General features: G+C 55.7%; 186 protein-coding genes, 2 tRNA genes and 1 riboswitch (1 of these 189 running past the window's edge). Of the genes, 116 read left to right on the top strand and 72 right to left on the bottom strand.

Features of this window, described 5'->3' with window-relative positions:
- Positions 1-128 precede the first annotated feature (128 nt).
- Together KVT28_RS06110 and KVT28_RS06105 are read left to right on the top strand one after the other, a co-directional pair.
- A tRNA-Lys gene (locus tag KVT28_RS06110) sits at positions 129-204 on the top strand.
- 27 nt (positions 205-231) lie between these two features.
- Positions 232-307: transfer RNA gene (locus KVT28_RS06105), tRNA-Lys, on the top strand.
- A 452-nt stretch (positions 308-759) separates the two neighbouring features.
- On the opposite strand, the gene KVT28_RS06100 is transcribed toward KVT28_RS06105, so the two are convergent.
- On the bottom strand, positions 760-2,226 hold the full coding sequence (locus KVT28_RS06100; protein ID WP_217547562.1) for an AlkA N-terminal domain-containing protein: 1,467 nt from the start codon (positions 2,224-2,226) through the stop codon (positions 760-762).
- A gap of 158 nt (positions 2,227-2,384) precedes the next feature.
- On the opposite strand from KVT28_RS06100, the gene KVT28_RS06095 reads away from it, so the two are divergent.
- The 3 genes from KVT28_RS06095 to pnuC all read left to right on the top strand — a co-directional run bounded on the left by KVT28_RS06095 (position 2,385) and on the right by pnuC (position 4,838).
- Positions 2,385-2,891, top strand: a complete 507-nt coding sequence (locus tag KVT28_RS06095; RefSeq protein ID WP_101763204.1) for a methylated-DNA--[protein]-cysteine S-methyltransferase — start codon at positions 2,385-2,387, stop codon at positions 2,889-2,891.
- 135 nt (positions 2,892-3,026) lie between these two features.
- Positions 3,027-4,088 carry a quinolinate synthase NadA gene (gene nadA / locus KVT28_RS06090; protein WP_101763203.1) on the top strand — a complete coding sequence of 354 codons (1,062 nt, stop codon included), beginning with the start codon at positions 3,027-3,029 and terminating at the stop codon, positions 4,086-4,088.
- 27 nt (positions 4,089-4,115) lie between these two features.
- A complete protein-coding gene (gene pnuC, locus KVT28_RS06085; RefSeq protein WP_217547236.1) occupies positions 4,116-4,838 on the top strand; it encodes a nicotinamide riboside transporter PnuC in 723 nt (240 codons plus the stop codon).
- On the opposite strand, the gene zitB is transcribed toward pnuC, so the two are convergent.
- The 4 genes from zitB to KVT28_RS06065 form a co-directional block, all read right to left on the bottom strand.
- Positions 4,832-5,797: a CDF family zinc transporter ZitB gene (zitB, locus tag KVT28_RS06080; protein WP_210081558.1), complete on the bottom strand. Its 966-nt coding sequence runs from the start codon at positions 5,795-5,797 to the stop codon at positions 4,832-4,834. The genes pnuC and zitB overlap by 7 nt on opposite strands.
- Positions 5,766-8,795 (bottom strand): ATP-binding protein, encoded by a 3,030-nt coding sequence (locus KVT28_RS06075; RefSeq protein WP_254633473.1) that lies wholly within the window; start codon positions 8,793-8,795, stop codon positions 5,766-5,768. The genes zitB and KVT28_RS06075 overlap by 32 nt, the downstream gene beginning before the upstream one ends.
- Positions 8,796-8,833: 38 nt before the next feature.
- Positions 8,834-9,418 (bottom strand): response regulator transcription factor, encoded by a 585-nt coding sequence (locus KVT28_RS06070; protein ID WP_101763200.1) that lies wholly within the window; start codon positions 9,416-9,418, stop codon positions 8,834-8,836.
- Between the two features lie 103 nt (positions 9,419-9,521).
- Entirely contained in the window at positions 9,522-9,878 is a 357-nt protein-coding gene (locus KVT28_RS06065; RefSeq protein ID WP_192236776.1) for a YbgS-like family protein, read from the bottom strand.
- A gap of 299 nt (positions 9,879-10,177) precedes the next feature.
- Between KVT28_RS06065 and aroG the strand changes: the two genes are divergently transcribed.
- Positions 10,178-11,230: a 3-deoxy-7-phosphoheptulonate synthase AroG gene (gene aroG, locus KVT28_RS06060; RefSeq protein WP_110865751.1), complete on the top strand. Its 1,053-nt coding sequence runs from the start codon at positions 10,178-10,180 to the stop codon at positions 11,228-11,230.
- A gap of 61 nt (positions 11,231-11,291) precedes the next feature.
- Here the strand turns inward: aroG and gpmA are convergent, their stop codons facing one another.
- The 6 genes from gpmA to modE all read right to left on the bottom strand — a co-directional run bounded on the left by gpmA (position 11,292) and on the right by modE (position 18,038).
- Positions 11,292-12,044, bottom strand: a complete 753-nt coding sequence (gene gpmA / locus KVT28_RS06055; protein ID WP_008109047.1) for a 2,3-diphosphoglycerate-dependent phosphoglycerate mutase — start codon at positions 12,042-12,044, stop codon at positions 11,292-11,294.
- A gap of 150 nt (positions 12,045-12,194) precedes the next feature.
- A complete protein-coding gene (gene galM / locus KVT28_RS06050; RefSeq protein WP_217547232.1) occupies positions 12,195-13,229 on the bottom strand; it encodes a galactose-1-epimerase in 1,035 nt (344 codons plus the stop codon).
- Positions 13,223-14,371: a galactokinase gene (gene galK / locus KVT28_RS06045; RefSeq protein WP_110865752.1), complete on the bottom strand. Its 1,149-nt coding sequence runs from the start codon at positions 14,369-14,371 to the stop codon at positions 13,223-13,225. Before galK ends, galM begins: the two co-directional genes overlap by 7 nt.
- On the bottom strand, positions 14,372-15,415 hold the full coding sequence (gene galT, locus KVT28_RS06040) for a galactose-1-phosphate uridylyltransferase (RefSeq protein ID WP_217547229.1): 1,044 nt from the start codon (positions 15,413-15,415) through the stop codon (positions 14,372-14,374).
- Positions 15,416-15,706: 291 nt separating this feature from the next.
- A complete protein-coding gene (gene modF, locus KVT28_RS06035) occupies positions 15,707-17,179 on the bottom strand; it encodes a molybdate ABC transporter ATP-binding protein ModF (RefSeq protein ID WP_217547227.1) in 1,473 nt (490 codons plus the stop codon).
- A gap of 76 nt (positions 17,180-17,255) precedes the next feature.
- On the bottom strand, positions 17,256-18,038 hold the full coding sequence (modE, locus tag KVT28_RS06030; RefSeq protein ID WP_210081565.1) for a molybdenum-dependent transcriptional regulator: 783 nt from the start codon (positions 18,036-18,038) through the stop codon (positions 17,256-17,258).
- A 118-nt stretch (positions 18,039-18,156) separates the two neighbouring features.
- Here modE and KVT28_RS06025 point away from each other — a divergent pair, with 118 nt between their 5' ends.
- From KVT28_RS06025 to modC, 4 genes are all read left to right on the top strand, one after another.
- Positions 18,157-18,315, top strand: coding sequence for an AcrZ family multidrug efflux pump-associated protein (locus KVT28_RS06025; RefSeq protein ID WP_007890616.1), 159 nt, complete (start codon positions 18,157-18,159; stop codon positions 18,313-18,315).
- Positions 18,316-18,443: 128 nt separating this feature from the next.
- Positions 18,444-19,217 carry a molybdate ABC transporter substrate-binding protein gene (gene modA, locus KVT28_RS06020; RefSeq protein ID WP_217547225.1) on the top strand — a complete coding sequence of 258 codons (774 nt, stop codon included), beginning with the start codon at positions 18,444-18,446 and terminating at the stop codon, positions 19,215-19,217.
- The gene (modB, locus tag KVT28_RS06015; protein WP_176971419.1) at positions 19,214-19,906 is read left to right on the top strand and encodes a molybdate ABC transporter permease subunit; all 693 of its coding nucleotides are present in this window, start codon (positions 19,214-19,216) and stop codon (positions 19,904-19,906) included. The genes modA and modB overlap by 4 nt, the downstream gene beginning before the upstream one ends.
- Entirely contained in the window at positions 19,906-20,964 is a 1,059-nt protein-coding gene (gene modC / locus KVT28_RS06010) for a molybdenum ABC transporter ATP-binding protein ModC (protein WP_217547223.1), read from the top strand. The genes modB and modC overlap by 1 nt, the downstream gene beginning before the upstream one ends.
- A gap of 62 nt (positions 20,965-21,026) precedes the next feature.
- Here modC and KVT28_RS06005 read toward each other — a convergent pair whose 3' ends face one another.
- Positions 21,027-21,845, bottom strand: coding sequence for a pyridoxal phosphatase (locus KVT28_RS06005; RefSeq protein ID WP_176971421.1), 819 nt, complete (start codon positions 21,843-21,845; stop codon positions 21,027-21,029).
- Positions 21,846-21,993: 148 nt separating this feature from the next.
- On the opposite strand from KVT28_RS06005, the gene pgl reads away from it, so the two are divergent.
- The gene (pgl, locus tag KVT28_RS06000) at positions 21,994-22,989 is read left to right on the top strand and encodes a 6-phosphogluconolactonase (RefSeq protein ID WP_217547220.1); all 996 of its coding nucleotides are present in this window, start codon (positions 21,994-21,996) and stop codon (positions 22,987-22,989) included.
- Between the two features lie 60 nt (positions 22,990-23,049).
- Here the strand turns inward: pgl and KVT28_RS05995 are convergent, their stop codons facing one another.
- Both KVT28_RS05995 and bioA read right to left on the bottom strand, forming a co-directional pair.
- On the bottom strand, positions 23,050-23,526 hold the full coding sequence (locus KVT28_RS05995) for a kinase inhibitor (RefSeq protein ID WP_101763187.1): 477 nt from the start codon (positions 23,524-23,526) through the stop codon (positions 23,050-23,052).
- A gap of 30 nt (positions 23,527-23,556) precedes the next feature.
- Entirely contained in the window at positions 23,557-24,852 is a 1,296-nt protein-coding gene (gene bioA / locus KVT28_RS05990; RefSeq protein WP_101763186.1) for an adenosylmethionine--8-amino-7-oxononanoate transaminase, read from the bottom strand.
- An 88-nt stretch (positions 24,853-24,940) separates the two neighbouring features.
- Here bioA and bioB point away from each other — a divergent pair, with 88 nt between their 5' ends.
- From bioB to bioD, 4 genes are read left to right on the top strand one after another with little or no spacing between them, the layout of a single operon-like run.
- Positions 24,941-25,972 carry a biotin synthase BioB gene (gene bioB / locus KVT28_RS05985; RefSeq protein WP_217547218.1) on the top strand — a complete coding sequence of 344 codons (1,032 nt, stop codon included), beginning with the start codon at positions 24,941-24,943 and terminating at the stop codon, positions 25,970-25,972.
- Positions 25,973-27,124, top strand: coding sequence for an 8-amino-7-oxononanoate synthase (gene bioF / locus KVT28_RS05980; protein WP_217547215.1), 1,152 nt, complete (start codon positions 25,973-25,975; stop codon positions 27,122-27,124).
- Positions 27,108-27,863, top strand: a complete 756-nt coding sequence (gene bioC, locus KVT28_RS05975; protein ID WP_210081573.1) for a malonyl-ACP O-methyltransferase BioC — start codon at positions 27,108-27,110, stop codon at positions 27,861-27,863. Before bioF ends, bioC begins: the two co-directional genes overlap by 17 nt.
- Positions 27,860-28,531 carry a dethiobiotin synthase gene (gene bioD, locus KVT28_RS05970; protein ID WP_217547212.1) on the top strand — a complete coding sequence of 224 codons (672 nt, stop codon included), beginning with the start codon at positions 27,860-27,862 and terminating at the stop codon, positions 28,529-28,531. Before bioC ends, bioD begins: the two co-directional genes overlap by 4 nt.
- 39 nt (positions 28,532-28,570) lie before the next feature.
- Here bioD and KVT28_RS05965 read toward each other — a convergent pair whose 3' ends face one another.
- Positions 28,571-29,287 carry an ABC transporter ATP-binding protein gene (locus KVT28_RS05965; RefSeq protein WP_110865765.1) on the bottom strand — a complete coding sequence of 239 codons (717 nt, stop codon included), beginning with the start codon at positions 29,285-29,287 and terminating at the stop codon, positions 28,571-28,573.
- A 901-nt stretch (positions 29,288-30,188) separates the two neighbouring features.
- Between KVT28_RS05965 and uvrB the strand changes: the two genes are divergently transcribed.
- Positions 30,189-32,210 (top strand): excinuclease ABC subunit UvrB, encoded by a 2,022-nt coding sequence (uvrB, locus tag KVT28_RS05960; protein WP_101763180.1) that lies wholly within the window; start codon positions 30,189-30,191, stop codon positions 32,208-32,210.
- Positions 32,211-32,296: 86 nt separating this feature from the next.
- Here uvrB and yvcK read toward each other — a convergent pair whose 3' ends face one another.
- Positions 32,297-33,199, bottom strand: coding sequence for a uridine diphosphate-N-acetylglucosamine-binding protein YvcK (gene yvcK / locus KVT28_RS05955; protein WP_217547210.1), 903 nt, complete (start codon positions 33,197-33,199; stop codon positions 32,297-32,299).
- Between the two features lie 195 nt (positions 33,200-33,394).
- A riboswitch (molybdenum cofactor riboswitch) is annotated at positions 33,395-33,530 on the top strand.
- On the opposite strand from yvcK, the gene moaA reads away from it, so the two are divergent.
- The 7 genes from moaA (at position 33,520) to KVT28_RS05920 (ending at position 38,166) form a co-directional block, all read left to right on the top strand.
- Positions 33,520-34,506, top strand: a complete 987-nt coding sequence (gene moaA / locus KVT28_RS05950) for a GTP 3',8-cyclase MoaA (protein WP_217547207.1) — start codon at positions 33,520-33,522, stop codon at positions 34,504-34,506. Its footprint overlaps the riboswitch before it by 11 nt.
- A gap of 17 nt (positions 34,507-34,523) precedes the next feature.
- The gene (gene moaB / locus KVT28_RS05945) at positions 34,524-35,039 is read left to right on the top strand and encodes a molybdenum cofactor biosynthesis protein B (RefSeq protein WP_101763177.1); all 516 of its coding nucleotides are present in this window, start codon (positions 34,524-34,526) and stop codon (positions 35,037-35,039) included.
- Between the two features lie 2 nt (positions 35,040-35,041).
- Entirely contained in the window at positions 35,042-35,527 is a 486-nt protein-coding gene (gene moaC, locus KVT28_RS05940; RefSeq protein WP_110865768.1) for a cyclic pyranopterin monophosphate synthase MoaC, read from the top strand.
- A complete protein-coding gene (gene moaD / locus KVT28_RS05935) occupies positions 35,520-35,765 on the top strand; it encodes a molybdopterin synthase sulfur carrier subunit (protein WP_101763175.1) in 246 nt (81 codons plus the stop codon). The genes moaC and moaD overlap by 8 nt, the downstream gene beginning before the upstream one ends.
- 2 nt (positions 35,766-35,767) lie before the next feature.
- A complete protein-coding gene (gene moaE / locus KVT28_RS05930; RefSeq protein WP_217547559.1) occupies positions 35,768-36,220 on the top strand; it encodes a molybdopterin synthase catalytic subunit MoaE in 453 nt (150 codons plus the stop codon).
- Positions 36,221-36,300: 80 nt separating this feature from the next.
- On the top strand, positions 36,301-37,395 hold the full coding sequence (locus KVT28_RS05925; RefSeq protein ID WP_217547205.1) for a DUF1615 domain-containing protein: 1,095 nt from the start codon (positions 36,301-36,303) through the stop codon (positions 37,393-37,395).
- A gap of 63 nt (positions 37,396-37,458) precedes the next feature.
- The gene (locus KVT28_RS05920; RefSeq protein ID WP_101763172.1) at positions 37,459-38,166 is read left to right on the top strand and encodes a Bax inhibitor-1/YccA family protein; all 708 of its coding nucleotides are present in this window, start codon (positions 37,459-37,461) and stop codon (positions 38,164-38,166) included.
- Positions 38,167-38,223: 57 nt separating this feature from the next.
- Here the strand turns inward: KVT28_RS05920 and KVT28_RS05915 are convergent, their stop codons facing one another.
- From KVT28_RS05915 to KVT28_RS05905, 3 genes are read right to left on the bottom strand one after another with little or no spacing between them, the layout of a single operon-like run.
- Positions 38,224-39,198, bottom strand: coding sequence for a lysylphosphatidylglycerol synthase domain-containing protein (locus tag KVT28_RS05915; protein ID WP_101763171.1), 975 nt, complete (start codon positions 39,196-39,198; stop codon positions 38,224-38,226).
- Positions 39,198-40,442, bottom strand: coding sequence for a cardiolipin synthase ClsB (gene clsB, locus KVT28_RS05910; RefSeq protein WP_101763170.1), 1,245 nt, complete (start codon positions 40,440-40,442; stop codon positions 39,198-39,200). Before clsB ends, KVT28_RS05915 begins: the two co-directional genes overlap by 1 nt.
- The gene (locus KVT28_RS05905; RefSeq protein ID WP_217547203.1) at positions 40,439-41,200 is read right to left on the bottom strand and encodes an endonuclease/exonuclease/phosphatase family protein; all 762 of its coding nucleotides are present in this window, start codon (positions 41,198-41,200) and stop codon (positions 40,439-40,441) included. Before KVT28_RS05905 ends, clsB begins: the two co-directional genes overlap by 4 nt.
- 177 nt (positions 41,201-41,377) lie before the next feature.
- Between KVT28_RS05905 and KVT28_RS05900 the strand changes: the two genes are divergently transcribed.
- The 4 genes from KVT28_RS05900 to KVT28_RS05885 all read left to right on the top strand — a co-directional run bounded on the left by KVT28_RS05900 (position 41,378) and on the right by KVT28_RS05885 (position 45,670).
- Complete coding sequence (locus KVT28_RS05900; RefSeq protein WP_101763168.1) at positions 41,378-41,770, top strand: YbhQ family protein; 393 nt, start codon at positions 41,378-41,380, stop codon at positions 41,768-41,770.
- Between the two features lie 215 nt (positions 41,771-41,985).
- Positions 41,986-43,374, top strand: coding sequence for an ATP-dependent RNA helicase RhlE (gene rhlE / locus KVT28_RS05895; RefSeq protein ID WP_192236598.1), 1,389 nt, complete (start codon positions 41,986-41,988; stop codon positions 43,372-43,374).
- A 4-nt stretch (positions 43,375-43,378) separates the two neighbouring features.
- Positions 43,379-44,335: a tRNA dihydrouridine(16) synthase DusC gene (gene dusC / locus KVT28_RS05890; protein ID WP_217547200.1), complete on the top strand. Its 957-nt coding sequence runs from the start codon at positions 43,379-43,381 to the stop codon at positions 44,333-44,335.
- Positions 44,336-44,461: 126 nt separating this feature from the next.
- Positions 44,462-45,670 carry an MFS transporter gene (locus KVT28_RS05885; protein ID WP_101763166.1) on the top strand — a complete coding sequence of 403 codons (1,209 nt, stop codon included), beginning with the start codon at positions 44,462-44,464 and terminating at the stop codon, positions 45,668-45,670.
- 44 nt (positions 45,671-45,714) lie between these two features.
- On the opposite strand, the gene KVT28_RS05880 is transcribed toward KVT28_RS05885, so the two are convergent.
- Complete coding sequence (locus tag KVT28_RS05880; RefSeq protein WP_217547197.1) at positions 45,715-47,325, bottom strand: inorganic phosphate transporter; 1,611 nt, start codon at positions 47,323-47,325, stop codon at positions 45,715-45,717.
- Between the two features lie 162 nt (positions 47,326-47,487).
- On the opposite strand from KVT28_RS05880, the gene KVT28_RS05875 reads away from it, so the two are divergent.
- On the top strand, positions 47,488-48,513 hold the full coding sequence (locus KVT28_RS05875) for a transporter (RefSeq protein ID WP_217547195.1): 1,026 nt from the start codon (positions 47,488-47,490) through the stop codon (positions 48,511-48,513).
- Positions 48,514-48,596: 83 nt separating this feature from the next.
- On the opposite strand, the gene KVT28_RS05870 is transcribed toward KVT28_RS05875, so the two are convergent.
- Positions 48,597-49,649 carry a L,D-transpeptidase family protein gene (locus KVT28_RS05870; protein ID WP_101763163.1) on the bottom strand — a complete coding sequence of 351 codons (1,053 nt, stop codon included), beginning with the start codon at positions 49,647-49,649 and terminating at the stop codon, positions 48,597-48,599.
- Between the two features lie 196 nt (positions 49,650-49,845).
- Entirely contained in the window at positions 49,846-51,660 is a 1,815-nt protein-coding gene (locus KVT28_RS05865) for a glycoside hydrolase family 15 protein (protein WP_101763162.1), read from the bottom strand.
- 117 nt (positions 51,661-51,777) lie between these two features.
- On the opposite strand from KVT28_RS05865, the gene KVT28_RS05860 reads away from it, so the two are divergent.
- Complete coding sequence (locus tag KVT28_RS05860) at positions 51,778-52,554, top strand: SDR family oxidoreductase (RefSeq protein WP_101763161.1); 777 nt, start codon at positions 51,778-51,780, stop codon at positions 52,552-52,554.
- On the opposite strand, the gene KVT28_RS05855 is transcribed toward KVT28_RS05860, so the two are convergent.
- Positions 52,555-53,130, bottom strand: a complete 576-nt coding sequence (locus KVT28_RS05855; protein ID WP_101763160.1) for a DedA family protein — start codon at positions 53,128-53,130, stop codon at positions 52,555-52,557.
- A 166-nt stretch (positions 53,131-53,296) separates the two neighbouring features.
- On the opposite strand from KVT28_RS05855, the gene KVT28_RS05850 reads away from it, so the two are divergent.
- The 3 genes from KVT28_RS05850 to KVT28_RS05840 all read left to right on the top strand — a co-directional run bounded on the left by KVT28_RS05850 (position 53,297) and on the right by KVT28_RS05840 (position 57,732).
- Positions 53,297-53,884 (top strand): Yip1 family protein, encoded by a 588-nt coding sequence (locus tag KVT28_RS05850; protein WP_217547193.1) that lies wholly within the window; start codon positions 53,297-53,299, stop codon positions 53,882-53,884.
- 222 nt (positions 53,885-54,106) lie between these two features.
- Positions 54,107-55,036, top strand: coding sequence for a D-alanyl-D-alanine endopeptidase (pbpG, locus tag KVT28_RS05845; RefSeq protein WP_137385419.1), 930 nt, complete (start codon positions 54,107-54,109; stop codon positions 55,034-55,036).
- 254 nt (positions 55,037-55,290) lie between these two features.
- Positions 55,291-57,732: a DUF3772 domain-containing protein gene (locus tag KVT28_RS05840; protein WP_217547190.1), complete on the top strand. Its 2,442-nt coding sequence runs from the start codon at positions 55,291-55,293 to the stop codon at positions 57,730-57,732.
- Between the two features lie 134 nt (positions 57,733-57,866).
- Here the strand turns inward: KVT28_RS05840 and dld are convergent, their stop codons facing one another.
- Positions 57,867-59,576: a D-lactate dehydrogenase gene (gene dld, locus KVT28_RS05835; protein ID WP_217547188.1), complete on the bottom strand. Its 1,710-nt coding sequence runs from the start codon at positions 59,574-59,576 to the stop codon at positions 57,867-57,869.
- 154 nt (positions 59,577-59,730) lie between these two features.
- Here dld and bglX point away from each other — a divergent pair, with 154 nt between their 5' ends.
- Positions 59,731-62,028: a beta-glucosidase BglX gene (gene bglX, locus KVT28_RS05830; RefSeq protein WP_217547186.1), complete on the top strand. Its 2,298-nt coding sequence runs from the start codon at positions 59,731-59,733 to the stop codon at positions 62,026-62,028.
- Between the two features lie 115 nt (positions 62,029-62,143).
- Positions 62,144-63,007 (top strand): oxygenase MpaB family protein, encoded by an 864-nt coding sequence (locus KVT28_RS05825; RefSeq protein WP_192414235.1) that lies wholly within the window; start codon positions 62,144-62,146, stop codon positions 63,005-63,007.
- Between the two features lie 3 nt (positions 63,008-63,010).
- On the opposite strand, the gene KVT28_RS05820 is transcribed toward KVT28_RS05825, so the two are convergent.
- Positions 63,011-63,304 (bottom strand): hypothetical protein, encoded by a 294-nt coding sequence (locus KVT28_RS05820; protein ID WP_110865780.1) that lies wholly within the window; start codon positions 63,302-63,304, stop codon positions 63,011-63,013.
- A 225-nt stretch (positions 63,305-63,529) separates the two neighbouring features.
- Between KVT28_RS05820 and KVT28_RS05815 the strand changes: the two genes are divergently transcribed.
- Entirely contained in the window at positions 63,530-64,642 is a 1,113-nt protein-coding gene (locus tag KVT28_RS05815) for a suppressor of fused domain protein (RefSeq protein ID WP_008102641.1), read from the top strand.
- A 152-nt stretch (positions 64,643-64,794) separates the two neighbouring features.
- Positions 64,795-66,690, top strand: a complete 1,896-nt coding sequence (locus KVT28_RS05810; RefSeq protein WP_101763152.1) for a methyl-accepting chemotaxis protein — start codon at positions 64,795-64,797, stop codon at positions 66,688-66,690.
- A 614-nt stretch (positions 66,691-67,304) separates the two neighbouring features.
- Here KVT28_RS05810 and KVT28_RS05805 read toward each other — a convergent pair.
- The gene (locus tag KVT28_RS05805) at positions 67,305-69,533 is read right to left on the bottom strand and encodes an AAA family ATPase (RefSeq protein ID WP_101763151.1); all 2,229 of its coding nucleotides are present in this window, start codon (positions 69,531-69,533) and stop codon (positions 67,305-67,307) included.
- Positions 69,534-70,386: 853 nt separating this feature from the next.
- Here KVT28_RS05805 and idi point away from each other — a divergent pair.
- On the top strand, positions 70,387-70,920 hold the full coding sequence (gene idi / locus KVT28_RS05800; protein WP_101763150.1) for an isopentenyl-diphosphate Delta-isomerase: 534 nt from the start codon (positions 70,387-70,389) through the stop codon (positions 70,918-70,920).
- A gap of 39 nt (positions 70,921-70,959) precedes the next feature.
- Here the strand turns inward: idi and KVT28_RS05795 are convergent, their stop codons facing one another.
- A complete protein-coding gene (locus tag KVT28_RS05795; protein ID WP_101763149.1) occupies positions 70,960-72,426 on the bottom strand; it encodes an MFS transporter in 1,467 nt (488 codons plus the stop codon).
- A 215-nt stretch (positions 72,427-72,641) separates the two neighbouring features.
- On the opposite strand from KVT28_RS05795, the gene KVT28_RS05790 reads away from it, so the two are divergent.
- Genes KVT28_RS05790 through KVT28_RS05775 form a run of 4 tightly spaced genes read left to right on the top strand, consistent with a single transcriptional unit; the run spans position 72,642 to position 76,379 of the window.
- Entirely contained in the window at positions 72,642-73,550 is a 909-nt protein-coding gene (locus tag KVT28_RS05790) for an ABC transporter substrate-binding protein (RefSeq protein ID WP_101763148.1), read from the top strand.
- 3 nt (positions 73,551-73,553) lie between these two features.
- Positions 73,554-74,720 carry an ABC transporter permease gene (locus tag KVT28_RS05785; RefSeq protein WP_101763147.1) on the top strand — a complete coding sequence of 389 codons (1,167 nt, stop codon included), beginning with the start codon at positions 73,554-73,556 and terminating at the stop codon, positions 74,718-74,720.
- On the top strand, positions 74,713-75,648 hold the full coding sequence (locus KVT28_RS05780) for an ABC transporter ATP-binding protein (protein ID WP_217547183.1): 936 nt from the start codon (positions 74,713-74,715) through the stop codon (positions 75,646-75,648). Before KVT28_RS05785 ends, KVT28_RS05780 begins: the two co-directional genes overlap by 8 nt.
- A complete protein-coding gene (locus KVT28_RS05775) occupies positions 75,648-76,379 on the top strand; it encodes an ABC transporter permease (RefSeq protein WP_217547180.1) in 732 nt (243 codons plus the stop codon). The genes KVT28_RS05780 and KVT28_RS05775 overlap by 1 nt, the downstream gene beginning before the upstream one ends.
- A 169-nt stretch (positions 76,380-76,548) precedes the next feature.
- Here KVT28_RS05775 and KVT28_RS05770 read toward each other — a convergent pair whose 3' ends face one another.
- On the bottom strand, positions 76,549-77,283 hold the full coding sequence (locus KVT28_RS05770) for a MerR family transcriptional regulator (protein WP_101763312.1): 735 nt from the start codon (positions 77,281-77,283) through the stop codon (positions 76,549-76,551).
- A 151-nt stretch (positions 77,284-77,434) separates the two neighbouring features.
- Between KVT28_RS05770 and KVT28_RS05765 the strand changes: the two genes are divergently transcribed.
- Together KVT28_RS05765 and KVT28_RS05760 are read left to right on the top strand one after the other, a co-directional pair.
- Entirely contained in the window at positions 77,435-77,998 is a 564-nt protein-coding gene (locus KVT28_RS05765; RefSeq protein WP_101763144.1) for a helix-turn-helix domain-containing protein, read from the top strand.
- Positions 77,995-78,513: a GNAT family N-acetyltransferase gene (locus tag KVT28_RS05760; RefSeq protein ID WP_217547178.1), complete on the top strand. Its 519-nt coding sequence runs from the start codon at positions 77,995-77,997 to the stop codon at positions 78,511-78,513. The genes KVT28_RS05765 and KVT28_RS05760 overlap by 4 nt, the downstream gene beginning before the upstream one ends.
- Positions 78,514-78,754: 241 nt before the next feature.
- On the opposite strand, the gene KVT28_RS05755 is transcribed toward KVT28_RS05760, so the two are convergent.
- Positions 78,755-79,726, bottom strand: coding sequence for a LysR family transcriptional regulator (locus KVT28_RS05755; protein WP_192236582.1), 972 nt, complete (start codon positions 79,724-79,726; stop codon positions 78,755-78,757).
- A gap of 157 nt (positions 79,727-79,883) precedes the next feature.
- Between KVT28_RS05755 and argH the strand changes: the two genes are divergently transcribed.
- The 7 genes from argH to KVT28_RS05720 are packed head-to-tail and all read left to right on the top strand — an operon-like array spanning position 79,884 to position 86,899.
- Entirely contained in the window at positions 79,884-81,311 is a 1,428-nt protein-coding gene (gene argH, locus KVT28_RS05750) for an argininosuccinate lyase (RefSeq protein WP_217547175.1), read from the top strand.
- A 9-nt stretch (positions 81,312-81,320) separates the two neighbouring features.
- Positions 81,321-82,199 carry an amino acid ABC transporter permease gene (locus KVT28_RS05745; protein ID WP_101763141.1) on the top strand — a complete coding sequence of 293 codons (879 nt, stop codon included), beginning with the start codon at positions 81,321-81,323 and terminating at the stop codon, positions 82,197-82,199.
- Between the two features lie 13 nt (positions 82,200-82,212).
- Positions 82,213-82,977 carry an amino acid ABC transporter ATP-binding protein gene (locus KVT28_RS05740; RefSeq protein ID WP_217547173.1) on the top strand — a complete coding sequence of 255 codons (765 nt, stop codon included), beginning with the start codon at positions 82,213-82,215 and terminating at the stop codon, positions 82,975-82,977.
- Between the two features lie 17 nt (positions 82,978-82,994).
- On the top strand, positions 82,995-83,816 hold the full coding sequence (locus KVT28_RS05735) for an ABC transporter substrate-binding protein (RefSeq protein ID WP_101763140.1): 822 nt from the start codon (positions 82,995-82,997) through the stop codon (positions 83,814-83,816).
- A gap of 12 nt (positions 83,817-83,828) precedes the next feature.
- Entirely contained in the window at positions 83,829-84,674 is an 846-nt protein-coding gene (locus KVT28_RS05730; protein WP_101763139.1) for a polysaccharide deacetylase, read from the top strand.
- A complete protein-coding gene (locus KVT28_RS05725) occupies positions 84,667-85,554 on the top strand; it encodes a polysaccharide deacetylase (RefSeq protein ID WP_217547170.1) in 888 nt (295 codons plus the stop codon). Before KVT28_RS05730 ends, KVT28_RS05725 begins: the two co-directional genes overlap by 8 nt.
- Positions 85,538-86,899, top strand: a complete 1,362-nt coding sequence (locus KVT28_RS05720; RefSeq protein WP_217547168.1) for an MmgE/PrpD family protein — start codon at positions 85,538-85,540, stop codon at positions 86,897-86,899. Before KVT28_RS05725 ends, KVT28_RS05720 begins: the two co-directional genes overlap by 17 nt.
- Positions 86,900-87,178: 279 nt before the next feature.
- On the opposite strand, the gene KVT28_RS05715 is transcribed toward KVT28_RS05720, so the two are convergent.
- Both KVT28_RS05715 and speB read right to left on the bottom strand, forming a co-directional pair.
- Positions 87,179-88,264, bottom strand: a complete 1,086-nt coding sequence (locus KVT28_RS05715) for an iron-containing alcohol dehydrogenase family protein (protein WP_217547165.1) — start codon at positions 88,262-88,264, stop codon at positions 87,179-87,181.
- Positions 88,264-89,220: an agmatinase gene (gene speB / locus KVT28_RS05710; protein ID WP_217547163.1), complete on the bottom strand. Its 957-nt coding sequence runs from the start codon at positions 89,218-89,220 to the stop codon at positions 88,264-88,266. The genes KVT28_RS05715 and speB overlap by 1 nt, the downstream gene beginning before the upstream one ends.
- A 124-nt stretch (positions 89,221-89,344) precedes the next feature.
- Between speB and KVT28_RS05705 the strand changes: the two genes are divergently transcribed.
- Genes KVT28_RS05705 through ybiB form a run of 3 tightly spaced genes read left to right on the top strand, consistent with a single transcriptional unit; the run spans position 89,345 to position 93,462 of the window.
- Complete coding sequence (locus KVT28_RS05705; protein WP_101763134.1) at positions 89,345-90,241, top strand: LysR family transcriptional regulator; 897 nt, start codon at positions 89,345-89,347, stop codon at positions 90,239-90,241.
- Between the two features lie 54 nt (positions 90,242-90,295).
- Positions 90,296-92,440, top strand: a complete 2,145-nt coding sequence (gene dinG / locus KVT28_RS05700) for an ATP-dependent DNA helicase DinG (RefSeq protein WP_217547160.1) — start codon at positions 90,296-90,298, stop codon at positions 92,438-92,440.
- A 53-nt stretch (positions 92,441-92,493) separates the two neighbouring features.
- Positions 92,494-93,462 (top strand): DNA-binding protein YbiB, encoded by a 969-nt coding sequence (gene ybiB, locus KVT28_RS05695; protein WP_101763132.1) that lies wholly within the window; start codon positions 92,494-92,496, stop codon positions 93,460-93,462.
- 163 nt (positions 93,463-93,625) lie between these two features.
- Here the strand turns inward: ybiB and KVT28_RS05690 are convergent, their stop codons facing one another.
- From KVT28_RS05690 to hutH (KVT28_RS05680), 3 genes are all read right to left on the bottom strand, one after another.
- Positions 93,626-94,783, bottom strand: a complete 1,158-nt coding sequence (locus KVT28_RS05690) for a M20 aminoacylase family protein (protein WP_101763131.1) — start codon at positions 94,781-94,783, stop codon at positions 93,626-93,628.
- 275 nt (positions 94,784-95,058) lie between these two features.
- Positions 95,059-96,744: a urocanate hydratase gene (hutU, locus tag KVT28_RS05685; protein ID WP_110865798.1), complete on the bottom strand. Its 1,686-nt coding sequence runs from the start codon at positions 96,742-96,744 to the stop codon at positions 95,059-95,061.
- 10 nt (positions 96,745-96,754) lie between these two features.
- Entirely contained in the window at positions 96,755-98,308 is a 1,554-nt protein-coding gene (gene hutH, locus KVT28_RS05680) for a histidine ammonia-lyase (protein ID WP_217547157.1), read from the bottom strand.
- 319 nt (positions 98,309-98,627) lie between these two features.
- On the opposite strand from hutH (KVT28_RS05680), the gene hutC reads away from it, so the two are divergent.
- Positions 98,628-99,383, top strand: a complete 756-nt coding sequence (gene hutC, locus KVT28_RS05675; RefSeq protein WP_008102577.1) for a histidine utilization repressor — start codon at positions 98,628-98,630, stop codon at positions 99,381-99,383.
- 104 nt (positions 99,384-99,487) lie between these two features.
- On the opposite strand, the gene KVT28_RS05670 is transcribed toward hutC, so the two are convergent.
- Together KVT28_RS05670 and KVT28_RS05665 are read right to left on the bottom strand one after the other, a co-directional pair.
- Complete coding sequence (locus tag KVT28_RS05670) at positions 99,488-100,027, bottom strand: HutD family protein (protein ID WP_217547155.1); 540 nt, start codon at positions 100,025-100,027, stop codon at positions 99,488-99,490.
- Positions 100,024-101,379: a formimidoylglutamate deiminase gene (locus tag KVT28_RS05665; RefSeq protein ID WP_217547152.1), complete on the bottom strand. Its 1,356-nt coding sequence runs from the start codon at positions 101,377-101,379 to the stop codon at positions 100,024-100,026. Before KVT28_RS05665 ends, KVT28_RS05670 begins: the two co-directional genes overlap by 4 nt.
- Positions 101,380-101,464: 85 nt before the next feature.
- Between KVT28_RS05665 and hutI the strand changes: the two genes are divergently transcribed.
- The 7 genes from hutI (at position 101,465) to hutH (KVT28_RS05630) (ending at position 108,460) form a co-directional block, all read left to right on the top strand.
- On the top strand, positions 101,465-102,682 hold the full coding sequence (hutI, locus tag KVT28_RS05660) for an imidazolonepropionase (RefSeq protein ID WP_217547150.1): 1,218 nt from the start codon (positions 101,465-101,467) through the stop codon (positions 102,680-102,682).
- Entirely contained in the window at positions 102,679-103,470 is a 792-nt protein-coding gene (hutG, locus tag KVT28_RS05655; RefSeq protein WP_217547147.1) for an N-formylglutamate deformylase, read from the top strand. Before hutI ends, hutG begins: the two co-directional genes overlap by 4 nt.
- Positions 103,471-103,862: 392 nt before the next feature.
- Positions 103,863-104,714 carry a transporter substrate-binding domain-containing protein gene (locus KVT28_RS05650; RefSeq protein WP_192236565.1) on the top strand — a complete coding sequence of 284 codons (852 nt, stop codon included), beginning with the start codon at positions 103,863-103,865 and terminating at the stop codon, positions 104,712-104,714.
- Positions 104,715-104,726: 12 nt separating this feature from the next.
- Positions 104,727-105,446 carry an ABC transporter permease gene (locus tag KVT28_RS05645; RefSeq protein ID WP_101761023.1) on the top strand — a complete coding sequence of 240 codons (720 nt, stop codon included), beginning with the start codon at positions 104,727-104,729 and terminating at the stop codon, positions 105,444-105,446.
- Positions 105,447-105,457: 11 nt separating this feature from the next.
- Positions 105,458-106,186 (top strand): ABC transporter permease, encoded by a 729-nt coding sequence (locus tag KVT28_RS05640; protein ID WP_217547145.1) that lies wholly within the window; start codon positions 105,458-105,460, stop codon positions 106,184-106,186.
- 1 nt (position 106,187) lies between these two features.
- A complete protein-coding gene (locus KVT28_RS05635) occupies positions 106,188-106,982 on the top strand; it encodes an ABC transporter ATP-binding protein (protein WP_192236563.1) in 795 nt (264 codons plus the stop codon).
- Positions 106,979-108,460 carry a histidine ammonia-lyase gene (gene hutH, locus KVT28_RS05630; RefSeq protein WP_217547143.1) on the top strand — a complete coding sequence of 494 codons (1,482 nt, stop codon included), beginning with the start codon at positions 106,979-106,981 and terminating at the stop codon, positions 108,458-108,460. The genes KVT28_RS05635 and hutH (KVT28_RS05630) overlap by 4 nt, the downstream gene beginning before the upstream one ends.
- Before the next feature lie 33 nt (positions 108,461-108,493).
- Here the strand turns inward: hutH (KVT28_RS05630) and KVT28_RS05625 are convergent, their stop codons facing one another.
- Complete coding sequence (locus KVT28_RS05625) at positions 108,494-109,123, bottom strand: flavin reductase family protein (protein ID WP_101761019.1); 630 nt, start codon at positions 109,121-109,123, stop codon at positions 108,494-108,496.
- A 127-nt stretch (positions 109,124-109,250) separates the two neighbouring features.
- Here KVT28_RS05625 and rlmF point away from each other — a divergent pair, with 127 nt between their 5' ends.
- Positions 109,251-110,177 carry a 23S rRNA (adenine(1618)-N(6))-methyltransferase RlmF gene (gene rlmF, locus KVT28_RS05620; protein WP_217547140.1) on the top strand — a complete coding sequence of 309 codons (927 nt, stop codon included), beginning with the start codon at positions 109,251-109,253 and terminating at the stop codon, positions 110,175-110,177.
- Positions 110,178-110,179: 2 nt separating this feature from the next.
- On the opposite strand, the gene ybiO is transcribed toward rlmF, so the two are convergent.
- The 6 genes from ybiO to rhtA form a co-directional block, all read right to left on the bottom strand.
- On the bottom strand, positions 110,180-112,456 hold the full coding sequence (gene ybiO / locus KVT28_RS05615) for a mechanosensitive channel protein (RefSeq protein ID WP_217547138.1): 2,277 nt from the start codon (positions 112,454-112,456) through the stop codon (positions 110,180-110,182).
- Between the two features lie 185 nt (positions 112,457-112,641).
- Positions 112,642-113,364, bottom strand: coding sequence for a glutamine ABC transporter ATP-binding protein GlnQ (glnQ, locus tag KVT28_RS05610; RefSeq protein ID WP_110865810.1), 723 nt, complete (start codon positions 113,362-113,364; stop codon positions 112,642-112,644).
- Complete coding sequence (gene glnP / locus KVT28_RS05605) at positions 113,361-114,020, bottom strand: glutamine ABC transporter permease GlnP (RefSeq protein WP_007887744.1); 660 nt, start codon at positions 114,018-114,020, stop codon at positions 113,361-113,363. Before glnP ends, glnQ begins: the two co-directional genes overlap by 4 nt.
- Positions 114,021-114,105: 85 nt before the next feature.
- Positions 114,106-114,852, bottom strand: a complete 747-nt coding sequence (gene glnH, locus KVT28_RS05600; protein ID WP_036647919.1) for a glutamine ABC transporter substrate-binding protein GlnH — start codon at positions 114,850-114,852, stop codon at positions 114,106-114,108.
- Between the two features lie 322 nt (positions 114,853-115,174).
- Positions 115,175-115,678 carry a DNA starvation/stationary phase protection protein Dps gene (gene dps, locus KVT28_RS05595; RefSeq protein WP_036620516.1) on the bottom strand — a complete coding sequence of 168 codons (504 nt, stop codon included), beginning with the start codon at positions 115,676-115,678 and terminating at the stop codon, positions 115,175-115,177.
- A 297-nt stretch (positions 115,679-115,975) separates the two neighbouring features.
- Positions 115,976-116,884, bottom strand: a complete 909-nt coding sequence (rhtA, locus tag KVT28_RS05590) for a threonine/homoserine exporter RhtA (RefSeq protein ID WP_101761015.1) — start codon at positions 116,882-116,884, stop codon at positions 115,976-115,978.
- A gap of 379 nt (positions 116,885-117,263) precedes the next feature.
- On the opposite strand from rhtA, the gene ompX reads away from it, so the two are divergent.
- Complete coding sequence (gene ompX, locus KVT28_RS05585) at positions 117,264-117,776, top strand: outer membrane protein OmpX (RefSeq protein ID WP_101761014.1); 513 nt, start codon at positions 117,264-117,266, stop codon at positions 117,774-117,776.
- Positions 117,777-117,917: 141 nt separating this feature from the next.
- Here ompX and KVT28_RS05580 read toward each other — a convergent pair whose 3' ends face one another.
- Positions 117,918-118,112 carry a hypothetical protein gene (locus tag KVT28_RS05580; RefSeq protein ID WP_101761013.1) on the bottom strand — a complete coding sequence of 65 codons (195 nt, stop codon included), beginning with the start codon at positions 118,110-118,112 and terminating at the stop codon, positions 117,918-117,920.
- 201 nt (positions 118,113-118,313) lie between these two features.
- Here KVT28_RS05580 and mntR point away from each other — a divergent pair, with 201 nt between their 5' ends.
- From mntR to KVT28_RS05545, 7 genes are all read left to right on the top strand, one after another.
- The gene (gene mntR, locus KVT28_RS05575; protein ID WP_101761012.1) at positions 118,314-118,772 is read left to right on the top strand and encodes a manganese-binding transcriptional regulator MntR; all 459 of its coding nucleotides are present in this window, start codon (positions 118,314-118,316) and stop codon (positions 118,770-118,772) included.
- 20 nt (positions 118,773-118,792) lie between these two features.
- Complete coding sequence (locus KVT28_RS05570; protein ID WP_137385455.1) at positions 118,793-119,902, top strand: SLC13 family permease; 1,110 nt, start codon at positions 118,793-118,795, stop codon at positions 119,900-119,902.
- A gap of 115 nt (positions 119,903-120,017) precedes the next feature.
- On the top strand, positions 120,018-121,145 hold the full coding sequence (locus tag KVT28_RS05565) for an HlyD family secretion protein (RefSeq protein ID WP_217547135.1): 1,128 nt from the start codon (positions 120,018-120,020) through the stop codon (positions 121,143-121,145).
- The gene (locus KVT28_RS05560; protein WP_110865813.1) at positions 121,142-122,710 is read left to right on the top strand and encodes a DHA2 family efflux MFS transporter permease subunit; all 1,569 of its coding nucleotides are present in this window, start codon (positions 121,142-121,144) and stop codon (positions 122,708-122,710) included. Before KVT28_RS05565 ends, KVT28_RS05560 begins: the two co-directional genes overlap by 4 nt.
- A 1-nt stretch (position 122,711) precedes the next feature.
- The gene (locus tag KVT28_RS05555) at positions 122,712-124,241 is read left to right on the top strand and encodes an efflux transporter outer membrane subunit (RefSeq protein WP_192236556.1); all 1,530 of its coding nucleotides are present in this window, start codon (positions 122,712-122,714) and stop codon (positions 124,239-124,241) included.
- Positions 124,242-124,658: 417 nt separating this feature from the next.
- Positions 124,659-125,060 (top strand): H-NS family nucleoid-associated regulatory protein, encoded by a 402-nt coding sequence (locus KVT28_RS05550; protein WP_101761007.1) that lies wholly within the window; start codon positions 124,659-124,661, stop codon positions 125,058-125,060.
- Between the two features lie 192 nt (positions 125,061-125,252).
- On the top strand, positions 125,253-126,845 hold the full coding sequence (locus tag KVT28_RS05545) for an ABC-F family ATPase (protein WP_064741202.1): 1,593 nt from the start codon (positions 125,253-125,255) through the stop codon (positions 126,843-126,845).
- A gap of 67 nt (positions 126,846-126,912) precedes the next feature.
- Here KVT28_RS05545 and moeB read toward each other — a convergent pair whose 3' ends face one another.
- Entirely contained in the window at positions 126,913-127,680 is a 768-nt protein-coding gene (gene moeB, locus KVT28_RS05540; RefSeq protein WP_217547133.1) for a molybdopterin-synthase adenylyltransferase MoeB, read from the bottom strand.
- Complete coding sequence (gene moeA / locus KVT28_RS05535) at positions 127,680-128,915, bottom strand: molybdopterin molybdotransferase MoeA (RefSeq protein ID WP_304622232.1); 1,236 nt, start codon at positions 128,913-128,915, stop codon at positions 127,680-127,682. The genes moeB and moeA overlap by 1 nt, the downstream gene beginning before the upstream one ends.
- A gap of 359 nt (positions 128,916-129,274) precedes the next feature.
- On the opposite strand from moeA, the gene KVT28_RS05530 reads away from it, so the two are divergent.
- The 5 genes from KVT28_RS05530 to gsiD all read left to right on the top strand — a co-directional run bounded on the left by KVT28_RS05530 (position 129,275) and on the right by gsiD (position 135,591).
- Positions 129,275-130,240 (top strand): isoaspartyl peptidase/L-asparaginase family protein, encoded by a 966-nt coding sequence (locus KVT28_RS05530; RefSeq protein WP_101761004.1) that lies wholly within the window; start codon positions 129,275-129,277, stop codon positions 130,238-130,240.
- A 9-nt stretch (positions 130,241-130,249) separates the two neighbouring features.
- The gene (gsiA, locus tag KVT28_RS05525) at positions 130,250-132,106 is read left to right on the top strand and encodes a glutathione ABC transporter ATP-binding protein GsiA (protein ID WP_217547131.1); all 1,857 of its coding nucleotides are present in this window, start codon (positions 130,250-130,252) and stop codon (positions 132,104-132,106) included.
- A gap of 63 nt (positions 132,107-132,169) precedes the next feature.
- Positions 132,170-133,705, top strand: coding sequence for a glutathione ABC transporter substrate-binding protein GsiB (gene gsiB, locus KVT28_RS05520; protein WP_217547129.1), 1,536 nt, complete (start codon positions 132,170-132,172; stop codon positions 133,703-133,705).
- A 49-nt stretch (positions 133,706-133,754) separates the two neighbouring features.
- Positions 133,755-134,675, top strand: a complete 921-nt coding sequence (gsiC, locus tag KVT28_RS05515) for a glutathione ABC transporter permease GsiC (RefSeq protein WP_217547126.1) — start codon at positions 133,755-133,757, stop codon at positions 134,673-134,675.
- Positions 134,676-134,685: 10 nt separating this feature from the next.
- Positions 134,686-135,591, top strand: a complete 906-nt coding sequence (gsiD, locus tag KVT28_RS05510; protein WP_217547124.1) for a glutathione ABC transporter permease GsiD — start codon at positions 134,686-134,688, stop codon at positions 135,589-135,591.
- 56 nt (positions 135,592-135,647) lie between these two features.
- Here the strand turns inward: gsiD and KVT28_RS05505 are convergent, their stop codons facing one another.
- Entirely contained in the window at positions 135,648-137,309 is a 1,662-nt protein-coding gene (locus KVT28_RS05505; RefSeq protein ID WP_101761000.1) for a methyl-accepting chemotaxis protein, read from the bottom strand.
- Between the two features lie 114 nt (positions 137,310-137,423).
- On the opposite strand from KVT28_RS05505, the gene KVT28_RS05500 reads away from it, so the two are divergent.
- A complete protein-coding gene (locus KVT28_RS05500; RefSeq protein WP_101760999.1) occupies positions 137,424-137,873 on the top strand; it encodes a DUF4385 domain-containing protein in 450 nt (149 codons plus the stop codon).
- Here the strand turns inward: KVT28_RS05500 and rimO are convergent.
- On the bottom strand, positions 137,870-139,195 hold the full coding sequence (gene rimO, locus KVT28_RS05495; protein WP_110865820.1) for a 30S ribosomal protein S12 methylthiotransferase RimO: 1,326 nt from the start codon (positions 139,193-139,195) through the stop codon (positions 137,870-137,872). The genes KVT28_RS05500 and rimO overlap by 4 nt on opposite strands.
- A 315-nt stretch (positions 139,196-139,510) precedes the next feature.
- On the opposite strand from rimO, the gene KVT28_RS05490 reads away from it, so the two are divergent.
- From KVT28_RS05490 to KVT28_RS05480, 3 genes are all read left to right on the top strand, one after another.
- A complete protein-coding gene (locus tag KVT28_RS05490) occupies positions 139,511-140,146 on the top strand; it encodes a carbonic anhydrase (RefSeq protein WP_217547121.1) in 636 nt (211 codons plus the stop codon).
- A gap of 117 nt (positions 140,147-140,263) precedes the next feature.
- Positions 140,264-140,920 carry a DUF3313 domain-containing protein gene (locus KVT28_RS05485; protein WP_217547118.1) on the top strand — a complete coding sequence of 219 codons (657 nt, stop codon included), beginning with the start codon at positions 140,264-140,266 and terminating at the stop codon, positions 140,918-140,920.
- A gap of 104 nt (positions 140,921-141,024) precedes the next feature.
- Complete coding sequence (locus KVT28_RS05480) at positions 141,025-142,158, top strand: PQQ-dependent sugar dehydrogenase (protein ID WP_217547116.1); 1,134 nt, start codon at positions 141,025-141,027, stop codon at positions 142,156-142,158.
- A 1-nt stretch (position 142,159) separates the two neighbouring features.
- Here KVT28_RS05480 and KVT28_RS05475 read toward each other — a convergent pair whose 3' ends face one another.
- Entirely contained in the window at positions 142,160-142,816 is a 657-nt protein-coding gene (locus KVT28_RS05475) for an HAD family phosphatase (RefSeq protein ID WP_101760994.1), read from the bottom strand.
- 275 nt (positions 142,817-143,091) lie between these two features.
- Here KVT28_RS05475 and KVT28_RS05470 point away from each other — a divergent pair, with 275 nt between their 5' ends.
- Positions 143,092-144,297, top strand: a complete 1,206-nt coding sequence (locus KVT28_RS05470) for a serine hydrolase (protein WP_101760993.1) — start codon at positions 143,092-143,094, stop codon at positions 144,295-144,297.
- A 66-nt stretch (positions 144,298-144,363) separates the two neighbouring features.
- On the opposite strand, the gene ybjG is transcribed toward KVT28_RS05470, so the two are convergent.
- Both ybjG and KVT28_RS05460 read right to left on the bottom strand, forming a co-directional pair.
- A complete protein-coding gene (gene ybjG, locus KVT28_RS05465) occupies positions 144,364-144,969 on the bottom strand; it encodes an undecaprenyl-diphosphate phosphatase (protein WP_101760992.1) in 606 nt (201 codons plus the stop codon).
- 361 nt (positions 144,970-145,330) lie between these two features.
- On the bottom strand, positions 145,331-147,019 hold the full coding sequence (locus tag KVT28_RS05460; RefSeq protein WP_217547114.1) for an aspartate:alanine antiporter: 1,689 nt from the start codon (positions 147,017-147,019) through the stop codon (positions 145,331-145,333).
- A gap of 254 nt (positions 147,020-147,273) precedes the next feature.
- Here KVT28_RS05460 and ybjM point away from each other — a divergent pair, with 254 nt between their 5' ends.
- Complete coding sequence (gene ybjM / locus KVT28_RS05455) at positions 147,274-147,645, top strand: inner membrane protein YbjM (RefSeq protein WP_217547111.1); 372 nt, start codon at positions 147,274-147,276, stop codon at positions 147,643-147,645.
- A gap of 33 nt (positions 147,646-147,678) precedes the next feature.
- Here the strand turns inward: ybjM and KVT28_RS05450 are convergent, their stop codons facing one another.
- Positions 147,679-147,942, bottom strand: a complete 264-nt coding sequence (locus KVT28_RS05450) for a GrxA family glutaredoxin (RefSeq protein WP_007887673.1) — start codon at positions 147,940-147,942, stop codon at positions 147,679-147,681.
- 181 nt (positions 147,943-148,123) lie between these two features.
- Between KVT28_RS05450 and KVT28_RS05445 the strand changes: the two genes are divergently transcribed.
- The 10 genes from KVT28_RS05445 (at position 148,124) to rlmC (ending at position 156,865) form a co-directional block, all read left to right on the top strand.
- Positions 148,124-148,375 carry a DUF1418 family protein gene (locus KVT28_RS05445; protein ID WP_101760989.1) on the top strand — a complete coding sequence of 84 codons (252 nt, stop codon included), beginning with the start codon at positions 148,124-148,126 and terminating at the stop codon, positions 148,373-148,375.
- Positions 148,376-148,391: 16 nt separating this feature from the next.
- On the top strand, positions 148,392-149,114 hold the full coding sequence (gene nfsA / locus KVT28_RS05440) for an oxygen-insensitive NADPH nitroreductase (protein WP_101760988.1): 723 nt from the start codon (positions 148,392-148,394) through the stop codon (positions 149,112-149,114).
- A 17-nt stretch (positions 149,115-149,131) separates the two neighbouring features.
- Positions 149,132-150,034 (top strand): 30S ribosomal protein S6--L-glutamate ligase, encoded by a 903-nt coding sequence (gene rimK / locus KVT28_RS05435; RefSeq protein ID WP_137385472.1) that lies wholly within the window; start codon positions 149,132-149,134, stop codon positions 150,032-150,034.
- Positions 150,035-150,121: 87 nt separating this feature from the next.
- On the top strand, positions 150,122-150,601 hold the full coding sequence (locus tag KVT28_RS05430) for a YbjN domain-containing protein (protein WP_008102469.1): 480 nt from the start codon (positions 150,122-150,124) through the stop codon (positions 150,599-150,601).
- Positions 150,602-150,972: 371 nt separating this feature from the next.
- Positions 150,973-152,082 (top strand): spermidine/putrescine ABC transporter substrate-binding protein PotF, encoded by a 1,110-nt coding sequence (gene potF, locus KVT28_RS05425; RefSeq protein WP_101760986.1) that lies wholly within the window; start codon positions 150,973-150,975, stop codon positions 152,080-152,082.
- 114 nt (positions 152,083-152,196) lie between these two features.
- Positions 152,197-153,330, top strand: coding sequence for a putrescine ABC transporter ATP-binding subunit PotG (gene potG, locus KVT28_RS05420; protein ID WP_158238594.1), 1,134 nt, complete (start codon positions 152,197-152,199; stop codon positions 153,328-153,330).
- 9 nt (positions 153,331-153,339) lie between these two features.
- Entirely contained in the window at positions 153,340-154,296 is a 957-nt protein-coding gene (potH, locus tag KVT28_RS05415; protein WP_110865826.1) for a putrescine ABC transporter permease PotH, read from the top strand.
- Positions 154,293-155,138: a putrescine ABC transporter permease PotI gene (gene potI, locus KVT28_RS05410; RefSeq protein ID WP_101760983.1), complete on the top strand. Its 846-nt coding sequence runs from the start codon at positions 154,293-154,295 to the stop codon at positions 155,136-155,138. Before potH ends, potI begins: the two co-directional genes overlap by 4 nt.
- A gap of 74 nt (positions 155,139-155,212) precedes the next feature.
- Positions 155,213-155,680, top strand: coding sequence for a YbjO family protein (locus tag KVT28_RS05405; RefSeq protein WP_217547109.1), 468 nt, complete (start codon positions 155,213-155,215; stop codon positions 155,678-155,680).
- Positions 155,681-155,728: 48 nt separating this feature from the next.
- Positions 155,729-156,865 (top strand): 23S rRNA (uracil(747)-C(5))-methyltransferase RlmC, encoded by a 1,137-nt coding sequence (gene rlmC / locus KVT28_RS05400; protein WP_217547107.1) that lies wholly within the window; start codon positions 155,729-155,731, stop codon positions 156,863-156,865.
- Positions 156,866-156,928: 63 nt separating this feature from the next.
- Here rlmC and artJ (KVT28_RS05395) read toward each other — a convergent pair whose 3' ends face one another.
- From artJ (KVT28_RS05395) to KVT28_RS05370, 6 genes are all read right to left on the bottom strand, one after another.
- Positions 156,929-157,660: an arginine ABC transporter substrate-binding protein gene (gene artJ / locus KVT28_RS05395; RefSeq protein WP_101760980.1), complete on the bottom strand. Its 732-nt coding sequence runs from the start codon at positions 157,658-157,660 to the stop codon at positions 156,929-156,931.
- Between the two features lie 134 nt (positions 157,661-157,794).
- On the bottom strand, positions 157,795-158,463 hold the full coding sequence (artM, locus tag KVT28_RS05390; protein ID WP_008102451.1) for an arginine ABC transporter permease ArtM: 669 nt from the start codon (positions 158,461-158,463) through the stop codon (positions 157,795-157,797).
- Between the two features lie 2 nt (positions 158,464-158,465).
- Positions 158,466-159,179 (bottom strand): arginine ABC transporter permease ArtQ, encoded by a 714-nt coding sequence (artQ, locus tag KVT28_RS05385; protein ID WP_217547104.1) that lies wholly within the window; start codon positions 159,177-159,179, stop codon positions 158,466-158,468.
- Between the two features lie 6 nt (positions 159,180-159,185).
- The gene (gene artJ / locus KVT28_RS05380; RefSeq protein ID WP_008102446.1) at positions 159,186-159,917 is read right to left on the bottom strand and encodes an arginine ABC transporter substrate-binding protein; all 732 of its coding nucleotides are present in this window, start codon (positions 159,915-159,917) and stop codon (positions 159,186-159,188) included.
- 15 nt (positions 159,918-159,932) lie between these two features.
- Positions 159,933-160,661 carry an arginine ABC transporter ATP-binding protein ArtP gene (gene artP, locus KVT28_RS05375; protein WP_101760978.1) on the bottom strand — a complete coding sequence of 243 codons (729 nt, stop codon included), beginning with the start codon at positions 160,659-160,661 and terminating at the stop codon, positions 159,933-159,935.
- Between the two features lie 239 nt (positions 160,662-160,900).
- The gene (locus KVT28_RS05370) at positions 160,901-161,440 is read right to left on the bottom strand and encodes a lipoprotein (RefSeq protein WP_217547102.1); all 540 of its coding nucleotides are present in this window, start codon (positions 161,438-161,440) and stop codon (positions 160,901-160,903) included.
- 98 nt (positions 161,441-161,538) lie between these two features.
- Between KVT28_RS05370 and KVT28_RS05365 the strand changes: the two genes are divergently transcribed.
- Positions 161,539-161,859, top strand: coding sequence for a heavy metal-binding domain-containing protein (locus tag KVT28_RS05365; protein ID WP_007887640.1), 321 nt, complete (start codon positions 161,539-161,541; stop codon positions 161,857-161,859).
- Positions 161,859-162,683 carry an N-acetylmuramoyl-L-alanine amidase gene (locus KVT28_RS05360; protein WP_217547100.1) on the top strand — a complete coding sequence of 275 codons (825 nt, stop codon included), beginning with the start codon at positions 161,859-161,861 and terminating at the stop codon, positions 162,681-162,683. The genes KVT28_RS05365 and KVT28_RS05360 overlap by 1 nt, the downstream gene beginning before the upstream one ends.
- Positions 162,684-162,720: 37 nt before the next feature.
- Here the strand turns inward: KVT28_RS05360 and ltaE are convergent, their stop codons facing one another.
- From ltaE to KVT28_RS05345, 3 genes are all read right to left on the bottom strand, one after another.
- Entirely contained in the window at positions 162,721-163,722 is a 1,002-nt protein-coding gene (gene ltaE / locus KVT28_RS05355) for a low-specificity L-threonine aldolase (RefSeq protein WP_217547097.1), read from the bottom strand.
- 67 nt (positions 163,723-163,789) lie between these two features.
- Positions 163,790-165,511: a ubiquinone-dependent pyruvate dehydrogenase gene (poxB, locus tag KVT28_RS05350; RefSeq protein WP_192234431.1), complete on the bottom strand. Its 1,722-nt coding sequence runs from the start codon at positions 165,509-165,511 to the stop codon at positions 163,790-163,792.
- 103 nt (positions 165,512-165,614) lie between these two features.
- Positions 165,615-166,511 (bottom strand): lysine exporter LysO family protein, encoded by an 897-nt coding sequence (locus KVT28_RS05345; protein ID WP_217547094.1) that lies wholly within the window; start codon positions 166,509-166,511, stop codon positions 165,615-165,617.
- Between the two features lie 137 nt (positions 166,512-166,648).
- On the opposite strand from KVT28_RS05345, the gene KVT28_RS05340 reads away from it, so the two are divergent.
- On the top strand, positions 166,649-168,289 hold the full coding sequence (locus KVT28_RS05340; RefSeq protein ID WP_217547557.1) for an ATP-dependent endonuclease: 1,641 nt from the start codon (positions 166,649-166,651) through the stop codon (positions 168,287-168,289).
- Positions 168,290-168,381: 92 nt separating this feature from the next.
- Here the strand turns inward: KVT28_RS05340 and cspD are convergent, their stop codons facing one another.
- Positions 168,382-168,609, bottom strand: a complete 228-nt coding sequence (gene cspD, locus KVT28_RS05335; protein ID WP_007887624.1) for a cold shock-like protein CspD — start codon at positions 168,607-168,609, stop codon at positions 168,382-168,384.
- A gap of 323 nt (positions 168,610-168,932) precedes the next feature.
- Between cspD and clpS the strand changes: the two genes are divergently transcribed.
- Together clpS and clpA are read left to right on the top strand one after the other, a co-directional pair.
- A complete protein-coding gene (gene clpS / locus KVT28_RS05330; RefSeq protein ID WP_007887621.1) occupies positions 168,933-169,253 on the top strand; it encodes an ATP-dependent Clp protease adapter ClpS in 321 nt (106 codons plus the stop codon).
- A 55-nt stretch (positions 169,254-169,308) separates the two neighbouring features.
- Complete coding sequence (clpA, locus tag KVT28_RS05325) at positions 169,309-171,588, top strand: ATP-dependent Clp protease ATP-binding subunit ClpA (RefSeq protein WP_064740732.1); 2,280 nt, start codon at positions 169,309-169,311, stop codon at positions 171,586-171,588.
- A 90-nt stretch (positions 171,589-171,678) separates the two neighbouring features.
- Here clpA and infA read toward each other — a convergent pair whose 3' ends face one another.
- The 5 genes from infA to trxB form a co-directional block, all read right to left on the bottom strand.
- On the bottom strand, positions 171,679-171,897 hold the full coding sequence (gene infA, locus KVT28_RS05320) for a translation initiation factor IF-1 (protein WP_002211347.1): 219 nt from the start codon (positions 171,895-171,897) through the stop codon (positions 171,679-171,681).
- Between the two features lie 346 nt (positions 171,898-172,243).
- Entirely contained in the window at positions 172,244-172,936 is a 693-nt protein-coding gene (gene aat, locus KVT28_RS05315) for a leucyl/phenylalanyl-tRNA--protein transferase (RefSeq protein WP_101760971.1), read from the bottom strand.
- Between the two features lie 33 nt (positions 172,937-172,969).
- A complete protein-coding gene (cydC, locus tag KVT28_RS05310) occupies positions 172,970-174,700 on the bottom strand; it encodes a cysteine/glutathione ABC transporter ATP-binding protein/permease CydC (RefSeq protein WP_217547092.1) in 1,731 nt (576 codons plus the stop codon).
- Positions 174,700-176,469 (bottom strand): cysteine/glutathione ABC transporter permease/ATP-binding protein CydD, encoded by a 1,770-nt coding sequence (gene cydD, locus KVT28_RS05305; RefSeq protein ID WP_217547090.1) that lies wholly within the window; start codon positions 176,467-176,469, stop codon positions 174,700-174,702. The genes cydC and cydD overlap by 1 nt, the downstream gene beginning before the upstream one ends.
- Before the next feature lie 145 nt (positions 176,470-176,614).
- A complete protein-coding gene (trxB, locus tag KVT28_RS05300) occupies positions 176,615-177,580 on the bottom strand; it encodes a thioredoxin-disulfide reductase (RefSeq protein ID WP_061717155.1) in 966 nt (321 codons plus the stop codon).
- A gap of 521 nt (positions 177,581-178,101) precedes the next feature.
- Here trxB and lrp point away from each other — a divergent pair.
- The 6 genes from lrp (at position 178,102) to KVT28_RS05270 (ending at position 187,100) form a co-directional block, all read left to right on the top strand.
- Complete coding sequence (gene lrp, locus KVT28_RS05295; RefSeq protein ID WP_006118610.1) at positions 178,102-178,596, top strand: leucine-responsive transcriptional regulator Lrp; 495 nt, start codon at positions 178,102-178,104, stop codon at positions 178,594-178,596.
- Between the two features lie 119 nt (positions 178,597-178,715).
- On the top strand, positions 178,716-182,102 hold the full coding sequence (locus KVT28_RS05290; RefSeq protein WP_217547087.1) for a DNA translocase FtsK 4TM domain-containing protein: 3,387 nt from the start codon (positions 178,716-178,718) through the stop codon (positions 182,100-182,102).
- Between the two features lie 175 nt (positions 182,103-182,277).
- Positions 182,278-182,889, top strand: a complete 612-nt coding sequence (lolA, locus tag KVT28_RS05285; protein WP_008102417.1) for an outer membrane lipoprotein chaperone LolA — start codon at positions 182,278-182,280, stop codon at positions 182,887-182,889.
- Positions 182,890-182,896: 7 nt separating this feature from the next.
- Positions 182,897-184,243, top strand: coding sequence for a replication-associated recombination protein A (locus tag KVT28_RS05280; RefSeq protein ID WP_101760966.1), 1,347 nt, complete (start codon positions 182,897-182,899; stop codon positions 184,241-184,243).
- A 99-nt stretch (positions 184,244-184,342) separates the two neighbouring features.
- Positions 184,343-185,635, top strand: a complete 1,293-nt coding sequence (gene serS / locus KVT28_RS05275; protein ID WP_101760965.1) for a serine--tRNA ligase — start codon at positions 184,343-184,345, stop codon at positions 185,633-185,635.
- Between the two features lie 313 nt (positions 185,636-185,948).
- Positions 185,949-187,100, top strand: coding sequence for an MFS transporter (locus KVT28_RS05270; protein WP_101760964.1), 1,152 nt, complete (start codon positions 185,949-185,951; stop codon positions 187,098-187,100).
- 55 nt (positions 187,101-187,155) lie between these two features.
- On the opposite strand, the gene pflA is transcribed toward KVT28_RS05270, so the two are convergent.
- The 4 genes from pflA to ycaO form a co-directional block, all read right to left on the bottom strand.
- Positions 187,156-187,896, bottom strand: a complete 741-nt coding sequence (gene pflA / locus KVT28_RS05265; protein ID WP_101760963.1) for a pyruvate formate lyase 1-activating protein — start codon at positions 187,894-187,896, stop codon at positions 187,156-187,158.
- Between the two features lie 164 nt (positions 187,897-188,060).
- Entirely contained in the window at positions 188,061-190,343 is a 2,283-nt protein-coding gene (gene pflB / locus KVT28_RS05260) for a formate C-acetyltransferase (protein ID WP_217547085.1), read from the bottom strand.
- Positions 190,344-190,412: 69 nt separating this feature from the next.
- Entirely contained in the window at positions 190,413-191,273 is an 861-nt protein-coding gene (gene focA, locus KVT28_RS05255; RefSeq protein ID WP_101760961.1) for a formate transporter FocA, read from the bottom strand.
- Between the two features lie 356 nt (positions 191,274-191,629).
- On the bottom strand, positions 191,630-193,393 hold the full coding sequence (gene ycaO, locus KVT28_RS05250; protein ID WP_217547082.1) for a 30S ribosomal protein S12 methylthiotransferase accessory factor YcaO: 1,764 nt from the start codon (positions 193,391-193,393) through the stop codon (positions 191,630-191,632).
- 310 nt (positions 193,394-193,703) lie between these two features.
- Between ycaO and serC the strand changes: the two genes are divergently transcribed.
- The 12 genes from serC (at position 193,704) to KVT28_RS05190 (ending at position 207,712) form a co-directional block, all read left to right on the top strand.
- On the top strand, positions 193,704-194,789 hold the full coding sequence (serC, locus tag KVT28_RS05245) for a 3-phosphoserine/phosphohydroxythreonine transaminase (RefSeq protein ID WP_101760959.1): 1,086 nt from the start codon (positions 193,704-193,706) through the stop codon (positions 194,787-194,789).
- An 80-nt stretch (positions 194,790-194,869) separates the two neighbouring features.
- Positions 194,870-196,156 carry a 3-phosphoshikimate 1-carboxyvinyltransferase gene (aroA, locus tag KVT28_RS05240; protein WP_217547080.1) on the top strand — a complete coding sequence of 429 codons (1,287 nt, stop codon included), beginning with the start codon at positions 194,870-194,872 and terminating at the stop codon, positions 196,154-196,156.
- Between the two features lie 197 nt (positions 196,157-196,353).
- Positions 196,354-197,034, top strand: coding sequence for a (d)CMP kinase (cmk, locus tag KVT28_RS05235; protein WP_101760957.1), 681 nt, complete (start codon positions 196,354-196,356; stop codon positions 197,032-197,034).
- Positions 197,035-197,155: 121 nt separating this feature from the next.
- On the top strand, positions 197,156-198,832 hold the full coding sequence (gene rpsA / locus KVT28_RS05230) for a 30S ribosomal protein S1 (protein WP_052025984.1): 1,677 nt from the start codon (positions 197,156-197,158) through the stop codon (positions 198,830-198,832).
- An 86-nt stretch (positions 198,833-198,918) separates the two neighbouring features.
- On the top strand, positions 198,919-199,203 hold the full coding sequence (ihfB, locus tag KVT28_RS05225) for an integration host factor subunit beta (protein WP_003849360.1): 285 nt from the start codon (positions 198,919-198,921) through the stop codon (positions 199,201-199,203).
- A 206-nt stretch (positions 199,204-199,409) separates the two neighbouring features.
- Entirely contained in the window at positions 199,410-201,668 is a 2,259-nt protein-coding gene (locus KVT28_RS05220) for a DNA internalization-related competence protein ComEC/Rec2 (RefSeq protein WP_217547078.1), read from the top strand.
- 34 nt (positions 201,669-201,702) lie between these two features.
- Entirely contained in the window at positions 201,703-203,451 is a 1,749-nt protein-coding gene (gene msbA / locus KVT28_RS05215; RefSeq protein ID WP_217547075.1) for a lipid A ABC transporter ATP-binding protein/permease MsbA, read from the top strand.
- Positions 203,448-204,449, top strand: coding sequence for a tetraacyldisaccharide 4'-kinase (lpxK, locus tag KVT28_RS05210; protein ID WP_101760955.1), 1,002 nt, complete (start codon positions 203,448-203,450; stop codon positions 204,447-204,449). Before msbA ends, lpxK begins: the two co-directional genes overlap by 4 nt.
- 22 nt (positions 204,450-204,471) lie before the next feature.
- Entirely contained in the window at positions 204,472-205,689 is a 1,218-nt protein-coding gene (locus KVT28_RS05205) for a winged helix-turn-helix domain-containing protein (protein ID WP_192234409.1), read from the top strand.
- A 90-nt stretch (positions 205,690-205,779) separates the two neighbouring features.
- On the top strand, positions 205,780-205,962 hold the full coding sequence (locus tag KVT28_RS05200; RefSeq protein WP_007887424.1) for a Trm112 family protein: 183 nt from the start codon (positions 205,780-205,782) through the stop codon (positions 205,960-205,962).
- Positions 205,959-206,708 (top strand): 3-deoxy-manno-octulosonate cytidylyltransferase, encoded by a 750-nt coding sequence (gene kdsB, locus KVT28_RS05195; protein ID WP_217547072.1) that lies wholly within the window; start codon positions 205,959-205,961, stop codon positions 206,706-206,708. The genes KVT28_RS05200 and kdsB overlap by 4 nt, the downstream gene beginning before the upstream one ends.
- A 110-nt stretch (positions 206,709-206,818) precedes the next feature.
- On the top strand, positions 206,819-207,712 hold the full coding sequence (locus tag KVT28_RS05190) for a YcbJ family phosphotransferase (RefSeq protein WP_217547070.1): 894 nt from the start codon (positions 206,819-206,821) through the stop codon (positions 207,710-207,712).
- On the opposite strand, the gene elyC is transcribed toward KVT28_RS05190, so the two are convergent.
- Positions 207,692-208,477, bottom strand: a complete 786-nt coding sequence (gene elyC, locus KVT28_RS05185; protein ID WP_137385496.1) for an envelope biogenesis factor ElyC — start codon at positions 208,475-208,477, stop codon at positions 207,692-207,694. The two genes, KVT28_RS05190 and elyC, sit on opposite strands and share 21 nt — an antisense overlap.
- 124 nt (positions 208,478-208,601) lie before the next feature.
- Between elyC and cmoM the strand changes: the two genes are divergently transcribed.
- The gene (gene cmoM / locus KVT28_RS05180; protein WP_101760950.1) at positions 208,602-209,387 is read left to right on the top strand and encodes a tRNA uridine 5-oxyacetic acid(34) methyltransferase CmoM; all 786 of its coding nucleotides are present in this window, start codon (positions 208,602-208,604) and stop codon (positions 209,385-209,387) included.
- A protein-coding gene (gene mukF, locus KVT28_RS05175) for a chromosome partition protein MukF (protein WP_192413854.1) crosses the window boundary here: on the top strand, positions 209,384-210,111 show its 5' portion. The gene runs 595 nt beyond the window's last position; only the first 728 of its 1,323 coding nucleotides appear in the window; its start codon is at positions 209,384-209,386; the stop codon falls past the right edge of the window. Before cmoM ends, mukF begins: the two co-directional genes overlap by 4 nt.

Here is a 210,111-nt window from a genome sequence, read left to right as displayed (position 1 = left end):
GGTCGTTAGCTCAGTTGGTAGAGCAGTTGACTTTTAATCAATTGGTCGCAGGTTCGAATCCTGCACGACCCACCATCTCAACCCGTTGTAAGTGAGATGATTTCTTCAGTAAGCTTCACAACCTTGATGGGTCGTTAGCTCAGTTGGTAGAGCAGTTGACTTTTAATCAATTGGTCGCAGGTTCGAATCCTGCACGACCCACCATCAAGTAAAGGTTGTAAGCCCCACAGCGGGTCGTTAGCTCAGTTGGTAGAGCAGTTGACTTTTAATCAATTGGTCGCAGGTTCGAATCCTGCACGACCCACCAGTTATGTAGAAAGGCGCCCTAAAGGCGCCTTTTTGCTTTTTTACGTTTTAATAAAATTTTTGCAGTGTTGCTTTGGGATGGGGGCCGGGCTCTAAAAGGCGGGACGGATCGCGAAGACACATCACATCCCTGTGGATCGGCCTCGCAAGTACTCGCCTCATCCATGAGGCTCGCCCGCAAGCGGGCAACGCTTCGCGTTGTGCAAAAACGCTCCCGGCGTTTTTGTCCATGGCTCGGACGCTTCGCTCCTTCCGCTCCCGCCTTTTCTGGCCCTTATGCTTTGTCGTTGCTTGAAATAATCGCACGCATGCTGGACGAAGACGGAAGGGCCGGGCGGTGGAGTAAAGCTTCCGGCGCATGGATGCGCCGGCAGAGCCTACAGGGATGTATCCACGGCGACTTTACGGAACCGCCCGGTCCTTCCGGCTGGTTGGCAAGCTTTTAAGCCCAATCTATTTTTTAACCTTAACCGGCGTCAGACTTTTCCAGATATGCAGCACCGCATAGCTGCGCCACGGCCGCCAAACCTGCGATAACTGCTCCGCCACTTTGGCACTCACGCCGCCGAGATTATTACGAATCGCAATATCCTCTTTGGGAAACGCATCAGGCCAACGCAGCGCGCGCATGGCGATATAACTTGCCGTCCACGGCCCTATGCCTTTCAGCGCCAGTAACTGCTGCTGAACCACGTCCGGATTCACCGCACCGTTAAAGCGTAATGCGCCGGAAGCACAGGTCTGCGCCAACGCCTGAATGGCATGTGAACGCGCACTGACGATTCCCAGGCTGGCAATATCATCAATGCTCGCCGCCGCCAGCGACTCCGCATTTGGCGGCAAACGCGAAAGTTCTGACCACGGCGTCACCAGCGGCTCACCAAAACGCTGTGCCATTCGGCTGCTTAGCGTGGTTGCGGCTTTGACGGTAACCTGCTGGCCGAGTATCGCGCGCACACCCAACTCAAAGCCGTCAAACGCACCAGGAACGCGTAAGCCGGGAAAGCGCGATAAGCTCTCGGCTAATAACGGCTCGTGGCTTAAATGCTCTGCTATGCGCTGTGGCTGCGCATCCAGGTCAAACAAATCGCGTAGCCGACGCAGCAGAGCGGGCAGCGCTGGCGTCAGCGACGTTGTGAATTGCACCTTCAGCGACTGTTTCTCCGCAACATGGCTCACACGCACCCAGCCGCGACAGTTGCCCAGCGCCACGGTGCGGTGATACATGCCCTCGTTCACCCATTCCACTTCCTTCATCACGCGCTGTTGCAGGAAATCGAGCATCGCATCCCAATCGTAAGGCGGCCGATAACTCAGGCGCAGTTCGGCGCTCTCCTGCGTGGTTTTCACGGCGTCGGGTTGATTCTGCTTGCGCAGGCGGGAGGGCGTCATGCGATAGCGCGCCTGGAACACATCGTTAAAGCGCCTCAAACTGCGGAAGCCGCTGGCGTAAGCAATTTCCGTGACCGGCAAAAAGGTTTCTGTCAGAAGTTGCTTGGCTAGCAGCATACGACGTGTCTGACGCAGCTCTAAAGGCGATACGCCGAGCTCCTGCTGCACCACGCGACGCAATTGACGTTCACTGAGGTCAAACTCGCCAGCGATGTCTGCCAGCGTCTCCTGCTCTTCCAGCAAGCCCTCTTCGATGCGGCGAATTAAACGATCGGCAATGCGGTGATGGCTATCCACCGGCGCAGAGCCGGGCGCCAGTTCCGGACGGCAGCGTAAACACGGACGGAAGTGCGCTTTCTCGGCGGCCTCTGCGCTGCTAAAAAACAGGCAGTTCTTCTGCATCGGCGCTTTCACTGGACAAATGGGGCGGCAATAAATGCCGGTGGATGTCACGCCAACAAAAAACAGCCCGTCGAAGCGGCTATCGCGCGACGTCAGCGCCTGGTACGCAATTTCAGCATCAAACATCATCGTCTCCGGCAAATAAACGGCATAGTCGCGCAAGCTGAACAGGAAAACTCGCTGCTTTCGGACAGCTAACCAGTTTATGCTGATGACCGAAAACAGCCAGTTTCCTGCGACGGAAATGCGATAATCGCCAGCAGAGAATATGCCGGAGGTGCACCATGTATCATGCCAAAATCATCGCGACGCCCGTTGGTGAGCTCACGCTTGTTGCCACCGATAAAGGATTGTCGGCGATTCTGTGGGAAAACGAAGGGGCGCAGCGCGTGCCGCTGAAACCGATCAGCCGTAACGATCAGCATCCGATTCTGTGTGAGGCCGAACGCCAGCTGCGCGAATATTTCGCCGGTGAGCGTCAGCAGTTTGATATGCCGTACGACACCGTCGGCACCGAGTTCCAGAAAAAAGTGTGGCAGGCGCTGCTCACCATCCCGTTTGGAGAAACGCGCAGCTACCTGCAAATCGCCGAGCAGATCGGCAATCCGAAAGCGGTGCGCGCCGTGGGCGCAGCGAACGGTAAAAACCCGCTGTCGATTATGGCGCCGTGCCATCGCGTGATTGGCAGCAACGGCAAACTCACCGGTTTTGCAGGCGGACTCACCGTTAAAGCCTTCCTGCTGGAGCTGGAAAGTCCGCAGAAAACGTTGAGCAGCGCATTGTTGCTGTAGAGCGCGCAAAAAAGAGACGACACTCTCGCGCAATTCCGCTATCGTGTTTAGCATATAAAACACGATAGCGGTTTTGATGCCGCATCATTGCCGTAACAGGCAATTTTGTTAAATTGAGAAAACGAGAGCCGTGTCATGAGCCTGATGTTCGATCCTGAAAGCGCGATCTATCCTTTCCCGCCGAAACCGGCACGTCTCAGCGACGATGAAAAAGCCCACTACAAAAACAAAATCAAACGCTTGCTGAAAGAACGCGATGCGGTGATGGTGGCGCATTACTACACCGATCCCGAAATTCAGGCGCTGGCGGAAGAGACCGGCGGCTGCGTATCGGACTCACTGGAAATGGCGCGTTTCGGCAGCACCCATCCCGCTAAAACCTTGCTGGTGGCGGGCGTGCGTTTTATGGGTGAAACCGCAAAAATCCTTAGCCCGGAAAAAACCGTGCTGATGCCCACCTTGCAGGCGGAATGCTCGCTCGATCTCGGTTGCCCAATTGAAGAATTTAACCGCTTCTGCGATCAGCATCCCGATCGCACTGTGGTGGTGTATGCCAACACCTCGGCGGCGGTTAAAGCGCGTGCGGATTGGGTCGTCACCTCGAGCATCGCGGTTGAGCTGATTGAGCATCTTGACAGCCTCGGCGAGAAAATCATCTGGGCACCGGATCGCCATCTCGGCCGCTACGTCACGCAAAAATCCGGCGCGGATGTGCTGTGCTGGCAGGGCGCCTGTATTGTGCATGACGAATTCAAAACACAGGCTTTGCAACGCATGAAGGCGCTCTATCCGCATGCGGCGGTGCTGGTGCATCCTGAATCACCGCAGGCGATTGTCGATCTGGCTGATGCGGTGGGATCCACCAGTCAGCTGATTCAGGCGGCGCAAAGTTTGCCGCATCCGCAGATGATCGTCGCCACCGATCGCGGCATCTTCTACAAAATGCAGCAGGCGGTGCCGAACAAAGAGTTGCTGGAAGCGCCCACCGCAGGCGAGGGCGCCACCTGCCGCAGCTGTGCGCACTGTCCTTGGATGGCGATGAACGGCCTGAAAGCGATTGCCGAAGGACTGGAGCGTGGCGGCAGCGCGCATGAGATCCATGTGGATAGCGCATTGCGTGAGGCCGCGTTGCTACCGCTCAACCGCATGCTATCCTTTGCTGCAGATCTCAAACTTAAAATCAAAGGGAATGCATGACGGGCTCCCGTTACACAGGCACCTTATATGGACTTCTTTAGCACGCAAAATATTCTGGTTCACATTCCGCTCGGCGTTGGCGGCTACGATCTCTCATGGATCGAAGGCGTTGGCACCCTTGCGGGCCTGCTCTGCATCTGGCTCGCCAGCCTTGAGAAAATCATCAACTACTTTTTCGGGCTGATAAACGTCACGCTGTTCGCGGTGATTTTCTTCCAGATTCAGCTCTACGCCAGCTTGTTGCTGCAACTGTTCTTCTTCGTCGCCAACGTTTACGGCTGGTACGCGTGGAGTCGGCAAACCTCTAACAACGAAACGGAGCTGAGAATTCGCTGGCTGCCGCTGCCGAAAGCATTGGGCTGGGGCGCGGCGTGCGTGGTGGCGATTGCGCTGATGACGGTGTACATCGATCCGGTCTTTGCCTTCCTGACCAAAACAGCGGTCGGCATTATGCAGAGTCTGGGGCTTAACGTGGCGATGCCGCAACTGCAGCCTGACGCGTTCCCGTTCTGGGATTCGTGCATGATGGTGCTGTCGATTGTGGCGATGATTTTGATGACGCGAAAATATGTTGAGAACTGGCTGCTTTGGGTCGTGATCAACGTTATCAGCGTGATGATCTTTGCGCGTCAGGGCGTATATGCCATGTCACTGGAGTACGCGATTCTGACGCTGATTGCGCTTAACGGTTCGCGCCTGTGGATGCAAAGCGCACGCGAACATGGCTCGCGCGCGCTGTCCCATCAGTGATGATGAGCGTGACCTTCCAGCGCAGCATGATCGTGGTGATCGTGCTGCGCGGCGCTATTATCTAAACACAACTCGCAGTCCGGCCCGCTGCACGGCTGATATTCCATCTGCACCGTGGCGTGGGCAATCTGATAGTGCTCATGCAAATAGTGGTGAATGCGCTTAAGCAGGCCGTCATGATCGTATGGCGGAATCACCTGCACATGCAGCGTCAGCACCGGTTTTTCACCCACTTGCCACAAATGAACGTGATGCACGTTACGTACTTCATCGATATTGCGCGTCAGCTCACGTGTCAGTTTATCCGCGTTGATATGGCCCGGCGCACCTTCCAGCAACTCATGCAGGCTCTCGCGCAGCAGCGACCAGGCGCTACGTACCACCAGCAATGACACCAGCAGCGACAAAATCGGGTCGATTGGCGTCCAGCCGGTCAGCATGATGATCACCGCCGCGACAATCGCACCGACCGAACCCAGCAAATCGCCCAGCACATGCAATGCCGCCGCACGTACGTTGAGATTCTTCTCTTCGCTGCCGCGATGCAGCAGCCAGAACGACAGCAGATTGGCCAGCAAACCGGCAATGGCGATGCCGAGCATCAATCCGCCGGCAATCGGCTGGGGTTCATAGAAGCGACGCAGCGCTTCCCAGACAATCAGCACCGTAATCACCAATAGCGCAATGGCGTTGACGAACGCCGCTAAGGTGGTGAGACGCAGCAAGCCGAAGGTATGGCGCGCGTTAGGCTTGCGCTGAGCAAACTGCACCGCGAGTAACGCCATCAGCAGCGCGGCGGCATCGGTCAACATATGTCCGGCATCGGCCAGCAGCGCCAGCGAGCCAGAAACCAGCCCGCCGATCACTTCGGCCACCATAAACAGCGCCGTTACGCCAAACGCCGCGGCCAGTCGTTTGCGGTTGCCGTTAGCGGTCCCGTGAGAATGCGTGTGTGCCATAATTATCCAGTTGTTTAAGTAACCTGTTTGTTAATGATATCAGTAAATTGAGATCATCAAGCGGCAACTGCTGCTGTTTAACCTGCTCAATCAACTGCTGACAGCGCTCGGCTACCTCATCAATGCCCAGCATCAACCAGCTGCCCTTCATGCGGTGTGCAGCCTGTTCCAGCGCCGTCCAATTTTGTGTATCGCGCGCGTTCAACAGCAAATCCCGATCCTGTTGCAGCGTGCGCTGCAAGGTTTGACAGATGCGCGGAATAAATGCCTGATTATCCTGCGCCAGAATCAGTAAGCTGTTTGGCAAGACATCCAATGGATCTTTTACTGCGCGCGCCAGCAGCGGTGCCAGATGATCGAGCTCAATGGGTTTGAGCAGCAGAGCTTCGTCATCCAGCAAGGCGATTTTCAGCAACTGAACATCTGCAGAGCAGAGCACGCGCAGCGAGGTGCTGCCGCGCTGGCGCTGACGACGGCGCAGAATACGCAGCAGCGTTAAACCATCCGGGCGCGGCATCATCTGGTCGATAAACAGAATATCGAAGGCGCGCTGAGCATCGGCGCGCAGCAGCGCTCGGCCCTCTTCAAATACCTGCGCCTCAACGCCAAACATCGCCAGCTGCTGCTGCATCACCAAAAGATTGGTCGGGTGATCGTCCACAATCGCCACGCGCAGCTGCGGGTAAACAGGCCAGCTGGCTGTGCGCTCGGTTAACGGCTCTTGGCTCACGACTAATGGCAACTGCACGCTGACTGTGGTGCCGCTGCCCGGTGCTGAAGTGAGCGTTAGCGTACCGCCCATTCGTTGCACAATCTCGCGACAGATAAACAAACCTAAGCCGCTGCCTTGCACCGCATGGCTTTTGCCGGACGGCGCCTGATACCACGGCTCAAACAGTTTTGCCTGCTCGTTAAGCGGGATGCCGCTGCCGGTGTCGGTGACCGTAAGCTGGATGTGCTCACTGACCGCCAGCGACAGGCGCACTTCGCCTTCGCGGGTAAACTTCAGGGCGTTGGCCACCAGATTATTCACCACCTGCTGCAGGCGATCGCCATCCAGCAACACGCTGGCAGGCAGCGGCGTCAGGGCTTCGGCAATCAGGTTCGGCCCGGCATCGCGCATTAAGGGATGATAAAACTGCTGCTGTTGCTGCAGCCAGAGCGTCAGATTGAGCGGACGCGGCGCCAGACGGAAGCTCTGGCTCTCAATACGCGCGTGATCCTGCAAGTCGTTCAATAGCGCCATCAGCGACCGCGCGCTGCTGTGCATCAGCGCCAGCCGTTCACTCGGATGCTGCTGCTGTTCCAGCTCCAGCAAACCGAGTATCGCCTGCATCGGCGTGCGCAGTTCGTGGCTGGCAGTGGCAAGAAACTGGCTTTTGGCGGCATTGGCGCGTTCGGCCTGCTCACGCTGCAATCGGTCACGGCGCTGCTGCCAGTAACGACGCGCCAGCAAGCCCAACAGCAACAGAATAATTACGCCTGCCGCAAGCAAAATCATCAGCGGAATATTGCGCATCGCCATCGTCGTGCCGGGCTGCGGCGGCTGTGACCAGCTGACGCGCATCTGGTTGAGCGTATCAGGCGGGATTTGCTGCAATGCATGGTCGAGCAGGGCGCGCAGCTCAGGCTGTTCAGCACTGACCTGCGGCGCCAGCGGCCAGGCGATATCGCTGGCAGCAAACGCCAGATGCACACGATTATCTTCGTGACTCGCCATACGCCAGCGGGCAGAGAGCACGTTATCTACCAGCGCATCGATCTGACCGTTATTCAGCGCTTGCCACAGCTGCGTCCGATCGTCGAACGGCTGCGGCGTAATACCTGACGGCAGCAAACGTATGGCGAGATCGTCGCGTAATACGCCCACGCGCTGGCCTTGTAACGATTGCCAGTTCATTGGCTGATGCGTGGCAAGCGTGTAAATGCCCCAAATGGCGCGCCATACCGGCAAAGTATTGCTGCCGGGATCGTCGCCATACAGCGGCTGCAACAGGTTGAGCATCACCTGCTGTTGCTGCAGTAGCGTGGCGGCCTGCTGCGGATTGTTGACCCAGCGCGGGGTAAAACGCAGGCCGGTACTTTGGCTCAGCGCGTTCAGCATGTCGATGCCGAAGCCGCGCGCGTTGCCGCTGCTGTCGCGATAACTCCAGGGCGCGTTATCCGCCTCAACCGCATACGGAATCTCAGTATGTTGCGCCAGCCACTGCTTTTCGCTGGCCGACAGCATCAGAGTTTGTGTGTCCTGATAACGCAGCAGCGGCGGGCTCCAGCGCTGCTGGACCCGACTGCTGAACTCGGCGGGCAGCAGGCGCAGCTGGCTGTTAAGCCAGTGGATCAGCGCGGCATTGCGCGTCATTGCGCGTAGCGTTAATTCGCCCGCGCCAGGATCGGCAGTGATTTGGTAAATTTGTCCTTGCTGCAGCTGGCCCAGCAAGAAACCGGCGCTGGCTTCATCGGCGACCAGATAATCGCTTTGCTGATTGAGCAGCGCATACAGCGCCTGCAGATCGCCCGGCAAGGTGTGCCAGCGATGCTGCTGCACAAATTCAGTGGGCAACTGCGCCAGCGTCGCTTCGGCAATGGTGAGCTGCGCGGTTTCGCTATTGAACATCACCGCGCGCTGATTATCCCGGTTGCGATAGATGCGAATCGGGCTGCTGTACCAGCTGTCGCTGAGCAGCACATCGGATGGGAGCTGGGCATGTTGATTACTTAACACCAAATCCACCTCGCCGCGCTGCAAGGCTGCCAGTTGCTGCGCGCGATCGGCATAGCTTTGCAGCGTGAAATGCGTACCGGTCAACTGGCTTAGGGCGCTGAGATAGTCGGCGTCGATGCCCCAGATGTGATCGCCAATACGCATCGCCCAGGGTGCGCTGTTTTGTGCCGGCACCGCGACGCGCAACGTTGCGCCAGGCCACGGCTCGGCGTGCGGGGCCGGCATCATCGCGGGTAGCATCACGCTGCTGGCGGGTTGCAGATCGGCTTTCGCCATCACACTCAGCAGCAGCGTACACAGCAGCAAACAGATCCTCACTGCTGCGCTTTCCACAGCTCAGCCAGCTCAACCACCGACTGTACGCCGGTTTTCTCCAGGATGTTCTTCTTGTGAGTGCTAACGGTTTTATTGCTGATATGCAGCTGTTCGCCAATCTGCAAATTCGAAAGGCCGCGCACCAGCAGCGCTACAATCTGCTGCTCTTTCTCGGTTAACGGCAGTTCGATACGTTCCGGCAGCGGCGGAAAAGCCTGCTGGCCGCCGAGCACCGCCAGAATCGCGCTCAGCAGTTGCGCCATGCTTTGGCTTTTCACCACGTAACCGGCAGCGCCAAGCGACACGGCGCTGAGCAGCGTGTGGCGGCTCTGCTGCGCGGAATAGATCAACACCGGGCAGTGCTGATTACGCACGCGCAACCGGCGCAGCAGTTCGAGTCCGTCGCAATCGGGTAAACCGATATCCAGCACAATTAAATCGATGGGATGTTGTTGAAGCAGTTGGCGCGCCTGCGCTTCGTCGCCAGCGGCGTGAATATTCAACATGATAGGAGCATTAACGCAAGCCGCTTCCAGTGCGACGGCAACTAACGGGTGATCATCAATAAGCAGCAATGAAGCCATGAAACAGTTCCTGTGAATTTCATTGCTTCAGCATAGCGGAAAAGGGCGGGGGGCAAAATAAAAGGGAGAGCCGAAGCTCTCCCTTGATCAAACAGAAGGAAACTTATTGCGAAGTACCGTCTGTTTTATGTTTCACGTGGCCGCCACCCTCTTTGGTGTCGACTTTTTTATTCATGTCCGGGCATTTGCCGTCTTTGCACATGCTGTTTTTGTGCACCTGGTTGGCTGACATATTGCTTGAGTCAGTGCCTGACGTTGCTGCGCTGTTGGTATTGGTGCTACCGCTGTTAATTTTGCTGTTATCAACATTATTAGGTGGCAGATTTTGTTTTGCACCGCCAGCTGCTGCACCGGCTTCAGCTGAAGCGTTGGCCGCACCATTGTTGTTATCCGCAGCCATTACAGCACCGCTACCCATGGTCATCGCTGCTGTCAGAAAGATCATTGCAAACTTATTCATCATTATGCTCCAGTAATTAATGGATAGTTGCCGTCTAACACCCGCTGGTGTTGAGTGACGAAAATAGCGTGCCGCGATGGAATAAAATCCACCTTATACGCTTCACTTAAAAATTTAATTTTGCAAACACATCATTCCTTAGTGCTTACATTTAAAAAGCTTAGTGCATGGATATATAAATGCAAATTTGAGATGTACATTTTAAGCGCGGTGCGTAATTTACACCCACCGCGTGAAGGGCTAAAGTGGGCGGGTTGCGCCCGACGGACGTTGGGCCAGAAATTTGAATGGAATTGTGTATGGATTACCAGAACGATGATTTACGCATCAGAGAGATCAAAGAGTTACTGCCTCCTGTTGCTTTGCTTGAAAAATTCCCCGCCACCGATAAAGCGGCTGCAACCGTAGCGCAGTCACGTCAGGCGATTCACCGCATTCTTCATGGCGAAGACGATCGTCTGCTGGTGGTGATCGGTCCGTGCTCAATTCACGATACCCAAGCTGCGCAAGAGTATGCGACGCGCCTGCTGGCACTGCGTGATGAGCTGAAAGACGATCTCGAAGTGGTGATGCGCGTTTACTTTGAAAAACCGCGCACCACGGTGGGCTGGAAAGGGCTGATCAACGACCCGTTTATGGATGGCAGCTTCCAGATCAATGACGGCCTGCGCCTGGCGCGCAAGCTGCTGGTGGATATCAACGATATCGGGTTGCCAGCCGCCGGTGAGTTCCTCGATATGATCACGCCACAATATATGGCCGACCTGATGAGCTGGGGCGCGATTGGTGCACGTACCACCGAATCGCAGGTGCATCGCGAACTCTCTTCCGGCCTCTCTTGCCCGGTGGGCTTCAAAAACGGTACCGACGGCACCATCAAAGTGGCGATTGACGCCATCGGTGCGGCCAGCGCGCCACACTGCTTCCTGTCAGTCACCAAATATGGTCACTCGGCGATAGTCGAAACCAGCGGTAACGAAGACTGCCACATCATCCTGCGCGGCGGCAAAGAGCCGAACTACAGCGCCGAACACGTGGCGGCCGTGAAAACCGGTCTGGAGAAAGCAGGCTTGCGTCCGCAAGTGATGATCGACTTCAGCCATGCTAATAGCAGCAAGCAGTTCCAACGTCAGATGGTGGTTGCCGACGACGTGGCACAGCAAATTGCCGGTGGTGAGCAGGCGATTACTGGCGTGATGATCGAGAGTCATCTGGTGGAAGGTAATCAGAGCCTCGAAAGCGGCAAACCGCTGGTGTACGGCCAGAGCGTGACAGATGCCTGTATCGGCTGGGAAGACACTGAGAAGGCGTTGCGTCAGCTGGCTCAGGCGGTCAAACAGCGCCGCAGCTAAGCCAATGCGGCAATAAAAAAGGCCAGACTTGCGTCTGGCCTTTTTGCGTTTCAGCGTTCGCTTACTTCGCTTTACCCTGGTTTGCTACGGCTGCGGCTTTCGCAGCAATCTCATCAGCATCACCCAGATAGTAACGTTTGAGTGGCTTGAAGTTCTCATCGAACTCATACACCAACGGCACGCCAGTTGGGATGTTCAGTTCGAGGATCTCGTCTTCGCTCAGGTTGTCGAGGTATTTAACCAGGGCACGCAGTGAGTTGCCGTGTGCAGCAACGATCACTTTCTCACCGCTCTTAATGCGCGGCAGAATGCTTTCGTTCCAGTAAGGAATCACGCGTTCGATGGTCAGCGCCAGGCTTTCGGTGGTTGGCAACTGCGCGTCAGTCAGTGAAGCGTAACGCGGATCGTGGCCTGGGAAACGCTCATCAGCGCGATCCAGTTCTGGTGGCGTGATAGCAAAGCCACGACGCCACTGTTTCACTTGCTCGTCACCGTATTTAGCGGCGGTTTCTGCTTTATCCAGACCTTGCAGCGCACCGTAGTGACGCTCGTTCAGACGCCAGGTTTTTTCAACCGGCAGCCAAGCCTGATCCAGCTCATCCAGCACGTTCCACAGGGTATGGATAGCGCGCTTCAGCACTGAGGTGTAAGCGAAATCAAACACGAAACCTTCTTTCTTCAGCAGCTGACCGGCTGCTTTGGCTTCAGTGCGACCTTTGTCAGACAGGTCAACGTCGTACCATCCGGTGAAGCGGTTTTCCTGGTTCCACTGGCTTTCGCCGTGTCGCACCAGTACCAGCTTAGTTACGGCCATAGCTTTACTCCTTAATGCTCGATTTACGATTAGTATTGAAACCGGCTGCGGCCACTGAGAAGCGGCTCACTAATAGCGCCATACCATAGCGGAAAACAACGCACGGCGTAAGCCTGTCGGCAGCGCAGTGCGCGTTTTTCATCCGGTGGCTCAGTGCGGCGTGAAGCGATAACGCGTCACGGACTGCCAGCTGTCGCCGGGTTGCAGCCAGCAATCGGGCTGCGGCCACTCTGCATGGTTAGGCGAATCCGGTAAAAATTCGCTCTCCAGAGCGATGCCCTGGAAAGCAGTATAGCTGTCCTGCTCACGGGCGCGTGTTCCCGCCAGATAGTTGCCGGTGTAGAACTGCAGCGCCGGAGCGGCAGTAAACACGCTCAGCTCCAGCTTGCCATCGGCAGACCATAAATGGGCGGCGGGCTGGCTGCTGTCGCCAGCGGTGTTAAGCAAAAAGGCGTGGTCATAGCCTTTCACCGCTTTTTGATCGTCATCGGCAAGGAACTCATCGGCGACGCGCTTCGGCTGGCGGAAATCAAAACTGTTTCCCGCCACCTCTTTCAGCGGCGCGTTAGGAATGCCTTCGCTGTCCACCGGCAGGTAACGATCGGCGTGCAGTTGTAAGCGATGCTGGCGCGCATCACCATGATGCGCATCAAGATTAAAGTAAGCATGGTTGGTGAGATTGACCGGGCAAGGCTTGTCGGTTTGCGCTTCATAGCGAATCGACAAGCAATTATCGTCATCAAGTTGATAGATGACATTGGCGATCACATTGCCGGGATAACCCTGATCGCCATCCGGCGAATCGAGGCGATAGTGCACCTCGCTTTCGCTCTGACTGAGAATCTGCCAGCGACGTTTATCGAAACCTTCCGGCCCGCCGTGCAGCTGATGTGCGCCCTGATTCGCTGCCAGCAGCAGGTTAAGCGGCTTCAGTTCGGCCGAGGCGATGCGGTTCGCGTAGCGGCCAATCGTCGCGCCAAGATAAGCATCCTGATGCAGATAATCGGACGGCGTGGCACAGCCGAGCAGCGCTTCACGCACGCTGTGGTCCAACATTGGCACGCGCGCTGACAGCCAGGTCGCGCCCCAATCCATAAAAGTAGCCACCATGCCGTTGCGATTGCGCAGCACAGTGATGCGCCACGGTTGCCCGTCTGGCGCGTGTGAATTCACATCACTTACCATTGGCCTGCTCCTGCGGACGCTTTGCACACGTAGAAGGTCTCTTTGATGCCGGTTTGCGCTTCATACTTCTCAGCGACCACCGCTTTCACCGCATCGACCAGATCGGTTGGCATCAGCGCCACGATGCAGCCACCGAAACCGCCGCCGGTCATACGCACGCCGCCGCGCGGGCCGATTTCTGCTTTCACAATCTCAACCAGCTGATCGATTTGCGGCACGGTGATTTCGAAATCGTCACGCATTGAGGCGTGCGATTCGGCCATCAGTTCGCCCATGCGTTTCAGATCGCCCGCGCTTAACGCATCGGCGGCTTCCAGCGTGCGCGCATTTTCGCTAATCACGTGACGCACGCGTTTTGCCACCAACGCATCCAGCTCACCAGCAGAGGCTTCAAACTCTTCCAGCGTCACATCGCGCAGCGCCGGTTTATTGAAGAAGCGTGCGCCAGTTTCACACTGTTCACGACGCGTATTGTATTCGCTGCCCACCAGGCTACGACGGAAGTTGGAGTTGATGATCACCACCGCGACATCTTCCGGCATTGATACCGCGCGCGTGCCGAGCGTACGACAATCCAGCAGCATGGCGTGATCCGGCTGACCGAGCGCCGAGATCAGCTGATCCATGATGCCGCAGTTGCAGCCGACAAACTGGTTTTCCGCTTCCTGACCGTTCACCGCAATCGCTGCGCCATCGAGGTTTAATGCATACAGCTGCTGGAATACGGTACCTACCGCCACTTCCAGCGACGCCGAAGAACTCAGGCCCGCGCCTTGTGGCACGTTGCCGCTGATCACCATATCCACGCCGCCAAAGCTGGCATCGCGTTTTTGCAGATGTTTCACCACGCCGCGCACGTAGTTGGCCCACATTGGCTCTTTCAGCGGCTCAATCGGCGCATCCAGCGAGAAGCTGTCCTGCTGATTGTCGTAATCGACGGCAATCACGCGCACCTGGCGATCGTCGCGTTTGGCGCAGGCAATCACGGTTTGATAATCGATGGCGCACGGCAGCACAAAGCCATCGTTGTAGTCGGTGTGTTCGCCAATCAGATTGACGCGGCCCGGTGCCTGAATGCTGTGTGTCGCCTGATAGCCGAAAGTGTCAGCGAAAACCTGTTGAGTAATGGATTTTAATGACATTTATTGCGCCTCGCGGAAATGGACATCGCTGACAGAACGCAGACGTTCAGCTGCCTGTTCCGCCGTTAAATCACGTTGGGTTTCGGCCAGCATTTCATAGCCAACCATAAATTTGCGTACCGTGGCTGAACGCAGCAGCGGCGGATAGAAGTGTGCGTGCAGCTGCCAGTGATCGTTGGCTTCGCCGTTGAACGGCGCGCCGTGCCAGCCCATCGAATAGGGGAAAGAGCACTGGAACATGTTGTCGTAGCGGCTGGTGAGCTGCTTAAGCGCCAGCGCCAGATCGGTGCGCTGCGGCTCGGAGAGATCGGTGATGCGTTTCACATGGGCTTTCGGCAGCAGCAAGGTTTCAAACGGCCACGCCGCCCACCACGGCACCACGGCCAGCCAGTGTTCGGTTTCCACCACCGTACGGCTGCCATCGCTCAACTCGCGCGCAGCGTAATCGACCAGCAGCGGCGTGCCTTTCTCGGCAAAATAGTGACGTTGGTTGTCATCTTCTTTCTGCGCTTCGTTTGGCAGGAAGCTGTTGGCCCAAATCTGGCCATGCGGATGCGGGTTGGAGCAGCCCATCGCCGCACCTTTGTTTTCAAACACCTGCACCCACGGATAGTGCTGACCGAGATCGGCAGTCTGTTCCTGCCAGGTCCGCACGATATCTTCCAGCCCGCTCAGCGGCAGTTCCGGCAGCGTTTTGCTGTGATCCGGCGAGAAGCAGATCACCCGGCTGGTACCGCGCGCGCTTTCGCAGCGCATCAACAGATCGTCGCTTTGCGGTGCGTCTGGCGTGTTAGTCATCAGCGCGGCAAAGTCATTGGTGAACACGTAAGTGCTTTTATAGTTGGGGTTTTTGTCACCGGTAATGCGGGTGTTTCCAGCACAAAGGAAGCAGTCAGGATCGTGCGCTGGCAGTTGCTCCAGTGCCGGGGTTTCCTGCGCACCTTGCCACGGGCGCTTAGCGCGATGGGGTGAGACCAGCACCCATTGATCGATCAATGGGTTATAACGGCGATGCGGGTGATCGACCGGGTTAAATTTTTCCATGATGAGTCCTGGTAAACGGCAAACAGATAAAAATGATTTTGATCAAAGTAGCACAAAGACCAGCGTGAAAGCGTGATCCAGTCTGGATAAATGGTATCGTTTACACAAGGTGACGATTCTCATTTTGTGGGGTTGTTGCGTATGTTTGTTGAATTACCAGGCGATGAAATGGTAACGCTTACATTGCCTTCATACTCCGAACTGCTGCTGCTTGCCGCAGCTCGAATTATTTTGGCAATGGCGCTATGCACGTTAGATGTTTGTAGGATTGCCACTTATGGCAACCGCTATTTAACGCAGCGACTCTTGCAGGAAACCGTAACCCTGTTCCTGCGCGACAAAACTCAGGCGATGGGTGATGCACTGCGGCGCATCTTCGGCGTGGTGGGAGACAAACAGTAGTTGCGTACGGCCTTCGCCAATCAGCACATCAACAAAGCGGCGCACTAGCTGGCGGTTAATCGGATCCAGCCCCTGCAACGGTTCATCGAGGATCAGCAGCGTGGGATGTTTCACCAGCGCGCGCGCAATCAGCACCAGCCGCTGCTGGCCCCACGACAAACTGTGGAACGGCGCATCCGCCAGCTGATTATCCATACCGAGCAGCGCCAGCCACTGACGCGCCAGCGCTTTTTGCCGATCGGACACCGCCTGATACAAACCAATCGAATCGAAGAAGCCGGAGAGCACCACGGTGCGCACATTACAGCTGACGCGATAATCGAGGTGCAGGCTGCTGCTGACGTAACCGATGTGCTGCTTGATGTCCCAGATGGTTTCACCGCTGCCGCGTCGGATGCCAAACAGCGTCAAATCGTTGCTGTAACCCTGTGGATGATCGCCGGTTACCAAACTGAGCAGGGTGGATTTACCCGCGCCGTTCGGCCCCACAATCTGCCAGTGTTCAGCGGGATTAACCTGCCAGTTCAGGCCATCAATCACCGCTTTGTCGTTGTACGACACCACGCCGTTGCGCAGCATCACGCGCGGCGCATCTTCGGCCAGCTGCGGCAGTTGATCGGGTTGATCCGCCTGCGGCAGCGCCATGCCAGCAAGCTTCTCGCTGTGCGCCAGCTGCGCCACCAGCGCTTCGGCCAGAATCGCGCCCCGTTCGCCCACGTGGGTTAACGTGCATTCGGCCAACACGCCGACCTTCTCGACAAAATCGGGAATATCATCAAAGCGATTGAGCACCAGCACTACGCTAAAACCGCTTCGATGCAGATCGTTGAGGGTTTGCGCCAGGCTGGCGCGCGACGCCACATCCAGCCCATCGAAAGGTTCATCGAGGATCAGCAGATCCGGCTGCGCCATTAGCGCCTGACACAACAGTGTTTTGCGCGTCTCGCCGGTGGAGAGATATTTGAACCGGCGATCAAGCAGATAAGTGATGCCAAACTGCTGCGCCAGCGCCTGACAACGCGCCTCATCTTGCACTTCATCCTGAATGATCTGTGCGGCGGTGCGACCGGTATCGTCTTCGCCTTCACTCAGTAGATCGGTGTTATTACGTTCCCACTCATCGCTGACCAGTTTCTGTAGCTGCTCCAGCGATAGGCGCGTACGACGCTGAAAATCCTGCTGCACGCTGCCTTTACCGGGCTGCAACTCGCCGGATAGGGCGCGCGCCAGCGATGACTTGCCGCTGCCGTTGGCGCCGACAAACGCCCAGCTTTCGCCGCTGTTGAGGGTTAAATCGTTAAGGGACAGTGCTCGAGTAGCGCTAAGGTGAAACGTACCTTGCGAAATTTGCAATGAAGCCATGATCTATTCCGTTTTATGCATCGTGTCGTCCAGTTTTAGCCAGCCACGCAGGGGAAGTCAAATCATGGCGTGGATTTCAGAGCAGTGTGGCGATGATGGCGTGTTCGGCATTAAAACTGGCGGTGACGCTGGCACCAACCTGCAGATTCTGCTGTTTCACCGCCTCATTGGTGACGGTCGCGCACAGCGTTTCGCCACTCGGCAACGCCATCAATACTTCGCTAAGCTGATCGCCGGGCTCAATTGCGCTGATCTGCGCAGCCAGTTGATTGTCGCTGCTGGCGGCAGCGTGACTGACGTGAATCCACGGTGCTTTAATCAGCACCAGCACCTCTTTGCCGCTGTCGAGCTGCAAGCGTTCGGCACTGCGTGCGGTGATCGCCACCTGCAGGCGCGTTACGCCATCGGCGAGCAGCACCTCAATGTGCTGCTGCACCTGCTGATGATCGCTGGCCAGCACCGTACCAAACAGCTGATTGCGCGCGCTGGTTTGCAGCGAGAAACGCGCAATCGCCGCCAGCAAACTGTCGAGCGGCAAGCTGTCGTTTTGCAGCACATCGAAGGCCTTTTGTTGGATCTGCTCCATCAACTGGAACAGCTGAATCAGCCGCTCGCCATAACGCGTCAGCTGCGCGCCGCCGCCGCCCTTGCCGCCGGTGGCGCGATCCACCAACGTTTGATCGGCCAGCTGATTCATCTCATTGATCGCATCCCAGGCACTTTTATAACTGATGCCCGCCAGTTTCGCGCCCTGGCTGATGGAGCCGGTTTGCTGCACGCGTTTCAGTAATTCGATGCGACGCGGATCGGCAAACAGCTTTTGCTGAAGACGAATATGGAGAGAAAGTTCTGCCTGCATGTCAGCTCCTTAGGTTAATCCGCTCAGTTTACTGCTTAAAAGTAAAAGCACGAAAAGGGCAGTGCGTTTTTTTCGCTAACCGTTACAATCACTTTTTTATTTTCTGCGTGAGGTTTCCATGCTGGAACTGTTAAAAAGCCTGGCTGTGGCTATCATCATGGTGCCGATTGTGATGGCGATTATGCTCGGTTTGATTTACGGCCTGGGTGAAGTTTTCAACGTCATCTCAAAATTTGGCCGCCGCGACGATCGTCCTGCCAACAGCTCACAACACTAATTTCTCAACGCCCGCTTCCTGCGGGCGTTTTGTTTCTGAACTTCCGTAAAATCCTGCCGATATAAAGCTCATGACGCATTTGCGCGTACGTTGTATTATCAAATATATAACGTAACAAGGAGCAACAAATGCGAACCATCAAGTACCGTTGGGCTGCTGCAACCGTTTTAAGCGTTTCATTGGCCGGTCATGCCGCGGCCGCAGAGAAAATCACCGTGTTTGCAGCAGCATCGCTGACCAATGCGCTGCAGGACATTGCGACGCAGTACCAGAAGAAAAGCGGTGTAGAAGTGGTATCCTCTTTTGCCTCTTCTTCGGTGCTGGCGCGCCAGATCGATCAGGGCGCACCGGCCGATCTGTTCATCTCTGCCGATCAGCAGTGGATGGACGATGTGGTGGCAAAAAACAGCGTGGTGAGCAGCACGCGCTATACGCTGCTTGGCAACGATTTAGTGCTGATTGCACCGAAAAGCGACGCGGCTAAAGCGGTCACCCTTGATAGCAAAACCGACTGGAAACGCCTGCTGAAAGGCGAGCGTCTGGCGGTGGGCGATCCGGATCACGTGCCGGCCGGCATTTATGCCAAAGAAGCATTACAAAAACTCGGCGCGTGGGACGCTTTATCCCCGCAGCTGGCGCCAGCCAACAACGTGCGCGCCGCGCTAGCATTGGTTGAGCGTAACGAAACGCCGTACGGCATCGTGTATGGTTCGGACGCGGTGGCCAGCCAAAAAGTGCAGGTCGTAGGACGATTCCCGGAAGATAGCCACAAGCCAGTGGAATATCCGATGGCGATTGTCAAAGAACATCAGAACGCAACGGTGGAAGCCTTCTACAACTATTTGCAGGGGCCGGATGCCGCTGCCGTGTTTAAACAGTATGGATTCACGCCGAAGAAATGATATTGAGCGATCCCGAATGGCAGGCCGTTTTTCTCAGCCTGAAAGTGTCCTGCGTAGCTGTGATATGCAGCTTGCCGTTTGGCATCCTGATGGCCTGGATTCTGGCGCGCTGCCGCTTTCCGGGCAAAACCCTGTTGGACAGCATCGTCCACCTGCCGCTGGTGCTGCCACCGGTGGTGGTCGGCTATCTGCTGCTGATCGCCTTAGGCCGGCGCGGTTTTATTGGCGAATGGCTGTATGACTGGTTCGGTTTCACCTTTGCCTTTAGCTGGCGCGGCGCGGTGATCGCTTCGGCGGTGATGGCGTTTCCGCTGATGGTGCGTGCAATTCGTCTTGCGCTGGAAGCGGTGGATACCAAACTGGAGCTGGCCGCACGCACGCTGGGTGCCGGGCGCTGGCGCGTATTTTTCACCATCACGCTTCCGCTCACCTTGCCGGGCATTATTGTTGGCACGGTGCTGGCCTTTGCCCGTTCGCTGGGTGAATTTGGTGCCACCATCACATTTGTCTCCAACATTCCCGGCGAGACGCGCACCATTCCGTCGGCGATGTTTACCCTGATTGAAACGCCGGGCGCGGAAGGCACCGCCGCGCGCCTCTGTGCGGTGGCGATAGCGTTAGCGCTGATGTCGCTGGTGGCGTCTGAGCTGCTGGCGCGCTGGGGCCGTAAACGGCTGGGAGCGGCATAATGCTCAATCTGCAACTTTCTCAGCAGTTGGGCGAGCACCTGCTCGACGTTAACGTCAATATTCCCGCCAGCGGCATTACCGCCATTTTCGGCGTGTCGGGTGCGGGCAAAACCTCGTTGATTAACGCGATTGGCGGATTAACCCAGCCGCAGAGCGGGCGTATTGAGTTAAACGATCGCCTGCTGTTCGATTCGGCCACGCGCGTGAATTTGCCGCCGGAAAAGCGCCGTATCGGCTATGTGTTTCAGGACGCGCGGCTGTTTCCACATTATCGCGTGCGCGGCAATCTGCAATACGGCATGGCGGCCTCAATGAAGCCGCAGTTCAACGCGCTGGTGGCGCTGCTGGGTTTAGAATCGCTGCTGACGCGTTTTCCTGCGTCGCTTTCGGGCGGTGAAAAACAGCGCGTGGCGATAGGCCGCGCGTTGCTGACGGCGCCCGATATTCTGCTGATGGATGAGCCGCTGGCGTCGCTTGATCTGCCGCGCAAACGTGAGCTGATGCCCTATCTGCAAAAGCTGGCGAAGCAGGTCGATATTCCCATTCTTTACGTATCGCACAGCCTCGATGAAATCCTGCAGCTGGCGGATAACGTGCTGGTGCTGGATGCCGGCCAGGTGAAAGCCTTTGGTCCGCTGGAAAAAGTGTGGAGCAGTTCGGCGATGCGTCCGTGGCTGCCGCTCGCCGAGCGCACCAGCGTGCTGCGCGTGCAGGTGCTGGAGCAGCATCCTGATTACCCAATGACCGCGCTGTCGCTTGGCGATCAGCATATTTGGGTGAGCCGGGTGAATCAGCCGCTGAAAACGCCGCTGCGTATTCGCATCCCCTCAGCCGATGTGTCGCTGGCATTGCAGCCGCCGAATAACACCTCGATCCGCAATATTCTGCCGGCGCAGGTGGTTGAACTGCTGGAGATTGACGATCAGGTGGAAGTGAAGCTGCGCATTGGCATCAGCGAATTGTGGGCGCGCATTTCGCCGTGGGCGCGCGATGAGCTGGGCATTCGACCGGATCAGTGGCTTTATGCGCAGATCAAAAGCGTGTCGATAGCAGCATAAATGGATTCATTGCGCGGTGTGAGTAAAATCCGCGCCATGAATTGCGCCGCGACATCTTACGGTTACAGAACCTCTTGATAGATCACTTCGGCGATGCCCGGCTCCAGATTGGTGCCAATCACCTTTTTGGCGCGCGCTTTGATGGCGTCATCGGCATTGCCCATCGCCACGCCCAACCCCACCTGTTCCAGCATGCTGAGATCGTTGTAGTTGTCGCCAAACGCCAGCACGTCTTGCATGCTAAAGCCCTGACTTTCAACCCACTGCGCCAGACGCTTGCCTTTGCTGTTGCCGCCTTTGGCGATATCCACCTGATCGTGCCACGACCATTCACACGCCAGACCGAGTTCGGCTTCGGTGCGTTCGGCAAACTGCTGCAGCGCGCGCGTGTCGGGATGCGACAGCGCGAATTTCCAGATCGAATCAGCCTCAATCGCCGCCTGCGCCAGGCTTGGCACCTGCAGGAACAGCGGACGCTGCGCTTCCGGCAACGATTGCGCCCAGTTAAGCGTACGCGTCACATGGCCGGTTGGCGTTTGGTACAGCATCGCATCATCGACATACAGCAGACCGTGGATGTTCTCTTCATCCAGCATCTCAATCACCCGAGCAGCTTTGCTTTTATCCAGCGGATCGGCGGCCAGCACCTGTTTCGCAGGATAATCATACAAATAGGTGCCATTACAGCAAATTGCGGGTGTATCCAGTTTAAGTGCCTGATAAAAAGGGTGGATAGCGCAGTGGTGGCGACCGGTGACGATCAACACTTTCACGCCCGCCTGTTGCGCGCGGGCCAGCGCTTCGATGGATTCAGGCAAGATGGTTTTGTTCGGGGTCAGCAGGGTGCCGTCGAGGTCAAGGGCGATTACGCGGTAGCTCATTACACTTTCCGTCCGGGAGTTGGCAAAGCATTGAGTCTACACCCGGCAACGGCCCTGAGACAAAAAACAGGGCACAAATGAATCCAGCGCGACAAAATGAAACGCGCTACAGTTATCCCTTTCATCAGGCAGCGAATAAGGAAAACGCATGAAACAAGTCGTGTATACCGCCAGTCCCGAGAGCCAGCAGATTCATGCCTGGCAGTTGCAGGAAGATGGCGCACTGACGTTATTGCAGGTAACAGATGTTGCCGGCCAGGTGCAGCCGATGGTGGTGAGCCCGAAGAAAGATTTTCTCTATGTCGGTGTGCGTCCGAATTTTCGCGTGCTGGCGTTTCGCATTGCGGCCGACGGTACGCTGAGCCTCGCCGGTGAAGCACCGCTGCCGGGTAGCCCAACCCACATCTCCACCGATCGTCAGGGCAATTATCTGTTCTGCGGCTCGTATAACGATGCCTGCGTCAGCATCAGCCCGATTGGCAGCGATGGCTTGCCGCAAGCGCCGAGTCAGGTGATCAGCGGCTTGGACGGCTGCCACTCCGCCAATATCGATCTGAATAACCAAACGCTGTTTGTACCGGCACTGAAGCAGGACCGCATCTGCCTGTATCAGTTGAACGCAGACGGCACCCTGGCTCCGCGCGAACAAGCGCAGGTCACCACCGTTGAAGGTGCCGGTCCGCGTCACATGGCCTTCCATCCGAACGGCGCATATGGCTACGTAGTGAACGAGCTGGATAGCACCGTGGATGTCTGGGCGCTGAACAATGTGCACGGCCAGGTTGAGCGCGTGCAGAGCCTTGATATGATGCCGAAAGATTTCAGCGACACGCGCTGGGCGGCGGACATCCACATCACGCCGGATGGCCGTTTCCTCTATGCCTGCGACCGTACCAGCAGCACCATTACGGTATTCAGCATCAGTGAAGATGGCTCGGTGCTGGCGATTGAAGGCTACCAGCCAACTGAAACCCAGCCGCGCGGCTTCAATATTGATCACAGCGGTCAATATCTGGTAGCGGCGGGACAGAAATCGCACCACATCGAAGTGTATAAGATTCAGGAACGCGGCCTGCTTAATCCGCTGGCGCGTTACGCGGTAGGACAAGGCCCAATGTGGGTGGTTATCCACTCGTTGGGATAAGTGAAATGCCTGCCTGATCAAACAGGCAGGCATATTCCCTAACAGCGCGATTCTGAACTGTTACGCGTACTTCACCGTAATCGACGCACTGGCCAGCGCATGGAAATGCACATTAAAGCCAACCATCGCGCCGCTCGCGCCTTCATCCACGTCAATTTTATCCGTATCCAGCGCATGCACCGTAAAGATGTAGCGATGGGATTCGCCCTGCGGTGGCGCTGCGCCGCCGTAGCCGGTTTGGCCAAAATCGGTACGCGTCTGAATGGCGCTCTCCGGCAAGTCCGCCACGCCGGAACCGGCACCCTGCGGCAACACGGTAACGTCAGCCGGAATGTTCGCTACCACCCAATGCCACCAGCCGGAACCGGTAGGCGCGTCAGGATCGTAGCAGGTGACAACAAAGCTTTTTGTGCCTGCCGGTACATCATCCCACGCCAGATGCGGTGACAGATTGTCGCCCTGGTAACCCATGCCATTGAAAACGTGTCGCTCTGGCATCTTATCGCCGTCGTTAAAATCCTGGCTAACTACGCGCATGATCGCTCCTTTTATGGTTGTGCAGAACCCTCAATCATGGTGGAAATGCGCCGCAACATCCAGTGCCGCACCGACCGCTTGCGTCAGTTTCGTCAGTTCGGCGGCAGAAATCAGATAAGGTGGCATCAGGTAGAGCAAGCGCCCAAATGGACGAATCCACACGCCGCGTTCAACGAAGAAGTGCTGCAGCGCCGCCATGTTCACGGCCTGATGGGTTTCGATCACGCCAATCGCACCCAGCACGCGCGCATCGGCCACCGCGTGATGACGGCGCAGCGGCAGCAGCTCGGTGCGCAGCTGCTGTTCGATGTGCGCCACCTGCGTTATCCAGCCGCCTTCACTGATCATCTTCAGACTTTCCACCGCCACCGCGCAGGCCAGCGGATTGCCCATAAAAGTAGGGCCGTGCATAAAGCAGCCCGCTGCGCTGCGGCTGATGGTGTCGGCGACTTCACGCGTGGTCAGCGTGGCGGAGAGCGTCATGGTGCCGCCGGTCAGCGCTTTGCCCAGGCAGAGAATGTCCGGCGTGATACCCGCATGGTCGCAGGCAAACAGCTTGCCGCTGCGGCCAAATCCGGTGGCGATCTCATCGGCAATCAGCAGCAAACCGTAGCGATCGCACAGCTCGCGCACCTGCTGCAGATAGCGCGGATGGTAGAAACGCATCCCGCCAGCGCCTTGCACAATCGGCTCCAGAATCACCGCCGCAATCTCCCGATGGTGGATTTCCACCAGCTGCGCAAAATCGGCGAAATCGGCCTCGTTCCACGCGTCATCGAAAGCGCACTGCGGCGCGTTAGCGAACAGATGTTCCGGCAGATAGCCGCGCCACAGGCTGTGCATCGAATTTTCCGGATCGCACACCGACATCGCGGCAAAGGTATCACCGTGATAGCCGCGCTTCAGCGTAAGGAATTTCTGTCGCGTTTGGTTGCGTCCCAGCCAGTATTGCAGCGCCATTTTCATCGACACTTCGACGGCGATCGAACCCGAATCGGCGAGGAACACGCACTCCAGCGCATCAGGCGTCATGGCAACCAGCTGGCGGCTCAGTTCCACCGCCGCCGGATGGGTGATGCCGCCAAACATCACATGCGACATCTGCGTTATTTGCTGCTGCAGCGCCTGATTGAGACGCGGATGGTTGTAGCCGTGGATTGCCGCCCACCACGACGACATGCCGTCCACCAGTTCACGTCCATCGGCCAACTGCAGCTGGCAGCCGTGCGCCGCCACAACCGGATAACAGGGCAGGGGATCGCGCATCGACGTGTAGGGATGCCAGATATGCTGACGGTCAAAGTTGAGGTCATCCTGAGTGAACATGTGAGTTGTAAACCATTTTAAAAAGATTTAGTTTACAAGTATAACCACGTTAATCGTCGGGATGAACCCCCTTTTTCTGGAGTAAGCAATGGCAAACCGCTGGACACTGGCACAAGCTCAGGCACTTTTCGATAAACCTTTCCTTGAGTTGATGTTTGAAGCGCAGCAAGTGCATCGTCAACACTTCGATCCACGCCAGGTGCAGGTCAGCACGCTGCTATCAATCAAAACCGGCGCCTGTCCGGAAGACTGTAAATACTGTCCGCAGAGCGCGCGTTACAAAACCGGGCTGGAATCGGAACGTCTGATGGAAGTGGATGCGGTGCTGGAATCGGCGCGCAAAGCCAAAGCGGCGGGATCGAGCCGTTTCTGCATGGGCGCCGCGTGGAAAAACCCGCACGAGCGCGACATGCCTTACCTTCAGCAGATGGTGCAGGGCGTGAAAGCGATGGGCATGGAAACCTGCATGACGCTTGGCACGTTGGATGGCGACCAGGCGCAGCGCCTCGCCGAAGCGGGACTGGATTTCTACAACCACAACCTCGACACCTCGCCAGAGTTTTACGGCAACATCATCACCACGCGCAGCTATCAGGAACGTCTGGATACGCTGGATAAAGTGCGCGGCGCGGGCATCAAAGTGTGTTCCGGCGGCATCGTGGGTTTAGGTGAAACGGTGAAAGATCGTGCGGGCTTGCTGGTGCAGCTGGCGAATCTGCCGACGCCGCCCGAAAGCGTACCGATCAACATGCTGGTAAAGGTCAAAGGCACGCCGCTGGCCGATAACGATGATGTTGAACCCTTCGAATTTATTCGCACCATCGCGGTGGCGCGCATCATGATGCCCTCGTCGCACGTGCGTCTTTCTGCCGGACGCGAGCAGATGAGCGAGCAAACGCAGGCGATGTGCTTTATGGCCGGCGCTAACTCGATCTTCTACGGCTGCAAACTGCTTACCACGCCAAATCCGGAAGAGGACAAGGATCTGATTCTGTTCCGCAAATTAGGCCTGAATCCGGAGCACACCGCGACGACGACGGGTGACAATGAGCAGCAGCATCAGCTCAGCGAGCAGCTGCTGCACGCGGATACCGCGCAGTTCTACAACGCGGCTGTGTAAATGGGCTGGTCACAACGTATCGACGAGGCGCTGACGGCGCGGCACGCCGCGGATGGCTGGCGTTTACGGCGTCGCGTTGAGCACAACAGCGTGCGGGAAATTACGCTGGAGGGTCAGCGTTATCGTCACTTTTCCAGCAACGACTATCTTGGCTTGAGCCAGCATCCGGCGGTGATTGCCGCGTGGCAGCAGGGCGCGGCCGAGACGGGCGCGGGCGCGGGCGCATCCGGGCATGTGACCGGCTACAGCCGCCACCATGCGCAGCTCGAAGCGGAGCTGGCGGACTGGCTGGGCTATTCGCGCGCGCTGCTGTTCATTTCGGGGTTTGCCGCCAACCAGGCGGTGATCCATCTGCTGGCGGAAAAGCAGGATCGCATCTTCGCCGATAAGCTGGCGCACGCTTCACTGCTGGATGCCGCCAGCCACAGCCCGGCGAGCCTGCGCCGTTTTGCCCACAATCAGCCGGAAAGCCTGGCGAAGCTGCTGGCAACGCCGTCGGACGGCGGCACGCTAGTGGTGACCGAAGGCGTATTCAGCATGGACGGCGACAGCGCTCCGCTAACACAGATCGCCGCAGAGACGCGGCGCGGCAACGGCTGGCTGCTGGTGGATGATGCGCACGGTATCGGCGTGAGCGGCGCGCAAGGGCGCGGCAGCTGCTGGCAGCAGCAGGTCAAACCGGAACTGCTGATCGTCACCTTCGGCAAAGGGTTTGGCGTCAGCGGCGCGGCGCTACTGTGCGATGACGCCACCGCTGATTACGTCGAGCAGTTTTCTCGCCATCTGATCTACTCCACCGCGATGCCACCGGCGCAGTGCTACGCGCTGCTGGCTGCACTGCGACAGATTCAACAAGGTGATGCGCTGCGCGAAAAACTGCACAGCCACATTGCGCGTTTCCGCGCCGGTGCGGCGGATTTGCCGTGGCAGCTGGTCGATTCTGCGAGCGCCATCCAGCCGCTGATCGTTGGCGAAAACAGCGCGGCAATGGCGTTGTCGCAGCGGCTGGCGCAGGCCGGCTGTTGGGTCAGTGCGATTCGGCCACCAACCGTGCCGCCGGGCACAGCTCGGCTACGCATCACGCTTACCGCTGCACATCACACCGATGACATTGATCGTCTGCTGGAGGCGCTGTATGACGCTGCAGGTTAACAAACAGGCCGTGGCGCAGGCATTTGGTCGTGCGGCTGCGCATTACGAGCAGCACGCGCAGTTACAGCGGCTGAGCGGCGATGCGCTGCTGGCGCTGGCGCCCGCTGGTTTTGGTCCGCACCTGCTGGATGCCGGGTGCGGTACCGGCTGGTATAGCCGCTACTGGCGCGATCGCGGGCGTACGCTGACGGCGCTCGATCTGTCGCCCAACATGCTGCAAACCGCGCGCGATCAGCAATCGGCGCAGCACTATCTGTTAGGCGATATCGATGCGGTGCCGCTGCCGGACGCCAGCGTTGACGGCGTGTGGAGCAATCTGGCGGTGCAGTGGAGCAGCGACTTGCATACTGCGCTGCAGCAGTTTTTGCGCGTCACGCGGCCGGGCGGCACGGTGCTGTTTTCCACGCTGCTCGACGGTTCGCTGCACGAAGTGCATCACGCGTGGGCGCAGCGGGATGGTCGCCGGCACGCCAACCGTTTCCTCAGCGCTGCGCAGTTTCATGCGGCCACCGCGACGCTGCCGATCGCTACGCAGCAGCAGGTTATCACCCTGCATTTTCCCAGTGCGCTCAGCGCTATGCGATCGCTGAAAGGCATTGGGGCCACGCACCTGCACGATGGTCGCGGCGCCAGCGTGCTAACGCGTTCCCAACTGGCACAGCTTGAGCAACGCTGGCCGCAGGACGAGTCCGGTTATCGCCTGAGTTATCACCTGATGTATGGAGTTTTAAGCAAATGACACGCTGGTTTATTACCGGAACCGATACCGAAGTGGGCAAAACCGTGGCCAGCGGCGCGCTGCTGCAGGCGGCAAGCGCCGCCGGTTTACGCACCGCAGGCTATAAGCCGGTGGCATCCGGCTGCGAAATCACGCCGCAAGGCATTCGCAACAGCGACGCGCTGGCGTTGCAGCGCTACAGCACCTTGTCGTTAAGCTACGAGCAGGTGAACCCACTGGCGTTTGTCGAGCCGACCTCGCCGCATATCATTAGCGCGGAAGAGGGCAGGCCGATTAGCTTTGCCACGCTGTCAGCGGGCTTGCGCGCGTTGGAGCAGCAGGCAGAATGGGTGTTAGTCGAAGGCGCAGGCGGGTGGTTTACGCCGCTGTCGGAGACGCAAACTTACGCCGATTGGGTGGAAGCCGAGCAGCTGCCGGTGATTCTGGTGGTGGGTGTGAAGTTAGGCTGCATCAATCATGCCATGCTGACCGCCGAAGCGATTAAAGCGCGCGGATTACGCCTTGCGGGTTGGATTGCCAATGATATTCAGCCGCCCGGCAAACGTCATCAGGAATACATGGATACGCTGCGTCAGCGCATTGATGCGCCGTTCCTCGGTGAGATTCCGCACCTACGCGACCAGGCGCAGCAGGCCGAGTGCGGGCGTTATTTGACGTTGCCGCAATAAATAACCCAGGTCGCCATTCACGGCGACCTGGCTACATCTTCACCTTGCGGTCAGCCACTTATTCACCGTCAAATCATCCAGCTGCGCCACTTTGCCGTGCGCCACATTGCGTCCGCGATGCAGCAGCAGGAAATAATCGGCGACGCGGCGGACAAATGAAACGTGCTGTTCAAGCAGCAGAATGGTTAAACCATACTCACGGTTTAACCGACGAATCAGATTGCCCATCTCCTCTTCCAGCCACGGCGACATCCCCTCTGTCGGCTCATCCAGAATCACCAGCTTGGGTTGCAGCACCAGCGCACGCGCCAGGGCCAAATGTTGTTGCTGTTCCATTGGCAACTCGCCGCTGCGCTGATGGCGCAATGAATAGAGTGCCGGGAACAGGTCAAACACCATTTCCGGAATGGCACGGCTACGATCGTCCTGTGCCGCCATCAGGGCGATCAGCAGGTTATCCTCCACGCTCATTTGCGAGAAAATATGCCGTCCTTGCGGCACATAACCAATGCCGGTGCGCGCGCGCAGTTCGGCCGGTTGCAACAGTAAATCTTCCGGCGGCGCGCCATCTTCCTGCCAGGTCATCGAGCCGCTGTTAATTGGCAGGCGGCCCATAATGCAGTTCACCAACGTGGTTTTGCCCATGCCGGGACTGCCCAGCACGCCGGTACAGGTGCCCGGCGGCAGATCGAGATCGACATCCCACAGAATGTGATTTTGACCGTAAAACTGATTCACCGAACGTAAACTCAGCATCTGACATACTCCTTCCAGATTATTAGCCTGAATGCTCCCGCTCTGTGTCGTCTGGCATACAGTCGTGCACGATTGATGGACACCGCTGTCGTCGGCAAGCGCCGATATGGACTCGTCACTCCATAGTGCTAACACTGCAATTCCCAGGCCAGGTTAGGAATTCAGGCGCAACTGCGGCGGAAACCTGACAAATCAGCGGCTAAAAGTTGAGAAACGCTTAACAATTGCCAGCGGTGATAAACCGACTGCACTTTGACGGTGCTGACTGCTTAACGTTTCTGGTGCATTTGATCGTTCGTAAGGCAATAACCGGAGAAATAAATGGCCTTAACGCCTGACTTTTCGCCGGGCACGGGAAGGTAAAGCCGGAAAAAGGGAGGTAATGCGACACGCACGGCGGGAAAAATAAATGCGAAAAAATTTTTTTTCACGCTTAAGAATGGGCGGGAGAAAATTATACACAGCTGATGGGCTCGGGGCTGGATTCACTTATCCACCATTACTGTGGATAACCTTGTGCATTAGCGACTGAAAACCGTGTGGAAGCGAGTAAATTCGCGGCCTTCCTACATTATGATGAGAAACTGGGCTTTTGAGTCAAAGTGAATTAAAACAGCAGGTTAGTTAAAATCAAGCATGCGAATTATCTGCCTTGTCATCGGACTGCAATTTAATGACACTCTATTGACAAATGTTAAAAGCATCCTCCGCCTGGGGATAACATTGCGCAACAACAACTTGCCGCCTGCCGCTTAAATTGCACTGAAGAGAATCGCCGTCAGGTGCCATTATCGTGCAAGGTTACTGTGATTATGTCCAGTATTTTTTTCTGGCAAATTCGCCATAGCAGAGTAGAATTAGCAGCCTGCCCGCCGACTTCATCTGCTGGAACCGCTAAAACATGAGCAAAGTCTTTAAACTCAACTCCGCTTTCAAGCCTTCAGGGGATCAACCTGAGGCGATTCGCCGTCTCGAAGAGGGACTGGAAGATGGACTCGCGCATCAAACGCTGTTGGGCGTGACCGGCTCAGGTAAAACCTTTACCGTGGCGAATGTGATTGCCGACCTCAACCGCCCGACGATGGTGCTGGCGCCAAATAAAACCCTGGCGGCGCAGCTCTACGGGGAGATGAAGGAGTTCTTCCCGGATAACGCGGTGGAGTTTTTCGTCTCATATTACGATTACTATCAGCCTGAAGCCTATGTGCCGAGTTCTGACACCTTTATCGAAAAAGATGCCTCGGTGAATGAGCACATTGAGCAGATGCGTCTGTCGGCGACCAAAGCGCTGCTGGAGCGCCGTGATGTCATCGTCGTGGCCTCGGTTTCGGCGATCTACGGTTTGGGCGATCCCGATCTCTACCTGAAAATGATGCTGCATCTGACGCGCGGCATGATTATTGATCAGCGCAGCATTTTGCGTCGTCTGGCGGAGCTGCAGTACAGCCGCAACGATCAGGCCTTCCAGCGCGGCACCTTCCGCGTGCGCGGCGAAGTGATTGATGTGTTCCCGGCGGAATCGGACGACATTGCGCTGCGTATTGAGCTGTTTGATGAAGAAGTTGAGCGGCTGTCGCTGTTTGATCCGCTCACCGGGCAGATTGATTCGGTGATCCCGCGCTTTACCGTCTATCCGAAAACGCACTATGTGACGCCGCGTGAGCGCATTCTTAAGGCGATGGAAGAGATCAAAGATGAGCTGGTGGTGCGCCGCAAAGTGCTGCTGGAGAACAATAAGCTGCTGGAAGAGCAGCGTATTTCCCAGCGTACGCAGTTCGATCTCGAGATGATGAACGAGTTGGGTTACTGCTCCGGCATCGAAAACTACTCGCGCTATCTCTCCGGGCGCGGACCGGGCGAGCCGCCGCCGACCTTGTTCGACTATTTACCGGCGGATGGCTTGCTGGTGGTTGACGAATCGCATGTCACCATTCCGCAGATTGGCGGCATGTATCGTGGTGACCGCGCGCGTAAAGAGACGCTGGTGGAGTACGGTTTCCGCCTGCCGTCGGCGCTGGATAACCGTCCGATGAAGTTTGAAGAGTTTGAAGCAGCCGCTCCGCAAACCATTTACGTGTCGGCCACGCCGGGCAATTACGAGCTGGAAAAATCGGGTGGTGAGGTGATCGATCAGCTGGTGCGTCCAACCGGCCTGCTGGATCCGATTCTGGAAGTGCGGCCGGTGGCGACGCAGGTCGACGATTTGCTGTCGGAAATCCGCAAGCGTGTTGAGATTAACGAGCGCGTACTGGTGACTGTGCTGACCAAGCGTATGGCGGAAGATCTTACCGAATACCTGGTGGAGCACGGCGAGAAGGTGCGCTATCTGCACTCGGATATCGATACTGTGGAACGTATGGAGATCATCCGCGATTTACGTCTTGGCGAATTTGATGTGCTGGTTGGCATCAACTTGCTGCGAGAAGGTTTAGATATGCCGGAAGTGTCGCTGGTGGCGATTCTCGATGCTGATAAAGAGGGCTTCCTGCGTTCGGAGCGTTCGCTGATACAGACCATTGGTCGCGCCGCGCGTAACATCAATGGCCGGGCGATTCTCTACGCCGATAAAATCACGCCGTCGATGGAGCGCGCGATGGGCGAAACCGAGCGTCGTCGAGAGAAGCAGCAGAAATACAACGAAGAGAATGGCATTACGCCGCAAGGGCTCAACAAGAAGATCACCGATATTCTTGAGCTCGGCAAAAACGTAGTGAAAACGCGCGGTAAAGGCAAAACCGCCTCACGCACCGCAGCAGAAGCGGAAGCCAACTATATGGCGCTTACGCCGCAGGCGATGCAGAAGAAGATTCACGAGCTGGAAGGGCAGATGCAGCAGCACGCGCAGAATCTGGAGTTTGAAGAGGCTGCCAGCGTGCGCGATCAGTTACATCAATTGCGCGAGCTGTTTATTGCGGCTTCGTGATCGTGGTATCCAGGTCGCCATGAATGACGACACTACAGGAATTCAGCGTGGTTTTCGTAGGGTGCGCATTCATGCGCGCCTGGAAATTAAACGGCCTGAATCGCGTGTTCCAGCGCGATGCGCAGCAGCTGGCGGTCATGGCGATATTTGATGTCGGCGGCCTCCAGCGGTTCGCGAATAATTAAACGCTCTTCCACGCCGCGAATATCGGCGGCCGGACTCACCACCACCGCATCAATCACCCGCTTGCCAATCGCTTTCTCCATAATCGCCAACTTGTCGGCCACATTCAGGCTAGCCGCCGCTGGGCTCAGTTCGCGGCCCAGATTGTCGATAAACACCATGGTGGCAGGCGTACGGCGCAGCGCGCGCGCCATCTCTTCCATCAGCAGAATCGGCATCAGGCTGGTGTAGAAGCTGCCGGGGCCAATCAGAATCAAATCCGCTTCACCAATTGCCTCGATGGCTTCACGGGTTGGCAATACATTCGGATGTAACATCAACTCTTCGGGCGGCTGCTTCATCTCATCAATTGCCGTTTCGCCGTACACCATATTGCCTTCGCCATCCTGCGCCACCAGATCGACCGGCTGTTCCGACATCGGGATCAGAAACGCATCGACCTTGAGCAGATTGCGGATGATGTTGATGGCTTCGAGCGGGCGCACGCTGAGATGATCAAGCGCCTTCAGCATTAGGTTGCCGAGATTGTGTCCGGCCAGCTCGCCATTGCCGGTGAAGCGATACTCAAACATCGCGGTGGCGACGCTCGGTTCGGTGATCAACTGATTGATGCAGTTACGCATATCGCCCCACGCAATGCCGCCTTCCGAGCGGCGAATGCGGCCGGTGGATCCGCCGTTATCGGTGGTGGTGACGATGCCGGTCAGGCGCGAACCTAACGGTGCCAGCGCCGACATCACGCGGCCCAAACCGTGTCCGCCACCTAATGCCACTACGCGATCCAAATCTGCCAGGGTTCGATTCATGTTTCTCCTTTGTCACTGACGTCCTCGCGTTGAGGCGTAGTTGAACTGATGTGCATCAATATCTGTGGTGTATTTTACCGTATCCTGTCGCGAAAATGCGGTGAAAAAACGTTATGCATCAAGATATATAGCGAAAATCACTCATGGATGCTAACCGTTAATCGCGCTACCATTCGTTTTAACCGTGTTGTCCATAATGACAACAAACTCCCAAGCCTGGTTTCCTAAGTCGTTATAGATATGGAAGCAAGGCCGCAGCCTTGAGCTGCCAGGGTGCAGAAAGAAATGACTGCATCTCCCGACTTTGGAAAGGTGTTCAGGTGCCACAATTTACAGATGCCTATGCGCGCAGCTTTTACTATCTGCGCCTGTCGGTCACGGATGTGTGTAACTTCCGTTGTACCTACTGTTTGCCGAACGGCTATAAGCCGAACGGTACGCACAATAAAAGTTTTCTCTCGCTGGATGAGATTCGTCGCGTGACGCGTGCCTTTGCGGCGGCGGGCACGGAAAAAGTGCGCCTGACGGGCGGCGAACCCTCCATGCGGCGTGATTTTACCGACATCATCGCTGCAGTGCGTGAAAACGCCGCCATTCGCCAGATCGCGATGACCACCAACGGTTATCGCATGGCGCGTGACGTAGGTGCCTGGCGCGCTGCCGGTCTCACTCATATCAACGTCAGCGTCGATAGCCTCGACGCACGCCAGTTTCACGCCATTACCGGCCAGGACAAATTTGCCGAGGTGATGGCGGGAATCGACGCCGCCTTTGATGCCGGTTTCGAGAAAGTGAAAGTCAACAGCGTGCTGATGCGCGATGTGAACAGCCACAGCCTCAGCACCTTCCTTGAGTGGCTGCGCCTGCGACCGATTCAACTGCGCTTTATCGAACTGATGGAAACCGGCGAAGGCAGCGATCTGTTCCGCCGTCATCACATCTCCGGTGAAGTGATCCGCGACCAACTGATCCTGCAAGGCTGGCAACGCCAGCCGCGCGGCCGCAGCGATGGTCCGGCGCAGGTGTTCCGTCATCCCGATTATCAGGGCGAAGTCGGCCTGATCATGCCGTACGAGAAAGATTTCTGTGCCAGCTGCAACCGCCTGCGCGTCTCGGCGCTGGGCAATCTGCATCTGTGCCTGTTTGGTGACGGCGGCGTGTCGCTGCGCGATCTGCTGGCCTCTGACGATCAGCAAGATGAGTTGCAGGCGCGCATTGCGCACAGCCTTGGACAGAAAAAGCAGACGCATTTCCTGCATCAGGGCAACACCGGCATCACGCAAAATCTCTCCTTTATTGGTGGCTAAACACAGGAGTTACGGCCATGGGTAAACCTTCCGGCGAATTTGTCGCCTTAAATGTGGCGGTGATGACCGTCTCGGATAGCCGCGATGCCAGCAATGACACATCGGGCGATTATCTGCGTGAAGCGCTGGCGGAAGCCGGGCATCAGGTGGTTGATCGCGCGATTGTGCCAGATAACCGCTATCGCATTCGCGCCACGGTATCGCGCTGGATTGCCAGCGACGATGTGCAAGTGGTGATCGTTAACGGCGGCACCGGTTTCAATAGCAAAAACAGCACGCCAGAAGCGTTGCTGCCGCTGCTGGACCGCGAAATCGAAGGCTTTGGCGAGCTGTTCCGCATGATCTCCTATGAAGAGATCGGCAGCTCGACGCTGCAGTCGCGCGCGGTGGCTGGATTAGCCAATCAGACGCTGATTTTTGCCGTGCCGGGATCGACCAACGCCTGCCGCAGCGCCTGGGAGCGCATTATCGAAGATCAGCTGGATGCGCGTACGCGTCCGTGTAATTTCGTCTCACATTTGAAGAAGTTGTAAGCATGTCATCGTTAACTCATATCAATGCCGCTGGCGAAGCCCACATGGTGGATGTCTCTGGCAAAACCGAAACGGTGCGCGAAGCGCAGGCCGAAGCACTGGTGCTGATGAGCGCCGAAACGCTGCAGATGATTATTGACGGCAGCCATCATAAAGGCGACGTGTTCGCCACCGCACGCATCGCCGGTATTCAGGCGGCGAAACGCACCTGGGAACTGATTCCGCTCTGTCATCCGCTGATGCTGAGCAAGGTGGAAGTTACCTTGCTGGCGGAACCGCAGCACAATCGCGTGCGCGTCACCTCACTCTGTCGTCTCACCGGCAAAACCGGCGTTGAGATGGAAGCGTTGACGGCGGCGTCCGTTGCAGCGCTGACCATCTATGACATGTGCAAAGCGGTGCAAAAAGACATCGTCATCGACCAGCTGCGTTTGCTGACTAAAAGCGGCGGCAAATCCGGCGACTTCAAGGCGGTGAGCCATGATTAAGGTGCTGTTTTTTGCTCAGGTGCGGGAATTAACCGGCACCGCTTCACTGGATTTGCAGCCTGACTACGCCGATGTCGCCACGCTGCGCGCGGCGTTAGCAGAGAAGGGCGATCGCTGGGCGCTGGCGCTGGAATCCGGCAAGCTGCTGGCGGCTGTAAATCAAACGCTGGTGCCGATGAGTCATCCGCTGCGTGCGGGTGATGAAGTGGCCTTTTTCCCGCCGGTCACGGGAGGCTGATGATGGAAACGCGGATTCGTGTGGGTTCAGAGCCGTTCAACGTCGGCGAAGAGTACGAAAAACTCGCCACCCATGACAGCGATGGCGCGCTCGTCACCTTCACCGGCAAAGTGCGCAATCACAATCTCGGTGCCAGCGTGGCGGCCTTGACGCTGGAGCACTATCCCGGCATGACGGAAAAAGCGCTGGGGGAGATCGTAGAAGACGCGCGTCAGCGCTGGGCGCTGCAGCAGGTTACGGTGATCCATCGCGTTGGCGAACTGTTTCCCGGCGATGAGATCGTGTTTGTGGGCGTCAGCAGCGCGCATCGCGGCAGCGCATTCGCCGCCACCGAGTTCATCATGGATTACCTGAAAACCCGCGCGCCGTTCTGGAAGCGTGAAGCCACCGCCGCAGGCGATCGCTGGGTTGATGCCCGAGATAGCGATCATCAGGCCGCTGAACGCTGGAGCTAGCGCGCAAAATCCTCCGGCTCCGATAGCGGCAGGCCACTGAAAACGTTAAGGTACGGTTTTTGTTGGCGTCAGGGAGCAGGATGAACACGAGCAAGATGATGAAAGGCGCAGCTTTGCTGGCTGCGCTGGTGCTGGCCGGTTGTAGCACGAAAAAAGAGCCGCAGGCGCCCGCGCGTCAGCCCGCCGATGTAAAAAGCCAAATCCAGCATTTGTTGCCCAGCGACGTTAAACAGAAATCCGCCTGGGCCGACGATATCTATACCGCGTTCCGCGTGCAGCAAATTGATGCCAGCGTCAGCAACCTCTGCGCGGTGATTGCCGTTACCGATCAGGAGTCTAACTTCAGCGCCGATGCGGTGGTGCCGGGCTTACCGAAAATCGCCTGGGGCGAGATTGATCGCCGCGCCGCCAAAGTGCATGTGCCGGCATTTCTGGTGCGCACCGCTCTGCTGATCAAATCACCAAATGGCGAAAGCTATGCTGCGCGTCTGGATAAGGTGCGCAGCGAGAAAGAGCTGAGCGCCATTTTTGATGATTTCATCGATATGGTGCCGATGGGGCAAAAGCTGTTTGGCAACCTCAACCCAATTCATACCGGCGGGCCGATGCAGGTCAGCATTGCGTTTGCGGAAGCGCACGCCAAAGGCTATCCGTATGCGGTTGACGGCTCGATTCGTCGTGAAGTCTTCACTCGTCGCGGTGGTATCTACTTCGGCACGCTGCATCTGCTTGGCTACCCGGCCGATTACAGCCAGCCGCTGTATCGCTTCGCCGACTTCAACGCCGGTTGGTACGCCAGCCGCAACGCCGCATTTCAGGCGGCCATCGCGCGCGCCAGCGGCATCAAGCTGGCACTGGATGGCGACCTCATCGTCTATGGCAGCGATCAGGCCGGTTCCACCGAACTGGCGGTGCGCAGCCTTAGCAAGCAGCTGGATATGAGCAATCGCGAAATCCGCCGCGATCTGGAGAAGGGCGACAGCGAAGATTTTGCTAACAGCACGCTGTGGAAGCAGACCTTTATCCTCGCCGATAAGATGGCCGGAAAACGTCTGCCGCGCGAAATGCTGCCGGGCATCAAGCTGGAGAGCCCGAAAATCACCCGCAATCTCACCACCGCGTGGTTTGCTCAGCGCGTAAATGGCCGCTATCAACAGTGCTTGACGCGCCGTTGACGCAAACGGGTGTACACTCCACACTTACAGAGTTTGTTAACGTAACCGCTAATGAGGCGCTTCATGGATCGATATCCACGTAATGATTCAATCGTGCAGCAGGCATCCACCTCGCTGCAGACCTACATGGCGCAGGTATATGGTTGGATGACCTGCGGCTTGCTGCTGACCGCGTTTGTTTCGTGGTTTGCTGCCCGCACACCTGCAGTAATGGAACTGGTGTTTGCTAACCGCATCACTTTCTTCGGTTTGATCATCGCGCAGTTAGCGCTGGTGTTTGTGTTGTCTGGCATGGTGCATCGCCTGAGCGGCGCGGTCGCCACCGCACTGTTTATGCTCTATTCGGCGCTAACCGGATTAACCATGGCGAGTATTTTCCTCGTTTACACCTACTCATCCATCGCCAGCACCTTCTTCGTGACGGCCGGGATGTTCGGTGCCATGAGCTTCTACGGTTACACCACTAAGCGCGACCTGAGCCGTTTTGGCAGCCTGCTGTTTATGGCGCTGATCGGTATTTTGCTGGCGTCACTGGTGAACTTCTGGCTGAAAAGCCCGGCGCTGATGTGGGCGATTACCTATATCGGCGTGGTGGTGTTTGTTGGCTTAACCGCCTATGACACGCAGAGGCTGAAGGCGATTGGCGAGAATATCAACGTCAATGACAAAGAGAACCTGCGTCGCGCCTCAATCATGGGTGCGTTAACGCTGTATCTCGACTTCATCAACCTGTTCCTGATGCTGCTGCGCATCTTCGGCAACCGCCGCTAAACCACGCACCAAACTGTCCCCTTTCCCGCCTGCGGGAGAGGGGAACTCCGCACAAACTCACCGCGATACCGATTTCTCCATCTTCTGCTCATTCTTCTGCCGTAAATGCTTCGCGCGGCTCTCCAGCCACAAATAGAGCACCAGCGCCACCAACAGCGGCAGAATAAAATAGAGCACGCGATAAGCCAGCAGCGCTGCAATAATGGTGCCGTGCGAGGCGTGTTGCCCACTGAGCAGCGCCAAAAATACCGCTTCCAGCACGCCAATCCCGGCCGGGATGTGAATGATCACACCGGCGATACTGCTGATCAGCAACACGCCTAACACAATCGGATAATCCACCTGACGCGCCAGCAGTAGCCAGATAATCATGCCCATCACCATCCAGTTGGCGCAGGAGACCGCAAACTGGAACAGCGCCATGCGCAGTGAAGGCAGCTGCAGATGCTGGCCTTTAACCGTCCAGCGGCGCTTCTTCGCGAAGGCGCAAGCCCACAAGTAGACCGCCACCATCACCAGCAGCACCGCGCCAATGATGCGCAGCGTGGTTTCACCAATGAACCAACCGGAGGGAATCGGCACCATGCCCGCCGCAAACACCACGCCGGCCAGCAGAATATAGCCTAGCCAGTTGGTGGCGATGCTCAGCGAGAAAATGCGCGTAATGGTATTGCCCGGCAAACCGAGTCTTGAGTAGAGCCGATAGCGCATCGCCACGCCGCCAACCCAGGTGCTGAGCGTCAGGTTGAAGGCATAACAGATAAACGACACCAGCATCACCTGGCGCTTCGCCAGCTTATGGCCGCAGTAGGCTCGTCCAATCAGGTCGTACAAGCCATAGGTCAGATAACTCACCACCACCAGTGCAGCAGCGCTTAGCACCACATAGCGGTTATAGCCGACGATCACCGTATAGACGTCTTCCCAGTTCACCTTGCGCGCATACACCACCAGCAGCACAATCACCGCAATAAAAAACAGCCAGGTGAGGATTTTCTTCGCCAGTTGCCAGCGCGGATTCTTTTTCGACATTAGGATTTTGCTCCTGAATTATCGGCTTCAACCCGATCCTGAGTTTCCATTTCGGGTTGTACGGGGGGAGCAACTTGCGACAAGTGTGGCGTGTGCGCAGGCAACCATCCGGCAATAGCCGGGAAGTGACGTAAAAAGTGGAACACAATTACGCCCTTGGTGAGCTGCCACCAGTTGCGCGGCGGCAGCTTGTCATCCTCCACGCGCACGCAGTCCTGCTGAATCAGCAGTTCCAGATTGTCGCGCAGCGTCTGGTTGAAAGCGCGATCGTGCACCATCAAATTGGCTTCCAGATTGAGTGATAAACTCAGCGGATCGAGGTTGCTGGAGCCGACGGTGGACCACTGCTGATCCTGTACCGCTATTTTGCCGTGCAGCGGGCGGCGGCAATATTCATACACTTCCACACCGCCATCGACCAGGTAGTTGTACAGCAGCTCGGCACCGACTTTGACGATCGGCATATCGGGCTCGCCCTGCACAATCAGCCTGACGCGCACGCCGCGCTGAGCCGCGCTGCGCATTTCGCGCAGCAGACGATAGCCGGGGAAGAAGTAGGCGTTGGCGATGATCACATCCTTCTGTGCCTTGCGCAGCATGGCGAGATAGTGCTGTTCGATGTCGTCGCGGTGTTCGTCGTTATCGCGATAGACAAACAGCACCTGCGCTTCACCGGGCATGGCGTTGACCGCCGGGCGATGGGAGCGCGCACCCCACCAGCGCCGCGTGTGCTGTTCGCTGCCCATTTGTTGCTGCACGTATTGGGCAATATCCAGCACCACCGGGCCTTTCACCTCCACGGCATAATCCTGTTTGGCCTCTGCACCGAAATCGATGTTATGTTCAGCGGAGAAGTTGATGCCGCCGACAAAGGCGATCTGTTCATCGATCACCACAATCTTGCGGTGCAGGCGACGAAACACATTGGTGCGCATGCCGAGCACCAGCGGACGCGGATCGTAATAGATAAAGCGCACGCCCGCGGCCGTCAGGCTATCCACAAATCGGTCGGAGAGATCTGGCGAGCCGTAGCCATCGACCATCACCTCGACTTTGACCCCGCGCCGCGCCGCCTTGAGCAGCTGTTCGTGCAGATCGTTGCCGACTTCGTCCTCAAACAGGATGAAGGTTTCCAGCAGCAGCGTGCGCTCGGCGCGTTGGATCGCGCCTGATACGCGCGGGAAAAACTGGTCACCATTTTCTAACAGACGGAGCTGATTACCGTCGCGCCAATTGAAACTCATAGGAAAATCTCCACCGCTAACGGCGCATGATCGGACAGGTGAGACCAGGGTTTAACCGGCAGCGCCCACGGCTTACTCACCGTAGCGTTGCGGATGTAGATACGATCTAGCCGTAACAGCGGAAAACGCGCCGGGAAGGTGCGGGCAGGGCGGCCGGTTTTGATGCTGAACACTTCCTCTAAGCCCACCGCGCGTTTTAGAAAGCGATTGGCGCTGACCTGCCAGTCATTAAAATCACCGGCCACCACCAAAGGCGCATCGGGCGGCAGCGTATCGATAAAGTCGCACATCATCTTCATCTGCGCCTGACGATGTTTCTCCTTCAGACCGAGATGTACGCAGAACACATGCAGCGGTTCCGCCCAATCCGGCAGGCGGATTTGGCAGTGCAACATGCCGCGTTTTTCACTTCCGGCGACGGAAATATCGCGGTTTTCATATTCAACGATGGGAAAGCGTGACAATATCGCGTTCCCGTGATGTCCCTCGGGATAAACCGCGTTGCGGCCATAGGCAAAATCGTTCCACATGGTATCGGCCAGAAATTCGTAATGGGAGGTTTCCGGCCAGTTTTCAATGTGCAGCGAATGGATGGCGTGGGTACCCATTACCTCTTGCAGGAAGACGATATCCGCCGACGTGGCGCGAACAGCGTCACGCAATTCCGGCAGGATAAAGCGGCGATTAAAGCTGGTGAAACCCTTGTGGGTATTGATCGTCAGGACTTTAAATGAAAATCCTTGCGTATTTTGTGGCATACTTCGACGCGCTCCTTTTCATCATCAACAGCACAAAGTGTAGTCTTTGTCACAAATGGATGGTGTTAAGGGCAGAAAATTAGGGCGTAATCCGAAATTTGCTTTACATTGAGGACGTTCGTCTGGCCTCCAGCCAGATACACTTGGGCGACCTGTTGGGTCTGCCAGGAGAAGAGAATGAAATGGTCTAATCGTGTTCAGATTGTTACCGGACAAACTTGTTTGCACATTGCAATGCACCTGCTGGTGATTGCCGCACTGGTTTGGGGCTGGAAACATAGGGCGCTGGTTGAAGTGAGCAGTACCCTGGTGGCAGCTTATGCGGTGGTATTCATTACCATGCTGGTCATGCAGCGTAGTGCCCGTTTACGTAGAATGGGTGATTCCCTCGAAGAGGTGACCACCACTTACTACTTTGGCGCAGCGATGTTAACGCTGTTCCTGATCTCCCGCTTTATCCACAACAACCTGCTGATTGGTCTCCTCGGCGTGGTGATGTTGGTGGGACCGGCGCTGGTTTCACTGCTGGCGAAAGAGCCGGTTCAGCGCATCGAGAAGAAGCGCAGTTGATCGATTAGGGACCGCAACCCTGCGGACCTGACAAAAAGGAGCCCAGTGCGGCTCCTTTTTTTATGGATGCTGTCTGCGCGGAAAGCTGCTAAACTCGCGCCCTTACGCATGGTAGTTTGTGCCCTTTTCACACGTGAGCCCCGCGCTTGCGTCATATCCCTCCTGAAAACTACATCGCCTACGGCGGTCAGGACGGTTCGGAGTAATACACCTGCATGTCATTTGACTCTCTCGGCTTAAGTGCCGATATTTTGCGTGCGGTAGCAGAACAAGGCTACCAAGAGCCGACGCCGATTCAGCGTCAGGCCATTCCTGTGGTGCTGGCTGGTCGTGACCTGCTGGCGAGCGCCCAAACCGGCACCGGTAAAACCGCCGGCTTTACGCTGCCGTTGCTGCAGCGTCTGACTGCAAAACCGTCCACGGCGCGTGGCCGCCGCCCGGTGCGTGCGTTGATCCTGACCCCGACCCGCGAACTGGCGGCTCAGGTTGGCGAGAACGTGCGTGAGTACAGCCAATATCTCGATATCCGTTCGCTGGTGGTATTCGGCGGCGTGAGCATCAACCCGCAGATGATGAAACTGCGCGGCGGCGTTGACGTGCTGGTGGCGACACCGGGCCGTCTGCTCGATCTGGCTCACCAGAACGCGGTTGATCTGTCACAGGTTGAAATCCTCGTGCTGGATGAAGCGGATCGTATGCTCGATATGGGCTTCATCCACGACATCCGTCGCGTGCTGGCGCGTCTGCCTGCTAAGCGTCAGAACCTGCTGTTCTCTGCCACCTTCTCTGACGAGATCAAAACCCTGGCGGAAAAACTGCTGACCAACCCAGAACAGGTTGAAGTTGCGCGTCGTAACACCGCCTCTGAGCAAGTTTCACAGCAAGTGCATTTCGTGGATAAGAAGCGCAAGCGGGAACTGCTGTCGCTGATGATTGGTCGTGATAACTGGCAGCAAGTGCTGGTGTTCACCCGTACCAAACACGGCGCCAATCATCTGGCTGAGCAGCTGAACAAAGACGGCATTACCGCCGCCGCAATCCACGGCAACAAGAGCCAGGGCGCGCGTACCCGTGCATTGGCTGACTTCAAATCCGGCGGCATTCGCGTGCTGGTCGCGACCGACATCGCGGCGCGTGGTCTGGATATCGAAGAGCTGCCACACGTGGTGAACTACGAGCTGCCAAACGTGGCGGAAGATTACGTGCACCGTATCGGTCGTACCGGCCGTGCGGCTGCTACCGGCGCGGCACTGTCGCTGGTGTGTGTTGATGAACACAAACTGCTGCGTGACATTGAGCGTCTGCTGAAGCGTGAAATCCCGCGCATCGAGCTGCCTGGTTTCGAAGTCGATCCCAGCATCAAAGCCGAGCCAATCCAGAACGGTCGTCAGCAGCAGGGCGGCGGTCGCGGTCAAGGTGGACGTGGTCAAGGCCAGGGTCGCGGCCAGGCCGGCAATGTTTCTCGCCCGCATAGCGGCAATGCGCCACGTCCGCAGGGTGAAGCGCGTTCCGCGCGTCGTCCAGCGCAGGGCGCAAGCCAGGCTGCGCCAGCCGCCAACAGCGGTCGTCGTCGTCCGGCGCCAAAGAAAACCGGGAACGCCTAACGTCATGAGGGTGTTGCTGGCGCCGATGGAGGGCGTGCTTGATTCGCTGGTGCGTGAGCTGCTCTCCGGGGTGAATGATTATGACTTGTGCGTGACCGAGTTTTTGCGCGTGGTCGATCAGCTGCTGCCGGTAAAATCCTTCTATCGTTTGTGTCCTGAGCTGCATAACCACAGCCGCACGCCGTCAGGCACGCGCGTTCGCATGCAGCTGCTCGGGCAATACCCCGAGTGGCTGGCCGAGAACGCCGCACGCGCGGTGGAACTTGGTTCCTGGGGCGTTGATCTCAACTGCGGCTGTCCGTCGAAGCTGGTCAACGGCAGCGGCGGCGGTGCCACCTTGCTGAAAGATCCCGAACTGATCTATCGCGGCGCGAAAGCGATGCGTGAAGCGGTGCCGGATCATCTGCCGGTGACGGTAAAAGTGCGGTTGGGCTGGGATTCCGGCGATCGTCGTTTTGAGATTGCCGATGCGGTGCAGCAAGCCGGTGCCAGCGAGCTGGTGGTGCATGGTCGTACTAAAGAAGACGGTTATCGCGCCGAAAGTATTAACTGGCAGGCGATTGGCGAAATCCGCCAGCGTCTGCGCATTCCGGTGATCGCCAACGGTGAGATCTGGAACTGGCAGGACGCGCAGGATTGCATGCGCATTACCGGCTGCGATGCGGTGATGATAGGGCGCGGCGCGCTCAACGTGCCGAATCTGGCGCGCGTGGTGAAGTACAACGAAGCGCCGATGGCGTGGCCCGACGTGGTTGCCTTGTTGCTGAAGTACACTCAGCTGGAAAAGCAGGGCGATACCGGCATGTATCACGTGGCGCGCATCAAGCAGTGGCTTGGCTACCTGCGCAAGGCGTATCACCAAGCCGACGGCTTGTTCAGCGAAGTGCGCACCCTCAAAGTCTCCGCCGACATCGCCACCGCAATCGAGCGCCATGCCGCAGCAATAATCAAATCCTCGTAGAGTCGCCATTCATGGCGACCTTCTCAACAAGTGCATAAACTTTATAACTAAAAAACCCGCGATCTCTTAGCACGCTAAGGTTATAGTGACCGCCTACTTTAATCCTGATCCCCGACGCCACTTTCCATGTCTGACGCCGCTGTACTGAGTAACGCTCAGTTAAATAAACGTATTCTCTCCGTCATTGTTTTCACCTTCTTTTGCTACCTTTCGGTGGGTTTGCCGCTCGCGGTGCTGCCGGGATTCGTGCATAACCAGCTTGGATTCAGCTCGTTCATCGCCGGATTAATCATCAGCCTGCAATATTTCGCTACGTTATTAAGCCGCCCGCACTCCGGTCGTCTGGCGGATCGCTTTGGTCCGAAGCGCGTGGTGATGATGGGATTGGTGTTCTGCGGCATGAGCGGCGTGTTATCGATTATCGCCGCGCTGTGCAGCGACATGCCGCTGCTGAGCCTGGCGCTGCTGGCGGCGGGGCGCTTGTTCCTCGGCGTGGGCGAAAGCTTCAGCAGTACCGGATCGACGCTGTGGGGCATGAACATTGTCGGTCCGCTGCAAACCGCGCGGGTGATCTCGTGGAACGGCGTAGCCACCTATTTCGCCATGGCGATTGGTGCACCGCTCGGCGTGCTGCTGAATCAGTGGTTTGGCATCAGCGGCTTTGCTGGTTTAGTGGCGATCATGGGCGTTGCCGGATTCTGGATGGCGAGTCGCAAAGCGGGCGTCAGCGTCTCCGCCGGCGTGCGCATTCCGTTTCATCGCGTGGTCAGCCGCGTGTGGATGTTTGGGCTGGCGCTTGGCTTTGGCACCATTGGTTTCGGCGTAATTTCCACCTTTATCACGCTCTATTTCGCCAGCCGCGACTGGAGCGGTGCGGCGTTCGCGCTGACGCTGTTCAGCCTCGGCTTTGTGATTGTGCGTCTCGGTTTTGGTCGCTACATCACGCGTTTCGGTGGCCTGAAAGTGTCGCTGGTGTCATTTGTGCTGGAGTGTGCCGGACTGCTGCTGATTTGGCAGGCCGACAGCATCTGGCTGGTGGATTTGGGCGCGTTCCTCACCGGCGGCGGTTTCTCGCTGGTGTTCCCGGCGCTGGGCGTGGAAGCGGTGAAGCGTGTACAGCAGCAGGATCAGGGTTCGGCACTCGGCACCTATTCGGCGTTTCTCGATTTAGGACTGGGATTAACCGGTCCGGTGGCGGGCTTGCTGATTGGGCATTGGGGCATGCAATCGGTCTATCTGGCGGCGGCGCTGATGGTGCTGGGGGCGTTTGCTATCACGCTGCGTCTGCACCAGCAACACGGCCGGCAGACGGCCGCGCAAGCGCTGAGCGAATAACGCTTCATCGGCAAACCCCCGTGCGCCGCCGTTGTTTACCGCAGTTAAAAGTGGATAAACAGGGCGTAAAGCAGTCCCGAAAGTAACACGGACACCGGCAGCGTCAGCACCCACGCCATCGCCAGATTGCGGATGGTGGCGAGTTGCAGACCTGAACGGTTGGCGGCCATCGTACCGGCGACGCCGGAAGAGAGCACATGCGTGGTAGAAACCGGCAGGCCAAACGCGTCGGCCGCGCCGATGGTCGCCATCGCTACCAGCTCAGCGCTGGCACCTTGCGCGTAGGTCAGATGGGTTTTGCCGATGCGTTCGCCCACCGTCACCACAATGCGACGCCAGCCAACCAGGGTGCCGAGACCCAGCGCTATCGCCACCACCACTTTCACCCACATCGGGATAAAGCGCGTGGCGGCATCCAGCTCTTTCTTCACCGCCGCCAGGTTGCGCGCGGTCTCTTCCGGCAGCGCTACTTTGGCGCTTTGCAGATGCTTAATGGTTTCGGAGGCCAGATACATGTCGTTTCGCGTGTTGGTCACCGCCTGCGCCGGGATATTCTCCACTGCGCCGTAGCGACGAATCTGGTCGCCGATATCGCCCAGCATCATGCCGAGCGCCGGCAACATCTGTGGACGAGTCTGGCTGGTGCGCACGAATTCGGTCAGCACCTCGCGCGGCGCGGGCATGGCGGCGGGCGCCGGTTGCAGCGTCAGCAGCTGCTGTTCCGTCACCTGAGTCAAGGCGGCGACGCGCGGAATCTGCTCCGGCGGCAGCGAGCGGTTCAACGCGTAGGCAATCGGCATGGTGCCGACCAGAATCAGCATGATTAGGCCCATGCCTTTCTGCCCGTCATTCGAGCCGTGCGCGAAAGAGACGCCGGTGCAGGTGAGGATCAGCAAGCCGCGAATCCATACCGGTGGCGGCTGATTACCTTTCGGCGCTTCATACAGCTGGCGATTGCGGATAAAGGCTTTCATCGCCAGCAGCAGCAGCGCGGCGCAGACGAAGCCGACAATCGGCGACAGCAGCAGCGCATACCCGACTTTAATTGCCTGATCCCAATCCACGCCGCTGGTGCCGCTGCGGCCATGCAGCAAGGCGTTCGCCACGCCAACGCCGATAATCGAACCGATCAGCGTATGCGAAGAGGAGGCCGGTAAACCAAAATACCAGGTGCCGAGGTTCCAGATAATCGCCGAGAACAGCAGCGCATAGACCATGGCAAAGCCGTGGCCGCTGCCCGCTTGCAGAATTAACTCCACCGGCAGCAGCGAGATGATGCCGAACGCCACCACGCCGCTGGAGAGCAGCACGCCCAAAAAGTTACAGAAACCGGACCACATCACCGCCACGCCCGGCGACAGTGAATGGGTGTAGATCACCGTGGCGACGGCGTTGGCGGTATCGTGGAAACCGTTCACAAATTCAAAACCGAGCGCAATGATCAGCGCCACGCCGAGCAGCAGGAACGGTATGTAGCTGGTGACCGGCGCACCGGTCTCTTCAACGTCATTAAACAGGTTGATGCCGGCATACAGCAGGCCAGCGATCAGCAACAGTACAAAGATCAGACGTGAGGCAGGGCCGTTGCCGCGGTTAAGGTTCGGGCGTCCGCTGTGGGACGAGGAGGTCGATGCAGGTAAACTGTTTTCAGCCATAAAACACCTCAGTGTTAAATCACGATGCTCGAACGGCACCCGTTAATGGCAGTGTGATACGTGGTTTGTATGACAGAATGATGATGGCGCACGCCCGGTGTCATCTTGCTGCAACATCCCTGTCGCACGCTGTGGATCTGACCGCTCGGGAATGACCTGCTAATGCTCCAGCCCGTACTACCGCTCGCCTCGCTGCCGGACTTCAATAACGACGTCGCCGGACTGATTCATGGTTATCTTTTTACGCCCGCGTCGCTGCCACAGCGGCTCAATGCACGCGAAGCGGCCCAGCTGGCGCAGCAGCAGCTGCCGGAGTCGACCTTTATCTGGCTGCACATCAACCTTAATCACGCGCGTGCTGAACGCTGGGTTCAGGACCACTTTGGCGTAGACCACGATTTTTTCGACGAGATACATTCTGCTTCGCCGCGCACCCGTTTAGCCCAGCAAAACGATGCGCTGCTGGCGGTACTCAATGACGTCACCTTCAGTAAAGAGGAGCGCAGCACGCAGAACGCCACGTTGTGGATGTGGTGCTGCCCGCGTGTGGTGGTCACCGCGCGTTTTCGCCCGGTTGGCATGATCGAACGCATGCATCAGCAGATGAATGAACTGAAGTTCGCCGAGCCGGATGCGATGCTGCTGTGGCTGCTTGGCGAGCAGGAAGCGCAGCTGGAGCAAGTGGTGCGACGTTCCAGTCAGGCGGTGGATGCGATTGAAGAGCGCTTGCTGAGTGCGGCGATTAAAACCAATCGCCGTGAGCTGGGACAACTGCGTCGTATGCTGCTGCGCGTGCAGCGTTTGCTGGCACCGGAACCGGCGGCGCTGTTCCGCTTGCTGAATCGTCCGCCCAAATGGCTAAAGCGTGAACCCCTGGGCGAGCTGCGAATTTTCACCGAAGAGTTCAGCGTGGCGCTGAATGATTTGGCGAGTTTGATGGAGCGAATTCGTTTGCTGCAGGAAGAGATTGCCGCACGATTGATGGAGCAGAGCAACCGCACGCTGTTTTTGCTGACAGTGATCACCGTGCTGGCGTTACCGATCAATATCGTGGCGGGATTTTTTGGCATGAACGTGGGCGGGATTCCGCTGGCGAATAATCCGCACGGCTTTTTGCTGCTGGTGTTGGTAGTGCTGGCGTTTACCCTGGTGGCGGGTTGGCTGGCGTTTCGACGACCGCGTGATTGATTAACGTTGCGCGATGAATCGCGCCGCTACGGTAGGTGCATGTATCTGTAGCGGCGCAATTTATTGCGCTTCTTAACTCACGATTACAGGCTGGTGGCCGGCTGCGCTGCTGGCGCTGCGCCGTTGATACCTTGCGGTGTCATTGGCTCTTCTTTCGGCAATGCGTCAGAAGACTCCTGAACCGGCACCGGTGCTGGCTGCACTTCGCCAGCTGGACCGTTGATTTTGATCGGCATACCGTTACGCGCCTGGATAGCGTTGTTGACCGCATCCTGGTTGGTGCTGGCATCGGCAATCACTTTGGTTACAGCGGAAGTCAGGTTGATCGGCACCACTTCGCGTGAATTGAACTGCTCTTCGGTGGTCGATAGCGGATTGTGTACTTCCACGTAGCGCGAACCATCTGGCTCAACGGTGGCTTTCACCGGCTGATCGATGAACTGTACGCGGGTGCCAACCGGCACGTTGTCGAACAGCCATTTGATGTCGTCAGCACGCAGACGCACACAGCCGTGGCTAACGCGCAGGCCGATACCGAAGTTGGCGTTAGTGCCGTGAATCGCATACAGGCGGCCGATATAGAGCGCGTGCAGGCCCATCGGGTTATCCGGACCCGCCGGGAACACCGCAGGAATGCTCTCGCCGCGTGCCGCATATTCTGCGTGCATCGCTTTGGTTGGCGTCCAGGTTGGGCCATCTTTCTTACGCTCAACCTTGGTCGTCCAGTTGACCGGCGTATCTTTACCCAGCTCGCCGATACCGATTGGCAGCACGACCACGGTCTTGGTGCCTTTCGGGTAGTAGTAAAGACGCATCTCAGCGCTGTTGATCACGATGCCTTCACGCGGCGCGTCAGGCAGAATCAGCTGCTGTGGGATGATCATTTTAGTGCCAGCTTTTGGCAGATAAACGTCAACGCCCGGATTGGCTTCCAGCATATTGCTGAGGCCCATCTGATACTGTGCAGCAAAGGCTTCCAGCGGAAGTTTGCTGTCATCAGGGACAGTGATTTCAATGTTTTCGCCGATCAGACGGCTGTTAGCCGGCGGCAGCGGATAGACTACTGCAAATGCCGACTGGCTGAACGCCGCCAGTGCGAGGGCGAGTGAAGCGAACGCGCGAATGCTCATTTTCATGTTTTTCAAGTCGTTATGGCCATGTTTCAGGCTTGTCAGTGTGTCGAATCCATCGTGGTCAGTATGACCCGCTGCGCATTATATGTGCATTGGCGCATTGATGGAAATCAGGATTTTTACTGGCTGCACATACTTTACGCAATTCCTTGTCTTTACCCGATAATTCCCTTCGATCCGCAGCCCAAAATGTGAATTTTTACGGCTGCCACAGCGTCACTTCATTACTCAGTTTACGATTGAGGAAAAAAGCGGCACTGATTAACGCCAGATGCGTCAACGCCTGCGGCATGTTACCCAACGCTTCGCCGTGTGAGGTGAACTCTTCGGCGTACAAACCAAGCGGATTGGCGTAACTCAGCAGCTTTTCAAACTCAAAATGCGCCTCATGTACGCGACCGGCTCGCGCCAGACACTCCACATACCAGAATGAGCAGGCACCGAAAGATCCTTCTCCGCCGGTTAAAGCATCGGCAGGCGTCTCGTGAATGTTATAGCGTCGGACTAAACCGTCGCTCACCAGATGCGTTTTAATCGCGTCCAGCGTCGAAATCCAGTCGGGATCGGTGGAGCTGACAAAGCGCACCAGCGGCATCAGCAGCATCGAAGCATCCAGGAAATTACCGCCGCGCGTCGCGGTGAAATGGCCCAGCTCCGGGTTCCAGAAGTTCTGCCAGATATCGTCGCGGATCTCGCTGCGCACCTTATCCCAGCGGTCGTACGGCATCGGCAGCGAACGTTTCAGGCCAAGGCGCAGTGCGCGATCGAGCGCGACCCAACACATCAGGCGTGAATGCAGGAAATGTTCCGGCTCGCCGCGCATTTCCCAGATCCCGGCATCGGGCTGATTCCAGTTCACGCAGACGTAATCGATCATATCGGAGACGTACTTCCAGCCGCGATGTGAAATCGCTTCGCCATATTTGTTGGCGAGATAAATGGCATCCATCAGTTCGCCGTAAATATCGAGCTGCGTCTGGCGCCAGGCATCATTGCCGATGCGCACCGGACGTGAATTGGCGTAGCCGGAAAGATTGAGCAGCTCGGTTTCGTGTAGCTCGGTGCCGCTGTCGAGGCGATACATCACTTGCAGGTGCGGCGTGTCGTCGTGGCTGTGCTCGACGCAGCGGCCGACCCATTTGGTAAAGTCGCGCGCTTCTTCGGTGTAGCCGAGGCGCATCAGCGCGTACATGCTGAATGAGGCATCGCGGATCCACGAGGCGCGATAATCCCAGTTGCGCTCGCCGCCCAACTCTTCGGGTAAGCCGAAGGTGGCGGCGGCGGCGATGGAACCGTGCTGATGCGAAGTGAGTAACTTCAGTGCCAGCGCTGAACGCGTCACCATCTCCTGCCAGCGGCCGCGATAGGAACTGTGGCTGCTCCAGCGTCGCCAGTACTCCAGCGTGTCGTGGAAACAGTGCTCGGTGGCGATGGTGGCCACGTTAGGATCGTCATCGTTACCAAAGACAAACTCAGCGGTTTCCCCGGCTTTCAGAGTGAATTCCGCCACCGCGCTGTGATTCTCGCGCGTCATCACCACCGAAGCGCTGAGGCGCAACGCCGGTTGTCCCGACGCAAGAAAGGCGATACCGCCGGGCCGCAGTTCGGTGGTGGTTTCGGCACGCGCGTAGTCGTGGCGTGGCGCACACAGCAGATGAAAGGTGGCGGTGCCGCGTACCATCTTTACGCGGCGCACGATACGCGGCACTTTGCTCTGCTCATCGCAGATCGGCATGTAATCGGTGATCTCTGCCACGCCGGCGTCATCCAGCCAGCGGGTTTGCAGAATATTGGTATCCGGTAAGTAGAGCTGTTGCTGGCGGGCATTTTTCCAGTCCGGCGCGAGGGAGAACAGGCCGGCCTCATCGCTGTCCAGTAGCGCGGCGAAAACCGACGGGCTATCAAGCGCCGGCCAGCAGAGATAATCGATGGTGCCATCGTTAGCAATCAGTGCGCAGGTGCGTAAATCACCAATCACGCCATGGTCGTCTATTCTGCGTTTAATCTCGCTCATCGTGCCCCCTTTGCCGTAGGTAATTGGTAACTATAGACGAAACGGCAGATTCGGCGGCCCCGAGGCACAGAAGGATAACTTCTATACTGTAAAGACACCCTCAATCAGGAGAATGTTATGAGCTTAGGAAAACAGAAAGTCGCTGTGGTTACCGGATCCAGTTCAGGCATTGGCCGCAGCTGTGCGGTGATGCTGGCCGAAGCGGGTTATACGCTGGGCATCACCTGGAGTTCGGATGAAGAGGGCGCCCAGGAAACCGCGCGCATGGTGGAAAGTCGTGGACAGCAGGCGCAGGTGCGGCAGGTTGACCTCTCCGATCCGCAAGCCGGCGCACAGCAACTGACGCAGCTGATCAACTCACTGGGGCGCATTGACGTATTGGTGTGTAATGCCGGCGTGATGACCAAAGCCGACTTTCTCGATGTCACCTTTGAGGATTGGCGCAAAGTGTTCAACGTGGATGTCGATGGCGCGTTTCTTTGCGGGCAGATTGCCGCGCGTCATATGGTTGATCAGGGCGACGGCGGACGCATCATCAACATTACGTCGGTGCATGAACACACGCCGCTGCCGGATGCCTCCGCCTATACCGCTGCCAAACATGCGCTCGGCGGCTTGACCAAATCGATGGCGCTGAGTCTCTTACCGCACCATATTCTGGTGAACGCGGTCGCACCGGGCGCAATTGCCACGGCGATGAACGATATGAAAGATGACCAGCAAGGACGACGTATGCCGGAAATCCCGATTGGGCGTCCCGGCGATACGCGTGAAGTGGCGAGTTTAGTGACATGGCTCTGTTCGGAGTGGGCAACTTATACCACCGGACAATCGTTTATTGTCGACGGTGGTTTTATGTTGGCCAATCCGCAGTTTAAGGGGTACCACGCGTAATCAACCGGCGCGGCGGTGATTCCAGTGGCGAATGATGTAACGCAAGACGATGCCAAAAATCACCGCCGCCGCCAGCCACAATAGCGGCTTGAGGTGCTGATCGATCTTGTGCAGCCACGGCGCGACAATCTGTCCGGCAAAGTAGCCAAGCGAGACAAAGATCAGCGCCCACAGCGCCGCACCAACCACGTTCAGAATGAAGAAACGCAGCGGCTTGAGGCGGCTGGTGCCAATAATGATCGGCCCGACAATGCGGAAGCCGTACATAAAGCGCACGCCAATCACGAACAGGCTCGGGTGTTTTTGAATTAGCCGCTTAGCCTTGCCAATTGTTTCCTGATGTTTACTGAAACGGCGCAAAATGCGCGTGCCATAACGGCGTCCCAGCCAGAACAGCAGCTGATCGCCAATAATGCCGCCGACCATCGCCGCCAGCACCACGCCGCTGAAGTGCAATAAGCCTTCATGCGCCGCCACACCGCCTAACAACGTGAACGTTTCCCCTTCGGCAATACAACCAATCAGCAGCGCCAGATAACCGTATTGGGTGATTAATCCATTGATATCGAGATGCAAATTATCCTCCCTGCAAAGTGTGAAATCGCTATTAGTGTATACCAGCGGCTTAATTTGTGTGGCGCCCCGCAAAAACGGCGCCGACGATTATACTTGAGCTAACGCTGCCTCCGTTGATCAGGCCGTTGGCTGTAAGGGCAGCCCATCGCAGCAAAGGAGTAAATGTATGAATCATGTCTGGGGTTTACTGGCGCATCCAGGTCAGGAAATGCGCGATATTAAACAGGAAAATGAGAGCGTTTCGCACCATTACACCCATCATGTTCTGCTAATGGCGGCGATCCCGGTGATCTGCGCCTTTATCGGTACCACGCAGCTGGGCTGGAATCTGGGCGAAGGGCAGTTCGTACAACTAAATCTACTGACCGGTATCGGTCTCGGCATTTTGTTCTATCTGATTATCCTCGGCGGCGTGGCGGTAATGGGCCGCGTGATCCACTGGATGGCGCGTAACTATCCGCAACGTCCCAGCTTGCAGCGCTGTACGGTGTTTGCCGGCTATGTGGCCACGCCGCTGTTCCTCAGCGGGCTGGTGGCGCTCTATCCGCTGGTGTGGCTGTGCGTGCTGGTGGGCGCGATGGTGCTGGTTTACACCGGTTATCTGCTTTACGTCGGCATCCCGGTGTTCCTGAGCATCGACCGTGATGAGAGCTTGCGCTTCTCCGGATCGACATTGGCGATTGGTGTGCTGGTGTTTGAAGTGCTGCTGGCGCTGACAGTGGTTCTGTGGGGTTACGGGCCACGGTTGTTCTGAGGAAAGCCAGGTCGGCATCAATGGCGACCTTCCCGCAACACGCACTCACCTCGTAAGGTCGTCATTCATGGCGACCTTTTTAACGCCCGGAAACAATCTCAATAAGAAATTTCTCAGGTAAGTGCGTATGATACTGCTGCCAGCCCGCATCCCGTCTGGATTGTTGCGGGCGGCCTGTGTCTCAACACAGCGCAAAACTCCTGACCGGATTTTTTTGACACGATGTCTGCAAAAATGCGTATTTCCTTGCTGTCGCTGGCGCTGTTTGTCGCCGCGCCAGCCGCTATAACGCCCGCGCTCGCTGCGCCGGCGGCACTCGCAAACCTGGCGCCTATTGCCCAACCGCAAATCGCCTCCGGCAGTGCCATGATTGTCGATCTGGAAAACAACAAAGTGCTGTTTTCCAGCCATCCTAACCGCGTACGTCCGATCGCCTCACTCACCAAAGTGATGACGGCGATGGTGGTGTTGGATGCCAAACTGCCGATGGATGAAATGCTGTCGGTGGATATCAGCCATACCGCTGAGATGCGCGGCGTGTTCTCCCGCGTCAAACTGAACAGCGAAATTAGCCGCCGCAACATGCTGCTACTGGCGCTGATGTCCTCGGAAAACCGCGCTGCCGCCAGCCTGGCGCATCACTATCCGGGCGGTTACGATGCGTTTATTCGCGCCATGAACGCCAAAGCACGCTCACTTGGCATGACGCACACGCGCTATGTCGAGCCGACGGGCCTGTCGATTCAGAACGTTTCCAGCGCGGAAGATCTGGTCAAGCTGTTGAAAGCCACGCGACAGTACCCGCTGATTGGCGAACTGAGCACCACCAAAGAAGACACCGCCGTATTCAAACATCCGAGCTACGCGCTGCCGTTCCGTAACACCAATCATCTGGTGTACAAAAACGACTGGCGCATCCAGCTGACCAAAACCGGTTATACCGATGAAGCCGGGCACTGCCTGGTGATGCGTACGGTGATCAATAACCGTCCGGTGGCGCTGGTGGTGCTGGATGCCTTTGGTAAATATACCCATTTCGCCGATGCCAACCGCCTGCGCGACTGGCTGGAAACCGGCAAAGCCGCACCGGTTCCGGCCGCTGCGCTGGCGTACAAAAAGCAGAAGTCAGGTTTGACCGCGAATAATGAATAACTGGATTTAAAGCACGCACATACCGTAGCGGCGCAATCTATTGCCCATTGCAGATTCTGCAGGATGCGCAATAGATTACGCCGCTACAGATTGAGCGTTGTGTTGTTACGCTCATCTGCAAAAACGCTTATCGTTAGCGCCAAAGTTTTACACCTTCATTCCTATAGTTTCAGTGTCGGCAACGTCTTAAACTAGCCGCCATTCACGATCGCACTTGCGTTTATCGGCTGTTATTACGCTGGAATCTCATTCATATGTTCAAGTTTCGTCATCTGTTTACCCCGTTTTTACTGCTGCTTGTGCTGTTAGCTCCCACGCTGAGCGTGGCCGCAGATACGCCGCCCAACGATCAGGCAGAGGACGCCGCACCCAAGGTGAATGCCTCGGTCGAGCTGCCTAAGATGCAGAAAATTCTCGACAAAATTAAAGGCCAGGTCTCGGGCGATACCAATGAAAGCCAGCTCAACCAGCTTAATGAGATGGCGCTGGACCTTTCCGGTAATGCCGAAACCCTCGGCCAGGCGTTGATCCCGCAGGGCCAGCAATTGGATGCACAATTGGCGGTTCTTGGCCCGGCACCGAAAGCCGACAGCGGCGTGAAAGAGACGCCTGAAGTGACGCGCAAACGTGCGGCGCTGGAGAGCCAGAAAGCCAAGCTGGACGATCAGATCAAACAAGCCGATGGCATCAAAAACGGTGCGCTGGTGCTGTCATCGCAGATCGTCAACCTGCGTCGTGACCAGCTGAAAAGCCAGCTGGCGCTGAACTCTGGCAGTATCCTTGGCCCGCGCTTCTGGGCGCCGCTGCTCAGCAGTCAGGATCTTGATGGCGAGAAGATCAGCGAGTTCATTACTGAATTGCAGGACACCGCCGCGCTGTCGTGGGAATCTGGCTGGCGTTTCGGCACCGTGGCCTGGCTGTTTGCCGCGATGCTGGTGATGACGCTGGGCCGTCGCTACAGCGAAGAGTTCTTTGCCTGGGTCAGCATTCATAAAATGCCGGAAGGGCGCTTACGTCGCAGCTTCCTCGCCGCCACCACCGCGCTCACCACGCTGGCCGCGGTGGTGATCACCTTTAACTTCATCGCGCTGGCCTTTACGCGCCGTGATGAAGTCTCGGGTGATGTGCAGGATTTTGTTGATCGGCTGGTGCAGCTCAGCGTCTATTGCGGCTTGATTGCCGGTTTAGGCCGCGCGTTCCTCTCCACACGTCGCCCAAGCTGGCGTTTGCCGGCCATCTCCAACGAAGTCGCGCAAGCCCTGAAGCCGTTCCCGCCGTTCACTGCGGCGCTGGTGTTTATTTTCCAGACGGTGGAAGCCTTCAACTACAGCGTCGGCACCAGCCTGAATACCACCATTTTTGCTAACGGCTTGACCGCGCTGCTGATTGGCAGTACCGGACTGGCGATCGGCATGCGCATCAACCGCGTACGCCGCCGCATGGTGCAGGAAGGTCAGCAGCCTGAAGCGCGTTCAACGTTGGTGGGATTGGTGCAGCTGGCGCTGATGCTGACGGCGCTCGGCATCCTGATTTCACTGATCATCGGTTACGTCACGCTGGCGCGCTTCCTTAGCTATGAAGTGATTTGGTGCGGCATTTTGTTTGGTTCGTTCTACTTCCTCAGCCATCTGGTGAATGACGGCTGCGAAAGCCTGTTCTCCACCAGCAATGCCACCGGCAAGCGCCTGCAAACCACGCTGAATATTGATGAGCGTTACCTGCAACAGGCGGCGACGCTGCTCAGCGCGCTGGGTAAAACCGTGCTGATTGCCATTCTGGCGCTGGCACTGCTGAACGGCACCTTTGCCTCATCAACGCCGATTGAGCTGATCCAGAAGGTGATTGAGTTCTGGGGCGGCAAAGGGCTGGAGTCGCTGAACATTGTGCCGGCGCACATGGTCAACGCGATTCTCTGTCTGGTGGTGGGCATTTACGTGCTGCGTTCGGTGCGTCGCTGGCTGGATAAAGATTTCCTGCCCAAAACCACCATGGACGTCGGCATGCGCGTTTCGCTGGTGACGCTGTTTAGCAATATCGGTTACGTGCTGATTATCCTGCTGACGCTGTCGATTATGGGCCTGCAGTGGAACAAACTGGCGTGGATTGTGAGCGCCTTGTCGGTCGGTATCGGTTTCGGCTTACAGGAGATTGTGAAGAACTTTATTTCCGGCCTGATTCTGTTGACCGAGCGCCCGGTGAAAGTGGGCGATCTGGTGAGCATCAGCGGCATTGAAGGGGATATCCGTCGTATTAACGTGCGCGCCACCGAAATTCAACTGGGCGACAAATCGACGGTGATTGTGCCGAACTCGCAATTTATTTCGCAGAACGTGCGTAACGCCACCATGGGTAACGCACAGGGCGTGGTCACCATCTTGCTGACGTTCCCGCTGGATATCGATCCGGTGCGGGTGCGTGAAATTCTGCTGGAAGTGTATCAGGAGAACGAACGTATTCTGGAGACGCCGGAGCCGTCCGTGTCGTTCAAAGATTTGACGCCGGCGGGTATCGTGTTGAGCGTCACCGGCAACGTTGCCGGCCAACGCCAGATTTCCGGTGCCAAGAGCGATCTGCTGTTCGATATTCTGACGCGTCTGCGTAAAGAGGGCATTATGCTGTCGACGCCGCAGACCATGATCATCGAGCGCCGCGCCGTGGCCGCAGCACAAGATCAGCAAAGCGATCCGTTGCCATAATGACGTGATTGCACCTACTGTAGCGGCGCGATTTATCGCGCAATTTGACCGCGATGAAAAGGTCAAAACAACGCAATTAATTGCGCCGCTACGGATCGGAAAAGATGGGGCCTGACACACGGCCACATCGTTGTTTATTTTATGACCGCCCAACCCTTCTGCTTACTGGTTTTCCCAATTCCTGGATTAAAACTGTTGGTGGGATCGAGCTGCTGATAAAACGCCTGCAGCTGCGGTTTCGCCTGATACAGATGGCCCACGTTATGCTCGGCCGGATACTCGGCGCCGCGCGCGGCTAAAATCGCCAGCATCTTCTCTTTTAACGCATGCGCATCCACGCCTTTTTTCACGATGTAATCCTGATGGAAGACGTGGCAGAAGAAGTGGCCGTAGTAGAGACGATGGCTCAGATCGTTATCGAACTCGGCCGGCAGGCGTTCAAACCACGCTTCATCATTACGACGCAGCGCGATATCCAGCGCCAGAATGTCTTCCACTTCATCGGCATGCACCGCGTGATAGCGCACCGCAGCACCGGCGGCGGCAAAGCGATGCAGGAACGCGTGCGCGCCCTCTTTGGCGTCACAGGCGAAGAACGCGCCGCCGCCTTCGCGGAAATATTCGGTCAGATAGGCCTGCGCTTCGGCGACGCCGTCGCCGGACATCTTCAGCATCAGGTGATGCTCATATTTGTCGCGATACTGCTTCAGGCGTTTAGGCAGATGCGCCGGTAGCCAGCTGCTGACGCGCTGCAATAAACGATCGGTGAGATGCGGTTTCACCCAGTTCAGCTTGCCCAGCCAGGCATCCACGCGGCCTTTCAGGGTGAAAAACAGCGGCATTTTGTCGGTGCCGAGTTTATCAATCATCACGAAAGTATCTTTGCCGTACACCTCGGCGATGTCGAAAATGTCGCGGTGCATATATTCGCCCGCCACCGGCAGATGGGTAAATTCCGCCAGTATATGGCGGCGAATATCGCCCAGTTCCGCCGGATTATTAGTGCCGATGTAGAACACCTGCTGCTGCGGTTCGGTGGGGAAAGTATCCAGACGCACGGCAAACACCGCCAACTTACCGGCGCAGCCGGAGGCTTCAAACAGGCGACGCTCATCGGCGTTAAAGCGCGCTGGCGTCTCTGCATGGATATCGCGCACGCGGTCGGCGTATTCATGATCCGAGGCGTGGCGTTCATCCCAGCGCACATCGCTCTGCTGCCAGCGATCGTCATCCAGCCGACCCAACATCTCTTCCGGCGAATGGCCGAGATCGATGCCGAGATGGTTCACCAGCTTGAGTTTGCCGCTGGCATCAATCTGCGCAAACAGCGCCATTTCGCTGTAGGCCGGACCGCGTTTGATCAGCGAACCGCCCGAGTTATTGCAAATCCCGCCCATTACCGAGGCGCCAATGCAGGAGGAACCGATCACCGAATGCGGCTCGCGGCCAAGCGGCTTCAGCGCTTTTTCCAGCTGATACAGCGTGCTGCCGGGGAAGGCGAGGATCTGTTTGCCGTTGTCGATCAGCTGCAACTTATCCAGACGCAAGGTGCTGATGATCACCACTGGACGATCGTAATCGTTGCCGTTTGGCGTGGAACCTTCGGTCAGGCCGGTGTTGGCGGCCTGCATCAAAATGATCGCATCGGCGCTCACCAGCGCCTGCAACGCACGCCACAGCTCAAGCAGCGAACCGGGGAAAATCACCGCCAGCGCTTCGCCTTCGCCCGAGCGAAAACCTTTACGGTAGCGCGCGGTCTGTTCCGCGTCGGTTAACAGGTTCGACGATCCGACCAGACGACGCAGTTCGGCGAGCAGAGTAGGGTGCGAAGTGTTGTTATTCATTGGCCTATCCTTGTCTTTAACATGGCGCTTTTACTGTAGCATGCGCCAGCGACAGGAGCGCGGTGTGACATGGTGGCTACCTGCTATCCTCATCTTGTGGCAAACTGCCCCGGTTATTTCGATATTGCGCAGTCACTTAAGAGAACCCGACCTGATGAAATGGATTTACTCTGTTAGCCTCGCTGTCTCCTTAGCCATGCAACCCGCTTTCGCGGACGATCTGTTTGGCCCACATCCGATGACTGAACAGGCGCGCGACGCCTTTGTGAATCAGCTGCTCAGCAAAATGACCCTTGATGAAAAAATCGGGCAGATGCGTTTGATCAGCGTAGGACCGGATACGCCAAAATCGGCGATTCGCGACATGATTCAGCACGGTCAGGTCGGGGCAATTTTTAACACCGTGACGCGTCAGGATATTCGCGCCATGCAGGATCAGGTGATGCAGCTCAGTCGCCTGAAAATTCCGCTGTTCTTCGCCTATGACGTGGTGCACGGTCAGCGCACCATTTTCCCGATTCCACTTGGCCTGGCGGCAAGCTGGGATCTGGATGCCATCGCCGAGGTGGGACGCGTCTCTGCTTATGAAGCCGCGGATGACGGCCTCAACATGACGTGGGCGCCGATGGTTGATGTGTCCCGCGAACCTCGTTGGGGACGCGGCTCGGAAGGCTTTGGTGAAGACACCTTCCTCAGCGCGCAAATGGGCAGCAGCATGGTGAAAGCCATGCAGGGCAAAAGCGCGGCGGATCGCTACTCGATCATGACCAGCGTGAAGCACTTCGCGGCCTACGGCGCAGTGGAAGGTGGACGAGATTACAACACCGTCGACATGAGCCCGCAGCGCCTGTTCCAGGATTATCTGCCGCCGTATAAAGCCTCATTGGATGCGGGCAGCGGTGGCGTAATGGTGGCGCTTAACTCATTGAATGGCACGCCGGCTACGGCAGACAGTTGGCTGCTGAAAGACATCCTGCGCGGCGACTGGAAGTTCAAAGGCATCACCATTAGCGATCACGGTGCGATTAAAGAACTGATTAAACACGGCGTGGCCAGCGATCCACAGGATGCGGTGCGCATTGCGATGAAATCAGGCATCGACATGAGCATGAGCGACGAGTACTACAGCAAATATCTGCCGGGCCTGGTGAAGAGCGGCGCGGTGAGCATGGCGGAAGTGGACGATGCCGCGCGCCATGTGCTGAACGTCAAATATGACATGGGCTTGTTTAACGATCCTTACAGCCATTTAGGGCCGAAAGAGAGTGATCCGCAGGACACCAATGCGGAAAGCCGTTTACATCGCGCCGAAGCGCGTGACGTGGCGCGTAAAAGCATTGTGCTGCTGAAAAACTGGCGCGAAACGCTGCCGCTGAAGAAAGACGCCACCATTGCGTTGGTGGGTCCGCTAGCGGATAGCCAGCGCGACATCATGGGCAGCTGGTCGGCCGCCGGCGTGGCGAAACAGTCGATTCCGCTGCTGCAAGGCGTGCGCAATGCGATGGCGGGCAAAGGCACGGTGCTGTACGCCAAAGGCGCTAACATCATCGACAACAAAGGCATTCAGGACTTCCTCAATCTGTATGAGCAGGCGGTCAGCGTGGACAAGCGTTCACCGCAGGAGCTGATTGACGAAGCGGTAGCGCAGGCGAAAAAAGCTGATGTGGTGGTGGCTGCCGTGGGTGAAGCGCAGGGCATGGCGCACGAAGCCTCCAGCCGCAGCGATTTGGTGATCCCGGAAAGTCAGCAGAAGCTGCTGGCCGCACTGAAGGCCACCGGCAAACCGCTGGTGATCGTGCTGATGAACGGCCGTCCGCTGACGGTGGTGAAGGAAGATCAGCAAGCCGATGCGATGCTGGAAACCTGGTTTAGCGGCACCGAAGGCGGTAACGCGATCGCCGATGTGCTGTTCGGCGATTACAACCCGTCGGGCAAGCTGCCGGTCTCCTTCCCACGTTCGGTGGGACAGATTCCGATTTACTACAACCACTTGCCAACCGGTCGTCCCTACAACTTCGCCAAGCCGAACAAGTACACCTCGCACTACTACGATGCGGTGAACGGTCCGCTTTATCCGTTTGGTTACGGCCTGAGCTACACCAGCTTCACGGTGTCGCCGGTGAAGATGTCGTCACGCACTATGCCGCGTAACGGCTCGGTGGAAGCGTCAGTGACCGTGACCAATAGCGGTAAACGCGATGGTGCAACCGTGGTGCAGCTCTATCTCAACGATCCGGTCGCCAGCATTAGCCGTCCGGTGCAGGAGCTGCGCGGCTTCCAGCGCATCATGCTGAAAGCCGGTGAATCGCAGACCGTGAAGTTTAAGATCGACGTTGATGCGCTGAAATTCTGGAACCAGAAGATGCAGCAGGTTGCCGAGCCAGGCAAATTCAACGTGATGATTGGACTGGATTCAGTGCGCACGCAGGATGCGCAGTTTGATTATCTGTAAGTAAGATTGTTGCGCTCTTTCGCTCGGTCAGCATGAATGCTGACCCTACATGTTATGCTTCGGTGATTTGTAGGGTCGGCATTCATGCCGACCAGGCCAATGAGCGCACAAACCCATGAACATCCGCGAACGCATCCAACAGCAAGTCTTCCGCCTCAACGGCCTGTCACTCAACGAATTCGACATCTCGCAACCGCCTGGCGATCCCGGTTTATTTGGCCCGGACCACGTTATCTGGCGCGTCCATGGCGACTTCCCCTCGATGCTGTGCGGCGGTATCAGCGCCTTAATGCTGCAGATGCTGCATCCGGCGGCGCTGGCGGGCGTGTGGGATCACTCCAATTTCCGGCAGGACATGATGGGCCGCCTGCGGCGCACCAGCCAGTTTATCGCCGTCACCACCTTCGGTAACACCGCCGATGCCAACATCCTCATCGACCGCGTCAAACGGATTCACCTGCGCGTCACCGGCGTCGATAACGCGGGCAAGCCGTATGCCGCCAGCGATCCGCATCTGCTCACCTGGGTACACGTCGCGGAAACCAGCCGTTTTCTGGCGGCGCATCTGCGCTACAAAAATCCGCAGCTCAGCCTGGCCGATCAGGATCGTTACTATCAGGAAGCGGCATTAGTTGCCGAGGCGCTTGGCGCACAGCGGGTGCCGAAAAGCGTGCAGGCGGTTGAGGCGTATCTACAGATGATGCGGCCCGAGTTGCTCTGTGATGCGCGCACGCTGGAGGTGATGCAATTGCTGATTAACGCGCCTGCACCTAGCTGGCAGGCGAAACCGGCAATGCGCGTGATGCTGAAAGCGGGAATGGGATTGTTGCCTGACTGGGCACAACAGCAGATTCAGCAGCCAGTTGGGCCGCTAACGCAGTGGCGTGTGGATCGGGAAATGGCGGTGATTGCGGGGCTGCTGCGCTGGTCGATTCAGCGCGGCGCTTATACTCGCGCCATGCAGCGCATGGGCCGCTAAGCGTTACAAATGCAGCTCATCCTCTTTCTGCGTGTAGGTGCGCGGTGTGCGCGCTTCACGTTTTAGTGCCTGCTGACGTTGCTGATAATGGTGCAGCATCATGCCAAGTCCGAGGCCAATCAGCGCCAGCGGCAGCAGGCTGTAATAGATATCAAGCGGTAATAACACCAGCAACGCCACGCCGCCCAGCAATAGCGTCAGCGACGTCATCACCCATGTATAACGGATAAACAGCCACACCAACATCGCGAAAATAACCACGTCACGCAGGTTCAGATCGAGGTTTTGCAGCACCATGATGGCAGCTCCAAAGAGGTGAATGCGCAAACCATATCACGTGAAATGGTAAAAGAATCGCAAATTAATCTGAAGCTTGTCAGCGTGTTAAGCGGCAATTGATAAGCCGCACTCATCTTTCCCTTCTGGCACTTTGAGAGTTTTACCCTTGTGTCACATGGCACGAGTGCCGATCCTGCTCTATTCTCGGGGAAAATGGATTCCTCCAGGTAATATCGAGGCGTTATGACCCACCAACCTCTGATTGCTGAGGTGCCGAATCAGCAACACACACTAACCGCGATCGTCGAGCAGGATGCGCGTACGGCCTATTTTTATATCTGGCCGAATGACCTGTTTCGCAGCCAATACGCGGTGCGCGGCTGCTGGCTGCGTAACCTGCTGCCTGCGCCCGCGCAGGAAGATCGTGAAGCGATGGAGCAGGGCATCGCGCCGCTGCTGAGTGCCGAGTATTGCCGCACGCTGGAAGCCGAGCCGATGCTCGATCCCGCCGGCTTACAGGTGCTGTGGGAGCCCAGCGACGACGGCGCCGCGCTGTGGTATTACGGCCAGCTGCTGGCGGTGATCCCCGGCTGGAGCCTGTATCAGGATAAGCAGGTGAGTTTTTCTGCTGCCTGCATCAAAGAGAATCGCCTGACCGCACCGCTGGGATCGGCCTCCACCAACGATTACTACGCGCGCGCTGAACAGCAGCGTCACTTCTGGCGTGACTGGCACGACGGACACTTGTGGGATGTGGTGCAGCGCGAGCTGATGCAGTGTTATCAGGCGCAGTTTGGCGAATCGGTAAAATATTACTCCATCGATCAAGGCAACTGGCCGCCAATGGCGATTTCGCAGCACTTGCACAATGGCGTTTGGTATTTCCTGACGCTGGGCATGGGGATCCGTCCGATGCCGCAGGTGGATCACCTGTTTGACGAGCTGGCGCCGCAGTATCGCCGCGTCGAGCTGGCGATGGCGGTAGACGGTGAAGTGATGACCGAAGCCAATGCGGTGCAGATGGCGAGCGCGCTGGCTGAGTTTGCCCATCTGCCGTGGGCGCGCCTGACCTGGATTGGCGAAGGGCATACGCTGGCGTCGGAAGTGGCGCCGGTTGGCTTTGAAAGCTTCCTGCTGGCCAACGATCTCGCTCCCGAAGCGGCGCAATTCCGCCTGCCGAAACGCGATGGCGATCGCGTGAATCTGCTGTGGTCCACGCCAATTACTGAAGCCGAACGCCAGTTTGCGCAGGCTGACGATCGCGGTGGGCAGCAGCTGCTGCAACGTTTGCTGGCGGACGGCAATAATCATGTGTTCCGGCCGCGCCAGGAAGTGGTTGAAACTCCCGCTCCGTAAATCAGGTCGGCATCGATGCCGACCCTACGATTTTAAATTATCACCCAAATCAACTATTTCACTGCTTTGTGATCGTGCTCACCTCAAGTTCCCCATTAACACGCCGTTAACCTCGATCAGGCAACTCGCCAACCAGGGTAAGGGCACACATAATGTTCAAAACAACACAATCCCGTTTCACCGCGACGCTGGTCGCCTTTTTTGCCGGTCTGATGCTGGTTACCGTGCTGGTAATTAATCAGTTTATCGCTCCGCAACTCTCCGAAAATGAAAGTCGTCTGGTACGTTACGAAGTGGACGGCCTGGCCGGACGCATCGTCGAGCAGATGAACCGCGTCCAGGCACAGCAGCGCGCCATTACCGAAGCCGCAGGCGTGATGGACAGCGCAGCCATTGATACCTTGCTGCCCGCCTTAGTTAACCAATATCAGGACAGCAACGTGTTCGGCGGTGGCATCTGGCCGTTACCGAACCGTCGCGATCCGGCCAAAGAGAAAAACAGCTCGTTCTTTGCGCGCAACGCCAGTAACCAGCTGCAGGTCAACACTTACTGGAACTCGGACGCCGCCGACAAATACTGGGAGCAATCCTGGTACAAAGATGGTTTGGCTGCGCCGAAGGGCCAGTGCGCGTGGGCGAAAGCGTATCAGGATGCCGCCAGCCCGCAGCCGCGTACCAACTGTGCAATGGCGATCTATCGCGATGGCACCGTATGGGGCGTAGCGACCATTGACGTAACGCTCGGCTTCTTCAACCAGCTGGCAAAACAGATGGGTGAGGCGATTCAGGGCCGCGTACTGATCGTTGAAGCTGACGGTAAAGTGGTGGGTAACGCCGCGCTGGTGGATGGTGCGCCGAAGCTGGAAAACCTCGCCGATACCCAGCTGCCGATGGCGTCCGCGTTAAAAGGTCTGCTGGCGCAGGCGGGCAGCCAGCCCGCGCAAACCACCTTTGCAGGTGAAGATGGCGAACACACGCTGTTCGTGCAGGCGATTGCCGGTAGCCCGTGGTATCTCGCCAGCGATGTGCCGTCGAGCTTGCTGGATGCGCAAACTCACAGCATGTTGACGCGTCTGGGTCTGGTGCAGATTCCGCTGGCGGTGATCCTGCTGTTGGTGCTGCTGGGCTTTGTGCGCGCCATGATGAAACGCCTCGCGGTGCTGAACAGCAACATTGAAGCTTTATCGACCGGCGGTGCCGATTTGACGCAGCGTCTGCCCGCCAGTAATAGCCCGGAATTCAACGCCGTGGCGCAGAGCTTCAACCAGTTCATCGCCTATCTGCAAGGCCTGATGCGTCAGGTGGGCGATAGCGCGCTGGCGATTACGGCGGCTTCGCGTGAAATTGCCAGCGGCAACGCCGATCTCTCGGCGCGTACCGAATCGCAGGCCAGTTCGATTGTTGAAACGGCAGCATCAATGGAAGAGCTGACCGGCACGGTGCGTCAGAACGCCGATAACGCCACGCATGCGAATCAGCTGGCGGATGGCGCGTCGCAGGTTGCGGCACGCGGCACCGAAGTGGTGCGTCAGGTGGTCACCACCATGGGCGCGATTAATCACTCTTCGCGCAAAGTGGTTGATATCATCAGCGTCATCGACAGCATCGCCTTCCAGACCAACATCCTGGCGCTGAACGCCGCGGTAGAGGCGGCGCGCGCCGGTGAACAGGGGCGCGGTTTTGCCGTGGTGGCCTCGGAAGTGCGCAACCTGGCACAGCGCTCGGCTAACTCGGCGCGTGAAATTAAGAAGCTGATTGAGGAGTCGGTGGCGAATATTGATACCGGCAGCCAACTGGTGGAGCAGGCCGGGCAAACCATGGATGAGCTGATGCAGGGCGTCAGCAGCGTGACTACGCTGATGAGCGAAATCATGTCAGCGAGCCGCGAGCAGAGCATGGGCATCGATCAGGTTAACGTGGCGATTACCCAGCTGGACGGCAGCACTCAGCAGAACGCCGCGCTCGTCGAGCAGGTTTCAGCCGCCGCGCAGTCGATGCAGCAGCAAAGCGTGCAGCTGGAGCAGGTGGTGCAAAGCTTTAAGCTGTAAGTTTTGTGGAGTCGGTCGCCATGCATGGCGACCGCTATCAAACCGCTTGCGAAAACTGATTACGAATCTCTTCACGCACGGTATGCAGCGTAGTATTGGCACCTGTGCAGCGATCAACTAACTTACCCTTCAATAAAAGATCAAAAATCGGCGATTGCGGGCGATTCAGTCGATTTTGAATCAACTGCACCTCTTAACAACTCATCATTAACTTTTTTGTTGAGGCATGTAAGTCGAAGGCATTTAGATCCCATAGATTTGCTTAACCAAGCTTTCACTCCTTTGTAATGGAAACCATTATTTTGACGTGGGGAACGTTAACAACGTTTACGTGAAAAAAAGCTTATACAACTAATTCGATGGTATGTAGTGGACCTTTTCATCAGAATACAATAAAATCCCCGGGTTACCGCTTGGGATATCTACTTTGCATAACTCTTCGTATTAGCTTTATACAAAGGGTGTAAAGGCTGCTATTGGCAACAATGGTGCTTGCATGGAGATTACCTCATGTTAAAACTAGTGAACGTACGTCAGTACAATCGCTATCGTTTTGGTCGTTGGGAGACGGTGTGTAAACACCGTCGTTCTTACCCAACCCGATGATATGCGGCCTAAGCGGTAGCAACCTCATCTTCCTCGTCCGGCTCATCTATTTCCATCATTTTAATATAATGCTTTTCGTCGCCAGTCATGATAAATATTTTCTTTAATTGATCTATATATTTTTGAGGTGAAATGTCACCCATGTCTGAAATGTTTACTGCATCTGAATGTGAGCCTCTATTAATAAAACGATAGAATGCTCTAAAGCTTTGGTTATTTTCATCTTTAGCAAGCTTTATGAGTTCAGCTTGAAGTGCATCTGTTTTATGTACGAATGCAAAGTAATATTCAAGTATATTTCTCATTATGTTAGGTATAATAATTTTATTAATTTTTCCATCTTGAGCATCTTTTAATAACTGCCATAAAGATTGATATTCATTTTTCAAACTACTTTTTTCAATTTCCTCGAAAGTACTATGCGTGTTTTTGCTTATTCTTCCTAGACTATAATCTCTCTTGAAAATTTTATCATTTCTGCTTCGGGGCGCCAATTTAACCAATTCATGGAAAAAGTATAAGTTATGGGTAAGTATTATTATCTTCTTAGGTTGAGGAGTTTCCAGAACTTCAAAGTGAATCATTGATGCTATATCATAAATGTAGTTTTGCGATAAGCTTGAAATTGGATCATCAATAACTATAAGCGATTCCCTGTTATCATAATCTAATTTATCAGTTTTCCCTTTGCAGTATTCTATAAAATAAAGGAAAGTAATTAGGGTTTTTTCACCTTCACTAAGTGAGCGATATACCCCTTCAGTAGAGGTATTGTCTGCACGCGAGATGACATATTTATCTTCGCTAGATAAGTGTTTTTTTATGCTGAAATTGTCAATGCCAAGGTTTTTAAGTCTGTTGTTAATAGAATCTATTGTTAAATCAATGTTCGAGACATTAGTACGTAATTCTGATATCCGATTGTTATTATCCTTTCCTTTCTTAATTATTAAATCTAAATCTTTTCTTGCGATCTCTATTAATGATTTATTTTTCAAGCTGCTTTTGTTTAGGTCATCAAAGTCTATATGGCAAAAATCTTTCGCTCCTGCCCATATTTTTCCTTGAATAATGTTTTCACTACGTTTGAAAGTTTTAGACTTTGCGTTAATGTCGTTAATTTTAATATTATATTTAACTATGTCTTCGAAAATATTATTGTAGGATTCGTTGTCGAAATTTAAAGTAATCGATATCGAAGGGTTGTTTATTTTATCATTGAGTAATGAAATGTTTGCACTAAGAATTTTATGCAATACTTTTATATATGTTAAAGATTTATTTTTTTCATCGTCAGTTAAAATTAAGCATTGTGTTAGCTCAAGTTCGACCAGTTGTAAGTTATCTTCCATTTCCTTGCTTAATTTGTTTTTAATTATCTTTATTTGATTTGTTTTTTTGTTATAGCTTTCATCAAAGATTGATTCGATAGCTTTTGTGAAGTCATCGCTTATTGTTTTTTCTTGGCAAAAAGGGCAAGTTTTTTCTCTAAGATATAGCTCTTTACCAGTTTTCACCCAGTCAAGGTTATTCAATTCTTTTATATTATCAGAAAGGTAACTATTACTGAGGTCAATAATAGGTGTTGCTAATAGGTCATGTTCACTAGGTAATAAAAAGTCTTTTATTGGTAAGGTAATTGTTGGGGATTCTATATTGTTATGTCTTAGTAACTCATCATATTCTTGAATGAGTGAGTTAAGATCTATTCCAGGAAGCCTTTGAGAAGGCTTTAATTTTTCGAAGAATGATTTTTTGCTGCCTAGACTTCCTTTCATTAATGATTTTAAAGAGGATGCTCTGATATTTTCTGTTTTACTCCAGACTGCATCAATACATTTAATTTCTGCTTTATTTTCATTTTCAACTAAATTATCCAAATAAGCCTTTTTTTCTAAGTATTGTTTTGTAAGTGATTGTTTTTCTGATTCTTTTTCGGCTATTTCCTTTTCGATATCAGCATTTTCTTTGCTAAGGGTAAAAACTCCTTTTTGTTCGGCAGTATTGAAGAAGTTTTCTTCAATAAATTTAGCATTATATACAAAAGGTCGATAATGTTGAATGAATGTACACTCACATTCCTTAAAAGATGCATCGCTCATGTTATAGAAAAAATTGGATATTGTTGACTTCCCAGCGCCATTTTGTCCATAAATAATGTTTATTTTTTTTCTTAAGTCTATTTTTGTGGTTTGTTCTTTACTATAACTTGTTATGTTTTTTAATCTAAGTTCCATTTTGATATCTCACATTTAATTAAGTTTATGGCATGCTGTTTAAATTACATGTTGATATTTATTCAATTAGATAATCGTTAGTTTAATGCGTCGGTGTCAAGTTTGGTACTTCATCTCATACATTATCCCAAATCCAATCCTCCGTTGACTGATTCGAACCTCCACTATCCTTAAAAAGTTAACATATGTATATATTCAATAATATGCATACTTAGAGGGTTGTCATGAATAGATAAAAGAAATGTTGCTATATTTTAACAAGTTAGCTGATAGTAAGGTACGCAGGGCTTCAACTAGCCATATACAATCTACTAAATCATAACTGGGATAGTTAATAACGGTATATGTTCAGATATAATAACGCTGGATCATTAAAATGTTCAAGTAATTAATGACATCATTCATGACTCGACTAAACGCTTGGCTGAACTATGAGGAAAGCAACTTTGGAAAGATATTGCCGCACTTGATGTCATTTCACCTTACATTCAAAATTCAAACTGACGCAGCGTAGGCTTTAAATTCATATTAAAGGAATAGCGCAATGAAAGTTGGGTGGCACATCGGCACGTTGTGATCTCGAACGCGTGTGTGATCGAAGGTTTGACAGACTTCATTTACAACCAGGTGTGGGGCGCTTCATGCGATAAGCTGCCCGCGCATCCTGCTACTGTCCGCCAATTGAGCTGAAAGAGTTAGGGCGATAACGTCAATCTACCCTCTTTTACGATGAATCCTCCGCAGGCTGCTACGCTTTAATGTGCCCACGTTAACGCACGGAATGTGCGCTATTTCCTCCATCAACCCCTTGGAGGTTGTGTACAATAGCTGCGAATTTTCCGAAGGAGTTGTCATGCCCGCCATTGAAGTTATTCTCGTTGACCACCTCGATCGCCCTATCGGCAAAATGGAAAAGCTGGAAGTGCATGAAAAAGGATTGCTGCATCGCGCGGTGACGGTTTACGTGTTCAATTCGCGCCATGAAGTGCTGCTGCAACGCCGTGCCAGCACTAAATATCACTGTGGTGGATTGTGGAGTAACACCTGCTGCAGTCATCCCTATCCGCAGGAATCCACGCGCGATGCCGCCGAGCGCCGTTTGCGTGAAGAGATGGGCATGAATGTTGCGTTAACGCCGGTGTTTGAGCTGAGCTACAACCTGCCGCTGAGTAACGGCTTGACCGAGCATGAATATGGGCACGTGTTCTTCGCCATCAGCGATGAGCAGCCGGTCCTCAACCCGGAAGAGGCGGATGCATGGTGCTATCGCTCGATTGCGCAGATTCAGCAGGAGATGCAGGAGAATCCGGCGCAGTTCACGCCGTGGTTTTTGCATACCTTCCCGCGCATTCCCAATACGCTGGGCGAGTTTCGCCTGACGGCTTAAAGACGAAGGTCGCCATTTATGGCGACCTCTGTTAATCCATCACTGAAAATCTTCCGCATCCACGTCGTAACCCGACGGCTCCCAGCGAATCGCCAGTAGCGCCAGTAAGCCAATCAGCGGCGCAAGGAAAATCACCCAGAACACGCCGGTACCAAACGCCGCCACCAGCAGCGGGAAGGTGAACAGCGACACGGTGGAACTGCCGCGCATCAGCGTCTGGTTGAAGCCGACGCCCACGCCGCGCAGCGAAGCCGGATAGCTTAGCGAGGCAAATGTCATGGTGTGCGAGCCGGGACCAAAGCCCTGACCAAACAGGAACAGCGCCAGCATGGCAATCGCCACCGCCGCCTGTTCGCCGCCTTCCGGACGACCAATCAACGCCAATCCCAGCAGCGCCACGCACTGACAAGCGTAACCGGCCACCGACATCTTCCACGCGCCCAGACGCGGCACCAGCCGCACCGCCAGCAAGCCGCCGACAAAAGCAAACAGCAGATTCAGCGCCAGCGACACCAGAATGGTGGTCAGCATCGATTGCGCAAAGAAGCTGGAGATAATCACCGGCAGGCCAAACGCCACCGCGTTATAGGCAAATGACGAGGCGATGGAGGTGACGGTTGCCAGAATGGTACGACGACGATAGACGCCCTGCAGCAGCGCGCCGTAGTTGCGCCAGCTGGCTTTACGTACCGCTTTCTGCGGCGTCAGATCGGCGTCATCCGCCACCTGCGCGTTGATGTTGTAAGAGTTGCGCAGAATCTCCGCCGCGCCTGTGAGGTTGCCCTGATTGGCTGCCCAAATCGGCGACTCACTCATGTAACGGCTGCGAATGGCGATGATCAGCAGCGCAGGCACCGCACCAAAACCCAGAATCAAACGCCACAGCCAATCGGTGTGGCTTTCGGGCAACACCGCATACAGCAGCAGGACCAGCAGGTAGGAAATACTGATCGCCGCGTACCATGTCGGACACCACATCGCCACGCTGGCGGCCTTATTGCCTTGCCCGCGCAGCTTCGAAAACTCGGCGAGAAACGCCATCGCCACCGGTAAGTCGATCCCGACGCCGAGGCCCATCACAAAGCGCGCACCGGCCAGCACATATTCGTTTGGCGCAAACGCACAGGCTAACGCTGCCACCACGAAGAAGAACATGTCGGCCATAAACACGCGATAGCGGCCGATTTTGTCGGTGAGGTAGCCGCCAATCAGCGCCCCAACAATCGCACCGAAGGTAATCGCCGATGCCACCATGCCGGTGCCTGCGGGCGTCAGCTGGAACTCGCGCGTCACGTCTTTGATGCCAAACGCCAATGCGCCGAGATCGTAGGCGTCAAGGAACACGCCGCCCAGCGCAATCGCGATGACGATGCGCGCGTTGCTACGTGATTCGTTGCTGTTGTTCACCAGCCCGGAGACATCGGCCGCGCTGCGGATCCATTTGGTCTCACCGGTGGGGACATTCCCTGCCTGCGCGACATGCGCTGGAGAAGCTAAGTCGGTCATGATGTTTTGTAATTTATTGTAAGGAGTGGGACTGTGAGCATAAGCCGCCGTCTTAACATCGAAAATTCCAATTGGTTATATGTGCTGCGTTTTGGTTATAACCGATAGGCAATTGATAGCAAAAAAAGCACGAAGTAAGCCGCTTGACCGCGCCTATCCCCTTTCGCCAGGCTACGCTTGATAGTCACACAATGAAAACAAATGAGGGAAGCGGGATGATAAAGCAGGGTTTATTGGGAATGATGGCATTGGCAATGAGCATGGGTGCAGCGCAGGCGGCGGATCCGGTGAAAGTTGGTTCCAAAATTGATACCGAAGGCTCGCTACTCGGCAACATTATTCTGCAGGTGCTGGACAAACATGGGGTAAAAACCGTCAATAAAATCCAGCTCGGTACCACGCAAGTGGTGCGCGGCGCGATCACCGCTGGTGAGCTGGATATCTACCCGGAATACACCGGCAATGGCGCATTCTTCTTCAACGATGAAAAAGACACGGCGTGGAAGAACGCTCAGCAGGGCTACGAGAAGGTGAAAAAACTCGACGCCGAGAAAAATCATCTGGTGTGGCTGACGCCCGCGCCAGCTAACAATACCTGGACGATTGCGGTGCGCGGCGACGTGGCGCAGAAGAACAACCTCAACACGCTGGACGATCTCAGCGCTTACCTGAAAAAAGGCGGCACTTTCAAACTGGCTGCCTCGGCGGAATTTATTGAACGCAGCGATGCGTTACCGGCGTTTGAAAAAGCCTACAACTTCAAACTGGAGCAGGCGCAGCTGCTGTCGCTGGCCGGTGGCGACACCGCCGTGACCATCAAAGCGGCGGCGCAGCAAACCTCTGGCGTGAACGCGGCGATGGCCTACGGCACCGACGGTCCGGTAGCGGCGCTGGGCCTGCAAACGCTGAGCGATCCGAAAGGCGTGCAGCCGATTTATGCCCCTGCGCCGGTGATCCGCGAAAGCGTGCTCAAGCAATATCCGGACATCGGCAACTGGCTGCAGCCGGTCTTCAGCAAGCTGGATGAGAAAACCCTGCAGCAGCTGAATGCGCAGATCGCGGTGGATGGTCAGGATGCCAGCCAGGTCGCGAAACAGTGGCTACAGACCAATAAGTTGCTGTAAGCAGTGTCGTCGTTGTTATTCCGACCGCGCCAGCAGCCGGTGCTGCTGGTGTTAATCGCGCTTATCACGCTGGCGCTGTTTGCCTTGCCGCTATTGAGCTTTGCCGCCAATCGGCTGGTCTCTGGCCAGCCGCTGACGTTATGGCAGGTGACCAACAGCATACTGCTGTTCATCCCGTTGCTGTGGCTGTGGCAGAGCTTGTGGTGGCCGCCGCGCCGCATTCACGCGATATCGGTGCTGCTGGCGGCGGAAGTGCTGCTGGCCTTACTCATCTGGTTGGCCGGACAACAGGCCACGCAACTGGCGAACAGCGGGAGCCCGCTGGCGCGCACCGCGTTTGGCAGCGGCTTGTGGTGTGCGGCGGCGCTGGCGCTGCTGCTGGCGGCGGAAGCGGTCCGGCAAATCACCCGCAGTACCCCGTGGCGCATTGTGCTCAACCTGCAAATCTGGCTGCTGCCGCTGGCGCTGTTACTCAGCGGTCATCTTGATCGTCTCTCGCTTTTGAAAGAGTACGCCAACCGCACGGCGGTGTTTGATGCGGCCTTCACGCAGCATTTGTGGCTGCTGGGCGGCACGCTGCTGCCGACGGTAATCATCGGATTGCCGCTCGGGCTGGCGATTGCGCGGCGTCCGCGCTGGCAGAATGCCGCATTTAGCGTGCTTAACCTGATTCAAACGGTGCCGTCGGTGGCGCTGTTCGGTTTACTGATTGCGCCGCTGGCGGGATTGGTGGCGCATTTTCCGCTGCTGGCCCGTTGGGGCATCAGCGGCATCGGTATTGCACCGGCCTTGATTGCGCTGGTGCTCTACGCGCTGCTGCCGCTGGTGCGCAGCGTGGTGGCCGGTTTGCAGCAGGTGCCGCAGGAAGTGCGTGAAACCGCGCGCGGCATGGGCATGAGCGCGTGGCAACAGTTCTGGCACGCCGAACTGCCGCTGGCGCTGCCGGTGTGGCTCTCCGGGCTGCGCGTGGTGGTGGTGCAAACCGTGGGCCTGGCGGTTGTCGCGGCGCTGATTGGGGCGGGCGGATTCGGCGCCATTGTTTTTCAGGGATTGCTGAGCAGCGCGCTGGATCTGGTGCTGCTGGGCGTGATTCCGGTGGTGGCGCTGGCGGTGATTTTTGATGCGCTGCTGCGTTTACTGTCGGCACTGCTGGAGAGACGTCATGATTGAATTTCACCAGGTGAGCAAAGTGTTCGCTGGCAAAGAGGCGATACGTAACCTGTCGCTGAAGATTGAGAAGGGCAGTTTTACCGTGCTGATTGGCACCTCCGGTTCGGGCAAATCGACCACGCTGAAGATGATCAACCGGCTGGTGGAGCACGACAGCGGCGAAATCCGTTTTGCTGGCGAAGCCATCGAAAACATGGATGCGCGCGCGTTGCGCCGCCGCATCGGTTATGCCATTCAGTCGATTGGCCTGTTTCCGCACTGGAACGTGGCGAAGAACATCGGCACCGTGCCCTCGCTGCTCGGCTGGCCGCAGGCGAAGATCACTCAACGCGTCGATGAGCTGCTGGCGCTGCTCAATCTCGACAGCCATCTGGCGACGCGCATGCCGCATCAGCTGTCGGGCGGACAGCAGCAGCGCGTCGGCGTGGCGCGTGCGCTGGCGGCCGATCCCGAGTTGCTGCTGATGGATGAACCTTTCGGTGCGCTCGATCCGGTCAACCGTCTGGCGCTGCAACACGAGATGCTGCGCATTCAGAAAATGTCCGGTCGCACCGTGGTGCTGGTGACGCACGACATCGACGAAGCGCTGACGCTGGCCGATCAGCTGGTGCTGATGGACGGCGGCGAAATCGTGCAGCAGGGCAGGCCAATCGATCTGCTGACGCAGCCGGTGAACGACTTTGCCCGCGAGTTCTTTGGTCGCAGCGAGCTCGGCGTGCGTTTGCTGGCGCTGGGACGTGCGGGCAGCGCGGCGCGGCGCGGTGAATGGCTGGACGCCGAACCGATTGCCGAATCGCTTACGCTGCGTGAAGCGCTGTCGCAATTTATTGCGCGCCGCACCGATAAATTGCCGGTGATCGATCAGCAGCAACAGCCGCTGGGCGTGCTGCACTTCAGCGATCTGCTGCGCCAGCGGGAGGCGAGCTGATGCGGCTGTTACGCGATCTGCTCTACTGGCTGCTGGCGGCCTTTCTGCTGCTACTGTGGGGCTTGCCGCACAGCGGTCCGCTGTTTGCTCACTGGTTTCCACAGCTCGAGCGTCCGCTGTATCAGCAGGAGAGTTTCTGGCGGCTGGCGCTGGCGCATCTGGCGTTGGTGGTCAGCGGCAGCCTGCTGGCGTTGCTGGTCGGCGTTGCCTGTGCGGTGTTTGCTACGCGTCACGCCGGGCGCGCCTTTCGTCCGCTGCTGGAAACCGTGGCGGCGGCCGGGCAAACCTTTCCGCCGGTTGCGGTGTTAGCGATTGCGGTGCCAGTGATGGGGTTTGGTGCCACGCCCGCGGTAATGGCGCTGTTTCTCTACGGCTTGCTGCCGATTTTGCAGGGCACGCTGGCAGGTTTAGATAGCGTACCGGCCAGCAATCGTGAAATCGCGGTCGGCCTCGGCATGGGGCCGTGGCGACGCTTGTGGCAGATTGAGCTGGCGCTGGCGGCACCGGTGATCATGGCGGGCGTGCGAACCTCAGTGATGATCAACATCGGCACGGCAACTATCGCCTCCACGGTGGGCGCGGAGAGTCTGGGATCGCCGGTGATTATCGGTCTTAGCGGCTTTAACACCGCCTATGTGATTCAGGGCGCGCTGCTGGTGGCGCTGCTGGCGTTAATTTGCGATCGCCTGCTAGAGCGCGTGCAGCGCAAACTTAGTGGGTATGCACAATGAGGCTGTAGCCGACCAGCATCATGCCGCCCATGCCGCCAAGCGCCATGATGGCAAACAGGGAACCGATAAGGAGTTTATTCCAGTTCATGAGGAGACCTGAGAAAAGAAATTTAGGGCGGCATGATAACGCGCACACCACGCCAGGCAAAGGCCGTGTGTGCGATTTTACTTATGCGGGGTCGTGCAGGTGAATGGCAAAACCCTGCGCCTGCCAGTGTTCAAACTGCTCGACCTGACGACGCGTCGGCTTTTTGCCGGTCCAGATAAACAGGTTTTGTCCGGGGAATAACTCAGGGCGCGGCATGTCCAGCGGCTCCGCCAGCACATCCATGCGCCAGCCTTGCTGCGACAAACGCCAGGCTTCCAGCCAGATGCGGGTACGATCTTCCACCGCCCAACCCAGCATCAAGGCATCTTTACCGGCTTTTTTACGTCCACAGGCCAGACAAAACGCCACATAATCAATCAGCGCGCCATCAAGCAGACTGCACATGGTGCGCGCGGTGTTCTGATCTAAACCAAGACGCTGGCGAACCGGCACGAACACGTGATCGATCAACGCATCCACCGGATGTTCCCGGCCAATATTGGCAATTTTAACGCGCAATTTCGCCGGGCGAACGTGGCGCAGTACGCTCATCAACTCTTCCTGCAGCGCCGACCAACCGTCATCCACATTGACCGTCGCGCCTTCCAGCAACGCTTTCACTTTGCCAACGGGCACGCCGCTCTCTATCCAGCGTTTTATCTCTTCGATACGCTGAACATCTTCATCATCAAACTGCCGATGACCACCTTCGGTACGCTGGGGTTTTAACAGACCGTAACGTCGCTGCCAGGCGCGAAGCGTTACCGGGTTGATTCCACAGCGTTCGGCCACATCCCCGATACTGTATAAGGCCATAAAGTCCTCAAAAATTCTGACCTGCATAACAACACCTTAACCCCCACGACTGGGTTGTACAATGATTTTTTAATTGTACAACTTGACCGCTTTATTTATTTAAGGTCATATCTCATATGTGAGATTTATTTCCCGTATATGAGAGGTGAAGATGTCTGCTTCGGATACCGACGATCGACTGGCGGCGCGACTGGCTGAATTACGCGTACAACGCGGTTGGTCATTAGATGAATTGGCGATGGCGACCGGCATCAGTCGGGCGTCGTTGTCGCGCATTGAACGCGCCGAAACGAGCCCCACAGCCGCTTTGCTTAACCGCCTTTGCGTGGCCTACGGCTTGACCATGTCGCGCCTGCTGAGCGAGGTGGAAGAGGAGGCCGCGCTGCTGCTGAAAGCGGCGCAACAGCCGGTATGGCGCGATGACGCTAGCGGCTTCCAGCGCCGCAACGTATCACCGCCCGCCAGCCACTTTAAAGCGGAAGTGGTGGAAGGTGTGCTGCGTCCTGGCGCGCGCATTGATTACGATGCGCCGCCGATTCAGGGACTGGAGCAGCACATCTGGCTGCAATCGGGCGAGCTGACGATCAGCATGGACGATCAGCACTGGACGCTGCAGGCAGGCGACTGTCTGCGCTTTCATCTCACCGGCAAATCCGCGTTTGCCGCCCATGCCGAAGGCGGCGCGCGCTACATTTTGGTGGTATGCAAACCATGATTGACATCGAACCTCTCAGCGCCACCCAGGCGCAGCCGCTGCTGGCGGCATTGTGTGATGTGCTGCAGGGCTGCGTCGCCGATGGCGCCAGCGTGGGCTTTATTGATGCGAACGATCGCGCGGCCATTGAGCGCTTCTGGCAGGACAAAATTTACAGCCTGGCGAGCGGCGACAATCAGCTGCTGGTGGCGTATCAGCAGGGCGTGATTGTGGCGACGGTGATGGTGGGATTCAGCGCAATGCCGAACGGTCGCCATCGGGCGGAGATCAGTAAGCTGCTGGTGCATCCCCGCGCCAGACGTCAGGGCATCGCGCGCCGCCTGATGCAGCAGGCGGAACAGCTGGCGGCACAGCAGGGGAAAACCCTGCTGGTGCTGGATACGCGCAGCGGCGACGTGGCAACCACATTGTATTTGTCGATGGATTGGCAGATTGCTGGGTCGATTCCGCTGTATGCCGAGTCAACCGAAGGTGTGCTGGATGCGACTACGGTGATGTATAAGGTGTTGGGGTGATTGTGCTTGTGATTGTGCTTGTGCTCGCTGTCCCCCTCCTCGGTCCTCCCCCATAAATGGGGGAGGAAGATGCTGCCATATGTCAGTGATGAAGCTGCATGTGGCAGCGTCTCCTTCCCCCGCTTGCGGGGGAAGGCCGGGATGGGGGACAGCGAGCACAGACCGGGGAAAGCGAGCACAAACCTGGACGGACAGCGAGCACAGACCGGGGACAGCGAGCACAATCCCAAAATGCACCAACTCAGTGCGGTCCTTCCGCCTCGCCAATCCCCAGCGCCTGCATAAACAGCCGGATAATCGGGTTTATTTTGCGGCCCTTCTTCATCATCAAACAAAACGGGTTTTCACGGCGAGTCGAATCATCACCCAACTCACACAGCTGCCCACGCGCAATAAACGCGGCGGCATAATGTTCCGGTAAATAACCAATAAAATGGCCGGTTAAAATCAGCATGGCGACAGATTCAACCTGAACCGCCTGCACGCCGCTGTCCTGTAAGGGAATGATGCGACGATCGTCGCGCGGCGTCACATATAAATGATTAATAATTTTCTGCTCACGTAATATGTCCAGCGATATATTTTTATCGCACGATCCAGAATATAAAGGATGTGACATAGAGCAATATAATTTTGAATATTCCTTATAAAGCGGGAAGTAATCAAAATCACTTTTCATTTCATAAACCGGTGCAATACCACAATGAAAACGGCCTTCACTGATGCCGCGTTCAATATCATCTAATTGCGCGGTTTGCAGTCGAATTTGTACCTTTGGCGCTTTCTGGTGCAGCTGTTGCACCGCTGCGGTGACCGGAGATTGCGGGTCGGAGATGGTGTTATCCACCACGCAAATGGCAATGTCGCCCAGCAGTTCGTTGCGGCTGTTGTGCAGCCGCTCGCGAAACAGATTCAGCGAGACGAACAGCTCCAGCGTGGCCTGGTAGACGTTGATGCCGTACTGCGTCAGCTCAAAACCTTCGCGTCCGCGGCTGCATAACGTCATGCCGAGACGAATTTCCAGATCGGAAACCTGTTTACTGATCGCCGCCAGACCAATATTCAATTCGTGGCTGGCAGCAGTTAATCCGCCCGCTTCTACCACGCATTTAAATACCCGCAGTAATTTTAAATCGATATTACTCAGTGCCAGAACCGCATTATCGCTGCGATTATTTGCATTGTTTCCGGACTGGGAAACTTTACTTTCCATTTTTGCTATTCAACTCCGGAATAATTGCGGTGAAAGTACAGTGAACCTGAAATAGGCCCTATTTACCAGTGTGGTCATAAAATAAGTTTTTATTATTTCAACTGGTTCATCCATACCTTTTTCATATCGCTGGTGATTATCTGTAAGGGGAAATAGCATGTCTGATAATGCCGAACTGTTATGGGGCGCGCGTTTTAAAGCGGCACCGGCGGCGAGTTTAACCGCGCTGTCTCGTAGCCCGGATTATTACTTTGCATTGGCACCTTACGATCTGGCGGGCTGCCGGGCGCATGCCCGTGAACTGGCACGCGGCGAGCTGCTGTGCGCCGAAGAGCTCAGCACCATGCTGGCGGCCATTGACGCGTTAGACGCCGATTATCGCGCCGGTCAGCTACATCCCATTGCCGCCGACGAAGATGTGCACACCTTTATCGAACGCGCGCTGACCGAGCGTTTAGGTCCGCTGGGCGGCAAGCTGCGCGCCGGGCGTTCGCGTAACGATCAAACCGTTAACGACCTGCGTCTTTACCTGCGCGACAACGGTCGCAAGGTGGTGAGCGCGCTGCTGGCCTTGCAGCAGGCGCTGGTCGAGCAGGCGGCACAGCACACCGAAAGCGTCGCGCCCGGTTTCACGCATCTGCAGCAGGCGCAGCCGATTGTTTTTGGTCATCAACTTTTGGCTCACGCGCAATCTTTTGCCCGCGATATTGAACGTATGCAGGATTGGGATCGCCGCAGCGCACGCTGTCCGCTCGGTGCCGCTGCGATGGCCGGTTCCGCCATTGCGCGCCAGCCGGAGCAGGCCGCCGCCGATCTTTCCTATCTCGCGCCGTGCGAAAACTCCATTGATGCCGTTGCCAGCCGCGACTATGCCGCTGAATTCCTGTTTGTCACCAGCATGATCGGCATCAACCTGTCACGCCTGTGCGAAGAAGTGTGCATGTGGGCATCGCGCCAGTTCCGCTGGGTCGAGCTGCATGACAGCTACGCCACCGGCAGCTCCATCATGCCGCAGAAGAAAAACCCGGACATCGCCGAACTGACGCGCGGCCGCGCTGGCCGCCTGGTCGGCAATCTGATGGCGCTGCTCACCACCATGAAAGCGATGCCGCTCTCCTACAACCGCGATCTCAGCGACGACAAACGCAATGTGATTGATGCGGTGGATACGCTGCTGCTGGTGCTACCGGCGATGGCAGGCATGATGGCGACGCTGAAATTCAACACCGACGTGATGCGCGAGCAGGCACCGGACGGCTTCACGCTGGCGACCGAAGTGGCCGACTGGCTGGCGATGCGCGGTGTGCCGTTCCGCGAAGCGCATGAGATCACCGGCCAACTGGTGCAATTGTGCGAGCGCGAAAACTGCGGTCTGTCGGATCTCAGCGATGCGCAACTGCAGGCGGTAGATGTCCGCTTAACGCCGGAGGTGCGCAGTGCGCTGACGCTGGAAGCCGCGCTGGCGGCCCGAAGCGGCTACGGCGGTACCGCACCGGCACGCGTACGTGAGCAACTGGCACGTCTGCAAACCCTGATGCAGGATCAGCAGCGCTGGACCGAAGATTACGCTGGCCCACGCGCCTGAGGAGAACTTATGTCGCAATCAACGCCGATTGAGCCGGGTTTGAACAACAGCCGCGAGCAGACGCATTACGATCTCGATCGTTACCAAGTGGTGCCGCGCCGTTACTACGGCCGTATCACCGCGTCGGCGGTGATTCTGCTGCTGCTGGCGCTGCTGGTAAACGCCTTTGCGCACGGCAATATCGAATGGTCGTTTGTCGGCCAGTTCTTTACCGCCCAGGCGATTCTCAACGGCGTGGTCAACACGCTGATCATGTCGGTGCTGGCGATGGGGCTCGGCGTACTGTTTGGCGTCATCACCGCCATCATGTACATGTCGCCGAATCCGGTGCTGCACTACATCGCCGTGGGCTACGCGTGGATTTTTCGCGGTACGCCGCTGATTCTGCAGCTGCTGCTGTGGTTCAACCTCGCGCTGGTGTTTCCCACCATCAGCATTCCCGGCGTGTTCAGCGTGCAAACCGTCACCATCATGACGCCGTTCCTCGCCGCGCTGCTCGGTTTGAGCATCAATCAGGGCGCGTACACCTCGGAAGTGGTGCGCGCGGGCTTGCTATCAGTGGATACCGGGCAATACGAAGCGGCGAAAGCCATCGGCATGCCGCGTCTGCAGGCGTTGCAGCGCATCATTCTGCCGCAGGCGATGCGCGTGATTCTGCCGCCGGTCGGTAACGAATTTATCAGCATGATCAAAACCACCAGCCTCGCCAGCATGATTCAGTACTCGGAACTGCTCTACAACACGCAAACCATCTACTTCGCCAACGCGCGCGTCATGGAACTGCTGTTCGTGGCAGGCATTTGGTACCTGATTGTGGTCACGGTGTTGTCGTTTGGACAGAGCCGACTGGAACGTTATTTCTCACGCGGCCATCGTCAGCGTCAGTAAACAGGAGCCCAACATGAGAAACATCGTGCGCGCCGTCAAGGTGAACAAATATTTCGACCAGTTCCACGCCCTGAAGGATGTCAGCCTCGAAGTGAACTACGGCGAGGTGATGTGCATCCTCGGTCCATCCGGTTCCGGCAAAAGCACCTTTTTGCGCTGCATTAACCAGCTGGAGAAGGTCGATAAAGGCGGAATTTGGGTCGACAACGAGCTGGCGGGCTATCGCATCGCCGGTAACAAACTGCATGCGCTAAGCGACAAACAGATTGCGCGTCAGCGCCTGCAAACCGGCATGGTGTTCCAGCGCTTTAACTTGTTCCCACACAAAACCGCGCTGGAGAACATCATCGAAGGGCCGTGTCACGTGCTGCTGCGCCCAAGGCGCGAAGCCAGCGAAGAGGCGATGGCGCTGCTCGATCGCGTGGGTCTGGCGCACAAAGCGCACGACTATCCGCAGTCGCTCTCCGGCGGTCAGCAGCAGCGCGTAGCGATTGCTCGTGCGCTGGCGATGAAACCCAAACTGATGCTGTTTGACGAGCCCACCTCGGCGCTGGATCCGGAGATGGTGGGCGAAGTGCTGGCGGTGATGCGTCAGCTGGCAAAAGAGGGCACCACCATGCTGGTGGTCACGCACGAAATGGGCTTTGCCCGTGAGGTGGCCAATCAGGTGGTGTTTATGGACGAGGGACGGATTATCGAGCAGGGCGCACCGGAAGACATTCTGCTGAACCCGCAAAATCCACGGATGAAAAACTTTATTAACGCGATTCTTCTTTAAACATTACCGGGGTGAATATGAAAAAGCTGTTATTGAGTGCCATCAGTGCCGCGCTGCTGCTGCAATCCTCTGCCTGGGCAGACATCGCCGTACCCGCGGCGATCAAAGAGAAAGGGCTGACGGTGGCGATCATGCCGAACTATCCGCCAATGGATTTTAAAGATCCGGCGACTAACCAGCTGACCGGCGTGGACTACGACCTCGGCCAGGCGATTGGTGAAAAACTCGGCGTGAAGATCAACTGGCAGGAGATCGCCTTCGAACAGATGGTGAACGCGGTGGTGACCAAGCGCGTCGATCTGGTGATGTCCGGCATGACGGACACCAAAGAGCGTCAGCAGGTGGTGAACTTTATCGATTACTTCAAAACCGGCCCGCAGTTCTACACCCAATCCGCGCGCAGCGACATCAACAGCGCGATGGATCTGTGCGGTAAGAAAGTCGGTACCAGCCGTCGCACCACCTTCCCGCAGGAGATTGCCAACTGGTCAAAAGCACACTGTGAAGCGGCCGGTAAGCCGGCGATCATTGTGGTAGGTGCCGAAGGCACCGCCGATGCGCGCACTCAGCTGCGTCAGAACCGTCTGGATGGCGTGGTGCAGGGCAGTGAAACGCTGCCGTACATCATGGATCTGGAAAAGGGCAAATATAAGGCGCTGGATAAAGCCTTCTCCTTCCAGTACACCGGCATGGCGATTGGTAAAGATGCGGGCGAGCTGACCACCGCGATTCAGGCGGCTATCGACGCGATGATTGCCGATGGCACTTACCAGAAAATCCTCGGCAAATGGGGTCTGGCAGACAACGGCGTGGCGAAGGCCACCGTCAACCAGGGCTAAAGGAGCGCGCAGATGCAACAACCGGGCGCAGTGCGCTGGCCGCAGGGTAAACGCGGCTGTATGGCGCTGGCGTTTGACCTCGACGGTCCCACCGGCGATGCCATGCTGAATGGCAGCCTGTGGTCAACGCCAGAGTATTTTACCTTTGGGGCTTACGGGCCGTACCGCGCGCTCGGGCGTCTGCTTGACCTGCTGCGCGCCTTCCACCTTCCCGCCACCTTCTTTGTGCCGGCGTGGGTGGTGGAGCAGTGGCCGCAGCAGTGTCAGGCGATTATCGAACAGGGCCACGAAGTGGCCTATCACGGCTATCGCCACGAATCCTTTTGGGCGATTTCACCGGATGAACAGCGCGCAGTCATGGCGAAATCCGCTGAAGTCTTTCACCAGCATCTGGGCATCACCGCCTGCGGTTTTCGTACGCCGTCGGGCGACTGGCATGCCGAAACGCCACAAATCCTGCGTGACGCGGGCGTGATCTACTCCAGCAGCATGCGCGGCGACGATCGTCCTTACAGCATTCCGGTGGCGGGCCATACGCCGCTGGTGGAGATCCCCGGTAAGTGGGAGATGGATGATTACGCCTCGCTGGCCTACACGCGCCAGCCCGACTTCCCCAAAGGTGGCGACCGCATCGCCAGCTATGCGCATACGCGTGATAACTGGCAGCGCGAGTTCGATGGCGCGATGGATGAAGGCTTGTGCCTCACCACGCTGTTCCACCCGAAAATCTCTGGCCAGCCGGGACGCTTGTTGCTGCTGGAACAGCTGTTTGCACATATGACGGCGCGCGATGACGTTTGGTTTGCGCGCTGCGACGCGGTGGCGCAGTGGTATTTGCAGGAGCAACAGCATGACTGAACCTTCACGCTGGCCGCTGGGTTTCCAGTCGGCGGCGATCCTCACTATCGATTTCAACGATATTCACGGCATTCTCACTCAGGCTCCGGCAGTGGCGGGGCGCGATAAAACGCTGTCGGTGTGGCGCTACGGCACACTGCGCGGCGTCGATCGCTTGCTGGCGCTGCTGGCAGAAAAGCAGCTCAAAGCCAGCTGGTGTATGCCCGCGATTGTCGCCGAACAGCAGCCGGAACTGGTGCAGCGCATCGTGACCGGCGGCCATGAAATCGCCTGCAGCGGCGATACCCACGAAGATTTCTCGCTGCTGACGCTGGAGCAGCAGATCGCCAGCGTGACGCGCGGCTGCGACAAACTGGCGCAGATAACCGGACGCAAAATCACGGGGTTCCGCACGCCCGCCGGGCAGTGGAAACCGGGACTGGCGCAGGCGTTGATCGCACGCGGCATTCAATGGTCATCGAGCTGGCGCGGCGACGATTTGCCGTACTTCCATCCCGGTACGCGTCTGGTGGAATTGCCGATGCACTACACGCTGGAAGATGAGCCGTACTTCGCCTTTAACCTCAGCCCGGCTATTCCGCCGGGACAATCGCGCATCGCGCCGTATGGCGAAACCCTGGCGAATATGACGCAGGATTTCCACGGCTTTCACCGCTTTGGCCTGTGCTACTTGCTGCGATTGCATCCGGAAATCATCGGCACCGCCGGACGCATTGGTTTGTTGCGGGCGCTGCTCGACATGCTGCAACAGCACAATGTGTGGATCGCCACCGCTGAGCAGGCGGCGGCACACTGGCAGACGCAGCCGGATAACGATGTCTGCCATCCGGCGGAGGTGTTTACCCGCATCACTGGAGGTGCGCATGGCGAACTCGCTTGATCAACTGGCGGCCTTTATCGCCGGGACGCGTTTTGCACAACTGCCTGAACCGCTGGTGGAGCAGGCGAAACGCCATCTGCTTGATACGCTCGGTGCTTCGCTGGCGGGCTGCGACAGCCCGATCTGGCGCGAGTGTCTGGCGCTGGTGCAGGCCGAAGGTGGCCGCGAACAGGCGCAGATTTGGGGCAGCGCGCAGCAGGCCAATCCGCGACAGGCGGCGTGGCTGAACGGCGTGGCGGGGCACATGTATGAACTCGACGATACCGGCGGCTGCGATCACTCCGGTGCGGTGGTGATCCCGGCGCTGCTGGCGGCTTTGCCGCTGGCGACGCAGCCGGTGGACGGGCAAGCGCTGCTGGTGGCGATGGTGATCGGCTATGACGTTGGCCGCCGCGTGTTAGAAGCCTGCGGCGGTTACTCGGCGCACAACGGCGCAGGCTGGCACTCTACCGCCAGCTGCGGCGTGTTTGGTGCGGCGGCGGCGGTCTGTTCGCTGCTGCAGCTGGATCGCGCGCAGTGTGCGTCTGCGCTGGGCATTGCCGCCAGCTTCAGCGGCGGTTTGTGGGGCTTTATTCACGATGGATCGCACACCAAGAAACTCCATGCCGCGCGCGCAGCAGAAGGCGGCGTACAGGCCGCGCTGCTGGCACAACGCGGTATCAGCGGCCCTTCAGTGGTGTTTGAACCGCGCTGGGGCGGCTTCCTGCAAACCTTAGCAGCGGAAACCCAGCAGCCGCAGGCTTTGACGGCCGATCTCGGCGAGGTGTGGAAACTGGCGCGCTGCTCAATCAAACCCTACGCTTCGTGCCGTGGCACCCACGCGGCGATTGATGCGCTGGGAATCCTGCTGCAACAGCATGATGTGCGGGTAGAGCAGATCGCGCGCATCGTGGTGGGCGTTAATCCGTTCCTGCTGGAGATGTGCGGCGGACGCGAGTTACACAGCCTGGCGGCGGCGCAGATGAGCCTGCCGTATGCGCTGGCGGCGCGCGCACTGTACGGCTCAGCGGAGCTGGCCAGTTATGACGACGCCAAACGCCTGCATCCCGATGTGGAAGCGTTGCTGGCACGTATTGAGCTGGTGATCGATGAGCAGCAGAGCCGCGACGACGAGCCGTGGGTGCGGCTGGAAACCGGGCAGGGCGCGCAGTGGCAGCAGCATGTGCCGGTGCCGTCAGGCGCGCCAACCAATCCGCTCACGCTGGATGCCTTGCTGGCGAAATACCGCAGTTTGGCCGCGCGCGTATTGCCGCTGGAGCAGGTCGAACAGCTCGAGGCGGTGTGTCTGGAGCTGGATGAAGTGGCGGATGTGCGGGAAGTGGTGGGGTTGTTGGGGATTGGGTGATTTTTTCCTTTTGGTGTGTGCTCGCTGTCCCCCATCCCGGCCTTCCCCCATTAATGGGGGAAGGAGACGCTGCCACATGCAGCTTCAGAACGAATATGTGGCAGCATCTTCCTCCCCCATTTATGGGGGAGGACCGAGGAGGGGGACAGCGTGCACATTCAAACCACAGCGAGCACATTCAAACCACAGCGAGCACATCCAAACCACAGCGAGCACATCCAAACCACAGCGAGCACATTCAAACCACAGCGAGCACATTCAAGCCACAGCGAGCACAAACTAAACCCTGCCTGCTAACCCCTCAATCCGCGCTATCGCTGCCAGCAAGCGCGCTTCGGTCACCGTTTCGGCCATGTTCTCCATATCCGGCGCATGCACTGATTCGCGCACAATCAGCGCCAGCTCACTCTCATCCAGCTCGGCAATCTCGCTCAGCGTCAGCGGCACGCCGCAATCGCGCGCCAGGCGCATCTCATCCAGCACTTCCTCATCGGTGCGGTTCTCCAGCGCCAGCAAACAGAGATTGCCAAAGCCGACCAGCAAGCCGTGCCCAAACTCGCGGGTTTTATCGCAGAAGGTAAAGCCTTCATAAATCGCATGCGAAGCCGCCGCGTGTGCGCCGTTGCTCATTAGCGAGGTTAATCCTGCCCAGGTGAAGATCGCATCCAGCACCTGATCGAGCGACGCGCTGCTCTCACCACGCAGCACTGCGGCATAGGCTGCCGGTCCATGTTCACCAATTAAGTCATAACAGATCTGGCTGTGCGCCAGTGACGAGAGCGCATTGCCCTCGCGTGCCGGATGACGTGCGCTGACCGCGCGGAACTCGTACCACTTCGCCAGCGTATCGCCCAGCCCGGCGGCCAGCCAGCGGGCGGGCGCTTTAGCCAGCAGCTCGCTGTCAATGATCACCGCCGCCGGTGCCTGCGGCAGCGGGAAGATGTCGAAGAAATTGCCGTTATCGTCATAGCGAATACTCAGCGGCGTCACCGCGGAACAGGTGGCGGCGATGGTTGGCAGCGTGATCACCGGCACGCCAATCTGTGCGCCTACCGCTTTCACCGTATCCAGCGATTTACCGCCGCCCACGCCAATCAGCACCTCAGCGTGCAGCTCGCTGGCCATCGCTGCCAGACGATTGATCTGATTGATCGAGGTTTCACCGCCAAACCACTCTTGAGCTAACAGCGTGACGTTGGCCGCCAGCAGCTGCGCGCGAACCTGCGCTTCTACTGCCTGCAACGCCTGATGGCCGCCAATCAGCAGCGCACGCTGTCCCAGTCCGGCGCAGATCGCGCCTAATTGGTCGATCACGCCCGCACCGCGCAGCACGCGCGCCGGGAAAACCAGATTTTGTTGTGTCATCACTTGTTCTCTGTGTAACGGACGCCGGGCAACACGCACAGCATCTCATAAAGGATATTGGCCGCCAGCTGCGAGGTCATACCGCTGATGTCGTACGGCGGCGAGACTTCCACCAGATCGCCGCCCACCAGATTGAGTCCACGACAGCCGCGCACGATCTCCAGCCCTTGCATCGAGGTTAAACCGCCCACTTCCGGCGTGCCGGTGCCGGGTGCCCACGCGGGATCGAAACTGTCGATGTCGTAAGAGAGATACACCGGGCCGTCGCCGATACGCGCGCGCACCTCGGCCATCATCGGCGTCATGGAGCGATACCAGCACTGTTCGGCGGGCACCAGATGGAAGCCCTGATCGACGCCCCACTGAAAATCATCGGCGGCGTAACCTTGCGCACGTTGCCCGATTTGCACCACGCGCTGGCAGTCGAGCAGGCCCTCTTCCACCGCGCGGCGGAACGTGGTGCCATGCGCGATCTTCTCGCCAAACATCTCGTCGTTGGTGTCGGTGTGGGCATCAATGTGAATCAGCCCCATCGGCCCATGCTTCTTCGCCAGCGCGCGCAAAATCGGCAGCGTCAGCGTGTGATCGCCGCCCAGCGTTAACGGGATAATCGGCCAGTTATTCAGCTCGGTATAATAGTTTTCAATGATATCGACTGATTTCAGCAGGCTGTAAGTGTTGATCGGCACATCACCGAGATCGCCGACGCGCAGCGAATCAAAGGGCGCGGCGCCGGTGGCCATGTTGTAGGGTCGGATCATGACTGAATCGGCGCGGATGGCGCGTGGGCCATAGCGCGTACCGCTGCGCTGCGAGGTGCCGATATCCAGCGGAATGCCGACGAACGCCACATCCAAATCGGCTGGTGATTCAGCGGCGGGTAAACGCATCATGGTGCCGCGTCCGGCGAAACGGGGCATTTCGTTGCCGCCTTGCGGCTGGGGGAGATCGGTCATCACGCACTCCTTCAGTCAGGTGAAACCCATCATTACCCAGCCCGCGCGCCGGAAAAATCCTTGACAGCCGATAATCACTTCAGAGATTACTTAACTTTAGTCAGCAATCTCTGAAGGAAAATCGGTGCAGACGCTTCCCAATCTTAAACTGCTGCAGGTGTTCGCCAGCGTGGTGGAAAATCAGGGCTATTCGCGCGCGCAGCAGGCGCTGAACATGACCACGCCGGCCATCAGCGCCTACATGAGCGAGCTCGAGAGCCAGCTCGGTTTTATCCTCTGTCAGCGCGGGCGCGGCGGCTTTACCCTGACCAGCAAAGGCGAGCAGTTCTATCGCTACAGTCAGGAGATGCTGGCGACGCTGGCGGGTTGGCAGGAGCAGGTAGAGACGCTGAAAAGCGCGCAGGGCGGCACTTTCTCGCTTGGCGTGGTGGACGCCACCGTCACCGATAGCACGCTGGATCTGCCTGCCGCTATCGCCCGCTTTAACCAGCGCTTTCCGGCGGTATTCTTTAATCTGAGCGTGCGCGATCCCAATGAGTTGCAGCAGCAGTTGCTGGAGGATCGGCTCGATTTGGCGATTGGGCACTTTCCGCTGCGCGCCAGCAATCTGGTGACCATTCCGCTTTACGAAGAACAGCATTGGCTCTATTGCAGCCCGCAACATCCGCTGGCTGAGGGTCATCCGGATGTGCGCACCGTGCAGCAAACCGGCATGGTGACGCGGCGTTACTGGAATCAGCAGGAGCTGAACAAGCGCGGCTTCCGCCAGAGCAACGCCTCAGTTGAGAGCATCGAAGCGCAGCTGACGCTGATTCTCTCTGGCCGCTTCATTGGCTATTTGCCCGAGCACTACGCGCGCAGCGGGGAACTGCAGGGCACGCTGCGCCGCCTGCTGCCGCACCATTTCCACTTCCGCGCGCCTTTCTCTTTTGCGTTCCGCCGTGGGCGCGCGCGTGAAACCTTAATCCGCGCGATGCGTGAAATTCTGAATCCAGCGCGAAAAAATAGCAGCGAAAGCTGACGCTGCGCCAATACTGTGTAAAAATACAGGCCAATTCAGCAAACAGTAACGAAAATGGCCCTGACAGCAGCGATAAAAAGCCAGATTGCGCAATGGTATAAGGCGCTGCAGCAGCAGGTTCCTGACTTTATCCCGCGCGCGCCGCAGCGCCAGATGATTGCCGAAGTGGCGAAAAGTCTGGCCGGTGACGAAGGTCGTCATCTGGCGATTGAAGCGCCCACCGGCGTCGGCAAAACTCTCTCTTATTTGATTCCCGGCATTGCGGTGAGCCGCGCCGAGGAGAAGCGGCTGGTGATCAGCACCGCCAACGTGGCGTTGCAGGACCAGATCTTCAGCAAGGATCTGCCGCTGCTGAAGAAAATCATCCCCGATCTCACTTTTACTGCCGCCTTTGGCCGTGGACGCTATGTTTGTCCGCGCAACCTTGCGGCGCTGGCGGCGACCGAAGATCAGCAGGGCGATTTGCTGCTCTATCTGGATGAAGAGGCGGTCACCGGCTCGAAAGAGGAGCAGAAATTCTGCGCCAAGCTAGAGAAGCAGCTCAGTAGCTACCGCTGGGATGGCTTGCGCGATCACACCGATGTCAACATCGAGGACAGCTTGTGGCAACGCCTCTCCACCGACAAAGCCAACTGCCTCGGGCATCACTGTCGCTGGTATCGCGAATGCCCGTTCTTTGTCGCGCGTCGCGAAATTGAGCAGGCGGATGTGGTGGTCGCCAACCATGCGTTGGTGATGGCGGCGATGGAGAATGAATCGGTGCTGCCACCGGCGAAAAACCTGATGCTGGTGCTGGACGAAGGCCATCATCTGCCGGAAGTGGCGCGCGATGCGCTGGAGATGAGCGCGGAGATCACGCCCGGCTGGAGCAGTTTGCAGCTCGATCTGTTTGTGCGGCTGGTGGAAACTATCATGGCGCAGTTCCGCCCAAAATCGCCGCCGCCGCTCACCAATCCGGAACGCCTGAAAGGCCACTGCGATGAAATGCGCGAGCTGCTGCAGATCCTGTGCGATGCGCTCAATCCGCTGCTGCCGGGCCATAATCAGCCGGGCGAGTTCCGCTTTGTACTGGGTGAATTGCCGGAAGAGCTGCTGAGCCTGTGCGCGCGGCTGTTCAAGCTGAGTGACGCGCTGCGCGGCTTAAGCGAAGGCCTGCTCAACGAGTTGGGCGAGCAAACCGGGAAAGCCGATATCATGCGGCTGCATAAAGCTATCATTCAGCTCAATCGCCACTTCGGCTGGTTCGAGTCGATCAGCAAACTGTGGCGGCTGGCGGCGATGGAGAAAGCTTCCAATGCGCCGGTGTCGAAGTGGATTACGCGTGAGATCCGAGAAGGCCAGGCGCATCTGCTGTTCCACTGCGCGGGCATTCGCGTGAGCGATCAGCTGGAAAAAATCCTGTGGCGCAAAATCCCGCATGTGGTGGTGACGTCAGCTACTTTACGCTCGCTCAACAGCTTCAACCGTTTGCAGGAAATGTCCGGCCTGAGTGAGAAAGCCGGCGACCGCTTTGTGGCACTGGATTCACCGTTTAACCATATCGACCAGGGCAAGCTGGTGATTCCGCAGATGCAGTTTGAACCGCAGATGGCGCAGGAAGCGGAGCACATTGCCGAGATGGCGCGCTTTTTCCGCCAGCAGATCGCCGAAGAGAAGCACAAAGGGGTGCTGGTGCTGTTCGCCAGTGGCCGCGCGATGCAGCAGTTTGTCGCACATATTCCTGATCTGCGCCTGTCGATGCTGGTGCAGGGCGATCAGCCGCGTTCGCGCCTGGTGGCGCTGCATCGGGAACGCGTCGAAGCCGGTAAAATCAGTATTCTGGTCGGGCTGCAATCGTTCGCCGAAGGGTTGGATTTGAAAGGCGATCTGCTGTCGCAGGTGCATATCCATAAAATCGCTTTTCCACCGGTAGACAGTCCGGTAATTTTGACCGAGGGCGAATGGCTGAAGAGCCTGAAACGCTATCCGTTCGAAGTGCAGAGCTTGCCGAGCGCCTCCTTTACCTTGATTCAACAGGTAGGACGTTTGATTCGCAGCCACAGCTGCTTTGGCGAAATCGTGATTTACGATCGCCGCCTGCTCAACAAAGCCTATGGCAGCCGACTGCTGGCCGCGCTACCGGTGTTCCCGATTGAGCAACCGCCGATGCCGGAAGCCAGCAGTGACATGACGAAAAAACGTCGCAGTAAGAAAATCTAACGATCAATTTTTGGCAGCCGCACGACGGCGCGCCCTGGAAGCGGGAATGCCTGATGGAACTGAATAAAATTATTAAAGAGATTGGGCGCGGTAAAAATCACGCGCGCGATATCGATTTCGCCACCGCGCAGGCGCTCTACAGCGCGATGCTGGCCGGTGACGTGCCGGAGCTGGAGCTGGGTGGCGTGCTGATTGCGCTGCGCATCAAGGGCGAAGGCGAAGAGGAGATGCGCGGTTTTTATCACGCGATGCAGCAGCAGATGATGCAGTTGCAGGCACCCGCTCATCGTCCCATGCCGATTGTCATTCCCAGCTACAACGGCGCGCGTCGTCAGGGCAATCTGACGCCGCTGCTGGCGCTGCTGCTGGTGAAGCTGGGCTTCCCGGTGCTGCTGCACGGCGTCAGTGACGATCCCACGCGCATCACCACCGAAGCGGTGCTGGCGGCGCTGGACATCGCGCCTGTCACCTCCGCCGCACAGGCGCAGGCGAAACTGGATAACGGCGAACTGGCGTTTATCACCATCGACCATCTGTGTGCGCCAATGGCGCAGCAGCTGTCGCTGCGCTGGCGCATGGGCGTGCGTAACAGCGCGCATACGCTGGCGAAACTGGCGACGCCGTTTGCCGAACGTGCTGCGCTGCGCCTGGCCAGCGTCTCGCATCCGGAATATGTGCCGCGCGTGGGGAAATTCTTCCAGGATATCGATGCACCGGCGATTCTGCTCAACGGTACCGAAGGCGAGGTGTATGCCAATCCGCAGCGCTGCCCGGCGATTAACTACATTCGTGGCGCGGGTGCAGAAGCGGAAGTGTGGGTTGAGCGCCAGCCGGAAGTCAGTGTGGAACTGCCGGAAAGCAAAAGCGCACAGGACACCGCCGCGTGGATCAATCAGGTATTAGCCGGGGAACGCGCGGTGCCGCAGGCGCTGCGTTTGCAGCTGGCGTGTTGTTTGATGGCGACCGGTGAATCGGCTAGCCTGGCGGATGCAGAAGTGAAGTTACAGTTGGCGGGGATGTGAAGAATAAAGCCATTGAATTAAGCGCCTCATTTACAGCGCACACAAGCTGTAGCGGCGCGATTAATCGCGCTGTTCAATGGCGGCAATGTCGCCATCCAGCGATTGCGCAATAAATTGCGCCGCGACGGCACGAGCAAGCATCCGCCATTCCTGGCGACCGCCCTCACGCTTTCGCCAGCACGCGCTCTACCAACTGCTGCCAGAAGGTAATACCAATCGGCAGCAGCTCATCATTAAAGTCGTAATTGGCGTTATGCAGCGGTGCGGACGGCGTTGCGCCATCGGCACCCAGCCAGAAATAGGCGCCGGGGCAGGCTTGCAGCATGCAGGCAAAATCTTCCGAAGCCATTGAAGGGTTCACCTGCCAATGCACCTGCGCCTCGCCAAGCACATCAACCGCCACCGCACGCACCTGTTCGGCTTGCTCCGCATGATTGGCGGTGACAGGATAACCGGGATACCAGTGAATCTCGCCGCTGACGCCAAACGGGCGCGGCAACGTCGTGACAAAATCCTCAATCAGACCGCGCACGCGATTACGCACGTCGGTCTGCAAACATCGCACCGTGCCGCGCAACACAATCTGCTCAGGAATGACGTTAATCGCTTCGCCGCCGTGAATCTGCGTCACGCTCACCACCGCCGAAGCCAGTGGCGACAGACGACGCGACGGAATGGTTTGCAGCGCCAGAATCAGCTCGGCAGCAACCACCATGGGATCGGCCCCGCTTTCCGGCATCGCCGCATGGCAGCTTTTACCGTGCAGCGTAATTTCGAACGAGTCGAGTGACGCCATCATCGCATCCGGATTCACCGCCAGCGTGCCCACCGGCATGCCCGGCCAGTTGTGCATGGCGTAAACCGCATCCATCGGGAAGCGCTGGAACAGGCCTTCTTCCACCATCTTGCGCGCGCCACCGAGATTCTCTTCGGCGGGCTGGAAGATGAAGTGAATGGTGCCGCTGAAGTTACGCGTAGCCGCCAGCTGACAAGCCGCCGCCAGCAGAATAGAAGTGTGACCATCATGGCCGCAGGCGTGCATGACGCCGGCTTTTTGCGACTTCCACTGCGGCGCGCCTTTTTCGGTGATCGGCAGCGCATCCATATCGGCGCGCAGACCAATAACCGGGCCGGGACCGTTCTCTAAGGTGCCGATTACGCCGGTGCCCGCTAAGCCACGAAATACCTGTAATCCGGCCTCGGTGAGGACCTGTGCGACGAGCTCGCTGGTCTGCTGCTCCTGGTAACCAAGCTCAGGATGTTGGTGTAACTGACGACGCCAGTTGAGGGCGTTTTCCAGCAGTGCAGCAGGCAGGCTCATAAGGTAAGACTCTCCATTAGCAGCGTGAGCTGCAAAATAATGTATTTACTGTAGTGGCAAGCGTATGGCGGCGTCTATCGCGGAACGGAATAATTTGGCTATAGGGTATAGCGGAATGGAATATAGCGAATGGGCTGGTGAGCGCCTTCTCCCGCTTGCGGGAGAAGGCTGGGATCAGGGGAATGCTGCACAATGTTGAAAGGTGCGCGCTGTCCCTCACCCTAACCCTCTCCCGCAGGCGAGAGAGGGGATTGGCGGCGTGCGCGGGTTGGACGTTATTTCTGCATCGGCAGGTTGAGACCGTGCTCCTGCGCGCAGCTTTGCGCTAATTCGTAACCCGCATCCGCGTGACGCATTACGCCGGTGGCCGGATCGTTCCACAGCACGCGGCCCAGACGCGCATCGGCTTCTTTGCTGCCGTCACACACAATCACCACGCCGGAGTGCTGCGAGAAGCCCATGCCGACGCCGCCGCCATGATGCAGACTCACCCAGGTCGCGCCGCCTGCGGTGTTCAGCAGGGCATTGAGCAGCGGCCAATCGGATACCGCATCCGAGCCGTCTTTCATCGCTTCGGTTTCACGGTTCGGTGACGCCACGGAACCGCAATCCAGATGGTCGCGACCGATGACGATCGGCGCTTTCAGCTCGCCGTTACGCACCATTTCGTTGAACGCCAGCGCCGCTTTGTGGCGCTCGCCGAGACCCAGCCAGCAGATACGCGCCGGTAAGCCCTGGAAGGCGATACGCTCCTGCGCCATGTCGAGCCAGCGGTGCAGATTCTGGTGATCCGGGAACAGCTCTTTCAGCTTGGCATCGGTTTTGTAGATATCTTCCGCATCACCTGACAGCGCCACCCAACGGAACGGGCCTTTGCCTTCGCAGAACAGCGGGCGAATATAGGCCGGCACAAAACCCGGGAAATCGAAGGCATTTTTCACGCCCTCATCCAGCGCCACCTGACGGATGTTATTGCCGTAATCCACGGTCGGGACGCCCATGTGATGGAAATCCAGCATCGCCTGCACATGTACCGCCATTGAGGCGCGCGCGGCTTTCTCCACCGCTTTCGGGTTGCTGACACGCTCGGCTTCCCAGCGCGCCAGATCCCAACCAACCGGCAGATAACCGTTAATCGGATCGTGTGCTGAGGTCTGATCGGTGACGATGTCCGGCTTCATGCCGCCCGCTTTGGCACGTTTCACCAGCTCCGGCACGATTTCAGCGGCGTTGCCCAGCAGACCAACAGAAATGGCACGTTTCTCTTTGTTGGCCTGATCAATCAGCGCCAGTGCTTCGTCCAGCGTATAGGCTTTGTGGTCGACGTAGCGGGTGCGGATACGGAAATCGATACGTGATTCCTGGCACTCAATCGCCAGCACGCTGGCACCGGCCAACACACCCGCCAGCGGTTGTGCGCCGCCCATGCCGCCCAAACCGGCGGTGAGGATCCAGCGGCCGCTGAGATCGCTGTCGTAATGCTGACGACCCGCTTCAGCGAAGGTTTCGAAGGTACCTTGCACGATGCCCTGCGCACCGATGTAGATCCACGAACCGGCGGTCATCTGGCCGTACATCATCAGGCCTTTTTGATCCAGCTCGTGGAAGTGATCCCAGTTGGCCCAATGCGGCACCAGATTCGAGTTAGCCAGCAGCACGCGCGGCGCATCGGCATGCGTACGGAACACGCCCACCGGTTTACCGGACTGGATGAGCAGCGTCTCTTCCGGCTGCAGGGCGCGCAGCGAACGCAGGATCTGCTCAAAGCACTCCCAGTTACGCGCGGCTTTACCGATGCCGCCGTACACCACCAGATCTTCCGGGCGCTCTGCCACGTCAGGATCGAGGTTGTTCTGGATCATGCGGTAAGCCGCTTCAATCAACCAGTTGGCGCAGTGCAATTCATTACCGCGCGGCGCACGGATTTCACGGGCTACAGCCTGAGTCAAAGTTTCGCTCATCATCGATTCCTTAATTAACAGTCTTACGCTGGCTTGGCAGCAGCGCGGTAAGGGATTCAGGCCATGCAGGTGCGCTGGCCCACAGACGCATGGATTCGATATCCGGCGCCAGTAAACGGTCGTGATCGAGGAAGGCCACCTTCTCGCGAATGCGGCTCATCTCTTGCTCCAGCGTCGGCGAACTCTGTAGCGGACGATGGAAATCAATGCCTTGTGCCGCAGCCATCGCCTCAATGCCAACTACAGCGGCGGTGTTAAAGCACATGCTGCCGAGGCGGCGGGCCGCGTAGGTCGCCATCGAGACGTGATCTTCCTGGTTAGCGGAGGTTGGCAGGCTGTCAACGCTGCCCGGATGCGCCAGCGATTTGTTCTCAGACGCCAGCGCTGCAGCAGTGACCTGCGCAATCATAAAGCCGGAGTTAACGCCGCCATCATTGACGAGGAACGGAGGTAAACCGGAAAGGCCGGTATCCAGCAGCAGCGCCAGACGACGCTCGGAGATCGCGCCGATTTCGGCAATCGCCAGCGCCAGAATATCAGCGGCGAAGGCCACCGGCTCGGCGTGGAAGTTACCGCCGGAAATCACATCGCCACTGTCGCTGAACACCAGCGGATTATCGGAGGCGGCGTTGGCTTCAATCTGCAACACGCGCGCGGCGTGCGACAGGTTATCGAGGCAGGCGCCCATCACCTGTGGCACGCAGCGAATCGAGTAGGGATCCTGCACGCGGCCGCAGTGAGTGTGTGAGCCGAGGATTTCACTGCCGGCTAATAAAGAGGAGACGGCGGCGGCAACGTTGATCTGTCCCAGCTGGCCGCGCGCTTCGTGGATCCGCGCATCGTAAGGTTTCACCGAGCCTTTAATCGCTTCCAGCGACAGTGCGCCGGCCATCAGGCCCGCCGCGAACAGGTTTTCCGCTTCGAACAGCCCGCGCAGCGCCAGCGCATTCGAAACCTGCGTGCCATTGAGCAGCGCCAGACCTTCTTTGGGGCCCAGCACAATCGGCTGCAGGCCAACGCGCGCCAAGCCTTCGGTCGCGGGGATTAACTCGCCATCGACGCGTACCTGACCTTCGCCCAGTAGCATCAGGGAAAGATGTGCCAGCGGGGCCAGATCGCCTGACGCGCCCACCGAACCTTTCTCCGGGATGCACGGCATCACGCCGGCGTTGAACAGCGCCAGCAGCGCTTCAATCAGTTCGATACGCACGCCAGAGTGACCGCGCGCCAGGCTGATAATTTTGGTCGCGACCACCAGACGCGCCACGTTGTCTGGCAGCAAATCGCCGAGGCCAACGCTGTGCGACAGCACCAGATTGCGCTGCAGCTCGGCCAGCCGCGCCGAAGGGATCTGCGTCTGCGCCAGCTTGCCGAAACCGGTGTTGATGCCGTACACCACGTTGCCGGATGCGACGATGGCATCGACGGTTTCATGGGCACGCGCAATCGCTGCGCGCGCGTCATCGGCCAACGTGAGCGTTACCTTGCTTTGATAGATGGTGCGCAAGGTAGCGAGGTCCACTTCACCGGGAACAAGGCGAATTTCCTGAACCGAACCTGACATAGTCTACTCCTGTCTATACAAGTGATCTGGCATGATTGGGACGCCGATATTTTGCAATGTGGCTGTCCGATTTGCCGTGGATTACGATGAGTGAAGCATAAGTGTCTAATCTTGTCTATACAAGTAGCAAGCGCTATGCCAGATTGTTCTTGTTCTGTGAAATACGACGCAATGCGCGTTATGCGGTGTAAACGCAGCGGGATTGCACCGGAGCAGGGCGAAAGCTGCACCAATACTGGGCGACTTGCACAATTAGATGTATATACATTTACGGGCTGAGACAGTAAACTTTGGGCATTATTCTTTAAAGGAACAGGAAATGGCGGAGCAAACAGCAGTAGCACAGCTGGCTGCGGCGATGGGCGATGAGCCTGCGCCGATTTACCAGCGAGTGAAGCAGGCGATCGTCAGCCAAATCCGCGAAGGTCACTGGAAAGCCAACCAGCGCGTGCCGTCTGAAAGTGAACTGGTGAACGAGCTGGGCGTCAGTCGTATGACCATTAACCGCGCGCTGCGTGAACTCACCAGCGAGGGTTTTCTGGTGCGCATGCAGGGCGTGGGCACCTTTGTCGCGGAGATGAAGGGCTACACCGCGATGCTGGAAGTGCACAACATCGCCGATGAGATCGCGCAGCGCGGCCATCGTCACAGCTGCAAGATTTTGTCGATTGGGCAGATGAAGGCCGATCCGGAACAGGCGGCGGTGCTGGGATTATCCACCGGGCAAACGCTGTTCCATTCGCTGATTGTGCATTACGAAAACGATCTGCCGGTACAGCTGGAGGATCGCTTGGTCAATCCGCTGGTGGCGCCGGATTATCTCAGCCAGGATTATCATCAGCTAACGCCGTACACCTATTTGATGCGCGTTGCGCCGCTGACCGCCGGTGAGCATATTGTGGAAGCGGTGCTGCCGGATCTGCGCCAGCGTAAGCATCTGGCGCTGGATGAACATGAGCCGTGCCTGCTGATTCGTCGTCAGACGTGGAGCGACAACAAGATTGTGACCTACGCGCGCCTGTTGTATCCGGGATCGCGCTATAAGTTGCTGGGGCGCTTTAGAGGACATGGTTGAGCAAAGATTTCCCTCACCCTAACCCTCTCCCGCAGGCGGGAGAGGGGACTAAGTGCGCCTTCTCCCGCCTGCGGGAGAAGGCTGGGATGAGGGGAACGCGGCACTTATTCAACCCGACTGAGCATCACAAACAGCAGGCTGGCATCTGAGGTTAACGGTTCAAGCTGCGTAAGTTCATCCATCCACCACACACCTTGATTGACGGCTAGTTTTTCCCCCGCCGATGTTTGCCATTCTCCCGCCAACACCCACGCCACGCCGTTTTCACTGCTGGCCGTTTTTTGCTCAACGGTAACCTGAGAACGCCAGCTGTCGCGGCGCGTCATGATATTAAAATCCTCACAGCTGCCGCGAATGCGGGCGTCAATCGCCCATTCACCGGGAAACGGCCAAGGTCGATGCGGCTGTAAAACGTGTTCCCCGTGATCGCCGCGCAACAGCACGCTATCGCCGTGCAGCAGGGTAATCACGCGATCGATGCCGGGAAAAGGTGAAAACGGCCCGTCGGCGGAGATGGTAGCGATGCTGGCGCGCCAGGCAAACTGCGCGTCGCCCGGCGGATAACTGACGATTTCTCGTGTTTCACCGCCGCCGTTGCGCCAGCGGCTGACCGGAAGCTGGTCGTAGGCAAAACGGGTGCTCATTGTAACGCCCTCATCGCCCCGGCAAAGTTCGCTGCTGCACGCTCTTCTGCCGCATGATGGCCTTCGCTGATTACCTGCTTGCCCGCCACAAACACGTCGCGGATCTGTTCGCGCTGGCCGCCAAACAGCCAGCGGTTCAACAGCGCTGTGCTGCTAACGCTGCTGAGGAACGCGTCTTCAGCCAGCACCAGCCAGTCAGCACGTTTGCCTATCGCCAGTTCACCCGCCGGCAAACCACATGCCTGCGCGCCGCCCTGTGCGGCTTGCTGCCACAGCAGATCGCCTACGGAAGGTTGATTGGGCAAGGTGATGCGGTTGCGACGACGATCGCGCAGTCGCTGGCCGTACTCCAGCCAGCGCAGCTCTTCCAATGCGCTAAGCGACACGTGGCTGTCGGAGCCAATGCCCCAGCGGCCGCCGCGCGCGATGTACTCGACTGCCGGGAAAATGCCGTCGCCGAGGTTGGCTTCCGTGGTCGGACACAATCCCGCTACCGCGCCGCTTGCCGCCATGCGCTGAATTTCGTCGTCATCAAGATGAGTGGCGTGAATCAAGCACCAGCGCTGATCGACCGCGAAGCGATTGAGCAGCCACGCCACCGGACGCTCACCGCTCCACGCCAGGCTGTCGTTAACCTCTTTCTCCTGCTCGGCGACGTGAATGTGCACCGGTACATCCTGCGGGCAGGCGGCTAATACTTCGTGCATCTGCGCTTCATTTACCGCGCGCAGTGAATGGAAGCAGATGCCATGATTAAGCAGCGGCTTATCCGCGCTCCAGCTCGCCACGCGCTGCTGCTGTTGCAGGTAAGCGTCGGTTTGCTGAATGAAACGGCGCTGGCCGTCGCTGGCCGGTTGCGAACCAAAACCGCTGTAGCTGTAGAGCACCGGCAGCAAGGTTTGGCCGATGCCGGCGGTCTCCGCTGCCGCCATCAGTGCCAGCTGCATGGCATCATCGGCGTAGGGTTTGCCGTGCGCATCGTGGTGCAAATAGTGGAATTCCGCCACCTGGCTGTAACCGCCTTTCAGCATGTCGATGTAGAGATGCGTGGCGATAGCGCCAACCTGCTCGGGCGACAAGCGCTGCACCATGCGATACATCAAATCGCGCCATGTCCAGAAGCTGTCCTGCGGATCGCCCGCCACTTCAGCCAATCCCGCCATCGCGCGCTGGAAGGCGTGTGAATGCAGATTCGCTATCGCCGGAATCACCGGTCCGGCAAGACGCGTGGCATCGCCGGGCTCGCTGTTGGGCGCGAGTTGGGTGATCTGTCCGGCTGCGTTGGTGGTAATCAGCACGCGCTCATGCCAGCCGTCGGCCAGCAGTGCGCGTGGGGCAAAATAGGTTGTCATGATTGATCCTGCATGGCGGAAAGTTGTATATACATATACATACTTTGAAGCGCAGTGTAAATCGCCGAACGCGAAGGGGAGTGGGATGGCAGAAACAGAGCAGATCGACAGCCTGTGGCTGGGGGCCGACATCGTTACGATGCGTGACGGGCACTACAATCTGATTGCCGACGGTGCGCTGGCGGTCGATCAGGGAAAACTGATTTGGGTGGGGCCACGCAGTGAATGCCCGGCTTTTGCCGCGCGTGAACAGCACCAATTTTCCGGCGGCATCATCACGCCCGGTTTGGTGGATTGCCATACGCATCTGGTGTTTGGCGGCGATCGCAGCCAGGAGTTTGAGCAGCGTCTTAATGGTGTGAGCTATGCAGAAATCGCTGCACAGGGCGGCGGCATTCTCTCCACGGTGCGCGCCACCCGCGCGGCCTCGCAGCAAGAGCTGGTGGCAAGTGCGCGCTGGCGGCTGGATCGCCTGCTGGCGGAAGGCGTCACCACGGTAGAGATTAAATCTGGTTACGGTCTCGATGAAGCCAGCGAACTGACCATGCTGCGCGCCATTCGTGAGTTGGCGGAAACGGTGCCTGCCGATGTGCAGGCCACTTGCTTAGCCGCGCACGGTTTCCCGCCGGAGTTTAAAGACAATCCGCAAGGCTGGATCGATATCATCTGCCAGCGCCTGTTACCGCAGGTGAAAGCAGAAGGGTTGGCGGATGCGGTGGATGCGTTTTGCGAGCATTTGGCCTTTTCTCCTGAGCAAGTTCGCACGGTCTTTGATGCCGCCAAAGCATTGGGCATGCCGGTGAAACTGCACGCCGAGCAGCTTTCGGCGCTGGGCGGCGCGGCGCTGGCGGCCAGTTACGGTGCGCTCTCCGCCGATCATCTGGAGTACGCCACCGCAGCGGATGCGCAAGCGATGGCGCAGCACGGCACCGTGGCGGTGTTGCTGCCGGGCGCGTTTTATCTGTTGCGTGAAACCCAGCGTCCGCCGGTAGCACTGTTCCGAGAACACGGCGTAGCGATGGCGCTGGCCAGCGATGCCAATCCGGGCACCTCACCGGCGCTTTCGCTGCGACTGATGTTGAACATGGGCTGCACGCTGTTTGGTTTAACGCCGGAAGAGGCGTTAGCGGGCGTGACCTTGTGGGGCGCAAAAGCGCTGGGATTACAGCACTCGCACGGTTCGCTGGAAGCGGGCAAGGTGGCGAATTTTGTTCACTGGCCGCTGGCGCGTCCGGCTGAGCTGGTTTACTGGCTGGGCGGCGAATTGCCTTGCCAGGTTATTTATCGTGGAGAAGCGCAATGACACCTTTTCATTTCACCGCCGGTAAGATTCCGCTGCTGGTCAGCATTCCTCACGCCGGCACGCAGTTAACGCCGGAAGTGGACGTCGGCCTGAGCGACGCAGCGCGCGGCCTGCCGGATACCGATTGGCACTTGCCGCTGCTGTACGATTTTGTGCGCGATCTCGGCGCCAGCGTGTTAATTGGTCACTATTCACGTTTTGTTATTGACCTTAATCGCCCGGCGGATAATCAGCCGCTCTACACCACGGCGACCACCGGCTTGTATCCGGAAACCCTGTTCGACGGCAGCCCCACCTTTGCACCGGGTAAAACGCCGAGCGCCGAGGTACGCCAGGGTTATCTGGACACGATTTGGCAGCCTTATCATCAACAGCTGCAGCAGGAGCTTGCACGCCTGAAAGCTGAACATGGTTACGCGCTGCTGTTTGATGCGCACTCGATCGCCTCGGTGATCCCGCGGCTGTTTGAGGGGCGTTTACCGGATCTCAACATCGGTACCAATGATGGCGCCAGCTGTTCAACGGCGGTGATCAACGCGATCAAACAGGTGTGTAATGCGCAAAACGATTACAGTTGGATCGCGAACGGACGCTTTAAAGGCGGCTATATTACCCGCGCCTACGGCCAGCCGGATCAAGGCGTGCAGGCGGTGCAGCTGGAGCTGGCGCAGCTCAATTATATGGATGAAACCCCGCCGTTTGCCTGGCAGCAGGATCGCGCAGCGCAGCTGCAGAAGGTACTGAAACCGCTGATGCAGGCGTTTCTAGACGCCGGTAAATCGAACTAAATCCCCGCACCTATTCGTAGCGGCGCAATTTATTGCACGTTATTCAGATTGGCAATGTGGTCGCCATTCATACGCGCGATTAATCGCGCCGCTACGATTCATGTTCCTGCACCATCACAATGCACACCTTGCCTCCTCGCGGTGCAATATTACGTCCATCGCGTGACCATCTCCCTGAATTTGCGGCTTTGCCGATTTGGCATAGTGCTTGCTAGGTTGTATGTACAAGTAAAGACCGCGCATCGATTATTAATTTTTATACTGGCTGGCTCACAAAAAGCTTATGCCGACAATGATCTGCCGCACGCTAACTTGTATATACATGAAAGGTCATCTGCAAATATTGCACAAGCAGAGACTGCCAAATTCGATTAATAGCCAGGAGAAGCCGCATGACGCACCGCGCCCCGATTCGCCGTTTTTGCCTCACGACCCTGTTTGCCAGCCTGATGATCAGCGGCATTGCCGTCCAGGCGAAAGAGTGGAAATCGATCACCATCGCTACCGAAGGCAGCTATGAACCCTGGAACCTGACGCTGCCGGGCGGCAAGTTGGGCGGCTTTGAACCGGAACTGATGGAAGACCTGTGCAAGCGCATGGGCATTCAGTGCAAGCTGGTGGTGCAGAACTGGGACGGCATGATCGCCGGCCTCAACGCCGGAAAATATGACGTGATCATGGATGCGATTGTCATCACGCCAGAGCGCAAAAAAGTGGTTAACTTCACCACGCCATACGCTTCAACGCCCGCCACCTTTATTACCACTAAAGACAATCCGCTGCTGCCGGCCGATCACAACATCATCAAGCTGCATGACGACGAGAAAGCGATCAACGCGGCAATTGCCCCACTGAAAGCGGCGCTGAAGGGCAAAACCATTGGTATCGCCTCCGGCACGGTTTACACGCCCTTTATCGACAAGTACTTCAAAGGCGATACCGAGGTACGCGAATACACCTCTTCGGCGGATGCGATGCTCGATCTGCAATCCGGTCGTATCGATGCGGTGTTCGATGACGTGACCTTTGCGCAATCAATGCTGGCGCGCAAAGAGAACAATAATCTGGTCTTCAGCGGCCCACAGCTCGGCGGTCCAATTTGGGGCGAGGGCGAAGCAATGGGCGTGCGCATGGCGGATAACGATCTGAAAGCCAGGCTGGATGAGGCGATCCATGCCGCGCTGGCTGACGGCACGGTGAAAAAGCTCAGTGAGAAGTGGTTTAAAACTGACGTAACTCCGTAAGTGAGGTGAAAGATGATGAGCCTGCTGAGTTTTGGTGCTGATGGTTGGGGCCGCCTGATCCTGAGCGCCGCCTGCACTACGCTGCTGCTGTCGCTGGTGGCGCTGATGATTGGTGCGGTGGTCGGTTCCGGTGTGGCGGCCGCCAAATTATCGCCTCAGCGCTGGCTGCGCTGGTTGGGTGAAGGCTATTCGGTGGTGTTTCGCGGCATCCCGGAACTGCTGGTGATCTACCTGTTCTATTTTGGTGGATCCGGCCTGATTACGCTGGTTGGGCAGATGTTCGGCGCAGATGGCTTTATCGAAGCGCCGCCGTTCCTGATTGGGGCGCTGGCCATCGGGCTCATCTCGGGTTCGTATCAGGGTGAAGTGTATCGCGCGGCGCGTCTGGCGCTGGCCAAAGGCGAAGTGGAAGCGGCGGTGGCGATTGGCATGCCACGCTGGCGCATTGCGCAACGCATTCTGCTGCCGCAGGTGGTGCGTTACGCGCTGCCGGGCATGTCGAACGTGTGGCAGATGAGCCTGAAAGACTCGGCGCTGGTGTCGGTCACTGGCATCGTCGAGCTGATGCGCGCCAGCCAGGTTGCGGCGGGATCCACGCGCGATTACTTCACGTTTTATCTGGTTGGCGCTGCCTGTTATCTGGTGCTGACGCTGGTGTCTAATCATGCGTTTCGTCGGGCAGAGTCGCGCCTTGGTCGCGCGTGGCAAAGTCGCACTGCGGCGCAGCATTAAGGAGCAGCAGCATGATCGACTTCGCTTTTCTCTCGGATACCTTCCTCAAGCTGAGCGCCGCGCTGCCGGTGACGCTTGGCCTGTTTATCAGCGCCTTTCTCTGCGGCGGCATATTGGCGATTGGCATTTTGTCACTGCGCATGAGCCGCTGGCGGGTGCTGAGCGGCTTCGCACGCGGCTACATTCTGGTGTTTCGCGGCTCGCCGCTGATGATTCAGCTGTTTCTCATCTATTACGGTCTTGGCCAGTTTGGCGTCATCCGCCACAGCTTCGTCTGGCCGTTCCTGCGCGAGCCATTTATCTGCGCGGTACTGGCGCTGTCACTCTGTACGGCAGCTTACACCGCTGAGATTTTGCGTGGAGCGCTGCTCGCCGTGCCGGCTGGACAAGTGGAAGCCGGTCTCGCCTGCGGCATGTCACGCTGGCTGCTGCTGCGCCGCATTATCGCGCCGATCATGCTGCGCTATGCGTTGCCGGCGTACTCCACCGAAGCGATTTTGCTGGTGAAATCCACCGCACTCGCCAGCCTCGTCACCGTGTGGGACGTGACTGGCGTGGCGCAGCAGATCATTCAGCGTACCTATCGCACCATGGAAGTGTTTGTCTGTGCGGCGGCGATCTACCTGATTCTCAACTTTATTATCGTCCAGCTGTACGCGCTGTTAGAGCGCCGTCTGACCCCGGCGCATCATGTCGCAAAAAAGCCGATGCCCGCCGTTAAACCGCTTGCCGGAGAGTAATATGCATTCCACATCACCCGTTACCTTATCCGCCACTGATATCCATAAATCCTTTGGCGCGATGGAAGTTCTGAAAGGCATTTCGCTACAGGCGCATCAAGGCGATGTCATCTCGATTCTTGGCGCCAGCGGCTCGGGCAAAAGTACCTTGCTGCGCTGCATTAACCTGCTGGAAACGCCGGATGCTGGCGTGGTGAGTGTCGGCGGCGAAACCATTGAGATGAAACGCCATGCGCGCGGCCATCAGCTGGCGGCCAATCCGAAACAGATTGAGCGTTTGCGTTCACGCCTTGGCATGGTGTTCCAGAGCTTTAATCTTTGGTCGCACATGACGGTGCTGCAAAACGTCATTGAAGGGCCGCACTATGTGCTGAAGCGCGACAAGAAAAGCTGCATCGCTCAGGCGGAGCAACTGCTGGATCGCGTTGGCTTACTCAATCGCAAAGATTTCTACCCGGCGCAGCTGTCGGGCGGCCAGCAGCAGCGCGTGGCGATTGCCCGCGCGCTGGCGATGGATCCGGAAGTGATGCTGTTTGATGAACCGACTTCGGCGCTCGATCCGGAACTGGTGGGCGAAGTGCTGAAAGTGATGCGCAGCCTGGCGGAAGAGGGGCGCACCATGCTGGTGGTGACGCACGAAATGGGCTTTGCGCGCAACGTCTCCAACCGCGTGGTGTTTATGCATCAGGGCACCATTGATTGTCAGGGCGCGCCGGAAGAGATGTTTGGCGAGCAGGGATCGCAGCGCTTTAAGCAGTTTATCTCCAGCCATCACGGCGCGGAGCAGCCAGCATGACCATCGTATGGGGCGACAGCCCCTTAACCTGGCAAGAGCTGGTGCAGGTGTCGCGGCACAACGCGGAACTCAGTTTGAGCGTCAGCGCCTGGCAGCGCATTGCGCAGGGGCGCGCGATTGTCGATGAGATTGTCGCCAGCGGCCAGATCGCTTACGGCATCAATACCGGCCTCGGCGCGCTGTGCAACATCACCCTGCCGGAAGATCAGCTCAGCCAGCTGTCGCGCAATACGCTGCTGAGTCACGCCTGTGGCGTGGGGCCGCTACTGACGCGTGAGCAGGCGCGCGCCATTCTGTGCGCGGCGATTGCCAATTACAGCCACGGCAAATCGGGCGTGTCGGTGGTACTGGTGCAGCATCTGCTGGCGCTGCTCAATCAGCATATTACGCCGCAGGTGCCGTCGCAGGGTTCGGTCGGCTACCTCAGCCATATGGCGCATATCGGTCTGGCGCTGATTGGTGTCGGCGACGTGGAGTATCAAAACCAGATCATGCCCGCGGCGCAGGCGTTAACGCTGGCGGGATTACAGCCTTATCGTCCGGGGGCCAAAGAGGGTTTGAGCCTGGTCAACGGCACGCCGTGCATGACCGGCTTGTCCTGCCTGGCGCTGGATGATGCGGCGCGTTTGCTGGATTGGGCAGATGTCACCGGTGCGATGAGTTTTGAGGCGCTGCGTGGACAGCGGGTGGCCTTTGATGCCGAAGTGATCGCGCTGAAAGCCAGTCCGGGCATGCAGCTGAGCGGTCAGCGCTTACGCGCATTGCTGAGTGATAGCCCGCTGCTGGCGACCAGCGTTGGCATTCGCACTCAGGATGCGCTCAGCCTGCGATCCATGCCGCAGGTACATGGCGCCAGCCGCGATCAGTTCGATCACGCGGCGCGCCAGATTGAAACCGAACTCAATGCCTGCACCGATAATCCGCTGGTGCTCGGCACGGCGGATAACTGGCGCGTAGTGTCGCAGGCTAACCCGCACGGCGAATCGGTGGCGATGGCGGCGGATCTGCTGGCGATTGCCATGGCGGAAATCGGCAGCATCGCTGAGCGGCGGCTTGATCGTTTGGTCAATCCGCTGGTGAGCGGCTTGCCGGCGTTTCTGGTGGCGCAGCCGGGCGTTAACTCCGGCATGATGATTGCGCAGTATGTGGCGGCGTCACTCTGTGCGGAGAATCGCCAGCTGGCGCAGCCGGCGGTGCTGGATAACTATGTGACGTCGGGTTTGCAGGAGGATCATCTCAGCCTCGGCACCGGCGCGGCGCTGAAGCTGCTGAAGCTGGTGGGCAACGTGTGGCAGATTCTGGCGATCGAGTATCTGCTGGCGGCGCAGGCGCTGGATTTCCACGGCGAAGAGCAGCTGGCGCAGGGAACGGCGCAGGCATTGCGACGCTTGCGCGCGGTGGTTGCCAACTGGCAGGAAGACCGCTGGCTGGCACCGGAGATCGCGCGGGCGGTAGAGGTGTTGAAGAGCGGTTTGTAACATGGTCGCCATTTACGGCGACCTGACCAAGGATCAGCGGCGAGCGTCCGGGCGCACCAAATCGAAACGCAGTTCTTCGCTGATGCCGTAATAGGCCGACGGGCCTCCGGCACGCAGGATTGGCTGTGCTTTGGCCGTTTGATAAATACCCTCTTCCAGCAGGGCTTCATCAATATGAATGGCGACCGCTTCGCCCAGCACCAGCCAGCTATCAATCGGCTGGCCTTGGGCATCCTGCAACTGAATCAACTGCGTCAACTTACACTCAAAATTCACCGGGCTTTCCGCCACCATGCTGACATTGACATGTGACGCTGCAAGCGGCGTTAATCCCGCCAGCGCAAACTCATCCTGTTCGGACGACACTGATGCGGAGCTCTCATTCATCGCCTCGGCCAGCGGACGCGTGGCCAGATTCCAGACAAACTCTTTGGTCTCTGAAATATTTTGTACGCTGTCTTTCCAGCCGCTGCTGGCAAAACCAATAATCGGCGGATGATAGTTAAAGCAGTTAAAGAAGCTGTAGGGCGCTAAATTGCGAACCCCGCTGGCGCTTTGCGAGCTGACCCAGCCGATTGGGCGAGGGCCGACGATGGCGTTCAACGGATCGTGCGGCAAACCGTGTCCCGCGCGGGGCTGATAAGAGTAACGCTGACGAGTCATAACCATCCTTATAAGAGAACCTGAGTGTGGTGCACTAATCTCATCTAATACGGTGAATTCGATTAAGCGCATTGTGCGATGCCGCTAGCCAGAGTATCTTACGCCCGCGCTATTTTCCGGAGAAACTATGAACAAGCCAGCCGCCACGTCACCTTTCCATCCGCGTAACCGCCACCAGGGCCGTTATGATTTTGCTGCTCTGACCGCAGCCCATCCGCCGCTGGCGGTGAAAGTGCGTCCCAACGGCTACGGCGAGTTGTCGGTGGATTTCGCCGATCCTGAAGCGGTGATGCTGCTGAATCAGGCGCTGCTGAAGCTGTTCTACAACCTCAACTGGCAGCTACCTACAGGTTATCTGACGTCGCCGGTGCCGGGCCGTGCCGATTACGTGCATGCGCTGGCCGATCTGCTGGCGAGCGACAACGGCGGCGTGGTTCCACGCGATCTGGATGTAATGGACATCGGCTGCGGTGCGAACTGCATCTATCCGCTGATTGGCAACGCCGAATATGGCTGGCGCTTCACCGGCACCGATATCACCGCCGAAGCGATTACCGTGGCCGGGCAGATTGTGGCGAGTAATCCGGGCTTGCAGCGCGGCGTGCGTCTGCGTCGGCAAAAAGAGGCCTCGGCGATTTTCGCCGGCGTGGTGCATAAGAATGAACGCTATCATGCGGTGCTGTGCAATCCGCCTTTCCATTCATCTGCGGAAGAGGCGGCCAGCGTGGGTCAGCGCAAAACGCGCAACCTTGGCTTAGGCAAAAATGCGCCGCTCAATTTTGGTGGCCATCACAACGAATTGTGGTGTGACGGCGGCGAGCGCAAGTTCGTTGGTCAAATGATCGCTGAAAGCGTGACGCACTCAGACGCCATTATTTGGTTCACCTCGCTGGTCTCACGCAAAGAGAATTTACCGGCGCTGCGCGACCAACTGCGCGATCTCGATGCTTATGAAGTGCGCATCATCGAAATGGCGCAAGGTCAGAAGCAGAGCCGCTTTATTGCCTGGACGTTCCAGCCGCCGGCGACGCGCGCCAAACGGCTGAAACGCTAACCTCATTGCGCCGGCGGCAACGCCGGTAAGCTGGCAGCGGAGGTAATATCGCTGCCGGTTTGCATCACTGCTACCGTTTGATGCGGCGCTTTAATGCCGGCCGCATCAAAATGCTTCTTCACCTTATCATCCAGCGCAAAACGTACCGTCCACTGCTTCAGCGGCTGGGTGGTGAATGACACGCGCACGGTAAAGGATTGGTTGGTTAATCCCACTAATCCGGCAAAACTCGGCTCGCCAATCACCATGCCGCGAATCTCCGGGTTCTCCAGCAGCTCTTTCACCGCGCCCTGCAGCGTTTGGTTAACGCGTTCGGTATCTTCACTGCGATCCACATCGTAGTTCGCCACGAACGAGCCGATGCCGCGCACAAAGTTGGCGAAGGTGGTGATCGATGACCACGGAATAATGTGATACGCGCCGGTATCCTGACGCACGCCCACCGAGCGAATCGACATGCGCTCTACCGTGCCGGTGATCGGGCCAATGGTGACTAAATCACCGGTGTTCATGCCGTTCTCAAACTGGATAAAAATGCCGGTGATGATGTCTTTCACCAGCGTTTGCGAACCGAATGATACCGCCAGACCGAGCGCACCGGCACCGGCTAGCAGCGGCGCAATATTCACGCCCACTTCCGACAGTAAAATCATAATGGTGATGGTGCTTATTACGACCGCCAGCGCGTTACGAAACAGCGTCAGCAGCGTGCGGGTGCGTGCGCTCGGCATGGGGCGGCCATGCGAATCCGAGGCGAGGCGACTTTCGATCAGGCTTGCCAGCAGCGTCCAGCCGACTGCCGACAGCAGCACAATGATCACGATACGAATCAGCACATCCACCATTTTTTGGCCGGCGCCAATAGTGAGCCAGTGCCAGAGATCAAACAGATTCCATGCATTGAGCAGCAGCAACAGCGTGGCAAACACCGTGACCACGCGCGCCAGTTTCAGCAGCGCTTTCACCCAATCGTTAACGCGCTTTTGCAGCTCGGGATAGTTGCGGCGCATGTCGGGCGACAGCGTGACGGTTTTGCCAATCCAGCGCGTCAGCATGCCGGAAATCAGCGCAGCGATAACCACGATCGCCAGGCTGCGCACCGTGGCGGACATCATAAACTTCAGGCTGTCGCCGGGATTGAAGATCGAGAACAGGAACAGCGCGATAAAGTAGGCGCTGGCCAGCCAGTGCCACACCATGCCAAAGGCGCGGATGAACAGCGCAAAGAAGCTCAAGCTGCGATCGGCAAGACGCGACAGTTCATGATGGATGTTGCTTTTGTTGCGGAAAATCAGCCACAGCGCCCAGCCGGTCATGATCCCCATAATCAGCATGTTGACCAGCGCCGCCACCTGAATATTCACCTGATTGGAGACAATCGGCACCACCACCAGTAAACCGTAACCGATGATGCCGCTTAGCCAGCTCAGACGCGTGTTCCAGTAGCTGGCGCGCGCATCGGTTAAGTGGAAGAAGCGCAGCGTAGGGAAACGCGGGCAGAATATCAGCCGCAGCACCGCTTTAAAGAACTCAATCAGCGCGAAGGCGTTAAGGAAAAGGCCTTGCTGATAGGCGATGGTGCGGTTGTTGTTGTGATAGTTGTCGCTGATGATCTGACCGACAAACAGCGTCAGCGCTAGCAGCACAATATCGAGCACAAAGGCCATCAAGATAGTGGCGGGCAAGTGCAGCCACTTGGTGCGCTCAAGGTTTTGATCGCGTCCCCAGCGGCCCATGCGGCGCCACACCGGCCACATCAGGCGGCGTGTCAGCCAGTAAAACGCAAACACTGCGGCGGAGAGCGCAGCGAAGTATTTCAGCGCGTTGAAGAAGGTTTGCTGATTAAAGGATTTGTGTGGCGCATTGGTGATGTTGTCATGCAGTTGCACAAACTGCTCGGCCACCGCGCCGCCGTATTCACGCGTTACGCTGGTGACGCTCTCCAGTACCGTGAGATCGTCCTGATTGGCCTGCGGTGGCGCCAGCACCGGTTGGTCACTGGTGGATTGGCTGTTGGCAGCCTGACGTAACTGATCGATCAGCTCCTGACGCGAGGCGTTGTTATCCAGAATATTCGCCAGCGCGGCATAGGCGGCTTTTTTCTCGTCTAAGCTGGGTTCGCCTTCGGCTTTATTATCCGCTGCCGGGGTTTGCGACTGCTGTGCTGCGACGGCCGCCTGCGGCAGATTAACGGCCTGCGCCGGGGGAATGAGAAATAGAGTGAACAAACTGAAGAGTAACCACACGGCTGAACGCCATGGTGGGCTGGCAGACGACATCGCTTTTCTCCTTTAGCTTCGCGCAGCGGCACAAGAGAGAAGTATAGTCAGTGATGGAAGGTGAAGATTTTGAAAAGGAAAATTGAATCGTGGTACCTGCCGTAGTGGCGCGATAAATCGCGCCGCTACAAATGGTGCATGTAAAAAACCGCCGCCGAAAATGGGCGACGGTTTAATGGCAGAGCTTAGGATACGTGCTGCAGGAACTCGCGCAGACGGTCGCTCGGCGGGTTGGTGATCAGATCGTCCGGGTTGCCATCTTCTGCGATGGTGCCTTTGTCGATAAAGATCAGACGCGAAGCCACTTTTTGGGCGAAACCGACTTCGTGCGTCACGATGACCATCGTCATGCCTTCTTCCGCCAGATCCTGCATCACTTTCAGTACTTCGTGACGCAGCTCGGGATCCAGCGCTGAGGTTGGCTCATCAAACAGCATCATCTTCGGTTTCACCGCCAACGCACGCGCAATCGCCACGCGCTGTTGCTGACCACCGGAAAGCTCAGACGGGAAGTGGTGTGCACGCTCGGCAAGGCCCACTTTACCCAGCAGCTCACGCGCCAGCTTATGCGCTTCCTCTTTCTTCGTACCACGCACGCGAATCGGACCAAAGGCGACGTTATCCAGCGCGCTCATTTGTGGGAACAGATGGAACTGCTGGAACACCATGCCCGCTTCCTGACGAATCAGTCGCTCATCCACTTTTGGATCATTGACCTTCATGCCATCGACAACCAGCTCACCGGTGGTGATCTCTTCCAGCTTGTTGATGCAGCGCAGCAGCGTGGATTTACCGGAACCGGAAGGTCCGATAATCACCACCACTTCGCCTTGATTAATCTTCAGGTTGATGTTGTGCAGAACCTGAGTCTGGCCGAAATTCTTCGAGACGTTTTTAAATTCAATCACAGAATTTTCATCCTTTTCTCAATACGGCGCAGCACAAAGCTCAACACCAACGTAATAACCAAATAGATAATGGCAACGGCGCTCCAGATCTCCAGCGCGCGGAAGTTACCGGCAATGATCTCCTGACCCTGACGCGTCAGTTCGGCCACGCCAATCACGATAAACAGCGACGTATCTTTGATGCTGACAATCCACTGATTACCCAGCGGTGGCAGCATACGGCGCAGGGCCAGCGGCATGATCACATAACGCAGGGTCTCGCGGCGCGACAGACCCAGCGCCAGACCCGCTTCACGGAAGCCTTTATTAATCGACAGTACCGCACCGCGCGTGATTTCCGCGATATAAGCGCCGGAGTTGATCATGATGGTGACCACCGCCGCGCTGAACGGATCGATACGCAGATCCGGGAAAGCCATCGGCAGGGCGAAGTAGATAAACATCACCTGAACCACGATTGGCGTGCCGCGAATCAGTTCGATGAAGACTAAGGCGATGTTGTTGGTGATCCAGCCGCCGTAGGCGCGGGCAAAACCGGCAACTAAACCGATAATTAAACCGCCGACCAGGCCGAGGACCGAGATCAGCAGGGTCATTTTGGCGCCTTCGATTAAAATCGGCAGGGCAGGCCAAATGACGCTCCAGTCAAACTCCATGGTGTGACTCCAAAATCTGTTGCGTGGAAATGTAAAAAGCAGGGAGTGTCAGGCTCCCTGCTGGAAAAATCGGCTCAGGCCGCAATTATTTTGGTTCAGTACCGAACCATTTTTTATAGATGGTGTTGTAAGTGCCGTTATCGCGCAGAGTTTTCAGGGCGCCGTTCACTTTTTCACGCAGGTCGTCGCTGCCTTTCGGGAACGCGATGCCATACTGCTGCGCTTCAATTGACTCGCCTACCGCTTTGAAGCGGCCTTTACCGGCGGTGTTGATGAAGTACAGGATGTTCGGCGTATCGTGCAGCACGGCGTCAGCACGGTTAGTGCCTAACTCCATGTACGCGTTGTCGATGTTAGGGAACTGGCGCAGGTCTTTAGACTTGATGTGCGCTTTGGCGTAATCCACCGAACCGGTGCCGCTCTTCACCGCCACCACTTTGCCGTTCAGATCGTCAATGCTCTTAACGTCTTTTTCATTCTCGCGCACCATCACCAGCAGGCCGCTTTTGTAGTAGCCGTCAGAGAACTCGATGGCTTTTTTACGTTCTTCGGTGATGGTGATACCCGCCAGCGCCAGGTCAATGTTTTTGGTTTGCAGCGCAGGAATGATGCCGCTGAAGTCCATTGGCTTGAAGGCGTAATCCAGTTTCAGTTCTTTCGCTATGGCATCCCACAGATCGATGTCAAAACCGACGTATTTATCGCCTTGTTTGAACTCAAAGGGAACGAATGCGGTGTCGGTTGCGACGATCAGTTTTTTGTCTGCTGCGGTGGAGGAAAGCGAGAAGGCCAGCGCCAGCGCGGCCACGGAGACTTTAATCAATGACTTCATCATTTTTTTCCTTATTACCCCTCAGGCCTGGTGGCCCGATGTACGGCCTATCATATGAAAAAATTATGCCAACTTTTCATTTTGCTCGAAATCAGTAGTTTTAAGCACTTGCTGACACGATTTTGCGCAGAAGAAAAGTTTTGCACCTTATTGGTGCTTCATTTTGGTGCGTGGTGCTGTTGTGGTGCAGGCACAGTGTGCACCAAGGGCGGGGAGAGCGAAAGAAGGGATTAAGGAAATGTTAACAACGTCAAAAAAAGCACCACAATGTTACAGACGTAAAAAAAGGCGGGATAACCCGCCTTCGTTATAACACTGAAATTTATTCAATATTCGATTCGATAAACCACAGGAATTTATCCAGATCGCGCGATGCCGCAGTGAAGATGTCAGCGGTATCTTCATCGCTGACTTCAGTGATAGCTTTACGCGTGTCATTCGCCACAATCGCATAGCGATCGGCCAGCGCTTTCAGGTGATCCTGCACGCTGTGAATGTTCAACGGATAGCTTTTCAGTGGTGTTTTATCGTTGACGATCTGAGTGGTACCCAGCGCCACGCCGCCTAGCTGAACTACACGTTCAGCGATAGTGTCCTGGTGATCGGTAATGGCGGTACGGAAACCATCCAGCATCTCATGTACGCCAATAAAGTTGGCGCCACGCATGTTCCAGTGCGCCTGCTTGGTGATCAGCGACAGGTCAATAAACTCCACTACCAGACGGTTGAGCACCTCGATGGTCGCTTTTTTATCGCTGTCAGCGACGTCATTACGGGTGTAAATCAGATCAGACGATTTAGTTTTAACCAGTTTTGCGGTACTCATCATTAATGTCCTCTTATTGATGGTTGTCCTAATCAAGCACGGAAATAAGTATAGCAGCAGTTTTTTAACTTGCAGGGTTGATTAAATCAATGACAGGAATAGATAAACCTTAATATTGCTCAGGGATTGTGCATCTTGACGATTATTTCAGTTAAAACAGATGCTTGTGAGGTATGTTAATTATTTATTAAACGTGTTGCAAAATAATAACGGAAAAATCTTAATACCGCGTTAAAAATGATAATGAGAATGCTTCTATATTTAGCCTGCCGCGCAGCAGGCTGAATTATTGAATATTTATTGCGGATGCGTAATGTCGACTTCGCTTATTTTTGCGCTTTTTTGTTTCATGGTGAGCGTTGAACCGGCCGAGGCGATGATGATCGCCAGCAGCGCAATCCACTGCTTCAGCGTCAATAGCTCGCCCAGGAATAACATGCCTGATAACGCCGCCATCGCCGGTTCCAGACTCATTAAGGTACCAAAAATGCGTGCCGGCAGTCGTGTCAGCGCCATCATCTCTAAAGAATAGGGAATGGCGCTGGAGAGCAGGGCGATCAGCAGTGCCAGCGGCAATACTTCCCAATGCCAGATGCCCGGCGCGGCAAAGGTCAGGCCGAGCGGCACAAAAATCACCGAGGCAATTAGCGAACCCATCGCCACCGTCGCCGGACCATGCTCCGCGCCGGCACGCTGTCCTGCAAGGATGTACACCGCCCAGCAGGCACCCGCGCCTACCGCCAGCAACGCACCGAGCGGATCGATATGACTCATCCCTTCACCGATGGGCAACAGGAACCACAAACCCGCCACCGCCAGCAACACCCAAAGAAAATCAAGCGGACGACGCGCGCCGATCAACGCCAAAGTCAGCGGACCCAAAAACTCCAATCCGACGGCAACGCCCAGCGGCACGGTGCGAATCGCTAAATAGAAGAGATAGTTCATGCAGCCCAGCGCCAAGCCGTACATCAGCAGCGGTTTGCGCTGCTCGCGCGTGAAGCGCAAACGCCAGGGTTTAAAGATAATGCAGAGAATCAGGGTGCCAAGACCAAGACGCAGCGCGGTAATGCCGGTGGCGCCAACGGTGGAAAACATCGATTTTGCCAGTGAAGCGCCGCCCTGTAGTGAGAGCATGGCAATCAGCAGCACAGCAATAGGGAACAACACCGGGGCCATATTTTTGGTCGTCAGAGGGGCAGACATCCTGTAATCCATTCCTTTTATTTATTAACAGTAGAGCAACAAGCGCTCAGTGTAATGGAATCTCAGGCAAATAAGGAGACGCGAATCGGGGAAATAAAACGCGCTGACAGGTCAGAATTTGGCCATTTTTAGTGCCATTTCCGTAAAGAAACGTCAGGTTAGTTTAGGAATTTACTTAAAGGCATTTTTTGTGATCGTTATTTATGTTGCAGGAATATGATGCTTTTTATAAGTAAAATGAATGACATAGGAAACTTCATTAACTTTCTGTTACACCAAACAATCTGTTAGACAACAAAATGCGGGCAGAGTTTCTTGCTGTTTTTTGTTATATTTAAAGCGTTGTCAGGAGAGAAGTATATTCACATTTGAGGTGGTTATGAAAAAAATTGCATGTCTTTCAGCATTGGCTTGTGTACTTGCAGTTTCTGCAGGTTCTGCCATGGCACAAAGCACCGTTACCGGTGGTTACGCTCAGAGCGATTATCAAGGCGTTGCTAACAAAGCAAACGGCTTCAACCTGAAATATCGTTACGAAGACGGTACTAACCCACTGGGTTGGATCGGTTCTTTCACCTATACCGAAAAAGATCGTACTGATGCTGGCGCTTATAACAAAGCTCAGTACTACGGCATCACCGGTGGTCCTGCTTACCGTCTGAACGACTGGGCGAGCATCTACGGTGTTGTTGGTGTGGGTTACGGTAAATACCAGCAGAACGACAATTCAGTACGTTCTAAGTCTGATTCAAGCGACTACGGTTTCTCTTACGGTGCGGGCATGCAGTTTAACCCAATCGAAAACATCGCTGTTGACGTGGGTTACGAGCAGAGCCGTATCCGCAACGTTGACGTTGGCACCTGGATTGCTGGCGTAGGTTACAGCTTCTAAGTTCTTGCTTAGACCAGTTGCACAATAAACGGTCCTTCGGGACCGTTTTTTTATGGGCGCGATTAACGATTTACCTGCCGCCAGAAACACAAAGCCCGCTACATGAGCGGGCTTTATTGGAATTTGTATGCGTCGGGAACGTTAGCCGCGCCAGATCAGTTTTGGGCACGGACGTTCAACCAGCTGTTTGCCGGTGAGCTTTTCAATCAGCATCAAGCGCAGCGCAAACGGCGAGCGAGTCAACAGGCACAGCAGCGATTTCAGCTCAAAAGCCGGTTTGCTCTGTTCAGCCTGGAAACATTTGCCACAGTCGAGGCAGTTTTTCATGGTAGTCATGTTCACCTCCCGAGTGAATGACGACATTTCTTTGTAGCCTTTATAAGCTATTCGCTTACATTATCAACAAAGATAGCACTGGCTATACTCTTTAGCCAACACTATTTAGGAAAAATTTGTGCTTATTTGTGCCTGGTTTACAATGGGCGCAGCCAGCCCGCACCGCAGGTAAAGTGCGGCAGATAATAAAGAGGAAGTTAGATGAGTCGTCGTGCAAAAATCGCCACCAACATGCCCCAGGGCCCGCTAAAAGAGATAGAGGAGCATGTCGAAGGATTTCGTCAGGTGCGCGAGGCGCATCGTCGTGAGCTGATCGATGACTACGTTGAATTAATCTCTGATTTGATTCGTGAATTTGGCGAAGCGCGTCAGGTGGATATGGCTGCACGTTTGGGCGTTTCCCAGCCGACCGTGGCGAAAATGTTAAAGCGTCTTGGCACCACCGGTTTGGTTGAGCAAGTGCCGTATCGCGGTGTATTCCTCACCGCCGAAGGCGAGAAGCTGGCTGAAGCGAGCCGCGTCCGCCATCATATTGTTGAAACTTTCCTATTGGCGCTGGGCGTTAGCCCGGAAACCGCGCGCCGTGATTCAGAAGGCCTGGAGCATCACGTCAGTGATGAAACTCTGGCCGTGTTCCAGAAATTCTACGAGAATCGCTAACTACAAGGCCTTCCGCCATCATGCCCAATCTGCTTCGTTCCTTTATGCGCGATCGTATTTTGCATTTGTTGTTGCTGTTGGGTGTGATCATGTTGCCGCTGGCGAATTTCCGCTGGTCGCAACTGCCTTCCGCTGTGGACTGGCACACCATCATGACGCTCACCGGCTTACTGATGCTGACCAAAGGGCTGGAAAACAGCGGCTATTTTGATGTGCTCGGCGCACGTCTGATTCAGCGTTTCCAGCATGAACGCGCATTGGCGTTATTCATGGTGTGCGCCGCCGCGTTGCTCTCAACTTTTCTCACCAACGATGTTGCGCTGTTTATTCTGGTGCCGCTGACGCTGACGCTGCGTAAATTCTCGCGGCTGCCCATTTCGCGCCTGATCATTTTCGAAGCCTTGGCAGTGAACGCGGGTTCCTTACTGACGCCGGTTGGTAACCCGCAAAACATTCTGCTGTGGAGTCACGGCACGCTCAGCGTGCCCGGTTTCATTGCGCAGATGGCGCCGCTGGCGGCATTTTTACTGCTTTCGCTGATGGCGTTAACCTGGTGGAGTTTCCCGGCGCGCGCGATCCAAAAGCATGAGCAGAGTGAAACTCAGGCGTGGCGCAAACCGTTGTTCACGATTAGCGTGCTGCTGTATATCGTATTTATCGTCGCGCTCGAGCTGAAAATGACCGGCTGGGCGCTGCTGCTGGTGGCGGCCTGTTTCCTGATCATGGCGCGCAGCGTGTTGATCAGCATCGACTGGAGTTTGCTGCTGGTGTTCGTGGCGATGTTTATCGATGTCTTCCTGTTGATGCATTTGTCCTGGCTGCAGCCGCACTTTGCCGCTATCGGTCAGCTAGGCGAGGGCGGAATCTATTTGCTGGCGATTGGCTTGTCGCAATTCATTAGTAACGTTCCCGCCACCATTCTGCTTTTGCAGAAAGTGCCACCGTCGGAGGTGCTGGCGTGGGCGGTGAATATCGGCGGATTTGGCTTATTGCCGGGTTCGCTCGCCAACCTGATTGCCTTGCGGATGGCGCAGGACGCGCGCGTTTGGTGGCGTTTCCACTTGTTTTCCATCCCGATGCTGGCCTGGTCGATGTTAGGCGGATGGCTGCTGTTACACCTCATGCGTTAACACCGTGCCAATGTCGGCTTATGTAAAGTTGCATTGGCATTTGTCAATTTCCCATCTAAGGTTATGTTGACCGTTTTTGCCCGGGAATCGGGACAACTGCCTACGATGAAAAATTATGGAAAACCAGAATCAACCGTCTGAACGCGATCAGCAGGATCCGCAAAAAACCGCCAATACCCATCAAGATAACAACGAACCAGAACGTAAACGTCCCGGAAAGAAACCTCTGATTTTTCTCGCCATTGTGGTGGTGATTATGATCGTGGTGGGATTATGGTTTTGGCTCACCACGCGCAATATCGAAAGCACGGATGATGCCTTTACCGAAGGCAATGCGGTGACCATCGCGCCGAAAGCGGCCGGATATGTGGTCAAGCTGCTGGTGCGCGATAACCAGCGCGTGAAGCAGGGCGATTTGCTGGTGGAGATCGATGCGCGCGACAGTGAAGCGCAGCGCGATCAAGCCAAAGCCCAGCTTGGTCTGGCCCAGGCGCAGCTGCATCAGGCGCAGGCGCAGTTAGCCTTGTCCCGCGTGCAGTATCCGGCACAGCGCGATCAAGCTCTCGCCGATCAGGCCAAAGCGCAGGCCAATTTGCTTAACGCCCAGGCCGATTATCGTCGCCAGCGCGGTGTTGATCCGCGTGCCACTTCACAGCGCAATATTGATACTGCCGCCGCGCAATTGCGTTCGGCTGAAGCGCAACTGCAAAGCGCTAAGGCGCAGGTTGAAGTGGCTTCTCAGGTGAAGCTGCAAATCCGCCAGCAGGAAACCAATGTGGAAGCGCGTGAGCAGCAGGTTGAGCAGGCGCAGGCGCAGCTCAACACCGCCGAATTGAATCTCTCTTATACCCAGGTTCGCGCACCTTACGACGGCTTTGTCACCAAGCGTAACGTGCAACTCGGCACGCTGGTGCAGGCTGGCAGCGCGCTGTTCTCGCTGGTTTCGCCTGAAATCTGGATTAATGCCAATTTCAAAGAGTCACAGCTGGCGCGCATGAAGCCGGGTAATAAAGTGGAAATCAGTGTCGATGCCTGGCCGGATATGAAGCTGGAAGGACATGTGGATAGCGTGCAGATGGGATCCGGTTCCCGCTTCTCCACCTTCCCGGCGGAAAACGCCACCGGCAACTACGTGAAAATCGTGCAGCGCGTGCCGGTGAAAATCGTTATCGATAAAGGATTAGATCTCAATCATCCGCTGCCGCTGGGCTTGTCGGTTGAGCCGAAGGTCACAGTGGAATGAGTGCGAGCGAAAGCTGGCGTCCGGCCAGCAATCCGTGGCTGGTCGCCATTACGGTGACGCTGGCGGTGTTTATGGAGATCCTCGACACCACCATCGTTAACGTCGCGCTGCCACACATTGCCGGTTCGCTCTCCTCCAGCTACGACGAATCGACCTGGGTTTTAACCTCTTATCTGGTGGCGAACGGCATCGTGTTGCCCATTTCGGCGTTCTTCAGCCGCCTTTTTGGCCGCAAGCAGTTCTTCCTGATTTGCATCGTGATGTTCACCATCTGCTCCTTCCTGTGCGGCATCGCGACGGAGCTGTGGCAGATCATTCTGTTCCGCATCCTGCAGGGCTTTTTTGGCGGCGGATTGCAGCCGGTACAGCAATCGGTGCTGCTCGATTACTTCAAAGCGGAAGATCGCGGCAAAGCCTTTGGTCTATCGTCGATTGCGATTATCGTCGCGCCGGTTATTGGTCCGACGCTCGGCGGCTGGATCACCGACAACTACAGCTGGCGCTGGGTGTTCTTCATTAATATTCCAGTCGGTATTTTGACGGTAATGGCAATTTACCAGCTGCTGGAAGATCCGCCGTGGGAGCGCAAGTGGGATAAAGGCCGCCTGAAGATCGACTACATTGGCATCAGCCTGATCACGCTGGGGCTTGGCTGTTTGCAGGTGTTCCTCGATCGTGGCGAAGATGAAGATTGGTTTGCCTCGCACTTCATTCGCCTGTTCGCCATGCTGGCGGTGATCGGCATTATCGGCGCCATTTATTGGCTGCTGTATGCACGCAAACCGGTGGTCGATCTTAGCGTAATGAAGGATCGTAACTTCTGGGTGGCGGGCTTGCTGATGGCGGGCATGGCGATGATTTTGTACGGCAGTTCGGTGGTACTTCCCCAACTGGCGCAGCAGGATCTCGGTTACACCGCAACCTGGTCGGGGCTGGTGCTGTCGCCCGGCGCAATATTGATTGTGCTGACGATACCCATCGTGCTGAAGCTGATGCCGATTGTGCAAACGCGCTACATTATCGCATTCGGCTTCACCTGCCTTGCCAGCGCCTTCTTCTATTCCACCCGGCTTACGCCCAACGTTGATTTCACCACGCTGGTGTTAATGCGCAGCGCGCAGTCGATTGGCCTTGGCTTCCTGTTTGTGCCGCTGACCACCATTGCGTTCATCACCGTGCCGCAGCGATTAAACGCCGATGCGTCGGCGCTGTTCACCATGTTCCGTAATGTCGCGGGTTCGATCGGAATTTCGCTGTCGACGGCGGGCATTACCGAACGCATGCAGACGCGATCGGCCACCATGGTGCACAACATGTCGCCGCTCAATGAGCCTTACAATCTCACGCTGCAGCATTGGGCTGATTCGATCCGTAATTTCACCACCGCAGTGGGCGATCCGCTGGTGCTGGCGAGCGGGCAGCTCTACCAGGAGATGATCGCGCAGGCCCGTATTCTGGCGTACATCGACGTATTTACGGGCCTGAGTATCGTGGCGTTGCTATTGATTCCATTTTGTTGGTTGCTTTCGCCGATCAAGAGCGAAGGCAGTGCAGGAGCACATTAAAATGAGTAAGTTTTCGCGCTCTACGCCGTCACTGACGTTGCTGGCGCTGTCACTGTTGCTGGCCGGATGCGCCGTAGGACCTGATTATCAGCCGCCGCAGGCGCACACACCTGGCGGTTACCATGATTTGCCTTCACAGCAAGCGTCTAAGCCGCTGGCGGCAGCAACCAATCCGCTGTGGTGGAAAAGCTTTAATGATCCGCAGCTTGATAGCCTGATTGAGCGCGCTATTGCCGGCAACTTAACGCTGCAACAATCGGTGCTGCGTATTGCTGGGGCGCGTGAACAGCTGGCGCAGGCGCGCGGTGGGTTATTCCCTTCGCTTAACGGCTCGGCAAAAGTGACCCGTCAGCAGCTCGGTTTAAAAGGCTTGCTGAAATCCAACGGCGTTTATGACCAGGTTGATAGCGATGTCGCCAGCCAGCTGAACGGTTTAGACCATTCTGTCACCCTGTATCAGGGCAGCTTTGACGCCAGCTGGGAGCTGGATCTATGGGGCAAAGTACGCCGCCAGATGGAAGCCGCGGATGCTCAGCAGCAGGCGGCCATTGAGCAACGCAACGATGCGCTGGTCTCGCTGGAAGCCGAAGTGGCGCGCGCCTATCTGCAATTGCGCGGTTCGCAGGCGGTGCTGGCGACCTTGCAGCAGCAAATTGAGGTCGCGCAGCAAACCTGGGAACTGACAAAGAGCCAGCAGCAAAACGGCTTAGCGCCGACCACGGATGTGGAAAATGCCCGCGCGCAATTAGCCTCGCTGAATGCGCAGCTGCCGCAATATCAGGCGCAGCAGTTGCAGGCAATGAACGGTTTGGCGGTGCTACTGGGTAAAACACCGGGCGCGCTGGATAACGAGCTGATGAGCAAAAAACCGCTGCCTGATTTGCCGAAATTGGTGCCGGTGGGCATTCCGTCGACGCTGGCGCGGCGACGTCCGGATATTCGCCAGGCTGAAGCCACACTGCATGCGCAGACCGCGAATATTGGCGTATCCGTTGCCGAGCTGTTCCCCAGCTTGTCGCTCACCGGGCAACTGGGCGTGCGAAATACCGATGCCAGCTATCTGGATGACTGGAGCAGCCACTTCTTCAGCGTTGGTCCGTCGCTGTCGATTCCAATTTTTCAGGGCGGCCGTTTAGTGTCCAGCGTAAAATTGGCGCGCGCGCAGCAAGCCAGCGCGGCGCTCGATTATCGGCAAACGGTATTAACTGCGCTGCAGGATGTGGAGAACGCGTTGGTCAGTTATCGCGCCGATCAGCAGCAGGTTATAGCGCTGGATGAAACCACCGGCGCACTGCAACGTGCATTTGATTTGGCCAGCGACAGTTATCGTCAGGGTATTTCCACCTTCCTCGATGTATTAGATGCGCAGCGACAACTGGCGCAAGCTAAAGCGCAATCGACGCAGGCGCGGATGCAAAGTGCACTTGATTTAGTGGCGTTATATAAAGCGCTGGGCGGTGGCTGGGAACCTTATCAAAACGTCAATTTGCCAGACTATTCTGTGTTTGGTCCCGCAACGGAAGTGCATTAATTTCCCTTAGCAGCCGGTTAAACACCGGCTTTTTTTATCGGCACGATATGAAAAAATGAGATTCTTCTCTCATCCCGGGCAATATAATAATCCGTGATGAAAACGGGTTTTACGTTACACCATTAATCCTTGCTTACCATTATGCTCACTAATGCTGCAGCGCGTAATAGCCGCTAAATGATTGTTTATTACCTGGGAATATTGCTTTGAAATCGATTCCAGTTGCTACATATGGAACACATTACGGTTGTTAATTCAGGGTTAATTAAAGCGGTTATCCGCGTTTTAAACCCTAACGTAAGAAATATGTAAGCAACTTCAGATTAATCCGGGCAATAAAATTAATTTATTTTTTTATTTGAATTAGGTAATCTTGCCACTACAGTTTATTTAACCCCCTTAAGCAAGGACATTGTGATGAGTGACGCATTTAAAGTTCTGAACAACATTCGCACATTACGTGCGCAGGCTCGTGAACTGCCATTGAGCGATCTGGAAGAAATTCTGGAAAAATTAACGGTTGTCGTGACTGAACGTCGTGACGAAGTAAACGCTGAAGAAGCGCAGAACCGCGAAAAAGAAGAGAAGCTGTCTAAATATCGCGAAATGCTGCTGGCTGATGGTATTGACCCGAACGAATTACTGGGCGCTCTGGAAGTTGGTAAAAAACGCGCTAAGCGTGCACCACGCCCGGCAAAATATTCCTACACCGACGAAAACGGTGAAGTAAAATCTTGGACCGGTCAGGGCCGTACACCAGCAGCGATTAAAAAAGCGCTGGATTCAGGTAAAAGCCTCGACACTTTCCTGATCAAATAATCCGCACAATCCTTGTAAGTGGGAGCCGGGGGCAAATGCCCCCGGCTTTTTTGTTGTTTTTATTTCTTTATGAGCAACAACACCTTTAGCCCAACGTAACGTCTGCCTCTGGCGCAGAGGTGGCGTCCGGGTGCCCGCTTCTGGCATAATGCCCGCTGTTTTTTCCTCCACTGCGTAACAAAGGTCAATGCCGTGTTAGTTTCCAGCAATATCACCATGCAGTTCGGCAGTAAGCCGCTGTTCGAAAATATCTCCGTTAAATTTGGCGGCGGTAATCGTTACGGTTTAATCGGTGCGAACGGCAGCGGTAAATCTACCTTTATGAAAATACTGGGCGGCGATTTGGCGCCAACGGGTGGAAATGTTTCCCTCGACCCAAATGAGCGTATCGGTAAGTTACGTCAGGACCAATTTGCCTTCGAGCAATATAGTGTGCTGGACACCGTGATCATGGGCCACAATGAATTGTGGGCAGTGAAGCAAGAGCGTGACCGTATATATGCATTGCCAGAAATGAGCGAAGAGGAAGGCTATAAAGTGGCCGACCTTGAAGTCGAATACGGCGAGATGGACGGTTACAGTTCAGAATCACGTGCCGGTGAATTATTACTGGGCGTTGGCATTCCTGTGGAGCAGCATTACGGTCCGATGAGCGAAATTGCGCCGGGCTGGAAATTGCGTGTCCTTTTAGCGCAGGCATTATTTGCCAATCCTGATATTTTGTTGCTCGATGAACCGACCAACAACCTGGATATCGATACCATTCGTTGGTTGGAGCAAGTGCTCAACGAACGTAACAGCACCATGATCATCATTTCGCATGACCGTCACTTCCTGAATATGGTGTGCACGCACATGGCGGATCTGGATTACGGCGAACTGCGCGTTTATCCGGGTAATTATGACGAATATATGACCGCGGCTACCCAGTCACGCGAACGTTTATTATCGGATAACGCCAAGAAGAAAGCGCAAATTGCCGATCTGCAATCGTTTGTTAGCCGTTTTAGCGCCAACGCCTCTAAATCGCGTCAGGCGACTTCGCGTGCCAAACAGATTGATAAAATTAAGCTGGAAGAAGTTAAAGCCTCCAGCCGTCAAAACCCGTTTATCCGTTTTGATCAGGATAAGAAGCTGTTCCGTAATGCGCTGGAAGTTGAAGCGCTGACCAAAGGTTTTGATAACGGTCCGCTGTTTAATAAACTCAACCTGATGTTAGAAGTCGGCGAGAAATTGGCGATTCTCGGTGCCAACGGTATCGGTAAAACTACGTTGCTGAAAACGCTGGTCGGTGAACATACGCCGGATAGCGGCACAGTGAAATGGTCTGAGAATGCGCGCATTGGTTATTACGGCCAGGATCACGCGGAAGACTTCGCTGACGATCTGACGGTATTCGACTGGATGAGCCAGTGGAAGCAGGAAGGCGATGACGAACAGGCGGTGCGCAGTATTCTTGGTCGTCTGCTGTTTGGTCACGACGAGATCAACAAGCCCGCTAAGGTGCTGTCCGGTGGTGAGAAGGGTCGCATGCTATTTGGCAAGCTGATGATGCAAAAGCCAAACATCCTGATCATGGATGAACCGACTAACCACCTGGATATGGAATCGATCGAGTCGCTCAACATGGCGCTGGAGATGTACGAAGGCACCCTGATTTTCGTCTCGCACGACCGTGAGTTTGTTAGCTCGCTGGCTACCCGCGTGATGGAGATGAAAGCCGATCGTATTATCGACTTCACCGGTAACTATGAAGATTACCTGCGCAGCCAGGGTATTGTTTAATTGTGAAAAACCAGGTGCGCATGAATGCGCACCCTACGAAAACCCGCGACTTACATCTGTAAGGTCGTCATTCATGGCGACCTTGTTCACCACACACTTCACAATGCGCATCCTGCGCCACCTTCATGCTGCGGAACTCCGCGCTCATCGCGTCGTACATCAATAAGCGTGCGCTAGCAGGTTGACCGAACGCCGTCAGCACTTTTAAGGTTTCCATCGCCTGCATTGCACCAACTACGCCAACCAGCGGCGCCATCACGCCGGCTTCTACGCAACTTAATACCTGATCGCCAAACAAACGGCTGATGCAACGATAACACGGCTCGCCGGGCTGCCAGGTAAACACGCTGAGCTGGCCTTCCATACGAATCGCTGCGCCGGAAATCAGCGGCACCTTGTGCTGAAAACAGAGGCGGTTGATCTGCTCGCGGGTATCGACGTTATCGGTGCAATCCACCACCGCATCATGGCGCGCAATTAATGTGCTGAGCTGCGCGTCATCCAGCTGCGCATCAATCGGCTCCAACTGGCAATGCGGATTAATCTCTGCCAACTGCTGCTGCGCCGAGGCGACTTTCGCTACGCCAATTGTCGCATCACTGTGCAGGATCTGGCGCTGGAGATTACTGAGGCTAACGCTGTCGAAATCGAGCAACGTGAGATGTCCCACACCCGCCGATGCCAGATAGGGCGCCGCCGCACAGCCGAGTCCGCCGAGGCCGATCACCAACACCTGTGCCGCCTTTAGCTTTTCCTGGCCATCAAAATCAAAACCGCGCAGGACAATCTGACGGTTATAGCGCAGCATCTCTTTGTCGCTCAACTCAACGCTCATTAGCCCTCCAGCAGGCTATTAAAGGCTTCGATCTCCACCCATTCGCCCGGTTCCACATCGCCGCGCTCGCGCTCCAGCACCACAAAGCAGTTAGCCAGCGCGAACGAGCTGAACACATGCGAACCTTGCGCACCGGTGCTGCGCACTTCCAGCACGCCATCGTCACCGCGGCTGAGAATCGCACGCTGGAAGTCGAGACGACCCGGCGATTTCTTCAAACGTTGCGTAGCACGCGCACGTTGGCGTAGCGGCATGATGCGCGTGGTTTGGCCGGTTAAGGTGGCCAGCAGCGGCTGAACTAATTGATAGAAGGTTACCGCCGCAGAAACCGGATTGCCCGGTAAACCGCAGAACCAGCTGTTGGCCAGGCGACCAAAAGCAAAGGGTTTGCCCGGTTTGATCGCCAGTTTCCAGAAGGTGATAGCGCCGAGCTCTTCCAGTATCGCACGGGTGAAATCGGCTTCGCCAACCGACACGCCGCCGGTGCTGATCACCACATCGGCCTGGCGATCGGCTTCGGTAAAGGCGGTACGCAGCGCCGCCTGATCGTCGGCAATCACGCCGAGATCGATCACTTCGCAGCCCAGCTTGTTAAGCATTAACGCCACGGTAAAGCGGTTGGTATCGTAAATCTGACCTTCCGCCAGCGGCTGGCCGACCGCCTGCAGTTCATCGCCGGTGGAGAAGATTGCCACGCGCAGTTTGCGCAGCACGCTGACTTCAGCAATCCCCAGCGACGCCAGCAGCGGCAGTTCGGCCGCACCAAGGCGCACTCCGGCGTCCAGCACCTGTTTGCCCGCCTGAATGTCTTCACCGATGCGACGAATATTTTGCGCAGTCTGCACCGGCGCGGTAATGACAATGCCGCCGTCGCGCTGCTCCGTTTGCTCCTGCATCACCACGGCGTCACAACCGGCGGGAATCGGCGCGCCGGTCATGATGCGGATCACGCTGCCCGCGGGCCACGCACCGTTAAACGGCGCACCGGCGAAGGCTTTACCGGCCACCGGGAACACGCGATCGGGTGCGATGTCGGCCAGACGCAGCGCGTAACCATCCATCGCCGAGTTATCAAACGAGGGGACATCGAGCGGCGAGTTAATCGGCCTGGCGGTGATGCGTCCGGCGGCCTCAAACAGCGAGACGTTGATCGAATCGCTAATCGGCGTCAGTTGTTGCAGCATCTTTTGCTGCGCGTCTTCGAGGGAGATTAATCCTGCGGTAAAAGGTTCCATGTCCATCTCTGCCTGGTTAATTTCAGATGCGGTCTATTATGGGTAATGCGTGGCCGTTAAGCGAGAGTGCACTTTACTCAATCACTGCACATTTCGTGGCGGCGCAATTTATCGCGCGATAAATCGCGCCGCTACGGAATGTGCGAATGGTAAAAATGGTTTTCCTGTTTTACAGGTGCGCATCCGCTAAGCACATCACAACCAAAAAAGCATAATCCACAATAAAAGGTTATGACCGCGCAGGCAGTTTCTGCTTTACAAGATGAGGGTGCCTTTCTATAGTCGAAAATTGCCAAAAAAAGATGAAAACCATTCTAAATCAGTGTTTTTGGTTCTGATTCCTTAACAGGGTACCGGTTATGGCTAAAGCAGTTATCGCAATTCACGGCGGTGCGGGCGCGATTACGCGTGCGGCAATGAGCGCCGAAAAAGAGCAGCACTATCGTCAGCAACTCACCGCAATCGTTACCGCAGGCCAGCAAATTCTTGCGGCGGGTGGCAGCGCGTTAGATGCCGTTACCGAAGCCGTACGCCTGCTGGAAGAGTGTCCGCTGTTTAACGCGGGCAAGGGCGCGGTGTTCACCCATCAGGGCACGCATGAACTCGATGCCAGCATTATGGATGGTCGCACGCTGGACGTCGGCGCGGTCGCGGGCGTCAGCCACATCCGCAATCCGATTCTGGCGGCGCGTAAGGTGCTGGAGAATAGCCCGCACGTACTGTTTATCGGTGCGGGCGCAGAAGCTTTCGCCGCTGAGCAAGGTTTAGCGCCGGTCGACGCCGATTTCTTCTCCACGCCGGAGCGCTGGGAGCAGCTGCAGCGCGCGCTGCACAGCCAGCAGATGGTGCTGGATCACGATGGCGAAGCAAACAGTCACAGCGACGATCCGCTGGACCCGGATCGCAAATTCGGTACCGTCGGTGCGGTCGCGCTCGATCTTCAGGGTAATCTGGCGGCCGCCACCTCAACCGGCGGCATGACCAACAAACAGGCCGGTCGTGTGGGCGATTCGCCTTTAGTCGGCGCAGGCTGCTACGCCAGCAACGACACCGTAGCGGTCTCCTGTACCGGTACCGGCGAAGTGTTTATCCGTACGCTCGCCGCTTACGACGTGGCGGCGCAGATGCATTACGCCGGACGCTCGCTGCAACAGGCCACCGCCAACGTCATTCATGACAAAGTGCAAGAGCTGGAAGGCAGCGGCGGGCTGATTGCCATTGACGCCGCAGGCAATGTGGCGCTGCCGTTTAACAGCGAAGGCATGTATCGCGGATTCGCCTATGTGAATGGCGATGTTGAGGTAGCGATTTACCGCGACAGCTAAGGAGCAGGCATGACGGACCAACAGCTGCAGTTTGCGCCGGAGCAGGTTCTGGCGGTGCGCGATCTTAACGTGCGCTTTGAGCATGAAGGGCGCATTACCGAAGCGGTACGCAACCTGTCGCTCGACCTGCATCGCGGTGAAACTCTGGCGCTGGTGGGCGAATCGGGCTCGGGCAAATCCGTCACCTCGCTGGCGCTGATGCGCTTGATTCAGCAGGCCGGCGGCGAAGTGAGCGGAGATATCCAGCTGCGGCGTCGCAATGGCGAGGTGCTGGATGTGATGCGCGCGTCGAACGGTCAGATGCGCAAAGTGCGCGGCGCCGATATGGCGATGATCTTTCAGGAGCCGATGACCTCGCTCAACCCGGTGTTTACCGTTGGCGAGCAGATTGCGGAATCCATCCGTCTGCATCAGGGAAAAAGTCACCAGCAGGCGCTGGCGGAAGCGCGGCGCATGCTCGATCTGGTGCGCATTCCCGAAGCGCAAAATGTGTTATCACGCTATCCGCATCAACTCTCGGGCGGCATGCGACAGCGCGTAATGATTGCCATGGCGCTGTCGTGCAAACCGGCGCTGCTGATTGCCGACGAACCCACCACCGCACTCGACGTCACTATTCAGGCGCAAATTCTGCAGTTGATCCGCGTGCTGCAAAAAGAGATGCAGATGGGGGTGATTTTCATCACCCATGATATGGGCGTGGTGGCGGAGATGGCCGATCGCGTGCAGGTGATGTATCGCGGCGATGTGGTAGAGCGCGCGTCGGTGCAGCAGCTGTTTGCCGACCCGCAGCAGCCCTATACCCGCGCGTTGCTGGCGGCGGTGCCCAAACTGGGGGCGATGCACGGCCAGCCGCTACCGGCTAAATTTCCCTTATTGCATAGCAACGGACGTGAAGAACTGGCCGCACCGCAGGACACGGTGCGTCACGATCGACCGCCGATTTTGCAGGTGCGCGATTTAGTCACGCGCTTTGATATTCGCGGCGGTTTGCTCAATCGCGTTAAACGCCGCGTGCACGCGGTGGAGAAAGTCAGTTTCGATCTCCATGCCGGTGAAACGCTGGCGCTGGTGGGGGAATCCGGCTGCGGAAAATCCACTACCGGGCGTTCGCTGCTGCGGCTGGTAGCCAGCCAGGGCGGCACCATTACTTTTGACGGCCAACGCATCGATGCGCTGCAGGGCAATGCGCTGGCGTCGCTGCGTCGCGATATCCAGTTTATCTTCCAGGATCCTTACGCCTCGCTCGATCCGCGTTTGACCGTGGGTTTTTCGATCATGGAACCGCTGCTGGTGCACAAAACGCTGGATCGTCGTCAGGCGGAGAAGCGCGTTGCCTGGCTGCTGGAGCGCGTCGGCCTGCTGCCGGAACATGCGCAGCGCTATCCGCACGAATTTTCCGGCGGCCAGCGCCAGCGCATCTGCATTGCGCGCGCGCTGGCGCTCAATCCCAAAGTGGTGATCGCCGATGAATCGGTGTCGGCGCTGGATGTGTCGATTCAGGCGCAAATCATCAACCTGATGCTCGATTTGCAGCGTGAATTTGGTATCGCTTTCTTATTTATCTCACACGATATGGCGGTGGTGGAACGCATCAGCCATCGCGTGGCGGTGATGTATCTCGGACAAATTGTGGAGATGGGGCCGCGTCAGGCGGTATTTGAGCAGCCGCGCCATCCCTACACCAAAAAACTGATGGCCGCGGTGCCGGTGGCCGATCCGGCCCATCGGCATCGTGAGCGGGCGCTGATGGTGGATGAGATCCCCAGCCCGATTCGCCCGCTGGGCGATGAGCCAGAAGTGGCGCCTTTACTGGAAGTGGCACCGGGCCATTTTGTCGCCCGGCACGCAATTAGCGGCGCCTGAGCAGCAAACAACCGCACATCTTTGGATGTCGCGCATGACAGGGATTACAGGAGAACGATAACGATGCACCATATTATGCGAAAAGGGGTTATCACTGCCGGTTTGTTGAGTTCGGCGCTGGCGCTGCCCGCGTGGGCGGCGAAGGATGCGGTGATTGCGGTGGCCTCGACCTTTACCACGCTCGATCCGTACGACGCTAACGATACGCTGTCGCAGGCGGTGGCGAAGTCCTTCTATCAGGGCTTGTTCGGCTTCGATAAAGACATGAAGCTGACCAACGTGCTGGCGGAAAGTTATCAGGCGAGCAGCGACGGTCTGACGTACACCATCAAGCTGCGCGCCGGCGTGAAATTCCAGGATGGCACTGACTTCAATGCCGAAGCGGTGAAGGTGAACCTTGATCGCGCCAGCAATCCGGATAACCATCTCAAGCGCTATAACCTGTTCAAATATATCGCCACCACCGAAGTGGTCGATCCGACCACGGTGAAAATCACCCTGAAGCAGCCGTTCTCGGCCTTCATCAACAACCTCGCGCATCCGGCGGCGGTGATGATTTCCCCGACTGCGCTGAAGAAATATGGCAAAGAGATCGGCTTCCATCCGGTAGGAACCGGCCCGTTTGCCTTTGATACCTGGAACCAGACCGACTTCGTGAAAGTGAAAAAGTGGGACGGTTACTGGAAAAAAGGCTATCCGAAGCTGGATAGCATTACCTGGCGTCCGGTGGTGGATAACAACACTCGCGCGGCGATGCTGCAAACTGGCGAAGCGAGCTTTGCGTTCCCGGTGCCGTTCGAGCAGGCCAAACTGCTGGAAGGCAACAGCAAGCTCGATGTGGTCACCACGCCGTCAATCATGCAGCGCTACATCAGCCTCAACGTGACGCAAAAGCCGTTTGATAATCCGAAAGTGCGTGAAGCGCTGGAGTACGCCATCAACCGTCAGGCACTGGCAAAAGTCGCCTTTGCCGGTTACGCCACGCCAGCCACCGGCATCGTGCCGCCGAGCATCGACTTTGCGCAGAGCTATCCGGCAATCAAATATGATCCGGCCAAATCGCGCGAACTGCTGAAAGAAGCGGGCTTCCCGAACGGTTTCGAAACCACGTTGTGGTCTTCGCACAACCACAGCACCGCGCAGAAAGTGCTGCAGTTCACCCAGCAGCAGCTGGCACAGGTGGGCGTGAAGGTGAAAGTGACGGCGATGGATGCCGGTCAGCGTGCCGCTGAAGTAGAGAGCAAAGGGCAGAAAGAGAGCGGTGTACGCATGTTCTACACCGGCTGGTCCGCCTCGACCGGTGAAGCCGACTGGGCGCTGACGCCGCTGTTCGCCACCACTTCATGGCCGCCAGCAATCTTCAACACCGCGTTCTACAGCAATCCGCAGGTGGATAAAGATCTCGCCGATGCGCTGAAAACCACCGATCGCGATCAGAAAGCTAAGCTGTACAAAGACGCGCAGGATCGCATCTGGAACGATCATCCGTGGATCCCGCTGGTGGTGGAACAACTGCTGTCAGCCAACAATAAAAACCTCAGCGGTTTTTATGTCATGCCCGATACCTCATTCAATTTTGATGAGGCCGATCTGAAGTAACAGACGCGGCCAGCCTTAGCGGGCTGGCCGATGCTGCGCAGGACTTCGCATGCTCAACTATTTTCTCAAACGATTACTGGGACTGATTCCCACGCTGCTGATTGTGGCGGTGCTGGTGTTCCTCTTCGTCCATTTGCTGCCGGGCGATCCGGCGCGCCTGATTGCCGGCCCGGAAGCGGATGCCTCGGTGGTGGCGCTGGTGCGTCAGGATCTCGGCCTCGATCAGCCGCTGCTCAAGCAGTTCTGGCACTTTATGATCAATGCGGTGCAGGGCGATTTCGGCCATTCGCTGGTCTCGAAACGTCCGGTGATTGACGAAATTGCCGCGCGCTTTTTCCCGACGCTGTGGCTGACACTCAGTAGCATGGTGTGGGCGGTGATATTCGGTATGGCGATTGGCATCACCTCGGCGGTGTGGCGCAATCGCTGGCCGGATCGAATCGGCATGACACTGGCGGTGTCGGGCATCTCGTTCCCGGCGTTTGCGCTCGGCATGCTGCTGATGCAGGTGTTTTCTGTCGAGCTCGGCTGGTTGCCGACCGTTGGCGCGGATAGCTGGAAACACTACATTTTGCCATCGATCACCTTGGGTGCGGCGGTGGCGGCGGTGATGGCGCGCTTCACCCGCGCGTCGTTCGTGGAGGTGATGCAGGAAGATTACATGCGCACCGCGCGCGCCAAAGGGGTGCGCGAATCGCTGGTGGTGGTGAAACACGGCCTGCGCAACGCGATGATTCCGGTGGTCACCATGATGGGCCTGCAGTTTGGTTTCCTGCTCGGCGGCTCGATTGTGGTGGAAGTGGTGTTCAACTGGCCAGGCTTAGGCCGCTTGCTGGTGGATTCGGTCGAGATGCGCGATTACCCGGTGATTCAGGCCGAAGTGCTGCTGTTCTCGCTGGAGTTCATCCTGATTAACCTGATTGTCGATGTGCTGTACGCGGCAATCAACCCGGCAATTCGCTACAAGTAAGGAGTTGCAATTGAAGAACTGGCGACGAGTCGCGGCATTGAAAACCCTGCCGACTATCACGGAAAACCGGGTACGCACGCCGTGGCGCGAATTCTGGCGACGCTTTCGCCGTCAGCATGTGGCGCTGCTAGCCGGACTGTTTGTGCTGCTGCTGATCGTGGTGGCGTTTATTGCGCCGCTGATTGCGCCGTTTGATGCGGAAAACTATTTCGATTACGACCGGCTAAACGAAGGGCCGTCGCTGATGCACTGGTTTGGCGTTGATTCGCTGGGGCGCGATATTTTCAGCCGTGTGCTGGTGGGCACGCGTATCTCGCTGATCGCCGGTTTCTTCTCGGTGGCGATTGGCGCGCTGATCGGCACCGTTTTAGGTCTGCTGGCGGGCTATTACGAAGGCTGGTGGGATCGCATCACCATGCGTATCTGCGATGTGCTGTTCGCTTTCCCCGGCATTCTGCTGGCGATTGCGGTGGTGGCGATTATGGGCAGCGGCATGAGCAACGTGATTGTCGCGGTGGCGATCTTCAGCATTCCGGCGTTTGCCCGTTTGGTGCGCGGCAATACGCTGGTGCTGAAACATCAAACCTATATTGAGTCGGCACGCAGTATTGGCGCGTCGGACTGGACCATAATTATGCGTCACATCCTGCCCGGCACGGTGTCGTCGATTGTGGTCTATTTCACCATGCGTATCGGTACCTCGATTATCACGGCGGCGAGTTTGTCCTTTCTCGGCCTCGGCGCGCAGCCGCCCACGCCGGAGTGGGGCGCGATGCTCAATGAAGCGCGCGCCGATATGGTAATTGCGCCGCATGTCGCCATCTTCCCGAGCCTGGCGATTTTCCTCACCGTGCTGGCGTTTAACCTGCTGGGTGATGGTTTGCGTGATGCGCTGGATCCCAAATTGAAGACCTGATGGTGGGTCCGGTCGCCATTTATGGCGACCTCTTCAATAACCGCACCACTCCGGTCTTAAAACGTTTCCCAATTGTCATTACTGTGCGCGGCGGCAGGCTGCGCGCGGGTTGGTGTTATCACCGGTTTCACCACTTTCGCCACCGTTGCAGTCGCCTGGCGCGTGCCGGTTTTGAAGCGGGCTACCGCAGAAGAGAGGCTGCTGGCCTGCTGCTCCAGCGACGCTGAGGCGTTAGCCGATTCCTGCACCAGCGTGGCGTTCTGCTGCGTGACGCGATCCATCTCGTTCACCGCCTGACCAATCTGGTCGATGCCGCGGCTCTGCTCATCGGACGCTGAAGCAATCTCGCCCATGATATCGGTGACGCGGGTAACAGCGCTGACGATTTCCTGCATGGTTTCACCGGCGCTGCTCACCTGCTGCGAACCGGTGTTGACACGCTGCACGGAATTCTCAATCAGCAGTTTGATCTCTTTCGCCGCCTGAGCGCTGCGCTGTGCCAGATTGCGCACTTCACCCGCTACCACGGCAAAACCGCGTCCTTGTTCACCGGCGCGCGCCGCTTCAACTGCCGCGTTGAGCGCGAGGATGTTGGTCTGGAAGGCGATGCCATCAATCACGCTGGTGATATCGGCGATTTTCTTCGAGCTGTCGGCGATATCGCGCATGGTTTTCACCACACCATCCACCACGTTGCCGCCTTTATCGGCGGTTTCCGAGGCGGTTTTCGCCAGCTGCGTGGCCTGACGCGCGTTATCGGCATTCTGTTTCACCGTGGCGGTAAGCTGTTCCATGCTGGCGGCGGTCTCTTCCAGCGATGCCGCTTGCTGCTCGGTGCGTGAAGAGAGATCGTTATTGCCGCTGGCAATCTCGCTGGCGCTGCCAAAAATCGCATCCGCGCTATCACGCACATTGTTAATGGTGCTGAGCAGCGACTGCTGCATATGGTTGAGGCTGGCGGCAATCGATGCCATTTCACTGCGGCCTTCCACCTGCAAACGGGCGGAGAGATCGCCGTCGGCGAAGCGCTCCATCTGCTGCTGCACCTGCTTCATCGGTGCCAGCAGGATGCGACGCACCAGAATCCACACCGCAACCAGCAACAGCACCACAACTATCGCCATCACGGCGACCAACACCAGCATGTGCTGATAGTTATTATCATATTCCGCATTGCGCTCGGCCAGCAGCTGCACGTTGTGCTCGCGCCATTGCTTGTACGCGACTTCCAGATCGTCCTGCGCCTGCTGGGCGTCAAGGTTGCCATAGGCGGCGTAATCATTGGCTTTCAGGAACGCTGCCGACTGTTTCAGTAATTCTGCGAAGGCAGCAAATTTAGCGTCGACTACACTGGCTGAATCAGCGCTTTGTCCGGCAATGCGCGGCATGCTCTGGTAGAGGTCATAATGTTGCTTTGCTTCATCCAGTGACGCACCCGCGCTGATCAGCAGTTTGTTGATGGCGGCGACGGACGCTTCATCCGTTTGTTTTTTCAGGATACGAATGGCGACGCGGTTAATGATCACGCGCGTTTTCACCAGCGTTTGCCAACCGTCGGCCAGCTCACGCTGCTGATGTGACAGCTGATTACTGGTGGTGAAATTATGCTGTCCGGTAATCAGTGATGATAAAAACAGCGAGCCGGAAATCGCCTGCATCGCGGTGAAAACCACCAATATCATCATGATGGCTGTCACAATTTTCATTCGTTTAAACATAGGTGCGTCTCTGAGGAAGTAGGCTGATATCCAGGTTATCGGTATAAAAGCAAATCGCTTAAGTGCCAGCAGGAAATAATTACGTCACGGGACGATGAGAGGCGGGAAAAACAGATGAAAGCGTTTAACTACGAGCAGGATTTCAAGCACATCAATTTTCGCCAGCAGCCTGAGCTGTATCAGGTGGGGCGCGGCGAGCAGGGCGTGCTGATGGTCGAGCCCTATAAAAGTGAGATTCTGCCGCACTGGCGTTTTCGCACCGTCGAGCTGGCAAAAGAATCTTCACAGCAGATTATGCAGCTGTTTGAGGCATATCGCGCGCAGGACGATTTTGTCGGTATGGACATGGCGCGCAAATATATTCAGATGGGTTATACGCGTGCACGCCGCTACAGTAATCATCAGGGCGGGCGTAAATATGACGAGGCGGGCAACGAACTGCCGCGTACCACAGAAAAAGAAAAGGCCGCTGCGGCGGCCGTTTTCAAAGCGTGCTGGGATAAACTGCGCGCGGATACTGACTATCTGGCGCGCAAGCGTGCGCACCAGCAGAAGTATGGTTAAACGCGCGTGCCCCACAGATCGTATTCATCGGCGTGTTCCACTTTAACGCGGACCACGTCGCCGACTTTCACCTGACGATCGCCGTTCAGATAAACCGCGCCATCGATTTCCGGGGCGTCAGCCATGCTGCGTCCCACCGCGCCTTCTTCGTCCACTTCATCAATCAGCACAAGCACTTCGCGGCCGATTTTCTCCTGCAGACGTTCGCTGGAGATCTTCTGCTGCAGCTGCATGAAGCGATCAAAACGATCCTGCTTCACGTCGTCCGGTACCTGATCCGGCAGCTGGTTAGCAGTTGCGCCATCTACCGGGCTGTACTGGAAGCAGCCAACGCGATCGAGGCGCGCTTCCCGCAGGAAGTCGAGCAGCATCTGGAAATCTTCTTCGGTTTCACCGGGGAAACCGACGATAAAGGTTGAACGCAGCGTCAGCTCCGGACAGATTTCACGCCAGCGCTTAATGCGCTCCAGCGTGCGCTCTACCGCGCCGGGACGCTTCATCAGCTTGAGGATGCGCGGGCTGGCGTGCTGCAGCGGAATATCGAGGTACGGCAGAATCTTGCCTTCGGCCATCAGCGGGATCACATCATCCACATGCGGATAAGGATAAACGTAGTGCAGACGCACCCACACGCCGAGTTTGGCTAACTGCTCGCACAGGCTCACCATGCTGGTTTTCACCGGCGATCCGTTCCAGAAACCGGTGCGATGTTTAACATCCACGCCGTAAGCGGAGGTGTCTTGTGAGATTACCAGCAGCTCTTTCACGCCCGCTTCGACCAGACGTTTAGCTTCGTCGAGCACCGAACCGATTGGGCGGCTATCAAGATCGCCACGCATTGATGGAATGATGCAGAAGGTGCAGCGATGGTTGCAGCCTTCGGAAATTTTCAGGTAAGCGTAATGACGCGGCGTCAGTTTGACACCTTGCTCTGGCACTAAACTCAGGAACGGATTGTGTTCTGGTTTCGGCACATAAGTGTGCACATGCGACAGCACCTGCTCGTAGCTGTGCGGGCCAGTGATCTCCAGCACTTTCGGATGCACTTCGCGGATCTGATCCACTTTGGCACCGAGGCAACCGGTGACGATCACTTTGCCGTTTTCATTCAGCGCTTCACCAATCGCTTCCAGAGATTCCTGTACGGCGCTGTCAATAAATCCACAGGTGTTAACGATGACGATCTCCGCATCATCGTAGCGTGGCACCACGTCATAGCCTTCAGTACGCAGCTCCGTCAGGATGCGTTCAGAGTCGACGAGGTTTTTCGGACAGCCGAGGGAGACGAACCCCACGCGCGGTGGATTTTTGACATGGCTCATAAGGATAAAAATTCATCATAATTAGTGTGGATAGGGGGGCGATTGTACAGAGGTTGCCGGGGAAAATGTATAGGCTGTGTAAGAATCTCCTTATGGGGTAACTAATGCATGATGATTGTGCTTAACTCTGTTGGCGGTGCGGCTCACTCGCTGGCGCAATGGCCCTCTGTGGCGATCCGAGTTGTGTAAGCTGGCGCCTTTTGCTTAAATGTTGGGTCGGTGAAGGTAAGTTGTTATCTTCGCTGAAAATTTCAAATCGCACTGATAGTGAATCCTCACTGCCAGGGCAGAAGTGGATAATGTGAGAGCAGACATATGCAAGAGATCGTCAAAGGTTTTCTGAATTTTCAACAGAATGTGTTCCCTGAAAGGAAGGATCTTTTCAAAAGTTTGGCATCCAACCAAAATCCCAAAGCCCTGTTTATCTCCTGCTCAGACAGCCGTCTGGTGCCAGAGCTGGTGACGCAGTCGGAGCCGGGTCAGCTGTTCGTGATCCGAAACGCCGGTAATATCGTGCCACCGTTTGGTCCAGAGCCGGGCGGCGTGTCCGCCACCATTGAGTACGCGGTTGTCGCTTTGGGCGTGACCGAAATTATTATTTGTGGTCACTCTAACTGCGGTGCCATGAACGCCATTGCTTCCAATGCCGATCTCGAAACCATGCCCGCGGTCGATCACTGGTTGCACTACGCCAACGCGGCGAAAGCGGTGGTGGAAGAGCGTAACTACGATTCCGTTGAGAAGCGTCTCAACGAAATGGTGAAAGAGAACGTGATTGCGCAGCTGAACAATATCAAAACACACCCTTCCGTAGCGGTAGCGCTGAGTAAAGGCAAAATTCGCCTGCATGGATGGGTTTATGATATTGAGAGTGGCGGAATCATTGCCCTGACCAAAGGCGGTGAATCCTTTATTTCGCTGTCGGAAAACCCGGAAACCTGCTTCGAGTAATTCCGCCTAACCACCTGCATTGCAGGTGGTTATCCTCGCATTTCGTTAATATTTCCCGCCACGTTTTTGACGACCTCCTACACTTGAGAAGCAATTACCTCTGATAAGGGCTTTCTCATGCGATTTCACCTTTATGCTTCTGTTTTAACGCTGGCAATACTGGCGGCGGGCTGTACCTCTCATGTGACTAATCAACAACAATATTCAGGATTTCTCGGCGATTACAGTGAGTTGAAGGCCACCGAGTCGCCCAGCGGTAAACCGACCTTGCGCTGGATTTCACCCGATTACCATGATGCTGATTATAAAGGCGTGGTGTATACGCCAGTGGTCTATTATCCGGCGGCGCATCCCACGGCACGTATCGATCAGCAAACATTGGATGCGATCCGCAGCTATACCGATACGCAACTCAAGCACGCGATTTCCCAGCGTAAACCGCTGGTGACGCAAAAAGGCCCTCACACGCTGGTAGTTAAAACCGCTATCACCGCCGTTTCTGCCGAAAATGAAGGCGTGCAGTTCTATGAAGTGGTGCCAATTGCCGCTGTTGTTGCCAGCACCATGGCAGCGACTGGACATCGCACGCAAAACAGCGCGCTGTTCCTCGAAATGGAAGCGCTGGATGCGCAAACTGGCAAGCCGCTGATCAAGGTGGTGCGCAAGGCATTTGGTAAAAATCTGCCGAACAACAGTGCGCCAATCACACTCAACGATCTGCGTCCGGGCATCGACGAGATGGTCCGCGATGCGCTGACCTTCCCCGCACAGTAAATTCTCGCCCGGCGGCGTGCCGGGCTTAATGTTTTGTAAATCCTGCACATCCTTTGTCACGCGCTGACTACGCTTTACGGCAGACTGCGATAAAGGAGAATGCCATGCGTTTACTGCCCGCCGCGCTGCTGTTTGGCGCTTTAAGCACGTCCTTACCGTTATTCGCTGCCGATGTGCAGGTTCAGGTGCTTCAGGACAAGCTCGACCATCCGTGGTCCGTGGCTTTTCTACCCGATAATCAAACGCTGTTAATCACTGAACGATCCGGCCAGCTGCGCAGCTGGCAGCCGGGTAAAGGCTTGTCGCCACCGATCGACGGGGTGCCGAAGGTGTGGGCGAATCGTCAGGGTGGCTTGCTGGATGTGGTGCTGGCACCGGACTTCGCCGAAAGCCGCCGCGTGTGGCTCAGCTACACCACCGCCGATGCCAGCGGTCGGGCTGGTGGCGTGGTGGGTTATGGTCGCCTGAGCGATGACAACCGTCAGCTGAGTGACTTTAAAGTGGTGCTGGAGCAAACGCCGAAGCTGTCGGGCGGCGCCAATATCGGCACGCGACTGGCGTTTGATCGCCAGGGCTTTCTCTATATCGCCTTCGGTGACAACTTCGCCAGCAGCAGCGCGCAACAGCTGGATAAGCTCTCCGGTAAAATCGTGCGTCTGACCAAAGACGGTGAAATCCCGCCGGACAATCCGTTTGTTGATCGTCAAGGCGCGCGCGCGGAAATCTGGTCCTACGGCATGCGCAATCCGCAAGGGCTGGCGCTCAATCCGTGGACGCAGCAAATGTGGGAAAGCGAACACGGCCCGCGCGGTGGTGATGAGGTCAACATCCCCGAGAAGGGCAAAAATTACGGCTGGCCGCTGGCGACGCATGGCATTGATTACAGCGGGCAGAAAGTGCCGGAAGCAAAGGGCAGTGAAGTGGAAGGCACTGAGCAACCGCTGCATTTCTGGAAAGTCTCGCCGGCCATCAGCGGCATGGCGTTCTACAACAGCGCGCGCTTCCCGCAGTGGAAAAATTCCCTGTTTATTGGTGTGCTGAAAGAGAAGAGTTTGATTCGCTTGCAGGTCAACGGCGAGAAAGTGGTGGAGGAGCAGAGATTGCTGGAAAATCGTGGTGAGCGTATTCGAGATGTGCGGCAAGGCCCGGATGGTTATCTGTACGTGCTAACCGATGAATCCAATGGCAAGCTGCTGAAAGTGGGGCTGCCAGACACAGCCAGCGCCCCACGCGGTTAAATTAGCGTGCCCAGTTACACACTTCCCATCCGCGCTGTTGTGCTTCCTGCAGCAGCAGCGGATTGGGATTGACCACCCACGCATGATCGGCATGTGCCAGCAGCGGTAAATCATTCATCGAATCGCTGTAAGCCCAGGTGCGTTCAAAGCGTTGATCTTGCTGTAACGCTTTCCAGTCACTGAGGCGTGTCACTTTACCTTCGCGATAGGTCATGGTGCCGTAGGTTTGTCCGCTGTAGCGTTCATCCACCACTTCCACGCCTATCGCCAGCGCGCCGTGTACACCAAGGCGTTCGGCAATGGGCACCGCAAGATGATCGCCGCTGGCGGTGATGATCATTACCGTATCGCCGCGCTGCTGGTGCCACGCAATACGCTCGCGGGCGGCAGGGAACACGCGCGGCATGATGTCGCGATGGATAAAGCGGCGTACCCAGCCTTCAACGGTCATCGTAGCCATGCCGGCGAGTGGCGCCAGCGTGGTGTTCATATACTCTTCAATGGATAACGTACCGGTGTGATATTGCTCCATCAGGATTTTCTCCTGCTGGATGATCTCTTCGGGGGCAAAGCCCTGTGAAACCAACCAGCGCAGCCAGAGGCTGGTGCTGTCTTCACAAATCAGGGTTTCGTCCAAATCGAAAATGGCTAAGTCCATCGCGGCTCTCCTCAGGCTGACTGAGTTCAGGTTAGCGGAAATTTGTGACTGGCTTAACCGTTCTGCGAAAAATCGGAATTACACGCAAAATTTTTCAATAGTCAGATGGGCAAAAGTGGCGGCGCTGCGCGGTTGGTGCCAGGGTTACTCTAATAAACTCTATAAAACTTTACGATTGAGCGGTTTTTTTCGCTGGCCTGAACCGTTAGCGTGGGGCAAGACATGTCTTGCCTGCAAGAAAACCGAGATTTAACAAGGACAATCTGGTCACGCTCATGAGAAAAAACACCTTCGCTTCTGTCTGGCGGCCGTTGGCTGCGTCTTCACTTCTTTTACTCTTTATCCCCGCAGCCACCCTGGCTGAACAGGCACCTGCGGCACCGCAAATTGACGCCAAAGCCTGGATTTTAATGGATTACAACAGCGGCAAAGTGTTGGCGGAATCCAATGCCGATCAACGCCTCGATCCCGCCAGTTTGACCAAAATGATGACCAGCTATGTGGTCGGCCAGGCGCTGAAATCGGGCAAGATTCACAACGATGACATGGTTACCATCGGCCAGGATGCGTGGGCAACCGGCAATCCCAAGCTGCGCGGCTCATCGCTGATGTTCCTTAAGCCCGGCGATCGCATTCCGGTCTCTGAGCTGAATAAAGGTGTGGTGATTCAATCCGGCAACGATGCCTGTATCGCGCTGGCTGATTATGTCGCGGGCAGCCAGGATTCGTTTATCGGGTTGATGAACAACTACGTCAAAGCCTTTGGCCTGCAAAACACCCACTTTATGACGGTACACGGCCTGGACGCCGAAGGGCAGTACAGCACCGCGCGTGATATGGCGATTATCGGCCAGCGCCTGATTAGCGATGTGCCGGAAGAGTATGCGATCAACAGCGAAAAAGAGTTCACTTTCAATAAGATTAAGCAGATGAACCGCAACCGTCTGCTGTGGAGCACCAATCTCAAGGTGGATGGCATTAAAACCGGTCACACCTCCGGCGCGGGTAACAATCTGGTGGCGTCGGCAACCGAAGGCGATATGCGGCTGATTTCCGTGGTGCTCGGTGCGGCGACCGATGCCACGCGTTTCCGCGAAAGTGAGAAGTTGCTGACGTGGGGCTTCCGCTTCTATGAAACCGTGACGCCGATTAAGGCCGATAAACCGTTTGCGCAGCAGCGCGTTTGGTTTGGCGATCGCAGCCAGGTCAATCTTGGCGTCGCAAAAGACGCCGCGATCACCGTGCCAAAAGGGCAGATGAAAAACCTCAAGGCCAGCTTTACCCTAAATTCACCGCAGCTGGAAGCGCCGCTGGAGAAGAATCAGGTGGTGGGCACTATCGATTTCCAGCTGGATGGCAAAACCATTGAGCAACGTCCGCTGGTGACGATGGAAGCTGTGCCGGAAGGTGGCTTTGTTGGTCGCATTTGGGATTTCATCATGATGAAATTCCACGGCTGGTTCGGGAAGTGGTTTAGTTGAGACAAAAACGGTGCGCTTGATGCGCACCGTTTTTTACAGGCTCGTCATTAATGGCGACCCCATCGCTTACTCACGAATCCACCCTTTCTTAATCGGCATGGCGAACAGCGCGCGATACACCTGATGCGTAAACGCCAGCATGCGTTCGCCATACAGCTGCCACGCCATGTGCGACGCCAGACAACCCAGCAAGCCAACCAGGAATCCGCCCAGCATATCCAGCGGCCAGTGCACGCCAAGATAGACGCGTGACCAGGCGATGGCGCTGCCTATCACCAGCAACACCACACCTGACCAAAGGCGATGCCAGAAGATAAATGCCAGCGCAAAGGTGAAAATGGTGGTGCCGTGATCGCTCGGATAGGAATCATCAGGTCGGTGTGACAGTAACTGATGGCCAAAACCAATAGCGAACGGACGCGGATGCGGCAGCAGCTGGCCGACGCACCATGAAATGCTCAGCGCGTACAGCAGCGCCATGCCGGTTTTTAGCACCAGCTCGCGTTGAGACTGCACCTGATCGCGCGGTCCCCACAGCCACAGCGCCACAATCAGCAGTGGTACGATGGCGATCACATCTTTGGCGATAAAAGTCGCCAGAGTGATCAGCCACTGCGGTGAATCCTCTGTAGCGTTAATCCATAAAAAGAGCGTGTGGTTCAATGCTTCCATCACGATTCCTTGTCCTCGTCTTGTTTACCCGAAAAACAGCAGAGCAAAATTGTCTGCAAAATAAAGCTGATAGCCTAGAAGCGTCCGAACCAGGAATAAATAGTCGCGCTCTTAATCTTATCGCGGGTTGTTGGAGTGTTTAACTTTGATGAAAGTTGCATGAAGATTTAAAAAATCGACATCAGAGTGGCAGGATGGAATTTTTGTCTGAGAAGAACCTTAAGCGGCAAAATGGCAGCCATAAAAAAACCCGCAAGTCAGTGACCGGCGGGCTCCACAATTTGGGGATTTCAAAGAAAAGCAGTGGCACTTATTCAGACTGCGACCCCAGAAGAAAGTTCTGGACAGCGCAAAAATATTTTTATAAAGGCAAAAGCGGCCAGATTATCACGATCAGGGTACCGGCCAGCGTCAGCAAAACATTCGCGATCGCATACGTTCCTGCATAGCCCAAGGCTGGGATGCTGCTGCGCGCGGTATCGCTGATGATCTCCATCGCTGGCGCACAGGTGCGCGCGCCCATGATGGCACCAAACAGCAGCGCGCGGTTCATACGCAGCACGTAAGCGCCGAACAGATAGCAAATCACCACCGGCAGCAAACTGACCAGCAAGCCACTCAGCAGCATCAACGCGCCGGCGCTGCCGAAACCGTGCTGCAAGCCGCTGCCCGCGCTCAGACCTACGCCCGCCATAAACACCATCAGGCCAAACTCTTTCACCATCGTTAGCGCACCCTGCGGGATATAGCCAAATGTAGGATGGTTAGCGCGCATAAAGCCCAGCATGATGCCTGCGAACAACAATCCAGCGGCGTTACCGATGCCGAAGCTGAAATTGCTGAACTGGAAGGTGATCATCCCGACCATCAAGCCGACGATAAAGAAGGCGCAGAAGGCCAGCAGATCGGTGATTTGGCTGTGAATGGCGATAAAGCCAATGCGATCGGCCAGGCTTTTCACGCGACGCGCTTCGCCGCTTACCTGCAGCACATCGCCTTTGTTCAGCATAATGCTGTCATCGATCGGCATTTCGATTTGGCTGCGAATCACCCGGTTAAGGAAGCAGCCGTGATCGGTCAGTTTGAGATGACTCAGGCGCTTGTTCACCGCATTGTGATTTTTCACCACGATCTCTTCGGTGACGATGCGCATATCCAGCAAATCACGGTCGAACACCTCTTTGCCGTTACGGAAGCTGGGATCAAGACGCGCGTGCGCATCGGGATAGCCCACCAGCGAGATATCGTCGCCCAGCTGCAGCATCGCGTCACCGTCCGGGCTGGCGAGAATACCGTTGCGGCGCAAACGCTCGATGTAGCAGCCGGTCTGGCGATGAATGCCCAGCTCGCGCAGGTTTTTACCGCCGCTCCACTCCACCAGTTCCGGACCCACGCGATACGCGCGGATCACCGGCAGAAACACTTTGCGCTGGCTATCGGCGTCGAGGCCGCGCTCGCGCGCGATTTGCTGCGCGCAGGTCGGCAGATCCTGGTGCTGCAGGCGCGGCAGATAGCGGGCGCCAAAAATCAGGCTGACTAAACCCACCAGATAAGTGAGGGCATAACCGAGGCTGAGGTTATCCTGCATTAAAATGAGCTGATGGCTGTCGCTGATACTTTGCCGCAACGTATCGCCAGCACCCACCAGCACCGGCGTTGAGGTCATTGAACCGGCCAACATGCCCGCGGTTAAACCAATATCCCAGCCGAATACTTTGACGAGCGTCAGGGCGATTAACAGCGCGCTGACAACCATGACAATCGCCAGAAAGAAGTAGTTTTTACCGTCGCGGAAAAATATCGAGAAAAAGTTAGGCCCGGCTTCCACGCCAACACAAAAAATAAACAACATAAAGCCAAGACTTAATGCGTCAGTATTAATGGCGAAATGCTGTTGACCTAAAATCAACGAAACAACCAGGACTCCAATGGAATTACCGAGTTGGACCGAACCGAGGCGTAATTTACCTAAGCAGAGTCCGAGGGCTAAAACGACAAATAATAACAGAACGTCATTTCCGCTTAACAATTCTGCGACGTTAATGTTCACGGTTTAACTTCTTCTTAACCTGTAACCAGTTGATGAGAGGGACTTTTTTCGCTATCTTGTGCCGAACGTTAAGGTTCTTGCAACAAAAGCGTTCAAGCCGAAATCTAAAGCGGCGTCATTCTAATCATAATTAACACCCTCAGCTATCGGCAGTTTTCATTCCTTTCGCCTCCAGCTGTTTCTTTTTATTTCCAGTCGTGCGCATCAGGGCAGTAAAAGTTTCATAATTGTTAACGTCAAAGTTGAGGATAATTATGTTGCAGCGCAATAATCGCTGGCCAGCATCCATTCTGGGCGTGATGCTTTATACGCTGGTGTTTATTTATGCACATCATTTCTGGTCCGCCGCCAGTGAACAAGCCGTTCGCGGACAGCCAGAATTACTGCTGTTTTTACTGCCGGGATGTGTGATGGCGCTACTGCAGCCGGAAAGTCCGCTTATCAGCACCTTGTGGGTCGCACTAGGCGGTACGCTGCTGGGTATGATGTGGTTAATGCTGGCGGTGCCAATGACGCACAGCGGCTTGTTGATTGTGGCCTGGAGTTTGAGTGCGCTGTTTTGGGCGGGTTGTGGTGCGCTGCTGGTGCGCTTGCTGCGGATTATGCTGGCAATGCGAGCCGAATAGCACCTGCAAAAACGGGCCCGCAGGCCCGTTCTCTTAGGCTTCGATACCCAGGTTTTCTTTGGTCCAGGCAGCGAATTCGGTGTAACCACCGATGTGCTGATCGTCGAGGAAAATCTGCGGCACGGTTGTCACCGGCTTGCCGGCACGGGCTTCCAGATCGGCTTTAGTAATGCCGGTGGCCTGAATATCCACGTACTGATAGTTAAAATCGTCGCGCTCGCTGGTCAGCTTAGCCGCCAACTCTTTCGCACGTACGCAGTAAGGGCAGCTAGAACGGCCAAAAATCACTGCAATCATTGCTTCTCTCCTTCCGCTGCTGTTTTGTGACTAGAATCACATCACAGCGTGAATAATGCGTCACATCATGCCCGCCCATCCTGCTTAAAGGAAGAAGAATATACCTGTTACTCTAATACTTACCGCCTATACATCGGGTAAAATGCGGCTAACGCTGAAAGAACAATCAAGGAACCATCGCATGCGTAATCTCGCCACATTACCCAAACCCGTGTTGCTGCTCGAAGTGCTCGGCGTGCTTGCCGTGATTGGCGCCTTGTTGCTTACCAACGATTGGGTGAGCGCACCTGATTTCATCGCCAAAAAGCCGCTGGCGACGCTGCTGTTTTTTCTTGGTATCGCGCTGATGCTGCCTGCCGCATGGATGATGATGTGGCGCACGGCGAAGGCGATGGCCCCGCAATTGTTCAATCATTCCAACAAAAAGAAGTAACCACCGGAGAGAATTTATGACGCCGACTATCGATTTACTGTGCAGCCACCGTTCCATTCGCGCTTTTACCGAACAGGGCATTGACGAGGCGCAACGCAGCGCCATCATTGCAGCGGCACAAGCGGCTTCGACCTCCAGCTTTTTACAGTGCTCCTCAATTATTCGTATCACCGATCCCGCTAAGCGCGAGCAGCTGGTCCAGCTGACCGGCGGCCAGCCTTGGGTCAGCGCGGCGGCGGAGTTTTGGGTGTTCTGCGCGGATTTCAATCGTCATCAACAGATCTGCCCGGATGCGCAACTGGGGCGTGCTGAACAGCTGCTGCTCGGTTGCGTTGATACCGCGCTAATGGCGCAAAATGCCATGGTGGCGGCGGAATCGCTGGGCCTTGGCGGCGTATTTATTGGCGGGATTCGCAACAGCATCGCTGAAGTGACCGAGCTGCTTGAACTGCCGAAGTTTGTGCTGCCGCTGTTCGGCTTCTGCATCGGTCATCCGGCTGATACACCCGATGTTAAACCCCGCATGCCGCACGCGATGCTGGTACATGAAAACCGCTATCATGCAGTCGATAAAAATCTGTTGGCGCAATACGATGAGCAAATTACCGCCTATTATCAGCAGCGTGATAGCAACCAGCGTTCCGAAACCTGGAGTCAGCTGATTCAGCGTCTGATTATCAAAGAAACGCGTCCCTTCATACTGGATTACCTGCATCAGCAGGGCTGGGCGACGCGCTAAGCACAAGGAACTCTGTAATGAAAATGGCCATTCTCACTCGCGATGGATCGATCTATTCGTGTAAGCGTCTGCGCGACGCCGCGGAGGAGCGTGGCCATCAAGTGCAGATGATCGATCCGCTCTCCTGCTACATGAACATCAATTCCGATTCGCCTGCGGTGCACTATCGCGGCGAGGCGCTGGGGCATTTTGATGCGGTGATCCCGCGCATCGGCACCGCTACCACTTTTTATGGCACCGCGGTGCTGCGTCAGTTCGAAGTGCGCGGCAGCTATCCACTCAATGAATCGGTGGCCATTACCCGCGCGCGCGACAAACTGCGTTCGCTGCAGCTGCTGGCGCGTGAGGGCATTGATATGCCGATCACCGGTTTTGCTTCTTCGCCGGATGATACTGATGATTTGATCGCGATGGTGGGCGGTGCGCCGCTGGTGGTGAAACTGGTGGAGGGCACACAGGGCATCGGTGTGGTGCTGGCGGAAACGCGGCAGGCAGCGGAGAGCGTGATTGACGCTTTTCGTGGCCTCAATGCCCATATTCTGGTGCAGGAGTTCATCAAGGAAGCGCAAGGACGCGATATTCGCTGCCTGGTGATTGGCAATGAAGTGGTGGCAGCGATTGAGCGCGAGGCGAAAGAGGGCGATTTTCGCTCCAATCTGCATCGCGGCGGCAAAGCGCGTGCGGTGGAGATCACTGAACAGGAGCGCGAAATCGCGGTGAAAGCCGCCAGTACGCTGGGGCTGGAAGTGGCCGGTGTGGATATCCTGCGCGCCCAGCGTGGTCCGCTGGTTATGGAAGTGAACGCCTCGCCGGGACTGGAAGGGATTGAGGGCATTACCGGTTTAGATATCGCCACCATGATGATCACGTGGATTGAGCAGCACGCTTGTCCCGGCTATCGTCCTAAAACCGGCGGCTAACCGGCGCTTTTCAGCGGTTTTCGTGGCATCCAGATCGGTTTTTCCGTAAGCTAAGGCGCTTATTTCTTCACCCCACAGGATATTACGATGGATTCACTGGTCGTTCCGGACATTGACGTACTGCGTCGCTGGCTGGATCAACAAAATATCACCTGGTTCGAATGCGATGCCTGTCAGGCACTGCACCTGCCGCACATGCAGAATTTTGACGGGGTGTTTGATGCAAAAATTGACCTGGTGGATAACGTTATCCTCTTCTCCGCGCTGGCAGAAGTAAAACCTACGGCGCTGATTCCGCTGGTGGGCGATCTCTCGCAGATCAATGCCAGTTCGCTAACGATTAAAGCCTTTGTTGATATTCAGGACGACAATCTGCCGAAGCTGATTGTCTGCCAGTCGATCAGTACCAGCGCCGGATTAACCTTCGGGCAGTTCTCCCACTTTATGAAGCAGAGTGAAGAGGGCGTTTCTATGGTAATCATGGAAGCCTTTGCTAACCACCTGCTGGTGGTTGAAGAAGAAGAGGAGCGACAGCCGAGCTCCAGCAGCCACGCGATGCTGCACTGAGTTCCCCGCCTCGCTAACTGCCGCTTTTTGCGGCAGTTTTCATTTTTGCCCCACCACTTTTTATTCTGCACTTTGCCCTTTATTGCCAGATATTAGTCGTGCTTTATGCCACTAGTGCCAAACCCCATAGCAGAAACATGCATAACTCATCGCAAAAAGGCTTTTTTAAGCTGAGATCTGGTGAAGGTGGTGCGGGGGGGCTATTCTTGCGGGGCTGCTTGAGACGTGCAACCTCAGCGCAGGTATAGGTTTTTGCTATTAAACTCCCGCTGAATATTGATTCATTGTGTGCCTGTGATTTAACAGAAAACGCAACGTCCGGATCGCCGTGTATGCAGCGTTGTGATGACCCGCTCAGGAGGAAGTAAAACATGTTCAACCAACGTCAAAAATGGTTGTCAGGTGTGGTTGCTGGTGCATTGATGGCTGCGGCCGGCGGTGTGCAGGCCGAAGGCAGTACGGTACATGTGTATAACTGGTCCGATTATATCGCGGCGGATACCGTGCCGAACTTCGAAAAGCAGACCGGCGATAAAGTGGTGTATGACGTCTTTGATTCCAACGAGGTGTTGGAAGGTAAACTGATGGCCGGTAGCACCGGTTATGACGTGGTGGTGCCGTCTTCCAGCTTCCTCGCGCGTCAGCTGCAATCCGGCGTATTCCAGGAGCTGGATAAGAGCAAGCTGCCGAACTACAAAAACCTTGATCCCGATCTCATGAAGAAACTGGAGCAGCACGATCCGGGTAACAAATTTGCGATTCCTTATCTGTGGGGCACCACCGGCATCGGCTATAACGTCGATAAAGTGAAAGCCGCACTGGGCAAAGATGTGCCGCTGGATAGCTGGGATCTGGTGCTGAAACCGGAAAACCTGGAAAAACTGAAAGGCTGTGGGGTTTCCTTCCTTGATGCGCCGGAAGAGATTTTCGCTACTGTGCTGAACTACCTTGGCAAAGATCCCAACAGCTCTGACGCGAAAGATTACTCTGGCGCAGCCACTGATTTGCTGCTGAAACTGCGTCCGAACATCCGTTACTTCCACTCGTCGCAGTACATCAACGACCTGGCGAACGGCAACATCTGCGTGGCGATTGGCTGGTCGGGCGATATCCTGCAGGCGAAAGATCGTGCGGACAAAGCCAACAATGGCGTGCATGTCGGCTATATCGTGCCAAAGCAGGGCGCACTGGCATTCTTTGACATGTTCGCGATTCCAAAAGACGCGAAAAATGTGGAAGGCGCCTACCAATTCCTTAATTACATGATGGATCCCAAAGTCATCGCTGACGTTTCCAACAACATGAACTACGCCAACGGTAACAAAGCCTCGCTGCCGTTGATCAATGCGGACGTGCGCAACAATCCGGGCATTTTCCCAACGCCGGATGCCATGGCCAAACTGTTTGTGCTCAAGGTCCAGGATCCGAAACTGGATCGTGTGCGCACCCGTGCATGGACTAAAGTAAAAAGTGGTAAGTAATTCGTTCTGAACGATTATTGCCTGAAGACGACAGCAGAGGCGCAGTAATGGCCTCTGTTGTGCCATTTTTAGCGGCTGGCTGTGCCGCGCGATTTTAGCGCCGGAGAAATGTTAGTGAACGACGCGATTCCCCGCCCCCCAAATAAAACGGCTAAGGCGATGACGCCGCTGCTGGAAATTCGCAACCTGACTAAATCGTTTGACGGCCAGCACGCCGTGGATGATGTCAGTCTGACCATTTACAAAGGTGAGATTTTTGCGCTGCTGGGCGCATCCGGCTGTGGTAAATCGACCTTGCTGCGCATGCTGGCGGGATTCGAACCGCCCACCAGCGGCCAGATCGTGCTGGATGGCCAGGATCTCTCCCATGTTCCGCCTTATCAGCGCCCGATCAACATGATGTTCCAGTCCTACGCACTGTTCCCGCACATGACGGTGGAGCAGAACATCGCCTTTGGCCTGAAGCAGGACAAACTGCCGAAAGGCGAAATCAGCAGCCGCGTTGAAGAGATGCTGTCGCTGGTGCATATGCAGGAGTTCGCGAAGCGTAAGCCGCATCAGCTCTCTGGCGGCCAGCGTCAGCGTGTGGCGCTGGCGCGTAGCCTGGCGAAGCGGCCCAAACTGCTGCTGCTCGACGAGCCGATGGGCGCACTGGATAAAAAGCTGCGTGACCGCATGCAGCACGAAGTGGTCGATATTCTCGAGCGCGTCGGCGCCACCTGCGTAATGGTGACGCACGATCAGGAAGAAGCGATGACCATGGCGGGCCGCATCGCCATCATGAACCGCGGTAAATTTGTGCAGATTGGTGAGCCGGAAGAGATCTACGAGCATCCCACCAGCCGCTACAGCGCCGAGTTCATCGGTTCGGTAAACGTGTTCGAAGGCTTACTGCGCGAACGCGGTGAAGACGCGCTGATCATCGATGCGCCGGGCCTGGTGCATCCGCTGAAAGTGCAGACCGATGTTTCTGTCGTCGATAACGTGCCGGTCCATGTGGCGCTGCGTCCGGAAAAAGTGATGCTGTGCGAAGAGGTGCCTGCCGATGGCTGTAACTTTGCCGTAGGTGAAGTGGTGCATATCGCCTATCTCGGCGACCTGTCGATTTATCACGTGCGCCTGCGCAGCGGCCAGATGATCAGCGCACAGTTGCAAAACGCCCACCGCTACCGCAAAGGCGCGCCAACGTGGGGCGATGAAGTGCGTCTCTGCTGGGACGCCGACAGCTGTGTGGTTCTGACGGTTTAAGGGGGCGATATGAGCCAGATTTCTCAACGCAGCGAGCCCGAAGTGGTGGGCACGCCGCTGCAGCGCTGGGCGACGCGCATCAAGATGCAGCACGGCCGCAAGCTGGTGATTGCCATGCCATATCTGTGGCTGATCCTGCTGTTCCTGCTGCCGTTCCTGATCGTGCTGAAGATCAGCTTTGCCGATATTGCGCGCGCTATTCCGCCGTACACCGATTTGGTCACCTGGGCCGATGGTCAGCTCAATCTGGTACTCAATCTCGGTAATTACTTCACGCTGACCGACGATCCGCTGTATGCCGATGCGTACCTGACGTCGCTGAAAGTGGCGGGCATCTCCACCATTATCTGCCTGATGATCGGATACCCGCTGGCGTGGGCGGTGGCGCACAGCAAGCCGTCAATGCGCACTATTTTGCTGCTGCTGGTGATCCTGCCATCGTGGACCTCGTTCCTGGTGCGCGTTTACGCGTGGATGGGCCTGCTCAACAACAACGGCATTCTCAACCGCTTCCTGATGTGGCTCGGCATTATCGATCATCCGCTGGTGATCCTCTACACCAACACGGCGGTGTATATCGGGATCGTTTACTGCTATCTGCCGTTTATGGTGCTGCCAATTTATACCGCGCTGACGCGTATAGATTATTCGCTGGTGGAAGCCTCGCTGGATCTCGGTGCACGTCCGCTGAAGACCTTTTTCAGCGTGATTGTGCCGCTGACCAAAGGCGGGATTATTGCCGGCTCAATGCTGGTGTTTATTCCGGCGGTCGGCGAGTACGTGATCCCGGAACTGCTCGGCGGTCCGGACAGCATCATGATTGGGCGTATTTTGTGGCAGGAGTTCTTTAACAACCGTGACTGGCCGGTAGCGTCCGCGCTGGCGGTGATCATCCTGCTGATTCTGATATTGCCGATTATCTGGTTCCACAAGCATCAGAATCGTGAAGTGGGAGAGAAAGAATGAGCCAGTTACCGACTATTCGCTCTCCGTGGCGCACTGTGATTTTGCTGCTGTGCTTTATGTTCCTCTATGCGCCGATGCTGCTGCTGGTGGTTTATTCCTTCAATAGTTCGCCGCTGGTCACGGTATGGGAGAGCTTCTCGTTCCACTGGTACAACGTATTGTTCCAGGATCAGGCGATGCTGGATGCGGTGGGACTCAGCCTGACCATCGCCGCGCTCTCAGCCACCATGGCGGTGGTGCTCGGCACCATGGCGGCGGTGGTGATTGTGCGCTTTGGCCGCTTCCGTGGACACAACGGCTTCGCCTTTATGCTGACGGCGCCGCTGGTGATGCCTGATGTGATCACCGGTTTGTCCTTGCTGCTGCTATTTGTGGCGATGGGCAACACCCTTGGCTGGCCGAGCGATCGCGGCATGCTGACCATCTGGCTGGCGCACGTGACCTTCTGTACTGCTTACGTGGCGGTGGTGATCAATTCGCGTCTGCGTGAACTGGATCGCTCAATTGAAGAGGCGGCGATGGATCTCGGCGCAACGCCGGTGAAAGTGTTCTTTGTGATCACCGTACCGATGATCGCGCCCGCGATCGTTACCGGCTGGCTGCTGGCGTTTACCTTGTCGCTGGACGATTTAGTGATTGCCAGCTTCGTGACCGGCCCAGGCGCGACCACCTTGCCGATGGCGATTTTCGCCACTGTGCGTCGTGGCGTCAATCCGGAGATCAATGCTTTAGCCTCGCTGATTCTGTTTGTCGTCGGTTTAGTTGGTTTTATCGCCTGGCGCTTTATGGCGCACGAAGAAAAGCAGCGTTTACGCGATATTCAGAAAGCAAAACGTGGCTGAAAGCCGTAACATTTGTCACTATAAGAACGGGCTGATTTTATCGGCCCGTTTTATTATGGTTACGGAGCGACACCATGTCGGAAACCCTGAAACACGGTTCAATGATTAACGCTACACCGGTGCCCGTGATGGTGGCGGGCAGCGCTATCATCATTACGCGTTGCCTCAGCGTGTTGATGCTGGCCAACGAACTGGGTTACGACGAACTCGCCAACTTCGTGCATCGCAGCGCGCAAGCCTGGGATTCTACCCTGATCTTTATCGCTAGCCAGCTGATTTTCCTGTTTGAACTGCGCTGCGCCTTTATTCTGATGCGCGGCAACAATCGTGGGCGCTGGGGCTATGTCGCGACGCAAATCATTGTGCTGATCTACATGTTGATGGCATCGGTGGGCTGGATCTACCCGGAAATTTTTAGCATTCCCGGTGAGAGTAATGCGCAAATCATTCATCACACGCTGCTGCAAAAGCTCCCGGATGTGTTGGTATTAGGGCTGCTGTATGTGCCCGCCAGCAGTCGCGCTTTTTTCCGGCGCCGGTGATACAATCGCCCCCCATTTTTTCTCCCGATTCTGAAAACAGGCATTTGCATGCATTGCGCGCTTTATGATGCCGGTCGCTGTCGTTCGTGCCAGTGGCTGGAAAAACCCTATCCGCAACAGCTCAACGACAAGCAGTCGCTGCTTGAACAACTGCTGGCTGAAAAGCCGGTGGGCGAATGGCTGCCGCCGGTGCAATCCGCGCAGCAAGGGTTTCGCAATAAGGCCAAAATGGTAGTCAGCGGGAGCGTAGAGCGGCCGATTTTGGGCATGGTGGCGCGCGACGGTGAACCGGTCGATCTCTGCGCTTGCCCGCTCTATCCTGACAGCTTCAGTGCGGTGTTCGCGCAGCTCAAACCCTTTATCGCCCGCGCCGGTTTAACGCCCTATAACGTGGCGCGTAAACGCGGTGAGCTGAAATTTCTGCTGCTGACGGAGAGTACGCAGGGCGGCATGATGCTGCGTTTTGTGCTGCGTTCCACCAGCAAGCTGCAGCAGCTGCGTGACGCCTTGCCGTGGCTGCAACACCAACTGCCGCAGCTGAAGGTGATTTCCGCCAATATTCAGCCGGTGCATATGGCGATTCTTGAAGGCGACGAAGAGATTGCGCTGACGCCGGATCAGGCGCTGGCGGAGCGCTTTAATCAGGTTCCGCTCTATATTCGCCCGCAAAGCTTCTTCCAAACCAATCCACAGGTTGCGGCCGATCTCTATGCCACCGCGCGCGATTGGGTCGCGCAGTTGCCGGTGAGCAGCATGTGGGATCTGTTTTGTGGCGTTGGGGGATTTGGCCTGCACTGCGCAACGCCCGAAATGCAGCTGACCGGCATCGAAATCAATGCTGAAGCCATCACCTGTGCGCAGCAGTCGGCGCAGCAGCTGGGATTAGAAAAAGTGAGTTTTGCCGCGCTGGATTCCACGCAGTTCGCCACTTCACGGGAAGCGGTGCCGCAGTTGGTGTTGGTGAATCCGCCACGTCGCGGTATTGGCGCAGAGTTGTGTGCTTATCTCAGTGAGATGGCGCCGGATTACCTTCTCTATTCCAGCTGCAATCCCAGCAGCATGGCGCAGGATATCGCGCGTCTGGCTGATTATGACGTGAGCCGCGTACAGCTGTTCGACATGTTCCCGCATACCGCGCATTTTGAAGTGCTGTGCTTGCTGAGCAAGAAGGGTGGGACGGCGTAACGTTCACCTGCACGGAGGACGTGCAGAACCTGGCAGGCAGCACGCTCCGCCATCCCATAATGCTTATTCCGGGAACCACTTCTGGTTGATTTGCTGCCAGGTGCCGTTGGCTTTCAATGCCACTAACGCGCTGTTCAGCTCGTTCAGCAGCGGCGCATTGCCTTTGCGTACCGCGATACCTAAACCGGTGCCAAAGAAGTCGGTATCGGTGATGTGCTCGCCTACCGCGCTAAGATCGTCATTGGCCTTGAGCCACTGATTCACCACCGCCGTATCACCAAACACGCCGTTCAGGCGACCGTTTTTCAAGTCGAGAATCGCGTTCTGATAGCTGTCATACGCCACCGCAATCACCTCCGGATGTTTCTCCAGCAGGTATTTCTGATGTGTGGTGCCGTTCTCAACGCCAACACGTTTGCCTTTCAGCTGGCTGAAGTCGGTGAACTGGCCTTTATGCGCAATCACAATCGCCGAGTTAGCGTAGTAAGGTTGGGTGAAATCGACCTGCTTGCTGCGATCGGCGGTGATATCCATGCCGGAAATCACTGCGTCATAGCGACGGAATTTCAGCGACGGAATCAGGCTATCGAAGGCGTTGTTGGTGAAGGTGCAATCCGCTTTCATCTGCTGACACAGTGCTTTTGCCAAATCGATATCGAAGCCTACGATTTGGTTGTCGTGATCAAGGGATTCGAACGGGGGATAAGTGGCGGAAGAGGCGAAGCGGATTTTTTCCGCCGCATAAGCATTCATTGCTAGAGTTGCCAGCGCAGCAGCAACGATCCATTTTTTCATTATGTAACTCCTGTAAACCATGCCAGAGACGGAACGGGTTACACGATGCCAGTTAATGAATTTATATGCAATATTTTTGCTTATTAATTTAAACGAACAGCGGGCGCTTTTTTAGTGCGCCCGCAGGGAATAAATCAGTTACGACGCTCAAATGCCAGCGCACGCTTCTCGACCAGACGCATCATCAGCGTCAGCAAGCCGTTAACCACCAGATAGATCAGGCCAGCGGCAGCGTATACCGAGATATCGTAAGTGCGGCCATACAGCAGTTGTCCGTGGCCCATTACTTCCATCAACGTAATGGTGTAGGCCAGCGAGGTACTTTTAAATACCAGCACCACTTCGTTGGAGTAGGACGACAAGGCGCGCTTGAAGGCGTACGGCAGCAGAATGCGCAGCGTATCTTTGCGGTTCATGCCGAGCGCCGCGCAGGATTGCCATTGACCGGACGGAATGGCGCGCACCGCACCGTAAAACAGCTGCGTGGTATAAGCCGCACTGTTGAGCGACAGCGCCAGCAGCGCACACAGCCACGGCTGCGACAGCAGATGCCACAACCAGGGAATGTTTTGGATGCTGGGGAACTGGCCGGGACCGTAATAGATCAGGAAGATCTGCACCAGCAGCGGCGTGCCGGTGAACAGCGTGATATAGCCTTTCACTAGCCAATTGAGCACCGGCACTTTGAGCGCCAGCACGATGGTGCAAAGTACAGAGAGCACCAATGCCGCAATCAGCGATGCCACGGTCAGCGTCAGGCTGGTGTGTAGCCCTTTCAGCAGCTCGGGTAAGTAATCCAGCATGCTTAAGCCCCTCGCTCGAAACGCGTGGTGCGCAATTCAATGCGGCGCAGCACGAACTGACTGAACAGCGTGATAATCAGATAGATCGCCGCCGCCGCCAGATACCAGGTAAACGGCTCTTGCGTGCGCGTAGCGATACTTTTGGTTTGCAGCATCAGATCATTCACGCTGATCAGCGATACCAGCGCAGTATCCTTCAGCAGCACCAGCCATTGGTTACCCAAACCGGGCAGCGCGTGACGCCACATCTGCGGCATGATCAGGCGCAGGAAAATCGCCGACTTCTTCATCCCCAGCGCCTGGCCCGATTCCCATTGACCCACCGGCACCGCTTTCAGCGCGCCGCGCAGGGTTTGTGATGCATAGGCGGAATAGAGCATCGCCAGCGCAATCACACCACACAGGAAGGGACTGACGTCGAAGTTTTCAATTTGCACCTGCACCGGAATAGCGAACAGGCCGAGATTGATGTGGAAGCCATCGGAGAGCGTTAGCAGCAGCTGTGAGGCGCCGAAATAGATAAACAGCACCACCAGAATTTCCGGCAGGCCGCGAATCAGTGTGACCAGCGCGGTACCGAGCCACGCCAGTGGTTTCCAGCGCAGCGATTCCCAGCCAGCAAAAATCATCGCCAGCACAAGGCCGGCGATCAGTGCACAAACGGCAAGGCCGACGGTCATACCGGCGGCGCTTGCGAGTGGAATCATTTCATTCATCAGAAATTACTGCTGGAACCATTTGCTGTAGATGGTTTTGTAGGTGCCGTCAGCTTTGATCTTCTCCAGCGCCGCATTGAACTTGCCCTGCAGCTCGCTGTTGCCCTGACGCACAGCAATACCCAAACCGGTACCGAAGTAATCTTTGTCCGTCACTTTCTCACCCAGCGGCGCGAGGTTGGCGTTCTGCTTCAGCCACTCGTTGACCACGGCGGTGTCACCGAATACCGCATCGATACGACCATTTTTCAGATCCAGCACCGCGTTCTGGTAGCTGTCGTAAGGCACAACGGTGATGTCGCTGTGTTTGTCAGAGAGGTATTTCTGGTGTGTGGTGCCGTTCTGCACGCCTACACGTTTGCCTTTCAGCGCGGCCACGTCAGCCATTTTGCCTTTCTGCGCGATGAAGATGGCAGAGTTGTCGTAGTACGGCTTGGAGAACAGCACTTGCTTCTCACGATCTGGCGTGATGTCCATGCCTGCCATCACCGCGTCAAAACGACGGAACTTCAGGCTGGGGATCAGGCTATCGAACGCCTGATTAGTGAAGGTGCAGGTCGCATCCATCTCTTTACACAGCGCGTTAGCCAGATCGACATCAAAGCCCTGAATTTTGTTATCAGAGTCGACGAATTCAAACGGAGGATAAGAAGCCTCGGTAGCAAAACGCAATGTCTGTGCCGCTGAAGCGCTCAGGCTCAGGCCAGCAAGGAGGGCAGCAATTACAACTTTTTTCATTAGAAGCATCCTGACTTAATGCGAAAGATAATTAGCAAACGCGTCGGTTTGCGGCTGTGTAAAGTGGCTGGCATCGCCTTGCTCAACAATGTGACCGTTTTCCATATACACCACGCGGCTGGCGGTTTTACGCGCCACTTCCACTTCGTGCGTCACGATCACTTGTGTGATGTTGGTCTGTGCCAGCTCACGAATAATGCTGACGATCTGGGCGGTGATTTCGGGATCGAGCGCAGCGGTCGGTTCATCAAACAGCAGCACCTGCGGCTCCATCATCAGCGCACGGGCAATCGCTACGCGCTGCTGCTGGCCGCCGGAAAGATGCAGCGGGAAGCGATCGGCGTAAGGCGTCAGGCGCAGACGGTCCAGCAGCTTTTCAGCACGCGCACGCGCGGCGTCCTTGCTGAGGCCGAGCACGCGGCACGGCGCTTCAATCAGGTTTTGCAGCACGCTCAGGTGCGGCCACAGATTATATTGCTGGAATACCATGCCCACGTTCTGCCGCAGCTCGCGAATCGCGCTGTCGGAAGGGGCTTTGGTGAAATCAAACTGGTTGCCGGCAATCTGTAGGCTGCCGGAGCGCGGTTGCTCCAGCAAGTTGAGGACGCGCAGGAGCGAACTTTTACCCGCGCCACTCGGGCCGAGCAACACCAGCGTTTCACCCTGCGGACAAGCCAGGTTGATATCGAACAGGGCCTGATGGGTACCGTAAAAACAGTTTATGGCGTTTAGTTGAATACTCATGCGCAAAAAATGAATAGTAATTAGTGTCGCGGATTTTAACGTCACCAGAATAGTTATGCAATTGTGGTGGGTTAATATTTATTAAAGAGCAGTGAAACCTCCAAAGCGTAGCACAAAATCGCGCAACTCAAGGTGGATGAGGGCTGGCAAGCCCTGTTTTGTTCACAAAATATCAACAAAAAGCGCCGCAAGGATGCGGCGCGCTAAACAATGGTATTAACGGCGGGAAAAGTGAACGGTTACTTTTTCGCTTCCAGCAACTGCGTCAGCGAACCGCCGCCAGCGTGGGGCACCTGGCCGACATAACGCACATCATCAACCACCCAGCAGGTGCCTTCGTGGATCATCAGCACTTCATCTTGCCAGGTTTTGCTGTCGCGGCTCAGCTCAACCCGCAGCGGAATATTGCGCGCGTCGCGGTTAGGAATGGTGGATGCGCTGGCCACGTCCGCTGAAGTTGGGCCTTGCGCCAGGCTGGAAAAGAGATCGCCGCGGGTCCACGCCGCTGGTTTCGGATTCTGGCTGCTGGCACTCAGCAGCTTTTGATACAGGCGATCGCTCAGGTAAGGGCGATATTTCGCCAGCGTGTTGCTGTCTGGCAAACCTTGCGTCGGCTGGCTAACGCGTAAATCGTAGAACTGTTGCGCCACGCCGTCCGGACCCCCGTCAACGCAGGCAGCGGTGCGCGGGCCATTATCCTTAATCACTGGTTCAACGGTGGTACAAGCACTTAGCAGCAACGCTGCGGGAATAAGCAGCGCAAAGGCATTGTTTCTCATCTCGATTTCCTTATTGTTCACTGGCAAAGCGCCATTTTTAGCATAGAGTATAGCCTTGCTTTTAAGCGCTACGAGCTGATTCAGAAAAGGAGAACATCATGAAATTTTCTACAACGCCCACGTTGGAAGGACACAGCATCAGTGAATATTGCGGCGTGGTCGCGGGTGAAGCGATTCTCGGCGCCAATATTTTCCGCGATTTCTTCGCCGGTATCCGCGATATCGTCGGTGGCCGCTCTGGCGCCTACGAAAAAGAGTTACGCAAAGCGCGCCAGATCGCCTTCAAAGAGCTGGAAGAGCAGGCGAAAGCGCTCGGCGCCAACGCGGTGGTGGGCATCGATATCGACTACGAAACTGTCGGCAAAGAGGGCAGCATGTTGATGGTGAGCGTCACCGGCACCGCCGTGATTATTCGCTAATGCGCGTGGTTGTCCTGCTGGCGGTGGCGCTGTTACTTAGCGCTTGTCAGTCATCGATTGAAGCGCGCCACGGTTACTGGGTTGATACCGCGCATCCGGCGCAGGGCGCGCGGCCGCGTATTAAGGTGGTGGTTATTCATTACACCGCTGAGGATTTCTCCAATTCGCTGGCGACGCTGACCGATCGGGAAGTTAGCGCGCACTACCTGATTCCGCAGAATCCGCCGCAGAAAAACGGCAAGGGCGTGGTGTGGCAATTGGTGCCGGAAAGCCAACTCGCGTGGCACGCAGGCCCGAGTTTCTGGCGCGGCGCAACGCGCATTAATGACACTTCGGTTGGTATTGAAATCGTCAACAGTGGTTATCGTCGAACCTTAACGGGTTTGCAGTGGCAGCCCTTTACGCCGCAGCAGATCAGCGCGCTGATGGCGCTGGTCAAAGATATCACTCAGCGCTACGGCATCGCGCCGGAAAATGTGGTCGGGCACAGCGATATCGCGCCGCAGCGTAAGCAGGATCCCGGTCCGCTGTTTCCCTGGCAGCAGCTGGCAGAGCACGGTTTAGGCGCTTGGCCCGAGCAGGCAACGGTGCAGCGCTATCTTAACGGACGCGCGGCGGATGAAGGCGTGGATCAGGCAGAACTGCTGGATGCGCTGCAGCGCTATGGCTACGACGTGGCGGCGGCGACCACGCCGCAGATGCAGCGCAAGCTGATTGCGGCGTTTCAAATGCATTTCCGCCCGCGTGATTATCGCGGCATCGCCGATGCAGAAACCCTGGCGATCGCCCGCGCGTTACTAGCGAAGTACGGTGCGGCGCAGTGATACGCGGCATTGGTCGCCATAAATGGCGGCCGTTTGTTTACTGCTGCAGGAATGCCTGCCAGTGCGCCACCAGCCGTTGCAGATCCTGACGGCTGACATCCAGATGCGTGACAATACGCGTTACGGGCCCAACGCTGATTAGCACATCGCCCGACTGCATCCAGCTTTTCAGCGCGTCAACTTTCTCTGTTGGCACCTTCACAAACAGCATGTTGGTGTGCTGATTGAGCACTTCAACACCGATGGCGCTGAGCTGCTCGCCTAACCATGCCGCATTATCATGATCCTCTTTGAGACGCGCGACATTGTGCTTCAACGCATACAACCCCGCCGCGGCCAGAATGCCCGACTGGCGCATGCCGCCGCCGGTCATTTTGCGCCAGCGACGCGCTTGCTCAATGTAGGCCTCATCGCCACACAGCAGCGAACCAATCGGCGTGCCAAGGCCTTTTGACAGGCAGATGGTTAAGGTGTCGCAGTAACGCGCAATCGCTTCCAGCTCCACATTCTGTGCCACCACGGCGTTAAAAATACGTGCGCCATCAATGTGCAGCGCCAGCTTATGCTCGCGGGTGAGAGTCCACGCTTGCTCCAGATAGCTGAGCGGCAGCACTTTACCGTGATGGGTGTTTTCCAGGCTCAACAGACGGGTGCGGGCGAAGTGGAAATCGTCGGGTTTGATGGCGGCGGCCACCTCCGCCAGCGGCAGGGAACCATCTTCCGCATGCAGAATTGGCTGTGGCTGAATGCTGCCAAGCACCGCTGCGCCGCCGGCTTCATATTTGTAGTTGTGCGCCTGCTGACCCACGATATATTCATCGCCGCGCTGGCAGTGACACAGCAGCGCTACCAGATTAGCTTGCGTGCCGGTGGGGAAGAACAGGGCGGCGGCTTTGCCGCTCAAGCGTGCGGCTTCGACTTCCAGTGCGTGTACGGTGGGGTCATCGCGGTAGACATCATCGCCGGTTTCGGCTGCCATCATGGCATCGAGCATGGCAGCACTCGGGCGGGTTACGGTATCACTGCGTAGATCGATCACGTCGCTCTCCTGAAATAAAAAAGCGGGCGAAGTGCCCGCGTTATCATCATGTCTGGCCTGAATTGTTTTACCTCAGCCAGTTGGTTTTCGCCAGCTCCACGATCTCATCACCGCGTCCATTCAGAATGGCACGCATCATGTAGAGGCTGAAACCTTTGGCCTGCTCGGCTTTAATCTGCGGCGGCATCGACAACTCTTCTTTGGCGGTAATCACGTCAAGCAACACCGGGCCATCGTGCGCAAAGGCTTCCTGCAGCGCGCCGTTAAGATCGGAGGCTTTCTCAACGCGAATGCCTTTGATGCCGCAGGCGGCGGCGATGGCGGCGAAATCAGGGTTTTCGAGGTCAGTGCCGTCGGTCAGATAGCCACCGGCTTTCATCTCCATCGCCACAAAGCCCAGCACGCTGTTATTGAAGATCACCAGTTTCACCGGCAGCTTGAGCTGCGCCACCGAAATGAAATCGCCCATCAACATGCTAAAACCGCCGTCGCCACACAGCGCCACCACCTGACGCTGCTTGTCCAGCGACTGCGCGCCCAACGCCTGCGGCATGGCGTTGGCCATCGAACCGTGATTGAACGAGCCGATCAAACGACGTTTGCCGTTCATCTTCAGATAGCGCGCTGCCCACACGGTTGGCGTGCCGACGTCGCAGGTAAAGATGGCGTCGTCATCGGCGTATTCGCTGATTTGCTGGGCCAGATATTGCGGGTGAATCGCCAGCTTATCGTTAGCGGTGGCCAGTTCGTCCAGCCCTTTGCGCGCATCGACATAATGCTCCAGCGCTTTGTCCAAATGCTGACGATCGGTTTTGCTGGTGAGCTGCGGCTGCAGCGCATGCAAGGTGGTTTTGATGTCACCCACCAGCGCCATATCCACATGGCTGTGTGAGCCAAGGCTGCCCGGATTGATGTCGATCTGAATGATTTTGGCATCGGCCGGATAGAAGGCGCGGTAGGGGAATTGCGTCCCCAGCAGCACTAAGGTATCGGCATTCATCATGGCGTGGAAACCAGAAGAGAAGCCAATCAATCCGGTCATGCCGACATCGTAAGGGTTATCATATTCGATGTGCTCTTTACCGCGCATCGCGTGCACAATCGGCGCTTTCAGCGTTTCTGCCAGCTTCACCACTTCGTCATGCGCGCCAGCGCAACCGCTACCGCACAGCAGGGTGATATTTTTCGCTGCATTCAGCGTTTCAGCTAACGCGGCCACTTCGCGGGCGGTTGGCACCACGTGCGGCAACTGCGGCGGATACCATTCGCTGCGTGCGCTTTCCGGGGCCGGCTGCAACGCCACGTCCCCGGGGATCACAATCACTGATACGCCACGATTGAGAATCGCTTTACGCATCGCAATGCCCAGCACCTGCGGCAGCTGCTCCGGATTGGAAACCAGCTCGCAATAGTGGCTGCATTCGCGGAATAATTCTTGTGGGTGGGTTTCCTGAAAATAGCCGCTACCAATTTCGCTGGAAGGAATGTGGGCGGCGATGGCCAAAACCGGAACGTGATTGCGGTGGCAATCAAACAAGCCGTTGATGAGATGCAGGTTGCCCGGTCCACAGGAACCGGCGCATACCGCCAATTCGCCGCTGATTTGTGCTTCAGCGCCGGCCGCGAAGGCTGCCACTTCTTCATGGCGCGTCGGCATCCATTCGATGGTGCCCATGCGATTCAGGCTGTCGCTCAGCCCGTTGAGAGAGTCACCGGTGACGCCCCAAATACGTTTCACGCCGGCGTTTTCCAAAGTTTTTGCCAGCATTGCCGCCACAGTTTGCTTCATCGTTATGCTCCTTTCTGGTGTTGAGCCATCCATGCCGATGGCGAAAACGTGTCAGTCAGAAAGCGTAGACGATGAAGCTGGCGTGCAGGCGTGAAAAAATGCGTTATGCCGAGAACAGGGCGATAAGGATTGGCGCCAGCAAACTCATAATAAAACCGTGCACAATCGCAGCGGGCACGATCTCCATGCCGCCGGTGCGTTGCAGGATTGGCAGCGTGAAATCCATCGAGGTTGCGCCGCTCAAGCCCAGCGTCATGCTGCGTTGACGGGTTATCAGCAGCGGGATCAGCATAATGGTGATCAGCTCACGCAGCAGGTCGTTGAAGAAGGCGGCGCTGCCTATCACCGGGCCGAACGATTCGCTCATCAGAATGCCGGAGAGCGAATACCAGCCGAAACCGCTGGCTAACGCCAGGCCGGTTTTGATCGGCAGATCCAGCAGCAGCGCGGCCATTACGCCGCCCACCAGCGCACTGCACAGCGATACCAGCGCCACCAGCATGCCGCGACGGTTGATGGTGATTTGACGCAGCGTCATGCCGCTGCTGCGCAGCTGAATACCGACCAGCAATAGCATCAGCATCAAGGCGTATTCACTGATGGTCGAGGCGTTACGCAGCGGCGCCCATTGACTCAAACCGAGCAGAAAGCCCGCCAGCACCGAACCGCACAGCTTGAGCGACTCCAGCGCCATATGCAGACGCGACGGCAGCGCTTGTGGCTTGTGCTGATGACGCCACGGCCAGCGTCGCTCCAGCAGCCACAGCGCCAGTAGCGAGCAGGCAAGAATGCTCAGCATGCTCACCAGCGCGATGTGGAAAATGGCCAGCAAATTGCTGCTCAGGTTATCGAGGAATGCCAGGCTGGTGCCCATAAAGAACAGAATGATGTAGACCAGCGCGCTCAGCGTGCGGGCAACCGCCTGTAAAAGCGTGGTGTGGCGCAGCGGCAGCAGATAGCCGAAAATCAGCGGCAAAAGGATGATAATCAATCCGTACATGTGAGGTTTCTATCCATGATTTGCGGGCTGCCACGCTAGCGAAAAACGGTTGAAGTGTAAACTTTTTCCCCTGGCGCTGACTTGACCAACGCAGCGTGGCGGACCATGCTCAGGCAAAGTAGCAGATGGAATGTATGATGATTCTGGAACATATCGATATTCACGGTTTTCGCGGTATTAATCGGCTGTCATTGCCGTTGACCAACACCAATGTATTGATTGGGGAAAATGCCTGGGGTAAATCGAGCCTGCTCGATGCATTGACGCTGTTGCTGGCGCCCGCCGCCGAGCCTTATCAGTTTACCGAACACGACTTTCACTTCCCGCCCGGCGATATTGATGCCCGCATGCGCCAGTTGCAGCTGGTATTTCGTTTTCGTGCCCAGAGCGATGATGAGAGTGCGTTGTTTCAGCCCTTCTGGCAGCACGATGAGCATGGCCGCTATATCCGTTTCAGCACGCGTGCTAAACGTCAGGATCAGGGTGTAAAAACCAGCTGGCGTTTCATCGATCAGCATAACGATGTGTTGCCAGCGGCAGGCACCGACGCAGCGTTGGCACATCTGCGCGCTTATTATCCGGTATTGCGTTTACGCGATGCGCGTTTTGGCCGTCGTAACCGCCATGCTGACAACGATGCGGAGCGGCGCGCGACGACGCTTACGGCATTGGCGCAGGAAGTGGAAAAGCTGACGCGCGATTTGGTGGTGCGTCCGCAAACGCTGAGTGACGATCTGCTGCGTCAGGGATTGCATACTATGCAGCAGCTGCTGGAACACTATTTTCTGGTGCAGCAGTCAGGCAGCAGCGCGCCGCGCGTGGCACCGGAAGTTCGCGATGGCAGCGAAGGCTGGCGATCGCTGGATAAACTTAATCACCTGATTGCCGGCACCGAATCACGCAGTCGTCAGGTGATTCTGCTGCACATGTTCTCGCTGTTGATTCAGGCGCACGGCAATGAACAGCTGCCGGCGGGCGCGCATCCGCTGCTGCTGGTGGAAGATCCGGAGACGCGGCTGCATCCCATTATGCTGTCGGTGGCGTGGAATTTACTGGAACTGATGCCGCTACAAAAAATCGCCACCACCAACTCGGGTGAACTGCTATCGCAGGTGCCACTGGAAAATATGTGTCGGCTGGTGCGTGAATCCACGCGGGTGGCGGCATGGCGCATTGGGTCTGAAGGTTTAAGTGCTGAAGAGAGTCGCCGTATCGGTTTCCACATCCGCGTGAATCGTCCGTCGGCGCTGTTTGCCCGCTGCTGGCTGCTGGTGGAAGGCGAGACCGAAGTGTGGATTATCAATGAACTGGCGCGGCAGCGTGGCTATCACTTCGCGGCGGAAGGGGTGAAAGTCATTGAGTTTGCGCAATCGGGTTTGAAACCGCTGCTGAAGTTCGCCCAACGCATGGGCATCGCCTGGCATGTGCTGACCGACGGCGACCAGGCGGGCAGCAAATATGCGGCTACTGCCCGCAGCCAGCTGCCGTCGGCGGCACGGGAAAGCGATCATCTCACGCAGTTTCCGGCACCGGATATTGAACATTTTCTCTTTAAGCAGGGTTTCAGCGATGTTTATTACCAGACGGCGCACCTGCCGTTAAACGCGCCGATGAACACGCGGCGTATTATTAGTAAAGCCATTCAGCACAGCTCGAAACCTGAGCTGGCGATTGCCGTCGCGATGGCTGCGGCTGAACGCGGGCCGCAGGCGGTTCCGCCGTTGCTGGATCAGCTGTTTGCGCGCGTGATGTGGTTGGCTCGCGGCCGGGCGGATTGAGGAAAGGGTGAGATGCGCCAAATAAAAATGCCAGCGTCTGCGGCTGGCATTTTTTTTCGGGAGTGGTCAGAATACGTGAAACAGCATGCGCGTTAAGCGACCGCGGCTTGCGTGGCTTCACAGGGCACGATCAGGCTGGCATGATTGCCTTTTGGTCCTTCATGGACATCAAACTGAACCTGCTGGCCAGCTTTCAGCGTTCTGTATCCCTCCATCTGAATCGTGGAGTAGTGTGCGAAGATATCGTCGCCGCCGCTAATCGGACAGATAAACCCGAAGCCTTTGGCGTTATTGAACCATTTTACTGTACCCGTCTCCATGCTTTTACTTCCCTCGCAAGACATTTTGATAAGTAGGTGAGGTCATCGAAGCTGTGAGTCGAGTTTGTTTAAAACTCAATCAGCTTGTGTTAGTAGAATGTAGAGAAACGGACCTTACCGTCAAGCAAACGGCCCTGGCGGACGGGGATAAATTCATCAAAATTTGAGGCAGTTAACGCTATTGCAAATTTTGTGATACAGGTCGCGCATGTGCTTTTAGGGCCAGTTTTTATCAACTGAAAACCGGCTTGACAGGCATGTTAAACTTTAGGAATGGGCGCAGAGATGTGCACAACCGTAACGCAGAATTTCGACGGAACATTATGGCAAACACAAACGACTGGCTTAATTTTGAACATCTAGCCGAAGATAAAGTACGCGAAGGGTTAAAGCCGCCTTCAATGTATAAAGTCATTCTGAATAATGACGATTATACACCTATGGAATTTGTTATTGACGTTCTGCAAAAGTTCTTTTCTTATGATATTGAACGTGCAACGCAGCTGATGTTGAAAGTTCACTACCATGGAAAAGCAATCTGTGGTGTATTCACTGCAGAAGTGGCGGAGACCAAAGTAGCCCAGGTGAACAATTACGCACGAGATAATGAACATCCGTTGCTGTGTACGCTAGAAAAAGCCTGAAGCCATCTCCATATAGGAGATAGGTTGTCAGAGCGATAATTGGGGGAGGTGCCAAATGCTCAATCAAGAACTGGAACTCAGTTTAAATATGGCTTTCGCCAGAGCGCGCGAGCACCGTCATGAGTTTATGACCGTCGAGCATCTGTTGCTGGCATTGCTCAGTAACCCGTCGGCCAGAGAGGCACTGGAAGCCTGTTCGGTGGATATCGTGGCTCTGCGTCAGGAACTCGAAGCCTTCATCGAACAAACCACGCCGGTGCTGCCTGCCAGTGAAGAGGAGCGCGATACCCAACCTACGCTCAGCTTCCAGCGTGTGCTGCAGCGCGCGGTATTCCACGTCCAGTCCTCCGGTCGCAGCGAAGTCGCAGGCGCGAACGTGCTGGTCGCGATTTTCAGCGAGCAGGAGTCGCAAGCGGCTTATCTGCTGCGCAAACACGAAGTGAGCCGTCTCGATGTGGTGAACTTCATCTCCCATGGTACGCGTAAAGACGAACCCGGCCAGCCGCAGAACAATGCGGAGAATCCGGTTAACGAAGAGCAAGCAGGCGGGGAGGATCGTATGGAAAACTTCACCACCAATCTTAATCAGCTTGCTCGTGTCGGCGGAATCGATCCGCTGATCGGCCGCGATAAAGAGCTGGAACGTACTGTTCAGGTGTTATGCCGTCGTCGTAAGAATAACCCGCTGCTGGTGGGGGAATCGGGCGTGGGTAAAACCGCGATTGCCGAAGGGCTTGCCTGGCGCATTGTGCAGGGCGACGTACCGGAAGTGATGAAAGAGTGCACCATCTATTCACTCGACATCGGTTCGCTGCTGGCGGGTACCAAATACCGTGGTGATTTTGAAAAACGCTTCAAAGCGCTGCTGAAACAGCTGGAGCAGGACAGTAACAGCATCCTGTTTATTGATGAAATTCATACCATTATCGGTGCCGGTGCGGCATCGGGTGGCCAGGTGGATGCGGCGAACCTGATTAAACCGTTGCTCTCCAGCGGCAAAATTCGCGTGATGGGTTCAACGACCTATCAGGAATTCAGCAACATTTTTGAGAAGGATCGTGCGCTGGCGCGTCGTTTCCAGAAGATCGATATCACCGAGCCTTCTGTGGAAGAGACCGTGCAAATTCTTAACGGCTTGAAACCGAAGTACGAAGCGCACCATGACGTGCGTTATACCGCCAAAGCGGTGCGTGCGGCGGTGGAGCTGGCGGTGAAGTACATCAACGATCGTCATCTGCCGGATAAAGCGATTGACGTGATTGACGAAGCCGGTGCGCGTGCGCGTCTGGTGCCCGTCAGCAAGCGTAAGAAAACCGTTAACGTTTCGGATATTGAAACGGTGGTGGCACGTATTGCGCGTATTCCTGAGCAGAGCGTGTCACAAACCGATCGTGATACGCTGAAAAATCTCGGCGATCGCCTGAAAATGTTGGTGTTTGGTCAGGATAATGCGATTGAAGCACTGACTGAAGCGATCAAAATGAGCCGTGCAGGTTTGGGCCAGGATCGTAAACCGGTCGGTTCCTTCCTTTTTGCGGGCCCAACCGGTGTCGGTAAAACAGAGGTTACCGTCCAGCTGGCAAAAGCGCTGGGTATCGAGCTGCTGCGTTTTGATATGTCCGAGTATATGGAACGTCACACCGTCAGCCGTTTGATTGGTGCGCCTCCGGGCTACGTTGGCTTCGATCAGGGCGGTTTGCTGACTGATGCGGTGATTAAACATCCGCACGCTGTGGTGCTGCTGGATGAGATCGAGAAAGCGCACCCGGATGTCTTCAATCTGCTGCTGCAGGTGATGGACAACGGTATGCTGACCGATAACAACGGTCGTAAAGCAGATTTCCGCAATGTGGTGCTGGTGATGACCACCAACGCCGGTGTGCGTGAGACTGAACGTAAGTCGATTGGCCTGATTCATCAGGACAACAGTACTGACGCGATGGAAGAGATCAAAAAGATCTTCACCCCAGAGTTCCGTAACCGTCTCGATAACATTATCTGGTTCCGTCACCTGTCTCAGGAAGTGATTCATCAGGTAGTGGATAAGTTTATCGTCGAGTTGCAGGCTCAGCTGGATGCGAAGGGCGTATCGCTGGAAGTTAGCGATGATGCGCGCGATTGGCTGGCTGATAAAGGCTACGATAAAGCGATGGGTGCGCGTCCGATGGCACGTGCCGTACAGGAAAATCTGAAGAAACCGTTGGCGAATGAACTGCTGTTTGGTTCGCTGGTTGATGGTGGATCGGTATCAGTAGCGCTGGATAAAGATAAAAACCAGCTTACTTATCACTTCCTGAGTGCGGAAAAACGTAAAACCGAAGGTACAGTACACTAAGCGTTTTGCAGATATGAAAAAGGCCGGATGCGAATCCGGCCTTTTTTTTGCGCTAAGTTTGTGCCATCAGCGCGAGATAGAAATATCTACTTAGCGACTACGGAAGACAATGCGGCCTTTGCTCAGGTCGTACGGGGTCAACTCGACAGTCACTTTGTCGCCCGTCAGGATGCGGATATAGTTTTTGCGCATTTTACCGGAGATATGAGCGGTAACCACGTGCCCGTTTTCAAGCTCTACGCGGAACATGGTGTTCGGTAACGTATCCAGTACGGTACCTTGCATTTCAATATTGTCTTCTTTGGCCATCGAATCCTCTGGGTGTACTACCAAACTGTTGAACCGGCAAGATAATGCCGAATTCCATGATTTATGTAAAGAACCGTTGATGATTTTGCCAACGCTTCGCCGTGCGTCGCGCCGTTGCGCGTGCAGTACGGATAAATTAGGGTGTTTTTTGACGTCTGCGGGGGATTAGCGGGCTAAGAATCTGTAGCAATCGGCATCAGTTGCACAATCAAAACAGCTTCGGGAAATGTGTGTGATTCCCAACCTGGCAATTCCGGCTCGCCACAGCGAAGCGCGGACGACATACCAAACTCGCTTATTGTATCACTTTTGTCGGGAATTGTGTGCAAAACATCGGTGACCGATGTCAAAAAAGGGTTTGAGTGTGCCAGCAACTCTCGGAAACCGGTTGCCACGCCAGCGTTTGCACGTACTGCAGATAATCAACGCGAGGAATTTCCACCGCACCGAGGGAAGCGGTATGCGGATTCAGCACCTGACAATCAATCAGCCGGCCCTGATGCGCCAGAAAATGTTGCGCGAACACCCAGAGCGCTGTTTTCGAGGCATTTTCCTGACGGCTGAACATCGATTCACCGCAAAAAATTTGCCCCAGCGCCAGGCCATACATCCCGCCGACCAGTTGCTGCTCGCACCAGACTTCAATCGAATGTGCGTGGCCCAGTTCGTACAACCGCAACCACGCACGTTTCACTTCGAAAGTGATCCATGTCCCTTCCTGACGGCCGCTGGCGCAGCCTTCCAGCACCTGCGGAAACGCATGATTCATGGTGACGCGATACGGTGAGCGCTTATGGAAGCGCGCCATACTGCGGCTGAGATGGAAAGATTCTGGCAGCATTACCGCGCGGGGATCCGGCGACCACCAGAGAATCGGATCGCCAGGAGAAAACCACGGAAAAATGCCTCGCTGATAAGCATTCATCAGGCGGGCAGGGGAGAGATCGCCGCCCATCGCCAATAATCCATTGGGCTCGCGCAGCGCCATTTCCGGTGGTGGGAAATTTAATGAATCTCGTGAAAGCTGTATCAGTCTCATTGCATCAATCACACTCAGGGCTGTTGGCTAAGACTATAGCGTAAAGCGCTGATGGAAACGCCAGTAGCGGCCTGCTTTTGAGATTAATTCGGCGTGCGAACCGGATTCGATAATTTGTCCCTGATCCATAACGCAAATGCGGTCCATGGCGTCTAAACCACTTAAGCGATGCGTCACCATAATCAGCGTCTTGCCGCGGGTGACGTGTTGCAATAACGCCAGAATTTGCTGCTCGGTGTTGGCATCCAAACCTTCGGTGGGTTCATCCAGCAGCCACAAATCGCCATCATGCAGCAGGGCGCGTGCTATCGCCAGACGACGCAGTTCGCCGCCGGACAACGGTCGACCGCCGTCGCCCATCCACGCATTCAATCCTTCGCTGTGTTCGGCGAGATGGGCCAGACCCACCTTGTTCAACGTATCAACCAGTTGCTCATCGCTGGCATCGGGTTTTGCCAGCAGGAGATTGTCGCGCAGCGTTTGGCTGAACAGATGCACGCGCTGTGTTACCACGCTAATTCGGCTACGCAACGAAGCTTCATCCCAGGCGGCGAGATCGCTATCGTTGAGGCTAATTGAACCTTGCTGCGCTTCCCAACCGCGGGTAATCAGCGCCAGCAGACTGGATTTGCCGCAGCCGGTTGGACCGAGCAGCGCCAAATGCTCACCTGCATTTAACGATAGGGAAAAATGCTGCAACACCGGTTCGGGGCGCTGCGGATAGCTGAAGCGGATGTTTTCCATTTTCAGGCTGATACCTGATGGGCTACTGATCTTTGCGCTGGGAAAACGGATCGCGGCGGGCTGTTCAATGATTTCCTGTACCCGCTTAGCGGCGCTGGTCACCTGCGACAGAGGCAGAAACGCTCCGGCAACCGGGGCCAGCGCTTCAAACGCCGCCAGTCCGCAGAACACAAACAGCGCGATCAATGCGCCCGGCGAACTGTTTCCACCCACGCCATTCGCGGAAATCCATAGCAACAGCGTAACCGTCGCGCCGCTGATGACCAGCAACACACTTTGCGCCAGTGCCTGCAGGCAATGTTGTCTGCGTTGCGCCTGTTGCCACTTCTGTTCATCGCTATCAAGTTGGTCGCGCCACTGTTGTGCTGCACCATAAATTTTCAGCTCAGACAGGCCAGTAATCCAGTGCGTCAACTGCATGCGCCAGTTAGCCTGATGCTGGGCGATTTGGTGTCCGGCTGAGGTGCCAAGCCGCCAGAACAGCGGCGGCATGAGCAGCAGCGTCAAAAGCATCATACCGCCGAGCAGCAAAGCTAACGGTACATCCAGCAGCGCCAAACCGCAGGTGACCACCACAATTACCACCGCTGCACCGATCAACGGCGAGATCACACGCAGGTAAAGATGATCGAGTGTATCCACGTCGCTGACAAAACGGTTGAGCAATTCGCCATGACGAAAACGAGCCAGCTGTTCCGGCGATAGGGCGATGACTTTGCTGAAGGTGAATACGCGCAAATGTTGCAGCACGCGGAAGGTGGCATCGTGGCTCACCAGACGCTCAAAATAACGTGCAGCCGTGCGCGTGATCGCCGCGCCGCGCACGCCGGCAGCGGGCAACATGTAATTGAACGTATAAAGTCCCGCTACGCCCGCCAGCGAAGAGGCGGCAAGGAACCAGCCGGATAAAGTCAGCAATCCGATACTGGCAAGCAAAGTGATAATGGCGAGAATAATGCCAAGTCCCAAACGCCATGGATGACGGCTAAACAGACGCAGGAAAGGCGACAAATTATTCATTATGCGATCTCCTTCTGACGATGCTGCGCCATTTCACGCAAAGGTCCATCTTGTTCAATCAGCTGCTGCCAGGGACCTTGTTGCACCAGTTGCCCGGCCTGCATCACCCACACTTCATCCCAGCTAGGGAGCTCGTTGAGTTGATGCGTGATCATCAGCGTGGTCTGCTGGGTGGCCGCCTGCTGCAGTGCGCGGATAACATGTTGCTCACTTTGGCTATCCAGCCCAGAACCGGGCTCATCAAGCAATAGCAGTTGTGCCGGTTTAAGCAGCGCACGCGCCACGGCAATACGCTGCGCCTGACCGACGGAAAGCCCCACGCCGCCATCGCCTAAAAGAGTATCTAATCCGTTTGGCAGACGATCTAAAAACTCGTCAACGCCCGCGCGCTGCAGAACCGACATGAGCGTCGCGTCATCAATGGGGCTATTAAGCAGCAGGTTTTCGCGTAGCGTTTGCGCGGGTAAATGCGGATTTTGGCCAACCCAGGCAATATATTGTTGCCAGCTATCGCGGTTGATATCACGCAGCTCCTGCCCATTAACCTGCAGTGAACCTTGATAAGGCAGGAAACCCAGCAAGACGTTCATCAGCGCGGTTTTGCCTGCACCGCTTTGTCCTACCAGCGCTACACGTTTACCAGTATCGAGAGTGAAATTGAGCGATTGAGAGAGCGCTTCACCGCCAGCAGTCATGACCACCAAATTCAGAGCCTGAATATGCAGCGGTGTAGTGAGAGAAAGCTCGCGAGAAGCATGCTCTTCGTGTGGATCGGGACTTTCGCGTAGAAACTGGTCCAGCGCATCAGCTCCGCCAATCGCTTGCGCTTTGGCGTGATAAAAGGTGCCTAAGTCGCGCAACGGCTGGAAAAATTCAGGCGCCAGAATAAGTGCCAGGAAACCAGCAAACAGCGTTACGCCGGTGCTGTAATGACCAAAATTCAGTTCGCCGAGATAAGAAAAACCGAAATAGACCGCGACGACAGCAATCGCCAGTGAGGCAAAAAATTCCAGCACGGCAGATGAGAGAAACGCCAGGCGCAACACTTCCATAGTGCGTTGCCGAAAATCGGTGGTGCTGGCGGCAATTGCTTCTTGCTCTGCCGCAGCGCGATAGAACAGGCGCAGCGTTTCACGTCCACGCAGACGATCGTAAAAATCACCACTTAGCCGGGCGAGAGCAACAAAGTTGCGGCGATTGGCATCTGCAGCGCCCATGCCAACCATCGCCATAAATAGGGGAATCAGTGGCGCGGTGACCAGCAGAATCAATCCCGCCGCCCAGTTAATTGGAAAAATGGCGATCAATATGGCTAACGGAATAAAGAGTGCCAGCGACATCTGAGGCAGATACCGCGCGTAGTATTCCTGCATCTCTTCGATTTGTTCGAGCAGCAGCGTAGCCCAACTGCCTGCTGGCTTACCTTGAATCCAGGCGGGACCGAGCACATTGAGTCGATCCAGAACCTGCTGACGCAGCGCACGGCGAATGGCAACGCCGGCGCGATGTCCTGCCATTTCGCGGGCGTAATGCAATCCGGCGCGCAAAACAAAGCACAGCAGCAGCAACAGAAAATCGGTGAGCAGTGATGCGCGCGGTTGCTGTGCGACAAGCAGATTTTGCAGCAGCGAAGCCAGTAACCAGGCTTGGGCGATAATGACCAATGCGCCAGCAAAACCCAGCAGCGAAGCCGCACGTAAGTTGCGCGCACCGTGATGACGTTGCTGACGGAGCCAGCGGAGAAGTTCTTGTTGCCGTGATTTGTTCATGCGATGCCGTTTGGTAACTCAAAAGAGATGTAAATCCCGGATGAAAACCCAGCAATATCGGGCGCGTGAACTGTAGCACGCAGGTAACAAAAAAGGCGACCAAAACTGGCCGCCTTTTAGCGATTATGATCAGGTTATTAACAACTTACTTATCGTTTTTAACCAGTCCATCGAGGAAGCGTTCCGCATCCAACGCCGCCATACAGCCGGTACCGGCAGAGGTAATTGCCTGGCGATAAATATGATCCATCACATCGCCGGCAGCGAACACGCCTGGGATGCTGGTTTGCGTGGCGTTGCCGTGCAGACCAGACTGCACTTTGATGTAGCCATTTTCCAAATCCAGCTGACCATCAAAAATTGCGGTATTTGGACTGTGGCCGATGGCGACAAACAAACCAGCGACGTCCAGTGATTCAGCCGCTTCACCTTTGGTAGACAGCAGTTTCAAGCCCGTCACGCCCATTTGATCGCCAACCACTTCATCCAGCGTGCGGTCGGTGTGCAGCACGATGTTGCCATTGCGCACTTTTTCCATCAGACGGTCAATAAGGATTTTCTCAGCGCGGAAACTGTCGCGACGGTGAATCAGATGCACTTCTGCAGCAATATTAGCCAGATAAAGCGCTTCTTCAACGGCAGTGTTACCGCCACCAATGACGGCAACTTTCTGATTGCGGTAGAAGAAGCCGTCGCAGGTCGCACAAGCAGAGACGCCTTTGCCTTTGAACGCTTCTTCTGATGGCAATCCGAGATAACGTGCCGATGCGCCAGTGGCGATGATCAACGCATCAGCAGTGTATTCACCGCTGTCGCCGACCAGACGGAACGGACGGTTCTGCAAATCGACGGTATGAATGTGGTCAAAAATGATCTCGGTGTTGAATTTCTCGGCATGCTCCTGCATGCGCTCCATCAACGCTGGACCGGTCAGATCGTTTGCATCGCCTGGCCAGTTCTCCACTTCGGTGGTGGTGGTGAGCTGACCTCCTTTCTCCAGTCCGGTAATTAACACCGGATTCAGGTTAGCGCGCGCTGCATATACCGCAGCAGTATAACCGGCAGGGCCGGAGCCCAGAATGAGCAGCTTACTGTGTTTGGCCGTACTCATGCGTTCCTCAATTTTTTTCTGACAACATAGTTTTTGATTGTAGGGAAATTAACGCCGCAAAAAAAGGCTCCAGCAATTTTGTTAACAATCACTGCGAGCGGCGTAGACGATGAGTGCAAGTTTTGCACGCGCGTTGCGCCAAAAGGGGGCAATGCTCGGCAATTAGTGGTGCAGCAGCATAAAAATTCTCATTTAAAAACAGCAACCCAGAACTCTATCTGGCATCTTGTACTGAATTTGGATGTTTTACTTTGACAATCGCCTGCGCTTTTGCGAAAACATTGGGAGAAGCAGAGAATATTTAGCGATTCAAAACAGAATTTCATTTCTGTTTTGGGCTTTTTAGCCGAATAAACTCAGCCTGACATTGGTAGTGACGCATGATGTGGACAGACAACATGCGTCATACGGATGGACGCGTTACTGCACAGGCTTATGGTCTTCACTTCAGTAAGGCCCTGAACAATGAGCGTTTTCAGGGTGTGGCAGGTAAAGGGAAGGAATTAAGAGAGACAATAATAATGGTAGACAATAAGAAACGCCCCGGAAAAGATTTAGATCGTATCGACAGAAATATTCTGAATGAACTGCAGAAAGACGGTCGAATTTCTAATGTCGAGCTTTCCAAACGTGTTGGATTATCGCCAACTCCATGTCTTGAGCGCGTGCGCCGCCTCGAGCGTCAAGGCTTCATTCTGGGCTACACCGCGCAGCTCAACCCGCATTATCTGGATGCTTCACTGCTGGTTTTCGTTGAGATTACTCTGAATCGTGGTGCGCCAGATGTGTTTGAACAATTTAACGCCGCCGTGCAAAAACTTGAGGAAACTCAAGAATGTCACCTCGTTTCCGGTGATTTTGACTACCTGCTGAAAACCCGCGTACCGGATATGTCCGCTTATCGTAAATTGCTGGGTGAGACCTTGCTGCGTCTGCCGGGCGTAAACGACACCCGAACTTACGTGGTGATGGAAGAGGTCAAACAGAGCAATCGTCTGGTGATCAAAACCCGGTAGTGCAGGGCAGGTGCAAAGCTTGCAGGATTTCGGTACACTCCTGTGAATTCATACAGGACCAACGTCGGGCATGCCCGACGTTGTTGCCTTCTTAATTTACAGGCACCTGGAGAGTTCTCTTGAGCCAGGAATATACAGAAGATAAAGATGTTTCGTTACAACCGCTGAGCAGTGGACGTCGTCTGCTGGAAGCGTTGCTCATTCTTGTGGCCTTGTTCGCCATCTATTTGATGGTGTCGCTGGTTAGTTTTAACCCGTCAGATCCAAGCTGGTCACAAACCGCATGGCACGAACCTATCCATAATCTGGGTGGTAGCGTCGGCGCATGGCTGGCCGATACGCTATTGTTCATCTTTGGCGTGATGGCCTACGCCATTCCTCCCGTCATTATTGGTCTGTGTTGGATCACCTTCCGCCAACGCGATCGTCAGGATTACATCGACTATTTTGCCGTTGGTTTACGCCTGATTGGCGTGCTGGCCTTGGTGGTAACGACCTGTGGTCTGGCGGCGCTCAACGTAGATGACATCTGGTATTTTGCTTCCGGCGGCGTAATCGGCAGCCTGGTCAGCAATGCGATGGCGCCGTGGTTCAGTTCGGCTGGCGGCACCTTGACGCTGCTGTGCGTCTGGGCTGCCGGCATCACGCTTTACACCGGATGGTCATGGCTGACGATTGCCGAGAAGATCGGCGGCGTGGTGATGGGTGTTCTGACCTTTGCCAGCAATCGTTCACGACATGACGAACCCTGGCAGGAAGAAGAATACGACGACGAAGAGCTTGCTGATGAGGTGTCGCCTCCGATGCATGCTGCACACTCCGTTAATGACGACGATGATGTCTTGTTAGCTCAACCGCGCAAGGTGAGCGAACCGGTTGCTGCGGAGTTGAGCGACGATCCGCTGCTGGCGAAGGCGAGTGCGGCAACTGCCGCTGCAATTGCGGTTACTACGCAAGCCGCACAGCAAACTCCAGCTGCTATGCAGCCTGCTCCAGCCGCATCTGCCGAACCCGACGCAATGCCACGCGTTGCCGAAGCCACGGCTCAGTCGACTCCGGCTCCTCAGCCTGTTGCTGCAGCGCAACAACCAATCGCGCAGCCTTCTGCTCCGCTCTATCGTTTCGAGATGCCAGGTGAAGCAGCACCTTCACCGTTTTCGCCGGCTGATGATGATGAGGGCCCGAGCATGGGCAACTGGCAGGATGCCGCTTCATCTTCTGCACCTTTAAACAGTCTCGCCGCCGCTTCACTTGCCGCTGGAGCAGTCAAAGCAGCGACATCACCTGCTGCTTATTCACCTGCCTTCGATATCGTACCCGAGCGTGATTATAACCCGCAGGTGAAGCAGGGCATTGGTCCAGAGTTGCCGCGTCCAAACAAAGTTAAGTTGCCAACACGACGTGAGTTAGCTTCGTACGGCATTAAGTTGCCTTCGCAGCGTATGGCGGAAGAGCAGGCTAAAGATGCTGAGCAGCAACAGCCAGAAGTCACTGCGTCTTACAGCGTTCCTCCACAGGAACAGGATGTTGAGCTGCAAGAGGCGCAGTTGCGTGAAGCCTTCGCGTCGCAGCAGCAGAATCGTTACGGTGAAAGCTGGCAGGAAGCGTCTGAGCCTGATGATGAGGATGCATTGCAGCAGGCTCAACTTGCACGCCAGTTCGCCGATCAGCAGCAGCAACGCTATACCGAACCTGAAGTGAAGGAAGCACCGGTATTTAATCTGGATACGTCGTCTGCTTTTGATTTTTCACCAATGAAAGATTTGGTCGACGATAGCCCGAGCGAGCCACTGTTCACTATTTCTGCATCGCCAGAGCCGGAAGAGCCCGCGCCGTGGCAACAACCTGCTGCGCCGGAGCCAGCGGCAATGCCGTCGTTGAGTGCTGAATCCAGCCCATGGTCGTCGCCGGAACAGGAAGCTTATTCTGCGCCGCCTGCACCAGTGAAACCTGCTGCGCCGGTGCAGGACAGCTTGTTCCATCCGTTCCTGGTTCGCCATGAACAGCCGCTGGAAAAACCTTCTACGCCGCTGCCCACGCTGGATCTGCTCACGTCACCACCGGCAGAAGAAGAGCCGGTGGATATGTTTGCGCTGGAGCAAACCGCGCGGCTGGTTGAAGCACGCCTGGCTGATTATCGAGTGAAGGCGGAGGTTGTAGGTATTTCACCTGGTCCGGTCATTACCCGCTTCGAGCTCGATTTAGCGCCAGGCGTTAAAGCTTCCCGTATTTCTAACTTGTCGCGTGACCTGGCGCGTTCTCTGTCTGCGGTTGCCGTGCGCGTGGTGGAAGTGATTCCAGGCAAGCCTTACGTCGGGCTTGAACTGCCAAATAAACATCGTCAAACCGTTTATCTGCGCGAAGTACTGGATTGCCCTAAATTTCGTGAAAACCCGTCACCGCTTGCAGTGGTGTTGGGTAAAGACATTGCTGGCCAGCCGGTGGTGGCTGATTTGGCGAAAATGCCGCACTTGCTGGTTGCCGGTACCACCGGTTCCGGTAAATCAGTGGGCGTTAACACCATGATCATTAGCATGCTGTATAAAGCCACGCCGGAAGAAGTGCGCTTTATCATGATCGATCCGAAAATGCTCGAGCTGTCAGTCTACGAAGGCATCCCTCACTTGCTGACCGAAGTGGTTACAGACATGAAAGATGCGGCCAATGCGCTGCGCTGGAGTGTTGGTGAAATGGAGCGTCGCTATAAACTGATGTCTGCGCTGGGCGTGCGTAATCTGGCCGGCTATAACGAGAAGATTGAGCAGGCTGCCGCGATGGGTCGACCGATTCCGGATCCGTTCTGGAAACCGGGCGATAGCATGGACACCACACCTCCGGTGCTGGAAAAACTGCCTTATATCGTGGTGCTGGTCGACGAATTTGCCGATCTGATGATGGCGGTCGGTAAGAAAGTCGAAGAGTTGATTGCTCGTCTGGCTCAGAAAGCGCGAGCGGCGGGTATTCACCTGGTGCTGGCGACACAGCGTCCGTCGGTTGATGTGATTACCGGTCTGATCAAAGCCAACATACCGACGCGTATCGCCTTCACCGTTTCCAGCAAGATCGACTCACGTACCATCCTCGATCAGGGCGGTGCAGAATCGCTGCTGGGGATGGGTGACATGCTGTACATGCCGCCAAACTCCTCAATGCCTGTACGTGTGCATGGTGCATTCGTGCGCGATCAGGAAGTGCATGCGGTGGTTCAGGACTGGAAAGCACGCGGTCGCCCGCAATACATCGAAAGCATTACTGCTGGTGAAGAGAGCGAGAGTGCAGCTGGCGGAATGATGGGCGATGAAGAGCTGGATCCGCTGTTTGACCAGGCGGTCTCTTTCGTGGTGGAAAAACGTCGTGCCTCCATTTCTGGGGTTCAGCGCCAGTTCCGTATCGGTTATAACCGTGCCGCACGTATCATCGAGCAGATGGAAGCGCAGGGCATCGTTTCTGAACCGGGACATAACGGCAACCGCGAAGTGCTTTCGCCGCCGCCACACGAGATGTAATTTATCGCGTGCAGTTGTCTGCTTATGGGCCAGTTAACACTGGCCCATTGTTTATCTGTTGGTCGATCCCCATATCTTCGGGAGCTTTCGGCTTTTTCTCCTGTCGAAGAGACAGGACGGCAACTACCTTTAATGCCGTAAGTGTCGGGAAACAATGAATAAGGAATCGAATCAGATGAAATTACGCGTTATTGCCTGTGGCCTGTTGGCCAGTTTTGTTTCCGCATCAGTATTGGCGGATGCGTCCAGCGATCTGCAACAGCGTCTTAATAAAGTGAACAGCTTCCATGCCAGCTTCAGTCAGAAAGTGACCGATGGCAGCGGCGCCAACGTGCAGGATGGTGAAGGCGAGCTGTGGGTGAAGCGCCCAAGCTTGTTTAACTGGCACATGACCGCGCCGGATGAAAGCGTAATTATTTCTGATGGCAAAAATCTGTGGTTCTACAATCCCTTCGTTGAACAAGCCAGCGTTAGCCTGTTGCAAAATGCAGCCAGTAATACGCCGTTTATGCTGATTGCGCGTAACCAGCCAAGCGACTGGAAACAGTACAACATCAAGCAGCAGGGCGATAATTTTGAGCTAACGCCGAAGAGCAGTGATGGCAACCTCAAGCAGTTCACCATCAATGTGACATCGTCTGGCACCATCAATAAGTTCAGCGCGATTGAGCAAGATGGTCAGCACAGCGATTATCAGCTGAAGAGCCAAAACAACGGCGCTATTAGCCCAGACAAATTCACCTTTACGCCGCCAAAAGGGGTAACGGTGGACGATCAACGTCAGTGAGGTCACGGTGAGTAACCTGTCTCTGGATTTCGCTCCATCGAATGAGTTTCAGCCGCTGGCCGCGCGTATGCGGCCGGCGACGCTGCAACACTACATTGGGCAACAGCATTTGCTGGCGCCCGGTAAACCGCTGCCGCGCGCCATTGAGGCTGGGCATCTGCATTCGATGATTTTGTGGGGACCGCCTGGGACAGGGAAAACGACATTAGCCGAGATTATCGCCCATTACGGTAAAGCTGATGTTGAGCGCATTTCTGCTGTCACTTCTGGCGTGAAAGAGATTCGTGAAGCGATCGAGCGTGCCCGACAAAATCGTCAGGTGGGTCGACGTACCATCCTATTTGTCGACGAAGTCCATCGCTTTAATAAAAGTCAGCAGGATGCTTTCCTGCCACATATTGAAGATGGCACCATTACGTTTATTGGTGCCACCACTGAAAATCCCTCGTTTGAACTCAATTCCGCGCTGCTATCCCGTGCCCGCGTATATTTACTCAAGTCTCTTACCACTGCAGATATTGAACAGGTTCTGCTGCAGGCGATGCAGGATGACCAACGCGGTTATGGCAAAAGCGATATTGTGCTGCCAGATAATACGCGCCGTATGATAGCGGAACTGGTGAACGGTGATGCGCGTCGGGCATTGAATACGCTGGAAATGATGGCGGATATGGCTGAAAGCAATGCCGAAGGCCAGCGTGAATTAACGCCACAATTACTCAACGAAGTTTCCGGTGAAAGAGCGGCGCGTTTTGATAACAAAGGCGATCGTTTCTACGATCTGATCTCCGCTCTGCACAAGTCTGTTCGCGGTTCAGCACCTGATGCGGCACTTTACTGGTATGCAAGAATCATCACCGCCGGCGGCGATCCGCTGTATGTCGCACGCCGTTTGCTGGCTATCGCCTCGGAAGATGTGGGTAACGCCGATCCGCGCGGCATGCAGGTTGCGCTAGCGGCCTGGGATTGCTTTACGCGCGTCGGTCCAGCCGAAGGCGAAAGGGCGATTGCCCAGGCGATTGTCTACCTTGCAAGCGCACCCAAAAGTAATGCCGTTTACACCGCTTTCAAAGCCGCGATGCGCGATGCGCGCGAATTTCCTGACTACGATGTGCCGGAACATTTACGCAACGCCCCTACCAAATTGATGAAAGAGATGGGGCTGGGCAAAGAGTATCGTTATGCGCACGACGAGACTAACGCCTATGCCGCTGGCGAAGTCTATTTCCCGCCTGAAATGGCGCAGACGCGCTACTATCAACCGACTAATCGCGGGCTCGAAGGGAAAATTGGCGAAAAACTCGCCTGGCTGGCTGAGCAGGATCAAAATAGCCCGATAAAACGCTACCGCTGATAAACACCTTACGGTAAGGTGAGCAAGGATTTCATTGCATTCCATAGGGATGCAAGTCCCGCCATTCGTTCAATCAACCTTTTATTACACAGGATTAGCATGCTCGATCCCAACCTGCTGCGTAACGAGCCAGACGCAGTCGCAGAAAAACTGGCACGCCGAGGATTTAAACTGGATGTGGAAACCTTACGTTCGCTTGAAGAGCGTCGTAAAGTCTTGCAGGTAGAAACTGAAAATCTGCAGGCTGAGCGTAATTCCCGATCCAAATCCATCGGTCAGGCCAAAGCACGTGGGGAAGACATCGAGCCGCTGCGTCAGGAAGTGAACGCGCTGGGCGAACGCCTGGATGCGGCTAAAGCAGAACTGGATGCCCTGCAGAACGAAATTCGTGACTTTGCCCTCGCATTGCCAAACCTCCCGGTTGACGAAGTCCCGTTGGGTAAAGATGACAGCGAGAACCAGGAAGTCAGCCGCTGGGGCCAGCCGCGCCAGTTCGATTTCCCGGTGAAAGATCATGTTGAGCTGGGTGAAGCCGCCAAAGGTCTGGACTTTGCCGCCGCGGTGAAATTGACGGGTTCACGTTTCATTGTGATGCAGGGCCAGATTGCGCGTCTGCACCGTGCGCTTAGCCAGTTTATGCTTGATCTGCATACGCAGCAGCACGGTTATCTTGAAACCTATGTTCCGTATCTGGTGAATCAGGAAACGTTGTATGGCACCGGACAGCTGCCGAAGTTTGGTGAAGATTTGTTCCATACCAAGCCGCTGGGCGAAGAAGCGGGTAGCAGCAACTATGCGCTGATCCCTACCGCTGAAGTGCCGCTGACCAATCTGGTGCGTGATGAGATCGTTGAAGAAGAATCTTTGCCGCTCAAACTTGCTGCGCACACGCCATGCTTCCGTTCTGAAGCCGGTTCGTACGGGCGCGATACGCGTGGTTTAATCCGTATGCACCAGTTCGATAAAGTGGAAATGGTGCAGATTGTGGCGCCTGAAACCTCCATGGATGCACTGGAAGAGTTGGTGGGCCATGCAGAGAAAGTGCTTCAGTTGCTCAATCTGCCATACCGTAAAGTGCTGCTTTGCACCGGCGATATGGGCTTTGGCTCTTCCAAGACCTACGACCTGGAAGTTTGGCTGCCAGCACAGGACACCTATCGTGAAATCTCCTCTTGCTCCAACATGGGTGATTTCCAGGCTCGTCGTATGCAGGCGCGCTGCCGTAGCAAAACCGACAAGAAACCGCGTTTGGTGCACACGCTGAACGGTTCTGGTCTGGCGGTGGGTCGTACTCTGGTGGCTGTGCTTGAAAACTATCAGCAAGCAGATGGCCGCATTGAAGTGCCAGAAGTACTGCGTCCTTATATGGGCGGACTGGAATTCGTTGGCTAATCAACGCGCAATTATATAAACCCGGCAATGCCGGGTTTTTTGTTTCTTAAGCGGCAAAATAATTATTTTTTAGTCGGAATTAATAAGAAATAAACGTTATCGACAAGAAATGGCTATTAACCATTAAAAATCGTAAATTCAAATAGATAGATGCCGCACTTGTATCCCTCATCATGCTTCTAACCCTCTGAAGATAAAAAAAATAAATTGTTCCGCAGCAAATCGTGCGGCGACGAATTTTTGCACATTGACTTTAAGATAGCCGATGGCAAACTGCGCGCAATTATCGTCATTTCTTTTGGTTTTATTCCCTATGTCAACCTGGTCGCGCCCCGTCGTTTTGCTGCTTTGCGGCTTAATGCTTATGACGGTGTCTATCGCTGTGCTTAATACGCTGGTACCGCTCTGGCTTACCCATGATCAATTGCCAACCTGGCAAGTGGGAATGGCTAGCTCATCGTATTACACCGGTAACTTGCTGGGCACCTTGCTCGCGGGCTGGTTGATTACTCGTTATGGTTTTAATCGCTGTTTTTACCTCGCCAGCGTGCTTTTTGCCGTAGCGACCATGGGCATGGTGATACTGGATGGTTTCTATAGCTGGACATTACTGCGCTTTACCGCAGGTGTCGGTTGTGCACTGATTTGGGTGGTGGTTGAGAGTGCCTTGTTATGCAGCGGTACCGTGCGTAATCGCGGTCAGTTGCTGGCGGCTTATATGATCATCTATTACCTCGGCACTGTTGCAGGCCAGTTGCTGGTGAGCCGCGTGTCAACCGAACTGCTCCACGTGATTCCATGGGTGACTGCACTGATTATCTGTGCGGTATTGCCGGTAGTATTTGTGCATGTCAATACCAGCGCTGCGACAGAAGAAGCTTCAACGGGGCGCCTTTGGGTTATGTTGCGTCGTCGTAGTTCTCGTCTCGGCATCAATGGCTGCATTATTTCCGGTATCGTTCTCGGCTCACTTTATGGCTTGATGCCGTTGTATCTGTCACATCAGGGCATGAGTGATGCAAACGTCGGTTACTGGATGGCGTTACTGGTCAGCTCCGGCATTGTCGGTCAGTGGCCGGTAGGACGTTTAGCCGATCGCTTTGGTCGCCTGATGGTGCTGCGTGTGCAAGTGTTTGTGGTTATCCTGGGTGCGATTGCTATGTTAGGTGATACTGCGATGGCGCCAGCGCTGTTTGTGCTTGGTCTTGCGGGTTTTACACTTTATCCGGTGGCGATGTCCTGGGCGTGCGAAACCGTCGCGCATCATGAGTTAGTGGCAATGAATCAGGCGTTACTGTTTAGCTATACCGTGGGCAGTTTGGTGGGGCCGGGAATGACGTCAATGCTGATGCAAAATTACTCTGACCGCCTGCTGTTTGTGATGATTGCTGCAGTTGCACTGGTTTATCTGGTGATGTTACTGCGCAAAGCCGATCATCAGGCTACTCCGGTCGCACATGCTTAACGCATTCCCATGAAATAGTAAAAAGGGGAGCCGGTGGTTCCCCTTTTGTTTGCGGTTAATACATCACTTCATGGCCGTAGCTGGCGAGGATATTCTTCACTCGCTCCATGGTTTCCTTGCTCGGCGGCTTAACACCATCCAGCTTGTACTCTTCGCCCATGGCGATCCATTTGTGTTTGCCTAACTCGTGGTAAGGCAGCAATTCGATCTTCTCTATGTTATCCATATCTTTGGTAAACTCACCCAAGCGATGAACGGAGTCATCATCATCGGAGTAGCCAGGCACCACTACAAAGCGGATCCAGGTGCGTTTGCCTCTCTTCTGCAGATAGCGCGCAAAGTCCAGCGTACGATGATTGGAAACGCCCACCAGAATCTGATGCACATCATCGTTAATCTGTTTTAAATCGAGCATTACCAAATCAGTGGCATCAAGCAATTCATCGATCACCGGATCGTAGCGACGAACAAAGCCGTTAGTGTCGAGACAGGTATGAATGCCTTCTGCCTGGCAAGCGCGGAACCAGTCACGCACGAACTCCGCTTGTAAGATCGCTTCGCCACCCGACGCCGTCACGCCACCGCCAGATGCATTCATGAAGTGACGATATGAGAGCGCATCCTTCATCAACTCTTCAACGGTAACTTCTTTACCGCCATGCGTGTCCCATGTATCGCGGTTATGGCAATACAAGCAGCGCATGAGGCAGCCCTGAAAAAAGGTAATGAAGCGGATGCCTGGGCCGTCAACGGTGCCGCAGGATTCAAAGGAGTGGATACGACCGATGGTTGACATTGCGATGAGTTCTCCAGGTGGGCCTGAATATCAGGCAGCACAATCTATGTTGTGCTCTAAAAGTGAAAGTCGATTTTGCCAGGTCGCCAGCACCAGCAAACTGGCAAAACGGACTTGTGGAGAAAAGGCTCCCGCAGGAGCCTTTCAATCTCAGTGAACTACGATTACAGCGACTGAGTGAACGTACGGGTAATTACATCCTTCTGCTGCTCTTTGGTGAGCGAATTGAAGCGCACAGCATAACCGGATACGCGAATGGTCAGCTGCGGATACTTCTCAGGATGTTCCATCGCATCCAGCAACATCTCACGGTTCATCACGTTAACGTTCAGATGCTGACCGCCCTCAATATTGGCTTCATGGTGGAAATATCCATCCATCAGGCCAGCAAGATTGGTTTTACGCACGTTATCATCTTTACCCAGCGCATTTGGCACGATGGAGAAAGTATAAGAGATGCCGTCTTTCGCGTAAGCAAAGGGCAGTTTCGCGACGGAGGTCAGTGAAGCCACCGCACCTTTCTGATCACGGCCGTGCATTGGGTTAGCACCCGGACCGAATGGCGCACCCGCACGACGTCCGTCTGGCGTATTACCGGTTTTCTTACCGTAAACCACGTTAGAAGTGATGGTCAGCACTGACTGAGTTGGCACCGCGTTACGGTAGGTTTGCAGTTTCTGAATTTTCTTCATGAAACGTTCAACCAAATCGCACGCCATGTCATCAACGCGAGAGTCGTTATTACCAAATTGCGGATATTCGCCTTCAATTTCAAAGTCTACCGCTAGACCATCTTCATCACGGATGGTTTTCACTTTGGCGTATTTGATGGCAGAAAGTGAGTCAGCCGCAACAGACAGACCCGCGATACCACAGGCCATGGTGCGATAAACGTCACGATCGTGCAGCGCCATCAGTGAAGCTTCGTAGCTGTACTTATCGTGCATGTAGTGAATGATATTCAGGGAGGTGACGTACTGCTTAGCCAGCCAATCCATGAAGTGATCCAGGCGCTCCATCACGATGTCGTAATCAAGAATCTCGTCAGTGATTGGTGCTTCTTTCGGACCCACCTGCATTTTCAGTTTTTCATCAACGCCACCGTTGATTGCGTAAAGCAGGGTTTTTGCCAGGTTGGCACGCGCACCGAAGAACTGCATCTGCTTACCGACAATCATTGGGCTAACGCAGCAGGCGATAGCATAGTCATCGTTGTCGAAGTCAGGACGCATCAGGTCATCATTCTCATACTGCAATGAGGATGTATCGATAGACACTTTTGCGGCGTATTTCTTAAAGTTAACCGGCAGTTTTTCTGACCACAGGATGGTCATATTTGGCTCCGGAGATGGCCCCATGGTGTAAAGCGTATTCAGGAAACGGAAGGTGCTTTTAGTCACCAGAGTACGACCATCGACGCCCATACCCGCCAGTGATTCTGTTGCCCAGATTGGGTCACCGGAGAACAGCTCATCGTATTCAGGCGTACGCAGGAAGCGCACCATACGCAGTTTCATCACCAGATGGTCAATCAGTTCCTGTGCTTCTTCTTCAGTCAGTTTTCCGGCCTGAATATCGCGCTCGATATACACATCAAGGAAGGTGGATACGCGACCAAAGGACATTGCCGCACCGTTCTGAGATTTCACCGCCGCGAGATAGCCATAGTAAGTCCACTGAACGGCTTCTTGAGCATTGGTAGCGGGCAGCGAGATATCTGAACCATACTTCGCAGCCATCTCTTTGATCTGACCCAGTGCGCGGTGCTGTTCAGAGATCTCTTCACGCAGGCGAATGGTGGCTTCGAGGTCAACGCCATTCTCCATATCGCTCTGCAGAGAATTGAACTGCGCAACTTTGTCTTTCATCAGAAAATCTATGCCGTACAGCGCAACGCGGCGATAGTCACCGATGATACGACCGCGGCCATAGGCATCCGGTAAACCCGTCAACACGCCTGATTTACGGCAGCGCATGATGTCAGGGGTGTAAACATCGAACACGCCCTGGTTATGGGTTTTGCGGTAATCAGTGAAGACTTTTTTCAGCGCGGGATCAAGTTCGCGGCCATAAACCTTGCAAGAACCCTCAACCATTTTGATGCCGCCAAACGGGATGATGGCACGTTTCAAAGGTGCTTCAGTTTGCAGGCCAACGATTTTTTCCAGCGATTTGCTGATGTAGCCGGCATCATGAGAGGTGATGGTTGAAGCCAGATCGGTGTCAAAATCTACCGGCGTGTGGGTGCGGTTCTCGATTTTGATGCCTTCAAGTACACTGTCCCACAGCTTAGTTGTGGCCGGCGTCGCGCCAGCGAGGAAGGATTCGTCGCCTTCATACGGTGTGTAGTTTTTCTGGATAAAGTCACGGACGTTGACGCTGTTCTGCCATTCGCCGGCGCTAAATCCTTCCCAGGCTGACGCCATTTTTTCATTCAGTTCGGACATGATATACCTGCCTTATTTAGGGAGACTTTGACGTATGGCGCGCTGACTCAGCACGCCCGTACCAATTCATTAATGCACCGGCTCATCGCCACGCAGATAGATTACCCAGTAGGTCAAACCGACTAATAATCCGCCGCCAATAATGTTGCCGATGGTCACGGGAATCAGGTTGTTAACAATAAAGTCACTAACGCTTAGTGATGGGAACTGTGCTGCGCTTGCACCAGCCATTTGCCAGAATTCCGGGCTGGAAAAATCACGGATAACGATGGCCATCGGGATAAGGAACATGTTGGCAATGCTATGTTCAAAACCGCAGGCAACAAACATCGCCACCGGTAGGATCATCGCAAACATTTTGTCCATCAGACTGCGGCCGGAATAACTCATCCACACCGCCAGGCAAACCATCAGGTTGGCGAGCGTGCCGAGACTCACTGCTTCAATAAAGGTGTGATGCATTTTATGGTCAGCGGTTTGCAGGACATTCAAACCCCAGGCACCATTCGCCACCATGTGTTCACCGGCTAACCAGATCAGCGCGACAAAGAACAGCGCACCAAACAGGTTACCGATATAGACCGTCAACCAGTGTCGACCGAGTTGCAGCCAGGTGATACGGCCGCTGGCTTTTGCCACCACGATCAAAACAGTTGAGGTGAACAGGTCAGCACCGCACACCACGACTAACATTAAACCGAGCGAGAAACAGATACCGCCGATCAGTTTTGCTATGCCGTAGGGCATTGCTCCACTTCCGGTGGTCGCAGTGATATAGAAGACAAATGCGATTGAGATAAATACGCCAGCAGTGATGGCAAGGAAGAAGGTGGTTAAAGGACGTTTAGTAGCTTTATATATGCCGGCTTCTTCTGCAACTTTCGCCATTGCCGCCGGTAATAATGAATTAAAAGGGTTGTCAGCTTTCACACTAACGCTCTCCAAAAATTGCCTGTAAAGATATTAACAAAGGAGTATAGGTCAGAAATTGATGTGGATCATATTTGACCGGAAGGTAGCTGATAAGCGAAGCGTAAATGCGTCTGAGTGCTGCTTAAATTATTGAATTTATTGTAATAAATAATTTTTAATTTATGCAAAATAAGTTGAAGGTGGCTGCGGGCAAAACTAGATTTTGTTAAATATCATTAACGATTAAAGCTGAATTGTTATTTAATAATGCACTTAAATCTCTTTGTATGATCAATATAAAAAAATGGCACTGATTTTTTCAGTGCCATTGACCAATACCCTAATTTCTATAAATGGAAATTTAAGCGTTAAGGCTATTTTTGTGACCAATAACGACGTTTAGCTGTCTGCAGCTTTTCATAGGCAGCGAGTAATGATTGATGCGCAGGGAAAGCTTTCAGATCCAGATCGACCGCTTGCAATCCATAGAAGGGCGCTTCGCCACTGATTGCCGCTGAAGCAGCCTCAACAGCAGCCTGGCCGTACATACGAATAAAGGCGCGATGATATTGTAGCGGATCGCGTTCCTCTTCCATTGCCAGCAGCAGCAAGGTTTGCAGACAGCGGTAGTAGTTTGCGCGCTCTTCACTAAAGATGGACTGATTAAACTCCATCGTCCATTCAGTCCAGATCAGAGCCTGATCCAGGTCGCCGCCGGCCAGCGCCAGCATAGCTTTCAGCTCGCCAATACGTAGCGTGTACCAGCCATTATCTTTGCCTGATGCCAGACCCAGCAGCTCGCGCACGCGAGTAAAGTCATCATGACCTTCCTCATCCAGTTGCACAATCAGCTCGAGATAGGCTTCGGGTTCCCATTGGCTGTCTGGCAGCGCCAGCAGGGTTTTGCGCAGTGGTGCGCCCATGCTGTTATTTGCCAGCAGCAGATCTTCTGCTGGATAAATATCAGACATGCCCGGCACGATAATGCGGCAAGCGTAAACACTCAGATGTTCATAGTCAGCGATATAGACTTCTTTATCTTCCGCACGGAAGATCGCCATTAGCGTATCAAACTCTTCGTGAGTGGTACCCGCAAAGCTCCAGTCGACGAAAGGATAATCGGCATCGTCTTTAAACATATCCCATGAAATCAGACCGCTTGAATCGATGAAATGCGTTTCCAGGTTAGCGTGTTCCGCTACCTCTTCATCATCGAACGTCGGCGGTGTGAACACGTCGAGATCTTTCAGACCACGGCCCTGCAGCAGTTCAGTAACGGTTCGCTCAAGTGCGACGCCAAAGTCCGGATGTGCGCCAAACGAAGCGAAGCAGGTACCATTTGCTAAATTGAACAGCACAACGCAGATAACCGGGTATTTGCCGCCGAGTGACGCATCGTATGAGAAGATTGGGAAACCTTCTGCTTCCAGACGTTCAATTGCTTCAATTACGCCAGGATAACGCTGCATCACCTCTGCTGGTATTTCTGGCAGGCTGATGGATTCGGCGATGATGCGATTCTTAATATGACGCTCAAACACTTCAGAAAGACCCTGTACACGCGCTTCGTTCGCGGTGTTACCGGCAGACATACCATTCGAAACGTACAGATTACCGATGATGTTCATCGGGATATACACTGTTTGCTGGTCAGATTGACGGGTAAATGGCAGGCCACAAATTCCACGCTCGTCATTGCCGGATTGCAGATCAATCAGCTCAGAAGCACCCAGGCTCTCATCAGGATCATAGAACTTGCGCAGGCGCGCATCCAAAATGCCTTCTGGCAGGCTGTCGTCCTCAGTGAGCGGGAACCATTTTTCATTCGGATAGTGAACAAAATCACCATTAGCGATGGATTCACCCAACCAGAAATCGGCGAAGAAATAGTTAGTAGAGAGGCGCTCAAAATATTCGCCCAGCGCTGAAGCCAGAGCGGCTTTTTTGCTAGCACCTTTGCCATTTGTAAAGCACAGCGGGCAGTCGCGATCGCGAATGTGTACTGACCAGACGTGTGGCACCGGATTCAGCCAGGAAGCTTCTTCAATGTTGAAACCAAGGTCTTGCAGTTTCTGCTGAAAGCGAGCAATGGAATCTTCCAGTGCGGCGTCTTTTCCGGGGATAAACGTTTGCGTCATGGTGGCGCTCTCTTAAGTCAATGGGGTGGGCGTAAAGCGCGCAATAATACGGGTTTTATGCGTGCTTCGCTATTCAGTCAGCCAAATTTATCTCAGACTGGTTAAGGTTGTTACGCCATTCCGCTTGCCGATTTTTCTTTCTGGAACAACCTCACAAAATTCCATGGCTTAATGCATTTATGACATAAGCTGCGGTGAAGCTGGCTCTGGAAATGTGATCGCTGCCGGATTAATGATTGCAGCCATCTGGAGGCAATGATAAAACCGGTTGGGTATTCATAACCGTTCGATATGACAGTGGTGAGGGGAAATGACTCAGGTTTATAATTTTAGCTCTGGCCCGGCTATGCTGCCGGTAGAAGTGCTCCGTCGCGCAGAACAAGAACTGACAAACTGGCACGGATTAGGCACCTCGGTGATGGAGATCAGTCACCGCAGTAAAGAGTTTATTGCTGTTGCAGAAGCGGCAGAACAAGATTTTCGCGATCTGCTGAAGATCCCAGCCAACTACAAAGTTTTATTCTGCCATGGCGGTGCGCGTGCGCAGTTCGCGGCCATTCCCGGCAACTTGCTGGGTGATGCAAAAACCGCGGATTATATTGACGGCGGTTACTGGGCTCACAGCGCAATTAAAGAAGCTGAGAAATTCTGCTCGCCAAATACCATTGATATCAAAACTACGCGTGATGGTAAGCGTGCTTTATTACCAATGCGTGAATGGCAGTTAAATGATGATGCGGCTTATGTCCATTTCTGCCCGAACGAAACGATTGATGGCATTGCTATCGATGAAGAGCCGGATTTTGGCGATAAAGTCGTAGTTGCCGATCTCTCTTCTACTATTCTGTCTCGTCCAATCGATGTAAGTCGCTATGGCGTGATCTACGCTGGCGCGCAAAAAAATATCGGCCCGGCGGGCTTAACCTTAGTGGTTGTGCGCGAAGATCTGCTAGGCAAAGCACAACGTTATGTGCCTTCTATCCTTGATTACAAGGTGTTGGCCGAAAATGAATCGATGTTTAACACTCCGCCGACTTTCGCATGGTATCTCTCTGGCCTGGTATTCAAATGGCTGAAAGAGAAGGGCGGCGTGGCTGAGATGGACAAGCTGAATCAGGCAAAAGCCGACTTATTGTATGGCGTGATTGATAACAGTGCGTTTTATCGCAACGATGTCGCAAGCGAAAACCGTTCACGTATGAACGTGCCATTCCAGTTAGCCGATTCTTCATTGGACAAAGTGTTCCTGGAAGAGTCTCTCAAGGCTGGGCTGCACGCGTTGAAAGGCCATCGCGTAGTTGGCGGTATGCGTGCATCGATCTACAATGCGATGCCGCTGGAAGGGGTTAAAACGCTCACTGAGTTCATGGTCGACTTCGAACGTCGCCACGGCTAATTGCTTTTTCATGCCAGCTTGTCTGGTATCAGACCCCGTCACATGATGGGGTCTCGTATTTTCTGGAGATTTGGTTTCACATGCAGGACTCCCTGACTCTACAACCGATTGCTCGCGTTGACGGCACGGTAAACTTACCGGGTTCAAAAAGCGTCTCGAACCGCGCACTCTTGCTGGCCGCGCTGGCAAAGGGCACCACCCGCCTGACTAACTTGCTTGATAGCGATGACGTTAAGCACATGCTGAATGCCCTCAAAGCGCTGGGTGTCAGCTATACGCTCTCAGACGATCGCACCGTATGCGAAGTAGTAGGTAACGCGGGCCCTTTACATGCTGAAAAACCGCTTGAGCTGTTTCTCGGTAACGCAGGTACAGCGATGCGACCTTTGGCTGCCGCGCTCTGTTTGGGCGAGCAGTCAATCGTTCTGACTGGCGAGCCACGCATGAAAGAGCGTCCGATTGGTCATCTGGTTGATGCACTGCGTCAGGGCGGAGCAAAGATTGACTATCTCGAACAGACCGATTACCCGCCAGTGCGTCTTAATGGTGGTTTTGTTGGTGGGGAAGTCAGCGTCGATGGCAGTGTATCCAGCCAGTTCCTCACGGCATTGCTAATGACCGCGCCACTGGCGCAGCAAGACACCATCATCACCATAAAAGGCGATCTGGTTTCTAAGCCTTACATTGATATCACCTTGTACCTGATGCGTTGCTTTGGTGTGGATGTTGATAATCAGGACTATCAGCGTTTTGTGGTTAAAGGGCAGCAACAGTACCAGTCTCCGGGCGATTATCTGGTGGAAGGTGATGCGTCTTCTGCATCATATTTCCTCGCTGCCGCTGCCATTAAAGGGGGTACCGTACGTGTAACCGGTATTGGCCGCAACAGCGTGCAGGGCGATATCCGTTTTGCTGATGTGCTGGAAAAGATGGGCGCAGTGATTGAGTGGGGAGATGACTATATCTCTTGCACACGCGGATCGCTGACGGCAATCGATATGGATATGAACCATATTCCCGATGCGGCAATGACAATTGCAACTACTGCACTCTTCGCTCAAGGCACCACGTTGATGCGCAACATCTATAACTGGCGCGTAAAAGAGACCGACCGCCTTGCTGCGATGGCGACTGAGTTACGCAAAGTGGGGGCGGAAGTAGAAGAAGGGCAAGACTTTATTCGTGTCACACCGCCGGCTCAGTTGCAACATGCGGACATCGGTACTTACAACGATCACCGTATGGCAATGTGCTTCGCACTGGTGGCTCTGTCCGATACGCCGGTAACCATCCTTGATCCAGGCTGCACTGCGAAAACCTTCCCGAGCTATTTCCAGCAGTTGGCGAAAATCAGTCATACTTCCTGATCGTCTAACCCGGTGCACAGCGCCGGGTTTCTTTGCTCTCTTCTGGCCTTATCAGGCGGAAATTCTTCTGAATCTGTCTATATTTCTAGCGCTGTCTACGCTAAAGGGTACTAACCCGACGCAGGCAGCGTATAATGCCGCGCAATCCAGGCGGCCTGGAAGGGCTGACAATAAGCACGCAGCAACAGGAGAGAACAATGACGGCAATCGCCCCGGTTATTACCATCGATGGGCCAAGTGGCGCGGGTAAAGGGACTTTATGTAAAGCGATGGCGGAGTCGTTGCAGTGGCACTTACTGGATTCTGGCGCTATTTATCGCGTTTTAGCATTGGCCGCACTTCACCATCAGGTGGATATTGAGTCCGAGGAAGCATTAGTACCGATGGCTGCGCATCTTGATGTGCGTTTTCTATCGGTTGACGGTGAAATGCAGGTGGTTCTTGAAGGTGAAGATGTCACCGGTGAAATCCGCACGCAAGAAGTCAGCAACACCGCATCGCGCGTTGCCGCTTTTCCGCGGGTGCGTGAGGCATTGCTTCGACGCCAACGCGCATTCCGCGAAGAGCCCGGTTTAATCGCCGATGGACGCGATATGGGAACCGTGGTTTTCCCTGATGCGCCAGTGAAAATATTCCTCGACGCTAGCTCGGAAGAGCGTGCGCATCGCCGTATGCTACAGTTGCAGGAGAAAGGCTTTAATGTTAACTTTGATCGCCTTTTATCCGAGATAAAGGAACGCGACGACCGCGATCGTAATCGTGCCATCGCCCCTTTAGTGCCTGCCACAGATGCTCTGGTACTGGATTCAACCAGTATGTCGATTGAGCAAGTGATTGAAAAGGCGCTTGATTATGCTAAGCGTAAGTTGGGCATTTAATCTTTCGGCAACCGAATTGCTGTAACCCTGTACCAAGGACCCGGTGCAGGGCATGTGAAACAACCCCATCCGACAATGAAGTCAGGTGGACGTTAAATTGAAGAATCCTAAGATTATCAATATGACTGAATCTTTTGCTCAACTCTTTGAAGAGTCCCTGAAAGAAATCGAAACCCGTCCGGGTTCCATCGTTCGTGGCGTTGTTGTCTCTATCGACAAAGACGTAGTTCTGGTTGATGCGGGTCTGAAATCTGAATCTGCAATTCCTGCAGAGCAGTTCAAGAACGCAGCCGGCGAACTGGAAATCCAGGTAGGCGACGAAGTTGACGTTGCGCTGGACGCAGTAGAAGACGGCTTCGGTGAAACCCTGCTGTCCCGTGAGAAAGCTAAACGTCACGAAGCTTGGATCACGCTGGAAAAAGCTTACGAAGACGCTGAAACTGTTACCGGTGTTATCAACGGCAAAGTTAAAGGTGGCTTCACAGTTGAGCTGAACGGTATTCGTGCGTTCCTGCCAGGTTCACTGGTAGACGTTCGTCCGGTTCGCGATACTCTGCACCTGGAAGGCAAAGAGCTTGAATTCAAAGTAATCAAGCTTGATCAGAAACGTAACAACGTCGTGGTTTCACGCCGTGCAGTTATCGAATCTGAGAACAGCGCTGAGCGCGATCAGCTGCTGGAAAACCTGCAGGAAGGCATGGAAGTTAAAGGTATCGTTAAGAACCTCACTGACTACGGTGCATTCGTGGATCTGGGCGGCGTTGATGGCCTGCTGCACATTACCGATATGGCTTGGAAACGCGTTAAGCATCCGAGCGAAATCGTCAACGTGGGCGACGAAATCACTGTTAAAGTGCTGAAGTTCGACCGCGAGCGTACCCGTGTATCTCTGGGCCTGAAACAGCTGGGCGAAGATCCTTGGGTTGCTATCGCTAAGCGCTATCCAGAAGGCACTCGCCTGACTGGTCGTGTAACCAACCTGACTGATTACGGCTGCTTCGTAGAAATCGAAGAAGGCGTTGAAGGTCTGGTACACGTTTCAGAAATGGACTGGACCAACAAAAACATCCATCCGTCTAAAGTTGTAAACGTAGGCGATGTGGTTGAAGTAATGGTTCTGGACATCGATGAAGAGCGTCGTCGTATCTCCCTGGGTCTGAAGCAGTGCAAATCTAACCCATGGCAGCTGTTCGCTGAGACCCACAACAAAGGCGATCGCGTTGAAGGTAAAATCAAGTCAATCACTGACTTTGGTATCTTCATCGGCTTGGACGGTGGCATCGACGGTCTGGTTCACCTGTCTGACATCTCCTGGAACGCGACTGGCGAAGAAGCCGTTCGCGAGTACAAAAAAGGCGACGAAATCGCTGCCGTTGTACTGCAGGTTGATGCAGAGCGCGAGCGCATCTCTCTGGGCGTGAAGCAGTTGGCTGAAGATCCATTCAACAACTACATCACCCTGAACAAGAAAGGCGCTATCGTGACTGGTAAAGTCACTGCAGTTGACGCGAAAGGTGCTACAGTAGAACTAGCTGATGGCGTAGAGGGTTACCTGCGCGCTTCTGAAGCTTCTCTGGACCGCATCGAAGACGCAACACTGGTTCTGAGTGTTGGCGACGACGTTGAAGCTAAATTCACCGGCGTTGACCGTAAGAACCGCGTTGTGAGCCTGTCTGTTCGTGCTAAAGACCAGGCTGATGAGAAAGAAGCTATCAACACTGTTAACACCAAACAGGATGAAGGCAGCAACTTCTCTAGCGCGATGGCTGAAGCGTTCAAAGCGGCTAAAGGCGAGTAATCGACCTAAGGCACCGGACGATGAAAATCGTCCGGTTTCGGTAAAAGCTGTCATACCTTTCCAAATAAGGATTAACCGGAGGTTACATGACCAAGTCAGAACTAATTGAGAGACTTGCTGGCCAGCATACTCATATTCCGGCGAAAGTCGTTGAGGATGCGGTCAAAGAGATGCTTGAGCACATGGCCACTACGTTGGCCCAGGGCGAGCGCATTGAAATCCGGGGATTCGGCAGCTTTTCTTTGCATTACCGTGCACCGCGTACGGGTCGTAACCCGAAAACGGGCGACAAAGTGGATCTGGAAGGTAAATACGTTCCCCACTTTAAGCCGGGCAAAGAATTGCGTGACCGTGCGAACATCTACGGCTAAGCCGTTACCGAACGACAAAAACGACACTTTAGGGTGTCGTTTTTTTTTGCTTAGAGTATGCGGAATTGAGATCTGCTTTCCAAAATGAAGTCTCATCAATGTAATCTCTGCAAAAGTCTCGGAATCCATCGCGACACACTCTCTTTTCAATGAAGTCAATCCCTGCTTTTCTCGGCACACTCTTCCGCCAATGAGGGAGAGTAATAATGCATATGAACTGGATTGTTCTGGCCAGATTGATGATTGCCTCGGCATTGCCGTTGGGCATATTGCCGCACATACCCGCTGCCAACGGAATAGTCATCATGGTTGTATTCGCTGTGGCGCTTAGGTTGATGCCAATCACGTTGCTACGGCTTGCAGGAATTGCTCTCTTAATGGTGGCCTGGACATTGACTGAAGCCCGCCAGATGGTCAGTGCCATTGGGGATCTGACTGCCGCCTCAATTGAAGCCACTGTACGTGTGACTGAAGTTCGTGAACAGAAGCAGCAATTAACCGTGCAAATATTGCGTGTCGGTCAGCGTTATCAGTTTCCACCTCTCTTTGTCACGCTCAATAATGCTTTGATGGAGCAATCGTACTGTGCCGGTCAGCGCTGGCAGATGAAACTGCGACTGCGTGCCGTCCACGGCAGATTAAATGAAGGCGAGTTCGATCTGCAGCGCTTTGCCTTGTCTAATCACACGCCGCTGCAAGGGCGCATCATCAGTCAGCAGGTGGAATCGCTAACTTGCAACTGGCGGACGCGTTTAATTAATCATCATCTACCCGCATTCGATACGCTCAAACAACCGGCAATTATGCAGGCTTTAGCGTTTGGTATACGTATCAACATGACTGAAGAGCAGCGACAGTTGCTGCGGGAAACAGGTACTGCCCACTTGATGGCAATCTCGGGAATGCATATTGCATTAGCTGCCAGCGTTGGATGGCTGTTGGCGCGTACTATCCAGGTAATTTTGCCGGGTCATTTGATTGGTCATTTATTTCCGCTGCTGGTTAGTGTTATGACCGCAGCGACTTACACGTGGGTTTCTGGCAGTCATGCACCGGCCCAGCGCGCGATGATCGCGCTCATATTATGGATAGGGATGCGCAGCGCCGGTTGGCAGCTCAGTGGCTGGCAAGTCTGGACGTTATGTATCGGCGCTTTGCTGGTACTGGATCCATTAACTGTGCTGTCAGAAAGCTTTTGGTTGTCGGCACTGGCGGTCGCGATGCTGATTACCTGGTATCAATGGTTTCCATTAACACATCGCTTTCGCGCAAAGCGTCGATGGCTGTTATTGCAATTGCTACATCTGCAGTTAGGAATGATGATCCTCATGGCTCCACTACAAATCTTCCTGTTTCAGGGAATAAGCCTGAGTGCGTTATTAGCAAATCTGATCGCGGTGCCGGTTGTGTCTTTTGTCACGGTGCCACTAATATTGCTGGCAATGCTATTGCCAGTGCCGCTGATTTCAACGGGATTATGGTCTCTGGCGGATCTTTCCATAAGCCAGGTCATGCTCCTGCTGCAGTGGTTACCCGCTGGCTGGTGGGCATGGAGCGATACGTTACCTGCTGTCGTGCTGCTGTGGGTAGGATTAGTTCTCTGGCGCAGCAAGCTGATTTATCGCAGTGTGATGCCGTGTTTTAGCCTGATACTCGCAATCATCCTCTGGCGCAGCACTGCACAGCGTGATGACTGGCAAATCGACATGATTGATGTGGGGCATGGCCTGGCGATTGCCATTACACAGGGCAATGAAGTGGTGTTATATGACGTTGGACCGGGTTGGAAACAGGATGATGCCGGATCGCGCGTCATTCTGCCATGGTTGCAGTATCACGGCAGAAGCCTCCATTCTTTGATACTAAGCCACAAGCATCTTGATCACCGTGGTGGGCTACACTCATTGCTCAAAGTTAATCCAGCGGTAGCAATTCGTAGTGCCCTGGCGGAAGACGGACACCTGCCATGCTTCCGTGGTCAGCGGTGGCAGTGGGGCAAATTGCAATTTACCGCTTTGTGGCCGCCGGAGAATCAGACCCAGGGACAAAATAACGATTCCTGTGTGGTGCGAGTCGATGACGGGCTCGTTAGCGTGTTACTCACCGGGGATATTGAGTTAGAAGCCGAGAGAAAAATTGTCGCGCTGGAAAAAGAGGCTCTGAACGCGACAATTTTGCAGGTTCCGCACCATGGTAGTCGGACTTCATCAGGCGCATTACTGTTACGTAATGTTGCTGGGAAAGCAGCATTTGCTTCGGTGGCGCGGTATAACGCCTGGCGTATGCCTGCGCCAGCCGTGGTGCAACGCTATCGTCAGCAAGGCTATATGTGGTACGACACGGCACAATCGGGTCAGATTCATGTGGGTATCAGACAAGGTCATTGGCAAATTAAGGGCTTAAGAGAGCAAATAATGCCTCGATGGTACCATCAGTGGTTTGGCGTCAAACGCGATTCCAGGTAGAATGAGCGGCTATTTCAAACAGCGTGAATAAATAATGCATCAAGATAAAGATCTCTCAACGTGGCAGACATTCCGTCGACTCTGGCCGATGATTGCGCCCCACAAGGCTGGCCTGTATGTGTCAGCGGTGGCGCTGATACTCAATGCGGCAGGCGATACCCTGATGCTCTCTCTGTTGAAACCTTTACTGGATGATGGCTTCGGTAAAGCAGACAGATCCGTAATGCTGTGGATGCCGCTGGTGGTAATTGGCCTGATGCTGGTACGTGGCGTGACCAGCTACATCTCCAGTTACTGCATCTCATGGGTGTCCGGCAACGTGGTCATGAATATGCGTCGCCGCCTGTTCGGCCATATGATGGGCATGCCGGTAACCTTCTTTGATCAGCAATCAACGGGGACGCTGCTGTCACGCATCACCTACGATTCTGAACAGGTGGCCTCTTCCTCTTCCAGTGCACTGGTTACGGTGGTGCGTGAAGGGGCCTCAATCATTGGCCTGTTCATCATGATGTTCTATTACAGCTGGCAGCTGTCTTTGATTCTCATTGTGCTGGCACCGATCGTCTCCTTTGCTATTCGTACTGTTTCCAAACGTTTCCGCAGCATCAGTAAGAACATGCAGAACACCATGGGACAGGTCACCACCAGCGCCGAACAGATGCTAAAAGGGCATAAAGAAGTGCTGATCTTTGGTGGCCAGGAAGTGGAGGCCAAGCGTTTTTCTCAGGTCAGTAACAGGATGCGCCAACAAGGCATGAAACTGGTGTCAGCATCTTCAATCTCTGATCCGGTAATCCAGTTGATTGCCTCGCTGGCACTGGCATTTGTGCTTTATGCCGCCAGTTTCCCAAGCGTGATGGAAACGCTGACAGCCGGTACCATCACCGTGGTGTTCTCATCAATGATCGCCCTGATGCGTCCGCTCAAGTCACTGACCAACGTGAATGCGCAGTTCCAGCGTGGTATGGCGGCTTGTCAGACGCTGTTCTCGATTCTTGACAGTGAGCAGGAAGTGGATAACGGCAAGCGTGAAATGGATCGTGCTAAGGGTGATGTGGAATTCCGCAACGTGACTTTTACCTATCCAGGCCGTGAAATTCCTGCGCTGCGTGATATCAACCTGTCGCTGCCTGCCGGTAAAACCGTTGCACTGGTCGGCCGTTCTGGCTCTGGTAAATCCACTATGGCCAGCTTGCTGACGCGCTTCTACGACATTGATAGCGGTGAAATTCTGCTGGATGGCCACGATCTGCGCGAATACACCCTGCGTTCACTGCGTAATCAAGTGGCATTGGTTTCCCAGAACGTTCATCTCTTCAACGACACCGTCGCCAACAACATTTCTTATGCCCGTAATGGTCAATACACGCGCGAGCAAATCGAGCAGGCTGCGACCATGGCGCATGCAATGGACTTTATCCAGAAGATGGATAATGGCCTTGATACCGTGATAGGTGAGAATGGCGTGCTGCTTTCCGGTGGTCAGCGTCAGCGTATTGCGATTGCGCGTGCGTTACTGCGCGACTGCCCGATTTTGATTCTCGATGAAGCCACATCAGCGCTCGATACCGAATCTGAGCGGGCGATTCAGGCCGCACTTGATGAGCTGCAGAAAAATCGCACCTCACTGGTAATTGCGCACCGTCTGTCGACCATTGAGAAAGCCGATGAGATCGTCGTAGTTGAAGATGGTCGCATTGTCGAACGCGGTACTCACAGCGCGCTGCTTGAACAGAAGGGCGCCTATGCGCAGCTTCACAAACTGCAGTTCGGTCAATGATCGAACGCATCTGGAGCGGGCGTTCGCCGTTATGGCTGCTGCTATGGCCACTGAGTCTGCTTTATGGGGCGATTACCCTATTGATTCGCCTCAGCTTCCAGCGCGGTTGGCGAAAAAGTTGGCGTGCGCCTTGCCCTGTGATTGTGGTGGGGAACCTCACCGCAGGTGGGAATGGTAAAACGCCCGTAGTGATTTGGTTGGTGCAGGCGCTGCAACAACGTGGAGTACGTGCTGGCGTGGTGTCGCGGGGTTACGGCGGAAAAGCTGAACGTTATCCGCTGCTGGTTACCGCTGAAACGCCCACGGCGCAGGCCGGCGATGAACCTGTGCTGATCGCTCAACGCACGCAAGTGCCGGTCGCCGTTGCGCCACGGCGGCGTCTGGCGGTAGAAGGCTTGCTCGCTGCGCACGATCTGGATGTGATTATCACCGATGATGGCCTGCAGCATTACGCGCTGCAGCGCGATCGCGAAATCGTGGTGGTGGATGGGATGCGTCGTTTTGGCAATGGCTGGTGGTTACCGGCTGGGCCGATGCGTGAACGCGCCTCACGACTTAGCACCGTAAATGCGGTGATCGTTAACGGCGGCGATGCGCAGGCGGGCGAAATTGCGATGTCATTGCAGCCCGGTCTGGCGGTCAACCTGATCAACGGTGCAAGCGTGGCGTTAGCGCAATTGCCGGAAATTGTCGCGATGGCCGGCATAGGTCATCCGCCGCGCTTCTTCAACACGCTTAAGCAGCAAGGCATCAAGCCAGTGGCTGAAATTGCCTTCGCCGATCACCATGCTTACAGCGAAGACGAATTGCGGCGTCTGACTCAGGCAGATCAGTGCTTGCTGATGACGGAAAAAGATGCGGTAAAATGCCGTAGTTTTGCTCGCCCAAACTGGTGGTATTTGCCGGTTGATGCGCATCTGCAAGGCGCGGCGGTGACAACCTTGTTAGACGATATCACCCATCTCTGCACTACCGCGCGAGACGCCCGTTCGCGCTAACCACCAAAAAGGGAATGGAGTTATGAACCTCGTCGCTTCCCTCTCGTTGCAAACTGCTCGTCATCTGCATCTGGCTGCTCAGGGACTGTTACGTCCTTTAGGCCGACGTGCGCGCTTTGCTGATATACACGCGACTGTGCGTCAGATGTCTTTGCTGCAAATTGATACCATCAATGTGGTGGCACGCAGTCCTTATCTGGTGCTGTTTAGCCGCCTTGGCGCGTATCAGACCAACTGGCTGGAAGAAGCGCTGGCCTCGGGCGCATTATTTGAATATTGGGCTCATGAAGCCTGTTTTATTCCTTTCGAAGATTACCCGTTGCTGCGCCACCGCATGCTGGAACCGCAGCGACTGGGCTGGAAGTACAACCAACGATGGGTTGAGGAACATCAACAGGAAATCACTGACCTACTGCAACACATCTCCGTCAACGGCCCAGTGCGAGCAGCCGATTTCAGTAATGATAAACAGACCAAACCGGGCTGGTGGGCGTGGAAGCCGCATAAGCGTCATCTGGAGAATTTGTTCAGTGCGGGTCAGTTGATGGTGGTGGAGCGGCGCAACTTCCAGCGGGTTTACGATCTGCACAGCCGCGTGATGCCGGACTGGATTGATGAACAGCATGCGTTAAGTGAAGACGAAGCGGTGTTACAGATGCTGAGTCACAGCGCATGCAGTCTCGGCATTTTCCGTGGCAGTTGGTTAGCCGATTATTACCGGCTCAAACGCGCACCGCTCAAGTCATGGCTTGAGGATGCGGCTGCGCGCGGAGAAATTGTGCGTGTTGAGGTCGAGCAACTGGGCGAAATGTGGTTACACCACGCATTATTGCCGCTGCTGGAAAAGCCACTCTCTGCCACACATACCGCGCTGTTGTCACCCTTTGATCCAGTGGTTTGGGATCGTCGTCGCGCGCTGGAGCTGTTTAATTTTGATTACCGCATTGAGTGCTATACGCCTGCGGAAAAGCGCAAATATGGTTATTTTGTCCTGCCGGTCCTGCATCGCGGATTATTGAAAGCGCGCATTGATGCCAAAATGGAGCGTCAGGCGCAGCAATTAGTGGTTCGTGCATTCTGGCTGGAAGAGGGCACACGCATCAGTAACGCTTTCCTTAATGACGTCCAAAAAGCCATTAATCGCTTCGCCGCGTGGCAAGGCGCCAACCAAGTGATTATCGAAAATGCGCCGGCAGAACTGCTGGCTGCCTGGTCAACTCGCTGGTCGATTGGTGAATAAAGCTGCCATTTGTCCGGCTTGAGTGCGTCATTCACGCGCACGCTATTATGCTATGCTACCCGTCTGAATCGGTCCTGAATGGAGAAGATTATGGATCACCGTTTACTCGAAATCGTTGCTTGCCCGGTATGCAACGGAAAACTCTATTTCAACAAAGAGCAGCAAGAGCTGATCTGTAAACCGGATGGCCTGGCTTACCCGGTACGTGACGGTATTCCAGTGCTGCTGGAAGTGGAAGCGCGTACGCTGTCTGTTGAAGAGATTCATCCATGAGTTTTGTTGCCATTATTCCTGCGCGTTACGCTTCAACGCGTCTTCCCGGCAAACCGCTGGTGGATATTCAGGGTAAACCGATGGTGCTACACGTTATGCAACGCGCCCGTGAATCGGGTGCCGATCGCGTAATTGTCGCCACCGATCATCCGGATGTGGCTGCGGCGGTAACGGCGGCCGGCGGCGAAGTGTGCATGACGCGGGTCGATCATCAGTCCGGAACTGAGCGTTTGGCCGAAGTGATCGAAAAGTATCAGTTTGCCGACGACACCATCATCGTTAACGTGCAGGGCGACGAGCCGATGATCCCGGCGGAGATTGTACGTCAGGTGGCAGGTAATCTGGCGCAATCTGAAGCCGGGATGGCGACGCTGGCGGTGCCGATCACCGATGCAGAAGAAGCCTTTAACCCGAACGCGGTGAAAGTGGTGATGGACGCCAAAGGTTATGCGCTCTACTTCTCACGCGCCACCATTCCCTGGGATCGCGAGCGTTATGCGCGTTCTCGCGAGCAGATTGGCGACACGCTGCTCCGCCACATTGGCATCTACGCCTATCGCGCCGGTTTCATCCGTCGCTACATTGCGTGGGAACCTTGCCCGCTGGAGCACGTTGAGTTGCTCGAACAGCTGCGCGTGCTGTGGTACGGTGAAAAGATTCACGTCGCGGTGGCAAAAACTATCCCAAGTGTTGGGGTGGATACGCCGGAAGACCTTGAGCGGGTTCGTCTCGCTATGCAGGGTTAATCTCCGACCGGCCAGCGGCTCTCGCTGGCCTGAAAGTTTGATCTGGCGCTAAGCTTTGCGCCGCCATCACCTCCAGCATATTCCAGCCCTTTGACGTCGGAGGATATTGCATGGAACAGCTCCGTTCAGAACTCGCGTTGGTGCTTGGTGAAAGCATCAGTCGTCTCGAAACCATTAGCGAGCAGGCGCACACGCGACTGTATGCGCTTTACGATAACGCCGGTAAACCGATGCCGCTGGTGGCAAAGTATTTTCGTCATCAGGGACGCGCTGCGCTGGAAGCTAAAAAACTGACCATGCTCGGTCATGATGGCTTGATCGCCGTGCCTGCCGTGTTTGGTCTGGTGCTTAGCCAGCAAAAGCCGGTACATGAAATGTTGCTGATGGCACGCTTTAACGGTGTTTCTGCGGAAGCTCCGGCCCGCAGCGCAGCGCGCTGGGAACAGCTGTGCGAACAGATCGTCGAAGGCGTGCTGGCGTGGCATCGTATTGACAGCCATGGCTTAGTCGGCAGCGTGGACAGCGTGCAGGAGAATAACTGGCCCGCATGGTATCGCCAGCGAGTGGATGTGTTGTGGTCAACGCTGGGTTATTTGTCACCGCCGTTTTTTACACTGGAAGATCGTCAGATTCTGTTTCGCAGCCGTCAGCTATTACCGCGTCTGTTCAACGGTTTTGACGATCCCTGCGTATTGATGCACGGCAACCTGCGCTTAGCCAGTATGTTAAAAGATGCGTATAGCGATCAGCTTATTGCCATGATGCAGCCGGGCAACATTCTCTGGGCACCGCGCGAATACGATCTGATGCGCCTGGCGGATAGCGGCGCAGAAGCGTCACTGCTGCAGCACTATCTGCAGCGCGCGCCCGTGGCGGAAGGTTTTCTCTGGCGGCGCTGGTTGTATCAGCTGTGGGATTGCGTCGACACGTTGGTCAGCAGCGGACAGTTTGACCGTCCGCGCTTCGATCACGCCCGCGCGCAATTACTCCCCTGGCTGGGTTGAGGTGAGATCGTCACCGCGCAGCTTCTGCCAGGTTTGTCCCAGCGTTTCATAGATCGCACGCTCACTGTGTGCCAGCCACAGCGGTGACGGAATAACGCGTTCCCACCAGTTTAGCGGCGAGGTCACCGCCAACTGATTTGCCGGTGCGGCCAGCGGATTCATGCCGGCACTTTGAAAGAAATGCATGGCACGCGGCAGATGGTTGGCGGAAGTCACCAGTAAGAACGGGTGTTCACCAATCGTCTGTTTCACCGCGCGAGCTTCGCCAATCGTATCTCTTGGTTGATCCAACTGAATAATCGCTGCTGATGGCACGCCCAGACTTTCCGCCACTTCGGCCGCCACGCTGGCGCTGCTGCGTGGGTTTTCGCCGGCTGCTGCGCCAGTAAAGATCATTTTGGCCTGCGGATAGCGACGCCACTGACGCACGCCTTCGGCCACGCGCGGCAGACTGTTATTAATCAAGTTGGAACTCGGTGCCCAATTCGGATTGAAGGTATAGCCACCGCCGAGCACCACGATATAATCGACCGGCTCGTTACCGTTCCAGGTGGGATAATGATTTTCCAGCGGTGACAGCAGGCGATCGGCAACCGGCTGCAGGCTCAAAATCAGCAGCAGCAGCCAGCTGCAAGAGATGAGGATTTTGCCGCTTTTTTGCCAGCGGCTGAACCAGAGCAGCAAAAGTCCTGCCGCCATCAGTAATAACAGCAGCGGCAAGGGAAGCAACATCCCGCCAATGACTTTTTTAAAAGCGAAAAACATCGAATATGGCCTCTTTTGTCCAAAAAAACAGCTGCCAGACGGTTACTGCGGCATGAAAGGTTCATTCTTGTTGAGCCTGTGACAAAATAGCACAAGTTGAATGCAGCAAAGCGGAGCCATCATCATGCAGGATCGTAACTTTGACGATCTGGCGGACAAATTCTCACAGAACATTTATGGCACGCGCAAAGGGCAAGTGCGCCAGGCGATTGTCTGGGACGAACTGGAAGCTCTGTTACCGACATTGCCTGCCGGATCCTTGAAGGTGCTGGATGCCGGCGGCGGCGTGGGACAAGTCTCAAGCGGGCTGGCGGCGCGCGGTCATCAGGTTGTGCTGTGCGATCTCTCTGCTGAGATGCTGAAGCTGGCGGAAGCCCATGCGCTTGCCGCGGGTGTGAGCCACAACATGCAATTCAAACAAATTAGCGCCCAGCAGGTGGGCGAACATTTGGATACGCAGGTTGATCTGGTATTGTTTCACGCGGTGTTGGAATGGGTCGCGCATCCGGAAGAGGTGCTGCAAGCGTTGTGGCACACGCTCAAGCCCGGTGGCGTGTTGTCGTTGATGTTTTACAACGCGCACGGCTTAACCTTCCGCACCCTGACGCTTGGCAACTTCGGCTATATGCGCGCCAATATGAGCAAACGTAAAAAGCGCACGCTGTCGCCCGATTTCCCGCGCGATCCGGATGATGTGACGCGTTGGCTGACAAACTGCGGATTTGAAATTGAACGGCGTGCGGGCATTCGCGTCTTCTGTGATTACATGAAGCCGCAACCCGGCGCAGGGAAGAGCGTTGAGGAAATCATTGAGATGGAACGGCGTTTCTGTCGCCAGGAGCCCTTTTTAAGCTTAGGGCGCTATATCCACGTGACCGCGCGCAAACCCAGCCAGAAGGATCAACTATGAGCGAATTTTCCCAGACGGTCCCCGAATTGGTGGCATGGGCGCGCAAGAACGATTTTTCGCTTGCGCTGCCGGTAGAACGTCTGGCCTTTTTGCTGGCCATCGCCACCTTAAACGGTGAGCGCATGGACGGCGAGATGAGTGAAGGCGAGCTGATTGACGCGTTTCGTCACGTTAGCAAAGCATTCGAACAAACCCACGAAACTGTGCATGTCCGTGCCAATAACGCCATCAATGACATGGTGCGTCAGCGCTTGCTGAACCGCTTTACCAGCGAGCTGACGGAAGGGCATGCCATCTATCGCCTGACGCCACTCGCCATCGGCATTACCGACTATTACATCCGCCAGCGCGAGTTCTCCACGCTGCGCCTGTCGATGCAGCTGTCGATTGTGGCGCAGGAGTTGAAACGCGCCGCGGATGCCGCCGAAGAAGACGGTGATGAATTCCACTGGCATCGTAACGTGTTTGCGCCGCTGAAATATTCGGTGGCGGAAATCTTCGATAGCATCGACATGACGCAGCGTCTGATGGATGAGCAGCAGCAAGCGGTGAAAACGGATATTGCCGATCTGCTTAACAAAGACTGGCGCGCGGCGATCTCCAGCTGTGAAATGTTGCTGTCGGAAACGTCCGGTACGCTGCGTGAACTGCAGGATACGCTGGAGGCGGCCGGCGATAAGCTGCAGGCCAACCTGCTGCGCATCCAGGATGCGACGCTGAGCAG

It is taken from the genome of Pantoea sp. GbtcB22 (assembly GCF_019091025.1).
In the GTDB taxonomy this organism is placed as follows: domain Bacteria; phylum Pseudomonadota; class Gammaproteobacteria; order Enterobacterales; family Enterobacteriaceae; genus Pantoea; species Pantoea leporis.
The sequence above is the reverse complement of the archived record's forward strand: the minus strand, read 5'-3'. Positions and strand labels throughout refer to the sequence as shown.

Bases quoted from the DNA above. Each gene is read 5' to 3' on its own strand.
- idi (WP_101763150.1), top strand. From the start codon at position 70,387: ATGCCCGCCATTGAAGTTATTCTCGTTGACCACCTCGATCGCCCTATC.
- galT (WP_217547229.1), bottom strand. From the start codon at position 15,415: ATGGAAAAATTTAACCCGGTCGATCACCCGCATCGCCGTTATAACCCA.
- KVT28_RS05810 (WP_101763152.1), top strand. From the start codon at position 64,795: ATGTTCAAAACAACACAATCCCGTTTCACCGCGACGCTGGTCGCCTTT.
- KVT28_RS05580 (WP_101761013.1), bottom strand. From the start codon at position 118,112: ATGACTACCATGAAAAACTGCCTCGACTGTGGCAAATGTTTCCAGGCT.
- poxB (WP_192234431.1), bottom strand. From the start codon at position 165,511: ATGAAGCAAACTGTGGCGGCAATGCTGGCAAAAACTTTGGAAAACGCC.
- potI (WP_101760983.1), top strand. From the start codon at position 154,293: ATGAGCCAGTTACCGACTATTCGCTCTCCGTGGCGCACTGTGATTTTG.
- lrp (WP_006118610.1), top strand. From the start codon at position 178,102: ATGGTAGACAATAAGAAACGCCCCGGAAAAGATTTAGATCGTATCGAC.
- KVT28_RS05815 (WP_008102641.1), top strand. From the start codon at position 63,530: ATGACCCACCAACCTCTGATTGCTGAGGTGCCGAATCAGCAACACACA.
- cydD (WP_217547090.1), bottom strand. From the start codon at position 176,469: ATGAACAAATCACGGCAACAAGAACTTCTCCGCTGGCTCCGTCAGCAA.
- gpmA (WP_008109047.1), bottom strand. From the start codon at position 12,044: ATGGCCGTAACTAAGCTGGTACTGGTGCGACACGGCGAAAGCCAGTGG.
- KVT28_RS05795 (WP_101763149.1), bottom strand. From the start codon at position 72,426: ATGACCGACTTAGCTTCTCCAGCGCATGTCGCGCAGGCAGGGAATGTC.
- ybiO (WP_217547138.1), bottom strand. From the start codon at position 112,456: ATGTCGTCTGCCAGCCCACCATGGCGTTCAGCCGTGTGGTTACTCTTC.
- KVT28_RS05340 (WP_217547557.1), top strand. From the start codon at position 166,649: ATGATTCTGGAACATATCGATATTCACGGTTTTCGCGGTATTAATCGG.
- potH (WP_110865826.1), top strand. From the start codon at position 153,340: ATGAGCCAGATTTCTCAACGCAGCGAGCCCGAAGTGGTGGGCACGCCG.
- aat (WP_101760971.1), bottom strand. From the start codon at position 172,936: ATGAGACTGATACAGCTTTCACGAGATTCATTAAATTTCCCACCACCG.
- hutI (WP_217547150.1), top strand. From the start codon at position 101,465: ATGGCAGAAACAGAGCAGATCGACAGCCTGTGGCTGGGGGCCGACATC.
- KVT28_RS06075 (WP_254633473.1), bottom strand. From the start codon at position 8,795: ATGGCGAAAGCCGATCTGCAACCCGCCAGCAGCGTGATGCTACCCGCG.
- ompX (WP_101761014.1), top strand. From the start codon at position 117,264: ATGAAAAAAATTGCATGTCTTTCAGCATTGGCTTGTGTACTTGCAGTT.
- KVT28_RS05480 (WP_217547116.1), top strand. From the start codon at position 141,025: ATGCGTTTACTGCCCGCCGCGCTGCTGTTTGGCGCTTTAAGCACGTCC.
- dusC (WP_217547200.1), top strand. From the start codon at position 43,379: ATGAGGGTGTTGCTGGCGCCGATGGAGGGCGTGCTTGATTCGCTGGTG.
- dld (WP_217547188.1), bottom strand. From the start codon at position 59,576: ATGAATAACAACACTTCGCACCCTACTCTGCTCGCCGAACTGCGTCGT.
- ycaO (WP_217547082.1), bottom strand. From the start codon at position 193,393: ATGACGCAAACGTTTATCCCCGGAAAAGACGCCGCACTGGAAGATTCC.
- nfsA (WP_101760988.1), top strand. From the start codon at position 148,392: ATGACGCCGACTATCGATTTACTGTGCAGCCACCGTTCCATTCGCGCT.
- KVT28_RS05365 (WP_007887640.1), top strand. From the start codon at position 161,539: ATGAAATTTTCTACAACGCCCACGTTGGAAGGACACAGCATCAGTGAA.
- KVT28_RS06025 (WP_007890616.1), top strand. From the start codon at position 18,157: ATGCTGGAACTGTTAAAAAGCCTGGCTGTGGCTATCATCATGGTGCCG.
- ihfB (WP_003849360.1), top strand. From the start codon at position 198,919: ATGACCAAGTCAGAACTAATTGAGAGACTTGCTGGCCAGCATACTCAT.
- KVT28_RS05735 (WP_101763140.1), top strand. From the start codon at position 82,995: ATGAAAAAGCTGTTATTGAGTGCCATCAGTGCCGCGCTGCTGCTGCAA.
- KVT28_RS05745 (WP_101763141.1), top strand. From the start codon at position 81,321: ATGTCGCAATCAACGCCGATTGAGCCGGGTTTGAACAACAGCCGCGAG.
- KVT28_RS05780 (WP_217547183.1), top strand. From the start codon at position 74,713: ATGATTGAATTTCACCAGGTGAGCAAAGTGTTCGCTGGCAAAGAGGCG.
- KVT28_RS05550 (WP_101761007.1), top strand. From the start codon at position 124,659: ATGAGTGACGCATTTAAAGTTCTGAACAACATTCGCACATTACGTGCG.
- KVT28_RS05475 (WP_101760994.1), bottom strand. From the start codon at position 142,816: ATGGACTTAGCCATTTTCGATTTGGACGAAACCCTGATTTGTGAAGAC.
- KVT28_RS05825 (WP_192414235.1), top strand. From the start codon at position 62,144: ATGAACATCCGCGAACGCATCCAACAGCAAGTCTTCCGCCTCAACGGC.
- modE (WP_210081565.1), bottom strand. From the start codon at position 18,038: ATGCAGGCAGAACTTTCTCTCCATATTCGTCTTCAGCAAAAGCTGTTT.
- artM (WP_008102451.1), bottom strand. From the start codon at position 158,463: ATGCTGGATTACTTACCCGAGCTGCTGAAAGGGCTACACACCAGCCTG.
- KVT28_RS06095 (WP_101763204.1), top strand. From the start codon at position 2,385: ATGTATCATGCCAAAATCATCGCGACGCCCGTTGGTGAGCTCACGCTT.
- KVT28_RS05270 (WP_101760964.1), top strand. From the start codon at position 185,949: ATGTCAACCTGGTCGCGCCCCGTCGTTTTGCTGCTTTGCGGCTTAATG.
- KVT28_RS05445 (WP_101760989.1), top strand. From the start codon at position 148,124: ATGCGTAATCTCGCCACATTACCCAAACCCGTGTTGCTGCTCGAAGTG.
- KVT28_RS05450 (WP_007887673.1), bottom strand. From the start codon at position 147,942: ATGATTGCAGTGATTTTTGGCCGTTCTAGCTGCCCTTACTGCGTACGT.
- KVT28_RS05505 (WP_101761000.1), bottom strand. From the start codon at position 137,309: ATGTTTAAACGAATGAAAATTGTGACAGCCATCATGATGATATTGGTG.
- aroG (WP_110865751.1), top strand. From the start codon at position 10,178: ATGGATTACCAGAACGATGATTTACGCATCAGAGAGATCAAAGAGTTA.
- kdsB (WP_217547072.1), top strand. From the start codon at position 205,959: ATGAGTTTTGTTGCCATTATTCCTGCGCGTTACGCTTCAACGCGTCTT.
- hutH (WP_217547143.1), top strand. From the start codon at position 106,979: ATGACCATCGTATGGGGCGACAGCCCCTTAACCTGGCAAGAGCTGGTG.
- KVT28_RS05555 (WP_192236556.1), top strand. From the start codon at position 122,712: ATGAGTAAGTTTTCGCGCTCTACGCCGTCACTGACGTTGCTGGCGCTG.
- glnP (WP_007887744.1), bottom strand. From the start codon at position 114,020: ATGGAGTTTGACTGGAGCGTCATTTGGCCTGCCCTGCCGATTTTAATC.
- KVT28_RS05850 (WP_217547193.1), top strand. From the start codon at position 53,297: ATGAATCATGTCTGGGGTTTACTGGCGCATCCAGGTCAGGAAATGCGC.
- lolA (WP_008102417.1), top strand. From the start codon at position 182,278: ATGAAATTACGCGTTATTGCCTGTGGCCTGTTGGCCAGTTTTGTTTCC.
- moaD (WP_101763175.1), top strand. From the start codon at position 35,520: ATGATTAAGGTGCTGTTTTTTGCTCAGGTGCGGGAATTAACCGGCACC.
- glnH (WP_036647919.1), bottom strand. From the start codon at position 114,852: ATGAAGTCATTGATTAAAGTCTCCGTGGCCGCGCTGGCGCTGGCCTTC.
- KVT28_RS05205 (WP_192234409.1), top strand. From the start codon at position 204,472: ATGAACCTCGTCGCTTCCCTCTCGTTGCAAACTGCTCGTCATCTGCAT.
- KVT28_RS05805 (WP_101763151.1), bottom strand. From the start codon at position 69,533: ATGGAACTTAGATTAAAAAACATAACAAGTTATAGTAAAGAACAAACC.
- artP (WP_101760978.1), bottom strand. From the start codon at position 160,661: ATGAGTATTCAACTAAACGCCATAAACTGTTTTTACGGTACCCATCAG.
- rhlE (WP_192236598.1), top strand. From the start codon at position 41,986: ATGTCATTTGACTCTCTCGGCTTAAGTGCCGATATTTTGCGTGCGGTA.
- speB (WP_217547163.1), bottom strand. From the start codon at position 89,220: ATGACCGATCTCCCCCAGCCGCAAGGCGGCAACGAAATGCCCCGTTTC.
- KVT28_RS05640 (WP_217547145.1), top strand. From the start codon at position 105,458: ATGATCGACTTCGCTTTTCTCTCGGATACCTTCCTCAAGCTGAGCGCC.
- pflA (WP_101760963.1), bottom strand. From the start codon at position 187,896: ATGTCAACCATCGGTCGTATCCACTCCTTTGAATCCTGCGGCACCGTT.
- bioB (WP_217547218.1), top strand. From the start codon at position 24,941: ATGGCAAACCGCTGGACACTGGCACAAGCTCAGGCACTTTTCGATAAA.
- dps (WP_036620516.1), bottom strand. From the start codon at position 115,678: ATGAGTACCGCAAAACTGGTTAAAACTAAATCGTCTGATCTGATTTAC.
- yvcK (WP_217547210.1), bottom strand. From the start codon at position 33,199: ATGAATCGAACCCTGGCAGATTTGGATCGCGTAGTGGCATTAGGTGGC.
- potF (WP_101760986.1), top strand. From the start codon at position 150,973: ATGTTCAACCAACGTCAAAAATGGTTGTCAGGTGTGGTTGCTGGTGCA.
- KVT28_RS05915 (WP_101763171.1), bottom strand. From the start codon at position 39,198: ATGTCGAAAAAGAATCCGCGCTGGCAACTGGCGAAGAAAATCCTCACC.
- KVT28_RS05650 (WP_192236565.1), top strand. From the start codon at position 103,863: ATGACGCACCGCGCCCCGATTCGCCGTTTTTGCCTCACGACCCTGTTT.
- rimK (WP_137385472.1), top strand. From the start codon at position 149,132: ATGAAAATGGCCATTCTCACTCGCGATGGATCGATCTATTCGTGTAAG.
- mntR (WP_101761012.1), top strand. From the start codon at position 118,314: ATGAGTCGTCGTGCAAAAATCGCCACCAACATGCCCCAGGGCCCGCTA.
- moaB (WP_101763177.1), top strand. From the start codon at position 34,524: ATGGGTAAACCTTCCGGCGAATTTGTCGCCTTAAATGTGGCGGTGATG.
- KVT28_RS05190 (WP_217547070.1), top strand. From the start codon at position 206,819: ATGGAACAGCTCCGTTCAGAACTCGCGTTGGTGCTTGGTGAAAGCATC.
- KVT28_RS05715 (WP_217547165.1), bottom strand. From the start codon at position 88,264: ATGACACAACAAAATCTGGTTTTCCCGGCGCGCGTGCTGCGCGGTGCG.
- KVT28_RS05530 (WP_101761004.1), top strand. From the start codon at position 129,275: ATGGCTAAAGCAGTTATCGCAATTCACGGCGGTGCGGGCGCGATTACG.
- KVT28_RS05770 (WP_101763312.1), bottom strand. From the start codon at position 77,283: ATGGCCTTATACAGTATCGGGGATGTGGCCGAACGCTGTGGAATCAAC.
- KVT28_RS05860 (WP_101763161.1), top strand. From the start codon at position 51,778: ATGAGCTTAGGAAAACAGAAAGTCGCTGTGGTTACCGGATCCAGTTCA.
- KVT28_RS06070 (WP_101763200.1), bottom strand. From the start codon at position 9,418: ATGGCTTCATTGCTGCTTATTGATGATCACCCGTTAGTTGCCGTCGCA.
- elyC (WP_137385496.1), bottom strand. From the start codon at position 208,477: ATGTTTTTCGCTTTTAAAAAAGTCATTGGCGGGATGTTGCTTCCCTTG.
- serS (WP_101760965.1), top strand. From the start codon at position 184,343: ATGCTCGATCCCAACCTGCTGCGTAACGAGCCAGACGCAGTCGCAGAA.
- KVT28_RS05220 (WP_217547078.1), top strand. From the start codon at position 199,410: ATGCATATGAACTGGATTGTTCTGGCCAGATTGATGATTGCCTCGGCA.
- modC (WP_217547223.1), top strand. From the start codon at position 19,906: ATGCTCAATCTGCAACTTTCTCAGCAGTTGGGCGAGCACCTGCTCGAC.
- KVT28_RS05720 (WP_217547168.1), top strand. From the start codon at position 85,538: ATGGCGAACTCGCTTGATCAACTGGCGGCCTTTATCGCCGGGACGCGT.
- bioF (WP_217547215.1), top strand. From the start codon at position 25,973: ATGGGCTGGTCACAACGTATCGACGAGGCGCTGACGGCGCGGCACGCC.
- galM (WP_217547232.1), bottom strand. From the start codon at position 13,229: ATGGTAAGTGATGTGAATTCACACGCGCCAGACGGGCAACCGTGGCGC.
- KVT28_RS05965 (WP_110865765.1), bottom strand. From the start codon at position 29,287: ATGCTGAGTTTACGTTCGGTGAATCAGTTTTACGGTCAAAATCACATT.
- KVT28_RS05565 (WP_217547135.1), top strand. From the start codon at position 120,018: ATGGAAAACCAGAATCAACCGTCTGAACGCGATCAGCAGGATCCGCAA.
- clpA (WP_064740732.1), top strand. From the start codon at position 169,309: ATGCTCAATCAAGAACTGGAACTCAGTTTAAATATGGCTTTCGCCAGA.
- KVT28_RS06065 (WP_192236776.1), bottom strand. From the start codon at position 9,878: ATGAATAAGTTTGCAATGATCTTTCTGACAGCAGCGATGACCATGGGT.
- pbpG (WP_137385419.1), top strand. From the start codon at position 54,107: ATGTCTGCAAAAATGCGTATTTCCTTGCTGTCGCTGGCGCTGTTTGTC.
- KVT28_RS05740 (WP_217547173.1), top strand. From the start codon at position 82,213: ATGAGAAACATCGTGCGCGCCGTCAAGGTGAACAAATATTTCGACCAG.
- lpxK (WP_101760955.1), top strand. From the start codon at position 203,448: ATGATCGAACGCATCTGGAGCGGGCGTTCGCCGTTATGGCTGCTGCTA.
- KVT28_RS05885 (WP_101763166.1), top strand. From the start codon at position 44,462: ATGTCTGACGCCGCTGTACTGAGTAACGCTCAGTTAAATAAACGTATT.
- moeB (WP_217547133.1), bottom strand. From the start codon at position 127,680: ATGAGCGTTGAGTTGAGCGACAAAGAGATGCTGCGCTATAACCGTCAG.
- KVT28_RS05570 (WP_137385455.1), top strand. From the start codon at position 118,793: ATGCCCAATCTGCTTCGTTCCTTTATGCGCGATCGTATTTTGCATTTG.
- moaE (WP_217547559.1), top strand. From the start codon at position 35,768: ATGGAAACGCGGATTCGTGTGGGTTCAGAGCCGTTCAACGTCGGCGAA.
- modA (WP_217547225.1), top strand. From the start codon at position 18,444: ATGCGAACCATCAAGTACCGTTGGGCTGCTGCAACCGTTTTAAGCGTT.
- KVT28_RS05345 (WP_217547094.1), bottom strand. From the start codon at position 166,511: ATGTACGGATTGATTATCATCCTTTTGCCGCTGATTTTCGGCTATCTG.
- KVT28_RS05635 (WP_192236563.1), top strand. From the start codon at position 106,188: ATGCATTCCACATCACCCGTTACCTTATCCGCCACTGATATCCATAAA.
- cydC (WP_217547092.1), bottom strand. From the start codon at position 174,700: ATGAATAATTTGTCGCCTTTCCTGCGTCTGTTTAGCCGTCATCCATGG.
- KVT28_RS05995 (WP_101763187.1), bottom strand. From the start codon at position 23,526: ATGCGCGTAGTTAGCCAGGATTTTAACGACGGCGATAAGATGCCAGAG.
- galK (WP_110865752.1), bottom strand. From the start codon at position 14,371: ATGTCATTAAAATCCATTACTCAACAGGTTTTCGCTGACACTTTCGGC.
- KVT28_RS05840 (WP_217547190.1), top strand. From the start codon at position 55,291: ATGTTCAAGTTTCGTCATCTGTTTACCCCGTTTTTACTGCTGCTTGTG.
- bioD (WP_217547212.1), top strand. From the start codon at position 27,860: ATGACACGCTGGTTTATTACCGGAACCGATACCGAAGTGGGCAAAACC.
- ybiB (WP_101763132.1), top strand. From the start codon at position 92,494: ATGGAACTGAATAAAATTATTAAAGAGATTGGGCGCGGTAAAAATCAC.
- nadA (WP_101763203.1), top strand. From the start codon at position 3,027: ATGAGCCTGATGTTCGATCCTGAAAGCGCGATCTATCCTTTCCCGCCG.
- gsiB (WP_217547129.1), top strand. From the start codon at position 132,170: ATGCACCATATTATGCGAAAAGGGGTTATCACTGCCGGTTTGTTGAGT.
- gsiA (WP_217547131.1), top strand. From the start codon at position 130,250: ATGACGGACCAACAGCTGCAGTTTGCGCCGGAGCAGGTTCTGGCGGTG.
- KVT28_RS05875 (WP_217547195.1), top strand. From the start codon at position 47,488: ATGCTCCAGCCCGTACTACCGCTCGCCTCGCTGCCGGACTTCAATAAC.
- KVT28_RS05430 (WP_008102469.1), top strand. From the start codon at position 150,122: ATGGATTCACTGGTCGTTCCGGACATTGACGTACTGCGTCGCTGGCTG.
- KVT28_RS05870 (WP_101763163.1), bottom strand. From the start codon at position 49,649: ATGAAAATGAGCATTCGCGCGTTCGCTTCACTCGCCCTCGCACTGGCG.
- KVT28_RS05560 (WP_110865813.1), top strand. From the start codon at position 121,142: ATGAGTGCGAGCGAAAGCTGGCGTCCGGCCAGCAATCCGTGGCTGGTC.
- argH (WP_217547175.1), top strand. From the start codon at position 79,884: ATGTCTGATAATGCCGAACTGTTATGGGGCGCGCGTTTTAAAGCGGCA.
- pflB (WP_217547085.1), bottom strand. From the start codon at position 190,343: ATGTCCGAACTGAATGAAAAAATGGCGTCAGCCTGGGAAGGATTTAGC.
- artJ (WP_008102446.1), bottom strand. From the start codon at position 159,917: ATGAAAAAAGTTGTAATTGCTGCCCTCCTTGCTGGCCTGAGCCTGAGC.
- KVT28_RS05665 (WP_217547152.1), bottom strand. From the start codon at position 101,379: ATGACAACCTATTTTGCCCCACGCGCACTGCTGGCCGACGGCTGGCAT.
- rpsA (WP_052025984.1), top strand. From the start codon at position 197,156: ATGACTGAATCTTTTGCTCAACTCTTTGAAGAGTCCCTGAAAGAAATC.
- rhtA (WP_101761015.1), bottom strand. From the start codon at position 116,884: ATGTCTGCCCCTCTGACGACCAAAAATATGGCCCCGGTGTTGTTCCCT.
- KVT28_RS05725 (WP_217547170.1), top strand. From the start codon at position 84,667: ATGACTGAACCTTCACGCTGGCCGCTGGGTTTCCAGTCGGCGGCGATC.
- KVT28_RS05490 (WP_217547121.1), top strand. From the start codon at position 139,511: ATGCAAGAGATCGTCAAAGGTTTTCTGAATTTTCAACAGAATGTGTTC.
- msbA (WP_217547075.1), top strand. From the start codon at position 201,703: ATGCATCAAGATAAAGATCTCTCAACGTGGCAGACATTCCGTCGACTC.
- KVT28_RS05645 (WP_101761023.1), top strand. From the start codon at position 104,727: ATGATGAGCCTGCTGAGTTTTGGTGCTGATGGTTGGGGCCGCCTGATC.
- KVT28_RS05760 (WP_217547178.1), top strand. From the start codon at position 77,995: ATGATTGACATCGAACCTCTCAGCGCCACCCAGGCGCAGCCGCTGCTG.
- artQ (WP_217547104.1), bottom strand. From the start codon at position 159,179: ATGAATGAAATGATTCCACTCGCAAGCGCCGCCGGTATGACCGTCGGC.
- moaC (WP_110865768.1), top strand. From the start codon at position 35,042: ATGTCATCGTTAACTCATATCAATGCCGCTGGCGAAGCCCACATGGTG.
- modB (WP_176971419.1), top strand. From the start codon at position 19,214: ATGATATTGAGCGATCCCGAATGGCAGGCCGTTTTTCTCAGCCTGAAA.
- clsB (WP_101763170.1), bottom strand. From the start codon at position 40,442: ATGAGTTTCAATTGGCGCGACGGTAATCAGCTCCGTCTGTTAGAAAAT.
- hutG (WP_217547147.1), top strand. From the start codon at position 102,679: ATGACACCTTTTCATTTCACCGCCGGTAAGATTCCGCTGCTGGTCAGC.
- ybjG (WP_101760992.1), bottom strand. From the start codon at position 144,969: ATGGAAGCATTGAACCACACGCTCTTTTTATGGATTAACGCTACAGAG.
- uvrB (WP_101763180.1), top strand. From the start codon at position 30,189: ATGAGCAAAGTCTTTAAACTCAACTCCGCTTTCAAGCCTTCAGGGGAT.
- KVT28_RS05880 (WP_217547197.1), bottom strand. From the start codon at position 47,325: ATGGCTGAAAACAGTTTACCTGCATCGACCTCCTCGTCCCACAGCGGA.
- pnuC (WP_217547236.1), top strand. From the start codon at position 4,116: ATGGACTTCTTTAGCACGCAAAATATTCTGGTTCACATTCCGCTCGGC.
- KVT28_RS05755 (WP_192236582.1), bottom strand. From the start codon at position 79,726: ATGGAAAGTAAAGTTTCCCAGTCCGGAAACAATGCAAATAATCGCAGC.
- KVT28_RS05790 (WP_101763148.1), top strand. From the start codon at position 72,642: ATGATAAAGCAGGGTTTATTGGGAATGATGGCATTGGCAATGAGCATG.
- bioC (WP_210081573.1), top strand. From the start codon at position 27,108: ATGACGCTGCAGGTTAACAAACAGGCCGTGGCGCAGGCATTTGGTCGT.
- trxB (WP_061717155.1), bottom strand. From the start codon at position 177,580: ATGAGTACGGCCAAACACAGTAAGCTGCTCATTCTGGGCTCCGGCCCT.
- KVT28_RS05905 (WP_217547203.1), bottom strand. From the start codon at position 41,200: ATGCCACAAAATACGCAAGGATTTTCATTTAAAGTCCTGACGATCAAT.
- rimO (WP_110865820.1), bottom strand. From the start codon at position 139,195: ATGAGCCATGTCAAAAATCCACCGCGCGTGGGGTTCGTCTCCCTCGGC.
- cmoM (WP_101760950.1), top strand. From the start codon at position 208,602: ATGCAGGATCGTAACTTTGACGATCTGGCGGACAAATTCTCACAGAAC.
- hutC (WP_008102577.1), top strand. From the start codon at position 98,628: ATGGCGGAGCAAACAGCAGTAGCACAGCTGGCTGCGGCGATGGGCGAT.
- KVT28_RS05360 (WP_217547100.1), top strand. From the start codon at position 161,859: ATGCGCGTGGTTGTCCTGCTGGCGGTGGCGCTGTTACTTAGCGCTTGT.
- KVT28_RS05820 (WP_110865780.1), bottom strand. From the start codon at position 63,304: ATGGTGCTGCAAAACCTCGATCTGAACCTGCGTGACGTGGTTATTTTC.
- KVT28_RS05485 (WP_217547118.1), top strand. From the start codon at position 140,264: ATGCGATTTCACCTTTATGCTTCTGTTTTAACGCTGGCAATACTGGCG.
- modF (WP_217547227.1), bottom strand. From the start codon at position 17,179: ATGGCTTCATTGCAAATTTCGCAAGGTACGTTTCACCTTAGCGCTACT.
- moeA (WP_304622232.1), bottom strand. From the start codon at position 128,915: ATGGAACCTTTTACCGCAGGATTAATCTCCCTCGAAGACGCGCAGCAA.
- KVT28_RS06100 (WP_217547562.1), bottom strand. From the start codon at position 2,226: ATGTTTGATGCTGAAATTGCGTACCAGGCGCTGACGTCGCGCGATAGC.
- KVT28_RS05865 (WP_101763162.1), bottom strand. From the start codon at position 51,660: ATGAGCGAGATTAAACGCAGAATAGACGACCATGGCGTGATTGGTGAT.
- KVT28_RS05900 (WP_101763168.1), top strand. From the start codon at position 41,378: ATGAAATGGTCTAATCGTGTTCAGATTGTTACCGGACAAACTTGTTTG.
- zitB (WP_210081558.1), bottom strand. From the start codon at position 5,797: ATGGCACACACGCATTCTCACGGGACCGCTAACGGCAACCGCAAACGA.
- KVT28_RS05925 (WP_217547205.1), top strand. From the start codon at position 36,301: ATGAACACGAGCAAGATGATGAAAGGCGCAGCTTTGCTGGCTGCGCTG.
- artJ (WP_101760980.1), bottom strand. From the start codon at position 157,660: ATGAAAAAATGGATCGTTGCTGCTGCGCTGGCAACTCTAGCAATGAAT.
- cspD (WP_007887624.1), bottom strand. From the start codon at position 168,609: ATGGAGACGGGTACAGTAAAATGGTTCAATAACGCCAAAGGCTTCGGG.
- gsiC (WP_217547126.1), top strand. From the start codon at position 133,755: ATGCTCAACTATTTTCTCAAACGATTACTGGGACTGATTCCCACGCTG.
- KVT28_RS06005 (WP_176971421.1), bottom strand. From the start codon at position 21,845: ATGAGCTACCGCGTAATCGCCCTTGACCTCGACGGCACCCTGCTGACC.
- dinG (WP_217547160.1), top strand. From the start codon at position 90,296: ATGGCCCTGACAGCAGCGATAAAAAGCCAGATTGCGCAATGGTATAAG.
- cmk (WP_101760957.1), top strand. From the start codon at position 196,354: ATGACGGCAATCGCCCCGGTTATTACCATCGATGGGCCAAGTGGCGCG.
- aroA (WP_217547080.1), top strand. From the start codon at position 194,870: ATGCAGGACTCCCTGACTCTACAACCGATTGCTCGCGTTGACGGCACG.
- rlmF (WP_217547140.1), top strand. From the start codon at position 109,251: ATGAACAAGCCAGCCGCCACGTCACCTTTCCATCCGCGTAACCGCCAC.
- KVT28_RS05200 (WP_007887424.1), top strand. From the start codon at position 205,780: ATGGATCACCGTTTACTCGAAATCGTTGCTTGCCCGGTATGCAACGGA.
- KVT28_RS05730 (WP_101763139.1), top strand. From the start codon at position 83,829: ATGCAACAACCGGGCGCAGTGCGCTGGCCGCAGGGTAAACGCGGCTGT.
- bglX (WP_217547186.1), top strand. From the start codon at position 59,731: ATGAAATGGATTTACTCTGTTAGCCTCGCTGTCTCCTTAGCCATGCAA.
- KVT28_RS05500 (WP_101760999.1), top strand. From the start codon at position 137,424: ATGAAAGCGTTTAACTACGAGCAGGATTTCAAGCACATCAATTTTCGC.
- ybjM (WP_217547111.1), top strand. From the start codon at position 147,274: ATGTTGCAGCGCAATAATCGCTGGCCAGCATCCATTCTGGGCGTGATG.
- KVT28_RS05370 (WP_217547102.1), bottom strand. From the start codon at position 161,440: ATGAGAAACAATGCCTTTGCGCTGCTTATTCCCGCAGCGTTGCTGCTA.
- serC (WP_101760959.1), top strand. From the start codon at position 193,704: ATGACTCAGGTTTATAATTTTAGCTCTGGCCCGGCTATGCTGCCGGTA.
- KVT28_RS05405 (WP_217547109.1), top strand. From the start codon at position 155,213: ATGTCGGAAACCCTGAAACACGGTTCAATGATTAACGCTACACCGGTG.
- KVT28_RS05690 (WP_101763131.1), bottom strand. From the start codon at position 94,783: ATGAGCCTGCCTGCTGCACTGCTGGAAAACGCCCTCAACTGGCGTCGT.
- KVT28_RS05920 (WP_101763172.1), top strand. From the start codon at position 37,459: ATGGATCGATATCCACGTAATGATTCAATCGTGCAGCAGGCATCCACC.
- pgl (WP_217547220.1), top strand. From the start codon at position 21,994: ATGAAACAAGTCGTGTATACCGCCAGTCCCGAGAGCCAGCAGATTCAT.
- hutU (WP_110865798.1), bottom strand. From the start codon at position 96,744: ATGAGCGAAACTTTGACTCAGGCTGTAGCCCGTGAAATCCGTGCGCCG.
- clpS (WP_007887621.1), top strand. From the start codon at position 168,933: ATGGCAAACACAAACGACTGGCTTAATTTTGAACATCTAGCCGAAGAT.
- KVT28_RS05625 (WP_101761019.1), bottom strand. From the start codon at position 109,123: ATGACTCGTCAGCGTTACTCTTATCAGCCCCGCGCGGGACACGGTTTG.
- bioA (WP_101763186.1), bottom strand. From the start codon at position 24,852: ATGTTCACTCAGGATGACCTCAACTTTGACCGTCAGCATATCTGGCAT.
- infA (WP_002211347.1), bottom strand. From the start codon at position 171,897: ATGGCCAAAGAAGACAATATTGAAATGCAAGGTACCGTACTGGATACG.
- KVT28_RS05775 (WP_217547180.1), top strand. From the start codon at position 75,648: ATGCGGCTGTTACGCGATCTGCTCTACTGGCTGCTGGCGGCCTTTCTG.
- KVT28_RS05765 (WP_101763144.1), top strand. From the start codon at position 77,435: ATGTCTGCTTCGGATACCGACGATCGACTGGCGGCGCGACTGGCTGAA.
- hutH (WP_217547157.1), bottom strand. From the start codon at position 98,308: ATGTCAGGTTCGGTTCAGGAAATTCGCCTTGTTCCCGGTGAAGTGGAC.
- KVT28_RS05670 (WP_217547155.1), bottom strand. From the start codon at position 100,027: ATGAGCACCCGTTTTGCCTACGACCAGCTTCCGGTCAGCCGCTGGCGC.
- KVT28_RS05470 (WP_101760993.1), top strand. From the start codon at position 143,092: ATGAGAAAAAACACCTTCGCTTCTGTCTGGCGGCCGTTGGCTGCGTCT.
- rlmC (WP_217547107.1), top strand. From the start codon at position 155,729: ATGCATTGCGCGCTTTATGATGCCGGTCGCTGTCGTTCGTGCCAGTGG.